Source organism: Shewanella loihica PV-4, from assembly GCF_000016065.1.
GTDB lineage: Bacteria > Pseudomonadota > Gammaproteobacteria > Enterobacterales > Shewanellaceae > Shewanella > Shewanella loihica.
Window position 1 is genome coordinate 2,822,386 of the sequence record NC_009092.1, and the last position, 230,686, is coordinate 3,053,071.

Below are 230,686 nucleotides of genomic sequence, written 5' to 3' on the forward strand. Positions count from 1 at the left end.
TGCTGCCGCTTTCGAGCCCAGTTTTATTAGCTCTCTTGCTGCTATGCCTCACGGCCTGCGGCGGCAGCGATGACTCCTCGATCAATCCAACAGGCACAGACACCAACCAGCCTGGCACACCTGTGACCCCGCCGACGGGCGGCACAGATCCCTCTACGGATATCTGCGATAGCCAGGAGGGGGAGATCAACTGGCAGGCACTGATGGAGCAAGATTGTCAGCTTCTGTCCCAATATCGGCTATTTCAGCAGCCTGATAAACCAACCACAGCTCCTAATGGCCCAGGTTTTAGCTACGAACTCTCGAGCCAACTGTTTACCGACTACGCCCATAAATACCGTTTCATCTTCCTGCCCGATGGCAGCCAGATCGACTATCATCCGAGCGACACCTTCGACCTGCCGGTAGGCGCCGTGCTGGTCAAAACCTTTGCCCTGCCAAGCGACACCCAGCTCACAGGGGAAGCCAACGAGACCCTGGTCGAGACCCGTCTGCTTATCCACCGCGAGAGCGGCTGGACGGCACTACCCTATCTCTGGCAAGGCGGCGAGGCGCGCCTCGCCGTTGCCGGCGCCAATCAGGCCCACAGCCTGACGCGTCAGGGCGAGCAGCTGGAGTTCACCTACCATGTGCCCAGCCGGGCAGAATGTAAGGTGTGCCATCAACGCGCTGGTGACGGAGGCGCCAAGATCTATCCCATAGGCCTCAAACCCTACCTGCTTAACCATGAGGTGTTAGTCGAGAATCAGACGGTGAATCAGCTCGAACATTGGCGCGACAAGGGACGCTTGAACGGCCTGCCACAGCACGGCGCCCCAGATTCGGCGCCGGCGATCACAGATGAGAGTGGCGATCTGACCACCAGGGCTAAGGGATATTTGGATATCAACTGCGCCCACTGTCACAGGGCCGAAGGCTTTGCCAGCATCTCGGGGCTGCGCCTGGGTTTCTATGTGGAGCACACCAGCTATCAATATGGGATCTGTAAGCAGCCACCGGGCTGGGACGGCGGCGAAAAGGGTCTCTCCTACGACATCATTCCCGGCGATGGCGAGCACTCCATCTTGCTCTATCGCCAGATGCTAGATGCCCCCAAAGATCGCATGCCGCCTATTGGCCGAAGCCTTAGCCATGTGGAGGCATTGACAATCCTACAAAGCTGGATAGATAGCCTGTCGCCAAGTTTAGGCAACTGCCAGCATGGGGGCTAGATCTTGCGAATAAACTGGCCTGGCGGCAAGCCAAGCCAGTGTTTGAAGCTCTGACGGAAATGGCTCACATCGCCGAACCCCATGATGTCAGCGATATCCACTATGCTCTTGTCACCCTGAACGATGAGACCAATAGCCGTCTGGCAGCGCACCTGATCCACCAGCTTCTGATAGCTGGTGCCGGCACTCGCCAGGTGTCGCCTCAGGGTGCGATCGCTCATGTTGAGTCTCAGCGCCATCGACTCCAGCTTAGGATTATTGGGAAAATCCTGGTTTAGTATGGCCAGCACCTTCTCGATCAAGGAGGTGTCATGCAGGGCCTGCTTATCAAGTTGTAGCAGAGAGAAGTCATACACAACAGGCAGCGAAAGCATTTCATGGGAGATGGCCCACTCGAAGAACTCGCCGTCGAAACCAACATCGGCCTGGCAAAAGGCCGCCAGGAACTCACTGTCATGGGCCGGGGTGGCCAGCTGCACCCGCTCGAGTGTCACCATCTGACCCGTGAGCTGACGCGCCAGGGCTAACATAGAGCAGACGCTGTTTTGAAACTGCAGGCTGAAATAGGGCGCCGAGATCTTCGCCGTATTGAGCCAGCGAAAATAGAGGCTTCGCTCGCCATGGCTCACTAGGGTATCCGAGACACTGCCCACCAGCTCGGGATGGGCGATAACAAACTCAAGGCATTCACCTAAGGTCTGACACTTGGCCAGATAGGGCCAGATAAGCGCCAGCTCTTCCACCTTGTAGGTCTCGCCGAGCCGCGCGCCTATCTGAGGGTCATCGGCTAAGTTCCCCAGAAACGCCATGGCATAGTCCACCTGCCAGACATAGACAAAGTTTAACTTGGCCAGCTCGTTAAGCCCCAGGCCTATCTCCTGACATAGCTGCTCGGCATGATGCTCGCCGTAACGCTCGGCCATGAAATGAACCAGGCTTCTCAGTTCATAGGCGGGATAAGATTGATCGCCAACTTTTAATGTCGCCTGATAGCGGGTATTACTCGTCATCTCATCATTACAACGTCCAAGGATAATAGTATTTTGTATAAGATTTTAGGGACGAGTAAAAGCCCAGTAGGGATAAAAAGTTACAAATATGTAAAAACCCGCCGAGGGCGGGTTTTTATCCGGTGAAAGTCGCAACCCTTAGTTAAGCGGTTGATTCTTTTCCGCCAAGCGATTGAACACGGCATTGACCGCCAGTGAGGCGCTGTGGGCAAGCTTGTCGGCAATCTTCTTCTTCAGCTGATAGCGAACCTTGATCACTGTCTTCTCTTCGGCAAGCTTCATCACCACGTCATCACTGGTAGAGAGGCCATCGACCAGACCAAGATCCAACGCCTGCTGACCATACCAGTGCTCACCGGTCGCCACCTTGGCGATGTCCAATGTAGGACGGTACTTGCTGATGAAGGCTTTAAACAGTACATGGGTCTCTTCCAGCTCTTCCTGGAACTTCTGTCTTCCTTCGTCGGTGTTTTCACCAAACAGGGTCAGGGTACGCTTGAAGTCACCGGCGGTGTGCTGCTCATAATCGATATCATGCTTCTTCAGCAGACGATTGAAGTTAGGGATCTGCGCGACCACACCGATAGAACCTACGATGGCAAAGGGTGCGGCATAGATGGTATTGGCCACACAGGCCATCATATAGCCACCGCTCGCGGCCACCTTGTCGACACAGATGGTCAATGGGATCTCGGCGCTGCGCAGTCTGTCGAGCTGGCTGGCTGCCAAGCCATAGCCATGGACCATGCCGCCGCCACTCTCGACGTTGACCACCACTTCGTCGCCTGGCTCGGCAATAGCCAGGATGGCGCTGATCTCTTCTCGCAGTGACGCCACCTCATGTGCATCTATGCTGCCCTTGAAGTCGATAACAAATACGCGAGGCGTAGGCGCGGCTTCGCCATCGGCCTTCTCAGCCTTCTCCTTGGCCTTCGCCTCAGCCTTGAGGCCCTTCTCGTAGGCCTTAAACTGTTTCTTGCTCAGCAGTTCTTCCTTCAAGTCATGTTTGAGGTCCTTAAGCTCCTCAGACACATTGGTCAGCTTAAGCTCACCCTTATCGGCCTTCTGCTTCACCGCCGATGCCAGCACCAACACCACAACGGCGACGATAGCCACCACTATGGTGACGGCTTTTGCCAGAAAGAGTCCATACTCGTACAAAAATTCCAAAATTCAGCTCCGTGATCAGGCCTTTAAAATCTGGCCGCTATTCTATCAGCCCTGAGGGCAATAACAAATCCAGCCATAAAAAAACCCAGCCAGGCTGGGTTTTTATTTAGTCCTTTTTGGATTTAGGCTTAGTTAGCTGGCACCGCGCAAGGCTGAATCACTGAATCATCCTGCACCAGTACGCTTGCCTGGCCCTTACCCGCAGTCAGGGCAAACGCGGCAACTTGCTGCTGCATCTCAACCGTAGCCGCGGCGGCGCTACCATCTGTCACGCCTGGGATCTCACTTGGGCTAATCAGCGAGCTGTGATGACCTTTGCTAAAGCGCACCGCGCCAGAGCCAACAGTTGTAGTATCAATACATTCAAGACCCAGGTTGGCAATCAGCGGCTCGGTACCCGCCACAGGGAACTTGTCAACGCGATTCGGTAGCACCTGATCCCCTAGGTTGCTGCCATCCCCCACGACTTCAATCAGATGTACAGGCAGGCCAGTCGATTTAAGCGTCGCTGCATGGTTGATAGGATCCGCACCATCTACCGCAGTTTGCACCGCGAAGGCGAAGGTTGGAATGAACTCGGCGTACACTGCCTGAACCAGGGCCGCATACTCTGGCGTACCAGGCTCATAACCGGCAACGTTAGCCTCATCCACCAATGCCTTGAAGGTATCGCTGGCGGTTACGTTTTCAAACAGCAGCGGGCCGAAGGTGGCAGAGCCGATGAAGGTGCCCGATAAGCCACCAGTTGGCGCAACCAGAGAAACCGCATTGAGCTTATGCACATAGCTAAGGTCCGCACCGTTAGCCGGATGGCTCAGGCCAGAGTTAGCATAGGTAGCAAAGTCGGTACCAACGATGGCACCAAGACTTAGGCCCTGTGCGCTGATCTTGGTGATATCGAACATCTGCGGCATCTGCGCGGCGGCCAGGCCACCGGCAAGCCCTGTGAGGGCGGCGCGAAGCGCTAGATGGTCAACCGTTGCCTGTCTGAAGTTATCACGTACCGCCAGAGTGCTCGCTATGTTAACAAACACCAAGGGGTTACCATTCTTAAACGCATCTGGGTTACCTATCACAGCGCCAAATGCTGGATCTGAAGCCGATACCTCATAGATGCCGTCACCGTTGGCGTCGAATGAGCGAGCGCCGTGCAGCGGCATATCGATGGCGATAGTGGCAACGCCCATGGCGGCATAACTACCGGCATAGGCCAGTGACATCTCTTTACCGCCGCCTAGGCCATGCATGGCGATGGTGGTCGGCCAACCACCAGTTGGCGGCGTAAAAGGTAGTCCCTGAGAGGCGTAAAACTGCGCCAGACGCTCGGCGTTTGGCATAGAGATCAACACTGGAACCTTCTCTGCACCGGTTGGTGCAGGGATAGGGTTGAACTTAGTCAGGTGCTTGGCCTTATCGGCCGGCGTGCCATCATCGAGTAGCCATGCCTTACCCGCCAACAGGGCAGGATCGGCCAGACCCGCTGCGGGGTCGATACCGTGCGCCACGGCCTGAGCGCCGTAATTTTGCTGACTCAGGGTACCCGATTGCAGGGCTAGCAATACGGCTACAGGGCTGTCGCCCAGCGCATGCCAGTTGCCGTTGATGCCATTACACATCACAGAGTTACAGGCGCCATAAGTAGGCAGGGTCAGTTCGGCAACATAAACATCGGCCAGGCTAGAGACCACATAGGCCACGCCATCGGCAGGTGTCAGGCCAGCCGCCTGGGCAACCGTGATCCCCAGCGGATGCGGCTGAGGCACAGAGATAGACGGCGCAAAAGGTGTGCCCTCTTGCAGCATCAGTAACTTAGTCGTTTCATAGACATCGTTGATCGCCTGGGTAGTAAACAGGCCCGCATAGCTGATAGTCGCGCTATCTACGCCGTGGGCGGCAGCCATGCCCTTCTCATAACTGTTCACCAGCGTTTGCAGCATCAGCTGATCGGGTGTCTGCAGCGGCTTGGTCTCGATATCGAGTTTCAGCGTGGCATAGGTGGTCGACGGCGCAATAGGACGGCCAGCCGAGTCTTGAATCAGGTCTGTGGTGGCATACACATAAGATTGGCCCGCCTTGAGTGGCTTGAGCGGTACGATAGCGATAGTGTTGCCCGAGGCGCTGGCGACAAAGTCGACGCCAAACTGAAGCTCGTTGCCTATCTTACAGGCTGACACAGATGGTGCAGACTGACACTCGGGATCCGATGATAGCGGACCACCTACAGTGGCTTCGAACATACGCACCGCGCCAGGCTGTGCCACAGAGGCCGCCGCCAGCGTCAGCATGGTGCCGTCATGGTCGGTAGCAGGTTCAACCGTGATAGAGATAGGAGAGGTGGTAGACCAACCGTCCAGTGCGCCCAGCGCCATCTGAGGGTCGGTGTAATCGCTTGAGCCGTCGGCTTTTTCGCCCGGCATAGTCAGGGTACCGTCAGTGGTACCGCTAAAGAGTAGATCGTTGGGTAATGGTACCTTGCTGTTAGCAGGATCGAATACCATGTGTGAAAGAGGGATTAGCGGCTCAGTCTTCTCTGCGAGTTGATCGACGCTATCTTCGCTACAACCAGCCATTCCCAATGCGGATGCAATTGCGACACCCAAAAAGAGTCTTTTCATCTTTTTTCCCCAAATCTTGTTGTAATAATTTTGTTTTCCCCAAAAATTGGTCACAATAGTCTTCCTTGCGTGACCAATAGGACTTTTAGAGTCCTTATGGCTACTCAAGTTAACGCAAAATTATTGAGTTAGCTACAATTTTGTCACACACAAACAACAGAACGATGGTCATTAATCAGTCATTTGTTTTAAACATTCGTTTCAGGCTCAAATAAATCATAGAAATGGCGGGGAATTCCGCTAACAGGAAAAATTGACTCATGTTGGAATATCAGGCAGCAAAAGATTTACTTAAAGATAAAACGATACTGGTCACAGGCGCCGGAGATGGTATTGGTCGCGCCGCTGCTCTGGCCTACGCTGAACATGGTGCCACGGTGATCTTGCTGGGCAAGACAGTCAAGAAACTGGAAGCCGTCTATGACGAGATAGAACAGGCCGGCTACCCTACTCCCGCTATCGTGCCACTCGATCTCAAAGGCGCCACAGAGCAAAACTATCAGGACATGGCCGAAACCATAGAGCAGCAGTTTGGTCACCTCGACGGCCTGCTGCACAACGCCAGCCTGCTAGGCGTGCTAGGCCCGTTCGAACATATCTCGATGGATTCGGTCAAGGAAGTACTACAGGTTAACCTGGTCGCCGAGATCATGATGACCAAGGCGCTGCTTCCCGTGATGAAGAAAGCTCCTGCAGCCTCAATCCTGTTCACCTCCAGCAGTGTTGGCCGTCAGGGACGCGCCTTCTGGGGCGAGTATGCCATCTCAAAATTTGCCACCGAAGGCATGATGCAGTCTCTGGCCCACGAATATGAAGACAGCAACCTGAGAGTCAACAGCATCAATCCTGGCGCCACCCGCACCAAGATGCGCGCCAATGCCTACCCTGCCGAGAACCCACAGGATCTCAAGGCGCCAGAAGAGATCATGGCGACCTATCTCTACCTCATGGGTGACGATGCTAAGGGCGTCACGGGCCAGCAGTTTAACGCCCAGTAGTTTAAGACTCAGTAGTTTAAGACTTGGTAGTTTAAAGCTTGGTGGTTTAAGCCTCAGTCATCAAAAACACGCCCGTATTTATGGGCGTGTTTCACTTTTTATCAGTAAGATGACCAGCAGAAGCTAGACACAAAAAAGGGAAGCATCTGCTTCCCTTTTCTAATGACTGTCAAAACAGATGAGCGATTACTTGTACTTGCGCATAACCAGGGTAGCGTTTGTGCCACCGAAGCCGAAGCTGTTGCTCATGATAGTGTTAAGCTCGGCATCGCGATATTCGGTCACGATAGGCATACCTTGGGCCTTCTCGTCGAGAGTATCGATGTTGATGCTTGGTGCGATGAAGCTGTTCTCCATCATGATCAGGCTGTAGATCGCCTCATGCACTCCCGCGGCGCCCAGTGCGTGACCAGTCAGAGACTTGGTCGATGCGATAGCTGGCAGGTTGTCACCGAAGGTTTCGGCTAAGGCTTCCAGCTCACGCATGTCGCCAACAGGCGTTGAAGTACCATGAGTGTTGATGTAGTCGATTGGTGTGTCTACACCTTCGAGCGCCATCTTCATGCAACGCACCGCGCCTTCGCCCGATGGCGCAACCATGTCGTAACCATCTGAAGAAGCGCCGTAACCGATCACTTCGGCATAGATCTTAGCGCCGCGAGCGAGCGCATGCTCAAGCTCTTCGACAACCACGATTCCGCCGCCGCCAGAGATAACGAAACCATCACGGTCCGCGTCATAGGTACGAGAAGCCTTCTCAGGGCAGTCGTTATACTTAGTCGACAGTGCGCCCATGGCGTCGAAGCCCATAGTCAGGGTCCAATCCACCTCTTCTGCACCACCGGCGAAGACCATGTCTTGCTTACCCATCTGAATCAACTCGACCGCATGGCCGATACAGTGAGCACTGGTGGCACAAGCCGAACTGATTGAGTAGTTCATGCCCTTGATCTTAAATGGCGTGGCCAAACAGGCGCTGGCCGTGCTCGACATGATGCGTGGCACGATATAAGGACCAACGCGCTTCACACCTTTCTCACGCAGGGTATCGGCAGCCTGAACCTGGTTAGCCGATGACGCGCCGCCAGTACCGGCAATGATACCGACGCGGTGATTTGAATATTGTTCTTCGGTGAGGCCAGCATCGGCTATCGCTTGCTCCATGGCAATATAAGCGTATGCGGCTGCATCACCCATAAAACGTAATGCTTTACGGTCGATATGTTCTTTAGGGTCTAACTTAATGTCGCCCCAAACATGGCTACGAAGCTTCATTTCTTCAAACTGATCTGAGTGGGTAATACCACTGCGACCCGCTTTGAGTGACTCGGTGACTTCTTGCTTGTTGTTACCGATACTTGACACTATGCCAAGGCCGGTGATCACGACTCTTTTCATTATTTACTATCCATTCCGTACGTCTAGTACCAATTTAGCTGCGCCAATAGTATCGCTTTTACTGCATTTAAGTGGTCAGCTTTCCATAAAGGCAGGTAAAATAATGCCTAATATCCCCTTGAGAGTAAATTCATTGGCCACCGAACACCCGAATAACGCACAAAATAGTGACAAAATGCCTACATTCGACGCAATTTTCAGCCATTTATCGGCGATAGCGAGTCACAACTCTCACCAAATTATCGCCCTACTCCCAAGCAGCGATGCCAACTGGCCTGCCGCGCTTATAGCAGAGCGACTAACACAAGCCGGTTCAAAGCAACACCTTCAAAAGCAGCATCTTCATCTACACCTGTTTGCCCAGCATCAGGCAAGCTGGCTTAAGGCCCTAGCCGAGAGTGAAACCCTGGCGTCACCAGCCAAAGAACAGATTAAGGCGATTTGCGACGCTCGGGTGTCGGGCAGTCACAGGCTCAAGCTGGTAAATGCGCGGCTTATCATCGACATCCATCTTGGCGATCCGCTTACCCAACTCAAAGACTTAGTCTCCCCAAGCCTAGCAAGTCAAGCAATCCAAGGCTGGCTGGCGAATACCCAGGCTACCGATGAGGCGCTTATCTGGCAGATGGCGCGCCTCAGCCAAGATAACGCCGAGTTTCTCCTTCTCGAGAATAACGACGTCAATCTAGACAAGACCTCAAATAACGCCAATACCAACTTACTGACTCAGTTGATCATCAAGGCGGGTTTTACCTGCTATCGCCTTAACTTATCTCTAAAAGATGACCAGCTCGTGACTCTGGCCGAAAAACCAAGTCTAGCGTCGCTGGAAATCGCCATGGTGGAGCGGCGCGCCCTCAGACGCCAACAATTAGATAAGTTTGCCTTCAACCCCTTAACACAAGGTCGTGAGGGAGAAACCGCCATCATAGGTGGTGGGGTCGCCAGCGCGAACCTGGCGCTATCGCTGGCCGAGCGCGGCAAAAAGGTTAGCTTCTTCTGTATGGATAAAGCGCCGGGCGAGCAGGCATCGGGCAACAAACAGGGCGCTATCTATCCCCTGCTCACCCCAGAGCATGGCAGCCTGAGTCACTATTTTCTGCTGGGTTACCTCTTTAGTCGTCAAAGGATCAAGCAGCTCCTTGAGTCGGGCCATGAGATCCCCCATGATTTTTGCGGCGTGCTGCAGACCGGTCACGATGAGCGCAGCCATAAGCGCCTCACTAAGATAATCAACGCCCAGCCCTGGGCGGAATCTATCGCTCGCCCTGTCGATGCCCTCCAGGCCACGGCGCTCGCCGGGGTCACCATAGAACACCAGGGGATCTACTATCCGCTCGCTGGCTGGGTGTCGCCACAAGCCTTTACCCGCGCGGCCATCAGCCAGGCCGAACGGTTAGGTAAACAGACCAGCCACTACCAATGCCAAATCACGGCGATTAGATTCGAGAACCAGCAATGGTATCTCAGCGCCATTCAAGATGGTCAAAAAGTCGAATTTGGCCCCTATGCCAATCTGGTGCTGGCCAATGGCCGCCACCTGACCGATTTCGCCCAAACCGACCACTTACCCATCAGCGGTTTTCGCGGCCAGGTCAGCCATATTCCAGAAAGAGCGCCACTTAAGGATCTTAAGACGGTGCTCTGCGCCCACGGCTACCTAACCCCTGCCCACGATAAGCTGCACTGCACAGGGGCCAGCTATGTGAAAGACGCCAGTAACCTCGATTACAGCGCGGTGGAGCAGGTGGAAAATTTAGACAAGATCCGCACCAGCTACGGCGGCGAGTGGACCAAGGCGGTGGATATCACAGGCCATAGCGCTCGCGTAGGCGTGCGTATGGTCACACGGGATCACGCCCCCATGATGGGCTGTGCCCCTGACTTTGAGGCGATATCGGCTACCTATATCAGCCATCAGCAAACCAAAAAGAGCACCAAGGAGAGCGCCAAGTGTTGGCAGACGACAAGCGCCCCCGTGCATCAGGGACTGTTTATTCTCGGCGGACTCGGATCGCGGGGCCTCACCTCTGGCCCGCTGGCGGCAGAGATCTTAGCCGCCCAGCTTTGCGGCGAGCTCCTGCCCGCCACTCAGGATATTTTAGCCCTGCTCAACCCCAACCGTATGTGGATGAGAAAGCTGATTAAGGGTAAGGCGCTGTAAGCGCTAAATTGAGAGATTAGGGGTAAACAATGAGTACCAAGGGCGAGTCGTTAAGCCCTTGGTAAGTGATCCACCAGATGAGTTAGGCTTTGACCTTAACGCGGTTGTTGGTGTCACGGCTGGCGCGAATAAGGTCATCGCCCGAGAGATGTTCTCCCTTGGCCAACCTGTCATAGAGCAGCACATTGACCGAGGAGGCCAGATTCATGCAGCCCACGGTCGGGACATAGACAACCTCATCGGCGCAGTCGATAAGCGCCTGATCTAGAGTGCCATCTTCGGGGCCGAATAGGTAGATGGCCTTCTGCGGATGGCTAAAGGCCGGCAGCGGCGTGGCGCCTTCCACCAGATCGACGCAGATCACCTTGGTATCGGCATCGAGTGAGTCAAGCAGCGACTCTACGCCATTGAGGGGAATATGCTGACTCACCCGCTTGGTGTCGGTATTGTACTGCTCGCCCCTGTGCTGGGCGGCCAGCGCATAACGTTTACCCGTGTAACGCACCTCATCGGCGCGATAACAGCCGGCGGCGCGCATCACGCCGCCCACGTTCGTCGGGCTCTTTGGGTTTTGCAGCCCGATGATCACCTTGCTTGCATTAGCCATGACTAGGCGTTTGCCACCTGAGCCATCTTCTCGCGCAGCTCTGCCCAGGCATTAACCACCAGGGCAAGATCGGCAGGCTCGAGCTCTGACTTGGCCGTTTCCAGACAGGTCTGCATCTTAGCCTCCAGCGCCTCACAGTCTTGCGCCGTTTCCTGCTCGAGCTCTGACAGCACCACGGCCACATGCCCTTGCAGGTAACCACTGGCAAAGAGTTGGTCGTCATCACCGCCTGCCACCTTAGTGGCGATCCACTCGTCTAATGCTTGCTCATACTGCTCTAACATTGTGTCTCCAATTGTCATCTTGCTACTCAGGCTGCCCAACTACATCTGGGCTGACTAAATCTAGGCTGATTAGGTCAGGATTAGCCACCTGATACATCACATAATCGTGGTAGCCGGTCACGACTTTATAATAACCACATAATTCGCTGTCTAACTCTGGGTCGCCACTATCCACAATTAAGGGCCGACCTTCAAGTGCTTTTAACTTAGTTTTTGTCGCCAGGATGATAATATTCTCTTTGCCCACCTGACGAATAAGCGCCGGCGACAACTGTTGGTTGCCCCGCCCCAGGATATGCCCCTGGCCGCCGATGAGGGTAATCACTAACTTACACTCACGGCCTAAGGTTGCCTCGAGCAGTGCTTTAGCGCTGAGATCGCTAGCAAGCAGCTCACCCGCGTCAATCAGATCCACTCCCAGCAGGGTGTTATCCAGCCCAAGTTCCTCCATCACGGCGGCGACTGTGCTGCCCGAGCCCATGATGGCGAGCCCGTCGTCTATCTGCTCAATCGCTTCGGCGGCGATATCCGCCAGCACCAACTCATCGACCTCTTTACCGCCCATCTTAACCGCCTGAATGTAGCGTGGCTCGGCGGGCACCTGCATCTCGCCGAATCGGCGCGCCCTTACCACACCTTGCCTGAAGGCCACCTCGTCGATATCCATCACATCGGCGGACATCAGGCTCACCAAAGCGCCCTCGAGCAGCAACTTGACCACCATGCCCGAGGCGTGCGGCGTGATGCCGTAGACACCCGAGTGAATCTTCACCCCGGCCGGCACGCCCAGCACAGGCTGAGTCTCATCGATCACCTCAAACAGATCCCGCGCCGTTCCGTCGCCACCGGCAAACAGCAAGAGATCCACGCCAGCGGCCTGCAGCGCCTTGGCAGCGGCTTGGGTATCGCTGGCGGCGGTTGTATCACCTGCCTGATAAACCACCTGATGGTTAAATCCCATCTGCGCGGCTAAATCGGCGCCCATGGCACCGGAGGCGGTAACGACAGTGATCTTATCCAGATAAGGTTTAATCACCTCTAGCGCCTGGGCCATTCTCAGATGAGCCTTAGGCTCGGCGCCGCGGGCTATCGCCTCATCCGCCACGCCATCGCTCCCCTTGAGTGCCACACTGCCCCCAAGGCCTGCCAGAGGATTGATGATCACGCCGAGGCGAAATGTCTGTTTCATGGATATTTCCTTATCATCTCTTATTGTTTTGCAACTTCGCGCGTCTTAGGGATTAACAGTACCGCAAGCATGGACAGCAAAGCACAAACGGCGGCCGCCAACCAGCTCAGCCATGCCTGGGAACCGTCCCCCCAGATAAAGCCGCACAGCCAGGTGCCCAGCGCGCCGCCGACACCGAAACTTAGGCTGGCATAGAGCGCCTGCCCCTTACTGCGGTGGCGCACGTCGAATCTTTGATGAACGAACTGAATCGAGGCCGCATGCACCAGACCAAAGGTAAAGGCATGCAGCAGCTGACTAACCCCGAGCCAGACCATGTTGCTGGCACAAAAGGCCATGAGTAGCCACCGCACCGCCGTGAAGCCGATAGAGAGCACCAGCAAGGCACTGACCCCATATCGACCCAACAATCTCGGCGCAAACATAAACATCACTATCTCGGCCAGCACCCCAAGAGCGACATAGATGCCGGCACTGGACTCGCTGTAACCCACCTGTTTCAGATACAGCACAAAAAAGCCGTAGAAAGGTCCGGCGCTCATCTGCAATAACATGGCCGATAGCAAGAACCAGATGATACCCGCATCTAGCTTTAGCGGCGTGGGGACCTGGCTCTTGTCGACCTTCACCCGGGTACTTGGCAGAGACAGGGAGCAGCCCAGCAAGCCAAGGAACAGAGCCAGACCGACGAAGGGCAAGATCTCTGTGCCGAACTGGCTGATGGCAAAGCCTACGCTGACAACGAACACCAGATAACCCAGGCTGCCGAAGCTGCGGATCTTACCATAACCCCCGGTGTTCTCCCCCAGGGTCTCTAGGGTGATCACCTCGAGTTGGGCCAAGATAGCGTTCCAGAAGAAGGTATAGATGCTGAGGCTGATGGCCAGATAGACAAAGCCACCGTGATAGAAGAAGCTCATGAAGGTGACCGCCGAACATGCCGCCCCCATCTTCACCAGCTGGCCGCGCATACCTGTCTTATCGGCAACCATGGCCCAGATATTGGGGGCTATGATGCGCGTCGCCATCAAGATGGCGAGCAAAAAGCCAATCTGCTGGGCATCGAAGCCCCGGTTCTCGAAGAAGACCCCGAGATAAGGTACCAGCACGCCGAGGATCGCGAAGAAGAAAAAGTAACAGGCGCTAATCCAGTGCAGTTGGTGTTGTGGATCAGACTGTTGCATGCCGTTAGGCGACATACTCGTAGATGACTGGGCGTTGGACGACATTTGTGTAGGGCTATTCCTATGTATAGGGCGATTTCTAGCAGGGTTACTATCTGCTCTCGATATGACTCGGAGCGACTTCTTATAATGACTTTATTCTGACTTTTTATTCTGACTGGAACCCATAGCATTAATGGCTCCCATAAAAGAAGGCACATTTCTGTGCCCTCTTATTCGCTCAATTGCGTCTTACTTCATCCCAATCACTGGGGTGATGCTCTCAACATTCATGTTTTGTGCCCTGTGTCTGAGAAGATGATCCATCAAGACGATGGCCAACATGGCCTCGGCAATCGGCACGGCGCGAATGCCTACGCAGGGGTCGTGACGTCCCTTAGTGACCACCTCGGCGCGCTCACCCTGCACCGTCATACTCTCTCCCGGCACGCTGATGCTGGAAGTCGGCTTCATGGCGATATGCGCGACGATTGGCTGACCCGACGAGATCCCGCCGAGAATACCGCCCGCATGGTTAGAGGCGAACCCCTCGGGCGACATCAGATCTCTGTGCTCTGAGCCCTTCTGGTTTACCACGGCAAAGCCATCGCCAATCTCCACCCCTTTAACGGCATTGATCCCCATCAGGGCGTGAGCGATATCGGCATCGAGACGGTCGAACACCGGCTCGCCCAGTCCCACAGGCACATTAGTCGCCACCACAGACACCTTAGCGCCTATGGAGTCACCGCTCTTTTTCAGCTCACGCATATACTCGTCGAGTTGCTCGAGCTTGGCAGCATCGGGAAAGAAGAAGGCATTGTGCTCAACCTGATCAAAATCCAGTATCTCGGCGCAGATAGGCCCAAGCTGCGACAGATAACCCTTGATCTCTATGCCGTGCACCTGTTTTAGATACTTCTTGGCCACAGCGCCGGCCGCTACACGCATGGCGGTTTCCCGCGCCGATGAGCGCCCGCCACCGCGATAATCTCGCAGGCCATACTTTTGCTGATAAGTGTAGTCGGCGTGACCTGGACGGAACTGATCTTTGATATTGGAGTAATCCTGGCTACGTTGATCGGTATTCTCGATCACTAAGCCGATGGAAGTACCAGTGGTCTGCCCCTCGAACACCCCCGAGAGGATCTTCACCTGATCCGGCTCACGTCTGGCTGTGGTATAACGCGAAGTGCCCGGACGGCGCCTGTCGAGATCATGCTGCATATCGGCTTCATCGATCGCCAGACCCGGAGGGCAGCCATCGATAATACAACCTAAGGCTTTACCATGGCTCTCACCAAAAGTCGTCACCACAAAATTTTGACCGATACTGTTACCCGACATTCGCTTACTTCACCTCTACTTGATTATTTGCCTCAGCATAACCTATAGCCGCCACTGGCTATATTCCTAAATCGGCTTAGTCATTCTAAGCCGACAAAACATTGGCCAATCAGACTCTAGCCGACCATACATTATTCACTATCTTTGTAGATGGCGAAAAGTGATTCATTTTCAACTAACTGATCGCGAGTCAGCACAAACACGCCGTCACCGCCATGTTCGAAGTTAACCCAGGTAAATGGCACCTCGGGGAACTGCTCCATAAGGTGAACCATAGAGTTACCCACCTCGACCACCAACAGGCCATCTTGAGTCAGGTAATCCGCGGCATTGGCAAGGATGCGCTTGGTGAGATCCAGACCATCGCGACCCGAGGCTAAGCCTAGCTCTGGCTCGTGGTGATATTCCTCTGGCATGTCACCGATATCTTCGGCGTCAACATAAGGCGGATTAGAGACGATCAGATCGTATTGCGGTCCCTTAGGGATGGCGGCAAACATGTCAGACTCGATAGGGAATACCCTGTCCATCACGCCTAATGATTCAATGTTGATCTGCGCCACTTCCAGCGCATCACTGCTAATGTCGATAGCATCAACCTCGGCATCTTCAAACTCATAGGCACAGGCGATAGCGATACAGGCGCTGCCGGTACAGAGATCCAGAATACGGTTGACCGGCTTGTTATAGAGCCAAGGGCTGAAACGGTTGGCGATCATCTCGGCGATCGGCGAGCGCGGCACCAACACCCTGTCGTCCACATAGAACTCTAGGCCAGCAAAGAAGGCGCGATTGGTCAAATAAGGCACAGGCAGACGCTCGCGTACCCGGCGAATGATGAGCTCGACAATCTTATGCTTTTCGCTGCTGGTGAGATTGCTATGGATCACCTGCTGACCAATCTCTTCTGGCAGATGCAGCGCATGGAATACGAGAGCGATGGCTTCATCCCATGCGTTATCGGTACCATGACCATAGTAGATATTGGCATCGTTAAAGCGGCTCACCGCCCAACGTAACATATCGCCGATTGTACGTAATTCCGTCACGGCTTCATCAACAAAAATCTTGTCCAAAACTGGCTCCCGCTAGATAGTTCCGCCTCATTGTAACTGAACTCTATTCATATGGCATCGGATTCAATAAAATAGCGCCATGAATAAAGAAAATGATGATGAATTGGCGCTTTTTTCGGCGTTAACCAAAGGGATAAAGCCGCTTAAACAGGATAAGCGTCATTTCGCCGCGCCGCAAAAACCGAAGCGAGAGCTGGAGATAGCCACCACCCAGCTGCACGCCGACAGCTATTTTTCCGATACCTACCAGCCCCTGCTGCCGCTAGAAGGCGCCATGCGCTGGTCACGGGATGATGTCGACAGCCACGAGCTCAAAAGGCTCAGACGCGGCGACTATCAGCCGGACCTACTGCTGGACCTACACGGCATGCGCCAAACCGAGGCCAAGCTCGAACTTGCGGCCCTGATCCAGGCCTGTGTTAAACAGCACAGCCACTGCTGCTGCGTCATGCATGGCCATGGCACCGGCATCTTAAAACAGAATCTTCCCATGTGGCTTGCCCAGCACCCTCAGGTAAAGGCCTTTCACAAGGCGCCTAAGGAATGGGGCGGCGATGCGGCCCTCTTGGTGTTGATTGACGTTGGCGAGTTACCGAGCTGGGATTAATCCTTTGTCTTTTGGGAATGTGACCGGCGGAAACGATTAAGCTCACTGGTTGATTGACGAGATGACTGAAGTGCCGCCTTCTTATTTCTGTAGAGATCAAAAAGGACGCCGAGGCGTCCTTTTGTTTATGTGGTCAACTGTTACGCAAATGCGTTAATGCACTTTTCTATGAGTTAGCTCACCGTATGAGGTGTGTGCTGCCAGCTGAGCGAACCACGCTCACCATGACGATCAATAAGGGTCACTCCTGAGGTCGCAAACAGCGGCGGCTCTATGCCTGGCACCAACTCGCTCACCATATAACCTAGCAGCGGCATGTGGGCAATCACTAACACACTGTCTGCCTTATACTGTTCTGCATAGGCCAGGGTCAGATCGGCCGCCAGGCCCGGCTCGGCCGATGGAGTCAGCTCGTCTAATACCAGCCACTTTCTCGGTTCGGGAAAGTGCTTACTCACTTCCTGCCATGTTTGCTGCGCACGCAGATAGGGACTCACCAACACGAGATCGAACTCGGTCACATCACGGGCCAACCAATTACTCATCAATTCAGTCTGATAACGGCCGATTTCTGTCAGTACTCGTTCTCGATCTGAGTGGGCGTGATAACCCGCCTCGCCATGTCGCATCAAATATAGCTTCATACTACTCTCGCTATGATTATTCTTGTTCTACTATGAATTGTAGCGTTAAAGTGCAGCGCAACAAACCTTAACCCTGTTATTAATTAGTCGAATAATGGATAAGATATTTGCCAAAGTCTTTTTTGAGGCTCAATATGTAGGCTTACCGCTTTAGTCGCCTAAACTCCGATGAATATCATACGTTTGTCCAGCATAAGGATGGAGCCAGCCATTGCAAACATCTATGCCGATCACTAAAAGCCCCAACGATCATCGCCAGTATCAGTATCTGCAGCTGGACAATGGGCTACGTGTATTGCTAGTGGAAGATCTCCAGGCGCAACAGGCTGCCGCATCGATGGCGGTCAACGTCGGCCATTTTGACGATCCCGCTTCGCGTCCTGGCATGGCGCATTTTCTCGAACATATGCTGTTTCTGGGCACGGAAAAATACCCCAAGTCTGGCGAGTACCATGCCTTCATCAATCAACACGGCGGCAGCAACAACGCCTGGACAGGCACGGAGCAGACCAACTTCTTCTTCTCCATCGACGCCGAGGTGTTCGAGGAGTCGTTGGATCGCTTTAGCCAGTTTTTTATCGCGCCCTGCTTCGATCTTGAGCTGGTCGATAGAGAGCGCCACGCCATCGAGTCCGAATTTAGCCTTAAGCTCAAAGATGATATCCGCCGCACCTATCAGGTACAGAAGGAAACGGTTAATCCGGCTCATCCCTTTTCAAAGTTTTCGGTTGGCAATCTCAAGACCTTAGACGGCGATGAGAAAACACTGAGGCAAGAGCTGCTGGATTTCTATCAGACCCATTACAGCGCCAACCTTATGACCCTGTGTCTGGTAGCACCCTTACCACTAGATGAACTCTTGGCATTGGCCGAGAGCTATTTTGTGCCGATTGAAAACCGCAAGCTGGCAAAGCAATACCCAAATGTGGCCATCTATGAAGCGGCTCAGCTTGGCCAACAGATCAACATAGTACCGCTGAAAGAGCAGCGCCGCGTGGCGATCACCTTTCCTCTACCCGCCATCGACCGCTTCTACAAGCGCAAGCCGCTGACCTTTATCAGTCATCTATTGGGCTATGAGGGCAAGGGCAGCCTGCTGAGTCACCTAAAGGATCAGGGACTGGCCATCAATCTCTCGGCCGGTGGCGGGGTCAACGGCTATAACTTTAAAGACTATAACATCAGTATTCAGCTGACCGAGAAAGGCCTGCTACAGCTCGATGATGTGATTCAGGCGAGCTTCGAATACCTGAAACTCATTAAGACCCAGGGCATGCAGGCCTGGCGCTATCAAGAGCGAGCCAACCTGCTCAAGCTTGCCTTCAAATATCAGGAACAGATAAAACCACTGGATCTGGCCAGTCATCTCAGCATCAACATGCACCATTACGAGGTATCTGATCTCATCTATGGTGACTATCGCATGGATGGTTTGGATGTAGCTCAGGTCACCGAATTGCTGGACCTGATGAGCCCGGATAATTTGCGTATTCAGCTGATCTCACCTGATTTAGACACAGAGAAACAGGCCTCCTGGTATCACTCACCCTATCAGATGAAGCCCATAGATGCACAGCGACTCAAGCATTGGCGCGAGCCTGAGATTCGAGAGGCACTTAAACTGCCGGAGCCTAACCCCTTTATTATCGAAGACTCGATCGCCAGAGACGTTAAGAGTGACCATCCGGTGCCTGTCGTCGTCTGTCAGGAAACCGGCTATCGTATTTGGCACAAGAAAGATGACGAATTTAACGTGCCTAAGGGGCATATGTACTTGTCCCTGGATTCACACCAGGCCGCCGCAACCCCAAAACACGCGGCGCTGACCCGCCTCTACGTGGAGATGTTGCTCGATTATCTGACCGAGTTTACGTATCCGGCCGAAGTCGCAGGGCTCAGCTACAACATCTACCCTCACCAGGGGGGGATCACTCTGCATCTGACCGGATTAACCGGTAAACAAGAGGCTCTGCTGTCACTGCTGATAAACAAAGCCAGAGAACGTAACTTTACCCAGGACAGGTTTAAGCAGATAAAGAAACAGATCCTACGCAACTGGTTTAACCAGAGCCGCGCAAAGCCCATCTCTCAGCTATTTACCAGCCTGACGGTGACGCTGCAGAAACGCAGTTTCGAGCCGCAACGTATGGCTGAGGAGCTAGAAGACATTACCCTGGACGACCTTCACAACCATGTTCGGGCCTTCTATGAGAAGATCCATCTCGAGGGTCTTGTCTATGGCGACTGGCTGACCGAAGAGGCTCAGGCCTTGGGTAAGCGACTCGACCATATTCTCTCTCTAGTATCTTCACCCAGCGGTGAGTCCGAACGAGAGCTGATAAAACTTGAAAATGTCGGCACCCTGATGCGTGAGGTCAGCGTTAATCATCAGGACAGTAGCATCATAGTCTACTATCAGTCGGCCCAGGCAACACCGCTGAAGATGGCGCTGTTTAGCCTGTTAAATCACACTATGTCTTCGACTTTCTTCCACGAGTTGAGAACCAAGCGTCAGTTAGGCTACATGGTGGGCACAGGTTATCTGCCACTCAATCGTTACCCAGGGATGATCTTCTATGTGCAGTCTCCCACCGCAGGTCCTTTAAAACTGCTGGAGGCCATTGACGAGTTTATTGCCGACTTTAACTACGCTGTCATGCAGATCACCAATGATCAATGGGAACTCACCAAGCAAGGACTCATCAACCAGATCATGGAACACGACCCCAACCTTAAGACCCGGGGACAGAGATATTGGTCGAGCATTGGAAACAAAGACTACGACTTTAATCAGCGAGAACTGGTCGCCGAGCAAATTGGTGAGCTCACCCGTTCGGATCTGATTAAGTTTATGATGCAGAAAATGCGTACCAAACACGGCGACCGCCTGATCCTCTTCACCACAGGGGAGCAACACAGAAATCAGGAACAGCTAACCTCAGACAATATGATCACAGATCTGAGAAGCTTTAAACAGCGAGCTGCTAAGTTTAGCTATTAGGCTAACGCCCTTCCCTAGAGTCTGGCAGCTTAGTGTTTAAGCATTTGCAGTTTGGGCTTTGAACCTAAATAGCCACAGTGTTAAGGCACTTTACTTGAGGTAGAGTTCTTCTAATAGTGTGCTAAAGAGCTTTTTCTTGCTGGATACTAGTTCACTCTGGGTGTTTAAGATTGAGTTGCTGGCCTCAGTACTTGATACATTCATCTTAAATCCTTTGGTTAGTTCTTGTGTTTTAAACCCCCTATCTGATCCACTACGAGACTACGGGAAGAATCGTTAACAGATCGAACCTATTTTTACGTCACAGCGCCGACCCAACATTACCCCAACGCCAGGACACTGATTGTTAGCGTCTTTTTTGCTCCAATTGCCAAAACACTCGATATAGTACGAACGCCTGATTGGCACGCACACAACAGACAAAGCCTAATCACTCAGAAGATTTAGCAGTACAAAGCCCTAAAAGACAATGAAAATGAAAGTAATTTGCAAACAAGAAAATTCAGTGTTCTTTTGACAAATCCCCCTATTTCTGAATAAAGTAGGTTAAATAACTGTTGCCTATGCATTATTGGCTAATAATCAAACTAATAATTATGCCTAAAATCCTCTCAAGATTGCTACTCTCACTGCTAATGGCCCTGACTGTCTCCAGCTATGTCTCCGCTAGTGAAATACCAAGCAACGCGCCGATCTTAAAGGTCGATCACTATAACGTTCCCGAAGGCTTATCGCAGAGTACTGTCACCTCCATCGTCGAAGATGAGCATGGTTATATATGGATTGGTACGTTAAATGGCCTTAATCGCTTTGATGGCACCCAATTTAAACAATATTTTGCCGAAGGGGTAGATGGGTCATTACCAAGTTCATTCATTAGAAGCCTGTATATAGACGATAGTAGTAGATTACTAGTTGGTACAGACAAAGGGTTAGTCATCTACAATGATGATTTAGACAATTTTGAAAGCTTTGAAAACCAACTAATAAAAGAGCAAGCAATCTGGTCTATTAGTGAAGATAAAAAATCAATTTTGATTGGAACAGAAAGTAACTTAATTGAAATAAACAAATCAGAAAACAAAGTTCAACTGCTAACAAATTATGATTTTGGCGGTATAAAAAAGACTATTTCACTCAACGACAAAATATACCTTAGAAATTATGATGGTGAAATCTATGAGTACACCAAAGGAAGGGTTAACTTAGTCACTAAAAATTCAATAGGGTTACTTTTATTTAAAAACAGTATTTTCACCCTACAAAAATACAACCTCGTCAATATATTAACAAAAGAAAAAGTACTATTCCCAAGCGAAATCACGAGCATTTCAGAAAACAACTCAACTCCGGTAATCTTAACAGATAATCTAATTACGACTATTGATAACAACCTAAAAGTAGAGGTAATAGGAACATTAAAAACTGACTCAGCGACAACTTACCCACCGCTAGTTTATTCAAGTAATAAAGGGATCTACATTGCAACAATAAACAACGGGATAACGATCATAAAACATGATAGAAACCTAATAAAGAACTACATATCAAACAAAAATGTATGGTCAATTGACAGCTATAATAAAGAGAAATTGATTGTCGCTTCAGACTCACCTTTAATAGAAGTATTTGATAAGAACTTAACATTAATTAATAGTTATGACTCGAAAATTGCAGGTCCAAAGTCTGCGATAATAAAGAACAATAAGATATACATTGCTTCCACCGAAGGGCTACAATCAATAGACATCTCAAGCAGAGAGCATAAAGTTCTGAGCAACAATAGATTTTTGATTGTTAGAAGTGATAAGGATAAGAATAGAATTATCACTGGCTCATTTGATGGTAAAGTATTTTTTTATAGCCTAGATGACGAAATTACAACGCCAGTCACTATTGATAGTGGCAATCCGATATATGATATAAAAATAAAAAAAGACACTACTTGGGTGGCAACTCAGAGCGGTTTATTTTCATTGAATTCTGGCGTGGTCTCTAAAGTCGTTGCCGCCGACCTAGTTAGTAGCATTTTTATAGATGAGAACACAGTATACTTTACAACTCGAAATTCACTTTCAAAATATGACACTTTAACAAATCTCGTAACAGAAATATTTAAAAGTAGCAAGCCTATTTATGCCATTGAAAAATCAGGTGACAACATAATAGCTTCTTCAAATGCTGAAATCTTTTTGATCACAAACGATCACGATATGTACTCATTCCCTTCATCTTATGGTAGCCAAGATGAATATAACTCTCAGGCCATCTCCAGCTTAGACGAAACAATTTACATAGGTGGTATAAATGGATTAAGCGTTTTAAATACAAGAAAAATTTCTAACTTCTTAACAGAAAGAATACCTCCAAAAGTAATTGTGGACACCTTGTTAGTTTTTAATGTACCAGAAAAAGTAAACGGTGGCATATTAAAGAAACAACTACCTAAGACCCAGAGGATAAGTCTAAAGTATTCTGATTATCCATTTACACTGAAATTTAGTACCCCAGGAAACATAGATAAAACATTAGAATATGCCTATCAGTTGGAGGGACTTTCAGATACATGGATAAACTCTAAAGGCATTAACTCCGCGACTTACACTAATTTATCACCAGGTGAATACTATTTTAAGGTACACACCATAGACCCCTTAACAAAAAAATTAGGTATTACACAAAGTCTTTCAATTGAAATCACCCCTCCTTGGTGGTTATCGATTCAAGCTAAAGTCGTCTACCTGCTTATTACCCTCTTGATCACGGGCGTCATAGTCAAGGCAGCGCTTAGAAGAAGAGAGGTACAGCGTCAGATCGCTAAGTCTGAAGAACGGTTGAAACTCTCCCTGTGGGGGAGTGGTGATGAGATGTGGGACTGGGATATTGAAACAGGTCAAATCTACCGCTCTAACATCTGGGGGTCCCTCGAGTTTCCACGGGATGGTCAGCGCTCCGGTGAGGAAGGTGAAGAGAGTAACATTCACCCTATGGATCAAGAACGTGTTAACACGGCGCTGAATAAACACTTCTACGGTGAAACCGATCACTTCGAGGCAGCCTATCGCGTTAAGGGCAAAGATGACCAGTGGATCTGGATCTTGGACAGGGCAAAGATCGTTGAACGCGATGAAGAAGATAAAGCCCTGCGTATGACAGGTACAATCAAAAACATCAGCAACTTTAAGCAAGCCGAGGAGCAGCTAAGACTGTTCGAACGCGCCATCGAGAACATCTCAGAAGGCATGTTCATCCTGGACAACAAATTTAAGTTTGTTGAAGTCAACGAAGCCTGCTGCGATCTGTGTGAGAAGAGTCGTAATGACTTTATTGGCGAGCTGTTTAAGTTTGACCTTTATCCCGAGAGCTACTCAGAGCAGATTCGCCATATTCTGCAGCAACAAGGTAGCTGGAGTAACGAAGTTGAGTCCGCCAAGGGCGACGGCAGCAGCTTCCTGATGGAGCTAACCGTCGATGCGATTTACGATGAACAAGGTGTCCTCTCCCACTATGTAGGGGTGTTCTCTGATATCTCCCGTCGTAAGCAACAGGAAGAAGAGTTACGCAAACTAACCAACAACGATCTACTCACCAGCCTGCCAAACCGCTCTAGCCTCATGGTCACCCTAGGTAACTTGGTGAAGAAAGATACCCATCACACCCTGATGGTTTTGGACTTAGATAACTTTAAGAAGATCAATGACTCACTTGGGCATCAGGTGGGTGATGAGCTATTAATCAAAGTAGCGAGACGCATCGAATCCACGGTGCCTTACCATACGAGTATCTATCGTCTGGGCGGCGATGAGTTCGCCATACTGGTCGATAACAATCCAGATATTGGCTCCAGTGCCGTCATCGCCAATCATGTAGTCGATGCCTTCTCAAGCCCATTCGAGCTCACCAAAGACAGAGTCGTTGTCGGGGTGAGTATAGGCATAGTGCTCTACCCAGAAGACGATCAGAATGAACAGGCGCTTCTGCGTAAGGCAGACATTGCCATGTATCACGCAAAATCTGCCGGTGGCAATCGTTATCAATTCTATTCGGAATCACTCAATCGCAATGCCATTCGCCAGCTGGAAGTGGAGAACCTTATCCGCGAAGGTTTAAGGGACGATCTCTTCGAAGTCTACTATCAACCTAAAATTGACCTCAGAACCAGTAAGATGGCCGGTATGGAGGCCCTGGTAAGATTAAATCATCCTGAACACGGTCTCATTCCGCCGGGCGACTTTATCCCACTGGCCGAAGAGAATGGACTCATCGTCGAAATTGGCGAGGTCGTTCTACGTAAAGCCTGCTTCGCGGCACAAAATTGGCGTCGTCAAAATTTGTTCAACGGTCGGGTCGCTGTCAATTTATCATCACAACAATTCGCTCTTCCGGACCTACAACAACGGATAGAGTCAATTTTACGTCTAACTCAACTGCCCGCAGCCAACCTTGAGCTTGAAATTACCGAAGGCACCGTCATAAAACAGCCAGAAAAAGCGATAAAGGTGATGATGCAACTCTCTAAGATGGGCGTCAGCCTTGCGTTAGACGACTTTGGCACCGGATATTCGTCACTGTCATATTTAAAGCGCTTCCCAATTGACACCCTAAAAATCGATAAGGCTTTTGTTGACGACATAGATAAATCTGACAGAGATCTAAAGATGGTCGACTCTATTATCACTATTGCCCATAACATGGGCCTATCTGTGGTCGGTGAAGGCGTCGAGGAAGCCTCTCAGCTTAGCATCTTGAAAGCATTGAAATGCGAAGAAATACAAGGATTTATTTACAGCAAGGCAGTAAATGAAACCAGCTTCACCGAGCTACTAAAACAGGAGAGTTTTACCTACACACCTGTCTCACAACACAAGAAAGCCTAGTCATAGAATGGGAAATCACACACTTAAAGAGGAATATGTTTAACTAAAATTAAGCTAAAAATAAAAATTGGCATAACACCTGCAATACATCTCTCAGACGTCAACAAATTGTTGGCACTATAACTTCAATAACCCTGAGAGATAAAGACAATGATTAACGGACTAGTTACTGCCATCGCTTTAGCAACAAGCTTAACAACTGCAAACATTAATACAGACGAAGTGTCGATTGTGTCAGATATTGCGGTGCAAAAGACCGAGCAATTAGCAGTAACTGGCTACCCACATGTTAAGTTTAAACCTGTAGAAGTCGCTGGCTATCCACACGTTAAGTTTAAGCCTTTAGAAGTCGCTGGCTACCCACACGTTAAGTTCAAGCCTGTAGAAGTCGCTGGCTACCCACACGTTAAGTTCAAGCCTGTAGAAGTCGCTGGCTACCCACACGTGAAGTTCAAGCCTCTAGAAGTCGCTGGCTACCCACACGTTAAGTTCAAGCCTCTAGAAGTCGCTGGCTACCCACACGTTAAGTTCAAGCCTCTAGAAGTTGCCGGCTACCCACACGTTAAATTCAAGCCTGTAGAAGTTGCTGGCTACCCACACGTTAAGTTCAAGCCAGTGGAAGTCGCTGGCTACCCACACGTTAAGTTCAAGCCTGTCGAAGTTGCCGGCTACCCACACGTTAAATTCAAGCCTGTAGAAGTCGCTGGCTACCCACACGTTAAATTCAAGCCTGTAGAAGTCGCTGGCTACCCACACGTCAAATTCATCAACTCAGCCGTTGCTTAAGTCTTAAGGAGAATGATTATGTTAGATTCATTGAAAAAAGCTCTAGGACTTACTCACAAACCAGAGCGCAAAAAAGTACAGCTTCCAGAAGGCCTGAATCACTTAGAGGTGATCCCAGCAAAAGGTTGGTGGAACTAATTGACTTCAAACGTCTTTCGAAAACCAGACACATAAAAAAGGAGCTCTAACAGGCTCCTTTTTTTATCTGACTTATCTATCTGATTTTTTTTATCGAATTCTTTATCTGAACTGGCTATTGTCCGAGATGTAGATAACTAGGTCAGCACCTAGACGACTCTATCCGAGCAGAGAAGATGGCATCTGCTAGCACTTCAAACTTGCTGATACGCCGCCCATATTCACCGCTGCTCAAAATCTTGATAGCGCGACGCCAAGATAGCGCTATCAGATAGCCTTATACCTAAATAGCTCTATACCTTAATAGACATGCTTTGCTTGCCCTGCGCCCGCTTCTGCGCGAATCGCTTGTGAGTGCTAAATAGCGGATAGGCGACCGGCCCTATGATGAGTCCTAGCATGGCCCAGCGTTTCACCCCTAGCCCGGCGCGAAATGCCATATTGCCCATCGCCACACTACTCACCATCAACACACCAAGAATGTAAATCACCACAGACACTACCTCACAACAACGGCGCCAATAAGGCTAAAAACAGCCAAAACGAGCCCAGCATGATAACCGAATTCACGCCTTTGATGAACAAAAAACAGGCACAAATAATCCTCAGGCAAAAAAAATGCGGCATTATGTTGCCGCATTGTTAAATGTGAATAGGGCTATTCGTAGAACTTACTGCCCGATTCGGCCATCTCGACTAGGCGATCACATGGCGCGAAACGATCCCCGAATTGATCTTGATAACGTTTCAAGGTCTCAACTAAGTGCTTGGCACCCAAGGAGTCCATGTAACGGAAAGGTCCACCCAAGAATGGCGGGAAGCCGATACCAAATATAGCGCCGATATCACCGTCTCGTGGCGAGGCAATAATCCCCTCCTCCAGACAACGAACCGCTTCATTAAGCATCTGCACCACACATCGCTCGGCCAACGCTATTGGCTCGCCGTCGGCGCCAGGTGTTAACCCAAGCACACCATAGACGCTCTCATCCACCAGCTTCTTCTTCGACTTAGCGCCATATTGATAGAAGCCCTTACCATTCTTACGGCCTTTACGGTCATCGGCCAAAAGCTTGTCAAAGGCGGCGGGTGCCTTAAAGCGCTCACCCAACTCCTTCTCCAGAATCGGCGAGATCTTGGCGCCCACATCTATGCCGACCTCATCGAGCAGCGTCATAGGACCAACGGGGAAACCAAACTTCACTAGCGCCTTATCTAGATGATCTACACTCTGACCTTCCAGCAGCAGATTCGCCGCCTCGTTCATGTAGAGCGCCAGAATACGGTTAACATAGAAACCGGCACCATCTTTCACCACGATAGGCGTCTTACCCTGCTTGCGAGCAAAGGCAACTGTAGTGGCGATAGTCTGTGGTGAGGTCTTGTCATGGGCGATCACCTCGACCAGTGGCATCTTCTCTACCGGTGAGAAGTAGTGCAGGCCAATCACATTCTCTGGACGCTCGGCGGCCTCGGCGATCTGCTTGATGGGTAAGGATGAGGTGTTAGAGGCAAAAATCGTATGCTCGCCACATTCACGCTCGACATCCTTCACCATCTGATGCTTGAGGTTTAAATCTTCAAACACAGCTTCCACCACCATGTCTGCATCCTTGATCCCTTTATACTCTGTGGTGGTGGTCATCAGCGCCATCAGATTGTCGCGCACCGCAGGCGTCATGTGACGACGTTTTACCCCTTTGGCCAGCAACTTATAGGCATAGGCCAGTGCATTGCTTAAACCTATCTCGCTGATATCTTTCACCCGCACAGGGATCTTCGCCTTGGTGGTGGTCACAGAGGCGATACCGCCACCCATCAGGCCACCGCCCAGTACCATCACCTTGTTGACGGCCTTTGGCGATACATCACCGGCACCAGACTCTTTCTTCATCTCAGTGGTTGCAAAGAAGATGCTGCGCAGGGCCTCTGACTCATTGGAGACCACGAGGTCGCCAAAGTGCTGCGCCTCAACCTCTAGGCCTTTCACTATGCCTTTGGTCACGCCCTGACGCACACAGTCGATGATCTTCTCCGGCGCAGGATAGTTACCCTGAGTCTTCTTATTGACCTGCTTAAGCGCCTGTTCGAAGATGATGTTGCGACCAACAGGCGTGCCCTCAAGCAGCTTCTCTACCGTCGACAGCTTTGGTTTCTTCGCCGGACGCGCTCCGGCCAGCGCCATCTCTATCGCCGTCTGCAAAAGAATCGATTCCGGCACCACATCGTCAACTAGCCCCATCTTCAACGCCTGCTTGGCGCGCAGCTGCTTACCGGTGAGCATCATATCCAGCGACTTGGCAATACCCACTAAACGTGGCAGACGCTGAGTCCCGCCGCCACCTGGCAGCAGGCCAAGTTGCACCTCGGGCAGCCCCAACATTGTCTTGTTGCTGTCGGTACAGACGCGCTGATGACAGGCCAGGGCCAGTTCTAATCCCCCACCGAGACAGGCGCCATTGATGGCGGCTACCACGGGAATCGAGAGCGACTCCAACGCAAAAAACACTTCGTGGCCCTGCTTAGACAGCTCCCTGGCATCTTCGGCGGTAGCGCAGGCATCCAGCATAGAGATATCGGCGCCCGCCACGAAGGAGTCCTTCTTACCCGAGATGATCACCACACCGCGAATCCCGGCATCGGCCTTTATCTCGGCCAACATCTCACAGATCTCGGGGCCAAACTCGGCTCTAAGGGTATTCATTGTCTCGCCAGGCACATCCATGGTGAGCACGGCAATGCCGTTGTCGAGACGATTTAATGTAAAACTCTTATCCATGAGATCACTCCACTTCTACTATCATAGCTGCACCTAAACCACCCGCTGCACAGGCCGTTGCCAGGCCGGTACCGCCGCCACGGCGTTTCAGCTCGCGACACACCTGAGTGATCAAACGCGTCCCGGTCGCCGCAAAGGGGTGACCATAGGCCAAGGAGCCGCCTAAGACGTTGAACTTAGTCATGTCGATCTCACCTATGGCGCGGTCGCGACCCAGTTTCTCCTTGGCAAACTTCTTCGAGGCAAACATCTGCATGTTGGCCAGGGTCTGCGCCGCAAAGGCTTCATGCATCTCGATAAGGGTAAGATCCTCAAGCTCCATGCCGGCACGCTTAAGCGCCAACGGCGTCGCATAGGAAGGGCCCATCAACATATCCTGCCACACGTCGATAGCGCTAAAGGCGTAACTCTTAATGTAACCAATCGGCTCATAACCCAGGGCCTTGGCACGGCTCTCGCTCATCAGGAGGACCGCCGAGGCGCCATCGGTCAGTGGCGTACTGTTGGCCGCCGTCACGGAGCCGTGTTTACGGTCGAAGGCTGGACGCAGCTTGGCGTAAGAGTCGAGCGAAGAGTTTTCGCGAATGTTGTTATCTCTGTCGATGAATGATTTGTATGGCGGCACGTGCGCCACCATCACCTCATCACGCAGGTGGCCCGAATCCCAGGTTTCTGTCGCCAGGGTATGTGAGCGATGCGCCAGGGCATCTTGATCGGCGCGGCTAATGTTATAGGTCTTGGCCATCTGCTCGGCGGTCTGTCCCATAGAAAGGCCAGTCGAGTATTCCGCAACCGCAGGGGGCACAGGGAGCAGATCTTTCAGTCCAAGACGGCGAATGATGGCCCATTTCTGACCAAAGCTGCGCGCCTTATTGAGATCCACCAGGGCGTGAGCCAGCTTCTTCGACACGCCGATTGGCAATACAGATGATGAATCGGCGCCGCCGGCAATCCCTATCTCTATATTACCCGTCATGATGGACTCGGCCACATTGACTGTCGACTGGAAACTAGTAGCGCAGGCACGTGTCACGCTATAGGCATCGGTGGACACATTCATGCCAGTACCCAGGACTATCTCGCGGGCGATGTTGGGCGCCGCTGGCATCTGTACTACCTGACCATAAACGAGCTGTTCAATCTCTTTCGGGTCGAGTTCCGAGCGAGACAGGAGTTCGTTCACCACCATCTTGCCCATATCCAATGCCGACACCCCATGAAACGCGGTAGCCTGCTTCGCAAAGGGGGTTCTAAGCCCCATCACTATCGCGATGCGATCGCCCTTTGCGTTCCTTACTTGCTGTAATTCACTCATCTTTTGCCCTCGTGACGCGTCTGATAGAAACGCTTCTACTAACGCCGTTATTATTCTTCCCTACCCCGTTGCCGGGTATCTCGCTACACTCTCGCAACAGGTCAGACCATCAAAGTGTGATCTGATTCTAACTTCTTATTTCAAGGTTTTAAACACCTGTTTGGTTTTTAAACGACAAATATCGAAAAAGATGTTGATTAACAATGTTTAATAAAAGCAAAATTAGCCATTAAAGCCAGTTTAAATCCCGGTTTAAGCATGCTAACTTATTTTGCTGATTGAAATTTGGCGCCGCCAAGCCCACAAGGTCATCCAACTCACCTAAGGCTGAGGTAAGGCGTTTATCACTGAATTTTTTACCAGATACGCTGTCTACAGCTCACACAATAGATAATACCGAGTAGCATCATGCCCTTAAGTCGATTTCATGCATTACGTGAATACCTGGATAAAGTGATCCTGGGTCAACCCACTCTTACCGAAAACTTATTGATCGCACTGATTGCCGATGGTCACTTACTGGTAGAGGGCCCACCTGGCCTAGCCAAGACGCGAGCGGTCAAGGCGCTGAGCGATGGTGTAGAGGGGGACTTTCACCGTATTCAGTTTACCCCGGACTTGCTCCCTGCGGATCTCACTGGCACCGACATCTATCGCGCCCAGACGGCCACCTTCGAGTTTGAGGCAGGCCCTATCTTTCACAACCTTATCCTGGCCGATGAGATCAACCGTGCGCCAGCTAAGGTACAGTCGGCGCTACTGGAAGCCATGGCCGAGGGCCAGGTTACCGTGGGTAAACAGAGCTACAAGCTGCCAAAGCTATTTCTGGTGATGGCAACACAAAACCCGCTGGAAAACGAAGGCACCTATCCCCTGCCCGAGGCGCAGCTTGACCGCTTCCTGATGCACCTGAATCTTGACTACCCCAGCGCCGCCACCGAATTTGAGATCATGCGCCTGTCCCGCAGCGAAGCCCTCACCCAGGAGCTGCCAAAGGTTGAGCCTATCGCCCAGGAAGAGGTATTCGCCGCCCGTAAGGCCGCGCTGGATATCTATCTCGCCGAGCCGCTGGAGCAGTATATTGTCAACATCGTGATGGCCACCCGCCAGCCACAGCAATACAGCGATCAACTGGCTAACTGGCTGGAGTATGGCGTCAGCCCGCGTGCGACCATCTCCATCGAGCGCTGCGCCCGCGCCCGCGCCTGGCTGATGGAACGCGACTTTGTCTCGCCGGAAGATATTCAGGCCGTGGTGCCCAACGTACTGCGTCACCGCCTGCTACTCAGCTATCAAGCCCAGGCCGAAGGCGTGAGCAGCGATCAGGTAATAAACCATATTCTGAGTCAGGTAGCGGTGCCTTAATGGGACAGAATGCTTTACCCCTATTTGCCGATGGCGTCTCCCTCAATCAGAAAGAGCTGTTAGCCTGCCAAAATCTTGCCCGGGCCCTGCCCGAGCGCAAGAGCAAGGCGCGCGCGGCACTAGCCGGCCACAGAGCCAGCAGCATCAAGGGACGGGGAATGGAGTTTGCCGAGGTTCGCCATTACCAAGCCGGCGATGATGTGCGCACCATAGACTGGCGAGTGACTGCCCGCACCGGCAAGGCCCATACCAAGCTTTTTGTCGAGGAGCGTGAGCGCCCGGTATTACTGCTATTGGATCTCAGCCACAGCCTCTATTTCGGCTCGAGTCTAATGCTACAATCGGTGCAGGCGGCGCATCTGGCAGCCACCCTGGGCTGGGCCGCCGTCGGTCACGGCGATCGCCTAGGCGCACTGATCGCCAGCGAGGCCGAGCATCTCGAGCTTAAACCCCGCAGCCGACAAACCGGCATGCTGGCACTCATCTCTGCCATAGAGCAGATCCACCAGCAGCAACTTCATCAGCTAAATCAGCCGGTGAAACAGCCCGAGCACATCTTCAAGGCCTGTCAGCGCCTGAGGCGAATCGCCAAGCCTGGCTCGCTAATCTGGATCATCAGCGATGGCAGCCATTTCGGCCCCCAGTGTCTGGGACCACTGAGCGAGCTTAAACGCCACTGCGATATCGGCGCCTTTCTGATCACTGACCCCCTCAGGCAAGGCACCCTTAAGCTGCCGCCCCAGTTTCAATTTCCGGTGAGGGATGGCGATAAGGAGCTGATGTTAGACAGACGCAGCTACGATGCCTGGCTGGCTCAGCAACAAACACAGCAACAGGGATTTATCACCATGATGAATCAGATCAACGCGCGGCCAAGACGCATCGACGCGGCCCAGCCGTTAGACCAACAAATTGGAGCCCTGAGGTAGATGCAAGCGGCAAGTCAACCTGCGCTCGCCAATCTGCAGGATATCATCACCCCGGCCCCAGTCGGAATCTGGCCCCTCGCCTATGGTTATTACCTGCTGGCGCTACTAGTGCTTATGCTGATAGCTGCCCTGTTCATCTATATTAAACGCAGAGGCAAGCTGCTGGCGGCCAAACGCGAGGCGCTTACTCTTCTCTCTAAGGTGACGTCAGAGGCCCCTCAACTACCGCTGGCGGTCAACAGCCTGCTAAAACGCAGCGCCATGAGTTATCTGCCCCGGGAGCAGGTCGCCTCACTACAGGGCGATGCCTGGTATGCCTGGCTAAGGGCCCAAGTGCCGAGCATGGATCCTATGCTGCCAAGCCTGTTGGAGAAGCGTTTCCAAGCTGGCAAGCTCTCACCAAGTGAGGCCACGCAACTCCTCGATGGCGCCAAAGCCTGGCTACAGCAGGCGCTGCCACTCAAGGCTGGCAAGGAGGCGTCATGTTCACACTAGCCTGGCCCTGGCTACTCATATTACTCCCGCTGCCGCTGATTTTTTCTCTCGGCAAAGCAAGCGGCAGCAAACAAGCCACGCAGACGGGCGGCGGTCATCTACAGATGCCCGGCGTCGCTGAAGCGCCAACGACAAGGTTCGATCACTCCCCTCGCCGCAGCCGCTGGCCCTATTGGCTCATCTGGACGGCGCTGGTATTTGCCGTTGCCCGCCCGCTATGGGTTGGCGATGCAATAGAGCTCCCAAGCAAGGGACGAGACCTCATGCTGGCGGTGGATCTGTCAGGCAGTATGCAGATAGAAGATATGGTGCTGAATGGTAAGGCGGTCGATCGTTTCGCCATGGTACAGCAGGTAATGAGTGAGTTTATTGAGCGCCGCAAGGGCGACAAGCTGGGGCTGATACTCTTTGCCGATCACGCCTATCTGCAGGCGCCGCTCACCCAGGACAGACGCTCGGTGGCCCAGTTTCTCACCGAGGCGCAAATCGGCCTAGTGGGCAAACAGACCGCCATCGGCGAAGCTATCGCGCTGGCGGTTAAACGCTTCGACAAGGCCAAGCAGAGCAACCGCGTGCTTATCCTGCTCACCGATGGCTCAAATAACTCGGGTAGCATCACGCCGGAGCAGGCCGCCGATATCGCCGCCAAGCGAGGCGTAACCATCTACACCATAGGGGTGGGCGCCGAGGTGATGGAGCGCCGCACCCTGTTTGGCAAGGAGCGCGTTAATCCGTCGATGGATCTGGACGAGGCGCAGCTCACCCTGCTGGCCCAAAAGACCAAGGGGCGTTACTTCAGGGCGCGTAATTCCGATGAACTGGAGCAGATCTATCAGGAGATAGACAAGCTAGAGCCCACCGACAGCGACCAACTCAGCTATCGACCACAGGCAGAGCTCTTCTACTATCCCTTGGCCATTGCCCTGCTTGTCAGTGTGCTCTTGATGTTAAGTGGCTTCGCTGCCGTGCAGGCCTTGGTTCAACGTTTACCACGGAGCGCCTCATGATCCATTTTCTCCGTCCCGAATGGCTGCTGGCCCTCATCCCCCTGGCGCTATTACTCTGGCTGCGAAAGCGCCAGCGACATCAGGCCTCGAGCTGGAATCGCTATATCGCGCCGCACCTGGCTAAGGTGTTAGTGAGCGGTCAGGCAAGCAACAAAAAACAACACCTGGGCCTCATCGCCTTTATCTGGCTCGTTAGCGTCCTGGCTCTCTCTGGCCCGGCACTGACCAAGCAGCAACTACCTGTATTTGAAGCCAACCTGGGCCGGGTGATAGTGATGGATATGTCGCTCTCCATGTACGCCACCGATCTGGCGCCCAACAGGCTGACTCAGGCCAAGTTCAAGGCAACGGATCTGATTAAAAGCCTCAAGGAGGGTGAGACGGGTCTTGTGGCCTACGCCGGCGACGCCTTTACCATCAGCCCGCTGACCCGGGACAAATCAACTCTACTAAACCTGCTGCCAACCCTGTCGCCGGAGATCATGCCTGTGCTGGGCTCCAACCTGCCAGCGGCGCTAGATCAGGCTAAGCAGCTGCTTGTCCAGGGCGGTCACCTCAAGGGCGAGATCATCTTGCTGGCCGATGGCGTGAATCCGGACCAAATCGGCGAAGCCAAATCGATACTGGACGATACTCAGTATCGTCTCTCCATCATCGCCATGGGGACAAACCAGGGCGCCGCCATCCGCTTGCCGGATGGACAACTGATGCGTGACCAAAGCGATCAGGTGGTGGTCAGTCAGACGGATCTCAGCCAGCTTAATAGTTTAATTGGCAACAGCGGCGGCAAGTTGTTTGCCTACCGCGCCGATGGCAAAGATCTTGAGTCACTGACCCAAAGCTTAAGCCAGGAGAGCGATGCCAAGACCTCAGATCGCCAAGGGGAAGCCTGGCAAGATCTCGGCCCCTATCTGGCCCTGCTCCTGCTGCTGCCGGCGCTGCTGAGTTTCAGACACGCCTTCGCCGCGCTTGCCTGTTTAGTTATTCTCGCCCCGAGCCCAGAAGCCCAGGCTGCCAGTTGGCAACATCCCTTCAGCACAGACGATCAGCGGGCGATGCAGGCCTATCAAGCGCAAGACTTTCAAGGCGCGGCAGAGCAATTTACCTCGCCCCAGTGGAAGGCCGCATCCCTGTACAAGAATGGTGATTATCAAGAGGCGCTCAAGCTTTTCGAGCAGGATGACTCGGCGAGTGGCCTGTTTAATCAGGGCAACAGCCTGATGCAGCTCAATGATCTCGACAAGGCCATCGAGCGTTATCAGCAGGCGCTTAAGAAAGACCCTCAGCTTACTCAGGCCGAGCAAAATCTTGAGTTGGCCGAGCAGCTAAAGCAGCAACAGCAAGCTAGCCAAGATCAAGGCCAATCTGATCAGAAAAAGTCCGAGCAGAATCAATCTGATCAAGACCAGTCGAATCAGGACTCAAATAAGCAAGATAAGTCCCAACAAGACGGCGCCGGGCAAAATCAAGGCCAGCAACAAGGCCAAGGCGATCAGCAATCGGGCCAGGGCTCGAGAGGCCAGCAGTCTCAAGGCCAGAATGGTCAACAAGAAGATGAGCAAGGCTCTAACCAGCAAGGCTCTGACAAGCAAGGCTCTGACAAGCAAAGCGCTAGCCAAGAAAGCCCTGAGCAAGAAACTCCCGAGCAACAAGCCTCTGCCGAGCAGGAAGCCAGCCAGGATGGTCAGTCGCAAAACCAGCAGACAGGCGCCGCTAATGACGCTCAGATGAGCGCCGATCCGGCCAAAGACGCCAAAAATCAAATGGACGCCAACGCAAATCAATCTGACGCTGGCCAGCAGATGGGACAAGGCCAACAGCCGCAAGACGAACAAGAGAGCACTCAAGCCCAGGCCGCGAATATGACCCAGGGCAAACCCGGCGAGGGCGATGAGCAAGGCGAGCCGGTAGCCGCCGCAACCAACGCCATTGCGCCAGAAGATCTGCCCCCCGAGATGCAGCGCGCCCTTACCGGGGTGATAGACGACCCTCAGGTCTTGCTGCGCAACAAGATGCAACTGGAATATCAAAAACGCCGCCGTCAGGGGGCGACCATAAAGGACAATCAACAGTGGTAATACGACGCTTTTTGACCTTAGCCTGTTTGGCACTCAGCCTGTCGGCGCCGGCCTATGCCTTAACCAAGGTAGAAACCTCGGTAGACAGAAACCCCGCCATCCAGGGGGAATATCTGGTGCTCAGCATCAAAGCCGATGACGATGTGGACAACGCCAGCTTAGATACCAGCGGCCTGTTAAAAGACTTTATCGTCGGTCGCACAAGTGTCAGTCGCAGCACCCAGATCATGAACTTCGACGCCAGCAAGGAGACCCGCTGGCAGATCCTGCTGGCACCCAAGCAAACTGGCACTGTGATCATCCCCGCCATGACCATAGACAACATCAGTTCAGAGCCCATAGAGCTCAAGGTGGCCGCCCCCGGCAGCCAACCCGAGCAGATGAAGAATCTGTTTATCCGCAGCAGCGTCTCGACCGAGACAGCCTATGTGGGCCAGCTGATCACCTATAAGGTCAAGCTTTACCTGGGCGTCGAGCTGCAACGGGGCGTACTCAGCGCGCCCAATGTCGAAGGGGCACAGCTTAAGCAACTGGGGGACGATGTCGATGGCACAGAGATCATCGACGGTCGCCGCTACCGGGTGATCGAGCGCACCTATAGCCTGATCGCCGACGAGCCCGGTACGCTGTCGCTCTCCGGCGCCAGCTTCTCCGGCGATGTGTTAGTCGAATCCTCCCGCCGCGGCGGCATGTTCTCCTTTAACGAGAGCCGTCCCATGCAGGCCAAGGCCGCCCCGAGTGAGATAGAGGTGTTGCCTATCCCCGCAGGTTATCAGGGCGACTGGCTGGTGAGCGATCTCGTGGTCTTAAAAGAGGACTGGAAAAAAGATGCCCAGTATCAAGTAGGCGTGCCCATTACCCGCAACATCAGCCTGCTGGCCTCCAATGCCGACGACACCAGCCTGCCCGGCATCAGCCTGAGTCTACCTGACACCTTTAAGGTCTATCCGGAGAAACCCCAGCGCAAGACCTATGTGCGCGATAAGCAGGTGGTCGCCCAGCTCAACCAGACCACGGCCATAGTACCGACTCAGCCCGGCAGCTATACCCTGCCCGCGATCCGTATTCCCTGGTGGAACAGCCGCACCCAGAAGCAGGAGTTCGCTACCCTGCCCGCGCGTAACATCAGCATCGCGCCGGCTAGCGCCAGCCAGGAAAGCCCGCAGATTGCCGCGGTGAGCCCTCAAGGTAATTCCAACGGTCTCTGGCCGGCCATCAGCGCCCTGTTTGCCCTGCTCTGGTTGGCGACTAGCCTGCTCTGGTACCGTCACTACCAAGCTTATCGTTATCGCGCCGCGCCAAGCGGTGCAGACGAAGGTGCTACGAGTAACGCCCCCAAAGCCACGGATGCGTTACGTCAATTTGAGACCGCCTGCCGAAATGGCAAGACGGGTGACGCCCTGGTCACCCTGCAGCGCCACATGAGCCAGCAGGCTGGCATGCCAATGACTCTGACCGATATCGCCGCCCTAAGCTACGATCTCGACCAGGCGATTCAAGCCATTCAGCGTCAGGGATACAGCCAAGATGGCCAGGGGCTAGAGGTTGAAAAAGTGATCACTGCGGTGAAAAATGCCCCAAAAGCTGCGCCCCACAGCACACAATCTGCTTTAAGGCCCTTAAATCCGCTCTAACAACTTGCCTCAGGCGCGCCAATGGCGTTAACGTAGTCGAAACAATTGACGCGCCTCCCCTCCTTTCTATGCTGCGAGTAAAAAATGTTTAGCGTGATACGAAATAAAAAACCGAAAAAGTCGGTCAATAGAGACATGCTGAATAAACAACGACGATACGATAGCCTTGTCAGGGCACTTCATGGCGACCTGTTCCGCTACGCCTTCTGGCTGTGCGGGGATAAACATATCGCCGAAGATATCACCCAAGAAACCTTCTTACGCGCCTGGCGCTCCTTGGAATCACTCAAAGATGACAAGGCCGCCAAGGCTTGGCTGATCACCATATTACGGCGTGAAAACGCCCGCCGCTTCGAGCGTAAGCAGTTTGACTACTCGGATGTAGAGCAGGCCGATATCGCCGACCATATCTCTTCCTCTAGCGAAGAGAGCATGGAGCAGCATATGCTCAGGCGCCAGATAGCCAAGCTCGAGGCCGAATACCGCGAGCCCTTGATCCTGCAGGTGATCGGCGGCTTCAGCGGCGAAGAAATTGCCGATATCTTAGATCTGAATCGTAATACCGTAATGACTCGCTTATTTCGCGCCAGAAATCAGCTAAAAGAGATACTCGATGACACGCAAACCAGGGGGCGCTCTAATGGATGAGCTCAAATTCCGCCGCGAGGCCTATGAAAATCCAAACCGTCAAGACGACGAGTTTCTTGCGTCGATGCACGAGTCGAGTGAGCGCACTGCCTTTGTCAACGATCTCAAGCTATTAGACAAGAAACTCGAGGCCGCCCTCAAGATAGAGGTGCCTGAGGATCTCGAGGCTAAACTGCTGCTCAACCAACAGCTACATCAGCATCAGGTAGATCGCCGCAAGACAGGCTTTACCCTGGCCCTGGTGGCCTCTATCGCCTTCATCGCCGGCATCAGTTTCACCCTACTGCGTCTCGCCCCGGTGGATCTGGGACAGCACGCCCTGGCTCATGTCTATCATGAAGAGATGGCGATGAAGAGTGAAGAGAACATCAGCGTCGATGAGGTCAATACTCAGCTGGCCTCGCTGACCAGCCTGAAGCATGCCCACTTTACCGAGCAGCCCGGTCGCGTGCTCTACAGCACCTACTGTGACTTCCAGGGGGTGAAGAGCATCCATCTGGTGATGCAGGGCAAGCAAGGCAAGGTCACCCTGTTTATCGTGCCGCTGGAAGATCGCATGGTGCTCGAGGAGGCCTTTGCCGACAACCGCTATCAGGGGATGGGCTTCAAATCTGACAACGCCTACGTCCTGCTGGTCGGCGAGCATGCCACAGATCTGGACTTTGTCAGAGACGAAGTGAAAGAGTCTTTCATCTAGGGCTCCTACCGTTAGACCAGAGTCCAAGGCACATTCCAATTAGTCAGGTAAGCTAATACAGGGAGTCGACCACAGGTTGGCTCCCTTGCACTTGCACTTGCACTTGCACTTGCACTTGCGACTGTGTTTTAAACCCTCGGCCACTAACATATACGAGCCGCAATCCGCCAATATGACCAACAAAGCCACAACATTTCCGCATAACTTGGCAATTAATCGACCGATAAAGCCTAGATCTTGATCACAATTCACGGCAGATTTGGGCTAGCGCTCAAACATCTGCTAGCATACAGGCTCATTTAAAACAGACATGTCATCGCACTTTGACGATGGGCTCACATCCCGGCTAACAAAAGGCATTGGCATGAGAACAATATGGCGAAAGCATGAATATTGAATTACCGATATTAGTTACTTTTTTCGGCTACCTCATCCTCATGATGGGCATTGGCCTTTGGGCATATAAAGCAACCGACTCTGTCGACGATTATATTTTAGGTGGCCGCTCCATGGGACCGGCCGTCACCGCACTCAGCGTGGGCGCCTCGGACATGTCCGGCTGGCTGCTGCTGGGACTCCCCGGCGCCGTCTACCTCGGCGGCTTGGGCGAAGCCTGGATCGGCATAGGCCTGGTATTTGGCGCCTGGCTAAACTGGCTATTCGTGGCCAAACGCCTGCGGATCTACACCCAGTTTACCGATAACGCCCTCACCCTGCCGGACTTCTTCGAGAAACGCTTCGAAGACAAGCAGTCTGTGCTTAAGCTGGTCTCGGCGGTCACCATCCTGGTTTTCTTCACCTTCTATACCTCGTCAGGCATGGTGGGCGGCGCCATACTGTTCGAGAAGGTGTTTGGCCTAGACTACAACCTGGCCCTGCTTATCGGCTCTGGCATCATAGTGGCCTACACCTTCGTCGGCGGCTTCTTCGCCGTGAGCTGGACCGATTTCTTCCAGGGCTGTCTGATGCTGATCGCCCTGCTGATCGTGCCGGTTACCATCTTCAGCCAGCCTGAGACCCAGAACGGCATCCATAGCCTGGATCCTGCCATGCTGTCACTGCTGAGCGACAACACCACTATGATAGGCCTGGCATCGCTGCTTGCCTGGGGTCTTGGTTATTTCGGTCAGCCCCATATCCTGTCGCGCTTCATGGCCATCGGCAGCGCCGACGACCTTAAGGTCTCGCGCCGTATCGCCATGAGCTGGATGATAGTGGCGCTGATGGGCGCACTGGCGACCGGTCTTGCCGGCACCCTCTACTTTGCCGATCAGCCTATCGACAACCCAGAGACCATCTTTATCCACCTGGCTCACGCCGCCTTTAACCCTTGGATCGGCGGCCTCCTGGTGGCGGCGATTCTCTCGGCCATCATGAGCACCATCGACTCACAGCTGCTGGTCTGCTCTAGTGTGATCACCGAGGACTTTTACAAGAAGTGGCTCAGACCCGATGCCAGCAGCAAGGAGCTGATGATGATTGGCCGTATCGGCGTGCTGACCATAGCCGTCATCTCTGGCGTCATCGCCCTGAACCCTGAGAGCAGCGTACTGAGCCTGGTAAGCTATGCCTGGGCAGGTTTCGGCGCGGCGTTTGGCCCTGTGGTGATCCTGTCTCTCTTCTGGCGTGGCTATAGCCGCAATGGCGCGGTAGCAACTATCATCGTTGGCGCCATCACAGTGGTGCTGTGGAAACAGAGCACAGGCGGCATCTTCGACCTGTATGAGATACTACCTGGTTTCCTCTTCGCCACCCTGGCCGGTGTCTTAGTCAGCCTGGTCTCGGCGCCAGCCGACAGCACCCGCGAACAATTTGAGCAATTTAGCCAGAAACTCTGAGGCCAGGCTCCCACTTCGCTGACGTAAAAATGAGCGGAAGATCAAAAAAGCGTACAAGTGTACGCTTTTTTTATACCGCATAAATTTTACTTACAATTTGCCATTTCACAACCCGTTAACCTTTAGCAAAACCTTAATCAAACCCAGAAGCTACGTGGCATAGCGCCATCAAGCACCTCTTCAAACAACAGCTAACTTTCCTGCATAAAACCGGCCATCCATTTAACACAAAATCAACAAAAAGTTGCATCTGGTCGGAGTTGTTGAGGTAACACCTCATCCCTACTATGCACGGGAATTATAAAATGGACCTGGCCGCCACGACTCAGGCACAAGCATGAGCACAATATGCAGCCGGGCCGACAATAACGAGAACAAACTATGAAGCGTTTCAACAAGACAATACTCGCAGTAGCCGTCACACTCGCTAGCTCACAGGCGATGGCCGCCGGTTTCCAACTCAACAGCCAGTCAGCCACTGGTGTCGGCCGTGCATTTGCCGGTGATGCCGTCATCGCTGACAACGCCTCAGTGCTGTCTCGCAACCCAGCGGCTATGGCCCTGTTTGACGAGAAGCAACTTTCTATGGGCCTGACCTACGCCGATGTCGAAGTCAGCGTGAAAGATGTTTACATCGACTCGCTAGTGGGCCCGATCCACTATGGTCATGTGGACGATGCGGCAGAAGCCAAGATCATCCCTAACTTCTACTATGTCAGCCCGGTAAACGACAAGTTTGCCTATGGCGTTGCCATGTTCAGCAACTTCGGCACAGGCACAGACACGACCCCTATGTCACAGCAGCTGGTTAACGGCCTGCCTGCCCCGCTGGATCTTTTGGGTAAGACAGAAGTGACCACGCTCAACTTTAACCTGAGCGCCTCTTACCGCTTTAACGACCACTTCAGCGTCGGCGCCGGCGTCGATGTGATCTATGGCCAAGGCACCCTGACCCGCGGCGGTTTGGTACCGACTCAAGCCGGTGCAGTACAGCAAGATCTTGTGGATGTTGACGCCGACGGCGTAGCATTCGGCGGCATCATAGGCGCAGTGTATGAGATCAACGCCGATCACAGATTCGGTATGAGCTACCGTTTCAGCCCAGATTTCAAGGCGACAGGCGACATCAACATGTATAACCCAGTTGCCGGTGCCAACGTCGCCTTCGATGAGATCAACATCCCTATGCCGGATATCTTCCAGGTGGCGGGTTTCCATCAGCTGACCGAGAAGTTTGCCCTGCACTACACGGCGCAGCTGACCACTTGGGGCGATTTCAAAGAGATCACAGTGACCGACGGCACCATAGGCGGCGTGCCTGTAGCACCTGAGGCTAGCCTCAAGACCTACGCCTGGGACGACTCTTGGCTGTTCAGCGTCGGCGGCACCTACACCCTCAATCAGGACTGGACAGTGCGCGCCGGTTATATGTTTGACCAAGGCGTCGTTGGCGAAGTCAGCTCTATCTCCATCCCTGACTCTGACCGTCAGTGGTTCACCGCCGGTGCGACCTATAACCTGGGTAAGCACGCTAGCCTGGACTTCGGTGTCGCCTTCATCCGTGGTGAAGATGTAGATCTTATCGAGCACAGCGCCATCACAGGCGGTCTGCCAATCGGTCCTGATACCGGCATGGTTCACGCGACCACACGCTCGAATGCCACTTACTACTCTATGCAGTACAACTACAAGTTCTAACTTGTACTACAGCCTCCAAAAAGCCGCAGCCTACTGCGGCTTTTTTGTAGTTATCGGAAAACTTTTCTACAGTTAATACAAAGCTCCCGTGACGACAGATGGACAATGGCAAAAGTAATTGGTTTAGGTGGCATATTTTTCAAGAGTGACGATCCCCAGCGGCTCGCACAGTGGTACAAGACCTACCTGCAGGTGCCGGTAGAAAACTGGGGCGGCGCGGCCTTCTACCTCAACAATCTGATGCCGATGGCCGCCACCGGCTACAGCGTCTGGACCCCAATGGGGAGAGACACAGATTATCTTCACCCCTCAAGCAAAGAGTTTATGTTTAACCTGATCGTCGACGATCTCAACGAGGCCCTGTCTCAGGTGGCCGAAGGCGGCGCCGAGCTGCTGGCCGAAACCGAGGACTCAGAATTTGGCCGATTCGGCTGGTTTATCGACCCCGACGGCAACAAGGTCGAGCTCTGGCAACCCAGCACCCAAACCTGAGCGCTGTTTCCCTGGAAAACCAAACGAAACAAGCATATGCTGGCTTTACTCCATAGCAACTCGGACGCTTATCCATGCAAAAATCACTGGCAAGTATTCTCTTAGGCGGTTTCATCTGCGCCGGTCTCTATCTGTTAGGCACCAGCCTTGGCGACAGCATCATCAAGATGCGCGCCATGGAAAGAACCGTCACGGTCAAGGGCCTCGCCGAAGTCGAGGTAAAGGCCGATACCGCCATCTGGCCCATCCGCTTCACCCAGGTCGACAATGATCTCAATAACCTCTATCAGGAGGTGCAGAGCAAGACGGATAAGGTGATCGCCTTCCTGATTAAACAAGGCTTTACGCAAGATGAGATCTCAAGCTCCCTGCCCTCCATTGAAGACAGACAGGCCCAGGGTTATGTAGACCCTAACGTTAAGTATCGCTACGCGGCGCAGGTCACCGTATCCCTCTACACCAAGCGGGTGGATCTCCTGCTGGGCACACAGCGCAACCTTATCGAGCTGACTAAGGAAGGGATCGCCATCTCCAACCAGGATTACAACGGCCGCACCGAGTTTCTCTTCACCGGCCTGAATGAGCTCAAGCCGCAGATGGTGCAGACGGCCACGGAGAATGCCCGCCAAACCGCCGAGAAGTTTGCCAAAGATTCCGCCTCCCAACTTGGCAAGATTAAGCAGGCGTCTCAGGGGCAATTTACCATCAGCAACCGTGACAGCAACACGCCGAGTATCAAGAAAGTCAGGGTGGTTTCGACCCTGACCTATTACTTAAACGATTAGTTTTAAAGGGGCAAAGGATTTTCGCCCCTTCAATCGTATTTTTCTAATAAAAGATTGCACAAGCTTAAAAAGTCCATTAGAATTTTCTTATGAAGTTTTAAGAGGTGATCTTCCATGCAAGTACAACACACACTTTCCATCGGCATATTGCTGTCACTCGTCAGCCTGGTATCTGGCGCCAGCGAACTGCCCACCATGACGGTGGCCAAACACTCTCAGCCCCAGTGGATCACCTTAGATGCACAACTTGAGGCGGTAAAATCGGCGACGGTGTCGGCGCAAACCTCGGGCCGCATCATCAAGATCAACTATGACGTCAACGATATCGTGCCCCAGGGCGCATCCTTGCTGGAGATCACCAGCAAGGCCCAGGGCGCCGAGCTGGCGGCCGCCGAGGCCGACTTTGCTCGCGCCCAGGCCCAAAACGAAGAGGCGCAGAAACAGCGTAAGCGTTATGAACAGCTGTTCCCCCAAGGCGCCATCTCCCAAGGCGATATGGATCAAGCCATCGCCAACGCCCGCGCCTCGGCCCAGGCCGTCAGCGCTGCGAGAGCCCGTATCATCCAGGCCAACGAGTCTCTGCAGTACACCACGGTCAGTGCCCCCTTTGCCGGCGTGGTCACCAAGCGCCATGTGGAAGTGGGCGAAACCGTGTCTCCCGGCCAGGCACTGCTGAGCGGCTTTGCCACCGAGCATATGCGTGCCGTCACCCATGTGCCCCTGCGTTACATAGATGCGCTGCGCGCCAATCCTAAGATGAAGCTTGTGCTGACCAACGGCAAGGAGCTCGAATCGGACGCCCTGACCATCTTCTCTTTCGCCGATGCCAAGAGCCACAGCTATAAGACACGTATCGACCTGCCACCGCAGGAGCCCAACCTGATGCCGGGCATGTGGGTCAAGGCCAGCTTCAACGCCGGCGATCGCAATACGCTGACCATCCCCGAGTCTGCGGTGATCTACAACAACGAACTGAGTGCGGTCTATCTGATGCAGAACAATCAGTTCATGCTCAATCAGGTGCGCCTGGGCAATAAACAGGGCGATAGCTTCGAGGTGCTTTCGGGCCTGAGTGATGGCGACACCATCGCCGTCGACGCCTATCAAGTGCTGCTGAAGCTGAAACAATAGATCTGGTGATCGAATAGGAGCCGTATAGATATGAATCAGCAAGATCGACACCAAGATAATCAGCAGAGCCCAAAACGTCTGGGATTTTCCGGACGCCTGGCGGCCATGTTCCAGCTGAGCGCCATCACCCCCTTGCTGGCCCTGCTTGGCCTGCTACTGGGTCTGTTCGCCGTCATGGTGACCCCAAAAGAGGAAGAGCCGCAGATAGATGTCACCTTTGCCGACATCTACATCCCCTTCCCCGGCGCCACGCCGAGCGAGGTCGAGCATCTGGTCACCCAGCCTATGGAGGAGGTGATCTCGCAGATCAAGGGGATAGACACCCTCTACTCCTTCTCACAACCAGACGGCGCACTGATCATCGCCATCTTCGAGGTGGGGATCCCGCGTAACGAGGCGATCGTCAAGCTCTACAATCAGGTCTATTCCAACAAGGACAAGGTTGCCAGCCAGGCAGGCGTGGGCGAGCCACAGATCAAGCCCCGCGGCATCGACGATGTGCCCATCGTCAGCCTGACCCTATGGTCGAAAGACAAGGCGCAATCTGCCGAGCAGCTGACCCATATCGCCAAGGGACTGGAGAGCGAGCTGAAACGCATTCCGGGCACCCGCGAGATCTACAGCGTCGGTAGTCATGAGATCAGCCTCAACGTGCGGATCGATCCCGCCAAGATGAGCTTCTATGGCCTCACCTACGACGATATCAACCGTAGCCTGTCGAGCAATAACCATGTCTCCATGCCAGTATCTCTGGTGCAGGATAATCAGGAGATCAAGGTACAAACTGGACAGTTTTTAAAATCGAAACAAGAGGTTGAGCAGCTGGTTGTCGCCGTGTATCAGGACGAGTCGGGCCAGAGCGCCCCCGTGTACCTTGGCGATATCGCCAAGATTAGCCTCAACAGCGACATCCCGACCCAGCACGCCTGGCACGGCGATAAGTCGGCCATCTATCCTGCGGTCACCATCGCCATCGGCAAGCAGCCCGGCGAGAACGCCGTGGATATCGCCAATGTGATCCTCGAGCGCCTGGACAAGATAGACAACATACTGGTTCCCGACGATGTGAACATCACGGTCTCGCGCAACTATGGTAAGACGGCGGGCGACAAGGCCAACACCCTGATCCTCAAGCTGGTGTTTGCCACCTCGGCCGTGGTGATCTTGGTCTTCCTCACCATGGGGCTACGCGAATCTGTAGTAGTGGGCATCGCCATCATCATCACCCTGGCGATCACCCTGTTTGCCTCCTGGGCCTGGGGCTTTACCCTTAACCGTATCTCGTTGTTCGCCTTGATCTTCTCTATCGGCATACTCGTAGATGACGCCATCGTGGTGGTGGAGAACATCCACAGGCATATGGCGCTGGGCAAACGCTCCTTCGTGGAGCTGATCCCCGTCGCCGTAGATGAGGTGGGCGGCCCGACAATATTGGCGACCTTTACCGTGATCGCCGCGCTGATGCCCATGGCCTTCGTATCCGGCCTCATGGGCCCCTACATGAGCCCGATCCCCATCAATGCCAGCATGGGGATGCTGATCTCTCTGGCCATCGCCTTCATCGTCACCCCTTGGCTGGCCACTAAGCTGCTCAAGGGTCATCAACACCAAGGTGGTGATGGCGAGCATGATGTGGACGATCGCATGCTGAGGCTGTTTACTAGGCTGATCTCCCCCTTCGTCAGAGGCAAACAAGCCGGTAAGGCGAGGATTGGCCTGGGCGCCGCCATCGCCCTGCTGATCATGATCGCCGTGTCCCTGCCCGTGGGTCAGTTGGTGGTGCTCAAGATGCTGCCCTTCGACAACAAGTCGGAGTTTCAGGTGATGCTGGATATGCCAGAAGGCACGCCGGTTGAACAGACCCAGCGCGTACTCAAGGCCCTGGCCATGGAGCTGGATAAGGTCGAAGAGGTAGACAACTACCAGCTCTACGCCGGCACCGCCGCGCCGATGAACTTTAACGGCCTGGTGCGTCACTACTTCCTCAGACAGAGTCAGGAGCTGGGCGATATTCAGGTTAACCTGGTTGATAAAGGCGATCGCGACAGAGACAGTCACAGCATAGCTTCCGAGGTGCGCCGCGCGCTGCAGGCCACCGCCAAGCAATACCATGCCAACGTCAAGGTGGTCGAAGTGCCCCCAGGCCCACCCGTGTGGTCGCCCATCCTGGCCGAGGTCTATGGCCCTAACGCCGAGATGCGTGAGACAGCAGCCAATGCACTGCAGCAGCTGTTCCACGATACTCAGGATGTGGTGGATATCGACATCTACCTGCCGGCCGCGCAGCAGAAATGGCAGGTTAATATCGACCGCGCCAAGGCCAGCCTGATGGGCGTGCCCTACAGCAATATCGTCGATCTGGTGGCCACCTCGGTGGGCGGCAAGGCGGTGAGCTACCTGCATAAGCCGAATCAAAAGTCGCCTGTGCCTATCAAGCTTCAGCTGGAGGAAGGCGCCAAGGTGGATCTCGAGCAGGTGCTTAACCTCAGGCTCACCAATGCCTCGGGTAACTCTGTGCCCGTCTCTGAGCTGATCACCATACACAAGCGAGCCATAGACGCGCCTATCATACGCAAGAACATGATCCCTATGATCATGGTGGTCGCCGACATGGCGGGCCCGCTGGACAGCCCACTCTATGGCATGTTCGAGATCGCCGGCAGTATCAATCAAGAGGGTGGTCTGGGCTTCGATCAACACTATGTCAACCAACCCTCAGGGCTGGACAGCATCGCCGTGCTCTGGGACGGCGAGTGGAAGATCACCTATGAGACCTTCAGAGACATGGGTATCGCCTATGGCGTGGGCATGATCGCCATCTACCTCCTGGTAGTGGGTCAGTTCCGCTCCTACAGCGTGCCGCTGATCATCATGGCGCCTATTCCGCTCACCATCATAGGGGTGATGCCGGGCCATGCCCTGCTGGGGGCGCAATTTACCGCCACCTCTATGATAGGCATGATCGCCCTGGCGGGCATTATCGTGCGTAACTCCATCCTCTTGGTGGACTTTATTAATCAGGAAACCGCCGCGGGTGTGCCCTTCGAGCAGGCGGTGATCCATTCTGGCGCCGTCAGGGCCAAGCCCATCATGTTGACGGGACTGGCGGCCATGATAGGTGCCCTGTTCATCTTAGATGATCCGATCTTCAACGGCCTGGCCATCAGCCTGATCTTCGGCATCTTGGTATCAACCCTGTTAACCCTGGTGGTGATCCCCGTGCTCTATTACGCCGTGATGCGTCACCGCCCCGAATATTTTGCCGCGGTTAATCCGCAATCTTAAGGAGATACAGTATGTCTGTCGAACGTAGTATTTTCGCCTTTGCAGGCTTTATGGTCATGTTGTCTTTGCTGCTCACGACCTTTGTCCACCCTAATTTTATCTGGCTAACGGCTTTTGTAGGCGCTAATCTATTTCAAAGCGCCTTTACCGGCTTCTGTCCGGCCGCCATGTTAATGAAGAAGATGGGGATCAAGACGGAAGCGGAATTGGCCCGCATGAAATAACTCACAGATCACAAGGAGCCAACGTGAGACAAGCCAATAAGATGCTATCCAAGTCAATCATCAGCCTGATGGCGCTACTATTTGTCGCCATCATGGGCGTATCGGCGCCAAGCTATGGCGAAGAGAAAAACCCTAAGGTTGCCTGGGAGCATATACAGCAAGGGGCCATGGTCGTTGATGTCAGAACTCCGGAGGAGTTTGCCGAGGGACATCTAGAGAACGCGATTAATATTCCCTTTGAAAACATTGCCGAAGAGTTTACCAAGCGCGGCATCGCCAAAGATCAGTCTGTGGTGCTCTATTGTCGCAGTGGCCGTCGCAGCGGCATAGCTCAGGAGAGTCTGGTAAAGCTAGGCTACAGCAACACCTATAATGGCGGCGGCTACCAGAGCCTGGCTAAGCACTAGGATAAAAAGAGCTTAACGCTCAGACATCCTTAAACCGACTAAGGCACCCCAGGGTGCCTTTTTCATTGGCTGCCTTTTTATTCCCAATATTATTCACTAGTAGCCGTGTTCACTAATAGCCTCGTTCACTAGCAGCCTTGTTCATTTGCATGCCGGTCCGTTAGCGACCTTCTTAAACAGGCGCCTTTTCACAGATAATGCATGCTTCACCCATTAGAAGGCTAAGGATCTCGCGACATTAGGACGCTGCCCAATTGTAACAATTGAAACACCATATAACTATTCGCTATATGTTATTACACCCATGGAATAACGATTATTCTATAATTACAATAAGTTATAAATTAAGGTCAATTTTACGTCGCAGGCAATCAGGCAACACACCAAGCAAATAAACAGGCTAAAAATTCGAATAAATACTCAAAAACACACTATCCCATCGGCGAAACAATCGTATTCACTGAATATTTTCTGCATAAAAATGCTCTACACAAATCGCTTGTTTTACCCAAACACCGACTTAACAGCTTGTTTACAAATGTTTCATCAGCAGATAAATTCACTGTCGAGTAACGCATATGATGGCAGTCATGCTGCTATGCACTCCAATAATAATTATTAATTCTAACTTTTAAAATGGAAGACAATATGACAGTTAAAAAGACAACTGCGGTCGCTATGTCTTTGTCTGCGCTTGCCCTGGCAATTGCAGCAAACGTCAATGCGGCGCCTGCGAAAGGACTCCACCTTCAGGCAGATAATGCGCGTATCAATCAAGCATCTCCCCTGCCTAAGCGCTATATCGTCAAGTTTAAGAATGCCCAAGCCGCTGCACAGGCCGATGCCAACAGCCTGAACGACTATCAGCCTAGAGCCAACGAAGTCTTCTCTCAGCACAGAGCACTGAACAGCGTTAAGGCCAAGCAGATGAAGCGCATCGGTCGCTCAAATGCTTACTCGGCGCAGCTGGATAACAATGGGGTTAAGGCCCTGAAATTGCGCGCCGACGTTGATTATGTCGAAGAAGATATGCCGCGCCACCTGCTGAGCGAAACCACACCTTGGGGTCAAACCTTTGTGGGCGCCACCAGCCTGAGCGACAGCATGGCCGGCAACCGCACCATCTGTATCATCGACTCGGGTTACGACCGTAGCCACAGCGAGCTGAGCGGTAACAATGTCACAGGTACCAACAATTCAGGTACGGGTAACTGGTATGAGCCAGGCGCTCATAACGCTCACGGTACTCACGTAGCGGGCACCATAGCTGCAATCGCCAACAACGACGGCGTGGTCGGAGTGATGCCAAACCAGAACGCCAACATCCACGTGGTGAAAGTATTTAACTCTGATGGTTGGGGCTACTCATCATCATTGGTTTCGGCGGTTGACACTTGTGTGGCTAACGGCGCGAACGTAGTGACCATGTCTCTGGGTGGCTCTCAGTCAACCACCACAGAGAAAAACGCCCTAGCCGCTCACGCCAACAACGGCGTGCTGCTGATCGCAGCGGCCGGTAACGACGGTAACAACACCCACAGCTACCCAGCATCATACGATGCGGTTATGTCTGTTGCTGCGGTTGATAACAACAAAGATCACGCGGCCTTCTCTCAGTACACCAACCAGGTGGAGATCTCGGGTCCAGGTGAAGCGATCCTATCAACCGTTACACGCGGTGAAGGTCGTCTGGCTAACATCACGGCTGGCACTCAGTCATACTTCGACAATGGCGTAGTGCCCCATAACCGCTATGTGAAAGACAGCAGCGGCAACTATGTTGGTACCCCTATCACAGGTTCTGTCACTGCCGAACTGGCCGAGTGTAGCGTATCGGGCGGTGTCTTTAACTGTGGCGACATGACTGGCAAAGTCTGTCTGGTTGAGCGTGTTGGCAACCAAGGCGCCAGCTACCCAGAGATCGACGCGGTTAAGGCATGTAACAACGCCGGCGCCCAAGCAGCTATCGTGTTCAGTAACACCGCGCTGCCAGGTCTGCAAAACCCCTTCCTGGTTGACACCAACAACGAAGCCCCAATGGTTTCTGTGTCTGTCGATCGCGCCACGGGTCAGGCACTACGTGCTCACCTAGGCACTAACGTCACAGTAGCCAACACTAGTGGTGAAGATTACGAATACTACAATGGTACCTCTATGGCAACGCCACACGTATCGGGTGTTGCAACACTGGTGTGGAGCTACCACCCAGAGTGTAGCGCCGCTCAGGTGCGCGCTGCGCTAACAGCAACGGCTGAAGATCTCGATGTTGCCGGTCGCGACGACAAGACTGGTTACGGTCTGGTTAACGCGGTTGCCGCCAAAGAGTACCTAGATGCCTCTTGTAATGGCCCAACCGATCCAGGTACAGGCACCGGTGGCAACGTGCTGGAAAATGGCGTGGCTAAGACCAACCTGACTGGCGTGAAAGGCGACGAGCTACACTTCTCTATCGACGTACCAGCCGGTGCCAGCGATCTGAACTTCGCCATGAGCGGTGGTACAGGCGATGCTGACCTTTACGTTCAGTATGGCGCGGCGCCTACACTGAGCAGCTACGACTGTCGTCCATGGAAAGGTGGCAACAGCGAGTCTTGCCCAGTGAGCACCCCACAGGCGGGTACCTACTATGTGATGGTTCAAGGTTATAGCGACTTTAGCGGTGTTAGCCTGACAGCCAGCTACACAGAGCAAAGCACTGGCGGTAACACAGGCGGCCCAGCCACCTACACCAACAACACCAGCTATGCGATCCCTGACAACAACACTGCAGGTATCAGCAGCCCAATCGATGTGACTCGCAGCGGCGATTCAGGCACGGTAACGGTAACGGTTAACATTACCCACACCTACATCGGCGATCTGCAGGTTGAACTGCACAGCCCAAGCGGTCAGGTAGCCGTGCTACATGACAACAGTGGCGGCAGTGCCGACAACATCATCAAGAGCTACACAGTCGACATGTCTGGCGTTGAATCTGCCGGCACCTGGACACTGAAGGCAGTTGATAGCGCCCGTCGCGACACAGGCACTATCGATGCGTGGCAGCTTAGCTTCCAATAATCGCATCATCTAGACAGGGGACCTCAGGGTCCCCTTTTTTATCGAAAACGCCTTGGATAAGCTGATATAATGGGCCAAATTTTTTACTCAGCGATCACCATGACTCAGGCGAATAACCCACTACACGGCATCAAACTCGAAGCCCTACTCACAGACCTCGTCGACCACTACGGCTGGGAAGAGCTTGGCAGACGCATCGACATACGCTGCTTTAACCACGACCCATCCATAAAATCCAGCCTCAAGTTCTTGCGTAAGACGCAATGGGCCAGGGAAAAGGTGGAGCGCCTCTACCTCAAGATGATTGGCGAGCCTATCCCGGCGCACCTACGCGGCGATGCCGGTCGTCCTATAGATGCCCCCAAGCCTAAACGCACCACTGGCGATGAGGCGGAAAGCTCAGGCACCAGCGGCGTCAACCAACATATTTGGGGTAAAACTGACGACTAAGTCAGGTGATTTCACCAGAAAATCGAGCCTCATCAGATTAATCACATCAAAATCCGCTTAAGCTTCTTTCCTGCCTGCCGATACTAACGTCAGGCATACTTTTAATTGCATCTATTTAATGAAGTAACAAGGAAGGTTAAGCAGATGAATGTTCACGGTATCAACACTTTTGGCGCCCATAGCCTGGGCCCTCAGAGCCTAAGTTCAGTCGATGTGCGCGATCCCAATGCCCCCGAGGCGGCTCAAAATCCAAGTAACCCAAACCAGAATGAACAAACTCAGTCCAGCAGTGACAGAGTCAGCCTGTCTGAGGCCGGCAAGAAGGCCCTTGCCTATTCCACTGGTAAGGCGCTGCATGATAACGGGGCGGCCAAGACGGACAAAGCGCGCAAGACTGAGGAAGCAGAAGACGATGAAAACTTGTCTGAGATCGACAAGAAGATCAAAGAATTGAAACAGAAACTCGAAGAGCTACAACTGGAGCTTCAGGCCCTGCAGGGGGACGATTCTGAGGCGGCAGAGCTGGAGCGCAAGCAGATACAAGATCAGATAGCCATCACCACCAACCAGCTGATGGCCCTGCTTAAGGCCAAAGAGAAGCAGGTTCAGCCAAGAGAATAGTATCTATAGAGGAAGAGTTGCCAGCATGTTGGCCGTGGCGACACATTAAGGTCACCACGGTGCTAACTCACATGTAGGAGTTATCCCAAAGCCTATACCGTGAACTTAGCCACGGCAAAAGCAGGATTAGTCTTGATGCTCTTCGGTGAAGTGATATTCAGACATCATGTGACCCAGCTCGGTCGACTTGGTCTTAAGATAGGCCTCGTTATATCGATTCTTACCCACCTGCAGTGGCACGCGCTCGATAACCGCGATGCCAAGTTCCTTCATCGCCTTCACCTTGCGGGGATTATTGGTCATCAGCTTCACCTGCTGCACACCAATCTTCTCAAGCATGGGCTTGATCATGTCATATTTGCGCATATCGGCGGCAAACCCCAGACGCTCGTTGGCTTCTACCGTATTGGCGCCTTGATCCTGCAGCTCATAGGCACGGATCTTATTGAGCAGACCTATACCACGGCCTTCCTGACGCAGATAGAGAATAAATCCCTGACCCGCCTCGGCGATATTTTGCATCGCGGTTTGTAGCTGAAAACCACAATCGCAGCGCAGACTGAACAGGGCATCGCCGGTCAGACACTCGGAGTGAATTCTGCCCAGAATGGGCTGGCTCGCATCTAACTCGCCAAAGGTGAGCGCCACATGTTCTTTGCCCGTCTCTGTATCTTCGAAACCATGCATGGCAAACACTCCCCAAGGGGTGGGAAGCTTTGAGGTGGCGACATACTTAATCGACATGAAATAACCTTTACAACTCGCTCTGTCTGAGATGCGAACGAAAAATGAAAACCAGGAGGAGAGACTCTCCCCTTTCTCAGACCGAGCATTCTATGTGTTTTTGCCTAACAGTGAAATACCCGAGTGATGAAATCGGTTATTGCTTCACCGCAACCGCTTTGGCTTATAAGGATACGCCCTGAGTGGCGGCAAGGCTATGAAGTCGCTCACGCCGCCATCAAAATCCTCTATGGCCTAGAAGGCCTTAGGCGCGTATCCAGTCACCTGAGTCAGTCCCATCTGACGTCCAAGGGCCGTCATGGGATGCACAACGATCAAGCCCTTCACCGAACGCTTGAGCTTACCCATATCGGCTTGCTCGGCCTTGGTCAGCGCACGGCTAAAGGCAAGTTCGCTCACCTCTGTGCCGCGTTTGTTCAACTGACGGCTCTGCTGCTGTTTAACATGGGTAATTTGCTTAGTTACCGCATTGATCTCTTGCTTAAATTGCAAAATCACCGCCTGATCGCCACGCTTCTCCGCCGCATCTAATTTACGACGATACTTGTCGAGACGATCGTTTAACTGCTGTAACTCTTGCTTTAAATTCATTAACTTGCCTTAAAAATCTCGCGAATATACAAATGCCACTCAGATAAAAATAGGCAGCATTTGCCAGTTTGGCGAACATTATACCACTAATGAGGAAGGTACGAACAAGTCATCCGGCATCGGCAGCATCCTAGCCACAGCAGTATCTGCTGCTAAATTCAGCGCTTGTCGGTGAGATAGTGAATAACCTGATTGCTGCTGCCGCGAAACACCAGACTGGGATCGGCGAGCGACTGCTCAAACTTGCCATCCACCAGCACGTCCACATGGGCGATAACCGCTTGTTGGGCCGGGCTGAGTTCATCGAGTCTATAGCCGGTCCACAGCCAGATATCCTTGCCCCGGCACTCCTGCCTTACCCGTTTCACTAGAGTCAGAATGACATCGAGATTGCCCGGATGTAGCGGGTCGCCGCCAGAGAGCGACAGGCCGCGGCGCACAATGCGGGTATCATTGAGATCCTTAATCACCTGCTCGAGCATAGCCTCGTCGAACAGATGGCCCGAGTCAGGATTCCAGGTCGACTGGTTGTAGCAGCCACGGCACTGATGCTCGCAGCCCGAGACAAACAGGGTCGCCCTGGTGCCGGGTCCATTGACCACGTCGATAGGAAAATATTGATGATAGTTCATGTGCCCCTCATACAAAGATAGCAAGTGCCCCGGGACGCCTTGCTATCTTCATCTTTTATTTCACTTTCTATATTCACTTTGCGCCAGCAGCCGAAACTTTGGTGCTGCTTAGCTCAGCTCATTAGAGATGCTTCACCCGGCGTTTAACTTCTTCCTGCTTACCATAGTTGAAGGGTCTGGCATCCGGGCTACCTAGGTAGCCACACACCCTGCGGGTCACAGACACCCGGCTCGGCTCATGGTTGCCACACTTAGGACAGGTAAAGCCCTTGCTGGTACAGCTAAACTCGCCGGTGAAGCCACAGTCGTAGCACTCATCAATCGGCGTGTTGGTACCATAGTAAGGCACCCGGCTGTAACTATAGTCCCACACATCTTCCAGCGCCTCGATATTGTGCTGCATGTTAGGGTATTCGCCGTAGCAGATGAAGCCGCCACTGGTGAGCGCCGGATAGGGCTGCTCGAAATCCAACTTATCGTACGGATTCACCTTCTTCTCCACATCCAGGTGGAAGCTGTTGGTGTAGTAGCCGCGATCCGTTACGCCGTCGATCACCCCAAAGGCCTCGGTATCCAGCTTGCAGAAGCGGCTACACAGGTTCTCGCTCGGCGTGCTGTAGAGGCTGAAGCCATAGCCCGATTCCTCGCGCCAACGTACGGTCGCCGCCTTGAGGTGCTCGATAATGGCAAGCGCCTTGCCGCGCAGGGCCTCGCTGTCATACACATGGGTCTCGCTGCCGTAGAGGGCATTGATGGTCTCATGCAGGCCGATGTAACCCAGGGAGATAGAGGCGCGGCCATTCTTAAAGATGCCGCTGATCTCATCATCAGCGCGCAGACGCACGCCACAGGCGCCTTCCATATAAAGAATTGGCGCTACCCTTGCCTTCACGCCTTGTAGACGCTCGATGCGAGTGTCCAGGGCACGGCGGGCCACCGCCAGACGTTCATCCAGCAGCTGATAGAAACGCGTCTCGTCGCCCTTAGCCTCGATGGCGATCCGCGGCAGGTTCAGGCTGACCACGCCAAGGTTATTACGCCCTTCGTGCACCAGCTCGCCCTCCTCCTCGTAGGTACCGAGGAAGCTGCGACAACCCATAGGCGTCTTAAAGGAGCCGGTGACCTTTTCGACCTGTTCATAGTTGAGGATATCCGGGTACATGCGCATCGACGCACACTTGAGCGCCATCTGCTTGATATCATAGTTGCAGTCGCCCGCCTTGTGGTTGATGCCGTCGCGAATGGCGAAGACCAGCTTAGGGAAGACCGCCGTCTTACGGTTCTTACCCAGGCCCGTCATGCGTACCTTCATCATGGATGACTGGATGAGGCGCGACTCCCAGGAGGTGCCCAGACCGAAGCCGAAGGTGACGAAAGGCGTCTGGCCGTTGGCTGTGTGCAGGGTGTTGACCTCATACTCCAGCGACTGGAAGGCGTCATGACACTCTTTCTCCGTCTGCGCCGTGGCAAAGGCCTTGGCGTCTGTGATCCCCCAGGTCAGCGCGACCTGATAGTGCTTGTCATAGCTCTTAGCGACGAAAGGCGCGAGCACCTCGTCGATACGGTTGATAGTGGTGCCGCCATAGATATGGCTGGCCACCTGAGCGATGATCTGCGCCGTAACCGCAGTCGCAGTCGAGATAGACTTAGGGGTCTCGATCTCGGCGTTGCCCATCTTGAAGCCATGGGTCAACATGCCGGCCAGATCGATCAGCATACAGTTAAACATGGGGAAGAAAGGCGCATAGTCGAGATCGTGATAATGGATCTCACCCGACTCATGGGCCGCCACCACATCCTTAGGCAGAATATGGCGTGTGGCATAGTGTTTGGCCACAATGCCCGCCAGCAGATCACGCTGGGTGGGGATCACCTTGGAGTCTTTGTTGGCGTTCTCGTTCAGCAGCGCCGCATTGCTCTGCTCGACCAAGCCACGGATCTCGCGGTTGAGACGGCTGCTCAACTCACGATGGATATCCCTGTCGTGGCGATACTCGATATAGACCCTGGCGAGTTGCTTATAGGGGCCTTCCATCAACTGATTTTCTACCGCATCTTGCAGGTCGTGAATATCCACCTGCTCGAGTTCGGCCACCGACTGGCGTACTTGTAGGGCCACCTCGGTGGCATAGGCAACATCATCAATACCTGCCGAACTTGCTGCAGCAACCACTGCATCTCGAATCCTTGTTTCGTCAAAAGGCGTGCGGTAACCATCCCGCTTAATAACCACTGGCATTGTTCAATATCTCCTCAAGTAACGGCCAAATTAACACCATATATAGTGTTAATATAGACGATGAACACAATATGTAGCGCATTAAGCTACAAGTTAGGCTCAAGTACCTTGATCCAGATCATTAATTTGCGGATGGAATTTTGTGACACAAGATTACTGCCAACTGGGCCACTTATCGTTAAAACTTGCCTTGACCCAGTCGGCAAAGGGAGCTAGATGCGGGATAAAAATGGGACAAGCTGTGAATAAATTACGTAATTCGTTTAGATAGTGCCAGATAACGCTGTAATTGCCCGGAAGCCTGTTGCGAACTTCCCGATGTGGCGGCCAATTGCATGGTGGATTTAAGCGCCTGCCACATCTCCTTGTCTCTGCTCGTCAGACCGTTATCGCCCTGTACAAACACCGACAGCTGGGCCGATACCCGCGCCGCCTTCTGGTTCAGTCCCTGAGTGTCGAGGCTGTCCATCTGCTTGAGCACAGACTCGGCGTCATCGAGCATGGCAATCATCACGCTATCGGGCTTACTCTCCTTGAGCTGCTCGCGCTGGCTGGCGATAAAGTCGAGCAGCGACGGCTGCGAGCCATCGCCCCTTGGGATCTCAAAGCCCGCCTGACTCAGGCGATTTAGCTGATTTTCCGACAAGATGCCGTCCTGATGCAGACGCTGAATTAACTTGGGAATATCACCGATACCAAACTGCCCCTTGGAGAAGAAGTCTTTAGCCATCGCCTCTATCTTCTGCGCCCGCTCGGCCCTTGGCGAGAGAAATACCGCCTCCTGGGGGATATCTGGGCCTGTCGTTTGCACCTTGGAGGCTTGATTTGACAGGGTCACCTTATCGCTGGCCGATGAGCCGTCGACATCACGTGTGTCCTGACCATGTGTATCAGGGCCATGTGTTTCTTGGCCGTGTGTTTCTAGGCCATAACTGTTGGCGATCAGATTGGCTTGTGAACCATTAATGGCCTGGCTAATTGAATTCATTGTCAATTTTTCGACTACTGCAGAGAAATATCCCTGCAAGTAGCAAAAACCAGGCCAGAGCTCCTAGCCAGAGCTCCTAAAGAGACAAGCCTTAGGGAATGCTAGCCGTTTATTTAAACAACTCCTGTTTATAAGGACTGACGCCTAAGGGCTAACAACTACGCACTCACGCCTAAAGACTATTACTTAGACTATTACTCAGGCTATTACTCAGGCTATTACTCAGGCTATCAGTGACGCTCAAGCTCATCGATACGGGCGCGGATAATATGAGCCACCTGCTTAACCGCCTCTTGTCCCGCCTCGATCGCCTCGCCCGCGCGATGGAACTCCATGGTGCCAATCTCCATCACGTTAGGGGTGATCAAGATATCCGGTGGATCCCCCATCAGGCGCACCCGCTTGTGGCGCTGCTCCAGGATATCCATCGACTGAGACATCACCGCCAACATGCCTGGCTCACTGCGATTACCGAGGGAAAACTTATCGGTCAAGCCGCTGACATAATCCCGTCCCCGGGCCAAGAGATCCATAAAGCCGCTCTCCAGTTCCTTCTCGGCTTTCACCTGCTCTGCCTGACTGGCCTTCACATCGGAAGAGATGGCCACGGGCAGCTGCTGATGGCGGGTCTTCCTGTGAGCGTTAAGATCCACGGCAATCACCAGGTCGACGCCCATTGCACGGCTCACCGACACGGGCACAGGGTTAACCACGGCGCCATCCACCAGCCAGCGCTCGCCAATACGCGCCGGCGGCAAGATCCCCGGCATGGAGCAGGAGGCTCGCACCGCATGACGCAGGCTACCCTGCTTGAACCAGATCTCCTGGCCGGTATAGAGATCGGTCGCCACCGCCGCAAAGGGCATCTGCATCTGTTCGATATCCAGATTGCCGATATGCTGCTGCATCACGTCGAACACCTTCTCGCCGCCAATTAGCCCGCCCTTGCGCCAGCTCAGATCCATCAGGCCCAGCACATCCCAGCTGGAAAAGCTGGTCACCCAGGCCTGTAGATCGTTAAGGTTATCTTGCGCATAGGCGGCGCCCACCACGGCGCCGATAGAGCAGCCGGCCACCTTATTGGGAAAGACTCCCATGTTCGCCAGCTCGTTTAGCACCCCTATGTGGGCCCATCCTTTCGCCGCACCACTGCCCAGTGCAATGCCGATATTCGCCATCTTCTCTGTTACTCTCCCTGGGACGCGAGCCGCTTGAGCAAGCCGCGTCTTAATGTCTTTAGTTTTCATCATAAGCCAAACCATGACGCCGCACAGCCCATAGCGGTAAAAATTAATCTAAGCGCTGAGCCTTAGCATTGACTGGCGACGGGTCAGCGCGCAAGTCGTGGCTGAATCGCTCACGGCGATGTATAATGCGCCCCTATCTATATTTCGGAGCACAGCATTGCAATTTTCAGATTTTTCACTCGATAAACGTCTACTGACCAGCCTTGAACACATGGGCATCGACACGCCGACCGAGATCCAAACGCAATCGATACCCGTAGGCTTATCGGGAAGAGATCTTATGGCATCGTCTAAAACGGGCTCGGGCAAGACCCTGGCCTTCCTGTTGCCAGCAATGCAGCGCGTCATCGCCACCAAGGCGCTAAGCAAGCGCGATCCCAGGGTGTTGATCCTACTACCGACCCGAGAGCTGGCCACCCAGGTCTACAGTCAACTGCGCCTGCTGGTCGCCAACACCCAATACAAGGCGATCAAGATCCTCGGCGGTGAAAACTTTAACGATCAGGCCAAGGCCCTGGCGAGAGACCCCCACTTCGTGGTGGCAACACCGGGCCGTCTGGCGGATCACTTAGCTCAGCGTCACCTGTACCTCAACGGACTCGAGCTGCTTATCCTGGATGAGGCCGACCGCATGCTGGACCTGGGCTTCGCCGAGCAGCTCAGGGCCATCAACCAGGCCGCCGATCACAAGCGTCGCCAGACCCTGATGTTCTCAGCAACCTTAGATCACGGTCAGATCAACGAGATTGCCGCCGAGCTGCTCAAGGAGCCGGAGCATGTGGCCATAGGCGCCTCCCATGTGGAGAACCAGGATATCGCCCAGAAGATCTACCTGTGCGACAACCTGAGCCACAAGGAGCAGCTGCTCACCCGTCTGCTACAGCTTGAGCCCCACAAGCAGGTGATCATCTTCACCGCGACCCGTGGCGATACCGACCGCCTGGCCGGCGTGCTGGCCGAACAGGGCTTTAGCACCAGCTCCCTCAGCGGCGAGCTGAAACAGGCGGCGCGCAACCAGATCATGGACCAGTTCAGCCGTGGTCAGCAGCAGATATTGGTCACCACAGACGTGGCCTCCCGCGGCTTGGATCTGCTTAACGTATCCTTGGTGATCAACTTCGACATGCCAAAGTTTGCCGAAGAGTATATTCACCGTATCGGTCGTACCGGCCGCGCCGGCGCCAAGGGCGATGCTATCTCCCTGGTCGGGCCGAAAGACTGGGTCAACTTCAAGCAGGTACAAAACTTCCTGCGTAAAAGCTTTGAGTTCAGCGAGCTGGAGGAGTTGGCGCCTAAGTTTAAGGGGTTAAAAGACAAACCGAGCCAGGAGAAGCGCTTAGGTAAGCAGCAGGCGAAACCTAAGGCCAAGACGGCTAAGGCCGCCAGCAGCACCAAGCCGACTAAGCCGCGGGATAAGCGCTTTATCACAGGCGTCGATGTGGGCGATGCGCCAATGCTTAGAAAGCCCAAGGCGAAACTGCAGGATACGCCTGAAGATTAACGCTAGGCCCCGAGCCAAAAAACTATGATTTGCGGTCACTTAGCGGGCACTTAGCGGTCACTTAGTATTCACTGAGGGCCGCTTTTTATTGCCCGCTCTATCTCTTGTCTATCTGTTCTCTATCTGCTCACTATCTGTTCTGTATTTGTTCTACATCTCCCGACGCCAATCCTGTCGGGCGGTTATCTATGGCACATGTCACCCTATTTAAATCAAGCGGCAGACGATAGCGGCGATTTTCACCTAACAACTAGTGCTCAATCGGGCCAATTAAGGTTACAATAGCCGCCATTGATTTTTTTATATTAGGGTTATCATGAGAGTTTGTGGCGTTGAGTTAAAAGGTGGCGAAGCCATCATCTGTTTGTTGAGCTATGAGGGTGAGACCTTTAACATCCCAGATTGCCGTTCTCGCTCACTGACCATCTCTAATTCGGCCAGCACTGAGTCGATCAAAGAGTTCCACTTCGCCTTCAGCAAGCTGATGCAAGACTACAAGGTCGATCAGGTCGCCATCATAGAGCGCGAGCAGAAAGGCAAACTGGCGGGCAGTGCCACCAGCTTCAAGATGGAGGCGGCGATTCAGCTTTGCGGCCTGCCGGTACAGCTGATCTCACCAGTCAACATCAAGGAGCAGCTCAAGCGCAATCCACCTATGGTGGATTTCGAAGGACTGGATCTCAAGCGTTTCCAGAAGAGCGCCTTCGAGGTCGCCTACTGCTACCAAAACAAGTGCATCTTCGCCAAGAAAGATTAAGCCTATTGCCGGGCGCATCCCGCCCGGCGTTATCTAATCGCTTCACCTCAGCCGTCATCCACTAGGCTTTCGCTTATGTCATCACTGCCCTATCTGCAAGGCTATCGGCCCGAGCTTATCAGCCAGGTCAAGGAACTGATCGAGACTAATCGACTGAGAAGTGTCCTCGAACGCCGCTATCCAGACAGTCACACGATCCGCAGCGACAAGGCCCTGTACGACTACACCATGGCGCTGAAGAACCGCTATCTCAAGAAGTCTTCGCCCCTGAGTAAGGTGATCTTTGACGATAAGATCACTCTCAAGAAGCAGGCCCTGGGATTGCACAGCTATGTCGCCAAGAATCACGGCGGCAAGACCAAGTCGAAGAATGAGATCCGCATCGCCGCGCGCCTCAAGGAGGTGCCCGAGCCCCTGCTGCGTATGGTGGTGGTACATGAGCTGGCGCATCTTAAAGAGAAGGATCACAACAAGGCCTTCTATCAGCTCTGCTGCCATATGCAGGGCGACTACCATCAGCTGGAATTTGACCTGCGGCTATGGCTCACCATGCTGGATCTCGAGGCCCAAGAGAAAGGCTAAGCATAAAAAACGCCACATCATGTGGCGTTTTTCTATTCGATAAGCAGTTAAATCAATCGGTATTAATTAGCTTTTTAGCTCTGGCCCATCATCATCTGGCGCACCTTGACCAGCTGAGCAAACTCGCCCATCTGCTTCTTCGACAGCTTACTCGCCATAGGAATATCCGCCTTCATAGGATCCACGGGGCGGCCATTGATATGAAACTCATAGTGCAGATGTGGCCCTGTGATGCGGCCCGTCTTACCCGACAGGGCGATCACCTGGCCTCGAGACACCCTCTGTCCCTTGTGCACCAAGGCCTTCGAGAGATGCAGATAACGGGTACGGTACTTGTTGCCGTGATCGATCACCACATATTTACCCGCATATCTATGGTCGGTCACCAAAGAGACGATGCCATCGCCAGGGGCTATCACCTTAGTGCCAATCGGCGTGGCGAAATCTGTGCCGTTATGGGGCGCGGTGCGACCCGTAACCGGATGGTGACGATGGCGATTAAAGCGCGAGCTGACACGGTAGTTCTTCTGTAGCGGCACACGCTGGAAGGCCCTTGCCAGGCTGCGGCCCTGATCGTCATAGAAGTTGCCGTCGCTATTTTGGTAGGCGTTGATCGTGCTGCGGCCACGTTCTATGGTAATGGCGAGAATATCGCTATTACCCGTCACCTCACCATCGATATATTGATCGCTCTTAAGTACAGAGAATCGGTCGCCCGCGCGCAGATCACGAGCAAAATTCAGCTTCTCTTTCAGCAGGGTCTCGATGCGCTGAATCTCGCCGGCATTCAGGCCGATACGCTGAGCCGACAGATAGAAGGAGCCCTGGATCTCACCGCTTAAGGCCCTGTCCTGCCAGATCCCCTCGATATTGATCTCATCGACGCTGAATCCCCCCTCCTCGTAACGGCTAAACACCACCTGGCGCGCGGCATTGAAGTAGAGTTCGAGTTTCTCCAGCTGACCCGAGTCATCGAGCCAGAAACGTATGATGTTGCCGGGTTTGAGGGTATCGAGGGCCAGGATATTCAGATCCGCCTCTAACACCTTGTACATGGTCTGCTGATCCACATTGGCTTCGACAAACAAGCCACTGAGGGTATCACCGGATACTATGGTCTTAACAAAATCAGCATGAGACACGGTTTCGACCGCTTCGTCGCCCAGGTGGAGGTTAGTCACCAGAGACTCAATATCCAGCGCCACCGGAATGCGTTGTGGCAGGGCCTGTTTCTGGCTTGGCCAAAGCAGCGCCGCGCCCACGACCAGCCCGGCCGCCAATAAGATCTTCTTATGGGGCGAGGGTAATGCCATGATACGGGATTGAGACATGCTCAAAAAAGAAATTTTACCTGCGCGCAACCTGTGCCTCATTTTTCATTATTATGCTTATCATTAGACCCCAAAACCCCATAAAACATGGGGTCGATGCCAAGTTATATCAAAAATAACGGCATTTACAAACCGATCGACAACACAATTTAATGGAATAAACAGAGGTTTTTGGCGACCAAACAGACAAAAAAACTAAAAAGGTGCTGAAAATCCCACTGATATCAGCACCCTTTCAATCCAGGTTAAGGTAAAACTAATTTAATCTCGCTACCCTCGGCACTCTTAAGGATATCGATGCGGCTAGCGATCTGCTCCTTCATCTCGGTCACATGGGAGATCACCCCCACCATGCGACCCGCAGACTGAAGATCCATCAGGGTTCTGATGGCCAGCTCGAGGGAGTCCTGATCCAGGCTGCCGAAGCCCTCATCGATAAACAGGGTATCGAGCTTAATGCCGCCGGCATAGGCCTGCACCACATCCGACAGCCCAAGGGCCATAGACAGGGCCGCCATAAAGCTCTCGCCGCCACTCAGGGTCGCCACAGAGCGCACCTTGGCGGTGTAAGCATCTTCCACCTCCAGCTCAAGGCCAGAGGCCTTGTTACCCTTGGCCCGCTCCTCCTTGCGCAGCAAGCGATAGCGCCCCTTACTCATCAGCTGCAACCTGTGGCTGGCTTCCAGCAAGACATCATCGAGCAATACGCTCAGCACGAAGCGTTGCAGGCTTATCTTGTTACCCGTGTTGCCATTGGCCACATCGGCCAGGGTGCCGACCACGGCGTATTGCTGCTCGAGAGCGCCGGCCTTAAGATCCAGCGCCTTGAGCTGCTCCTGGGTTTGACTTAGCTGAGCCGCCCTGGCGCTCACCTTCTGCCACTGAGCTAAGGCCTGCTGCATCACCTGCTCGGCGTCCATTTTTTGCTGCTCGAGCGCACTCATATCCGGCGCCTCACAACCGGCTAAGGCCTCTTGGAGCTGAGACAGGTTGGCCTGATGAGTGATAAGCGCCTGCTCGAACGCCTTAATCTGATTGGACAACTCGGCCTGCTCGGCCTCGGTCAGGCAGGCCTGCTCGAAGGCGGCAACGCTTTCAAATTCCGAAGTCGCTAGCGCCTGTTGGAAACTCAGGCTCTCCTGCTCCGCAAGGGCATTCACCTCACCAAGACGACGGCTGGCCGCCTCCAGCGAGGCCTTGGCCGCCGCATTATCCTGCTCCGCCTTGGCATGGGCCGCCCTCACCGATTGCTGGCGCGCCTTAAGCTCATCGATAGTCTTGGTAAGATCGGCAATGGCCGTGCTGAGCGTTGCAACGTCGCTAAAGCCCTGTGGAATGGCCGCACTTATCTGCTGATACTGCCCCTTGTCGCTGGCCAGCTGCTCGGCCAGTTTGCCGTAGTGGGCACGCGCTTCATCCAGCGCGGTTTGTAGTTCTCGTCCCTGGTGCTCGCTGCGCTCGAGCTGAGTCTCTAACTGGGCAAGTGATTGCTGCGCCGCCTTGGCCCGCTCGAACCCGTCGCTGAGCTCTGCAAGTCGCGCCTGATGCTCATCAAACGACAAGCCTGCCGCCTCGCCAAGCTCCTCCTGTAGCAGAGATGCACTTAGTTGCAGGTTCGACAGGGATTGCTGGAGCAGCTTATACTCGCTTCTGGCCTGATGCAGCAAATTGAGCGCGTCGCTCTCTCGCTGCTTAGCCTGGGCCAGCGCCTCGTCGCTCGGCAGATCAAATTCGCCCATGGCAGGCTCTGGATGTTCCAGGCTGCCACAGACGGGACAAGGCTCGCCCGGTGATAACTCTGCCGCCAGGCGCGCGGCCTGACCGCGATGCCAGCTAAGCTCCAGACGCTTATGGGCATCGATTGCCTGCTTGTGCTTTTCGGCAAGCTCACTGCCTGCTGTCTTAGCCGCCGTTAACTTTTGCTCGAGGGCCGCGATCTCCAGCCCTTGCTGCTGCCAACGCTCAAACACTTTGAGCTGGGCGCGGCCGTCGCTCAGAGATTGTTGCAACGCGAGCTGCGGCTCGGCGTCACGTTTTAGGATCTCGCGGCGACTCACTATCTCCTGGCGGGCCTGATTAAGCTCGTCTAACTGTTTGGCGCTCTGCTTACCACTCGCCTCGGCCGCCTGCATCTTGGCTTGGCCATCGGCGAGTCGCTCACTCAATTGATTGAGCTGCTCTAGCTGAGGCGCCAAGGCCTCGAGCTGGGTCAGGCGCTGCTGCTGGCTCAGCTGCTCTTGCTCAAGCGCGCCCAGCTGCTCGAAGGCCTGCTGGCTCTGATTCAATGCCTGCTCGGCGCTAGCATGAATCTGCTGACACTCATCTAAATGCTGGCTTGCCGAGCGCTGCTCGCCGAGACGCGACTGCATCGCCCGGTAAAGCGGGCTCAGGCTATTGGCTCGACCGGCCGCCTGCAGTCTCTGTTGCCACAAAGTCGCCTCAAGCTGGCGAGCCTTTAGCCCCTCGCCCTCGCTTTGCAGCGCCTGCAGGCGATTGAAATCACTCTGCAGCTTGAGGCCCTTGTCTAGATTCTGGTTAGCCGTCAGCAGTGCCTGCTCGGCTTGCTGCTTGTGCGCTTGGGCAAGTTCCAGCTCGGGAGCGATGAGCGCCTGCTCCTCGATTAGTGCCTGATCGCTTGCTAACTCGGCGCCTTCCAGAATACCACCACGGCGATTACGCATCGCCTCAACGTCGCGGCGGATCCCGGCTGCCTGCTGCTTGAGGCGCTCCTCGATGCGGCGATAGATATGGGTCTGAAACAGCTGGCTGAATATCTTCTCCCTGGCCTTGGAGTCGGCCATCAAGAGCTCGCGAAACTTGCCCTGGGGCAGCACCATCACCTGGCGGAACTGATCCACATCCAGGCCGGTCAGCTGCTCTATCTGCGCGGTGGCATCAGACACCTTGGCCGCCACCAGCAATGTCTCGCTGCCATCTGTGTCGACGCGAGACAGCTGGGCCTCGCTCTTTTGCAGCGTCACCCCCTCACCACTCTTCTTGGCCCTTGGCTGCTCGGGCACGCGGCGAATAAGATAACGCGTGCTGCCGAGCTCAAACTCGAAGCTGACCTGAGTCAGCCTCTGCTCATCGGCCATGTCGCAGCGCATCTGGGTGCCTTCGCGCTCATCCCCCGTGGTCTTGCCATAGAGGGCGAAACAGATGGCATCGAGAATCGTCGTCTTACCCGCCCCCGTGGGGCCGTTGATCAGAAACAGCGGGTTACTGCCCAGGGCGGCAAAATCTATAATTTGCTCGTCGGCGAAGGGGCCGAAGGCGGTCATGGTCAGTCGCAGTGGTCTCATTGCGCCGCCTCCCCTTTGTGCAGCTCATCCAGGGCCTGGGTGATCAGCTCAAGTTGCGCCTCGTTAAGTGGATCGCCGGAGACCTGAGTGAAGAAATCTTTAAACATCTCGAGCTCACCTTTCTTGATGTGATCCGAGGCGATGGCCAGCTGCTGGTTACTGGCCATCAGGCCAGTGCGCTCCAGATGCAGCACATTGGGATAGACGCTTCTGAGCTTACCCATGGCATCTAAGATGGCGTGTTTATCCAGCAGGCGCACCATCAGATAATCCTCTCGGCCGGGGTCTTTTACCCCTTGCTGCAACAAGTCTGCGAGGGCGCCCTCTATGATGCGTACATCGCGAAGCGGGCTGAGCGGTAGCAGTGTCATATTTGCCGGACTGCCTGCATTGAGCTCCACCAAAGTTACCGACTTGTTCTGATGCTGCTCGCTAAAGGAGTATTTGAGGATGGAGCCAGAGTAGCGCACCTGCTCGGCCCCCTTATATTGCGGGCCATGGAGATGGCCCAGGGCCGTATAGTCGAAGGGCGCAAAATGCTTAGGCGAGATCTTGTCTGCACCGCCGATACTCAGTGGTCGCTCTGAGTCAGATTCGCTGCCGCCGTCGAGGAAACAGTGGCCTATCACCACCTTAGGCAATCCCTGACTGTCATGGTCCTGCACCTGCTTGAGCAGCTCGACCATCGCCTCCTCATGGCTGCTGGCCTCGCATTCCAATTGCTGTCTAACGGTGGCAGGCTCGGCATATGGCAGCGGATAGAAGATGGCATCGCCGCTGCCTGAGCTTAATCTAATAGGGCTCACCTTGGGCGCCAAGGGGCCTATGATGTGCAGGCCGCTGGCCTGCATCTGGCGCGCGGCAAACCCCAGCCTTTCATGGCCGTCATGGTTACCGGCGATCATGATGACGTCGATCCCAAGGGCGATAAATTCGTTGAGCACCTCATCGAGCAGGGCCACAGCGTTGGCCGGCGGCACGGAGCGATCGTAGATATCACCGGCGACAATCAGGGCATCGACCTCATGGGTCTTAGCCAGGGAGACTATCTGATCGAGCACATGACGCTGATCGTCCAGCAGGCTCTGATTGTGCAGCTGACGGCCGATATGCCAGTCTGAGGTATGAATAAATTTCATCTTTTCTCGTTTAAAAATGAGGAGGATAGGAAGAGAAGCTCTGCAAGCTATAGTAAGAAATGTCACCCCATTAGGCAATGCGCTGCCCAAGGCTTTGTGAAAGCGGCTTAGCAGCCGCTCAGTATTAGAGCAAAACCTGTCCTGCCAAAAACTCTTGGTCAGCGTTTGGTTTCTTCTAATTAAAAAAGACCCACCTTAACGGGTGGGCCTTCTCTATTTAACAAGCTTGTACGCGCGAGCTATTTATCCGGCGTCAATGCCAGCACGGCGTCGATATCATCAGCGCTATGACGCTCGGCCAGCTGCTCCCAGGGCTCGCCCCAGGTACGATTAACGATACGACCGCGCTTCACCGCATCCCGCGCGGCGATCTGCTCGGCCCAGCGCTTGAGATGCACATAGCTGTCGACATCGAGGAACTCAGCCGCATCATAGGCATGACCCAGCACCAAATTGCCATACCAGGGCCAGATCGCCATGTCGGCGATGGAGTAATTGTCCCCGGCGATATAAGTGTTCTCTGCAAGCTGCTTGTCCAGCAGATCCAGCTGACGCTTCACCTCCATGGAGAAGCGGTTGATGGGATACTCAAACTTTTCCGGCGCATAGGCGTAGAAATGGCCGAAGCCGCCGCCGAGATAAGGCGCAGCGCCCTGCAACCAGAAGAGCCAGTTGAGTACCTGAGTGCGTTCAGGACCAGTCGCTGGCAGGAAATAGCCAAACTTCTCCGCCAGATGAAGCAAGATTGCGCCCGACTCGAACACGTTAACCTCAGTGTCACCCGTCTTATCCAGCAAGGCGGGGATCTTAGAGTTGGGGTTGACCGCCACGAAGCCGCTGGAGAACTGCTCGCCCTCACCTATCTGAATAAGATGCGCGTCATACTCGGCATCCGCGCCGAGGGCGAGAAGCTCCTCAAGCATAATGGTGACCTTCTGACCATTAGGTGTCGCCAGGGAATAGAGCTGCAAACCATGCTCGCCCTGGGGCAGTTTGGCCTCATGACGGGCGCCCGCCGTGGGGCGATTGATACTGGCCCAGGTACCGCCATTTTCGCTGTCCATGGTCCACACTTTCGGGGGAATATAGGTTTCAGACATACTGCTTCCTTTATCTTATTAGTTGGTGTCGCGATCAATAGTGTCGTCGCGCCATGCCCGCTGGGGACATACTCTGTCCTGGAGTGATCTCGGGGCGTATGCTGACAATTTAAACCCTTGTGGGGTCAATTGGATAGAACCTTTGGCTATAGGGCCAACTGAATTGGCATGAAAGAAAACCGCCATTCGCCGCAAGGCCACAACTGACAAGCGTTCGCTCAATAAAAGGAATTTCAGACTGACTTAATCCGAATCCGCATCAGCATCCGACTCGCCCACCTGTTTGGCCTGATACCTGTCTAAGATCCCGCTGCGGGCAAGTCCGCGATGCACATTGCGGCACAGCTTGGCGAAGCGGCTCACCTCTCCGAGTAGTGGCGTGTCCCCCTGCTGGATGGCACTTTCCCAATAGCGCATCTCGCTGTCGACCAGCTCGAGTAACTTCTTGGGGCAACCGATACAGGAACCCTGAGGGCCACAGACGAAGGTCTCGGGCTCATTGAGCGGCATAGCCTGCTTGACCTGATCGATCAGCTGTAACATGGCGGTGGTGCTATCTGGCTTGCGCGTCACAGGCGTTGAAATCTCCATCGAATCTGACGAAAAATAAGACGGCTATATTACCTTTCCCTGAGATAACAAAACAGGACCTGGATCATGGCCCCCGAATCATAGCGCCCGAATAATAGCGCCCGAATCAAGGCCGCTCGTAATAGGTCTGCTGACCGGAAGCGTTAAAGTAAAACGCCTCGAGTAATTTCCCTTGGCCGTCGAAGCGCTCACGCTTAATCAGGTTGCCCGATTCATCGAAGGTCTTCACCTCTGTATTCACCATGACCCCCTGGCGATACTCCTTGGCAGTCATCAGCTGGCCATTGCAGTGATAGGACTCGAATCGCCCCTGCTCGACGCCCATCTCATAGTGGGCGAGCTCCTCCAGCGCGCCGCTAGACTGACAGAAACGGCGCTGCTCACCGTGGCGCACAATCAGTGGATCGAAACCATATTGCTGCTGCGATTGTAGGCGACCGTTTGGCCAGTAGGTCTGCTGCGCGGCCAGATTGCTCTGCCTATCATAGGCATAGCGCGTCTTGACCTTGCCGCTGGCATAATAGGTTATCTCGCTGAGCCGCTTAAGATCCTGTTTACGAAACAGGGCGTCGCTGGCCAAGCTGCCGTCTGGGAAATAGTGACGCAGGCGCTCACGCTGTTCGCCGTCCTGAAAGAAGAGGTGCGTCCAGGGGCGTCCCTGCTCATAGGTGATGGACTCGACTGTCTTATCGCCCTCTAGGCGGCGATAACTTTCTATAATGCCAGCCTCATCGAACAGGGCGACCGCCTGCTCCTCGCCATTCTTGTAGATGGCCTGACGTTTCGGTCGCTGGCTTTGCATATGGTAGTCTAAGTGCTCACCCTCTCTTATCCCTTGGCGATACCAACCCTGGGACAAGATGCGACTGCCCTCGGCTGAGAAGCTAAATCCATGGCGTTTCCCCTCGAGGTACTGGGTGGCGCCAAAGTAAGTCGCCGGCTCGCCTCGGGTCGCTATGCCGCTAAAGGGCTTGCCGCGATAGCCAGTGAGGCAATCGGTCTCGACCCAGATCCCGTAAACCTGCTGCTTACTGCACTCGATAGGCGCAAGCGACTGCTCATCTATGGGCAACTGAGGCGCCTGATGACAGCCGGGTAACAGCAAGAAGGCCAAGAGCGCCGGAGAGATAAGCTTGACGCCTGGCTTCATCTTATCCCGGCTCCAATTTTTTCGAGCAAAGCTCGAATTCTTGTTCCGGCTTTGATCGAATTGAGCTGTTCCAGCGTCCTTTGGATAAATGGCACGTATCTTCTTCTCATCTAGTGATGTTCCGTCTTGATCAGCTTGCCGAATTGATCATAGAAGGCCCAGTCGCCGGCCTGACGGTCCGCGATATAGCTGCCTTCGCTGCGCAGCTCACCACTTGGCCAGTAGGCGCGCCACAAGCCTTCCTTGCGAGAGCGCAGGAAGGCCCCCTGCTCGGCCTGCTTGCCATTAGCGTGAAAATAGCTGGCCTCGCCTTCACGTTGACCATCCAGCCACTGCTCCTTGGCCTGGGGCTTACCCGTCTGGAAGTAGCTGAGCTGCTCGCCACTCAGCTTGTCATTCTGGTAGTGGGCGCGCACCTTTAGCTGGCCATTGGGGTAATATTTGGCGTACTCGCCGTTAAGTTTACCCGCAAGATACTCGCCGCTTTCCGACAGCACGCCGTCTTCAAACCAGCTTTGCCAGAGTCCAACTTGCTCCCCCTTGAGCATCTCGCCCTCGCGCTTGAGTTGACCGTTATTGGCGTAATACTCGCTGTAGTGGCCGCTGAGCTCACCCGCCTGATATTGCTCGCTGCGATAACGCACCTGCTTGAAGCTGTAATAGGCCCGCTCGCCCTCGAGTTTGTCCTGGCGGTAATGGCTGACGCGATAGATGTTGCCCTCAGGAATAGGGCCAAAGCTGGGATCTTTCTCCTGGTAGCGATACTCGGTCCACTCGCCCTCCTTGCGATCCTCAAGGTAATGACCTGTCACCCGGCGACGTCCGTTATCGAACTCGCTGTAAGGCCCGTTTAGCTTGCCCGCCTCGAAGGTCATCTCGCGACTCACGATGCCCTGACGATACTGACGCCAGGTTCCCTGTTTCTCGCCATCCTTGTACTCGCCAGCTTCGTTGAGATCGCCGTTGGCATACCAGCGGGAAAACGCGCCATGTAGCGGATAGCGACTGCGACCGGCGATTTTCTCATCGCTGTAATGGATAAGTTCTCTGGGTTTACCCGTCTCATAGAAGGATTCATATTTGCCGACCCATTGCCCGTCGATGCGCGTGCCGCGCTCCTTGAGGGTGCCGTCGTCGAAATAGCGCTCGGCCTTGCCTGTCTGGCGATTGTCCTGATACTGATCCAAGCTGCGCAACTGGCCATTATCGTAATAGGCGATGAAATCCCCATGGCGCGCGCCCTGACGCCACTGCTCCTGACGCTGCAACTTGCCCTGACGATAGGTCTCGAACTTGCCATCTTTCAGCCCCATATCGTAATGCTCAGTGGCCAGCAGGTTACCCGCCGGATCGAAGCGCTGCTGCAGGCCATGCAAGGGATATTGCCCGTTGTCGGCCAGTATCTGATCCTGGTAGCGAATCACCTTCTTGGGTTTACCATCGTCAAAATAGGTCTTCTGCTCGCCCGCCTGCAAGCCCGCCTTATAGTTCAGCTCGCTCACCAGGATACCGGCGCGGTTAAAATAGCGCTGAATGCCGTCATGTTCGCCATCGAGGTAGTTTTCCTCCTCGAGCTTGACCCCTGTGTCGCTGTAATGCACCAGAGTGCCCTGGCGCAGATCCTCACGATACTGCCCCTGCAGCGATAACTGGCCATTGGGATAGTAGCTTAGACTCTCGCCATGGAGGCGACCGGCGACGTAATGCTCGTCACGCTCGGGCGTGCCATCATCATAGAACGTCTGCCAGCGGCCCTGACGCTCGCCGTTGGCATCTAGCGTGCCAGTCTCAATCACCTGTCCCTCACTGTTTTGCGCAAGAGAAGGGCCGGACAACTGGTTGTTGGCATACTGCTGGCTCTGAGCCAGCACGCCGTTGGCATGGTAGGTCTCCCACACTCCGTGGCGCAGATTATCGACATAGGTCTCTTTGGCCTTAAGCTTACCGCTGGCGAAATAGCGCAGCACCTGGGTCTTTACCCCAGCCTCATAGACCGTCTTCTGATAGAGGTTACCCAAGTCATCATATTCGGCCCACTCGCCGCTTGGCACGCCGTTGAGATAGAACTGCTCCTCACTCAGCTCACCATTTGGGCTAAACAGCTGCCAGCGCCCCGACTGCAGGCCGCTGACATACTCACCGTCCACCAACTTCTGATTATTAGGTAGATAGACCTGCCAACGACCATTGGGCACGCCCTGGGCAAACTCCCCCAGGGTATAGCCTTGATTATCCCGCACCAGGGTCACCTGACCACTCAGCGCCATGCCGGTGGCCAGGTTGTAGTAGGTGGCGATCCCTTCCTGCTGGCGGATCTCCACCATCAGACTGGAAAGATTCTGACTCGCCGCCACGGGGCTGGCAATAAAGCTAGACACGCCCAGGCCGAACCCAGCCAACAACACAGAATAAGCGCGATTAGAGTGCATATGAGCTTCCTTGTTCCTAACTATTTGTTCCTAACTATCTGTTCCGAACGATATGTTCCTAACAAGATGTTTCTAAGAGACTTTTAAAAAATATTTACTGCATAATGCTGGGGACAGCCAGGCCTTGCGGCTATCGCCGAAAGATCAGCTCATGCTGAGTGCGATAGGGCCAGCTTTGTTCAGCCACGGTCGGCTCGCCGTGGCGATACTCGCTGCGCCTACTCAGGGCGCCATCATCATAAAACGCATACTGAGTGCCATGTAGGCGCCCCTGCTCATCAAACTTCGCGATAGCCAGCCTATAGCCCTGGGCGCTGAAACGCTGCCATTTCCCCACCTGCTTGCCTGCCCGATATCGGCCTTGCCAATACTCGCGTCGAGTCACGGGGCGCGGCGAATAATCCCCCTCGCTCGGCGGCACTATCCAATCGCCGTCACGCTGACCGTTAAGATATTGCCCTAGGGCGTAGATCTCGCCGTCGCTATAGTAGCGCTCAAATTTACCTGTGAGCTCGCCATCGCGATAATGGATTCGCTCCAACACCTGACCCGCCTCTCCCAGGGATAAATACTCGCCATCGAGCCGACCATGGCGGTTATAGTGGCATTGGGTACGCATCTCGCGGCTTTGCATCACCCAATCACCCACCTGCTTGTCGGCGGCATATTCTCCCTGATTGATGAGCCTGCCATCGCCGCTTCGTTTCTCTGCCTTTCCCTGCTTCACGCCGTCGTGATAGTGGCTCTTCTCTATCCAGGCGACTTGATTGTTCCGGCCCTGTTTATTGCTGGCAGCGTCGCTATTGTTAGCTGCGTGACTATTGCTTGCGCCAAGACTGTCGTTACCGCTGAACTTATTGTTACCGCCAAGCTTGGCCTCAACTTTTAATCCGGTGAGCTTACCCGCTATAGTCTCCTCGCGGCCTATCATCTCGCCCTCAAGATATTGGCTGACCAGACGCCACTGCCTCTGCTTGTGCTGCTCTATCTGCTTGACCAAGACCTCTTTTTGATAGAAGCGCCTCACCTCTTGGCGGTCGCCATCGACGAGGTAGCGATATTCCACCTCGAGGTAGCGCTCGCCATCGTCACGATACTCGACCAAGCTCTCGGTGCGCCCACGCTCATCGAGGAGCTCGCGTTTGGCCAGGCGACCATCTTCGAAATAGTTCAGCTGCTCGCCCGTCTTGATGCCATTTTTCCATCTGTGATGCTGCTTGAGCTGACCACTTTGAAAATAGGCAAAGTAGTCGCCCTCCTCCTTGCCATCACGATAGGCCTGGGTCACCTCCACCTTGCCATCCTGCCAGAAGGTTTCGGTGCCATGCTTGCGCCCATCTCGTTTCTGGCTTTCCATGGTCAGCTGCCCCAGTGGGTTGTAGAAGCGGTCACTGCATTGCCCGGTATGACATAGGATACGTACCAGCGCCCCGGTCTGTGTATAGACCATCTCCTGCTGCACAGGCTTGCCCAGGTGATAGACAGACTCGCGCTTAAGCTCGCCTGTTGGGTAATACTCTTTCTGCGTGCCTTCTCTCTCGCCCATATCAAAGAGGCAGTCGCAGCTGAGTTTTCCCTGCTCAGCATAAATCCTCACCAGGCCTTGGCGCTGACCCTGGTCATTAAATTCGCCCTGCTCGACCAGGGTGCCATCGCTGGCGAAGAAGCGATAAGGCCCCACGGGATGAGTGCCCTTATCTCCCAGTCGATCACTGCTTAGGGCACCACTAAATTGCTTAGTCTCGGTGCCGAGATAATAGGGCTCGAAGCGAAACCGCCCCAAGGATAGGCCGGGCAGAGGCTCGAGCGGTTTCTTGAGATAAAACTTGGCCTCGCTCTTTAGTTCGGTCGGTTGCCAGTCCTTATCGAGCCAGATGCTCGCCTCGGCGGCTCTCAAACTTACACACAAGACAAGCAGAAACAGTAAGATACGCTGCATTCTCATCTCCTATGGCAGTGGCTTAAGCTTAAACTGATAGGGGAAGCTCAGCGGCTCATCGCCGATGGAAAGATAGGCGGCGCTGCTCGCCGCGCCATCGACGCTAAGAAATCGTCCCTCAACCAAGGCCTTCTCCAGCTCCTCGACATTCTTAGGCAGACGCGGCGACAGTGGCCGCCCCTCGGCGTCTGTTATCAGCAGCGAGCGATACAAACGACTCACCTGAGCCTTGCGCTTATCCAGATTAGATAGCCAGGGAGTGAGATCCACCAGCCAGGGACGACGCTTATCGCCCTGCCCAATGCTCTGCCACTGGGGGCGCCCCTGACAGACAATGCTGCCTTGGATGCTTTTGTCGTAGAAATAGCGCCGGCTGCCATCTTGGCTAGCCAACACATAGGCGCTCTGCCCCCGACCATTATCGATAAGGCGCCACTGCACCGACTTACCGGCCTCGTTAAACCCTTTATCTATCTGCGGCCGACACACCTCGGCAAGGGCAGTCGGCATAGGGATATAGAGATCGTTCCCTGTACGAGAGACGACCGATGGCTCGGCAAACTGCCATCTATCTTTCGCCTTAGCAGATGCATCGCCGCTAAAGCTGCCCCTTGAGGCTGGCGTTAGCGGTGGATTGGCGAGGTTCGCCTCATACTCTGACTGAGTCACAAAGGTGATAGCTTTTGTCCTCACCCTATCTCTTAGCTGTTCGCCATGGAGGATTGAGAGTGATTTAGGCACCTCTGCTAACTGCAAGATATAGACATGACTAGTCTGCTCACGGGAGGCCTGCTCGCCGGAAGCCTGTTCACGGGAGGCCAGCTCGCGAAAAAAGAGCTCATCGAGCAACAGTTGCTCTGTGCTCGTCAGCCACTTAGGCCCCTGACCTACTGGCGCTTCGAAGCCCAACTTGCCGTTCAGGCCGTTGAAATCAGGCGACAGGCTATTTACCCCGCGATTTGTCACGGTTAGGCGATAGCGATTGGGTTTGTTCAGTGCGCTGAGTGTTAGCGTCGCCTCGCCAAAGCGGTAAGACTGCTTCAACAGCGCTTGCCAGGAGACTTGCTCAGTGTATGTGCGTACCGGAGTGAAGTTCACCTCGGCGCGGATCTGATAGAGTTCCTCCAACTTGGCCCGGCTCTCGCCCCAGCCGAGCGGCAGCAGATTAACCCCTGAGCTGACCACACCCTCCAGGGCGCTGGCGCCGCGGACACTATGGCGCCACAAGGGCAGATCTATCTCTCTGTCCCGCCAGTCGATAAGCTGGATATTTTGGTATTCGACCGAGGTGGCAAAGTCCCCCGCGACTAGGCCATGAATGTAGCGCAGCTCGATATCATCACCGCCCCACCCGGCTGACATGATCCCTTGGTCCGGCTCCATCATAGGGAGGCTAGCATCAGGGTCGTCCGGCGTCATGGACAAGGTTGGGATCTCAAAGAGATCGTCTTCAGGTTCAAGGGGGAAGCCGCTATCATCGATAGTGCTTCCCTCATCCTGCCACAGCATGTCGCTCACATAGAGAGTCGATTTCGGCGCCAGCAGCCAGCGGCGCGTCTGCTTCCTATCGCCTTTCTCCTGCTGCTCCACCAGCAAGAGCCTATCTAACCAGCCAGTATGACTGTCGAACCTCAGCAGGCCATAGCGCCGGTTTTCTATTCCTTGTTGCACACGGCTCTGCTCGAGCGTCGCCGTCACCCATTGCCCCTCGATGGCGGTTATCTGCCAGGGTGTTGACTCACTCGCTGCGATTAGAAACAGGTTGCCGAGCTTAAGGGTGTCACCCACACTAGGCGCCTTTGCTTGCCATTGAGTCTGGGGAATGAGCGGATTGAGCGCAAACAGCGATTTTAGCGGCGCCAGCGCCCTGGCAGCCTCTTTGCCCTGCTTGGCCAGATAGGCATCCCACTCATCCTGAGCCTTGAAACGCGCCTGGCTTTGACTTGTAGCGACCTTGTGATCCCCCCTTAATTGCGCTCCCTGACGCACTATCTTGGCCAGGGCCGCGCCGCGGCCAGCATCATCGAAACTATTAATATTGAGTCGATAGGCAGGGTCTTGATATTGCAGCATAGTCGGGATAACAGCGAGGCTGACGCCATTGCCGCTACTTGCCGTCGAATCGGTTTGATACTTGAGGAGCGCCCGGGCCCGGACGCCGACTTGCTGGCTGTCTCCATGGGCATAGAGGATACTCATGGTGACTTGATATTCATGGGGGCGGGCATCCGTTTCCCGGCTATGCGCCTCACAATAATGACTCTGAAACGCGAACAGGCTCAAACAGAGCGTCAATGCCGTACAAACAATCCTGTTTTGGCTAAAGGCCATCCTAACTTCCCTGGCTTTGCATGTTGCTGAAATGTAATGAGATTAAACTAAACCTTCAGCCATTCTACACAAAACTCAGGTGAAATACACAGCATTCGATTTCCACTGTCAGATCCCCTAAGTCACTGACTTACGGCTACAACAGCCCTCTTATGTCAAAGAAAAGACTATAGATAATGCTCCAGCAGCAACTTGCCGCTCATGGCGATCGACATGGTCACCACCAGCGGGCGGATGATCTTACTGCCCTTAGTCACCACCATGCGCGAACCTAGGGTAGCGCCAATCGCCTGACCCAACAGCATCACGCCGCCCAGCAGCCAGAACACCTTGCCGCCCAAGGCGAAGAAGATCAGCGAGGCAATGTTGGTGGAGAAATTGAGCACCTTGGCGTGAGCGGTTGCCTTCGCCAGCCCATATCCGGCAAGCGACACGAAGGCCAGCGCGAAGAAGCTGCCGGTACCCGGACCGAAGAAACCATCGTAGAAGCCTACCCCTAAGGCGGCCGTCAGGCCAAAGAGGGTTGGCGACATCACCTGATGCTTATCCTCTTCGCTGATGGACTTGGAAAACAGGAAATAGCAGCCGATCGCCAGGATCAAGAAAGGCAACAGCAGCTTAAGCACACTGGCATCGATTAGCTGCACCGCGACCGTCCCAAGCGCGGCGCCAAGAAAGGCGCAGCAGATGGCCAATTTCATCTTACTGAGATCCACCATCCCCTTACGCACGAAGTAGAAACTGGCAAAAAAACTGCCGCCACAGGCCTGTAGCTTGTTGGTCGCCAGCGCCGCCGTGGGTGGCAGGCCCGCCCACATGAGCGCAGGAATGGTTATCAGGCCGCCGCCTCCGGCGATGGCGTCGATAAAACCGGCCAGGGCGGCCACTGCAAACAGCAGTGCCATCAGTTCATAACTCAGTTCGAGGGACATAGCGACTCTATAAAGGTTTATTCACAATTGGCCGCTATTAAACGCGCTTTGCATACATTTAGCAAAGGAGTTATCCTCGCCTTAGCGTGAAATAATCTCACAGAATGAAGATGAACCAACTGATACTCCCGCCCCTAAATGCCCTGCGTGCCTTCGAGTCGGCGGCAAGACACCTAAGCTTTACCCGCGCCGGGAATGAACTCTTTGTCACCCATGGCGCCATCAGTAAGCAGATAAAAACACTAGAGTCTTACTTAGATGTCAGCCTTTTCAACCGCCAGCATAAACAGCTCAGCCTCACGCCTGAGGGCGAGCGTTATCTGCGCCATATCAGCAGCGCACTGCAAAGCATCAGCCAGGCCACAGAGGAGTTAAGGTCACAACCGGGTATCGCGCAGGCGCTGTCGATCAACGTCTTGCCCAGCCTCACCATCAACTGGTTGATCCCGAGACTCGAGGAGTTTAAGGCCCGCCACCCCCACCTCTATGTGGATCTCTCCATCGGCGACTTTCAGGTGGATTTCAAGCGAGATAAGTATGATGTGGCTATTCGCAGCGCCACGGTGCGCCCGACCCATTGCCATGTACTCAAGTTGATGGATGAAGATCTCTGCCTGGTCTGCGCGCCGCAGCTGGCCAAGCAGATAGACAGCCTTCAAGATATCAACCGCCAGACGCTGCTGAAACACACCACCCGCCCCGAGCTCTGGCCACTGTGGGCCGAGAAGGTGGGACTCAAGCTGACCACAGACAAGATGCTTGGGATGGAGCATTTCTATATGCTAAGTCAGGCGGCGGTCAGCGGCATGGGACTGGCGTTGATCCCCCGCTTCTTCATCGAAAAGGAGCTGGCAGAGGACAGCCTGGTGATCCCCTTAGCGACCCAATTTACCAGCCCCTACGCCTACTATGTGTTGACGCCGAATCTACCGCCGTCAAAGCAAAGTGAGCGACCACTCAAGGTCCAGGCCTTTATCGACTGGCTGCTGGAGATCTTTGCCCCATACCGCCACCAAAGCGACGATCTAAGCTAGAACTTACTCAAGCAGATCGCTCGCGTCGAAGGCCTCGAGATAGTTAACGCCCTGGCCCACATCGAACTCGAAGTTGAGCACCTTGAGGCAGGTATCGAAGGTCTTCTCACCAAACCACTCCCGGTCGAAGGCATGCAGCGCCTTGATGATCCCGGCCTGCCCGCCATCCCCCTGGAGTTTGACCGGCGTCAGGGTGGCGATAAAGCTTGCCACCAGGCCGTAGAGGTCCTTCTCCGCCTCCCCTTCGGCGGCCCACAGCTGAGGGTCGGCATAACGGCGAGCATAATGACTGGTGGCGATATCCAGCCCTATGCCGAAGTTCACCAGTACAGCCTTATCGTCGCTACAGATGATGTTTTTCGGGCAGATGGCGCCGTGATAAATATCCATCTGATGCAGATACTGCAGCGCCGACAATAACTGAGTAAACCAGGTCGCCGGTTGCCCAAGTTGAATGTCGCTCAGCTCATCCAGCGACACGCCGCGCTCCCAGGCGCGGCTGATAAACAGCTCATCGCTCTGGGGCAGTTGGCCAAAGTTAAGCACCTGCTCCACATGGGGGTGATAGAGTTTCGACAGGCTGCGATAGAGGCTGCTGAGCATCAGCCAGTCGGTCTCCACCTTGGCATAGATGGAGACGCCGCAGGGATAGTTGCCCTGAAGATGGCGCGCGCGCCAGAACTGGCTATGCTCGGTAGCGGCGATGAACTGCTCCAGCTGATAGTGATGATCGATAATGGCGCCGCTGGCGATCTCGATGCGCTCCGGCAGGGTGTCGCAGACGCCGTTGTCGATTAATGCCGCGATATCACAGCGGATCATATCCAGATCTGTGTTACTGCCACTGGCGGCTTGGCGAAACCATTGGTAGATCCTCGGCTGACGGGTCTGCTCCGCCAGGGAAAGAAAACTGGCGGCGAAGGCGGCGATATCTTGGCTGGCATTGAGGTTGTCCTTGATATCGATAAACTCGACATCGCCGAGATCCGAGACGAACAGACAGTTACTCTGCCAGCCGCCAACCGTGACACCACGGCGATGGATCTGCTGCAGGCCGGAGACGGCGCGGCGCAGGATCTCAAGTAGCTGATAGGTGGTTAACTGCTCATGCTCGAGCACATCAAGCGGCACGCCCCGTGGCATCCGAATGGGCAACACCAACTGCTCGCCATCTTGAATAAGCGGCGCGCATTGCGGCACGCCGCTACAGCCCGCCAGAGTCTGCAAGCGCTTAAACTCATCGCGCAGACGCAGCTCATATTGCAGCGACTCATCGCTGTTCTCAAATTGAGTCGGCACCAATACCTTGAGCAGCCAGGGCGCCGTCCAGCCGCCAGGGCTGTACTCCGCCTGCCACACCTCAAGGCCGCTCTGGATGAAGAGACACTTGAGTTTGACGAAATCCTGGATCTTATTGTTGCGCTGCTCCACCAAGGCCACCTGGCCTATGGTCTCCAGCACCATCTGTTTCTGCTTGTCGGTCACCTGATGCTTACGCGGCGCCGTGAGGCCCCACTCTTTGGTGAGCGCGGCAACGATCTGACTCGGGGTATAGATACTCAAAGAGCCCTGCTGTTTCTCAAGCTCAATCTCTTCGCCTTTGCGGCCGGTGACAAACACCATCCCTTGACACCAGGGGGCATAGACCCCCACGGGGATCTTGTGTTTGACGTTGCCTGCCAGCACGCGAGCCACATAGTTGGCCTTGGCCAGGCTGTTATCCACCTGACGGCCATCGAGCGACCAGGCATGCAGGCCGGCGTCCAGACGACCGATATAGCCCTTCACGTCGACCACATAGACGCCCCACTCGCCGATCACCAGCGCATCGACCTCCATCGCCTGTCCCGACTTGGTGGGGATCTCCACATTGGTCAGCAGGATGTAGTTGTCGGGCAACTCGTCGGCCAGCATCGCAAATGCCCAGCGCTCGGCGTCGTTGACTGGGGTACCAAAACTGATCTGCTTCGCCATCTGCTCTCCCTAATCCTTGGCTCGCTTATCTTATTGCTTACGTTACCGCAAAAAAAAGCCACTATAAATAGTGGCTTATTAAATTAATCGCTTTTAAAATTAGTGGCATTTTAAATTAGCTGCGATTAATGATGGCAGTCGTCATCACATTCATGGTCATGGTCGGCGAACTCATCGTCACCTTCCTGATGCTGCATCACGCCCCAGCCATCGGTTGCCCCACCGAACTCGGCGGCAAACTCGTTGAGCTCAACCTCCTGATCGACGATGGCCTGATATTCCGGCACCATGTTGATGCAGACAATCAATTCCCACTTACCGAGCTCATCGTTGAGGTGTAGCTCCAACTCACCTTCTAGCTCTGACTGGGAAAGCTCTTCCACCGCAGATTCGGCGTCGCGCTGATCGTCGAAGATCAGGAAAAAATCAACATCCAAGGCCTTGGTTAAATCGATACCGGCCTCGGCCATGGCGGCTAACATCTTGCCATTATCATCATCTGGGAACTGCATAGTTTGACTCCTTCTGGATCTGTCGCGACGAATCACTCAGCGACAATTGTCACGCTTTCGCCGTTGTAGCTGACCACCTGTCCGGCAATCACCTTCTTACGTTTACGGGTCTCGACCTCACCATCGACGGTCACCAGGCCTTCGCTGATCACCATCTTGGCTTCGCCGCCACCTGAGGTCATGGATTGCACCTTCAATACTTTATAGAGTTCAATAAACTCTTCACCCGGTAACAGGGTCAAGGTTTGAGATTCTGTGGTCACACTAACTACCTTTATTTAACTGAGTCGGCGGGAGTATATCACTCTGGCCTATTGCGGGCTATCACTGCGCTCCGAGGCGAGCAATCCATAATAGCGATCGTCCACCCAGGCATCATTTAGCCTGAAGTTATGCCTTAAGGTCCCCTCAAGGATAAAGCCGCACTTCTCAAGCACCCGGGCCGAGGCCAGGTTCTGGTCAGTACAGAGCGCGATAAATTTATGGGCATTAAACTGCAGACAGGCCCAATCGATCACCGCCCTGAGACTCTCGGTAGCATAACCGCGCCCCTGGCCACTATTGCTAAGCATATAGCCTACCTCGACCTGCCCCAGGCTGGTATCGACGCCATAGAAGCCAGTGAAACCAATAAACTCACCATCCTCTATGGTTTCAATCACCAGGGTCAGCCAGGCGCCAGACTCGTAATCCCAGGGCGCGAGACGCTGCTCGAACTTCTCCCGGATCACGCCTTCAGTTTGGGGCGCCCTGACATAGCGGTTTTGCTGCTCATCCTGATGGACCGACAGGAAATGCGGCCAGTCCTCAGGCATGAGCGAGCGGATCTTTAATTTGTCTGTATATAACTCGACGATCAAGAGATTAACCGCGGCTGGTCACTTCGAGCAGGTGGTAGCCGAACTGGGTCTTAACCGGGCCTTGCACCTCGTTTAGCGGCGCACTGAACACTACCTCGTCGAACTCACGTACCATCATGCCTGGACCGAAAGACCCCAGGTCACCGCCCTGCGCCCCTGATGGACAAGATGAATGCGCCTTGGCCATCTCGCCGAAATCTGCGCCATCCAGGATCTGTTGCTTGATCTGTGCGCATTCTTCTTCGCTGCTAACCAATAGATGACGTGCTGTTGCTTGTACCATGTGGCACTCCTTTGATTTCCCTAAAAATGAATAAAATAAAACCCAGCAAGTATAAAACATTTGCTGGGTTTAAAAAGGTATAACGCTCAGATTATGCCTTAGCGCCCTGAGCTTTTATCCAGCGGTGGATTTTTTGCTCCATTACCGCCATCGGCAGCGAGCCCGAGGTTAAGATCTGATCGTGGAACCCTTTGAGATCGAACTTGTCACCCAAAGCCTTTTCCGCCTCGGCGCGCAGGGCCAAGATCTTCAGCTGTCCCACCTTGTATGAAAGAGCTTGACCTGGGATCGCCATGTAGCGCTCTACCTCGGCGATGATATCGGTCTCGGCCATCGGCGAGTTGTCCTTCATATACTGAATCGCCTGCTCACGGCTCCAGCCCTTGGCATGTAGCCCTGTGTCGACCACCAGACGCATGGCGCGCAGCATTTCATCGGATAGCTTACCGAAATACTGGTAAGGATCTTCAAACAGGCCCATCTCGATGCCGAGATACTCGGCGTACAGGGCCCAGCCCTCTTCGAAGGCGGTATAACCGCTAAAGCGTTGGAACTCAGGCACACCGGTCAGCTCCTGCTTGATGGCGATCTGGAAGTGATGCCCAGGTGCGGCCTCGTGCAGTGACAGTGTCGTCATGCCCCACTTAGGCTGTGCCTTCAGATTGTAGGTGTTGATATAAAACACACCAGGACGCGAACCATCGACCGCAGGCGCCTCGTAAGATGCACCGGCCGCTGACTGCTCGCGGAAGCTCTCAACCGGCTTAACCACATAGTCGGCCTTAGGCATGACATTGAAGTAGTTAGGCAATACGGCGTTGATCTTTTCCTTCAGTACCATGTAGCCGTCGATCAGCCCCTGACGCTCACTAAAGAAGTATTGTGGCTCAGAAGACAGTGAGGCAAAGAAGGCCTTGAGATCGCCCTTGAAGCCAACCTGCTCTCTCACCTTATCCATCTCACTGAGAATACGGGCCACCTCATCAAGGCCAATCTGATGGATCTCATCGACAGGCATAGTGGTTGTGGTGTGAGCGTTGGCTAGATGCTGATACCAGAGTTTACCGTTAGGCAGTCCCCACCATCCATCGCTGGCTCTGGCCACGGGCAGATAGGTCTCCTGGAAATATTGCTTGAGCGATGCCAGCGCTGGGATCAGCTCTTTGCCGATCAGAGTGTCATATTGCTGGGTCAGCTTCTGCTTCTCCTCTTCACTAAAGCTCTCTGGCAGATTAGTAATAGGCGCATAGAAGAGGCTGTCACTCGGCTGCTCGACCAACTGGGCCTCCAGCTGAGGAATGATGCGCTCGACCAAGACTCTTGGTAACACAACCTTGCTGGCGATACCTTCGTCCATGCGCGCCTGGGCCAACTTAGTCCAGTTGATGAAGCCCGATAGACGCGATAGCCAGTTTTCATAGTCTTTAACCGTGTTAAATGGCTGCGCGCTCTCACCGCTGCCCAGCTGCACCATGGTAATGACTGTACTGTAGAACTGGTTCATCGGCATGAAATAGGACGGGAAGGTCTCGGACACCAGCGCCATGTTTCTATCATAGGTAAACATGTCGTAGCTCAGCTGCAGCGGCTCGGGTAAGGCGCTGCGATCTATCGCCTTTACCGCCTTCAGGTAGCGACTGTTAAGCTCATGACGCGACTTGAGATACTCCTCGGTCAGATCGCCGCCAAATTGGTCGTTGTAGTCATTGACGCCGACAAATGTTGCGTACATTGGCTCTAGTTTGAGCATGTCGTTGAAATAACGATCCACTAAGGCGAGGTATTCCTGCTCGGCGCTTTGTACCTGAGGCGCCACAGTCTGTTCTGGCGCAGAGGTCTTGGCCTGGCTTGCACTGGTTTCCTTGTCTGAGCAGCCCACCATGGCCACCAAAGCTGATATCGTCAATGCGAGAAGCGTTTTGTTCATTCGAGTTATATCCTTCATATTCTGTGCAAGTGAGTGTTGTTTTCTATAATTACCTTAGGTGTATCTGAGGAGCGAGCTAATGATTTACTCATTTAGTAATTCTGGATTCAGAGATCCCGAAACTGGCGTCTACAACCAAACCTATTTTATGGAGGTGTTTAACCGTGAGTGGCACCGCCACATGCGCGAACGCCAGACGCTGGCCTTATTGTATCTTTGCCCACACATTCATGAAACAGTAAAGCAACCTCATTTACTGGAATTATTCATGAAACAGGTTCAAGAAGCGATACTTAGGACAACGGATATGGTCGCCAGACTGAATCAGGATAACTTTGCCTTGGGGCTGTTTAACATAGATAGAGAAGGAACCGAAATCGTTATCGCCCGCATAGAACAGAAAATAATGGACTTCAATCAAGACTATCAACGCAAACACAGCAACCGCATCGACTATGAGCTGGCCGGGTGTCTCTGCCAACCCGAGAGCGATCTCAACATCGAAAACCTGTTTGAAGATGTCCGCTCATTGACCCACACCTTAGAGGGGCAGAAGGAACACCATACGGCGATGCATTGTCTGAACTAACTTGTTTACTTATCTACAGGCATAAAAAAAGCCCCTTGCGGGGCTTTTTATTTTAAGGCTTAAAGTGCGACGTTATAGATACGTGCCTTTTCCTTGATATAGGCGAGATAACTTGTCGCTGAACGCTTAGTCTTCTCATCCTTAGCAGCCTTCAAGCAGGCATTGTATGCTGCTTTAATCTGCTTAGTACCTAGATAAGCCAAGGTTAGTTCAAACTCAACTTCACCTTCACTCACACCGCCGGCAGCCAATGCTTTTTTCAGCACAGGGATCGCCTCTTTGTGCTTCTCTTGCAGAGTGAGCAGACGGGCTTGTTTAAGGTAAAGTTTACCATCGTTGTTGATGGCAGCAGCCTTACCATAATAATCCGCCGCTTCCTTTAGCTCTTTAGCATTGTGATAGAAGCCACCCAGGATAGAGAAAGTCTTCTCATCTTCCTTAATCAGGCCACTCTTCATATGCTTTTCATAGATTTTCGCCGCGCGATATGGTGAACCATTTTGCGCCAGCAGTTGAGACAGACGCGTGATGTTACCCGACGTCTCTAAAAATCCATTCTTATAAGCTAAGTCGTAGGTTGCTAAAGACTTATCATAGCTTTCAGTCATCAAATAAAACTGCGCTAACTGTACCCATAGACGGCCATCTTCTTGGAAAAGAGGCACCATAGTCTCTAGGACTTTAATCGCATTTTTATAATCTTTCTTGTTGAAGTAAGCCGTCAGCTTCATCTGGTACAAGCCTTTATCTGGCTTAGTACTGATAGACAGACCCTTATCGACAACGCCGAGCACCTTATCCCACTCTTTGAGCTCTGAATAAGCGATACCTATACGACGATACACTTGTGGATCTTCTTTACAGGTAAACTTCATCCACTCGTAGTAGTAAGGGATAGACTCTTTAAACTTCTTTTCCTGAATCAACAGGTCGGCATATAGACGCAGGGTTGCACCATGGTCTGTGCCGCCAAGAACATCAGCGTCAACGGCTTGCTTCAGGTACTTGATCGCCGTACCCATCTGATTCTTTTCGGCGTAAAAGTTACCCAACATACGGGCAATATAGGCCTTATCAAAAGCATCACGAGGGCTGGCTTCAAGCAATACGGCAATCGCTTCGTCGATATTACCTTCTTGATAAGCTTCAAAAGACTTTTGTACTTTCTTTGCCGAGCTTTGGCCTACGGCCTTAGACTGGCGCTTCTCAATGGGGCATTTTTCGGCAGCGTTTGCTGCAGGTGCAACGACCAGGCTTCCACCAATGGCAAGCAATAGTGCGGCTGCAAGTGTATTAACCTTTTGCATCTCTATTTGCCTCCATCAAGTTTAAAGTCTAGTTGTACAGTCATACCAGGTTGCTTAAGGGCTTTACCGTCAACAATCTTTGGCTTGTACTTCCACTTCTTCAGTGCACGCTTAGCTTCTTTGTCGAAGATACGCTTAGGATCGGCGTTGATCACTTGCACATCTTCTACACCACCAAGTTCGTTGATGGTAAAGCTAAGTTGAACCCAACCTTCCTTACCGTCACGCGCTGCAGCAATCGGGTACTGTGGCTCGATACGAACGATAGGTGTTGCATCACCGTCACGAGTCATCATGTTACCCAGCTTAAAGCCGGTAGATGCTGCACCTGCTACTACACCAGTCATGTTGAAAGACATGTTAGTGTCGATGTCTGATGAGCTATCAGGCGGTGGCGTATCTGGTAAAGGTGGCTGCTCAGGCGGTGTAGGTGGCTTAGGTTTAACCCTTGGCTTGTCCTGCACTTTCGTATCCTGTTTATCCATACTGATCTCAATAACCGGAGAATCAGTGGCAGTGTCGGCGCGTTTCGCGCCGCCACCGACCAAGAAGGCCATGAAAACAAACAGGGCGAAAGTAACAGCACCACCAACTAATAATGATACTATTCCTCTCAGCATATTAGTCTTTCCCCGCTGATACCGAAATCTTGTTGATCCCAGCTTTCTTCACATTGTCCATAACCTTAACAACAATGCCGTGTTCAGCTTCTTTATCTGCTTCGATCAATACAGCCGCTTCTGGTGATTCAGCCAGCATACGCTCAACGTTTGCTGTTACACGCTCGATGTCAACCTGACGGTTCTCCATCTTGATCACGCCTGTCTTGCTCACACCGATAAAGATGTTTGCCGACTTCTGAGTTGTCGCTTGAGAAGCCTCTGGCTTGTTGTAGTCAAGACCAGATGGCTTAATGAACGACGTTGTTACGATAAAGAAGATCAACATGATAAACACGATGTCGAGCATCGGTGTCATATCAATTTGCGCTTCTTCTTCTATACTTGAATGCTTTTTACGTGCCATGTTCAATCTCTCTCTAGTGGTGTGGCAGGCTATCTTTTAGCTTTTCCATACTGATTTTCATCTTGGCGTCTAGGCGAGTACTAAAGAATACTCCCGATAACGCTGCGACCATTCCCGCCATTGTCGGCATGGTTGCCATTGAAATACCAGCTGCCATCATACGAGCATTACTCGTCCCATGAACTGCCATCACATCGAATACCTGTATCATACCGGTTACGGTACCTAGTAGACCGATCATTGGACAGATGGCTACTAAGGTTTTGATAATCAGCATACGAGCATTCATATCTTGTTTCGCTTGGGATACCCAAGCTTCACGGATACGGTGTGCATGCCAAGAGGTTGAATCCTCTCGCTTGTCCCATGCGGTGATAATGTTTTTGTGCTCTTTTGGCGCAATCAGATTGAGATACCAATAGCGCTCAAGCATTAACACCCACATGAGGAATAGCACTGCCGCAACCAACCAGAGGACGTCGCCTCCGGAGGCCATGAAGCCCCTGACGGAATCCCAGATGTCCATCAGGTATAGCATCATTAGGCGTTCCTCTTCTCAGCGTGCTCGGCAACGATACCTGCACTTTGCTCTTCAAGTACTTGAACAACTGACTTGCTACGTGCAATCACGATAGCGTGCATTAGCATTAGTGGCAGTGCAGCAACCAGACCTTGTACGGTCGTCATCAGTGCCATAGAGATACCACCAGCCATTAGCTTAGGATCACCAGTACCGAATAGCTGGATGCTTTGGAAGGTTGCAATCATACCTGTTACTGTACCCAGTAGACCCATCATAGGTGCGATAGCCGCTAGAACCTTGATGATAGAGATACGAGTCTCAAGTGCTGGAGTTTCTTTCAGAATCGCTTCGTCAAGTTTCAGCTCAAGCGTTTCAACGTCAACATCTTTGTTATCGTGGTATGCCTTAAGTACACGACCCAGTGGGTTGTTACCTGGGTTGTCGATGTTCTTACGTTGTGCGTTAACTTTCGCGCCAACAACATACAGAGTCACCAGACGCTCGATAGAGATCAGGGCACCAAGAACAAGCAGACCGATGATGATGTAACCGATAGTACCACCGGCTTCGATACGCTCTTCGATAGTTGCCTTCTGAGTGAACACGTTTAGCAGTACACCACGTGCAGGGTCAACAAACAGCTTGTGAACGCCTGAAGTTTGACCTTCAAAGTCTTTAACGCTGGCAACTTGCTCGCTACCAGGCTGTTGTGAAAGCTGCTGAACCAGACCTAGATCGGCGTTATAAACAACATACTGGCCATCGGCTAGCAGGTTGTAAGCACCAACACGAGTGATCTTGGTGTTGTGAACGTTACCGTCGATACCCGTTACGGCACCTTCAAAAGTAACCACTTTGCCAGACTCAGCCATTTCGAATAGCTGCTCTTCCCAGAACTTTTCTAGCTCTTCGATTTTTGGCAGCTCTTTACGTGCACCTAGCTCGGCGATGAAAGCATCACGACCAGGGAACTGAGCGCTAACGTTTGATGAAACAAGCTTACCAGCGAAATCACCGGCTTCACCTTTAACAACACCGAACATCTCACCCAAGTCACCTTGAGCAATCTTACGGTCTTCTTCTAACTGAGCGATTTTACGCTCGTTATCGGCAAATGCTTGAGAAAGATCTTTACCGCGTTGTTCTTCAGCCGCTAGAGCCGCTTTTTCACGCTTTAGCAGTGCAGCTTTATCGCCACGCTCGGCTTGGAACTCGGCTTCACGCTTCTTGTTTACTTTAGCAGCGTTAGCACGATCGGTTTGAACTTGCTTAAGTAGCTGGTCGATGTTCTTAGGCGCATCAGCAGCGCTCACCATGCCAGCAGTTAAAGACAGACTTGCAGCAACGATTGCTGTAGAGATTAACTTTTTCATTATTGTGCAGCCTCCGCAGCTGGGATTGGTAACGCGAACATATCTGGAGCACCCTGGCCACGAGCCTGGCGAATTGCTTTAGTAATGTTACGTAGATAGCTATCTTCTAGCTTATCCCATGCTTTTGTCTCAGGATTGAACATCCATGCAGACTTTTGATCTAGGCTTTGTGCGTAGTAGGCAACGCGACCGAAGTTGATGAAATCAACCAGGATCTCTTTACCGTCAAGTTGCAGCTTACCGGTTTCAACATTCAACTTAGAACCATATTCACGCTCGATGTTATAAGCATCAAGGATCAGACGGTATTTTTCAGCTAGCGTTACGTTAGCGGTATCTAGAGTTTCACGAAGACGCTTGATACGGGCTTCACGAGTTTCTTTGTTGAATGGCAGATCCAGAGCAACAAACTGCTCTAGTGCATCAACCATCTTGAACATTAGCGGTACAACGCCTTGACGTAGCTTATCAACACCATTGATGTCTTCTTGGATAAGCTTCATAGTGGCTTCTTGGTCTGCTACCAGGCCAGCTACATAATCGTTGTATGACTTAGTTGACTCACGAGTGTCTGCAACTTGGCCATATTCAAACGCCATGTCTTGCGCTTGATCGTAATACTTATCAACTTTCTTTTGAGATGCTGCTGCATCTGCATGAATTTTCGCATCCGCTTTCTGAACATCAGAAAGTGGATCGGCAACCACTAAGTTACTGCCTGCTAAGGCCAGCGCGCCAATGAGCGCCGTAGCGATTTTAGTTCTATTGCTTACCTTGGACATAGTTCCCAACCAATTTGAAGTGAAAAATAAAAGGTTTAACTTATTGGTAACACGGGTTTTCTGCTTATATTTGCATGAATTCCGCCACCATAAGTGTGCATTTCTCTTGTGATTGTTAGTTATTATCTTCCCTTTTCTACACCGATCAAGGTGTAGACCCGCAGGCATCATTTCACAAAATGTTGACCTGTGTCAACATTTGGAAACGGCTAAAACTAGCAGAAAAAGCTCTTAGGGGCTGAAAATAACACAAGAGGTGTTTTTTCAAACAAGTCAATATTTACAATTCTAATTCCCACGAGTCGATTTAAACAACAATACATATCTAACCACATGATTTTAATAAGATATAACCAATAACAAAAACCAAATATACCGTTAACAAACCATTAACCAAATAACTTTATCGCAAACGTTTGCATCAAATTATGTTGTGCTGGTATTACCACGTGGTCTATCTGAAACATCTTTTATACATATAGCGAATTGAGCCCCGCGAATACTAGATAGTTTTATTTATGACAATCTTCCACCCCAATATCTGACCATCGTTGTCTTCAATCTGATTAATGCTGGTTAAGTTCGCACCCAGTTCAATTAGATTAGCTAACATGGCTGAAAGTGCCAATTCATCTAGAGATGCTTCGACAAGCTCACCGAGGCGATCTCTTAATGTTTCAATCTGCTGCCGCGCAAAAGAGAGATATTGCTGCTTCTTTGCCAAGGGCCAAAATAGGCCTTGTTGAAAAAGGCTCGCCACATAGGTAAGCAACTCACTGTCCTTCAGCCCTTCCTCATCGGACCGAGCCAGGGTTGAGATCTCTTGATTCAATTGGTGGCGCAATCGCTCGCACTCGATATCTTGCTTGATGCGCTGAACATCGTCTGCGTTGGTGAGCGTGCCCATTTTCAAAATGAGCGCTTCCATGGTCTCGAATACTTTGGTTATCGAATGTTGACTGACGACATTCAATATTCGCCGGTTTCGATTGATGATCATCGAACGGCTATGGTGAGTCACCAAGCTAAGTCTGCCTCCGGGCTTAAGCACACGAATCGCCTCCGGAATAGAAAGAGCTAAATCAGAGTACTCAAGACCATATTGGGAGATAACCAGGTCAAAACTATTATCCTCAAACGGCAAGCACGAACAATCTATGTGGGAAAGCAGTGATAGCCTCACCTGTTCATTTAACACTAACTCATCCAACTTGGTATTAATTTGGGCAAGGTCTACACCTATTACTTCACCTTTCTTATTAGCGCCTTTGAAATGTTGATTCAACAGCAGCGGTAGTGCCCCGTTGCCAGTCGCGAGATCCAGCACCTTAAAGTTGTCTGCTAAGGCATTAAAATCCTGATGCCAATTTGTCTCTAGCACACCAGAGTAATTGCCAGAAAAACTGTCACCAAAAGATGTCAGATGTCCCTGTTGCCAGTATTCGTCCCAATGATGGCTCATAATGCTCGCCCTTTTGTCGTTTTTGTTATCGGCTTTTATTAATACCATAAAAAAAGGCCCTAAATAGGGCCTTTTTATCAGATATTTATACTAAAACTATTGGCTTACTCTTAGAACTTCAGAGTGTAGCTTGCGCGGTATTCGCGGCCATAGTTGTTGTACAGGTCAGCGTTTTCGAACTTACCGTCTGAAGATAGAACAGGATCTTCGTCAGTGAGGTTGTTAACACCTAGCATAATTGCACCGAAAGAACCTGCATCATAGGTGTAGCTGATGTTGTGGATCAACCATGAATCTAAGCTACCTTCTGGAACAATAGTGTCACCAACTGACTTGCTTGACTCGTAAGTGCTGTCAGTGTAGTTCATGTTCCAAGATACGCGGTGGTCACCCATTGTATAAGTAGTAGTAAATACAGACTTGTACTCAGGCTGTCCTGACCAACCAGCAGTGTCGATTGCACCTGAACCACCTTCAACTTCTTCAACATACTCAAGAACGAAGCTGTTAGTCCATGCGATACCGAAGTCACCGAAGTCAGTTTCAAAGTTACCGTTTAGACCAACGTCGATACCTTTGATCTGTAGCTTATCGCTGTTGCCATAACCAGTACCAACTTCTAATGCCTTACCTAGTTTACCTGCTTCACCTGGAGCACGAACTACGTAGAAGGTATCAGATGGAGCCAGGTTACCACTTGCAATGCCGCGCATTACGTTAGTGATAGAGCGACGGCTGATAACGTCATCGATCTTCAGGTCGAAGTAGTCAACCTTAATACCGAAGTTATCTACGATATCCCATGCAAGACCTAAGTTGATGTACTCTGAAGTCTCAGGGCCTAGGTCCTTGTTAGCACGGATGTATGTATCGTATTGCTTCTCAGGACAATCAGCAATGCCGTTAGATACACAGTATGGGTAGTCGGTACCGTCATCAGCACTGAAAGTGGTTGCAGCATATAGCTGATCCAGAGCTGGTGCACGGAACGCTTCAGAGTAAGAAGCACGTAGAACCAAGTTATCCAGAGCTTGCCAACGAACAGATGCCTTAGGCGCTACGTTGTTACCGAAATCGCTGTAATCATCGTAACGAGCTGCGATGTTCAGTTCGATGGTGTCAGTTAGAGGCATAGCCGCTTCATAGAATGCAGCCCATACTTGACGGTCACCGCCAGCAGAGTTACCTGCGCTACCACCGATTAGACCCGCTTCAGATTGCGCGTCATAGATAGAAGCGAAATCTTGCTCGAAGTACTCTAAACCGAAGTAGTGAGCAACAGCACCACCTGGCAGTTCAAATGCATCGAAACCGATACCAGCATTGTACTGGTGGAAGGTAGCACGGTCTTGAGTCAGAGTAGTGGCCTTCATGTTGTTTACACCGGCTTCAGAACCTAGATCGATTCCGTTAGCTTCGTTGTAAGCAAGACCAGAGTAGCTCAGGTAGTACTCACCGATAGACTTGTTATCGGCCTTGTTGTAGTGGTAGTAGAATTCCCAAGTCGCATCGTTCCATGCGCTGATAGAACCACGAAGGCCCGTCAGGTAATCTTGGTTGTAGTCATCTACATTACCGTCACGAGTACCGATACCAACCCAACGGAAGTAACCACGAGTTTCTTCGCCGTAAGGGTTATGTGGGTTATCGGCAGACATGTTGTTCCAAGCAGCAGCTGGAGGCGCATAACGACCGAAAGAGTTGTTCTGAGTGAACATGATGCGACCGAACCACTCTACATCTTCCGCGATTTCATAGTTTGCATCTACATAAACAGTGTTACGGTCAACAGAAGCTTTGTTATAAGAAACGTTACCGTATGCATACATACAGTAAGTTGAACCTGGGCCCCAGTCATCGTCAGCTTTAACAGTCTTGAATACGTTGTCGCCGTATTGTGCTGCTAAGTCATCACAAAGTGGTGAAGCTTGAGCTTCTGAGAAGTCTGGAGAAGCAATGGTTGCACCATAGATAGACCAGCCATCAGTTTCGCTGTAAGCCTGGATTTCACCGTCACCGTTCAGGTCACGCATCCAAGGAGCTGAGAAAGCACGGTCGCCGTCAGCGATACCCTTACGGTCTTGATGGTCGAATGCAAAGGTAATGTTACCCTTATCCATTTCATAACCAGCAACCACAGAGAATTCTTTACTTGTCAGGCCGCCGTCACGGTCACGTGAACCACCACCAACGTTGAATTCGATACCTTGGAAGTTCTTCTTCATGATGATGTTAACAACACCAGCAATCGCGTCAGAACCGTAAGTAGAAGAAGCACCGTCGGTTAGAATTTCAATACGCTCAACCGCTGCCATAGGGATGGCGTTAAGGTTAGCAGAAGAACCACCTAGAGTAGGTGAACCTGGGAAACGCTTACCATCGATCAGAACTAGGGTACGGCTTGAACCAGCACCACGTAGGTTGATTGTTGCTTGAGACTGAGCAGAGCTACCAGAGCGCTCAGAGAATGAACCAAAAGAGTTTAAGTTACTGTTACGTAGCGCATCGGCTACTGTAAAGTTACCTTCAACTTTCATATCGTCTGCAGTGATCGTTGTTACAGGTGAAGCACCTTCAAGATCACTACGCTTAATGCGTGAACCAGTAACTTCAATACGTTCAACTTTATCTGCAGCTTGCTCGTCTGCCGCGAATACTGCTGGAGCAGTAAAAGCTGTCATAGCTGCACCGCCAACTAGTGCGAAACGCACTGAATTAGCTAATAAGCTGTTCTTATACATGTTGTTTCTCCCTGGACTTTATTTTTTATTTTTTTGTGAAAGTAAACACAAATAAACATCAATCGTTACACTTGTGCACATTCGCCAACAAATAGAACCACATGTGAAACATTTAATCAACAATCGCATCACTATTTTCACAGATTTAATTGGCGATCGCTCAATTTGTAGACGCCTGTCACAATAAGTCAGATTTTTGCTAGATGTAGCAAGTCGACGATTTAGGGCAAAAATTGCCGCAACAAAGTATTGCGAACAGAGAGGAGCTATGAATAAACCATATAAAACCAATGAGATATAGTGTTTTGGCATACGGACACTGATTACAGATAAAACTAATTTAGGTGGGCTATTAATTAGCGATTCATCAAACCAATGATCGACAAGATGTTAAATATCAGTAGTTGTAACAAAGAAGCTTAATTGTAAAATCACGCTGTCAATTGGGTAAAATCAGCAACCGTACGTAAAGAATTGATTACAAATTAACCTGCTGTTAGAGATTAAATCGCAATACCTCTCACATAAGGCAAATTCGGCAGCATTAGGGGTAGTTAAGATAAAACAAGGTAAGGACTAAGGTTAGACCCAGATCCTACTAAGACTAGACTAGGCGCAGATAGAGACTAGCCTCGAGCCAGGCAATGAGACCTAGCTTCGATTCTTGATAGACACTCAAATATTAGTGTGAAAAACCAGTCGAGCAGAATAAATAGAGTAGCTTATGGCAGGGTCATCACTCGCCATCAATGGATAAGAATTGGGATTTTAGAAAGGTAATAAAAAAGCGCCAATTAGGCGCTTTTCTTTGAATTGGTCAGACTTTCACTCGTAATGACAAGGCGTATTACAGAGTGTAACGAATACCTATGGCTATACCGTCTTCTTCGAATTTAGCCTGGGCTTCAGCATCGGCACCTTCAAACTTACTGAAGTCTTTACGACCTTCAACATAAAGCACTGTGTTGGCATCCCACACATAGTGCAGACCAACAACCACGAACTGACGCTTGAACGAAGAGTTAGGGTCAACGTTGTTAGGCTGGATCACATAGTCCTTACCCGCGTCTAAGATGTTGTAAGAAACAAAGGGACGGAAACCGTTATCAAACTTGTAAGAGAACAGTGTTTCGACACCGTATGAATCCTTGATCAGACGACCCAGGTTATCGGTATCGTGGTTCTCGTTCTTGTTAAAGTTAGCCGCGCCATAGAAACCGTCGGCGTCCCAGTTACCCCAGGTCACACCCATACCGTAGATCACGTCGATTGCGGTGATCTGCTCTGAGGTCTTTCTGAAGGTGACATCAAACTCACCACGGTTGATACCAGCAGAGACAGAAAGCTTGTCGTTAACCTGATAGGTCGCAGACGCGCCATAGGTGTAGTTGTACTTAACTTCTTCTGAATCTAAGACAGGATCTTGGCTGTCCCAACGCTCTTTACAGTCGGTAGACAGGTTAGGATCATATTCACAGGTATAGAACTTATCATTCTTTAGCTGCGCCTGAACCGCAAAGCTCAGATCGCCTACGCTGTTACGGTACTGAACGATCTTGTCACCACGACCCACACCGTTTACCGCACCATCTGCCTTGTTATAGGTGTAAACACCGGCAGCGTTACCGTCCCATACGAAGCCGTAGTTAGTGTTGTAAACCACGTCATACCAAGCACCCCACTGCTTACCTATGGTCAGGCTACCATAGAGATCGTGGGCGATACCGACATAACCGAGACGGTTGTTAAGAAAGTCACCGCTCTTAGATTCGAAGTTACTCTCACTGCTGTAAACGATTTCGCTGTTACCGAATGGGTTCACACCCCACTCCAGCTTAGTGAACGCCTTCCAGCCGTCGCTCATCTCACGGGTGAAACCAAAATTGATCCGTGACGCACCGTTAACCACTTCAGTTGAACCTTGAGTGTTAATAACACGGGCATCAATAAAACCACCAATTTCTACCGCATTTTTATCGTCTTTATAGATTTCGATAGCGGATGCAGCGGGGACAAAAATGACAGCCGCTAACGCTGTTGCTATTACACTCTTCTTCATCTGTTAGTCTAACCTTTTGTTATGTTCAGTTTGCTTTATCTTATTGTGCGACATTCCGTTGTTTTATTTCGTTCCAATTTCAGCTAAAGACTAGCAAAAGATTAGCATTCCCTCAAAGACGAATATCACAATAACGGCGCTATTTTTCACCAAGTTAACTAAAGAATTCCAGAAAACTCAGACTTTACACCAAACGTTAACAACTCATCACTATCTCAACAACCAGAAAACAACTAAATTAACGACATTTGCTTGGCCACAAGATTATTGAAACTAGTGTTTAAAATTGAAAGTATGGGATCAGAAATGGGGGCGATCTGTTTATCCAGATAATACTGATAATCGATCTTTCCGAGTAGATGCTGTACAGGTTCTGCGCCGTTTTGTGTCATCAGATAGCTTATTTTTTCGCCCCGCTTGCCATGACTGTCATTGCCACTTCGCTGACACCAGAGAGTCGCCGCCTTCACGTGGGGTGATGACTTAGCGGTATAGTCTTCGATGTTGCGCCTAAGGCGTTTAGAAAAAATCAGCCTGTCGTCGAGTTCTCCCCGCTGCAGCGCATCCACAATTTGTTTTAAATAGCCGAGCACATCCTGCTTGGCAAACAGTCGATAATAGAGCTCGGCCTGTACCTCCCGCGCCAAGGGGCTCCAGTCACTCCTCACCTGCTCCATCCCCTTGAACACCAGCTTGAGGCTTTGGTCTTCCTGACGATAGGCGCCCACATAACGCTTCTTGGAGCCTTCGGTAGAGCCACGCAGTGTCGGCATGAAGAACTGCTCAAAATGTCGCTCATATTCAAGCTCGAGGTAACACTCTAACTGAAACTCCTGCTTGAGCTTGAGTCGCCATTTCTCGTTGATCGATGCGACCAACTCCCTGGCAAAGGCATTGATATCACCGACACGCTCGGGCGAGGAGATATGCACGAAGGTAGAGTCGGTATCACCATAGATAACGGTCAAGCCCAACGCCTCAATCCATTGCTTGGTCTGCTTCATGATCTCATGACCCCTAAGGGTAATTGAGCTTGCCAGGCGCGCATCGTGGAATACGCAGCCGCGAGACCCCAGCACGCCGTATAGGGAGTTCATGATGATCTTTATCGCCTGCGACAGGGGGGCGTTGGCTTCGCGCTTGGCTTCTTCGCGCTTGGCAGACAGGCTGGCGATAAGCTCGGGCAGAATAGGCGAGTTGCGACTAAACTGGGCGCCCAAAAAGCCAGGCACGGTGTCATTGCCTTCTCTTACTCCCTTTACCCCGGCATTAGCCTCTGCTTTTAATCCTTCCACCAACCCCTTTGGGTCAATCAAAAACGTTCTGATGATCGAGGGATAAAGGCTCTTAAAATCGAGCACCAATATATGTTGATAGAGACCCGGTTTAGAGTCCATCACATAGCCGCCTGGGCTCTCTATGCCATCGCTGACCGGCACGCTGGGGGCGACATAGCCGGCGCGGTGCAGATGGGGCAGATAAAGATTATTAAACGCGGCCACCGAGGCGCCGACCCGGCCAAGCTCTAAGCCGGTTAGACGCGAACGCTCCATCACAAATGCCAACAGATCGGTTTTGGCAAAGATCTCCCACACCAGGCGACAGTCGGTAATATTGTAGTGGGCCAGCGCCGCCTTATCCTCACGAAACAGGGTCGCTATCTCCTCGGCGCGGTGACTGACGTTGTGAATCGCCTTCCCCTCACCGAGTAACTCTCTGGCGACAGATTCCAGACTAAAACTGTCAAACTGATAGAAGGCCGCCTTGAGCCAGTCGATGCCATCGAGCACCACACGCCCAGGCAAGATTAAGGTCTCGGGTCGATATTTGTTATCGACCCGCCAAGAAAGCTGAGTGCCTAGCCTGCCAAGCGTCAGCGGAATATTGAGCGCCCTGGCCCTGCGATACAAGAGCGCCAGGTCGAAGGTCACTACCGCCCAGCCTATGATGATGTCGGGATCATTGAGCTTAAACCAATCCAGCAGCGACTTAATTAATGCCGCCTCATTGGGCACAAGTGAGAGATACTCAGGCGGCGAGTCACACGCTTCCCCCACCATGATCACCTGTTGATAGGGCTCGCCGCTGGCCGATTGGCCGTACAGCCCGACACTAAAAAGCTCTCCATCCATGGCACATTCGAAATCCAGCGAGACCACAGCCAGCTTAACTTCTCGATTAACATCTAGCTCACTGCGTCTGGCCCGCTCGGCGATGAGCGTAGGCGTGTCTAGTGCTTGGCTTTGCCAGCGGCCGATAAACTCTACGTCTAGGGCGATGTAGCGCTCGATGAGATAACGCTGCTCGGCCCTGAGTTCAGACTCATAAAGGGAGATCCCCTTATCGGTGGCGATACGACTGAGATGACGAAAGCTTTGATTATTAGCGAAATAGAGTGCGCTGACCGGTTCATCTTGGAAGGTGGTCAGATTAAGCGCCTCACTGCGTATCCCACTCTCACGATTGTCTCCGAGCAGGCGCAACTCATCCTGAGTGCGACAAAAACAGATGCGCTCGCCATTGGGCACTATGACCCGAGCCGGCCCTTCAGCCGTACTAAGGTAATAATGTAATTCGCTGCCTTGGTGGTGACGGGTTAAGATCCGCCCTTTTACGCTCACCAGCGGGGTGTTTAAATCATGCAAGCCTGGCTATTATCCAATTAATTTCAACACATTAGGTGACACGACAACAAATAAGTCGTGAATTCCTTACTTCAACTCTTCTTAGGCTATGTAATCACTGTTATTATGTACAGCATTATTTGCCAGCACTAAGCCTTCATGTTATCTGCCGACGTTAAAACCCAGATCCGAACGATTTACAAAGAGATTGCCGCCGCCCTGCCTAACTTTAGGTCGCGCCGGGAACAAAATTATATCGTCGCCGAGATCTCCAAGACACTCGCCGGTGAATATGACAAGCATAGACGCATCATAGTGGTCGAGGCAGGCACAGGCATAGGTAAGTCGCTGGCTTATATCTTAGGTTCGATTCCACTGGCGTTGGCGAGCAAGAAGAAGGTTTGTATCGCCACCGCCACGGTCGCCCTGCAGGAGCAGCTTCTCAACAAGGACTTACCCTTCTTCTCCAAACAATCAGGGCTCAACTTCACCTTCGGCCTAGTAAAGGGACGTCAACGCTATGTCTGTCTCTCTAAGCTTGAGATGCTGATCGGCGGCGATGACGGCACTCAGATGGCCATGTGGCAGACCAAGCCGGATCATAACCAGGTCGAGCTCTTACAAGGCCTGCTGAAAGATTTTCACGAAGGACGCTGGAACGGCGAGCGCGACACACTGTCTCAGCAGCTGCCGGATCACCTGTGGCAGCAGATCGCCTGCGATAAACACAGCTGCCACAGACAGCTCGCCAGCCACAGGCACTGCCCCTTCCATAAGGCCCGTGAAGATGTCGACACCTGGGACGTACTGATTGCCAACCATAGCCTACTGTTTGCCGATCTCGAACTGGGCGGCGGGGTGATTCTGCCAGATCCGGAAGAGCTCTATTATGTGATTGACGAGGCCCATCACCTGCCGATAGTGGCCAGAGACTTCTCCAGTGCCCAGGCGACCCTCAGGGGCGCCATCGACTGGCTTGAAAAGGTCGGCAAAACCAGCGCCAAGCTGCAGAACCAGCTCAAGAGCTACAACATTATCGCCCCCGCCCAGGCCATGCTAGATCACATCAACGATCTCACCAGCCTGCTCACCAGCGTCGCCCAATATTGCGACGGCCAGGCGGCGAAGTTTGATAACCCCGAGCGGCGCATCCGCTTCGAACACGGCAAGCTACCGGCGGCCTTGACCATGCTGGCGGAAAACCTGGCCACGGCATCGAGCAGCGCGCTCAAGCAATTTAACAAGATGCTGGTGCTGCTCAACGAGGCGATTAAAGATGGCGAGCTACCTAAGCATCAGTCGGAGCAGCTACTGAGCGAGACAGGCTTCATGTTACAGCGCCTGGAGAATCTGCAGAAGTTGTGGAAGATGATGGCCAAGGAAGACAGCGCCAAGGGCGCCCCCATGGCTCGCTGGGTCGAGCACCTGGTAGGCAAACAGAGCGACTATCTGTTTAACGTCTCGCCGATCGAGGTGGGATATATGCTCGAAACCCTGCTGTGGGAGAAGGCCGCCGGCGTGGTGCTCTGTAGCGCTACCCTGAGGGCACTGAATAACTTCAACCACTTTACCCATCAGGTAGGACTCTCCATCAACGATGGCAGTCGCTATCTGGCCATGGACAGTCCGTTTGATTTCCAGCAGAACGCCACCCTATATCTGCCCAAGATGCGCACCGAACCCACGGACGATCGCTATACCGACGAGCTAGCGGAACAGATCCTCACCCTAATCGACGGTGAGATGGCGACCCTAGTACTGTTTGCCTCCTACTGGCAGATGGAGAAGGTAGCCGATCTGGTCAGAAGCAAGATTAAGTCGCCGCTGCTTATCCAAGGGGAAGCCTCCCGTCAGCAGCTGCTACAAGATCATAAGCAGCGCTGCGATAACGGCGAGGTCAGCATCATCTTCGGTACCGGCAGTTTTTCTGAGGGTCTCGACCTTCCCGGCGACTACCTGACGAACCTGATCATCACAAAACTGCCCTTTGCCGTGCCCACCTCACCGGTGGAACAGGCACACGCGGAATACATTAAGGCAAAGGGAGGAAATCCCTTCTTACAGCTGACGATCCCAGATGCTTCGCGTAAACTGATCCAAAGTTGTGGTAGATTACTGCGTAAAGAAGAGGATTATGGCAGAATCACCATATTGGATCGCCGTTTAGTGACCAAACGCTACGGCAAGTCCCTACTGGATGCCCTGCCTCCCTTTCGTCAAGTCATTGAATAGAAAGCTATCTAATAGAAAGCAACCGAATAGGATAACCATTGGATCTATTACTCGACCCAGGTAGCTGGGCGATTCTGGCTGCGACCGGCTTTATCGCAGGTTTTATCGATGCCATCGCCGGTGGCGGTGGCCTGCTGTCGATCCCGGCCCTGCTCACCATAGGCATTCCACCCCATACGGCGCTGGGCACTAACAAGTTGGCGGCCAGCTTCGGCTCCTCCATGGCGGCCTTCACCTACTATCGCAAGCAGTTTTTCACCCCCAGATTTTGGTATCACGCCTCCATTGCCACCTTTATCGGCGCTGTCATAGGCACCTTTGTGGTCTACCTCATCGACAATCAATGGCTCGAGAAGTGGCTACCGCTGTTTATCATCGCCGTGGCCCTCTATACGCTACTAAAACCCAATGCCATGGGCTGCCCCACCTATGAGCCGCCGGTAAAGGCGCCCTCTAAATTTAAGCAGTGGCGCCAAGGGATACCGCTTGGCTTCTACGACGGATTTGCCGGCCCGGCGACCGGCGCCTTTTGGACCATCAGCAGTGTGTCTCAATATAAGCTGCCTGTACTCAATAGCTGTGGCCTTGCCAGAGCCATGACGCTGATCAGCAACCTCACCTCACTGAGTGTGTTTCTGGCATTAGGCCAGGTAAATCTGATGGTCGGACTGTCGATGGGGCTGTGTATGATGCTTGGCTCATTCATCGGCGCCCGCACCGCCATCAAATTTGGCGTGCCTTTTATTCGCCCCCTGTTTATTAGCATAGTGATACTCATCGCCATTAATCTGGCCTGGGGAGCCTGGGCATGAAGACAAATGAACTTATCCACCGCCTGCGAGTCCAACTAAAACAGTTAGAGCAAGAGGTGCTGCAACACGACAGCCAATTGCCTAAGGGCGAGCGTAAGCTGCTGCAAGATACAGAGCGATTTAACGACAATCTGTTTAATCAAGCGGGTGCTCAGCTTGGCCCCTGCATAGATCAGCTCAGTAAGAAGATTGCTCAGCTCGAGAAGTTGCTCCAGGGCAATATTTCGGCGACCACCATCGCGCTGGCCTGCGAAGGTATTCAGGACAGGTTTACCGCCCTGAGGCGCGCGTTGAATACCACGGCGCTAGGGGTAAAGTCGGCCGAGCAGCAGAAGGCGTCTCGCATCGCCCACGCGCGCAAGCGGCGACAGAAGAGCCATGCCCAGAGCGGATTTAATTGGATCGCGGCTGGCGTGATGAATAACAGCCACCAGCTCTATGAAGAATTGAACAAACATATGAACTGGGTTCACACCTTTGAACAAAAAATTGCACATTTGCAATCTAAGCTTGAAAACTGTCATAGTGCTGACAAAATTGCACTGCAAAATGAAATACTTTTGGTCCATCGCCGCTTAGGCAAGTGCCGACAAGCTATCAGCTATATAGAAGATCGTATTCAGGCGTTCGAACGCCCATACAAGCATCAGAATCGTTAAGGAGCAACAATGAAATCAATCAAGCCAATCACCGCTTTAATCGCTCTGCTTGGTGCCTCATCGGCAATGGCTGCCAACCTCTCCATCCCCATGGCATTCGAATACCTTGCCCTAGACGGCAAGAAGGTAGAAGGCAGCCTGTTTAATCACAAATCTGATCTTGAGCTAAGCCAAGGCACGCACAAAATCGCTATCCGTTACCATGACATGGTGCAAGACGACTTCAGCGACAGCGAAAGCTTTGTAAAATCATCTCCCTTCATCGTGACCCTGGCGGTTGACGGCGACTATGATTACCGCCTGCAGCCGGCCGAAGGCGAGATCATCAAGAAGCCCAAGTCATTCGCCAAATCACCAGCAGTAGTGATCAGCCGTATCGATGGCGGCGCGGTCAACTACAAGGTGACTCACACCGAGCTCACTGAAGACAGCTTCGTCAGCAAGCTGTTTAACGGCAACTCGGGTCAGGATATCGAAACCGCAGCCGCCGCCGCGACAGGTACAGCCGTCGCCGCCCATGCTGCTGCGCCAGTACAACCAGCTGGTACTGTCGAAGCCGTTACCCTACCCGCGACGCTACCGGCCAATCCAACTGCTAGCGATGCCGCTCATGCTCAGCAGATGTTGCAATACTGGTGGCTACATGCCGACGACAAGACACGTAAAGAGTTTATGAGCTGGGCTATCAAACAGCTGTAACTTTTAGATGGTTCCACTCGTCTATCACGCCAGCTATTCACAGCTGGCGTTACCCCACCACCACAGATTTCCCATCACTAAATACCAGGCACTCTACCAATACTTATTGGATAGACAGATAGTCGACCCGACCGCATTTCACTCCCCCGAGGCGGTCAGCCTGGAGTGGCTGAAATCGATCCATTGTCCAGACTATGTCATGCAGTTTATCGAGCAACGTCTGCCCGACAAGGCGGTGCGCCGACTGGGATTTCCCCTTAGCGAGCGATTGACTCAGCGGACACTCTACTCTGTCGGCGGCACCCATCTTGCCTGTGAGCTGGCAGTTAGACATGGCGTTGCCCTGCAACTCAGCGGCGGTTATCACCATGCTCACTATCAGTTTGGCAGCGGCTACTGCGTATTTAACGATCTGATCTCCGCCGCCCTGCATGCCCAGAGCCTGGCGGGCATAGTGACAGTGCTCATCTTCGACTGCGACGTGCATCAGGGCGATGGTACCGCCGCCATGGGCCAGGCCTATGACAATCTCTACACCTGCTCCATTCACTGCCAGGAAAACTTCCCCGCCCGCAAACAGACCTCAGATCTCGATCTGGAGTTGAGCCGCGGTGTCGGTGATGAGGAATATCTCGAGGCTGTCGCTCAAACCTTAGCGCTCGCAATTCGCCTCTATCAGCCGGATTTGATTATTTATGATGCTGGGGTCGATGTGCATCAGGCCGACAGGCTAGGCCACCTCAATATCACCACAGAAGGGATCTACCAAAGGGACAGGCTGGTGCTGGACAACGCCAAGGCGGCCAGCATTCCCATCGCCTGCGTCGTCGGCGGGGGTTATAGCAAGGAGATAGAGGTGCTCGCCGAGCGCCACGCACAAGTTTTTATTGCCGCTCACGCCATATGGTAGCAAACTAGATTATGCTTAGTTAAACCACAACGGAGCCTGAGGGAGAGACCTATGCAACTGGAAATTCGCAATTATTACGAAGTGCTGTTGATGGAGTTACTGTCTGATGAAGGATTATTTGACGAGCTACCCGAAGACTATCTAGCCGATCTCTGCTGCGTGACCCTAAACCAACTGCCGGTACGTTACATACGTCATCTGGTGGATACCTACTTCTTCGAAGACTACGACGAACTCAAACAGATGAAGGAAGAGATCCAGACCGCACTGGAAAAATCGCGCGCCTTCTTAAAGTCAAAACTACCGGAAGAACAGATTCAGGCGGAATAGCCCAGGGGAAAACCAGACAATCTTCGTGGGTAGCCATCATATGTACATGCTCCAGCTTCGAACCTGTCTCTGGTGGCGGGTGATTTGCTGATTTCCCGATTGCCTAAAATGCCTTGCTGAGCTTCGGGCACGACAATTCTTGCATACCAAATGTCTGATGTCTTTGCGTGGACGAGATCGAAACAGATAAGGAGGTGAATCGGAGTGAGTTTTGCTCATGGAGTGTACCACCAAGTGTACCACCTGTGGCAGATCCGAGCTAAGTTATTGTTTAATAAGGGATTGGAGGTTCCCCTAGAGCCAACACCCCGGCACATGAGTCGCCTGCTGCGGTTGCTCCCTTCCGGGCCTGGCCGAGTTCACAAGTTATCATTGCGGGGGGACCCTAGGGTCACCATAGATTCTCAAGCAATTAAATCCTTAAGACGGCGAGCATTATCTACTATGGCAGCCCGGCAATCAAGTCAATAACCGAGAGTAATCGCCAGAATAGGCCCAACTGCCCATTCTATAAACAAAAGCCCGCAAGTGCGGGCCAAATTCCATCGACATCTAGGATGACTACAGGGCCAGTATCGCCTTGTTCTGTTCGATCACCTTAGGGCCGATACCCTTTACCTGGGTTAATTCTTCAATGCTGTTGAATTTACCGTGAGCATCTCGGTACTCGACTATGGCCGACGCCTTAGCTTCACCAATGCCCTTGAGCTGAGTCAGCTCCTGGGCGCTTGCGGTATTGATATTAACCTGGCTTAGGCTCGCCTGGGCCGTGTCGGCAGGTATTGAAACCTGTTCGGCAGCCAGCGCGGGAAAGAGGGAAAATGACGCTACGACGAACGCAGCTAAAAGTAGGTTCTTCATTGGGGCTCTCCTTAAATATCCTTATACTGTTCATGGCCAACAATCCATTTTCCTCGGCCACCTCGAAAACATAGAACAGCTTCAAAAATTTCGCCAATTCGTGATCAACGAACACAGAGCCCTAACCGCGGCGAGAGATGGATCACAAAATAAATTATTTTAATTTATTTCAGTCTGTTATTAATTAGCGCCCCGTTACCCAGCCGCCGTAAAAAAAATTGATCGTCAGACGTCACTGCAGCGTGATCAATACGGCAAACAGCTGCAAAAAAGAGAGTTCAGTCACACCACAAAAAGTATGAAATGTAGTTTTGCCACAGAAAAAATTTAGTTGCGCCACGCAACCGCTAGGCTAGTGTAGAGCGCCAAAATAATAATTAAGGAACCCCTATGTCCCTCGACACCACACAAGAGGCGATCGCCGCACCGCCAAAGCAGGCAGCCCAAACCAACTTGCCGATTCTATTTGGCGATATAGTGCTGTTTGCCTTGCTCTATAACTTTCTGCCTTTCGAGCCAGGGGTGAATACCGGCATCGCTATTCTCGTCTTCGCCGCCGTACTCTGGCTGACCGAAGCAATTCACATCAGCGTCACCGCCATACTGATCCCTATCATGGGCGTCTTGCTGGGAGTTTTTGAAACCAAGGCGGCCATGAGCAACTTCGCCAATCCTATCATCTATCTCTTCTTCGGTGGCTTCGTGCTGGCCGCGGCCCTCAACCATCAGGGCATTGATAGACGTATCGCCCAAAAGGTATTGACCGCCTCCAAGGGCAAACTCAGTATCGCCTGCATGCTGCTGTTTGGGATCACAGCGCTACTCTCCATGTGGATCAGCAACACGGCCACGGCGGCCATGATGCTGCCTCTGGCCCTTGGGATCCTCAGGCAACTGGATTTCAAGGAGCACAGAAGCACCTATCTCTTCATGCTGCTGGGCATCGCCTACTCCGCCAACATTGGCGGCATAGGCACCCTGGTGGGCAGCCCGCCGAACGCGATTGCCGCAGCCCAGGTCGGCCTGAGTTTCGCCGACTGGCTAGAGTTTGGCCTGCTTACCGTGGCCCTCATGCTGCCTAGCATGTTGATTGCGCTCTATATCTACCTAAAACCCAACCTCAATGTGGTGTGTGAGATCCCTAAGAGCAACGAACAACTCGCCCTGCAGGGTAAGCTCACCTTGCTTATCTTCCTTACCACTGTGTGCTGCTGGATCTTCAGCAAGCCTATCTCCAACGCACTGGGGGGAATTAAACAGTTCGACACCATAGTGGCACTGGGTTCAGTCGTCATGCTAGCCGGGCTTGGTCTGGTCGACTGGAAGAAGATTGAGAAAACCACTGACTGGGGCGTGCTGATCCTCTTCGGTGGCGGCCTCACGCTCAGCGCCATCCTCAAAACCACGGGCACCAGCGTCTTCCTGGCCCATTGGGTCACCGATATCTTCGGCAATACCCATATGGCGCTGTTTACCTTTGCGGTGATCTTCTTCGTGGTGATGCTTACCGAATTTGCCAGTAACACCGCCAGCGCCGCCCTCCTGGTGCCTGTGTTTGCCGCCATCGCCGAGGCGTTAGGCCTGTCACCCGTGATGCTCTCTGTGCTCATAGGTATCGCAGCGTCCTGCGCCTTTATGTTACCGGTTGCCACACCGCCAAACGCCATCGTTTACGGCTCTGGCTTTATCAAGCAATCTGAGATGATGCGCGCCGGGGTGATCATCAACTTCATCAGTATGTTGGCGCTCTATGTAATCGCCCATCTGTTCTGGACCATCTAAAAGTAAAAAGCCTGCAATCGCAGGCTTTTTTATTGATCGAAGCTAACGGCTCACATCACTGTTATCGACTCAAAGCTTCAGGCTATTCCCCGAAGGCCTGCGCCAGATCGGCAATGATGTCATCGCTGTCTTCCAGGCCTAGGGAGATCCTCAACAGGCTATCGCCTATGCCGGCGTCCATTCTGGCCTCTGGCGAATAGGGGGAATGCGTCATAGAGGCAGGATGCTGGATCAACGACTCGGCATCCCCCAGACTGACCGCAATTTTAAAGAGCTTGAGTCGATTAGCGAACGCCTTGGCGGCATCGAAGCTGCCTTTGAGTTCGAAGGCGACCACACCGCCGGCCCTGAGCATCTGCTTACCCAGCAGGGCATGGCCCGAATGTCCCTTGAGGCCAGGATAATAGACTCTGGCCACCTGAGGGTGCTGCTGCAGATATTCGGCGACCCGCTCGGCGTTGTCGCAGTGGCGCGCTAATCTGACATCTAGCGTCTTCAGCCCGCGTAAGATCAGCCAGGCATCGTGAGGCGAGATCACCCCGCCGATATCCTTGAGCACCTCAAGTTTGACCTTAGTGATCATCTCCTCGGTGCCACAGACGATTCCGGCGATCACGTCACCATGACCGTTGAGATACTTAGTCGCACTGTGGATCACCATGTCTATACCCATGCTCAGCGGGCGTTGCAACAGTGGCGTCATAAAGGTGTTGTCGACGATACTGACCAGCTGATGGCGCTTGGCCAGTGCAGCAATGGCGGCGAGATCATAGACATCCAGATGTGGATTAACAGGCGTCTCGCAAAACAGCGCCTTAGTGTTGGGGCGAATGGCCTGAGCTATGTTGGCCACCTCGCAGAAATCCACCAGGGTCACCTCTATGCCAAAGCGCTTAAACTGCTCCGTCATCAGGGCAAAGGTACAGCCATAGACAGCCTTGGAAGCGACCAGGTGGTCGCCCTGGCTCAGATTGGTCAGCAGGGCCGCAGATACCGCCGCCATGCCGGAGGCGGTCGCGGCTGCGGCTTCACTGCCTTCCAGCACCGCCATCTTACGTTCTAGCTCTGCCGTGGTGGGATTGCCAAGGCGAGTGTAGATATAGCCTTGTTGTTCGCCGGCAAAGCAATCACCGCCCTGCTCGACTGTCTCAAAGGTAAAGGTGGCGCTTTGCACCAAAGGGGATACCAAGGCGCCATGCTGATTGGCCTCATGCCCAGCATGGATCACCTGAGTGGCAAGTTTCCATTTATCTTGCATACACTTTCTCCGTCATACTCGCTGCCTATTATTGTTGGCTTATATTTATTGGTTTAGCGTGGCAGCGATGCATTAACTTGCCCAGTTTCGGGACGCGGAGTAAACCTGTCTCGAGAAATTATCTCCTATTTGGATGTAAAATCTTTGTTACGAACAGTTGTTTTACCTAAGACGCTAATGGAGAAGTCTTTCAACTCACCAAGCAGGGCCGTGTGTATCTTACTCAGCTTAGGTCGGGAGTCTGGGGTAAACACCACGGGGCGACACAGCCGCATGGTCTGATAGCCCAGGCGCGCCGTGAGCAGCCCGCCACCCAGCCCCTGTGCCAGTCTGGCGGAGATCTTGCCTGACATCTCCAGCGAAAACAGCTGAGTCCCGATATCGGTGACAATCTCGCTCGTGCCGGCGTAGATGATGTTAGTGATCACCGACCGGATAAGCTTGATGCGGCTCCAGTAACCCAGCTCAATGCCGTAGCAGCGCGCCAGCTCAGCTATCATCTTCTGATTGCGCCAGAGGATGATCGCCATATCCAGCACGGCGATAGGACTGGCCGCCAATAGGAGTGCCGATTCGCTGGCATAGCGATGCACCAGCTTCTTCGCCTTGGCATCGACCTGCGGCAGCACGCTGCTCTCGAACAGTATCAGGCGTTCGGCGTCGTTATGCTCCTCGTGCACCAAGCGATAATAGCGATTGGTGTCGATATCTTCTGGCAGATTCGTGATGAGTCTGTCGATAAACTTGTCCGCCTCGCCCCTCTGCATGCTCTGAGATAAGCGCTCACTTACCGCCTGCGCCTCTTCTACCGCCCTTAGCCTGCGCAGTTGGCGCCACTCCTTCACGCCTAGGGTGATTGCCCAAAGGCTCACGATAGTGGTCACGCTACCATAGAGACCAAACAGCCAAGGGCTCTGCGCCCACGCTTCCCTTAGGGTCAACCCGAGCTCCACCAGCAAGATACTGCCAATCCCGAGCAAGGACGCCTTGGCAAGCCATGACCATGAGCGTCGACGCGCGCCAGATGGCGACCGGCTAACGATACCGTCAAGCTCAGGCACCAGTGCCTGAAGCGCCGCTTCGTCGAGCTCGCCTCTCTCGGCATCCTCGAACACCACCTGGTCATCGAAGCGCTCTGCCGCTTTAAGCTCGGTGACGCTTAACGCCTGCTCTGGCTCGAACACTTGCTTCTTTTCAATCTGCATATCGGCTTTACTCATAACGCTTTTCGGTGCCCTCTTTGCAATGCATGCTTTCTAACAGCTAGCTTTCAAACAACTAGCTCTCTACACCCAAGTGCCCGATTTAACTCAGCTTGTCGCCGAGCAAAAACTGCAACAGATGGTCCAAGCGTATGTGCTCAAACTGAGCCTGATGGCCAGACTCGGCCAGTCGCGGCGGGGCGAAATCGACAAACTCAAATCCTTGCCTTCGCCAGAAATCGCCGCCGGGTAAGTGAGTGGGGACTTCGCCGGGGAACATGGTCACCTCTTGGTTTAAGGCGAGCTCTATCCCCTTCACCACCTCGACCGATTTCCCCTGGCTCTGCACCATGCCGTGCTGAGTCGCCTTGATGGCACTGATCGCCATCACCTCGACTTCACAGCCTTCAAACTGGGCGTGTTGCTGGCTGCGTTTCACCAGGTGAGACAAGAGCGACAACACATTGCCCTGCTGATCCCGGGTGATGTGATCGACCTTGCTGGCGGCAAACAAGAGCTTGTCAATCCGCGGGGCAAACAAGCGTCTCAGCAGATTCGATTGCCCGAAATGAAAACTCTCCATGATGGCATCGAGCGCCCCCGTCATATCATCAAACTGCGCCTTACCGCGATTGAGCGGCGTCAGGCAGTCGACCAGCACCAGCTGGCGGTCAAACTTGGCAAAATAGTCACGATAGAAGGGTTTCACCACCTGGCTAACATAGCTGTGGTAGCGCTGCTTCAATACCTGATAGTAGGAGTGCTTTGGACTCTCTTCTGCGGCGTCCAGTTCGGCCTCGCTCAGATGCAGCAGGGGGAAGAAGGCGAGAATAGGGGTATCTGCAAGCTCACCCGGCAGCAACATGCGCCCGGGCTGAGCATGATAGAAGCCTTGCTGTTCCACTAAATCTACCAACAAGGCCTGATATAGGCTGGCTATCTGCTTTAACTTGAGCTCGTCGGCACTTTGCTTGAGGTCCAGCTCCCGACAAGCCGCTACGAACGCCTGATAATGGGCGCTCTGAGACAATACGGCATCGCGGCGCGCCTGCACCTGGCACCAGGCCTTGAAACTCAGCTTGAGCATCGGCAGATCCAGCAGCCACTCGCCGGGGTAATCCACTATGTCCAAATAAAGCGTTGCGCTGTCGGTAAATTTCGCCCTAAAGCCTGCCGAAGGCTGATAGCGAATGGCTAGGCGCAGCTCGCTGATGGTACGGGTCGATTGTGGCCAGGTAGGCGTCTCGCCACACAAGGCGCTCATGGCGCCCTCATAATCGAAACTCGCTATGGTCAGATCCGGCTGTAGCGCACGTTTCACTCCGTGTAGGCGCCCCTCACGGGAGACCTGCAGCAGCGACAACGCATTGTGGCGCTGACCGACACCGGCATGCAGCAGTTGATTGACCAGTCCGGTAATGAAGGCGGTCTTACCTGCGCCCGATAGACCTGTCACCGCCAGGCGTACATGGTTGTCCGTAGTGCGTTTAACTAGTGACTTGGAGTGATGGCCGAGTTGACGAAGTGAGCGGTTAAATGAATTCATCATTTGCTTTTACTATTGGCTAAGGGCTTTACGGTTAAGGGCTTCTTACCTTAATACGGCTAAGGGCGGTATACACCGCCCATTGAAAGGATTTAAAGATTGTTGATCTGCTGTTTAAGATCGAAGCTGTCCGAGGTGACGTGCCGTTCGAGATTTTGCAACCTGAATTCTAAATCACGGAACTGGTTGTTAACGTCTCTTAAGGCGGCCTTAGCCGGCTCTCCTGCCTGCCATACCTTCTTCTTCACCTCGATCTCCTTGTGTTGTTGCTTGTTCTTTGCGCTGCCAGGTTTGATATCCAAGATCATCCAGAGTAGTACGTAGATGATAAGAATAACCCCCGATCCCCCAAGCAAAAATATCGATGCGGCGACCACTCTGACCAACCAGGTTTCGAAGTTGAAGTAGTCCGCTATCCCTGCGCACACTCCAGCTATCTTGCCTGACTCGGGGATTCGATATAAGGGTCGTCCCTTAGATTCGCTCATCTCGATTCCTCCACTGCGGGGCCTCGCTATCTAAAATCGCTTCCAATGTCTCTATGCGTTGGGCCATTTTATCAGCTTTGCCGATTAGCTCATTCAGCTGAGCATACTCTTCTTCAGTGAGTCCCTGGCTCACTTGGCGTTTGCTACGATAGTGCAGTATCAGCCAGATGGGCGCCACCACTACCATAAAGATAATAATTGGGGCTATTAATAAATCCAAATCCATAACTCACCTCAGAATTGTTGTTATTTAGTCTGTTTCTTGGCTTTCGCTGCTTTTACCTTAGCCTTCAGGGCTTCTAGCTCTGCACTAACGGCATCTTCAGCTTCCAGCGCGGCGAATTCATCGTTCAATGTCTTCTGGTTACCCAGATCATAGGCTTCCACCTGAGATTCAAGACCTTCGACACGACGCTCATACTGCTCGAAACGGCTCATGGCATTGTCAATCTTGCTCGAGTCCAACTGACGCTTCACCTCAAGGCGAGAAGACGCAGTCTGCTTACGCATAATGATAGTCTTCTGACGTGCCTTGGCGTCGGCTAATTTCTCTTGCAGCAGGTTCACTTCCTCTTTCAGGCGTGCGATCTGCTCTTCGACAACCACTAGCTCCTGCTCTAGGGTGCTTGCCAGCTCACTGGCCTTTTGCTTTTCAAGCAGAGCGGCCTTGGCCAGATCTTCACGGTCTTTCGACAGTGCCAGTTCCGCCTTGTCCTGCCAATCCTGAACCTGCTCCTGCACCTTAGCGATACGGCGAATGATCTCTTTCTTCTCTGCCAGAACCTTGGCTGAGGTAGAACGAACTTCTACTAACGTATCTTCCATCTCTTGGATGATCAGGCGAACCATTTTTTCTGGATCTTCTGCTTTATCGAGTAATGCGCTGATATTCGAGTTAATAATATCTGCAAAGCGAGAGAAAATTCCCATAATACTGTCCTCAAATTTGTGTTGGTTTCGCCTAGATTAATACATTAAGTGTGCCAACTTAACTATACCGATTAAAAACAATCAGTTAAACATATTTATAACTTTTTCTTTATTTTAATTCACAGGGCACATATTATAATTTTCACCAATAATTAGCGTGAAAGACTAAAAAATAAAGTGGCCAATCAATTTCAACAAGACAACCTCATAGGTCAGTCGAACGCTCTACTGGAAGTCCTTGAGCACGTTTCAAAAATTGCACCCTTATCTAAGCCAGTCTTAATTATTGGCGAGCGCGGAACCGGTAAAGAGTTGATCGCCGAGCGCCTACATTATCTCTCCAAGCGCTGGGATCAAAGCTTTATTAAGCTAAATTGTTCATCTCTCAGTGAAAACCTATTAGAGAGCGAGCTCTTCGGTCATGATGCAGGCGCCTTCACCGGCGCCAACAAGAAGCATGAAGGACGTTTCGAGCGCGCCGATGGCGGCACTCTGTTTTTAGACGAGCTCGCCAACACCTCTGGGTTGATCCAAGAGAAGCTGCTGCGCGTCATCGAATATGGTGAATTTGAACGTGTGGGGGGCAGCAAGACGGTACAGACAGATGTGCGCCTGGTGTGCGCCGCCAACGAAGATCTGCCCTCCTTGGCCGAAGCGGGCGAATTTAGGGCCGACCTGCTCGACCGCCTGGCATTTGATGTGATCACCCTGCCGCCTCTGCGTCATCGCCCGGAAGATATCATGCCCCTGGCCGAATATTTCGCCATCGGCATGGCTCGCCAGCTTAAACAACCACAATTTGATGGCTTTAGTCGCAATGCCATCGACCAATTACTGGATTATCACTGGCCGGGTAATATCCGTGAGTTGAAGAACGTGGTCGAGCGCGCCGTCTATCGCAATACGGATCAGGAAGAGCCGATCGACAGCATTATCATAGATCCCTTTGCTTCCCCTTATAGGCCGACCAACCGCGTCAAGACCAAGTCCCGTCAGGTGCAGAGTGAACAGGCCGTTGAGCAGGAGAGCCCAGCGACGCCCGCTACCGAATCAGCCAGCAAGGCTAACGGCCTAGATATCAGCTTCCCACTGGACTTTAAAGAGCATTGTGAGCAGCAGGAGATCTTGCTGCTTAAGAAGGCGCTGGAATCGGGGCAATACAACCAGAAGAAGACGGCGGAGCTGCTCGGGCTTAGTTACCATCAGCTGAGAGGCATCTTAAAAAAGTACAACTTACTGGATAAATAAGCGCACCAGGGGCAGATGATGTTTGCCCCTAACTCCAGAGCACTGTTAAAATAAACCCCTTCATTCAAATAACTATTACATCTGCTGATGAAAGAGCTGCTCAAACGTCTCACGTTAGGTTCGGCGTTTTGTTGTATCGTGCCACTGCTGTCGGCCTGTGGACCGACGCGAGTGCCCTCGGGATTGGTCTATTGCTCTGAAGGCAACCCTGAGTCCTTCAACCCCCAATTGGTCACCTCTGGGACCACGGTCGATGCGACCTCACAGCAGCTTTACGACGGTCTGGTGGATTACGACGCCAGAACCGGTGAGATGACCCCATCTCTCGCCACCTCCTGGCACCTCAGCGATGATGAGAAGGTCTACACCTTCGAGCTTCGCCAAGACGTGCAATTTCATCGCTCCGACATCTTTACCCCGAGTCGCAACTTTAATGCCGACGATGTGCTCTTCTCTTTCAACCGCATCATAGATACCGACAACCCCTATCACTTTGTCTCTAAAAGCGGTTACCCCTTCTTCCAAAGTATCGGCTTTGCCGAGCTTATCGACGACATAGAGAAGATTGATGACTACCATGTCGCCTTTCATCTCAAGCATAAAGATGCCTCTTTCCTCTCTAACCTGGCGACTGGCTTTGCGGTGATCCTCTCTAAAGAGTATGCCGACCAACTACAGCGCACGGGCCAGGAAGAGTTGCTGGACAAACTGGCGATAGGTACCGGCCCCTTCAGGCTGATCGATTACGTCAAGAACGACTTTATTCGTTACTACCGCAACCCCTACTACTGGCGCCTGACCCCAGAGGTCGATCAGCTGGTGTTTGATATCACGCCAAAGAGCACCACCCGCCTGGCTAAGCTTATCACCGGCGACTGTAACGTCTCGGCCCTGCCTAAGGCCGGTGAGCTGCCGGTGGTGATCGAGAAAGAGGATCTTGAGGTGGAGTCGCTCCCCGGATTTAACGTCGCCTTCTGGGCTTTTAATACCGAGCGAATTCCCTTTAACGATGTCAGGGTGCGCCGCGCACTGGCCCACGCCATAGATAAAGAGAACATTCTCAGGGCTGTGTATCAGAAGACGGCCGAAGAGGCGGTGGGCCTGCTGCCGCCACTCTCCTGGGCCTATTCGGCCAACGAGAAGATGATCGACTACAACCCAGAGAAAGCCCGCGAGCTACTCGACGAGGCTGGGGTAAAAAACCTCACCATAGATATCTGGGCCATGCCAGTCGCCCGTATCTATAACCCCAACGCCCATAAGACCGCCGAGCTTATCCAGGCGGATCTGGCCAACATTGGCGTCAAGGTCAATATCGTCAACTACGACTGGAGCGTCTTCAATCAGAAGCTGAGCCAACATGGTTACGATTCGGTGCTCATCGGCTGGAACGCCGACAACAGCGACCCCGATAACTTCTTTACCCCTATTTTAAGCTGCGCCTCGGTGGGCTCAAACAGCAACCGTTCGCGCTGGTGTGACCCTGCCTTCGACCATATCCTCAACGCGGCCAAGTCCACCACAGACAGAGAGAAGCGAGCGCGTCTCTATCAAGAGGCCGAGCAGTATGTGGCCGAGCAGGTACCTATGCTGCCCTTCGCCCACGCTACCCGCATGGTGGTGAAACAAAAATCGGTGACCGAGGCTAAGCTGACCCCCTTTGGCGGCATCTCCTTCACCAAGACGTCCGCCCAGCCTCGCCTTGCCAGCGACAACAAGGAGAGTAACTGATGGCCAGATATCTGATCCGTAGGTTAAATCTTTTCCTGGCAACCTCACTGGTTCTCTTCCTGGTAATGTTTATCGTTACCAGCAAATTTCCCGTCGAGCATACCTTTGCCTTGACCGGACTTCAGTCGCCTACCGCCCAAGAGCTGACGCAAATAGCGCAAGATTATCAACTCGATAGCTCGCAGGCACATCAGTTTCTCGCCTATCTGCAGCAGCGCCTGTCCGGCAATCTGGGCATATCGGCCACCTCTCAGAACCCGGTGATCGACGAGCTCACCGCCGTGCTGCCCGCCAGTTTCGAGCTGGGGATTGTCGCCGGGCTGATCGCCCTGGTGTTGGGTCTGCCGCTGGGGGTACTTGCCTCCTTGAGCAAACATAAGATCACCCAGCACACCATCATGGCGATCACCCTGACAGGTTACTCCATTCCTGTGTTCTGGCTCGGCCTGTCACTGTCGCTCTGGTTTGGGGTGCAGCTGGGCTGGCTGCCGATTTCGGGGCAGATTAATCTCTTGTATGACATACGCCCGGTTACCGGCTTCCTGCTGATCGATACCCTGCTGTCGGACTCCCAATACGCCACCTCGGCCTTTATCGATGCCCTGCTGCATATCATCTTGCCGGCGGTAACCCTGGCAGTACTTCCCTTTACCGTGGTGGTGCGTATCACCCGCGCGGCGATGATCGCCATCATGGAGCAGACCTATATTAAAGCCGCCGAGGCCCGTGGCCTTCACACCAGCATCATAGTGCTGCGCCACGCATTGCCAAACGCCTTTATTCCCGTGCTGAAAAACCTCGGCCTCATGCTCGGCGCCTTTGCCAGTTATGCTATGGTGGTGGAGGTGATCTTTAGCTGGCCTGGCGTGGGCGCCTGGCTGGTCTCTGGGATTTATCAACGGGATTATACTGTGATACAGGGCGGCATCCTCGCCGTGGCCTTAATCATCATCTTCTTAAGCATTCTTATCGAGGTGATCCATACGGCAATGAACCCCCTCAGCAGGAAAGAGCTCTATGCCGCAAATTAAAATCTATCAGGAAGATCATATCCCCTCGCCCCTGAGCCGGATCTGGTCCGCCTTTACCGACAACCCCTTCGCCTTTGCCGGGCTCTGGGCCGTCTGTTGTCTGCTGCTTCTGGCTCTATTTGGCCCGCTTATCGCCCCATATAGCCCTGAGCATCAAGACCCATTAGCGCTACTACTGGCGCCCTCCTGGGAGCCCACAGGCACTGTGGAGCACTTCCTCGGCACCGACGACTTGGGCCGCGACATCTTCAGCCGCCTGCTCCATGGCGCCCACCTGACCTTCGGTATGGCGCTGGCAATAGTTATCACCGCCCTGCTGCTGGGTTTCATCATAGGCTCCATCTCGGGCATGATGAAGGGCCTCAAGTCGAGTATCTTGAGCCACCTGCTAGACGCTCTGCTGTCTATCCCCTCGCTGCTGATGGCGATTCTAGTGGTGGCGGTCACAGGACCAGGGCTTGGCAACGTCTTCTGGGCCGTGGGCATCGCCCTCACCCCGCAGTTTGTCCGCGCCATTCACCAGGCGGTGCACGAAGAGTTACAGAAAGAGTATGTCACCGCCGCTAGACTCGATGGTGCCAATAGTTTGCAGATCTTCTGGTATGTGATCCTGCCCAACATCATGGACACCATGATCATCCAGACCACCTTAGGGATCTCGGCCGCCATTTTGGATATCGCCGCGCTGGGCTTCCTCAACCTGGGGGCCCAGGCCCCTAGCCCGGAATGGGGCGCCATGGTATCTCAAGGCTTAGATAATCTGCTCACCGCTCCCTGGACGGTTACCATACCCGGCGTCGCCATCCTCTGTAGCGTGCTAGCCATTAACCTGGTGGGAGACGGACTGCGCTCTGCCCTCTCGCCGATTCGCTCCTAACGAGACGCAGCTATGCCATTACTGGACATTAGAAACCTCACCATAGAACTCGATACCCCCCACGGACGCGTCAAGGCCCTGGAACGTGTGAGCCTTACCCTCAACCCGGGCGAGGTTCACGGCCTGGTGGGCGAGTCGGGCTCCGGCCGCACCTTGCTGGCCAAGGCTATTCTTGGCATCCCGGGTCACAACTGGACCATACAGGCGGATCGCATGATGTGGGATGGACAGAACCTGATGGACATGTCCCCCAGCGAGCGCCGTGTACTCATGGGCAGCGAGATGGCGATGATCTTTCAAGACCCCATCAGCAGCTTGGATCCGGCCATAGCCGTCGGCACCCAAATCATCGAGGCGATGCCGGAAAACAAGGAACTGCCTTGGTGGAAGCGCGGCAGCGACAAGCGCAAGAAGGCCCAGCAGTGGCTGCACAAGGTAGGCATTAAAGAGACCCAGAAGATCATGTCCAGCTACGCCTGGGAGCTATCCGACGGTGAGTGCCAGAAGGTGATGATCGCCATCGCCGTGGCCAACCAGCCCAGGCTGCTGATTGCCGACGAGCCTACCAACTCGATGGAGGTACGCACTCAGGCGCAGATCTTCCGTCTACTGAGTAAACTCAATCAGCTACAAAACGTATCTATCCTATTGATTAGTCATGAATTAGAGACGCTTTCACAGTGGTGTGACCGCCTAACAGTGATGTACAGCGGTCAGGTGATGGAATCGGGAGTGACCAGCGATGTCATCGCCAATCCCTATCACCCTTACACCAAGGCGCTGTTGGATAATATTCCCGATTACTCCAATCCCGAGCACCACAAGACCATGATGCAGACGTTGCCAGGCTCGGCGCCGGCGCTACAACATCTACCCATAGGGTGCCGACTCGGCCCGCGTTGCCCCCAGGCCCAGAAGCTCTGCGTCAACCAGCCAAGCCTTTGTCACCAGAAAGATCGCTATTTTGCCTGTCATTTCCCTTATCACAATGAGCCATGCCATGAAGAGCCCCTTACTAAAAGTTAATCGACTCAGTAAAACCTTTTTCGCCGGCTATAAGGGATTTAAGCGCCAGTATAACCATGCCCTCGAGCCCATCTCCTTCGAGCTTAATCGCGGCGAGACCCTGGCAATTGTGGGCGAAACCGGCTCGGGCAAGAGTACCCTGGCGCGTATCTTGGTGGGCGCAGAGCAGCGCACCGATGGCGAGATCTTGTTTGAAGGCGAAGCGCTGGAAAGCCGCAACCTGAAGCAGCGTTGCAGGCTCATTCGGATGATTTTCCAAGACCCCAACACCTCGCTCAACCCGCGCTTGACTGTGGGTGAGCTGCTGGATGAGCCCTTAAGGTTCAATACGGATCTGGACAAGCAGGCACGCTTCGCTCAGGTAGTGGATACCCTGCGCAAGGTTGGCCTGCTGCCAGAGCACGCCGACTTCTATCCTCACATGATCTCAGAGGGGATGAAGCAGCGGGTAGCGGTGGCCAGGGCCTTGATGTTGAACCCAAAAATTATCATTGCCGACGAGGCGTTGACGGCGCTGGATCTCTCGGTACGCTCGCAGATTTTGAACCTGTTGCTCAAGCTGCAGCAGGAGATGGGACTCTCTTACATCTTCGTGTCTCACAACATGAATATCATTCGCCATTTCAGCGATAAGATCATGGTATTGCACCAGGGCAAGATGGTGGAAAAGGCCACCACGGAGAAGCTGTTTAACGCCCCCGAGCATGAATATACCCAGCGGCTTATTCAGGAACAGACCATGTTTTCCTACAAGCGTTAAACTGCTCCAACCACTGGAACATTAACGTCTTATTATTAAAAAAGGTGTGCCATTTCAGCGTGGTTTAATTATCCTTATGGCACTTTTTCAAGAGAAGCAGAAACATGATAATCAAACCCAAAACACGTGGCTTTATTTGTACCACCACTCATCCGGTTGGCTGTGAAGCAAATGTACTAGAGCAAATCAACATCACTAAGGCAAAAGGCCCTGTCGCCAACGGCCCTAAGAAAGTATTAGTGATCGGCTCTTCAAGTGGCTATGGTCTATCTTCACGCATCGCGGCAGCCTTTGGCAGCGGCGCGGCAACCCTCGGCGTCTTTTTTGAAAAACCAGGCACCGAGACTAAGCCAGGTACGGCTGGCTGGTATAACTCAGCGGCCTTCGACAAGTTTGCAAAGCAAGGCGGCCTCTATTCTAAGAGCCTGAACTGTGATGCCTTCAGCCATGAAGCCAAACAGAAAGCTATCGAGCTGATCAAGCAAGATCTGGGTCAGGTAGACATGGTCGTCTACTCACTGGCCTCTCCGGTAAGAAAACTGCCTGACAGCGGCGAGCTGATTCGCTCATCACTGAAGCCGATTGGCGAGACATACAAGTCTACCGCGGTTGATACCAACAAAGATCTGATCATCGAAACCAGCGTAGAGCCGGCCACAGAGCAAGAGATTGAAGATACTGTTACCGTCATGGGCGGTCAGGATTGGGAACTGTGGATCAATGCCCTGGCCGAGGCTGGCGTACTGACTCCAGATTGTAAGACAGTTGCCTACAGCTACATAGGCACAGAGCTGACCTGGCCTATCTATTGGCACGGTGCCCTGGGCAAGGCCAAGATGGACCTTGACCGCGCCGCGCACGCACTCAACGACAAGCTATCGGCCACAGGTGGTAGCGCCAACGTCGCCGTGCTCAAGAGTGTGGTTACTCAGGCCAGCTCGGCCATCCCTGTAATGCCACTCTACATCGCCATGGTATTTAAGAAGATGCGCGAAGAGGGTCTGCACGAAGGCTGTCAGGAGCAGATCAACCGTATGTTCCACGAGCGCCTTTACCGCGCCGACGGTGCAGCACCGGCAGTCGATGATGCTAACCGCCTGCGTCTGGACGACTGGGAGCTTCGTGACGAAATTCAGCAGCACTGCCGCGACCTATGGCCGACCATCACCACAGAGAACCTCAGCGAACTCACGGACTACCGTGAGTACAAGGAAGAGTTCCTCAAGCTGTTCGGCTTCGGTATCGAGTCTGTAGACTATGACGCCGATGTGAACCCAGAGGTGAACTTCGACGTCGAGCAGTTCTAAACCGCTCGCTCATCGATGAAAAGCCACGGCCATTGCCGTGGCTTTTTGTTTTCCGGCTTATTTTCCCTGAAGCGCCTCAGAGGCACTCTCAGGCCGCGATTGATTCAAGCTGCTATATCCGCCCCATAAAAGCTGTCATCTCTCAGCCCTGCGCTTGTAAAAGACGTCATGAGAAGGCTAAAGGCAATCTCCCTACCTATCCCCCACAAAAGATAATCCAGAGTGATAACTGCAAAGGCAGGTGCTAACCGCTACTGGCTAGAAGCCTAGACCAAACACTCGATAGAAAGGCAGTTATCGACACCCACCTCCCCTAATGAAACGGCGGAAATGCCTTCTATGCAGCAACTTAGGCAGATATCCCCCCTTAGTCGGATTATCGCTCTGAACGAACTGTCAAACCGAGTTGAATGTCCTATGGCCAAATCTTAGCAACAAAAAAGCCAGTCACTAGGACTGGCTTTTGGCAACCCATCTTATTCTCAAGATAAGTTATTCGGCTGGCGTGTAAACCACTTCCGCCTGAGCCTTCAGCGCGGCGATAAGCGCGCGGTAGTCGTTCTCACTGTACTGAGAGTTCAAACGTTGCTTAAGGGCTGTTACCAGGCTCTCATCTACGCTCTCGGCTTGATTCACCTTATCGAGAATCACCACGGCATAGCCGTTAGCCAGGGCTGCGGTATCAACCACAAACTGCTCGGCTGGCTGGGCCATCTCGAACGCCTTGCTAACGATAGAGGTATCTATGCCTTGCTCGCCACGGCTTAGCTGAGTGCGAGTGATCATCTCGGCCGGGATCTCACCGCCCTTGATGGCTGCCATCATCTCTTGCGCCTTGTCGCGTGCCAGCTCGTTAGCCTTGTCTTGCTTGAGACGCTCGACAATGGTCGCCTTCACGTCGGCAAACTCCATGGTGCCCGCCGCAGCGTGCTTGTTCACTCGCACCACGACCACATGGTTATCACCCAACTCGATCACATCACTGTTCATGCCATCGAGCAGAACCGTGTTAGAGAAGGCCGCCTTAAGCACATCGGCAGAGTTTAGTGGCTCTGGCGCATTGTCACGAGTAAATACAGGGCTGGTCTTAACCGCAACACCCACTTCTTTAGCCGCTTCGGCTAGGGTATCGGGTACTTCGTAGCTCACGTCAGACAGGCGCTGTTGCAAGGTATAAAACTCGTTAACTGCCTTGTCTTGTTGGATCTGGGCAACGATCTTGTCTTTTACCGCCTCGAATGGCGAGGTCGATGCCGCTTGTAGATCGAGCAGCTTGATGATGTGGTAACCGAAGCTGGTCTTCACTATGTCTGAGTACTGACCTTTTTCCAGTGCGAATAGCGCCTGGTCGAAAGGCGCTTCCATCACGCCCTGTTCGAACCAATCCAGCTTACCGCCCTGCTCACCGCTAAAGCTGTCATCTGAATCACTCTTAGCCAGTGCCTCAAAATCTTCACCCGCCTTAAGCTTAGTCATGATCGCTTCAGCCTTAGCCTTAGCTGCATCTTCATCATCACCCAGGCTCACCAAAATATGGGCGGCCAGACGCTTCTCAGGCTGCAGGTACTGCGCCTTGTTCTCGTCGTAATAGGTCTTAGCTTCTTCATCGCTTACCTGAATCGCCGAGGCCAATTGATTGGCACTTAGCTCGATATAATCCAGCGAAATGGTTTCAGGACGCACAAACAGCGACTGATTTTGCTGATAGTAGGTATTCGCTTCTTCGTCACTTACGCTTACAGTGGCCAGCATAGGCTCAGCATCGACCACATGGTAACGAATGTCACGGGTTTGCCCCTGGATCTTGGCCAGATACTCGGCTTCACCAGGCAACACAAATTCAGAACCGACAACGGTCACTACTAGCTGACGACGAGTCATGTCACCACGCATCATGTCGCGGAAGCTGTTGGCTTGATAGCCTAGCTGGCGGATTAGGGCTAGGTAACGGTCGTTGTCAAACTTACCGTCGGTTTGGAAGGCAGGCTCATTCATGATAGCCGTCTTGATCTGTTGATCAGACACTGTAAGCCCTAAGTCGGCAGCGGCTTGATCCACCAACTTGTCGGCGATCAGGCGCTCTAATACATTCTGCTTAACGCTAGCCAGGTAGCTTTCGTTGCTGGCCAAGGTGTCGTACATATCACCCAGTTGCTGCTCTAATCGAGCACGCTCGCTTTGATAGGCTTGCTCCAGTGCAGATTTACTGATCTCTTCACCATTAACCGTAGCCGCGCTCGGCTCCGAAGATGAACCCAAATAGCTACTCACGCCAGTAAATGCAAAGGACAAAATGACAAGAACGAGAATGCCTTTAGCAATCACGCCCTGTGAGCCTTCGCGAATCTTTTCTAACATCAGACTTCTCGCTCGTTGCAATAAAAATAAAAAGGCGCATCACCTATTGGAGGATGCGCCATTTTTGTAATTTGTAGACCTAGTTTACACAGTGCGTAATGTTAGGCCAACGGCTTGATAATGAGGGTTACATTATCAAAACCCCTACTCGTAAAAAGCACTGTCTAAACAGTGCTTATCAAACTACTCGTAAGGTTTACAAAGGCCACCTTAACTAAGTGTGTCTTAGTTTACAGCGTCTTTAAGTGCTTTACCGGCCTTGAATGCTGGAATGTTTGCTGCAGCAATCTTGATCTCTTTACCAGTCTGTGGGTTGCGACCAGTACGCTCTGCGCGTTGACGCACTTCAAAAGTACCAAAACCAACTAGAGAGATTTTATCGCCATCTTTTAAGCCATCAGTCACAGCAGAAATAAAAGAATCTAGAGCACGACCAGCGGCCGCTTTAGAGATATCAGCACCAGAAGCGATTTTCTCGATTAGTTCAGATTTGTTCATGTCATCCCCTTGAATTTAATTTTTGCGCCGCAACCAAATCCTTCTCTAGAGCGGTCTGCGGAGGCTTTTTATAACAAGCTTGAAACTAAAGTTCAAGCCAAATAGGAAAACCTAAGAAATAAAATTGGAATAAGCCTAAAAACCAGCAGCGCCAAGGGCTGCAGCTAAAATGCTATCCACAGACCTAGGCTACCACAGGTTTAGATTTTAAAAAGCCCCTTTTTGCATTTTTTTTAATGCAAATAGGCATTTTCTTGCGTTAGACCAAATTTTTAACAACTTCAAAGCCTTCGATTGGTCGTTCTAGCGCCAGCTTAAGCACCTCATCCACCCAACGTACGGGTCTGATCTCAAGGTCGGCCACCACATTGGCCGGAATTTCCTCAAGGTCACGCTCGTTCTCCTTAGGGATCAGCACCAGCTTAGTACCGCCGCGATGGGCCGCCAGCAGCTTCTCTTTCAGGCCGCCGATTGGCAAGACCTCACCGCGCAGGGTGATCTCACCCGTCATGGCCACATCGGCACGCACCGGGTTGCCTGTCAGGCTAGAAACCAAAGCGGTACACATGGCCGCACCGGCAGAAGGACCGTCTTTCGGCGTCGCCCCTTCAGGCACGTGCACGTGAATGTCGCGCTTCTCATAGAAGTCTGGGTTGATGCCCAGCTGCTCGGCGCGGGCACGTACCACAGTCATGGCCGCCTGAATCGACTCCTGCATCACGTCACCCAGAGAGCCAGTATAGGTCAGCTTGCCCTTACCCGGCACAGAGGTGGCCTCGATGGTCAGCAGATCGCCACCCACTTCGGTCCAGGCAAGGCCTGTCACCTGTCCAATCTGGTTGTTCGACTCGGCCTTGCCGTAGTCGAAGCGCTGCACGCCGAGGAAAGACTTGAGGTTGTCTTGGTTGACATCCACATGCTTCACCGACTTATCCAGCAGGATCTGTTTAACGACCTTACGGCAGATCTTAGACAGCTCGCGCTCAAGTGCACGCACACCGGCTTCGCGGGTGTAGTAGCGGATGATGCCGATAATGGCGCTCTCATCGACGTTGACTTCGCTGGCCTTGAGGCCGTTACGCTCGATCTGTTTAGGCAACAGATGCTGCTTAGCGATGTTGAGCTTCTCATCTTCGGTGTAACCCGACAGACGAATCACTTCCATACGGTCGAGTAGCGGGCCAGGTATGTTCATCGAGTTAGAGGTCGCCACGAACATCACATCGCTCAGATCGTAATCGACTTCAAGGTAGTGATCGCTAAAAGTCGCATTCTGCTCAGGGTCTAACACCTCAAGCAATGCCGACGCCGGGTCACCACGCATGTCGCTGCTCATCTTATCGATCTCATCAAGCAGGAAGAGCGGGTTCTTCACGCCAACCTTAGACATCTTCTGGATCACCTTACCTGGCATTGAGCCGATATAGGTACGGCGATGACCGCGGATCTCCGCCTCATCTCGCACGCCGCCTAGCGCTACGCGCACATACTTACGACCGGTCGCCTTGGCGATAGATTGCCCCAGAGAGGTCTTACCCACACCCGGTGGGCCCACGAGACACAGGATAGGTCCCTTAAGCTGTTTAACACGGCTCTGCACCGCCAGATACTCGAGGATGCGTTCTTTAACCTTTTCCAGACCATAGTGATCAGTGTCCAGCACATCCTGGGCCTTGGCGAGATCGCGCTTGATCTTAGAGCGCTGCTTCCAGGGCACAGAGATCATCCAGTCCACATAGCTACGCACCACAGTAGCTTCGGCCGACATAGGTGACATCATCTTCAGCTTGTTGAGCTCGGCGGTGGCCTTCTCTTTGGCCTCGCTCGGCATGCCGGCTTCTTCAATCTTACGGGTCAGGGTCTCGAACTCGTCGTGAGACTCGTCGATATCCCCAAGCTCCTTCTGAATTGCCTTCATCTGCTCATTGAGATAATACTCGCGCTGGCTCTTCTCCATCTGTTTCTTGACGCGGGAGCGAATGCGCTTCTCCACCTGCAACAGATCGATCTCCGACTCCATCATGGCCATCAGATATTCGAGGCGCTCGGAGACGTTAACCATCTCCAGCACCGCCTGCTTATCTTCAAGCTTAAGTGGCATATGGGCCGCCATGGTATCGGCAAGGCGCGCGGCTTCATCGATCCCCGACAGTGAGGTTAAGACCTCTGGCGGGATCTTCTTGTTTAGCTTGATATAACCTTCGAACTGACCGATGGCCGATCGCACCAATACCTCCTCTTCCTTATCGGCAAGTTCTTCCGACTCGAGGTATTGGGCGGTCGCCACAAAAAATTCGGTTTCTTGAGTGTACTTGTCGATACGGGCACGCTGGCCACCTTCGACCAGCACCTTCACTGTGCCGTCAGGCAGTTTGAGCAATTGCAAGATAGAGGCGACGGTTCCGACCTCGAAGATATCATCGCTGGTCGGCTCATCTAATTCAGCATCGCGCTGGGCCACTAATATAATCTGCTTATCTTGCTCCATCGCCGCTTCCAGGCAGCGAATAGATTTTTCCCGACCGACAAACAGGGGAATAACCATATGGGGGTAAACCACCACGTCTCTCAATGGCAGTACCGGGAGTTCGATTCGCGCTTCACGCTCTAAGGTCATAGCTCGATTCCGTTTGGTAACAATATTAATGAGTATATTGGGGTGTTTCAGTGGGTTTCAATGGCAAATATAAAAAAAGGAGCCCAGTGGACTCCTTTATGTTTATTTCGCTTCACGTTAGCCGAATTATTGTTCAGCCACCGCGGCTTGCGTCTCATTGGCTTCGTAGATGAGGATAGGAGCGGACTCGCCCTTAACCACTGACTCATCGATAACCACCTTGGCCACGTTCTCGGTTGATGGCAGGTCATACATGATGTCCAGCAGTATGCCTTCGACGATTGAACGCAGACCGCGAGCACCTGTCTTACGATCCATCGCTTTCAGCGCAATCGCCTTGAGCGCATCTTCTCTGAACTCGAGCTCAACCCCTTCCATCTCGAACAGGGCGGCAAACTGCTTAGTCAGCGCATTCTTTGGCTCAGACAGGATCTGAATCAGCGCAGCTTCATCCAGCTCGGCCAGGGTAGCCAGCACAGGCAGACGACCGATGAATTCAGGGATCAAACCATATTTCACCAGATCTTCAGGCTCAACCTGCAGCAACACGTCTGAGATAGTCGCCTTATCGGCCTCGCCCTTCACCTCGGCACCGAAACCTATGCCGGTACCGACATGGGAACGCTGCTCGATCACCTTCTCCAGGCCCGCAAAGGCGCCGCCACAGATGAAGAGGATCTTAGAGGTATCGACCTGCAAGAACTCCTGCTGAGGATGCTTACGTCCGCCTTGGGGCGGTACGGCAGCCACTGTGCCTTCGATTAGCTTCAGCAGGGCCTGCTGCACACCTTCACCGGACACGTCGCGGGTGATCGATGGGTTATCTGACTTGCGGCTAATCTTATCGATCTCATCGATATAGACGATACCACGCTGGGCCTTCTCGACATCGTAGTCACACTTCTGCAGCAGCTTCTGAATGATGTTCTCGACATCCTCACCCACATAACCGGCTTCGGTCAGGGTGGTGGCATCGGCCATGGTAAAAGGCACATTCAAGAACCGAGCTAAGGTCTCGGCAAGCAGCGTCTTACCACTACCGGTTGGGCCGATCAGCAAGATGTTACTCTTGCCCAGCTCGACACCATCTTTAGGGGTGGCATTCTTTAAACGTTTATAGTGGTTATATACAGCAACAGATAAGACTTTCTTAGCCTTCTCTTGACCTATGACATAGTCGTCAAGATGCGCTCTGAGCTCATGTGGCGTAGGTAATCTATCTTGATCTTGCTTTGGCGATATCTCACGAATCTCTTCACGGATAATATCGTTGCAAAGCTCTACACACTCGTCACATACATACACAGAAGGGCCGGCGATGAGCTTACGAACCTCATGCTGACTCTTTCCACAAAAAGAGCAGTACAGCAGTTTCCCGCTATCACCGTTACTTTTGTTGTCGCCCATTAGTTTACCTCTTTTGCAGTTTCACTCACTGCACAATTCTTCTCTTACGCCTTTTACTGATCATAGCTCAGCAAGCGACAAATATCAGCCTCGTTTATCGAGCACAGAGTCAACCAATCCGTACTCTGCGGCCTCGGTTGCACTCATGAAATTGTCACGATCCGTATCGCGCTCGATCACTTCCAGCGGCTGGCCTGTATGGTCGGCAAGCATCTGGTTCAGCTTGTTCTTAATGCCCAAGATCTCTTGTGCATGAATCGCGATATCAGACGCTTGGCCCTGGAAGCCACCCAATGGCTGATGGATCATTACACGTGAGTTTGGCAGACAGTGACGCTTACCCTTGGCACCACCGGCAAGCAGGAAGGCGCCCATACTGGCGGCCTGACCGATGCAGACTGTGCTGACATTTGGCTTAATAAACTGCATGGTATCATAAATCGCCATCCCCGCAGTGACCGAGCCACCAGGAGAGTTAATATAAAGATAGATATCTTTATCTGGGCTCTCAGACTCGAGGAACAGTAGCTGAGCCACAATCAGGTTAGCCATATGCTCTTCAACCTGACCAACGAGAAAGATCACCCTCTCTTTGAGCAGACGAGAATAAATATCATATGAACGTTCCCCTTTGGCAGTTTGTTCAACGACCATAGGCACAAGTGCATTCAGTACTGATTCTGGCGCATTTTGCATTATTAACTTCCCTAAATAAAAACGGCCCGCATGAGGAGCCTCATACGAGCCATTATAAATGGCTAACAGCCATTTAAGTCAAGCATAGGTTACGCGCGACCGGTAGCCTTGTTCATAAATTCTTCGAATTGAACTGCTTTCTCGGTAACCTTAGCAGTTTTCAGCAGTGCTTCAACAGCTTGCTCTTCTAGCGCAACGTTACGCATGTTCTGCATCATCTCTTGGTTGTTATTGTAATATTCAATAACTTCCTGTGGATCTTCGTAGGCAGAAGCCATAGAAGCGATCAGCGCTTGAACACGCTCGTCGTCAGCTTTCAGCTCGTTAGTCTTGATCACTTCGCCAAGTAGCAGACCCACTTTTACGCGGCGCTCGGCTTGCTCGGTGAACAGGTCAGCAGGTAGCTCAGGCATGTTAGCGGCTTGGTTGCCGAAACGCTGCATAGCTTGCTGACGCAGAACATTAACTTCGCCATCGATTAGTGCCTTAGGCAGTTCGATTTCGTTTTGCTCAAGCAGACCGTTTAGCACCTGATCTTTAACGTTAGCTTTAAGCGCTTGCTCAAGCTCACGGCTCATGTTCTTACGGATCTCTACTTTCAGCGCTTCCAGGCCGCCGTCGGCAACGCCGAACAGCTTAGCGAACTCATCGTTAACTTCTGGCAGGTTAGCCGCTTGTACTTCTTTCAGGGTGATAGCGAACTTAGCTACTTTACCCTTCAGGTTTTCTGCGTGGTAGTCTTCTGGGAAAGTCACGTCGATATCGAATGCTTCACCGGCTTTGTGACCTTCAACACCAGACTCGAAACCTGGGATCATACGGCCGCTGCCAAGTTGAAGTTCGAAATCTTCGGCCTTGCCGCCTTCGAACTCTTCACCGTCGATAGAACCAACGAAGTCGATCTTCGCCTTGTCGCCTTCGGCAGCTTCACGCTCAACCGCTTCGAACGTAGCGTGTTGCTTGCGCAGCGTTTCGATCATTGCATCAACGTCAGCATCGGTAACTTCGGCAGTTGGTTGCTCAACTTCAATCGCATCTAGGCCTTTTAGTTCTACTTCTGGGTAGATTTCGAAGGTAGCAACAAACTGGAAGTTTTCAGCATCGGTTTCACCAGGAACGAAAGTTGGTGCACCGGCTGGGTTCAATTTTTCTGCGATGATGGCTTCGATAAAGTTACGTTGCATTACTTCGCCAGTGATCTCTTGACGAATCGCTTTACCATAACGCTTGTTGATCACGCTTACAGGTACCTTGCCTGGACGGAAACCAGGAATACGTGCACGCTTAGCTTCATTTTTCAAACTATCAGAAACGGCTTTTTCAATCTGCTCAGCAGGAACAGAGATAGTTAGGCGGCGCTCTAAACCTTGTGTTGTTTCTACAGAAACTTGCATTGTTTTACCTCGAAATATGTCAAACGTCTTTTGTAATAGCCGAATCATCAACTATTAAGGTATTCGTTTCTTGATCTAAAAAAACGACTAAAATGCCTTGGTAACTGGGTTTGGCAGTCGTCGCACATAGTTGAAATTTATCAAGACGCGACATTATAGCCACGGTTTTCGGCATAGTCGAGCCTCAAAGCTCTAATTACGGACGTAAAAAAAGCGACCAGAGGTCGCTTTTTTTATTTTCTTCGAAAGAAGTGGGGTGACTGATGGGACTTGAACCCACGACAACCGGAATCACAATCCGGGGCTCTACCAACTGAGCTACAATCACCACTGATTTGGTACGCCCGGCAGGATTCGAACCTGCGGCCATCCGCTTAGAAGGCGGATGCTCTATCCAACTGAGCTACGGGCGCGTCGTTATGAACTTGGTTCATATCCTAACAGGGCAAATAACGTCTCCACGTTATTTAAAAATTTGGTCGGTGATAGAGGATTCGAACCTCTGACCCTCTGGTCCCAAACCAGATGCGCTACCGGACTGCGCTAATCACCGATAATCTTGCTTTCTGACGATACTCTGGGTGTCGTCGAGAACGGAGCGCATATTATCCCCTCATATGGTTAGCGTCAACGATTTTTTTGCAATGCCGATGCGCCTGACTATTTAAGCAGCTATCCGCAACTTTATTAAGCAATTCGCGCAAATATCCAAGCAATTAATCAATTTGATCCCCCTAAATAGGCTTATTTAGAGTAGCTAGACATATCGTGGCCCTCGCCGACATTATTCATATATTAGAACTGACTGTTATCGAGCTAAGTCAATGACAGTTTCCGCCCCCCCTGTTAAAATGTCGCCGATTTTTTATTATCGCGCCATATTAAGGAAATCCACCCCCCATGACAGCACAAATAATCGATGGCAAAGCGATTGCTCAATCCATTCGAAAGCAACTGAGTGCCAAAGTAACCGCCCGCAAAGAGGCTGGAAAACGTGTACCGGGATTAGCCGTTATCTTAGTGGGAGCCGATCCCGCCTCTCAGGTCTATGTCGGCAGTAAGCGCCGCGCCTGTGAAGAGGTTGGCTTCCTATCACAATCTTTTGACCTGCCGACCGAAACCTCGGAAGCCGATCTACTGGCCCTGATCGACAAGTGCAACGAAGATCCGAGCATAGACGGTATCTTGGTCCAGCTGCCACTGCCTGATCATATTGAAGAGTCGAAGGTGATCGAACGTATTCGTCCGGACAAAGATGTCGACGGTTTCCATCCTTATAATGTGGGTCGTCTGGCTCAGCGCATTCCTGTACTGCGCTCTTGCACGCCTATGGGGATCATGACACTTATCAAGTCCACCGGCGTAGATACCTATGGTCTGGACGCAGTGGTCGTTGGCGCCTCTAATATCGTCGGCCGCCCGATGACGCTAGAACTGTTATTAGCCGGCTGCACTACCACCACCTGTCACCGCTTCACCCGTGACCTTGAAGACAAGGTGCGCCGCGCCGACCTGCTGATCGTCGCCGTGGGTAAGCCGAACTTTATTCCTGGCGAGTGGATTAAACCGGGCGCCATCGTTATCGACGTGGGGATCAACCGTTTAGAGAGCGGTCAGCTCGTGGGTGATGTGCAATATGATGTGGCCGCCGAGCACGCCAGCCATATCACGCCAGTACCCGGCGGTGTCGGTCCTATGACCATCGCCAGCCTGCTGGAAAACACCCTGTACGCCGCGGAAAACTATCACGACTAGCTATCTCGACTAGTTATCACGACTAACGTCGACTATTAAATGTCGACAAGTATTAGCCGTCTGACTTGATTCGCTAAGCGACAGATACAAAAAAGCCTGCATATTGCAGGCTTTTTTACGCGTGTTACTTTATTAAGTGACGGAAAACGTCATAACGGCTTACTTCTTACGCCAGGTCGTTCCTTCCGGGCCATCTTCCAGGATCACCCCAAGGGCATTAAGACCATCACGCGCCACATCGGCCGCGGCCCAATCCTTCTCGGTGCGTGCACGGTTACGCTCTGCGATCAAGGCTTCGATCTGCGCCACCTCATCGTCGCTGCCCTCACCCTTAAAGAAGCCATCGACATCCTGCTCTAGGATCCCCAACACGTCACCCAACTGCTTCATGCTAACGCCCAGGGCAGAAGCCGCCGCCAGGTCATCAACTTTTAGACGGTTGATCTCACGAGCCATGTCAAACAGCACTGAGTAGGCCTCAGGCGTATTGAAGTCATCGTCCATAGCCTCTTTAAACTTAGCCACATACTCGCTTGCTGGCGCAGCCTCGACGCTCAGATCCAGTCCCTTCAGCGCTGTGTAGAGACGCTCGAGCGCCGCCTTAGCCTGCTTTAGGTTATCTTCCGAGTAGTTCAGCTGGCTGCGGTAGTGACCAGACAGCAGGAAGTAACGCACGGTCGAGGCATCATAATGCGCGAGCACGTCACGAATGGTGAAGAAGTTATTGAGCGACTTAGACATCTTCTCCTTGTCCACCATCACCATACCGGTATGCATCCAGTAGTTCACATAGGGGGTGTCGTGGGCGCAGCAAGACTGAGCGATCTCGTTCTCATGGTGAGGGAACTGCAGATCTGAACCGCCGCCGTGAATATCGAAATGCTCTCCCAGATGCTTGCTGTTCATCGCCGAACATTCGATATGCCAGCCTGGACGACCAGGGCCCCATGGCGAATCCCAAGTTGGCTCGCCCGGCTTAGACATCTTCCACAGCACGAAATCCATAGGATCGCGCTTGTTCTCGTCCACTTCTACGCGGGCACCGGCCTGAAGTTGATCCAGGTTCTGACCAGACAGACGACCATATTCAGGGAAGGACGCGACGCTGAAGAGCACATCGCCATTGTCGGCGATATAGGCATGGTCACGCTCCAGTAGGCGCTCGACCATCTCGATGATCTCAGGCATGTGCTGAGTCGCGCGAGGCTCAAAATCGGGACGTTTCATGTTCAGCGCGTCGAAGTCGTGATACATCTCTTGAGTCAGACGCTCGGTGAGGGCATCGCAGCTCTCGCCATTCTCGGTGGCGCGCTTGATGATCTTATCGTCGACATCTGTGATGTTACGGTGGAAATTCACATCGTAGCCGATATATCTCAGGTATCTGACGATCATGTCAAAAGCAACAAACGTACGTCCGTGACCAATATGACACAAATCATAAATGGTAACCCCGCAGACATACATGCCGACTTTACCTGGCTGTATTGGCTTAAATTCCTCTTTTTGGCGGGTAAGACTGTTGTATAGCTTCAACATTGATATTCTCTACAGATAATTGACAACAAATAGGCCGCTCAGTCTACCACCTGCAAACGGCCGCTTCCAGCGTGATTGCGTGAATCTAAAGCGTTTTTTGTGCCCCCGCACATTCTCTTAGTCGAATAGGGCAAAATGCGAGAGTTTATCACGCGGCTAAGCACGTTCCGGGGGAGAAAAGTCACGCCATCCCTTTATGCGCCTTGGTTAATAGGCTAGAATCTGGCGCTATCTGAATAAGTAACCATGATGAGATACAGTCATATGATCACAATGCAAACCAACCACGGTGTTATTAAACTCGAACTCGATGCCGAAAAAGCCCCTGCAACCGTCGCTAACTTCATCAAGTATGCGAAAGACGGCTTTTATGATGGCACTATCTTTCACCGCGTTATCGATGGTTTCATGATCCAGGGCGGCGGATTCACCAAAGATATGTCGCAAAAGCGTTGCAACGAAGCGATCGAAAACGAAGCCAATAATGGTCTGTCTAACCTGGTCGGCACCATAGCTATGGCCCGCACCTCAGATCCACACTCGGCCACCGCGCAGTTCTTCATCAACATCAACGACAACACCTTCCTCGACTTCAAATCTGAGTCGGTACAAGGCTGGGGTTATTGTGTATTCGGTAAAGTCACCGAAGGCATGGATGTGGTTAACCAGATCAAGGCCGTTGCCACCGGCAACCGCGGCATGCATCAAGACGTACCGCTAGAAGCTGTGGTCATCGAAAGCGTAACCGTCGAAGCATAATCACAGGGCCGACACTCGTTGAACTACACCCTGTTTGTGGGCGATCTGCACCTCAGCGCCGATCGCCCCGATATCCTAAACGCCTTCCATCAATTTCTTGACCAAGATGCCAGCCATTGCGACGCCCTCTATATCCTGGGTGATCTGTTTGAAGTCTGGGTGGGCGATGATATCGCCGAGCCTTTTGCTCTGGAGCTTGCCGAGCGCTTAAAGCGATTCTCGACCCATACGCCCATCTATTTTATCCATGGCAACCGCGACTTCCTGCTGGGTAAAGAGTACGCCAAGCGCTCAGGCATGACGCTGCTACCCGAGATTTATAGCATCGACCTCTATGGTGAGCCCAGCGTGTTGCTCCATGGCGATAGCCTGTGCACCCTGGATAAGGCTTATCAGAGATTCCGCCGCTTTAGAAATATGGCCTGGGCCAAGTTTATCTACAATCACCTGCCTAAGTCGAAACGCATCGCCATCGCCGACAAGCTGCGTAGCAAGAGTAAGCAGAGCAATCAGATTAAAAGCTATAGCATCATGGATGTGGAGCAGAGCGCGGTCGAGCAGCTGATGGCTGAGACTGGAGCTAAGCGCATGATCCATGGTCATACCCACAGACCAGACATTCATCGGCTCGCCAACGACACTCAGCGTATCGTGGTGGGCGACTGGTATGAGCAAGGCAGCGTACTGAAGATCAGCCCCAAGGAAGTGAACCTGCAGAGCCTGCCCTTTGGTGAAACAGAGGCATAGGCCAGCCGAAACAGCCTGATCCCCCGTTAGTGTACAGTGCGCACTAACTAAGGTCTGTCAGACTATCCCTTCATCAACAGGTCTCAGGCCTTCCCGAGTGAAACTTAAACTCACTGTCTGGCGCGCTGATAAGTTCCGCCTCCAGCTTGGCAAAGTAAGCCACACGTTCATCTATATTCTCAGGCGATATCGCCTGGGCCAGCACCAGATAATCTTGATAGTGACGCGCCTCTGAGCGCAGCAGCGACACGTAGAACTTACTCAGGCCCTCATCGAGATAAGGCGCCAGCTTGGCGAAACGCTCACAGGAACGCGCCTCGATAAAGGCACCGACGATCAGCTTATCTACCAGGGTAGCCGGCTCATGGGTGCGCACCGCGCGCATCATCCCCTTGGCATAGCGACCGGCGGTGAGATTCTGATAGGGTATGCCCCGTGCCTGCATGATCTCCAGCACCTGCTCGAAATGGTGAAATTCCTCTTTTATCAGGCGCACCATCTTGGCGATAAGATCCTGGCCGTAATCGACTCCATCCTTCGCGGACAATTCCCCCACCAGCTCATTCTTTTTCACATCCCGCGCCAGAAAGGCATCGATATCCCGCGACTTGTTATAGACGAACTCCTCATAGGGCTTGGCCCACTGGAGTAGCTGATCGCCACTCGCCTTATCCACCGCATACTTACGGATCAAAAACATCGCCGTCTGCGCCGCCTTCAGCTCACAGTTACAGTGATCGATAAGCAGCGCAGCAAGCTGCTCCGGCTGGCTGGCGAGCGCTATCCACTCATCAGGGGTTTCACATTGTAGGAACTGCTTTATCGGGGCTAATAGGGCTTGCATCACACACTCGAGGGTTAAACGGACAGACGCCGACTATTCTACCCTTAAAAGATGGCCTTAGGCAGGTCCATCTGCCTAACAGATGAAAGTTAGCTTGACTAGTCTAAGTTTATGTTCAATAAATAAACTATGTCAGTCCTCACAGGGCTGTTTGGGAGCCTGAGGTCTATTGGGTAGCAGACCAACAGGCAATGCGGGTTCGTCTGAAGTTTGGCGAGCACAATATGAAAGCTGAACAAGGATAATTATAATGATATTGAATCACTTAATGGGGTTATACACTCATCCGAAAGAAGAGTGGCACACAATTGAGAAAAACCACGAAGCGCTGAGAAGCAGTCTTAGCCATGTCATGCTAATCGCCCTCATACCGGCCGTCTGTACCTATCTTGCCTCCACCATGTTCGGCTGGAACCTAGGGGTATCCGATCCCCTCTTCCTTACCAAGCAAAGCGCCATGATGATGTCCATCAGCATGTATTTCGGCCTGATTGCCGGCGTCTTCGCCCTGGCCTATCTGGCCTATTGGATGGCAAAGACCTTCGATGCTCAACCTAGCTACACACAGGCGATCGAGCTGGCAGCCTATACCGCAACGCCACTCTTTATGGTCGGCCTGGCGGCGCTGTATCCTGCGCTCTGGTTCATGATGGTCGTTGGACTGGTGGGACTCACCTACTCTGTGTACCTGCTCTACACTGGGGTACCTATCATCATGAATATCCCGGAAGAGAAAGGCTTCATCTATGCCAGTTCGGTAGTCACCGCAGGCCTGGTGCTATTAGTCGCGCTGATGGCTTCAAGCGTCATCCTTTGGAGCTTCGGCCTAGGCCCCATGTACCAATAGACGATTAGGCTAACGCAAGATACAAAAAAGGCTTTAGGGTTCACCTAAAGCCTTTTTAATATCAAGTTTAATACCAAGCAGTATTAGTTAGAAGAGTCTCGCAGGGCAACCGTCAGGTTAAACACCAGATGCTCAGGCGATGAATCTTTGCTATCGGCGCAGAAGTAACCTTCGCGCTCGAACTGATAGGCCTTCTCGGCCTCCGCATTAACCAGGCCAGGCTCGACCAAGCCATGCTTAACCACCAATGACTTAGGGTTTAACACCTCATCGACCGTCTCGGCGGCCGCCGGGTTTGGCTGATTGAAGAGTCTGTCATATAGACGGAACTCGGCAGGCACGGCGCTTGTGGCCTCAACCCAATGGATCACCCCTTTCACCTTACGACCATCGGCTGGGTTCTTACCCAGGGTCTGATCGTCATAGGTACAATAGATGGTGGTCACATTGCCCGCCTCATCTTTATCGCAGCGCTCGGCCTTGATCACATAGGCGTTACGCAGACGCACCTCTTTGCCCTGAATGAGACGCTTGTACTTCTTGTTGGCCTCTTCACGGAAATCATCGGCATCAATATAGAGTTCGCGACCGAAGACCAGCTCGCGCTCGCCCATAGACTCGATAGTCGGGTGCGCCGGTGCAGATAGCTTCTCTACCTGGCCTTCCGGGTAGTTTTCGATGATCACCTTAACCGGGTTGATCACCGCCATGGCGCGAGGCGCGTGCTCGTTCAGCTCTTCACGGATACAGGCGTCAAGCATGCTGACTTCGACCATGTTCTCTTGCTTGGTCACACCGATACGACGGCAGAACTCGCGAATCGCCGCAGGCGTGTAGCCACGACGACGCAAGCCGGCGATGGTTGGCATACGTGGGTCGTCCCATCCTGATACCAGACCGCGCACCACAAGATCGTTAAGCTTACGCTTAGACATCAGGGTGTATTCCAGATTCAGGCGAGAGAACTCATATTGACGGGTACGGTTTGGCGCCTGGAAATCGTCCAGGTTATCCAGCACCCAGTCATACAGACGGCGGTTATCCTGGAACTCCAGAGTACAGAGCGAATGAGTGATATCTTCCAGCGCATCGGAAATACAGTGGGTGAAATCATACATAGGGTAGATGCACCACTTGTCGCCAGTCTGATGGTGATGGGCGAAACGGATACGATAGATCACAGGGTCGCGCATACACATGAAAGGTGACGCCATATCGATCTTGGCCCTGAGTGCACATTCGCCCTCTTTGAATTCGCCCTTGCGCATCTTCTCGAACAGCTCAAGGTTTTCTTCGACAAAGGTATCGCGATATGGACTGTTCTTACCCGGCTCTTTCAGGGTGCCACGGTATTCACGGGTCTGCTCACCATTGAGGAAACAGACATAAGCCAGTCCCTTGTTGATAAGTTCTACCGCGTATTGGTGCAGCTGATCGAAATAGTTCGACGAATAACGGATCTCACCATCCCATTGGAAACCTAACCAATGTACGTCGGCCTGAATAGAGTTAACGTAATCGATATCCTCTTTCTCAGGGTTGGTATCATCAAAACGTAAGTTACATAGCCCCTTGTAGTCCTGCGCCAAACCGAAGTTCAAACAGATCGATTTTGCGTGACCGATATGAAGATAGCCGTTTGGCTCGGGCGGAAAACGAGTGTGCACACGGGTGTGCTTACCGCTCTCTAAATCTTCATCTATGATGTTACGAATGAAGTTACTTGGACGTACTTCGGTGTCCACATGACTCATGGAAATCCTCTTTGCGAACTCTATTTCATCGGGCGCACAGGTGCCGCTCGAGACTAATGGGAGAAAACCTGCATATTCCTACAGATTTCGCTTCGTTACAACGGCCAAATCGCAAAAACTGCCATGATTTAGCGCAAAAACAGAAAAGCAGCGACTTATCGCTGCTTTTCTCGGTTTAACAAGCTGTTTTACATCAGGCTTAAATCTACTCGGTCACCACATTGATCACCGGAATAATAGTCTGAGCACGCTGTCCCTTGCGCTTTAGCCAGAGGTAGAAGACCACCAGCGCGACCAGGAAGAAAGCTATCCACAGACCAGACTGCAACGGGTGCGCCGCAAAGGTCATCGCCTGATAGAAGACGGTCGCAGTACCATAGGCCAGGCCCAGGGTCCAGGTTGCCGCAAAGGTTGCCCAGCGAGGGCCAAACTCACCCACTAGAGCGCCCATGGCCGCCACACACGGCGTATAGAGCAGGATAAACAGCAGGTAGGCAAAGGCCGCCGTCACACCGCTGAAACCACTCTGTAGCGCGCTGAAGGTCGAGGTATCTACATCCAGCTCACTCGATGCCGTCTCAATGGTCTGAATGTCGCCAACCGAGATAGATAGCGGATCTTCAGGCGCGATGCCAAACAGGTTCTCAGGGATGGTCGCCAAAGCTTCGCTAAAGCTCTCAGACAGTGGCGCCAAGGCTTCATCTTCACCACTCGCGGTCGAGTAGAGGCTGTTCAGGGTGCCGACTACGGCTTCTTTGGCGAAGATACCTGTGATGATACCCACAGTTGCCGGCCAGTTATCCTGCTCTATGCCCATTGGCGAGAAGAGCGGGGTAACCTTCTGGCTCGCCACACTCAGCACAGACTCAGAACTGTCCTCGTGGCCGAAGCTGCCATCGACACCTATGGCGTTGATGAAGTTAAGCAGGGTTACCACGATAACGATTGTCTTACCTGCGCCCAGAATAAAGCTCTTGGTACGCTTGCCGGTTCTGGCCATCACCGCCTTAAGCTTCGGCTTCTCGTAGTTAGGCAGTTCCATCACCACGGCGCTGCTGCTGCCGGGAAGCAAGGTTGAACGTAGCAACAGGCCCGTCCCTACCGCGGCTAACACGCCTATGATATAGAGCAGGAATACCAGATTCTGACCCGACTCGGGGAAGAAGGCCGCCGCAAACAGGGCATAAACCGGCAGACGAGCACCACAAGACATGAAGGGTGCCATCATACCTGTCACGATACGCTCACGCTCGCTGCCTAAGGTACGGGTCGCCATGATGGCAGGTACCGAGCAGCCAAAACCGACGATCATAGGTACAAACGCCTTACCCGGCAGACCGATACGACGCATCAGGCCATCGACCACGAAGGCGGCGCGCGCCATGTAACCCGAGCCTTCCAGCACAGACAGTGCCAGGAATAGCGCGGCGATCACAGGAATAAAGGTGGCTACGGTTTGGATACCCTGGCCCATACCGCCGGCAACTATGGTCACCAACCAGGCTGGGGCACCGATATTGGTCATCAGTGCGCCGAGATGATCGACAAACAGGGCGCCGGCCGTGATGTCGAAGAAGTCGATAAAGGCGCTACCGACATTGATACTGAACATAAACATCAGGTACATCACAAACAGGAATACCGGGACACCTGCGATGGGATGTAACACCAGCTTATCGAGACGGTCGCTCAGGGTAAGCTGATCACTATCTTTCACCGATTTGTTAAACACCTGCTGCACGAAATCGAAACGTGTGGTGGCCACCATGATCTCGATATCCTTGCCCTGGGCCGCTAAACGCTCGGAGCATTGGGACACCTCAGACAGCATCTGACCATTCTTACACTGGCCACAGCCAAGACCGTTACCCATCATCGCCAGGGCGCGGCCACGACTCAGCTGGCTATCACGCTCAAACAGCGCCTTGATACCCGCCTCAATCTCAACATCGTAGTCCAGCACCAGAGGCGCCTCGGACACCTTACCATCCAACAGGTCGACCACTTGGGCTTGTACCTGCTTGATATCATTCATATCGCGAGAGCAGACGGCAATTACGGGGCAGCCTAGCTGCTGACTCATCTTGTCGACATCGACCTCGATCCCATGGGCCTTGGCCGCATCAATCTTGTTGATCACTACCACCATAGGAATGCCAAGCTCGCGTAGCTGCACCGTCAGATACAGGTGACGCTCGATGTTAGTGGCATCGACCAGGTTGATGATGCCATCCATCTGCGCCTCGGCCAGGTATTGCTGAGCAATCTGCTCATCGAGTGAGCAATCGCAGCTGCTACCGGCGGGCAGCAGATCGTAAATACCAGGCAGATCCGTCAGCAGCACCTGGGTATCGTTCAGGGTAAAGGCCCCCGTCTTCTTCTCTACCGTTACCCCAGACCAGTTACCCACCTGCTGGTTGGCACCGGTTAGCGCATTAAAGAGTGTTGACTTGCCCGCGTTAGGGTTACCAACGGTCACACAATGAAATTGTTTAGCCATGAGCCAGCTCCACCTCAATTACTTCAGCCAGGTCCTTACGCATGCATAACTTACTGCCACGAATGGCCAACTCTAATCCCGAGCCCAGTGGGGCGCGTCGTAATAGGGTCAGAGAGGTGTTGGGGGTGATCCCCATGGATAAAAGCTTGCGTTTCACCACCGCGGGCAGGCTAATCTGGCCAACCTCGGAGATCACTGCACTATCGCCAGGCTTTAATTCGCTTAATTTCATATTGCAACTCTACCTTTTCAGGTCTCGATAAATCTGAACTACCCCAGATTCTAACGGAGCAAGGCTTCCAATAACTTTATCTAGATCAATATTTATGATTGGAAACGATAATAATTTTCAATTGTATTTTATATTATGTGACAGATATCTCAATCAGTAAACGAGATTATCAAATGAGAACCATTTTCATTGGCGAGCAATTCTACGTCCCAACTTACGAGCGCAACGTGATCTAGATCACATATAGTGCTAATTCGCTCAAATACTTCATTTTTACCCATTATTTATCGCCACAAAATTTACACATTCGTCACAAATCTTGCCTATTATTTAGCTTTGGTAAATTAGTAATTCATAAAGATAACAACTAAACGCCACACTGTGCTTGGATGGATGATGATGAAAAAGGAATCGACTTGGCTGCGTGCCCTTAGGCTAACGGCCCTACTCGCGCTATACCCTCTCTTTAGTTTGCTCGCTCAGGCAACCCCCTGGGATGAGATGCCCGCCGACGAGGTGGAGAAGATCCTCGATAGCAAATTCGCCGAAGGTCAATACTCCCCCAAAGGCGCCGATAGCTGCCTCATGTGCCATCGCAAGAACCAAACCGTCATGGCGCTATTTGACGGCGTGCATGGCAATCCCCAGGTAAAAGGCTCCCCCATGGCCGACCTGCAGTGCGAAGCCTGCCACGGCCCCATGGGCAAACATAATCGTGGCGGCAAGGAGCCTATGATCACCTTCGGCTCCAACTCACCCGTGCCAGCAGAGAAACAAAACAGCGTCTGCATGAGCTGCCATAACGACGACCAGCGCATGGGCTGGAGCGGCAATCATCACGACAATGCCGATGTCGCCTGTAGCGATTGTCACCAGGTACACACGGGTCACGACCCCATTAGCGATAAGAGCCAGGAGGTCGCCGTCTGCACCACATGTCATACCCAACAAAAGGCCGACCTGCACAAGCGCAGCAGCCACCCCCTCAAGTGGCAACAGATGGTCTGTAGCGACTGTCACAATTCCCACGGCGGTCTGGGCGAGGCCAGCCTAAAACAGATGAGCATCAACGACAACTGCTACGCCTGCCACGCCGAGAAACGTGGGCCTAAGCTGTGGGAACATGCGCCGGTCACCGATAACTGCGCCAACTGTCATAATCCCCACGGCACGGTCAACGAGGCCATGTTGATCGCCAAGCCCCCTCAGCTTTGCCAGCAGTGCCACGCCAGCGACGGTCACGCCGCCAATCCGGTATTTGCCAACAGCCCTAATGCCTTCAACGGCGGCCAAAGCTGCCTCAACTGCCACAACCAGGTGCATGGCTCTAACCATCCATCGGGCAAACTACTGCAACGTTAATGAGGGAGCATAGCGATGAACAGACTTAAAGGGACTCACACACGCGCTTGGTCACTCAGCCTGCTGACCCTCTCAATTCTCAGCAGCCTGGCATCGGCTCAGGGGTACGATCTCGCCTCCGCCAATCGCAGCTCGGTGAAGATGGATGCCTGGAAATGCCAGCGCTGTGAAGTCAAAGATGCGACTACAGGTGAGATAGGCGTCGGCGTCGCCTATAACGACGGCGGCGATAGCCGTTTCGGCAACACCACGGGCACAGACACAGATGGCGCCGTGGCGAGCCTGGAGGCAGACCTGACCCACAAGAAGGCCTCTGGCTACCAGACCCAATTTAAGGCAGACCGCCTAGGCTACGACGCCGGCTCGGCCAGCCTAACCACGGGGCGCAAGGGCCAGTACGAGATAGCCGCCAGTTATCGAGGCTTTGCCCGCTTCGACAACAACGCGGCGCTAACCCCCTATCGACTAACGGCCGCTAGTTGGCAGCTACCCAGCCAATGGCAGAGCGCCGCCACAACCGATCAGATGAGCAGCCTAAACGATAGCCTGATGGCGAGTGAGCTTAAGATCACCCGTGACCGCTACCGTCTCGACGCCGCCTATACCGGCAGCTTCTACGAGGCTAGCCTCGGCTACCAACATGAGCAGCGTCAGGGCAATCGCCGTGCCAGCGCCAATCTGCTCACCAACAGCACCATGCTGGCCGAGCGCGTCGACGACAAGAGCGATCGCATCGAAGGCAAACTCTACTTTCGCGGCGATCAGTGGCTGACCGGCATAGATGCCGAGCTCAGTCATTACAAGAACGATATCAATGCCCTGCACTGGCAATCGGCGTTCAGCCCCACCTTCGGCGCCGCCTATTATGGCCAGAGCGCTGTAGCGCCCGATAACAAGGCCTATCGCGTGGCGGCACACAGCCAATTCTCCGCCTCGGGGCAGCAGGTGCTGATGCATCTGGGTTTTAGCCGCATGACCCAAGATCAGGCCTATCTGCCGGCCACCATCAACGGCCCTTCCCCCATGCTGCCTGCGACCAATCTCGACGGCCAGGTAGATCTGCTGGAGATGAAGCTTAAGTATCTCGGGCGTCTCACCCCAGAGCTCAGCCTTAGGGCCGGCTACGATTATCGCGATCGCGACAACAAGTCTGAGATAATGAGTTACCCGCAGATCATTACCGACAGCTACTACAGCGGCGATAAGCTTAATCAAGCCTATGACCGAACCCGTCAACAGGCGAATCTGGGGGCCAAGTACCGCTTTACCCGCAGCCTCTATCTGGATCTGCAATACCAGTATGAGCACAACAACTACAACGCCCTCGACCGCGACAGCCTGCAGACATCAGATGTTACGGCCAAGCTCCACTATCGACTCTCCTCCCAATGGCAGGCCTGGCTTAAGGCCGAGTTTGAGGATCGCGGCGGCAGCAAATATCTGGGCTCGAGCGTCAGCAATCGCCCCAACAACCCGCTGTTAAGACGCAGCTATCTCGCCGACCGTGAGCGCCAGCGTTATGGCCTCTACACCAGCTATAACGGCGAGGCACTCAGCGCCACGCTCAACCTGCACCTGATGCAGGATGACTACACTGACACCCAGATAGGCCTGACCCAGGTCGATAGCCAGGGTTATGATCTCTCCGCCAACTATGCCCTGAATGAGCAGATTAACCTCAGCGCCTTCGTCAATCAGGACTGGCGCGACAGCGATCAGGCGGGCAGTAACAACTTCGGTAGTGCCAACTGGTTTGCCACCACCAAGGATAAGGCGACCCTTATCGGTGCCGGGTTCGATTACGACGCCCTGATGGAGAACCGTCTGCGACTAGGCCTCAACTACAGCTATAGCGACGGCCAGAGCGACACAGAGGTCAGCCAGGGTCTGCACAGCCCATACGGCAGCTATTACGCCACCCGGCACAATCTCAACGCCTTCGCCGACTTTAATCTCAGCGAGAGCCTGGGGCTGCGGCTGGATTGGATCTTCGAGCAATACCAAGACGCCGACTGGGCCAACGGCAAGCTGATGCCAGACAGCATCCCCAACGTGTTGACCTTCGGTGACCTCAGCCATGATTACAACGCCCACTACTTTGGAGTGACCCTGAGTTACCAGCTGTAACTCAGGCGCCCCCTATGCCAAGGAAGCGATGATGAAGATGAACAAAACTTTCCATTATGCCGCCCTGTTTGGGCTAGTTTCGCTACTCTCCGCCTGTGGCGGCGATGATGGTAAACCCGGAAATCCTGGCGAGCCCGGCGGACCACCAGCCATGGTGATCGACACCTTAGTGGTCAGCTTCGATCCCGTGCAGATGCAATCAGGCGTCGCCACGGTGAACTACCGTGTCACCAATCAGGATGATGAACCTGTAGTAGGGATCCCAAGCGCCACCTTTATTGCCGCTCAGCTGCTGCCCCAGGGCTATACCAATGCGGGCAACGCCTCCCAGTGGCAATACTTCACCTCGGAGAGCTGCAACGACAGCTGCCCTGGAGAGTATGTGGATCATAAGAATGGCCGTTACAGCTACACCTTTAGCGCAGGTTTCGATGGCTTAAACGATGTCGGCTATCAGGCCGGCGCCACCCAGCGCATAGTGGTTAAGCTAGGGGGCGACAGCCTGGCCGATGGCACCAGCCTGCCCATCACCAACCAGCACTTCGACTGGCAGGGTGACAAAGACGGCGCCAGCAGCGATCCGGTATACACACGTAACCTAATCAAGATAGAAACCTGCAACAGCTGTCACAGCGATCTGGCCTTTCATCGCGGTAACTACAACCAGATTGAGACCTGCGTGACCTGTCACAACGCCGATCGCGTCAGCAATCCAGATAACATCTTCCCGCAGATGATCCACGGCAAACACCTGACCGGCTTCCCCGGCTCGCTGGCAAACTGCCAGACCTGTCATGCCGAAGATGAGACCCTAAGCGAGCAGATGAACTGGGCACGGGTACCCACCATGGAGGCCTGTGGCGCCTGTCATACCTTTATCGACTTCAAGAAGGGTGAAGGCCATCCGGCGCAGCTCAACAACGCCAACTGCGTCGCCTGTCACAACCCGGATTGGACCGCCAGCGTCCACAACGACGGCGGCAACGCCCAGGCATTGGCACAATTTAAGCCTGTGATCACCAAAGCGATGCGCAGCGGCGATACCGTCTCCTTTACCCTAACGCTGGAAAACCCCGCGACGGGTCAGCCCTACACAGCCAGCGCCGACCAACTGGATTTCGTCTCCGACCTTCGCGTCTACGCCAACTGGGGCACCAGCTTCGACTATGCCACCCGCTCGGCGCGCTCCATACGTGTGCATGAGACCGCGCCTATCTCCGGCAGCAACGGCAGCTTCGACTATCAGATAGCCGGACTAACGGTCCCCGCTGGTAGCGAGATGGATAAAGGCACGCTAGCGATTCAGGGCAGAGTCTGCGCCGCCAACGGCGTACTGGGCGCCTGTGGTGATGAGGCCAACAGCGAAGTGGTGATCAAATCCAGCCATCGCTTCTTCGCCGCGGAAGCCTTGAGCGATAGCGGCCGCCGCGTGGTGGTCAGCAACGACACCTGCGGTAGCTGCCACGGGGATCAACAGCTGAACTTCCACGGTTCGCGAAACGATCTCGAGGGGCAGTGTCAGCTTTGTCACAACCCCAACATGCAGGCCGAGGCCGCGGACAATCCGTCCCTCACCACGGCAGACTTCAAGCATCTTATCCACGGCATTCATAGCGGCCAGCGCGCCGGTTTCGAAGGGATCAACTACCCAGGCAACATAGGTAACTGCGCCCAGTGTCACGCCGACAGAGATGACGTGCTCTCGGTCGCCCTGCCGCTGGATCCCGGTGTGAAACCGCTGGCCATTGACGATGGCAGCTACACCAGCCCAACGGCCGCCATCTGTAGCGACTGCCACAGCAGCGAGACCAACAAGAACCATATGATCCAGCAAGGCGCAGTGTTCAGCGGCACTCTGTCCGATGCCACCGCAGGCACCGAGAGCTGCAGCACCTGTCACCGACAAGGCGCCGATGCCGATGTGCTGAGGGTGCATCCCATCAAATAAACCGGACAAGGCGCCAGCTCACTGGCGCCGATTCGACAACGCATTGAGAGATTGACTGAAATGGAAGGCACTATGATGGATATGAAGAAGAAGGTGAATCAATGGAGCCTCATCGCCCTGAGTTGCAGCGCGCTGCTACTGGGCTGTGGTAGCGACGGCAAGGATGGTAAAGACGGCCCCGACGGTGTCATAGGCGTCAGCATCACAGATACCCCAAGCGTGATGGCCCAGTTTACCCAGGCATCGGTAGAAGATGGCCAGGTCAGCGTGACCTTTAAGCTTGAAAATGCCAACGGGGTGGCGGTTCTCGGCCTGACCAAAGACTATGATCTCAGATTCGGTATTGCCCAGCTGGCCCAGGTCACAGAGACGATTGACGGCCAAAGTTTTGATCGCGGCTACCAGTGGCAGGCCTACATCAACAGCCTCAGACAGCCGGGTTCATTGCCAGATGACACCTCAGGCCTTAACCCCTCGCCTAAATATCAGGCCAATGTCGAGGCGGCCAGCGCCTGCGAAGACTGTCTGACGGATAATCTCGATGGCAGCTACACCTATAAATTTCAGCAAAACATCGCCAATGTCACCGAGCCTTTGGCTATCACCTACAATGGCGATAACACCCACAGGGTCACCCTGGAGCTAAAACTGCCCCAGGCGACTGCCAATGCGCACCATGACTGGCAGCCCTCATCGGGTTCGGCCGACGGGATTCAAACCCGCAACGTGGTACGTAAAGAAACCTGCCTTAACTGTCACCAGGAGGAGAGCCTAGCACTGCACGGTGGCCGCCGCATCAGCCTTGAGAACTGCGCCAGCTGTCACACCGCGACCTCTGGCGATCCCGAGAGCGGCAACAGCATCGAATTTACCTACCTGATCCATGCCATCCACAAGGGTCAGGACAGGGTTACCAGCACCCCTGAAGGGATTGTACCCGCCCCCTATAAGATAGTGGGCTTTGGCGGCAGCCTGCACGACTATGGCAAGGTGATGTTCCCGCAGAAGCCAGCAGCCAACTGTGCCGCCTGTCACAAAGAGGGGGACGGCGCCCCAAGCGACGCCGCCCTGTTTAAGGCTGATAACTCCAGCATCGCCTGTATCAGCTGTCACACCGAGAAACCATCGCAGAATCACTCAAGCACCAACTGCGTCGCCTGCCACAACGCCACGGATACCTATCCGGGCACAGGCAACGCCGAGAAGCGCCATGGCGACGTGCTAAAGGCCTACTCGCTGGCCCAGGCCATGGGCGTCAGTTTCAGCAACATAGGCCTGGATGGCGACGGCAAGCTGAAATTTGATCTCCAGGTAACCGACTCTGCCGGCAATCCGGTAGCCAGCGAATTTATCGAGCTTGGCACCCGCGTCGTGGTCGCCTGGGATGTGGACAAGGACTACCCGGCCTACACGGATGCCTCATACAGCAATCGTCGCTTCAGACTGTCCCAAGGCACCTATGACGATGTCAGCAAGACCTTCACCATAGTGGCCAGCAGCTTCGACATGCCAATGGATGCAGCGGGCAAGACCTTCGAGCTCTGGTCTGCCATAGAGGTGTGCTTCAACCACGGCGGCTATGGCGTTGCCGATGTGGTGATGACCGCCTGTAGCGATGATACCCGCTCGGTAGCCGTTAAAGAGGCGCCCTATCGCTTCGTCTGGTCCGGCACAGGCGTTGCCGAAGATGGCCAGGTGGCCATGCGCCGCGCCATCGTCGATACCAGCAAGTGTCAGACCTGCCACAACCAGGAGAATCACCATTACAACAATGGTTATAACTGTCAGACCTGTCATACCTCAGACAAGACCACCAGCGGCGATGACAGCTATCCGGGCGGACGTCGCCCCACCAGCTTCGCCTTTAAGGCCCACGAGGCAGAGGGTCACTACCTCAAGTATGCTGGCGTGCAGTCGGGCACAGTGCTCAAGACAGACTGCCTCACCTGTCATACCGATGATGGCATCACACTTGGCCGCGCAAGCGATCGCGTCTGGCGCTATGGCGATACCACCACAGGCGTAGATATCTGGGTCTCATCCGATGCCGGCGCCTGCCTGAGCTGCCACCAGAAATACCTTAAGGATTCTGGTGCAGCCCATATCCAGGCCAACGGCGGCATCTTAGACGGTATGGATGCAGACGATGTGCGCGCCCGGGCGGCAGAGACTTGCGCCACCTGCCATACGCCGACTCAGCTGTTAGGCATTCACCAGGAGTAGCATCGCACTATAAAAGATGGTGAGCGAAACACTGGATAAAAGGAGGCTGCGGCCTCCTTTTTTATCGCCCTACACCGATGCATGCCATCAATGCATAACGCCAAACGCCACGCCACCCAGCCGTACAATTCACAAATTAATAACATCAGGCCCACAAATGCGGGAGTTTCATCGGCGAAATGGATCGGTTTCCCAGCGCCTATGCTTGCGTTAGATCAAAACTGCGGTGAAAAAATCCCCTGCCGCTTAAGCTTTATTTAAGAAAAGGCTTATTTTTAGGCCACTCAAGAGAAAATGCCCTCACTCGATATTTATAAGCCACTGTAAAATATTAGATTTAACAAGTTTATCAATTTCCACCAAGCTTAATGGATCCGCTTCACGTTTGCGTCAAGTGGGCCGTTGCACCTACCCCCTTTTAAGTAATATGGCCCCTAAGGTGCCGCCAAGTTGTTGAGGCAATAGCAATAACTCTGGCCACCTTGTTCATACCAAAAAAGAAAAAATTGAGATCACTCTCATTCTCATGCAGGGGAAAAATGATGAAACGGTATTCAATCAGTACCGCAGTCAAAGCAGCATTCGGTGTCGGAGCCTTATCTCTGGCGCTGGTCGGCTGTGGCGGCAGCGATGGTAAAGATGGTGAAGATGGCAAGCCTGGTGAAATCGCGGTCGATATCAACAGCGCGACTGCGGTCCAAACCAAGATAGAAAGCGCCAGCTATGACGCGGCGGCCAAGACCCTAAGCTTCGAATTTAGCCTGACCAATCCTAATGGCGTCGCCGTCACAGGATTAGAGGCGCTCACCGACCCACTACGCATCGCCTTCGGTCGTATGGGCACCCGCAGCGAGGCCTTCACACCCTACAGCCTGGAAGATGGCACCCAGGTCACCGGCCGCGCCGATGGCGACGAGGAGATCTGGCTCTCTTACCGCAACGCCAGCAAGAACGGCGTACCTATGACGGGCACCAACAACTGGCGTCCAACTCGCGACTGCCCAGAAGGACTGAATTGCCTAAGTTACCTAGGCGAAGGCCGTTATCGGGTCACGGCGCCAGAGATAATAGACACCAACGGCCTGGACTACGACTATGATGCCAACCGTATCAATGGTATCTACCTGATCACCTATGGTGTGGGCCAAAACAAGCTGAAGAATGTCGAAGCCTACTACTGGGATCCTTTGACCGAGCAGTCGGTCTCTTCGCCTAAGAAAGTGCTGGAGATGGATACCTGTACCAGCTGTCACGTAGGTCAGGATCATATCCGCCACGGCAACTATGGTAATACCGCCGACGGCTGTGGTTTCTGCCACACTGACTATACACAGTACAGCGGCTCAGGTATCGATGGCGAAGGCAACACGGTCGAATTTAACTTTGATGGCTCCATCAAGGGACTGGTTCACGCAGTGCACACAGGCATCACAGAGGGGGATCGCCGCGAGCTGGCCAAGTTCAACTCGGTTATCGCCAATGCCAACAACCCAGCCTTTACCTATGAGTTTGATGGTGCGGCGCTCGATAGCGAAGGCAATCCTAAGGCCGAGCTTAACTTCCCGGCCTCGACAGCCAACTGTCAAAGCTGTCACGTAAGCTACACCACCACAGAAGAAACCTTGCCCGAAGGCCTGACCGCTCACGCCCTGGCTTGGTTTGGCGATAAAGATGTGACCAGCTGTCAGAGCTGTCATGGCGAATACCACAAGGGCAGCAGCCTGGTGGCGCCGGGTGAAGAAGGCGCAACCATGGTAGGTTGTGTCACCTGTCACAGCAGCCAAGATGGCAATACCCGCGGCGGCGCCTTCCGTCACTTTGCCGGCCACGAGCAGGCCAGCAGCCAGGCCGCGTCACAGGCCGGTATCTTAGTCGGTGCTAGCTACAGCCAGATCGCCTGGGATGAAACCAGCGCGACCTTAAGCTTTACCCTTAACCTGAATAAGGGTGAAGAGGCGGTTACCAGCCTACATGTACCGCGCGTTACCGTGTACGTTAATGCCGTCGATGCGGTTAAACCTGACGCCTACCTGGCGGCGCGCACCAGTGGTAGTGCAACCGCGAATCCTGATGGCAGCTATACGGTGACCGTCGATGCGTCTAAGCCTAACTATGGCCTACCTTCACTGGCCGAGGTTATTGCCAATGGGGCCGATCTGGCGATCACCTCAAGCTTTAGCACCTGCTTTAAGAACAAGTCTTCAACCTTGGTTGAACTTGACGGCGAAGGCAACTGCGCCGGCGTATTAAGTGCCAACGCGGCGAAGACTGAGTTTGTTAAGCTTGACGGAACGCCTGGTGCGGTGCGTGCCAGCGCCGTGGACTATGACAACTGCGCAAGCTGTCACAACAACGACATGGTGGCCCGTAAGGGTGCGGCGCACTACCGCAACGCCGACGTACACACCTGTGCCCAATGTCACGAAGCCGGTGACTACAACAGCCTGGTGGTTCGCGTTCACGGTACCTTCGGTAAGGCCCATGGCCGCGCCGATGTGCATCAACTGGTCAGCAGCGCCAACTGCTCAGCCTGTCACAGCGATCTCAACTTCGGTCTAGAGAATGCACGCTCAACCCCGATGCGCTGGAACAAGGGCGATGCCAGCTACTCCAGCCCACAGGCCGGTGTGTGCGCCTCTTGCCACGTCTCATCGAGCTATGAGATCGGCGGTGGTAAAGATGCGGCCAAGTCTCACATCGAGAGCATGGGCGGCGTCGTTGCCGGCAGCTATGAAGCGGCCATGCTAAACAGCGAGTCATGCCTCACCTGCCACAGCGCAGAGAAGGTCGCCGAGCTGCACAAGCAAAACTAAAACAGACGCCACTGTTTTAAAGACCCATTTAAAATAAGCTAAGAGTGTCAGGCCATGCCTGGCACTCTTTTTTTATCGCCGCTTTCTGTTCCACTTCTCTCCAATCTGCCGCAAGACCACGGGTGCGCATGGAGCAAACTCAGGGAAACACAGGCTCTACATACCCCCAAAGGCGCCACATTTTCGGCTACAGCAAATTAACAGGATGTGATTTAACTGGCTGACTTTCTTAAGTGAAAATGAAAATTTCACCAAAAATGCATTTTTTTACCTACCTCTAAAGAAATAGTCAGATCTCAATCACATAAGCAGACTGAAACACCTGCTAAAAAGTTGCCATTTCGATAGCCTTAGAGGTGGAAATTAATTCCACACACTAAGCGGGTGTTTTCAGTAGACAAAACAAATACTGTTCTCAATTTCAGTGCTTGTTTTTATTGAAGAACAATCAATTAGTGATGATTAAAACTATTGCAGGGAATAATCATGATGAAAAAGTTCAATGTTAATGCAGCGACAAAAGCTGTATTAGGTGCCGGACTTCTCTCTTTCGCCTTATCCGGTTGCGGCAGCGACGGTAAAGATGGCGAAGATGGTAAGGACGGCGTCATTGGTGTCAACATCGACACTACACCTACCCTTCAGGCAACCTTTACCAATGCGACAATCGACGCAGGTAAAGTCACGGTCGACTTCAAGCTTCAAGATGCAAACGGCGTTGCCGTACTTGGGCTCACCAAAGACCACGACCTGAGATTTGGTGTCGCGCAGCTGACCCATGTGGTTGAAACCAAAGCCGATGGCGAAACTGCCGATCGCGGCTTCCAATGGCAGGCCTACATCAACAGCGAGAAGGCGCCTAACCCAGACTGGGTACCAGAGGGCGATACCGACATCAATCCGTCTAACCAGTTCCAAGCCAACGTAGAGCAGGCCGCCAAGTGCGACGACTGCCTAGTCGACAACGAAGACGGTAGCTACACCTATACCTTCCAGACCAACATCGCCAACGTCACCTCACCAGTCACTGTGACCTATGACGCCGATGCGACTCAGCGTATTACGCTCGAGCTGGAACAACCTAGCGTCACGGCTAACGCCAACTATGATTTCCAACCTTCTAGTGGCGCGACCAAAGGTATTCAAACCCGCAACGTGGTTGCTATCGAGACCTGTTACACCTGTCACCAGCCAGAGAGTCTGGCACTGCATGGTGGCCGTCGTATTAACATCGAAAACTGTGCCTCTTGCCACACCGCCACCTCAGGCGATCCAGAAACCGGCAACAGCGTCGACTTCACTTACATGATCCACGCCATTCACCGTGGTGAAGAACGTCACACCTATGATGCCGACGGCAACCAGGTGCCAGCACCTTACAAGGTGATCGGCTATGGCGGCGGCGTACATGACTACGGCAAGGTGATGTTCCCACAAAAACCAGCGGCCGATTGTAGCGCCTGTCACGTCGAGGGCAGCAATGCACCGGCAAATGCCGACCTTTACAAGGCAGACCTGAGCAACACAGCCTGTATCGCCTGTCACAGCGAGAAACCATCTTCTCACCACAGCAGCACAGACTGTATGGCCTGTCACAACAGCACCGAACCATACGGCGGCACAGGTAGCGCCTTCAAGCGTCATGGCGACGTATTGAAAGCGTACCAAGATGCCGAGGCGATGAGCGTTAAGTTCAGCAACATAGGTGTTGATGCTAATGGTAAGTTCGTCTTTGACGTACAGGTACTGGGTGCCGATGGCGCCGCCCTGGATGGCGAGCTATTAGATCCAAAATCACGTGTGGTTGTGGCCTGGGATATCGACAAAGACTTCCCTGCCTACAGCGATGCCTCTTATAGCAATCGTCGTATCGCCCTAGAAGAAGGGGTTTACAACGCCGAGACTAAGACTTACACCCTAACCGGTACTAAGTTTGATCTACCTGCCGATGCCAACGGCAAGACCTTCGAGCTCTGGTCAGCGCTGAAAGTCTGCTTCAACAACGGTGGCTATGGCGTTGCCGAGATTAAGCCTACCGCCTGTGCGACCGAAGGCGTACGTAAGGTAGAAGCTAAACAAGAAGCGATGCACTTCGTCTGGAAAGATGGCGCCATCGACGACAGCGCAACACCTGCCGAGCGTCGCGACATCATTGACCCTAGCAAGTGTCAGGGCTGCCACAACCAGGAAAACCATCACTACAACAATGGTTACAACTGTCAGACTTGCCACACTTCTGACAAGACCACTAAGGCTAACGCCAGCGAGCAGTATCCAAATGCGAAGAAACCAACCAGCTACGCCTACAAGGCGCACGAAGCTGAGGGTCACTTCCTCAAGTATGCTGGCGTAGGTTCTAGCACTGTTGTGAAAACAGACTGTATGACCTGTCACACTGACGGCGGTATCGAACTGGGCCGCGCTCCTGAGCGTACATGGCGCTATGGTAACCTGTTAACAGGTGAAGACATCTGGGTATCTTCCGATGCAGGTGCTTGTATGAGCTGTCACCAGAAATACCTGAGCGATGCAGCCAAGTCTCACATCGAGACCAACGGCGGTATCTTAGACGGTGTTGATGCCGATGACGTACGTACTCGCGCAGCAGAAACCTGTAAGACCTGTCACACACCTGAAAAGGTGATGGAACTGCACGGTCACTAGTAGGTTTGACCCACTAACTCTCAAGGTTAGTGGGTCGACATCTACCTCGAAGGGAGGCACTCGCCTCCCTTTGTTTTTACTGTAGAACAGTGAACGCTAAAATAAGAACAAAAATCGCAAAACTGTTTCATTTTGCAACATTTTTTCCGTCAAGCCGCCCCATTCTCCGCCCGTCGGGCTACCCCTTTAGAAATAGAAAGATCTCGGTCACACATTAGACTCAGTCAGGCAGATTTTAGCCGCTTGTTACGTTAGCATTTCCTTGGGGATTTCTATTTCCAGCATTGACTTAGGTCGCACAACTTATAACTGAGAATCGGCGCAATCAATGGCCATGCACTTAAGACGATGCCAAACCTATGCAGGGAAAAAATGATGAACGTACAAAATAATAAATTTAAGCTGCTACTCGCAGCAGGTGCCGTCTCCATGGCTCTCACTGGTTGTGGTGGCAGCGACGGTAGTGATGGTAATCCTGGCAACCCAGGCGGCCCAGCAGCCGATGCCATTGAAGTACTTCACCTTGATGTCACCAAGGTTGAATACGACAACGGCACACCCACAATCACAGTCTTTGCGACCAACCAGGAAGATCTTCCTGTTATCGGTCTGAAAGATCTTGAAGTGAAAAAAGTGGTTCAGCTACTGCCACAAGGCACGACCGGTGCAGGTAATGCCGCCGAATGGCAATATATCGGCTCACAAAAAGCCTTTACCGACCACAAGAATGGTAACTACACCTTCACCATCGACGTGGAAGGCTACAACCCAGAGCTGACCCAAAGATACAATATCGTCGCCAAGGCCTCGACACTGCTCGACGGCGTCACCCTGGTGCCGCAAACCGAGATCGCCGAAGACTTCTCTGGCGAAGGTTATGAGCCACTCTACACCAAGAATGTGGTCTCAACCGCCAGCTGTAACAGCTGTCACGCCGAAGGACAGAAGATCTACCACAGCTACACCAGCGTAGAGACCTGTGTCTCTTGTCACACCCAAGAGATGGCTGATGAGAAAGGTAAGCCACAAGTTGCCTTTAACCATCTGATCCACAACGTCCACAACGACGCTAAGATGTATGGCCGCAACATGGACCAGAGCGCCGAAACTGCGCACCACATAGTCCAGGACAACTGCCAAGCCTGTCACGTTCAGTCTGACGAGCTCACCGAGTGGGGCAACTGGTCACGTATTCCAACCATGGAAACCTGTACTAGCTGTCACGTCAACATCGACTTTAAGGCGGGTAAAGGCCACTCTCAGCAAAACGACAACAGCAACTGTGTTGCCTGTCATAACGCGAGCTGGACTGCCGAGCTGCACACTCAAGCTGGTAGCGACAAGAAAGCCCTTATCGACCAATACGGCCTGAATGTTGAGTCAACCATCAACACCGAAGGCACTGCTGCCACCATCAGCGTTCAAGTGGTCGATGCCAGCGGCGCCGCCGTTGATATCAACACCATTCTGCCTATGGTACAGCGCTTCGAGATCGTGACTAACGTAGGTCCTAACAATGTAACCCTAGGTTATGGCGGTAAAGACTCTATCAACGCCGTGAAGAATGGCGTGGTCGATGCCAAGGCGCTAGTCGAAGATGGCAAGCTGGTTTACACCACTAGCAAAGATCTTAAGCTAGGTGCCAACGGTATCGACAGCGAGACCGCCTTTACCTTCGTTGGCTGGGCAATGTGCTCAGACAAGGGTGAGTTCGTGACCTGTGACGATCCTGCCTTCGACGGTAGCGACACCGACAAGTACACCGGCATGAAAGCCGACCTTGCCTTCGCCGCACTAGCAGACAAGGCGCCAAGCATGCGTCACGTCGACTCAGTGAACTTCACCGCCTGTGCCTCTTGTCACACCACAGAGTTTGAAGTGCACAAGGGTAGCCACCATGCAGGTTTCGTCCTGTCTGAGCAGCTCTCTCACGCGAAAGACGCCAACGACATGCCTATCATAGGTGTCGATGCCTGTGTGGCCTGTCACACACCTGACGGCACATACGCTGGCGGCGCGAACAAGGGTGCCCTGGAGATGAAGCTGCACGTGGTACACGGCGAGCAAGGCATCATCAAAGATTGTGCCCAGTGTCACAACGACTTCAACCTGGACGCCTTCAAGGCTAAAGGTGCCCTGGCAACTGCTGCTGGCCAATACAGCACACCTATCGCCGCGACTTGTACTTCTTGTCACACAAGCGATAGCGTCAAGGCCCACGCCGAAAGCCAAGGTGCCATCATCAATGGTGCTAAAGATGTCGCTAACGATGCGGCGCAGCTAGAAACTTGTTTCTTCTGCCACGCACCTGTTATCGAAGATCACACTGCGGTGAAGATGTAATTTGCGCATCTCAAATTGAAAACCGGGGGAGTCACCTCCCCCACTTTTCACGACTCATTTGTGCAAATTAGGATGCCTATTATGAAAATCACAAATCAATTCAAAAGCCTGTTTCCGGCGGTGATGGCGGCAGCGCTACTTACCCTTGGCATAAGCCAGGGCGCGGTGGCGTCCAAGTGGGATGCCAAGATGACCCCGGACGAGGTGGAAGCCACCCTGGACAAGAAGTTCGCCGAAGGCCAGTACTCGCCTAAGGGCGCCGACTCTTGTCTCATGTGTCACGGCAAATCTGAAAAAGTCATGGACCTGTTCAAGGGCGTACACGGCGCTGCCGACTCGAGCAAGAGCCCGATGGCCGGCCTGCAATGTGAAGCCTGCCACGGCCCTATGGGTAAGCATAACCGCGGCGGTAACGAGCCGATGATCGCCTTCGGTCCCGACTCTACCCTGTCTGCCGAGAAGCAAAACAGCGTCTGTATGAGCTGTCACAAAGATGACAAGCGCATGGCCTGGAACGGCGGTCACCATGACAACGCCGATGTGGCCTGTGCCTCTTGTCACTCGGTGCACACAGATAAAGATCCTGTGCTCTCTAAGAACACAGAGATGGAAGTCTGTACCAGCTGTCACACCAAGCAAAAAGCCGACATGAACAAACGCTCTTCTCACCCAATGAAGTGGGCGCAGATGGTCTGTAGCGATTGTCACAATCCACACGGTACCCTGTCGGACTCGGACCTGGTCAAGCCCAGCGTTAACGAAACCTGCTATTCGTGCCACGCAGAAAAACGCGGCCCAAAGCTATGGGAACATGCGCCCGTAACTGAAAACTGCGTTACCTGTCACAACCCGCACGGCAGTGTTAATGAGGGCATGTTGAAGACCCGCGCCCCGCAACTTTGTCAGCAGTGCCACGCTAGCGATGGCCATGCCAGCAATGCTTACATGGGCAACACTGACCAAGGTTCTAACGTGGGTGGCAATGCCTTTACCGGTGGTCGCAGCTGTCTGAACTGTCACAACCAGATCCATGGTTCTAACCATCCATCTGGCAAACTATTCCAGCGCTAAGGAGACGAGAAGATGAAATTCAAACTCAATGTAGTCACCCTCGCCCTTATCGCTAATGCCGGTATCGTCATTCCCGGCATGGCGCTGGCCGACGGCTATGGCATTCAAAACGCCAACACAGAAAAGGTGAAGTTCGATAACTGGGCCTGTAAGCGCTGTAAGATTGAGACAGGCGTCACTGGCACTATCGGTGCCGGCGTCGGTTACAACGACAGCGACGACATCCGCTCGGCCAACGCCTTTGCCGCCGAAAATGAATTTGTCGGCAAGGTCGACGCCGATGTGAGCTACATCAGCGAATCTGGCTACCGTGCCAGTATAGAGGCGCAAAACCTCGGCATGGAAAACGGCCGCCTGGATCTTGAGTCTGGCAAGGTAGGTCAGCACAAGCTGAGCCTCAACTACCGTCAGATAGCCACCTACAAGACTGATAAGGCTATGAGCCCTTATCAAGGCGTGGGCGGCGACCACCTGACCCTGCCAGACAACTGGCAGACGGCGGGTTCGAGCCAGGATATGAGCGAGCTATACAGCAGCCTCAACCCACTGGAGCTGTCGCTCAAGCGCAAGCGCGCCGGCATCGGCTTCGAGTATCAGGGTGAAGAGCTGTGGAGCACCTACGTCAACTACCAGCGTGAAGATAAGACCGGCCTTAAGCAGGCATCGGGCAGCTTCTTCAATCAGTCTATGATGCTGGCAGAGCCTGTGGATTACACCACAGACACAGTTGAGGCGGGTATCAAGCTTAAAGGCGACAACTGGTTTACCGCCCTGGCCTACTCAGGCTCGAGCTTTAAGAACCAGTACAGCCAGCTCACCTTCGACAACGCCTTTAATCCGACATTCGGCGCCCAGACTCAAGGCACTATGGCCTTAGACCCAGACAACGAGGCGCACACTGTCTCGCTGATGGGCCAATACACGGCGGGAAGCACCATCATGAGCGGCCGCGTGCATTATGGTCAGATGAGCCAGGATCAGGCGCTGGTTACCTCAGGTTATGGGTACCAGACACCTGTGGACGCGCTGGATGCCAAGGTCGACATGAAGGGCGCTAACCTCAAGGTGGTGTCTCGCATCAACCGCACGGTTCGCGTTAACGCCAGCTATGACTATAGCGACCGCGATAACAAGACCAATGTGGAAGAGTGGACCCAGATCAGCATCAACTCCACCACAGGCAAGGTGGCCTACAACACCCCTTATGACTTCACGACACAAAGGGCTAAGTTGGGCGCCGATTTCCGTCTGAGCCGTGGCATGAAGCTGGAAGCGGGTTACGACTTCCGCCGCGACGAGCGTAGCTACCAGGACCGCGAAACCACAGATGAGAACACGCTATGGACCAAGTTCCACCTCAGCGCGTTCGACAACTGGGATATGTGGATCAAGGGCAGCTATGGCGAGCGTGATGGCTCTGAATATCAGGCCTCGGAGTGGACTTCGAGCGAGTCTAACAGCCTGCTGCGTAAGTACAATCTGGCGGATCGTCAGCGCACCATGGTTGAAGCCCGTATCAGCCACACGCCAATCGAAGCCCTGACCATAGACTTCGGTGGCCTTTATGCCTTAGACGACTACAACGAAACCCAGATAGGTCTGACCGAGTCGAAAGATGTCAGCTACGACATTAACGCCAGCTACCTGATCAACGACGACATGATGGTCAACGCCTTCTACAATCGTCAAAACATAGACTCAGAGCAGGCAGGCAGCAGCAACTACAGCACGCCTAACTGGTTTGGTCTGGTGGAAGATCAGGTCGATGTGATCGGCGCTGGGTTCAGCTACAACAATCTGTTAGAGAAGAAACTGCGCCTGGGCGTGGACTACACCTACTCAGATTCGAGCAGCAACACCCAGGTAAAACAGGGTCTCAGCGGCAACTATGGTGATTACTATGCCAAGGTCCATAACGTCAATGTCTACGGTCAATACCAGGCCACAGACAATATGGCACTGCGTCTTGACTACAAGATGGAGAAATACAAGGACAATGACCCAGGTAACAGCATAGCGCCAGACGGGATCTGGAACGTTGTCGGCTTTGGTTACAACAGCCATGACTACAACGCTCACCTGATCATGCTGAGCATGAGCTACAAGCTGTAATTACCGTGCATTTATAGCTAGCTAAAAACCCGCGCCCGTCGCGGGTTTTTTATGCTCCATCGTTGATTGCCATCTCGCAAAAACAGCCTCCCAGGCTTTTTCCCGTCGGGCTTTTACCGTAAGCTCAACACACCACCTCCAAGATGACGCAGCGCCTTGTACTTTCTCGATAATCAACTCGCCCAGCAGATAGTCGATCGCACCATGGCGATCATAGGACACAACATCAATGTGATGAACAGCCAAGGGGTGATACTCGGCTCGGGCGAGCCCCACCGCATCGGCTCCACCCACGAGGGTGCCCTGCTGGCCATCAGTCAGAACCGCACCGTCGAGCTAAACAGCGCCAGTGCAGCCAGCCTGCAGGGGGTCAAGCCTGGCATCAACCTGCCGCTGCACTATCAGGGTGAGATCATCGGCGTAATAGGCATCACGGGAGAACCCGAACACCTCAAAGCCTTCGGTGAGCTATTGAAGATGACCGCCGAGATGATCGTCGAGCAGGCCAACTCGCTCGATGTGGCCCAGTGGCGCGCCCGTCAGCAGGAAGAGTTTATCCTGCAGCTGATAAAGCCCGAGGGGCGGGATCTCAATCACCTGAAGATCTGGGCCCAGCGTCTGGATATCGATCTCGAGATGCCAAGGGTCGCAGCCGTGCTGCGTATCAGCGACGACGCCGGCGACGAGCTGGCCAACTCCCAACTCAAGACGGTACTGCATCTGTTAGAGACGCCGTCACGCGGCAACCTGATCGCCATGACCTCCATGACTGAGCTGGTGATCCTCAAACCCGCCTTCTTAGACGGCAAGGCCTGGAGCGCCGAGGCCGAGAGCCTGCGCATCGACCGTCTGCTCAAGCGTCTGCCCAGTGAACTAAACGCCAGGTTAAAGATTTCCCTAGGCCACTACTTTCCCGCCACCATGGATATCAACCGCTCCTATCAGACGGCGCTGGAAACCCTGAATTTTGGCCAGCAGCTACACCCAGAGCAGAGCAAGTACCTGTATGAAGATCATGCCCTGCTGGTGATGCTCTCTGGGCTAAAACATGACTGGCGCGGCGAGCAGCTACTGAGGCCGTTTCAGCGCCTCATCGACAGGGATAAAAACGCCCTGCTGCGCAAGACACTGGCCAGCTATCTGGGCCATTTCGGCGACCAGCAAGCCTGCGCCAAGGCGCTGTTTATCCACCGTAACACCCTGAGGTACCGCCTGGATAAGATCGCCCAGATCACTAAGGTGGATATTCAAAAACTCGACGGCCTGCTACAGCTCTACCTGGGTCAGGTGCTGCTAAGCCGCGGCCAGGACCAAGGCTAAATGATGACCATGGCAAACAGGCCTGGGCTAAGCTAGACAGGCCTAAGTTAGACAGGCCTAAAAATCGGGATCGCAGCTAAAGCTGACTCGCTCACCGCTGATGGGATGGTTAAAGGCCAGATACTGGGCGTGCAGATGCAGGCGGTTGGCCTTAGCCCCGTAGAGATCATCGCCTATGATGGGCATGCCCAGGCCATCCTGATGGGCACAGTGCACCCTGAGCTGATGGGTACGTCCCGTCTTAGGAAACAGTGACAGCAAGGTCGTCCCCTCGCCTCTGGATTTTACCAGCCAATAGGTATGGGCATGTTTTCCGTGCTCGAAACACACCAGCTGACGCGGCCTGTCGTCGAGATCTACCCGCAGCGGCAGCGTGATCTCGCCCTCTTCCCCCTGCACCTCACCCGCTACCCTGGCCAGATAACGCTTCTCCACGGTGCGGCCGATGAACTGCTGCACCAATGCGGTATTGGCCTCACTGCTCAGGGCGATCACCATCAGGCCTGAGGTGGACATATCCAGGCGATGGACAATCAGCGGCCCGGTCGCCTTGGGAAAGGCCTGGCGCATACGGCTATAGACGCTGTCGGTTACGTGCTTGCCCGGCACAGAGAGAAACTCCGCCGGCTTGTTGACCACGGCGATCGCCTCATCCTGATAGATAATGGAGAGATCTTTGCCCTCGGCGGGATTGTTCAGCAGTGGGTTGTCATCCAGCGCTATGCCACTCAGCATATGGGCCAAAATCGGCTCACACTTACCGTGACAGGCGCCATAGAACTGCTTGTGCTGCTTCACCTCCGATTTGGGCGATGCCCCCCACCAGAACTCCGCCATGGCGACGGGCTTGAGGCCGTTGGCGAAGGCAAACTGCAACAGCTTAGGCGCGGCGCATTCTCCCGCACCAGCAGGAGGTAATCCTTTTGGCGACAGGCTTTTAGTTGAGAGGCTAAATAGTGTGTTGAGATCTTTGACCTCCCCCGCCTGATTCAAGAAGCAGTACTGGGCAAACAGCTTACGCTGCAGCGCGTTGGACTGACTGGCCCTCTGCTGCTTAAGCACCTCAATCTCATCTTGCAGCGCGCTTAGGCGATGCTCGCGCTCGGCGATCTGACTATCCCACTGCTCATTTAACAGCCTTAGCCTGTGCTTCTCGGCCACGCTCTCGCGGCCAAGTTGTTGCTGCAAATCCTCGAATGCCTGGGCATCTAGCCGCTCACCGGCCACACGTCTGGCCTTACGCGCCTTACGATTTTCGATGATCTCTGCCCGCAGCTCGGCCACCGCTGCGGCTTTACCAGCGTTTAATGTGTTTAGCTCATCACTAAGCGATGCAAGTTCTGGCGCCTGCTGCAGCGATTCAAGCTCAGCAGTTAACTGATTGATGGCCAGCTGCTCGCCGTGAAAGAAGCTGTCCTGGGTCAGCATGTCGAACACCGGCGGCACGAAGCCCGGCAGTAGATTCTGCTCGGCTAACTTACCGGAAAACGCCTTGAGATAGCCAAGCTCGCCATCAGCCTTTTGCACCACCAGCACGCCAAACATCTTACCTATGGCGCCTTCGCGCGGCCCCGTCAGGCCAAAGTTATGTTGCCAGGTCTGTTGCTGCTCTAAATGCGCTTGCAGCTCGCTGGCCGCCAGCTCACACAGCCTGTGGGGCTCATAATAAAAGGGAAAGGTAAACCGCTCAGGCAGCGCTATGCCCTCGATTGAGGTGCTAAAGGGGGTGAAACATTGCTGGGCACAGTACATGGCGTCTGACATCTTGAGTAAATAGGCGATAAGGGGGCCCATTTGGCATTAGGGTCCTTACTGAAAGTGGGGATTTTACGCGCTCACGCCGATGAAGTCATGGGACTGACGTAATAATTTGCGCCTTGAGGACACGATACTAGCCTATCCGTAACACTTGGCTATTCGTGATACTAGGCCGTCCGTGACACTAGCCGAGGCTGTATCAGGAGGCAGTTGATGTAACGTAGCGCAACATAGACCACCACAATTGTCGCCACCACCAACTCCAGCGCCGCGAGATCTCGCACCTGCTGCACATACTCGGCTTTTATCCCCTCTAATACCATCCAGTTGGCCATCTTAAACAGCGCCGTGCTGCCTATCACCATGGGGAAGGTAAACGCCGCATAGCCGGGGCTAAAGGGCAGCCTGAGGAGCTTATAAAACGCCAAGTAGATGATGGCTGTCATCAACACGGCTATGCCAAATAACAGGGCGATGATCACCGGCGATGGCGTCACTGTCACCGTTAGATAGCCTGCCAGCGAGAGGCTGGCCGGCGCCGCCAGAATCGCCAACGTAGGCTTGGCCGCATCGGGCACCTCATGGGTGAACATGAGGCGATAGATCATCATGGGCAGCATCACGGCATAGGCCAACATGCCGAAGACCAGAGTGCCCTGGGCAATAGTCGCCAGCACAGGATTGCCGGAGAAGGACACATCCGCAACCACTATGCCCACCGGCGGCACAAACCAGCTGGGCACCATGTGGTGCAGCTCAAAATCCTTCGCCCTGTGATAGATAAAGCTCACCAGGAAGACGATATGCAGCGCTACAGCCGCCAACCACAGGGCGTCGCCCGCAACCGGAAAGAATTGCCCCAATGAGTTAGACACCACCATGGTCGCCATCGCGAAGGTAGGCACCACACTGCCGACGACCGGGTGGGCGAGATCTTGCCTTAAAAGATGGTTATGAAAGAAAAACTTAACGCTCAAGACGGCTAGCAAGACGCTGGCCAGGGCGGCGCCAGCCCACTGACCATAGCCATGAAGCTCAGTGAAGTTTTCCCAACACCAACCTAGGCTTGCAATGCCTAGCGCCAAGCCCGCCATAGGTGTGGGGACGCCCATTACTGCCTTTTTCGTTTTATGAATCATCACGGTCTCAATCAAGTTTCTTGCTGTGAAGCGATAATACTCTTGCCTTTCGTTTCGTTATATCTAATTATTTATAACCAACGTTCAGAATAACTAAACGCGCATCATCTATGGCCAGCCACATCTCGCTCAAGCAACTCAAGGTCTTTAGCACCCTCACCCAACACAAGACCCTAACGGCCGCGGCCGACGGCCTGTTTCTCTCCAAGGCGGCGGTGAGTATGGCGCTGTCGGAGCTTGAGAAGCAGCTCGGCCACAACCTGTTTGACCGGGTGAACAACCGTCTCATCCTCAATCAGGAGGGACACAAGTTGCAGCCTCTGGCCGATGAGCTCCTACACAGAGCCGGCGATATCGAGCAGCTGTTTAACGATGAACAGTCACTCTCGGGTCTGCTGCGCATCGGTGCCAGTGATACCTTGGGCAATCAGGTGGCCCCCTATCTGCTGAGTGACTTTCGCCGACATACCCAGCACGAATTGCAGAGCCTGTTTATCTCTAACTCGACGCAGATCTGCGATATGCTGATCGCCTACGAGCTGGATATCGCGCTGATCGAGGGTAAGATCCAGCACCCAGAACTCGATGCAACCCCCTTCAGCTCAGATGAGATGTGCGTGATCTGCCCGCCAGATCATCCCCTGCCAGCAGATAGCGATATCCCCTTGCATCACCTCGAGGCCAGTCACTGGATCCTGCGCGAAGCCGGCTCAGGCTCCAGGGAATTTTTCCTGCGAGTCGTCGCCCCGAGGCTAGAGCAATGGCATGAAGCCTTTCAGCTCAACAACACAGAGGCCCTGATCAACTCGGTCTCGGCCGGCCTTGGCCTCGCCTGCCTGTCACGCTTGTCCGCCGAACCGGCGATCCGCGACGGACGAGTAAAGGTACTTAGCCTGCCGCTAAACATGAAGCGCCGCTTCTGGTTACTGGTCCACAAGGAGAAGTATCTGAGTCCACTACTGAAGACCTTTATCGCCTTCTGTCATGACTGGGAGCGGGAACATCAGCTGTAGGGTAATATTTAACGCCAATCTTAAGGGGTATTTCGCGAGCTTGTTTTGATCTAAATCGAGATCTGAACAAATGAATTTATTACCTATCAGCCGCAAGGGAATCTTGATAGTTGCTTCTACTAAACTGGTTCTTTGAAAGGTCCTTGAAGGCCGCTATCTTCATGGCAACCTAACGCCTCTCCGATTTAACCTGATCATCTACAACTAGACATCACTTTTGTAGAATTAAGGTCTAGCGCTAAACGCTATCACTTAGTCTTTCTAATTGTATGCAACTGGTTGAAATTACGAACTCCCGATAAAAGTGGTAAAAAAATGTATTTAAGTAACAAAGTATCAGGCAGTGTCCAAGAATATGGCATTCAAAAAAAAGTGCCGATTGCTTGAAACGGGAGAAAACCTGTACTCAAAAAGCTTAATAATTAAAGGCTGTTAAGGTATAAATGAACCACCACTAAAGGGATTAAGAAGGTACAATGAAAAGACATGCTTCGTTATCGGCATGGTTGTTTGTAATCATGATTGTTGTTGGAATTGTCGGTGTGTTTTTCACCGGTTTTTTAGCCTTGAAAATATATCGTAAATATAGGCCCTTCCCAGAACCATCAGAGGAATATAGCTTACTTGCATACAAAAACATTCAAGCAGATGGCTTCTTTAAGACTTTTTTCGTCGGCGTACTGATAAGTTCACCGGTTCTTTATTATCTGATCACAGAGCTTTAAAACAGTTGTTATCGAATTAAATAACATCAAATCGAAGAGACGTTAGATGACTGGTGTAAACACGTTTTTGGCCTTCGAAATCATGAATGATTTCGCAGAGCCCACAGGGATGTGCTCGTGGCGTGCCAAAAAAGTGTTTGCACGATCCTCGCCGGACAGGCGTTAGGCTGCAGTTAAGACTCGACTTAAATCCCACTCAAAAGAACAATCCAGGTAAACGCAAACATTTAAAATTCCCCGAAGTAAGCAACGCCAAGTAAATCAAACACAACCTGAGAATGAAATCAGGGATTTCGCCCTCTCCTCCTACCAGCACCAAAATGTAATTAATTACACCCACCACGTTTGACATAATGAACACCGATTGGCAGACTGGTGGTCAACAAATGTGCTTTTTCACATTTTGCTATCCTTAAGAAAGGCGATAGCCAAGGCCTGTAGCGGCCTCACCAGGCTACACAGACGTCACGCATCGGGTGACATACCAATCGACCAAACGGGTGATCTATGCCAATAACACAGACTACAAGTGCTAAGAAATCCAAACCAATTATCTTGATGACCATGGGTCAGCAAGACAGGAACCAGCATCCCTACCAGGTGATGACCCACAAATATATGCAGCCGATTGTGGAGATCGCCGGGGCCATCCCGCTGCTGATGCCCACCTGTTTCGGCATAGAAGATGTAGACCGCTACCTGGATATGGTCGATGGCGTCTATCTCTCGGGCGCGGGCTCCAATATCGACCCTAGCCTCTATGGCCAGGAAAACCTCACCCCGGAAAAAAGCCAAGATGTAAATCGCGACACCGTCGATCTGGCCATCATAGCCGGCGCCCTCAAGCGTAAGTTGCCTATCTTAGGGATCTGCCGCGGCATGCAGGAGCTCAATATCGCACTGGGTGGCACCCTGTATCAGAAGGTCTATAGCGAGCCAGGTTTCGATGATCACCGTGAAGATCCACAGACCCCAAACCATGTGCAATATGGCCCAAGACACCCCATCAAGACGGTGCCCGGCAGTTGGCTGGCCAAGCTGATTGGCGATAAGACCATGGTCAACTCCCTCCACGGCCAGGGGATCTGTACCCTGGGCAAGGGGCTAGAGGCATTAGCCTATGGCGAAGATGGCCTGATCGAGGCGATCCATGGCCCGGACTATGGTCAGTTTATCCTCGGCGTACAGTGGCACCCCGAGTGGCAGGCTAATGACAACCCGGATTCAATCAAGCTGTTCCAGGCCTTCGGCAGCGCCTGTCGCGGCGAGGTCAGCTGGCAATCGGCCAACGACGCTAAATTAACCGCCTAATCGAACACGCCTTGTCTGTCATTTTGTGATCTAGACCGACTTTATTCCTCTCCCCCAACCGATATTTGGGCAAAAGCACAAATATCGGTTGCACATAAGTTAAATATTAGGAAGCTGGCACGAAGCCAGATTGTCCGATTCTCCGGATAATAGTGCCAGCCTGAAAACCCTTTGCTCCCGCGCTTGGAGCGAGTTAACGGGTCATCGCTAGATCAAACCAACAAATATAGCCAACAAATATAACCCAATACAGGGACACCCTATGAGCCTAGTACTGATCTTGATCGCCGTGATAGCCTTCATCGTTATCGCGACATCTAAATTTAAGCTTCACCCCTTCCTAACCCTCATTCTCGCCTCTTTCATCGCCGCCTTTGCCTACGGGCTACCCAGTGCCGATGTGGCAAAAACCATCACCTCCGGCTTCGGCGGTATCCTGGGCTATATCGGCCTGGTTATCGTGCTGGGTACCATCATAGGTACCATATTGGAGAAGAGCGGCGCGGCCATCACCATGGCCGACGTGGTGATTAAGGTGCTCGGAAAGCGCTTCCCGACCCTGACCATGTCGATCATAGGTTACCTGGTCTCCATCCCGGTATTTTGTGACTCGGGCTTCGTGATCCTTAACTCGCTCAAGCAGTCGATGGCCAACCGCATGAAGGTATCAAGCGTCTCCATGAGCGTCGCCCTGGCTACCGGCCTGTATGCTACCCACACCTTCGTGCCGCCAACGCCCGGCCCGATTGCCGCCGCGGGTAACCTGGGGCTGGAGTCAAACCTGGGTCTGGTCATAGGCGTGGGCATCTTCGTCGCCGCCGTCGCCGCCCTGGCAGGCATGTTATGGGCCAACCGCTTCGCTCATGTCGAGCCCGACGGTGAAGGTGCCGAGGAGCTAAAGAACAATGTGGAAGATTTCGAGCAGCTCAAGGCTGCCTACGGCGAGCTACCTAGCCCAGCCAAGGCATTTGCTCCCATCTTCGTGCCAATCTTGCTGATCTGCCTGGGCTCAATTGCCAAGTTCCCATCACAACCACTGGGTGATGGCGCCCTGTTCGATACCCTAGCCTTCCTGGGTCAACCGGTAAACGCCCTGATGATAGGCCTGTTCCTGTCACTGAGCCTGCTCAAGAGTCAGGATAAGATCAAAGAGTTTAGCGATCGCATCAGCCACGGCTTAGTGGTAGCAGCGCCTATCCTGTTGATCACAGGTGCTGGCGGTGCCTTCGGCGCCGTGCTCAAGGCAACCGAGATAGGTAACTTCCTCGGTAGCTCACTCTCGGCGTTAGGCATAGGCATCTTCATGCCGTTTATCGTCGCCGCGGCGCTAAAATCGGCCCAAGGCTCATCGACCGTAGCCCTGGTGGCCACCTCGGCCCTGGTAGCCCCTATGCTTGGCGATATCGGCCTTGCCAGCGACATGGGCCGGGTACTGACAGTGATGGCCATAGGTGCTGGCGCCATGACAGTCTCCCACGCCAACGACAGCTTCTTCTGGGTGGTGACTCAGTTTAGCCGCATGAGCGTGAAGCAGGCCTACAAGGCGCAAACCATGGCGACCCTTATCCAGGGTGTCACCGCCATGATCCTTGTCTACCTGCTGAGTCTCGTCCTACTCTAAGCTAAGCAAGCCGGCGCCATTGGCCTAGGCCTGGGCGCCGGACAACCCAACTCGTTTATTTCTGAAATGTCCTTCTCTCTTCACACAGGAAGCCTGCATGAAAATAGTCATCGCGCCCGATTCATATAAAGAAAGTTTGAGCGCCATGGAAGTCGCCACCGAGATAGCCCGGGGGTTTTGTGAGGTGCTTCCCGACGCCGAATATATCAAATTGCCGGTCGCCGACGGCGGCGAAGGCACGGTGCAATCTATGGTGGATGCCACCGGCGGCAAATTAGTCGAACTTAAGGTCACCGGCCCCCTGGGCAGTCAGGTGGATGCCCACTATGGCTTGCTGGGCCAGGAGGCGCCCGGACAGCGCACCGCGGTGATCGAGATGGCCTCGGCCTCTGGGCTGCACCATGTGCCGACCCTCTTGCGCGACCCTTTAGTCACCACCAGCTATGGCACGGGCGAGCTTATCTGTCATGCCCTCAACAGTGGCGTCACCCATCTGATCCTCGGCCTTGGCGGCAGCGCCACCAACGACGGCGGCGCCGGCATGCTACAAGCCCTGGGCGCGCACCTGCTGGACAATGAGGGCAAGCCCCTAAGGCCCGGCGGCGCGGCGCTTGAGCACCTCGCCAGTGTCGATATTGGCGAGCTGCATCCACGGCTTGCCCAGGTAGAGATTGAGGTCGCCTGCGACGTAGATAATCCACTGTGCGGCGACAAGGGGGCCTCGGCCATCTTCGGGCCGCAAAAAGGCGCCGATGAGATCATGGTCGCCAGATTAGACAATGCCCTTAGCCACTTCGCCGATATCACCAGCTCTGTTGGCCTCAAGGAGTGTCGCAACATGCCGGGCGCCGGCGCCGCGGGCGGTATGGGCTTTGCCATGCTCGCCTATCTGGGCGCCAAGTTAAGACCCGGCATAGATATCGTCATGGAGACGGTTAGGCTGAGCGAACATCTTAAGGGGGCGGATCTGGTCATCACGGGCGAAGGCCGCCTCGACAGCCAGACCCTGCATGGTAAGACCCCCATGGGCGTCACCCGCGAGGCCAATAAACAGGGGATCCCGGTTATCGCCATCGCCGGCTGCGTCAGCGAGGATGCCAATGTGCTGCTGGACCACGGCATAGACGCCCTGTTTTCCGTGACCCCCAGGGCCTTGCCGCTCGAGGAGGTGCTGGCCGGCGCCCGTCATAATCTCTATAGCTGCGCGGTCAATATCGCCCGTCTCTATCGTCTGGGGCGTTAGCTGCCGCTCCGATTTGACCTAAATGCCCTGACGCCGCCTTGGCTCGGGGCTTTTTACTATCAGTACGTATAATAAGCTCAAGAACGGTCTCTAATAAGCCAGTCGCCCGCCAGCCATTTCACTTTTCCCCTTGATGCGGTATAAAGCTTACAGTAAAGTTAGCTCCCTTTTTCGATCGCCTGTTTTTTCTATTTCAAAACAGACACAAGTTAAGCGACGCGCCTCGATGACATCAAAACAGACACGACAAGCGACCGCCTCTGAAGAGGCCTTGATGCGTATTTTCACTCTGCCCGAGGCACCGAATTCGACCCTGGGTAAGATAGAGAAAAACCTGTCGGAAAACCTGATGGGCTTCCTCAAAGAGAGTATCGTCGCAGTCGAGAAGCCGCTGACCGAAATAGAAAAAGATTTCCAGGCCTACCAGATCCCCACAGCCCCCAGCTTCGTCTCCGACTATGCCGAGCAGATGATGCAGACCCTGATCGCCCACAGCGTGCACACCTCGGCTCCCAGCTTCATAGGTCATATGACCTCGGCCCTGCCCTATTTCGTGCTGCCACTGTCGAAGATGATGGTGGGACTCAACCAAAATCTGGTGAAGATAGAGACCTCCAAGGCCTTCACGCCGCTGGAGCGCCAGGTGCTGGGGATGATGCACCACATGGTCTATGGCCAGACAGAAGAGTTCTACCAGAGCTGGATGCACAGCGCCAGTCACTCATTAGGCGCCTTCTGCTCCGGCGGCACGGTCGCCAACATCACGGCGCTGTGGATCGCCCGTAACCGTCTGTTAAAGCCGGACGGCGACTTCAAGGGGGTGGCCCAATCTGGCCTGATGCGAGCACTGCGCCACTACGGCTATGACGATCTGGCCATTCTGGTATCAACTCGAGGTCACTACTCCCTCGGCAAGGCCGCAGATCTGTTAGGCATAGGCCGCGACAACATCATCAGCGTGCCCTGCGCTAGCGATAACAAGGTAGATGTGGCCAAGATGCGCGAAGCGGCCGAGCAGTTAGCCGAGCAGAACATCAAGGTGATGGCGATTGTCGGCGTGGCCGGCACCACGGAGACAGGTAATATCGACCCGCTCGATGAGCTTGCGAATCTCGCCGAGCAGCTGGGTTGCCACTTCCATGTGGATGCCGCCTGGGGTGGTGCCAGCCTGCTGTCGAGCAAGTATCGCCACCTGTTAGCCGGCATAGAGCGCGCCGACTCAGTCACTATCGATGCCCACAAGCAGATGTACGTGCCCATGGGCGCAGGTATGGTGCTATTTAAAGACCCGGAATTTGCCAACGCCATCAAACACCACGCCGAATATATTCTGCGTAAGGGCTCGAAAGATCTGGGTAGCCAGACGCTGGAGGGGTCACGTCCCGGCATGGCCATGCTGGTTCATGCCTGCTTACAGATCATCGGCCGCGACGGCTATGAGATCTTAATCAACAACAGCCTGGAGAAGGCGCGTTACTTCGGCGAGCTGATCGCCGCTCAGGACGATTTTCAGCTGGTTTCCAGGCCTGAGCTCTGCCTGCTGACCTACCGCTATGTGCCAGCCAAGGTGCAGGCGCAGCTCAATGAGGCGGTCGCAGCCGGTGACGCGGCCCGTGTGAGCGAGATTAATGCATTGCTTGACGGCCTGACAAAGTTTATCCAGAAGCGCCAACGTGAGCAGGGAAAATCCTTCGTCTCCCGTACCCGCATCATTCCAGCCAATAACCTGGAGCAGACCTCTGTGGTGTTCCGCGTGGTACTGGCCAACCCTTTGACCAGTAATGAGATCTTACAGCAGGTATTGGATGAGCAGCGCGACATCGCCAAGCTAGACGACCGCTTCCTGCCTAAGCTGCTGGCCCTATAGTTTTTCAATAGCTCAATCTAGAAAGTGCAATCGAGCACGCTCACTCGATAAATCTGCCCCTGTCTACCTCGGATGGCAGGGCGCAGGCTCTGCGACCAAGCAGACGATAACGCCGGTTAGCTATCAACCGATAGCCCCAGTCTCGCAGGCCCCTGGGCAGCACTTTCAATATCCTTAACAGGGGCCAGAGGCCATCGAGCTTGCTTGCCACCGCCAGCGCCGCCTCGCTCTGGGCTAACACGCCCTGCTCATCAAGCAGATAAAAGCTGCTGAGATCCTCAAGGTCCACGTTTATCCCACGATTTGCCAACAGCCGCTGGGCCGTCTCGCTCTGAATCGAGGCGAATTTGAAATGCTCGCGCCTGTCGCGCCTGACGATAAAGCGCACCGCGCCGTGGCACAGGTTACAGCTGCCATCGAAGATCACTAAAGGATAGCGATCCCCCAGCTGGGCTCTGTCCTCAATGTCAGTGTGTTGATTGTTAATTCGCTGACTCCTCGTTTTTGCCACTTTCTCGACTTTCGACTCACAACGTTCTCTGCTCTCGACTCGTTGCCTAAGCTATCAGCTATCAGCTATCAGTTCTCAGGACTTGGAAAGCCTTTGCGCTCGCCTCTTACCTGAGTGTACCACCCAAGTCGCCATAATCTGCTTTAGTTCATTTCAAACAGAGGCCAATTTTGTACAAAAACAGTCAACTCATTTAGGCTATGATGGCTAAGAGCCGATACAAACCAGTGACGAACCAGAACTATTGAGTACTAACCACTGAGCATCGGCCTCTCGACGCGAGTATAAAGAGATTGCCCAAACACCCATGAAGTCACCAGCAACTGAGTCAACAACCAAGCATGCCGCTGATCCCCAACGTCTCGGCCGTAAATCGGCAAAGGCCCAAGCAATAGCCCGAGAAAAGCAGCAGACAAAAGAGCAGGCCAACTTCAGCCTGGCAAAGGAGCTGGGCGGCATAGAGCTACTGGATGCCAGTTACCATCAGCAAAACTTCTCGCGCCACAGCCACGAGGGCTATACGGTGGGCGTTATCGAAACCGGCGCCCAACGTTTCTATCGCACCGGCGGCGATCACACGGCGCCTCAGCATAGCATCATATTGGTAAACGCAGATGAGGTGCATAACGGCCGCTCGGCCACAGACTTTGGCTGGTCCTATCGCGCCATGTATCCGCTGCCGCAGCAATTTGCCAGAGTCCACGATGAGCTAGGCGGTAAGGCTGGCGACGCGCCCTATTTTCCCGAGCCTGTGGTGCACGACAAGCCATTAGCAGAGCTGTTACGCCTCACCTTCGACACATTAAGTAGCTCTGATAATGCCCTGCTACGTGAGAGTCTTATCTACACCAGCCTGGCGCGCCTGATGTCCCATCATGGCGCAAGTCGCCCGGTCGAGAAGTCGCTGCGGCCAACGGCGCACCTGGCACTGGTAAAGCAGTTTCTGGATGATATGCCCACCGCCGATGTCTCCCTCGATGCGCTGGCCAAACTGGCGGGCCTTAGCCCCTTCTATCTGATCAAGCAGTTCCAGCGCCAGTATGGCCTGCCACCCCACGCCTACCAGATCCAGGGGCGTATTCGATTGGCCAAACAGATGATCCGCCAGGGATGCAAGCTGCTGGAGGTGGCGCTAGCCTGTGGTTTTCACGATCAGAGTCACCTCAATCGTCACTTCAAACGCGCCATGGGCGTCACCCCGGGCCAGTATGCCAGAGAGGTCGAAGACTGTAGGGCAAGAGGCTAATAGCTCAATGGGCAAAGCAAGACAGAAAAAAAGCAGCGCAACAATGTACAAGCCAGGTGCGCCCTTTTCTAGTAAGGTCGAATAATCCCTGAATCAAAACCAGCTAAGATGACACGCGAACCTCAACCAGACTCGAATAAGCCTTTGCCTAACTCGGCCGCCGAAAGCCCAGATGCCGGAAGCCCAGATGCAAACAGCGCTAATACCGAAAATGCTATGCTCGACAACGAAAGCCTAGGTAACGAAAGAATAGGCAATGCATCACCAATGCGTGCGGCGCTCAAGGGGGCGTTGGCCATCTCGCCCCTAACACTTGCAGTCGTTCCCTGGGGCATACTCGCAGGTTCTTTTGCCATAGACGCCGGGCTCACGCCATTGCAAAGCCAGGCCATGTCGGCGCTGGTCTTCGCCGGTGCGGCGCAGCTAGTGGCGCTTGGGATGATCAAGGCGGGGATTGGCCTTGCCAGCATATTAATCACCACCTTGCTGATCACCTCGCGCCACCTGCTCTATGGCATGGCGATGCGCCCACAGATCAGCCCACTGCCGCTAAGGTGGCGACTCACCCTGGGCTTTCTGCTCACCGATGAGCTGTTTGCCATCGCCAACCTAGGCAAACAACGCAGCCTTGATCCCTGGTTCGCCTTCGGCGGCGGCTTTAGCTTCTATCTAGGATGGAACCTGGCCACGGCAATGGGGATAACCCTGGGCCATAAGATAGAGAATCTGGACGCCTTGGGGCTGGATTTCGCCATCGCCGCCACCTTCATCGCCATTGTGGTGCCTGCGGTGAAACGCCCCTCAATCCTAGTGTGTGTGCTGGTCGCCATGGTGGCCAGTGTGGTGTGCGCCCTGATGGAGCTGCAGGCGGGGCTGCTTATCGCCTCCTTGACCGGCATGGCTTGCGGCCAGCTCTACGCAAAACTCAGCGGTGAATCTTGGAGGCAGGCATGATGATCTGGCTTACTATGCTCGCCATGACGGCGGTGATCTTCCTCAGTCGTTACCTGTTTCTCGAGCCGAAACTGCCACTGCGCCTGAGTAAAAATACCCTGCAGTTTCTTGGATATTCCGCGCCTGCAGTGCTAACCGCCATCGCCGCTCCCATACTCTTCGTACGCGACCAGCAACTGGCGATCACATTCGATAACAGCTACCTCATCTGCGGCTTAGTGGCCGTATTACTGGCCTACTTTACCCGCAACACACTGCTGACCGTGCTGGTGAGTATGGCGCTGTTTTTCATCATACATTAGGGAGAAATTAAGATGGCGGTAACCTGTCACGTGAAATACATCATCGACCCGGATAAGCTGAATAAGTTTGAGCACTATGCCAGACTCTGGCTACCTTTGGTGGCCAAGTTTGGTGGGCAACATCACGGCTACTTCCTGCCCAGCGAGGGGGCCAACGATGTCGCCTTGGCGCTATTCAGCTTTCCGTCACTGGCCAGCTACGAGCAATACCGCGAGGCCTCAGTGCATGACAAAGAATGTATCGCCGCCTTCGAGTACGCCAAGCAGCACAAGTTTATCCGCCGCTATGAGCGCAGCTTCATGCGCCCGCTGCTGCCGGAATAATTTTATATACCGATGGAAAGACCGCTAACACTCGCCATATTGCGCCTGCATCATGGCGATATAATCTGGCATCTCCTGGCCCGGCGTGTGCTGAAAATGGCTGCCAAGGGGCAAGACGCCCACGATGCGATCGACCCGAAAGTTACGAAAATCACCGCGCAGCTCGCACCAGGCAAGTAGTGTCCAGACCCCTTGCCAGTAATAGAGCGCGAGGGGGCGAACCTGGCGCTCGCTACTGCTTTGCTTCCCATCTTGATAACTCAATAGAATATATTCTCGCTCCCGGGACGTCCTGCGCAGCAGGTCGAGAAAGGAGAACAGCTGCCCCTCACTGTAAAAATCGGGGGCAAACATCAAAGATTGATAGGCCTTGAGCCGCTCGGGCAACACGGCCTCGACCTTGATCATCGCCTGCTTGGCGGCGCTTGCCAGCTCGTGGCCCCCCTGGGCCTGCACCATACGCATCCCCACCTGTATCGCCTCCAGCTCCTGCTCGTTAAACATCAGTGGCGGTACATTCACCTCCTGGCGCAGCAGATAGCCGACGCCGGCCTCCCCTTCAATGGGGATCCCCGACAGGCAGAGATCCTGAATATCCCGATAGATGGTACGGCTAGAGACCTCGAGTCGCTCCGCCAGCTGCTTAGCCGTGGTGAGGCGTCTGTGTCTGAGAATTTGTACGATTTGAAATAGGCGATCGGCGCGGCGCATGACTTACCTGAATTGGCCGCCCCTTGGACGGCCCGTGGTGATTATGACTGGACGTTGTTAAATCCAGGCTTAACTAGACGTTGGCTAGACCTCTATCTATCTAGACCTCGACGTGGACGCCGATATAAATATCGACGCTGTCAGGCTCGGCGTAGCACTCAAAATCGGTCAGGTACTGGCGACGATAGGGGCAATCGGGGCGCTGAAAATAAGCCCAGATCTGCTGCCAGAGTGAAATCACCGCCTGGGGCATCTCTCCCGTGGCGCTGAAACAGAGGTAGTTACCGCCCTCTAAGGTGAGCGGCGTTAACTTGTCGTCATGCTCTATGGTGCCCGCCTCGACCGCCGTCATCAGGCTATAGTCGCCATCCATGTCGCTGGCATAGTCGTAATAGACCCCATACACAGGCAACTTACCGAAGATCTGCTCGCCATACTGCCCCATGAAGGCCTGCCAGAGGGGGGCGATTTTTTGCGTCGCCGCTTCAGACTCGGCTCCATTGTTGGTACGAACACTCATGCCGACCAGTGACTTGGGGGCGAGGTTTATCGTCTTCATCTCAATTCCTTCTGTTATATCCTTTGCTTGAATAGCTTGAATTGCATAGCTTGCAAGCGCCGCGGCGCTTGCGTTAACCCTATCAGCTGTAGCTAATGAGTCAGAACTTTAAATGCGCTGGGACATGAGTCCACTAGCCTTTCAGACTCGGTGCCCAGAGGCCGACGCGATTGCCTTCGCTATCGACGATGACGCAGCTATAGCCGCACTCCCCTTCCTTGATAGCCATGACAGGCAAAGCGATTTCGACACCACTGCGCTCCAGCCTCTCCGCCAACGGCGCCAGGTGATCGCTAAGGTGCAGATAGAGGATGCTGCCGGCTCCACTTGGGCGCATCATATCATGTTTTACCAGGGCGATGCTGGCCGCCTGGGGCGCCTCAGTCTCTAGTATGGCCATCTCCATGCCAAACATCTGCTCATCGCGAAAACGCACCCCGAACTGAGTCTGGTAGAAGGCCTTGGCCCGCGCCATATCCTCGACGGCGATCTCGCCCCAGACTAAAGGTGCCTGTTGTAAAGGTGCCTGGTGTAACACTTGCGGTTCTTGCATCTTGCTCTCCTTAATCGGCCGAATGCGACGCTCAACCCTGAGCGTCTCCCTCACTCGGTCAGTAAGAAGAGCTTAACGCCCCCCTACTGACAGCCTAGTGTCAGTAGGCTGTCAATCGGTTAGCAAACCATGACTCGCCTCCTAGCTTTAGGCTTTAGGCGTTAGGCGTTAGGCGTTAGGCAAGCCCGCCTGATGCCGGGAGACAAATTCCGCCATCGCGGCCTCGGCGCGGCGCTGCACATCCGCAAGCCCCTCCTGCTCGCCAAAAGGCTCGACCACCTCGTAATAGCACTTTACCTTAGGCTCTGTGCCCGAGGGGCGCACTATCACCCTAGCGTTGCCTTGCAGACGATAGATGAGCACGTCGCTGCGAGGCAGGTCGATCGTCTCTTCGCGGCCATCGGCAAAACGGCGCACGCCCAGGCTGATGTCATCCACAGACACCAGGGCCCTACCGGCAATCTCGCTGGGATCTAATGCCCTTAGCTGCTCGCCTATGGTGGGCGCACCTGGCTCACCGCTGAGGGCGATACTCACCTGACGGTTGAGATAATAGCCATATTGACGATAGATGGTCTCTAGCCTGTCCCACAGGGTCTCCCCCTTGGCGGCCAGCTCAGCAGTGAGCTGCACGAAGGCGACCAAGGCTGATAGACCATCCTTGTCCCACACCATGCTGCCAACCGTGTAGCCGAGCGCCTCTTCGTAGGCGAACAGGAAGCGGTTCTCCTGAGTCTGTTTGCTCATGCCGACGTTGGTCAGCCACTTAAAGCCTGTGAGTGTGGTCTCGCAGCGGGCGCCGCAAGCCTCACTGATGCGAGTCAGCAAACTGGAGGAGACTATGGTGCAGCAAAGCAGTCGCTGATCATCACTGGCGTGGGAGAGCAGATAATGGCCCAGCAAGACCCCCACCTGATCTCCGGTCAGCATCTGATAGGCCTCAGAGGCCAGCATCTCTGGCGTGGCAGCGGGTTTACGCACCGCCACCGCGAAACGGTCGGCGTCTGGATCGTTGGCGCAGGCCAGCATGGCACCATGCTTGTGAGCCTCGGCCATCACCAGAACCATGGCGCCTGCCTCTTCAGGGTTGGGGAAGTTCACCGTGGGGAAGTCACCGTCTGGCTCACGCTGGGCCGCCACCGAATAGACCTGTGTAACCCCGATATCCTTAAGCAGGGTCTCGGCCATTTCGGCGCCGACCCCATGCATGGCGGTGTAGGCCAGGCTCACCAGCTCGGGACGGGCGGGGCTTTGCAGCACCTCTGCGTTTAACACGCCCTGACGATAGGCCTGATAGTAATCCTCCTCGAGCATCACCAGCTTACCAGTCTCAACTGCCGTTTCCAGCGGCAACATATCCACCGGCGAGTTGGCCGCCAGCTCGATACGGGCCGCGATGCCGGTATCATGGGGCGGAATGATCTGCGCGCCATTACCCCAGTAAACCTTATAGCCATTGTACTGCGGCGGATTGTGACTGGCGGTCACCACTATGCCGGCCGCCGCCCCTAGATGCAGAACGCCGAAGGCCACCAGAGGAGTCGGCGCCACCTTGCTGGTGAGGAACACCTTGAAACCCGCGGCGGTAAGCACGCTGGCGGCGTCCTCGGCAAACTGCTTGGAGTCGTGACGGCCATCGTAGCCGATGACAACGCCGCGACTCACTGCATTTTCCACCTGAGCCTTGAGGTATTCGGCGACCCCCTTGGAGGTCTGCTGCACCACCAGACGGTTCATCCGCATGGGACCTGCGCCCACCACGCCGCGAATGCCCGCGGTACCAAAGGTGAGACGACCGGCGAACCTTGCGACCAGCTCCTCTTGCGCCCCCTGATCGACCAGGGCCTGGATCTCTGCGCGACTCTTGGCGTCGCTATCGAGACTCAACCAATGTTTTATCCTTGCCTGTATCTGTGTTTGCATAATGCCTCCGCTGCACCAGTTTCCCTTAACAGTATGTCTGCCTGAAGGGGTTAACAAGTGAATTTGCATTAAAGATTCATTATATAAACTATAGAAGAAACACCCGGATGCCCCAATTGAGGTGACCTGTTTCTAGCGCCGATTTAGCTGTCAAAGAGGCGGCCTCCCCCTAGATGGTCGCCAGCACCAGAATGGGCGCGTCGATAGCGAAGATAAAACGTCTTAGCGAAAGCCTAAGGAATATAGCTCAGCTGATTCTTACCCTGATCTTTAGCCTGATACAGGGCCATATCGGCGCGCCTAAGGGTATCCTGGTAGGAGGTATCGCCCGCCTTTATCCCTGTCATCCCCAGGCTGATGGTGGCCAGTAGCTCATCTTCGGCCAGGGTAGATAAGGCGCGATTGAAGCTCTGATGCAGCGCCTCGACCATGGCCATCGCCTGGGTCGGCAGCAGACCCGGCAAGACCACCACAAACTCATCACCACCGAAGCGGTAGGCATAGTCTGTCTTACGAAACTCGCGGCGGCAGATCTCGGCTACGGCCAGGATGTTCTCATCCCCCTTATGGTGGCCCTTGGCATCGTTGATCTGTTTCAGGTTATCGATATCCAGCATCAATATGGTGGTTGGCATCCCCTGCTCGCTGAAGTTGTCGAAATGCAGGGCAAAGTCACGCTCGAGACGGCGACGATTATAAAGGCCGGTCAGCTGGTCCGTATCGCTCAGTTCCCTGAGCCTTAACTCCAGCTCGTGCCGCTTAGAGATATTACTGGCGACCCAGAGCACTACCTCTTCGCCGTCGACGCGAAAATCCAGCGCCTGAATTCGCCCCTCAAACCAGATTGGCGCCACCGGCCCCTCGTCGGGCAGCCCCTTCACATCCTTGTTGCTCAGCTCATATTCTTCGATCAGCAGGTGGCGGGTCGAGAGTGCCCTGTCAATGGTTTGCAGAAACCAGGCTGCCTTGGCGGGCTTGATCACCTCATGGAGGTAGGCACCTATGAGGCCACGACCATCGTGATAGTAGCGCGCATCGCTGCCGCCGAAGACGGCCACATATTTGCCGCTACTGGACAAAATAAACGCCGGATCCGGCAGTGCCTCTAGCACGGCGACCATCTGCTCATTTGCGATCATAACCACCCCATCAATGCAGCCTGACTCACTCTCATTACACCCTATTTGACGCCAAATCGACAAGAATAGCCAGACAAATCAATATACTTAATCGAACCACAATTCAGGTTCGCTTAGCAGGTTCTTACTGGTCTGTGACAAAAATGGATTATCCAGGCGAAACACACGTCGCTCGGTCAGCCTAGCCCGCCCCAACATACCTTCTGTGATGGCATGATGATAAAAAAGTTCATCGAAGCTGCCATCGCTCAACGCCGCGCGCAGGCCATATTCGATCCGCTCCGACAGCGCCAGATTATCAGGGCTAACGAAGAAATAGAGGGGCGCGGGATAGACGATGACGAACTGAGTATCCACCATCAGCTTTGGTCTGTCGGCAATCTCGTCCCAGGGCTCATGAAGCGCCCGCAGAAAATAGTCGAAGCGCCCCTTCTCCAGCATGGTCAACAGGCTGTGGGCCGCGCCCCTTACCAAGGTAAAGCCCTGACGCTGCAAGATGTCGCTATCTGGCCAGTCGCTGCCCTGGCCTACGGGTATCCTCTGGAGCTCTTCTATCTGGGTGATGTTGGCGAAACGGGCCTCATCTTCGGTGCGTATGATGGCGATACGATGACCCATCAGTCCCTTGAGCAGGGGAAAGTAAACCGCGCGCAGCTGCCGCTCCCGGCTGATGCTGGTCATGGTCCACACCACATCCAGCTTGCCCTGCTCCACCAGCTTGATGGTGCGCCCCTGGGGCATATCCATCTCCACCGGCAGCAGGCGATAGTCGCCATATTGATCTTGGCTCTTCTCCATGGCCAGGCGTAGCAGGTCGATATAGTAGCTCTGTTTGGGATCAACAAAATGGGTCGACAGGTTGTAGCGCACCTCAGTCACCTCGGCCCGCGCCACAGCTGTCGTTATGAGACAGGTGGTTATGAGACTGGTAGTTATGAGACAAGCAGTAAACGAGCAAGCTTTTCTCAGACAAACGAATGTCTTGCACGCCATCGCACTTTGCACCATCTCGCTCCTCCCTGATCCCACTGCCTTGAGTATAGCAGCCGATGCTGAGATAGAGAGCAGAGGGAGAGAACAGAGGGAGAGAGCCAAGAGCAGATCTTAACCAATGACAACAAGGCCAAGCGTCGGGCGCCGCAAAAGGGGAAAAATAGTGTAAACTGACGGGGTTTTTCGCCCAAGAGCTCTCTAGTACGTAAAGCTAAGCCGTAAAAGATAAACCGCAAAAGATAAGCACCTAGAAGATAAGCCTGCCATGCAACCAGACTCCAAGCTAAGCCCTATCGAACATCACCTCAATGTCAGCCAGACAGAGACGGACGCCTGCACCCTGCTGGCCGAGGCGAGCCAGCTTTCCAAGCAGGAGATTAAACAGGCGATGGCCAAGGGCGCCGTGTGGCTCACGAGGGGAAAATACACTCAGCGTCTACGCCGAGCCAAGAAACCGCTTAAGCTTGGGGATCAGCTGCACCTCTACTACAACCCTAAGGTACTGGCTCAGCAGGTAGAGGATGCCCAGCTGATTCTGGATAAGGGCGAATACAGTATCTGGTACAAGCCCTACGCCATGTTGTGTCAGGGCTCAAAATGGAGCGATCACACCACCATCAACCGCTTCGTCGAGACTCATCTCACGCCCCAGCGCCCCGCCTTTATCATCCACCGTCTGGACAGGGCGGCGACGGGATTGGTGATCATAGGCCACAGCAAAACGATTACGGCGGCGCTCGCGGCCCAGTTCGAGCATCGCGAGCTGGACAAACAGTACAGGGTGATCGTCAAAGGGGAGTTTCCCAAGGCCACACGCACCATCACCACTGAGGTGGACGGCAAGCCGGCGTGTTCCCATGCCAGTCTGGTGGAATACGACAGTGAGCTGGATATGTCCCTGGTGCAGGTAAAGATAGAGACGGGCCGCAAGCATCAGATCCGCATCCATATGGCCAGCATAGGCTTTCCCGTGGTGGGTGACAGACAACATGGCGGCGCCGAGACCGGCGATGTGAATCTGCAGCTCACCGCCTGCTTTTTGGATTTCACCTGCCCCCTAAACCAACAGCCTCTGCATGTGGCACTCCCCGAGGCGCTGCAGCCCAGCCTAGCAGCACTTAAGGTTTGAGCGCCGCTTAAGGCTTGATCTGCTCGTCACCAGGCGTCGATGGCAAAGGCTCATCGACCCGCTTGACGGTCAGGGGCTCATCGCCGTCCAGTAGCTCGTCATAGCCCTTGGGCGGCGGCGTCCAGCCCCGCTCGCTCATGGCATACTTATCGTTTCTATCCCTGGCCATGGCGGCCTTGATGGTCTCTTCAAGCTCGATAAACAGCTTGCGATAGTTGTTATCGAATCGCTCGCCGCTGCTGTCATCTTTCCAGGCGCCGTAGAGCATGTCGGAGCTGCGCTTCTCGATGCGCTTGAAGGTGTTCTTCTGCTGCTCCACATGGAAGGGGTGAAAGCCGAGACACTTCATGGCGTCGGCCCCCAGCTCAAGGGCTGAGAGCAGGGTCTCCTTCTGGATGAAATCGGCACCTGCATCCCGCAGCAGATAGGCATGACCGCGGTCGAACGCCCGGGCAAGCACCTTGACCTTGGGATAGCTGTGCTTGACATACTTCACCAGCTCCACCGCGCTGTCTCGATTGTCCATGGCCACCACCAACAGGGAGGCTTCCTCTATCCCAGCCGTATGCAGCAGGTCCGGGCGGGTCGCATCACCAAAATAACTCTTCACATTGATGCGCCGCAGCATATCCACCTGGCTAATCTGATGATCCAGCACCACAGTCTTGATGCCATTGGCGCTCAGCAGGCGATTGATCACCTGTCCGAAACGACCGACGCCCGCGATGATCACGCTGCCGTGCTCATCTATGGTGTCCGCCTCGCGATCCGCCTTGGCGCTGCGATACCTGGGCTCAATAAAACGCTCAAACAGAATAAACAGTCCTGGGGTCAACATCATGCTCAGGGCCACCACCAATGAGAGCTTCTGCGCCAGCTCGCTCGGCAGCACATGATTCTGCACGGTGAAACTGAGCAGCACGAAACCAAACTCCCCTGCCTGGGCCAGACTGAGGGCGAACAGCCAGCGATCGCTTTTGCCTATCTTGAACACAGGCGAGATCAGCAAGAGCACCAAGGCCTTAAGCACTATGATCCCCAGGGTCAGCCCCAGGATGAGGCCGAGATCCTGCCACAGGATGCCAAAATCGATACCGGCACCGACTGTGATAAAGAAAAGCCCCAACAGCAAGCCCTTGAAGGGGTCGATATTGGACTCAAGTTCATGGCGAAACTCACTGTTGGCCAACACCACGCCCGCCAAAAAGGTGCCCAGAGCCGGCGAAAGCCCCACCAGGCTCATCAGGGCCGCGATGCCAATCACCAACATCAGGGCGGTGGCGGTAAAGATCTCCCTCACCCCGGATGAGGCCACGAAACGAAACAGGGGACGGCTCAGGTAGTGGCCGCCCACCACTAAGATGGCGATAGCCGCGACGATCACTATGGCGTAGGCCCAGGGCGGCAAGCCGGCCACCAGACTTATCTCTTCGTGCTTGGTCGCCACCTGAGTCGCCGCCTGCTGCGCCTGCTCCACCAGCTCCGGCAGGGCCAACAGTGGGATAAAGGCCAGCATGGGGATCACAGCGATATCTTGAAACAGCAACACAGAGAAGGCGTTTCGGCCACCATCGGTGCGATTGAGTCCCTTCTCGTTAAAGGTTTGCAACACGATCGCCGTCGATGAGAGCGCGAAGATAAGGCCTATGGTAAAGGCGATGCTCCACTGCACCTCGAAATAGAGCGCAATGGCCGCCACGGCGGCCGTGGTCAGCGTAAGCTGCAACCCACCCAGGCCCATCAGGCGGTTCCGCATGGCCCACAGCATCTTAGGTTCGAGCTCGAGTCCCACCACAAACAGCATCATCACCACACCGAACTCGGCAAAGTGCTGAATGACTGAGGTCTCCTCCCCCACTAGGCCGATCACAGGCCCTATCACCACCCCGGCGATCAGGTAGCCAAGTACCGAACCCAGGCCAAAACGCCTGGCCAGGGGCACGGCGATCACGGCGGCGACCAGATAGATAAAGGCTTGCAGGAAATAGTTAGTCATGGCGCTTACCCCGTGATGATCTGATCCAGATGGCCGTTTAACCTCTCAAGCTTGGCGGCCAGACGGCGATTGAGCTTGCCCGCCACCAGGGCTGTGAGCAGCTCGCGCCACTCCTCGAGGTGCTGCGCCATCAGGCCATCTTCGACGGCGGTGCGGGCACCAAACAATGCGAATGGCGGCAGATAACGCATACCGGTGAGGCTGGCGGTCTGCTCCAACGGCGCCAGCAGCTGTTTCAGGGTGAAATGATTGTAACCCTCGGCCTGATAGGCCTCCTCCTTACCCCCGGCCGTGATGGCGCAGAAGAAGCGCTTACCCTTGAGTGCATTGCCATCCGTGCCATAGGCAAAGCCATATTCCAGCACCAGGTCTTGCCACTCCTTTAGGATGGCGGGCGTGGAATACCAGTAGAGGGGAAACTGAAAGATCACCACATCATGGGCCAGCAGGCGCTGCTGCTCGCGCTCTATGTCGATATCAAACTCGGGATACTCGCCATAGAGATCCACAGTGGTGACACCGGGTATCGTCTTGGCCAGTTCAAACAGGGGCAGATTAACTTCAGATCTATGTTGGGAAGGATGCGCCAATAACAGGAGTACGGCTTGTTGTGGCTCTGACATGAGGATCCATTCTCGAGGGTGACGCGTCGGGTGAATACCGGGCGCTAGGTCTAGATAAAATAGCGCCTAACACCTTGTTCTTCAAGCGCAGCCAGCGCCAGTCTGGGCAATTTTTTCCGTTTAGCCTGTTATGTGCCAGGTCTGTTATTTGCCAGGGCGGTTATGTGCCTGTGCGTTATGTACCAGGTCTGTTATTTACCAGGCCGTTACGTCCCGAGAGCCTAGCAAGGTTATTCGGGGGTGCGGAAGAGATAGAGGCGAACCCCGTCATCCTCGTAGCAGTCTATCTGCTCCATACCCGCCTTTTCCAGCACACGGCTGGAGGCGACGTTTTCCACCATCACCTCGGCATAAACGCAGGCTATGCCTAATATCTCTCTGGCGTAATGCAGACAGGCAATCACGGCCTCGGTGGCCAGCCCCTTGCCCCAATACTCGGGCAGCATGCGATAGCCGATATCCACCCCGCCCAGGCCGCGGTTGAGCAGCGGCTCATACTTGACGCCGCAGAAGCCGATAAGCTCATTGCTCTGCTTGTGGATCAGCGCATAACGGGCATAGCCTGGGTCGCGATAACCTGCGAGCCAATACTTCTCAATGACATGCCTGGCATCATCCAGGCTCTTGACCGCATCCTCATCGCCGGTATAACGCACCACCTCTGGATGAGAGGAGAAACGGTACACCGCCTCTGCATCCTCCATCACAAACTGGCGCATGGTGAGCCTGGGTGTCTCGATCAGAGTAGGCGCTGCGCCCGTATCCGCTTTAGTCATTGTCCTCGGCATCCTTGTACTCATGCTCCCAGGGGGTGATAGCGCTCATATCATGGAGATCATAGGGGGTCAGCTGGTAGACATAGTAGTTAAGCCAGTTGCTGACCAAGAGACTGCCGTGACCATGCCAGCGGGCGACTGGCGCCTGACTGGGGTCATCGCCGCGAAAATAGTTTTTCGGCACTCTCGGGTTAAGGCCTTCGGCGAGATCTCGCTGATACTCGTCTTTCAGGGTGGATTTCTGATATTCGGGGTGGCCCATCACAAACAGGTTGCGATTGTTGCGGCTCAGCACCAGGTAGGCGCCCGCCTCGTCGGACTCGGCCAGCACCTGCAGCTCCTTGTGAGCCTTGAGATCGGCCACTTCCATCTCGGCAAAGCGAGAATGGGGCGCGAAGAACTCATCGTCAAAGCCCCGCAGCAGCGGAAAATGTTTATGGGTGCGCTGGTGATTAAACACTCCGGAGCGCTTGGCCGAGAGCAGCTTACGCTGCAGGCCATAGAGGTGATACAGGGCCGCGTGGGCCGCCCAGCAGAGAAACAGCACCGAGGTCACATGGTGCTGGGACCAGTCGATGATCTCGCGAATATGATCCCAGTAGGTTACCTCTTCAAACTCTATCTGCCCCAAAGGCGCGCCCGTGATGATCAGGCCATCGTAATTCTTATGGCGCACCGCCTCGAAATCACGATAGAAGTTGTTCATATGGTCGATAGAGGTGTGCTTGGAGACCTTGTCATGGATGCGCAGCAGATCCACATCCACCTGCAAGGGGGTATTACCCAGGAGGCGAAGCAGCTGAGTCTCAGTCTCTATCTTGTTTGGCATCAGGTTGAGGATCAGCACCTTCATGGGTCTGATATCCTGATTGGCCGCCCGGGTCTCGGACATGACAAAGATATTTTCTGATTCGAGAATTTCCGCCGCTGGCAGATTATCGGGAATTTTTACCGGCATACCGCGCCTCTTTCGACCTGGTTAACAGAGCCCCACAACAGGCTAGGTGTCGCAAGCGGCGCGGTGTATCACCTTAACCGCCGACGCGCTGCACTAGCACAGAGATAGGCGCACTATCGCCTAAATCTATGGGGTAGGATTGAGTATTGATGAACATCAGCTTGCCATCCAGGGTGATCTTGGCGCCCACACTATAGGTGTGTCCCGCCTCGAACTGATCCCTTGGGATGACAAAACCAAAGGGTGCCGGCGTGGTCACATCGTCGCGCTCGAAGGCCGCTAACACCACGGCAGGCGCATCCATCTTAGACACGTCCTGGATCTGCACTGACAGCACAGCCTGGGGTGGTAAGGCGATTCGCTCCTTAAACCAAACCTCCCCCTGGATCTCCACGCTGGCATTAGGGGTTGCACAAGCCGTCAACAGGCCCGCACTCATCGCCACTGCCGCTAGGGGTTTTAACCATCTGTTCATACTCTTGCTCCTAATCATACATCAAGACTTCTGGATGTCCATATGTCTATACTATAAATCTTGTTCTCTATCAGAGATCTTCATATCATAGGCGAACCATTTATTGAGAAATAGCCTCATGTCTCAAGCTACTGCAATAATTGTGGGCGCCAGCTCACTCGTTAGTCGTGAAATTGCCAAACAACTTGCCGAGCAAGGCGTCGAACTGGCCCTGCTGGCACAAGATACCGAATCCCTTAAGGAATTTTCTCAGTCTCTGCCTACCCAGGTCAGCCTACATGAGCTGGCGATAGAGAGACCAAAGGATATCATCGCCACCCTGGAAAGCATCTGGCAGCAACTGGGCGGCGCCCATCTGGTGATCGTCAATACCGGCCTCAATGGCTATGACGCCTCCCTGCCCTGGCAACTGGAACAGGATATTATTACCGTCAATGTGCAGGGCTATAGCGCCATATGCAATACGGCATTCAGACTATTTGTCGATCAAGGCTATGGCCAGCTTGCCGCCATTAACTCCATCGCCGGACTGAGGGGCGGCCCCAGCGTGGCCTATCATGCCTCCAAGGCCTATGCCAGCAGCTACCTCGAAGGGCTGAGCATGCATGCCCAGCGCCTCAAGCTGCCGATCACCATTAGCGATCTTCAGCTTGGTCTGCTGGACAAGGCGGCCATGCAGCAGAGCCGTCTCTGGCTATCACCACCCCATGAGGTGGCGCGCCAGGCACTCAAAGCGATGCAGAAAGGTAAGCGCCGCGCCTATATCACCAAGCGTTGGCGTCTGGTGGCCTGGTTAACCAAGCTGCTGCCTGAATTTATCTACAACACGCGTCACTGGCGTACCAAGGAAGAGCGCAAGGCGGCCAGAGCGGCCAAGAAGGCCCAATAGGCCAAAGAAAGCAGAAAGTTAAAAAGCAGAGATGAAAAAGGAGCCGATTGGCTCCTTTTTCTTTTCGCTATCTAGCGAGATTAGAATGTGTAGCCTACGCTCACCATGTAAACCCAAGGATCGATATCGGTTTCGATGCTAACCGCTTGACCGGCAAGCTTGAAGTTCACGTCGGTATTGATCTTGGCGTACCACACTGAGGCGTTAACCAACCAGTTCTTGTTCACTTGGTAGTCGATACCCGCTTGCGCCGCTAAGCCCCATGAGTTGCTTAGGCTAAGGTCGGTCAATGCACCATCGAGGTCATTGGTAAATTCACTGTCGAAGAAGTTAGTGAAGTTCACACCGGCACCGATATAAGGACGTAGCTTAGAATCGGCCGAACCAAAGTAATATTGAGCCACTAAGGTAGGTGGCAGGTGCTTGGTCTCGGCAATCTTACCAACGCCTTTTAGCGATACGTCATGGCTAAAAGGGGTAGCGGCCAACAACTCGATACCAATGTTGTCGGTCAGCATGTAACCGAAGTTCAGACCCAGCTGCGTGTTGCTGCTGATGTTGAATTCGCCAAAACCAGCAACGTCTTCGCTCGACTCATTAGGGGCAACAACAACACCACCGGCACGAACGATGATGTCACCAGCTTGGTGAGCAGAAGCGGCAAATCCAGTAGACAGTAGGGCGGCAGCGATCAGACCTGAAACGATAGTTTTTTTCATCATACTACTCCATTAATACAACAGTTAACGTTGTTTTTATTATCAAAATCCTTACATTTGCGCGTATCCTGCCAGATAGGCACCAAGAAGTTCTTGATCCAAATCAATAAGCTAGGGTAATACCCCTTTTTGTATAGCTAGGCGCGATCCAGATCACAGCAAATAAACAAACATTGACAATACCCCTTTAATTTCCGTGACCCATATCCGCATCGTTCACTTGTTGATCAACCAAGGCGAACTCCATCAAATTCAATTATTAACAAACTGACAACACAACATGAATTGGCGCTGCATTTAAGCATACGCCTCAAAAAAGATTGCTGATGGAAACTCCACTAACTGAGGGAAGTGAACAAGCGATAACGGCCTAAAGACGCACCACAAACTTGGCAGATATGGGTGCAGGGGTTAGCGCATCAAGCTGACCGGGTAACTTTGATAGCCTGGGGCGGCGCAAGGAATATGGCGCGAGACATACACCGCTAGGAATACGGCGCTATGAATAAGCCGCTAGAAATACGCCACTAATAATAAGAGGCGCCTGCTTTTGCAGCTCCCTGATGGCAAAGCTAAGGAGACACTTTTTAGATGACACACTCTAAATGCCAAGCTCGAGATGACACGCTTGAGATGCCACTATCTAGATGACACGCATAAGATAACGAACCTCAGATAACCATCCCTAGCTGCCCCCCTTAGATAACAAAAATAAGGCGGTTATGCTGAGAGACCCGGCTTGAGACTATAAACTCAAATTGACTAGACTCGGCTAACCTGCCGCAGAGATGGCGAATGTGAGACACAACATCGCCAAGCTGAGCAGTACTAGGCTGGCAAACTGGGGCTCCTGAGCTCTAGGATCCTGCCAACTAGCATGCTGCCGACTATTGTGCTGCTCACACTGATCCTGAGATTTCGTGCCCTGCTCTTCGGCGCCGGGCAAGCTACCTATGAGATGATGACTGCCGATAAACTGCATCTGCTCTTCCTTGATTTGTTATTGTTATCACCTCACCCTATTGGATAAAATATATTTGATCAAGGATCATATTAGGGCACCTGGCTGAAATTTACTCAAGTCAATAGATATAAGAGCAAAGACGACGCCCCACAAGTGGTGATAACTTGGAGCAAAAATCGGAGCATAAATTGGAGCATTAAATAGTGGAAAATAGAGCATAAAAAAGGAGCCCTGAGGCTCCCTTATCTATCCATTAACTGCTTGGCTTATTTTACCAGCTTATTTGACCAGCTTCATCACCACTTCAGTGGTGTATTTGCCGTTGTTGATCACCGGGAACCTATCGTAGGTCTGGAAGATCACCTTACCCTGATACTGGATCATGGCGACCACACCATAGTTGACGTTCTTGTCTATGGTCTCGCGGGCAAAGGCAAACTTGAAGGGCACAGGCGCCCTGGCGATATCGAAGCTCTTCTGGGCGATGATGGCACCCGGGGTGTCGAGATCGATCACCGCTATGGTAATGCTACTGCCCTGAGGCAGATTAATCTTCTCCAGGTAACCGGCGGCGCCGTTGACGAAAATCGGAGGCTCAGGCTCTACCGTCACACAACCTGCCAACATAATAAGCAGCAAAGACGCCAATATGGCTTTCATTTTCATCTTCATCACATTCAACCTTTCACTCACTGTTCGTTTATCCCTGTGTTAATCGAATCAAGCCTTCCTGGGTCGCCGAGGCCACCAGCTCACCACTTTGGGTGTAAAACTCGCCGCGCACAAAGCCGCGGCCGCCACCTGCATTGGGGCTATCTATGCTATAGAGCAGCCACTGGCTGAGATCCAGCGGACGGTGGAACCACATGGCGTGATCTATGGTGGCCATGCGCATGCCCGGGGTTAAGAAGGAGACGCCGTGGGGCTGCGCCGCCGTCACCAGGAAATTAAAGTCTGAGGCGTAGGCCAGCAGATACTCATGCACCGAGAGATCCTTGGGCACCTTGCCATTGGCGCGGATCCACACATGCCTGATGGGCTCGCTCTGGTTGGGTTCCATGGGATTGCATGGATTAACCAGGCGCATCTCAAGCGGCGAGTCCGCCATAAACTTCTCCAGCACCTTACGAGGCACCTTGTCCCTCAGGGTCGAGGCCAGCTCCTGCTGATTGAGCAGGCCCTCAGGGCCCGGTACATCCGGCATCTTGCTCTGGTGATTTAACCCTTGCTCGGGCTTCTGGAAGGAGCAGGTCATGTAGAAGATGGGTCTGCCCTTCTGAATCGCCTTCACCCTGCGGGCGCTAAAGCTGCCGCCGTCGCGCATATTTTCCACGTCATAGACTATGGGTTGTTTCTCATCACCGGCGCGCAGAAAATAGGAGTGGAAGGAGTGTACCTGACGTTCGCTATCGACGGTTTGCGCCGCGGCGCTAAGGGCCTGGCCCATGACCTGTCCGCCAAACACATGGCCGAAGCCCAGATCTTGGCTCTGACCCCGATAGAGGCCTACCTCTATCTGTTCCAGCGATAAAAGGGATAACAGATCATCTAACACCTGACTCATGCAACCTCACCGATAACTCATCAATATTGGTCGTCAAGCTTACCTTAGATTCCCCTTATCTTGCTAGGGCAGTTAAACTTTCCTGGTGGTTCCTGCAGCAATTTGTCACCGATTCGCCATCTCTTCGTTATCTGGTCCTACTCAATATCCACATGGTGTTCGGCGGCGCTGCGCCTCGCCCAGGCGGTTACCTGCTCTTCGCCGGACTCATGAAAATGACAGGGCTGCGCCCGGTATAGCTCATCCCAGCGCTGGGCAATCACCTCGGGCTTGCAGCCATCTTCCACAATACGCAGCGGCTGAAACTCGACAAACATCCCGTGGCTCACACTACCGGCCGCGGCCAGCAGATGCTGACCACTGCAGGCCGTCGATGAGCAGAGGTACAGCAGGGTGGCATTGACCGAAGAGGTGCTAAACAGAGGCTTTACCAGAGGGCTGAGATGATGCGCCGTCATGGCGGTTAATGCCTCGGGCACCAGGGTATTGACCGAGATGTTGTAGTCGCGTCCCTCCTTGGCCAGGCTGTTGACCAGGCCGACAAGCGCCATCTTGCTGGTGCTGTAAGGGGTTTCATGCATGTCGCCATAGAGGCCACTGGCCCCCGCCGTCATGACGATGCGGCCATAGTTTTGCCGTTTCATCTGCGGCCACACCAACTTGGTCAGATGGAAACTGCCGTTGAGATCCACATCCAGCTGTCGCTGCCATTGCTCGAAGCTCAGGCTATCGAAGGAGACTGGCGTGTGGATACCGGCGTTATTGATGGCGATATCTATGCGACCCCAACGCTTGAGGACAGTCTCTATCGCGCTCTTTAGGGCCTGACTGTCGGTGACATCCAACTGAAAGCTCAGGCAGTCGGCGCCCAGTTCGGCCAGGGTACGGGCGGTCTTGTTGAGGCCTGCGCCGGCATAACTCTGGCAGCGACTATCGCCGCTACCCGAATCGATAATGGCCAAGCGCGCCCCGCGCTCGGCTAAGGCGATCGCGTAGGCTCGTCCTAAGCCAGCCCCCGCTCCTGTGACGACAGCAACCTGTTCATCAAAACGCATCATCCTGATCCTTGTCTCTCGCCGCCTAAACGCCCTAGTTAAGCCAAGTGCTAAATTTATAAAATCTATATAAATTAATTAGATAAGCTTAAAACATTCCCAGCAGAATCTCACAGTCAGACAGCTATAACAGCACATGTATGGCAAGAGTTCTTTGAGGCTGGCAACAGATTTGAAGGAAAGGGGTGACAAAGATGTGCGCCGCGTCAAAATTACACAAATTTTTAACAAGGCGTTTAAGCTTTATTAAAGGCTCTGGGGATTAGGCTAGAGCTCCCTGAAAAATAAAACGAGGCTGTTCACATAATGCTAATGCAAGCGCTTCATCGACTTGGGCTTTTTTGCTATGCTTGGGCTATATTTTCGAGCCTAGCTCAGTCCCTACCTAATAATTACGAACGCAGATAATGAATCCCTGGATCCTGGCGACACGCCCACGTACTCTTCCCGCAGCCATTGGCCCTATCTTAGTCGGTAATGCCCTTGCCCTGTCATTGACACAATTTAGTTGGCTTATCGCCGCAACTTCAATGTTGTGCGCCCTGCTGCTGCAGATCGCCGTTAACCTGGCGAACGACTACTTCGATTTTAAGAGCGGTATCGACACCGAGGAGCGACTCGGCCCGGTGCGCGTCACCCAGAGTGGCCTGCTCGACCCCAGCAAGGTACGCAACGCCATGATCGCCTGCCTGCTGCTGGCGCTACTGGTGGGCTCGCTGCTCATCTATCATGGTGGCTGGCCCATCGCCATCCTGGCCGCCGCCTCTATCCTCGGCGCCCTGGGTTACAGTGGCGGCCCCTACCCGCTGGCCTCCCATGGTCTGGGTGAAGTCGCTGCCTTTATCTTCTTCGGCCTGGTGGCCGTGGTCGGCAGCTACTACCTTCAGGCCCATGACACCAGTGTCGCCGCCTGGATCTTAGGCAGCGCCATCGGCCTGTTTAACGCCGCCGTGATGCTGGTAAACAACACCCGCGACATCCCCACGGATGCCAAGGCAGGCAAGCGCACCCTGGCGGTTAAGATAGGTGAAGGTCAGGCCAGAGTCCTGTATCAGGCGCTTGTCTATCTGCCTTTCGCCCTCGTCATCGGCGGTTTTCTGCTTGGGACTTTACCCGGCCTGCCTGTGCTGCTCGGTGGCCTGTCGCTAGTCCTGGCGCGCAAACTCAACAGCGAATTTAGTCAGACCTCGGGGGCGGCGTTAAACCCGCTGCTGGGACGCACGGCGAAACTCACGGTGATCTTCAGCGCCCTGTTCAGCCTAGGACTCGCCTTAGCCTAAAGCGGCAAACCGACATAGCCATAAAAAATGCCAGCAATTGCTGGCATTTTTTATGGCGAGTCATCACACAATTTAGAGGCAGTATTCGGTTCCGTCTTTCGAGGTGAACTCTTTACAGTGTTGATCTGCCTGACCCGTGACCAGACTGGTCCAGGTACGCTGACATGGGCTCTGCGCGCTATTGACGATAGTCATCAGCGCCGCCTCGACCTGCACATCGTTGATGCCGGCCAGATCGTGACGTCCCTGCTCGCCGCGGCGATCCAGCGCGATCTCGATATGGAAGCCGTTATTCTTCAACACCAGAGAGCTTGGCTCGCACTTATGACCAGAGAGGGCCACAAACTGCTTGGGCTGTGCCAGACCGCTCTGGCTGCCATCGGCGAAGAAGGCCAGTAGCTGCTTGTAGTAGATCACATAGCTGCAGACATCCTGGTGAGAACCCTGACTCAGTGGAAAGTACTGATCCAAGATCTGCTTGGCATAGGTCAGGCCATCTTGCTGCATCTGAGGTGCCAGCGCATTGTTTCCGTTAATCTGTGTCATAGGCATTACCTGCTTGATGAAGTTGTAAATACTCTGGTCTAGTTGTTCTGTCTGTATATTCATCGCCTCATCCCTCTCACTTATGCTATCTATCGCTATGTTTGACTCGCTGATGACATCTTTGCCCTACAGCTTTAAGTGGCACTCTAAGGGATTTGTCGCTTCCCCGATTGCTTAATTTGTAGTCTAGCGGCTTTTTCATTACAATTTCACAATAGAAATTTCACAGTGTGAATTTTACAAAATGAAGACCAATAGCAGCTTGATGAGAAAATCGCATTTCCTGGGCACTAAGATACGCAATCTCAGGAAACGTAATAATCTAACCATGGAAGACCTATCGGCCCGCTGTGTCAGGGTGGATGCGGATTCCGCGCCCTCTGTCTCCTACCTCTCCATGATAGAGCGCGGCAAGCGCGTGCCCAGTGCCGGCATGTTGGCAGTGATCGCCGCCGTGTTTCAAAAGGAGGTAGATTGGTTTCTCGACGACGCTCCCGAGGAGCAGGCGATCACGCCGGTCAAGGGGTCTCGCGGCGGGATCAGTGGCATGGCGCTGGAGCCAAGCTTCTTGTTTTCTAACGAGATATTGCAGATCGCCATCCCTGAGATGCTCTCTCAGACGGGGATCAGCGGCCGGCAATTTGCGCACCTGTTGATCCGTGCCCATCAGGAACATCATCAGAATCATTTTCCCGATCTCGAGCGCGCCGCCGAAGAGGTGGGGCTCAAACGCATGCCCCTGAGCCTCGAGGATCTGCTGGCGATAGTCCAACGTCTCGGCCTGGTAGTAAAATGGTTTACCCGCGCGCCCAAGGCGATCCGTGAAGAGGCGGGGGCCGGCAAGCAGCACATCATCACCTCCTATTTCGAGCAGCCCAACAAGATCTGCCTCAACCAGCTGCTCAACCAGCATACCCGCCGCCTCAAGTACGACCTGGCAGTCCATATCGGCCACAGCGTGCTGCACAATAAAGACGGTTTAAAAAGTATCATGGTGGCCGGACGCAGCCATGGCACCAGCCTGGTGGATGAGGCGGACAATCGTGGGCAATCCTCCACAGTGGACGCCCAGGATATCCTGCATGCCTGGCGGGATTTCGAGTCCAGCTTCTTCGCCGGCGCCCTACTCTGTCCTAAGGTGCCCTTCAGGCAGCTGCTCGACCGTCACGGCTATGAGATAGATGTGGCCAAGTTGGTGGATGTCTCTCCCTCGGTGGCCATGCGCCGCATGACGGCGGTCTCCCCCTATAGCCACTGGCACTATTTCGATGCCTACTCGCCCGGTAAGCTCAAGGCCGTGTATCGCGGCAACGGTATTCCCCTGCCCTGGGGCAACATGCGCCAGGTGGAAGATCCCTGCCAGCACTGGGCGGTGTTTAGGATGATCAACGCCTCGACCCAGGGCTCCTCGGCGCAGATCTCCATCCTGGATGTGGCCAACGAGCCCAAGATCTACTGCTGCGAATCGATTCGGGTGAAAGACCTGGCGGGCAATCCCCATGTGCTCTGCGCCGGTATCGACCTTAACCCAGCCATCGAGGCCCAGGGCGGCGATGCCAACCAGGTGGCGCAGCAACTCAAGGAGGTCTGTGTGGACAATGGCGGCTCGGCGCCCCTGCCCAGCAACATCAAGACGGACATCAAGCGTGTGGCGAAGATCCTCAACATTAACTGGGTGGAGCGTGGCATCGACAGCGAGGCTCGGCTCATCTGTTCCCGCGGCGCCAGCTGCCCCCGCAAGCCTAGCTGCTACGAGAGTGGTGGCTGTCAGGGCTAGGCGGCCACAACGCCGAGATAAAAAAACCGCTAGTCAATCGCTAGCGGTTTTTCTTTTCTATTGAAGCTTGATGAAGCACTAGAGCTTCTCTAGCGTGCGCTCGCTATGGCTCCAGTTGAGGTGATACTTCTCGCCGGCGGGCATGTCGATACGCTCAAAGGTATGCGCGCCGAAGAAGTCCCGCTGACCTTGAAGCAGATTGGCAGGCAGGGTCTCGCTGCGGTAGCTGTCGTAGTAGGCCAGCGCCGAGCCGATACAAGGCACGGGCACGCCGCTCATGATGGCCCTTGCCACCGCGCGGCGCCAGTCTTGCTGCTTGGCCGACAAGGCCAGGCTAAAGGTCTCGGCCATCAGCAGGTTATCGAGAGACTCACCCGCCCGCTGTGCCTGTTGATAAGCCTGAGTGATCGATTGCAGGAAGGTGGCGCGAATGATACAACCGGCGCGCCAGATCTTGGCGATTTCGGCAAAATCCAACCGCCAGCCGCGCTCCTGAGCATTCATCGCCATCAGCTGGAAACCCTGGGCATAACAGGCGATCTTGGCGCAGTAGAGGGCGTTTTCCAGCTCATCGATAAAGGCGGCGCGCTCATCATCACTCAATGTCAGCGCCTCGGGGCCAGCCAGCAACAGGCTTAGCTGCTGACGCTGATGCTTCTGGGTGCTCACCGCCCTGGCATAGACTGCCTCGGCGATAGTCGGCGCAGGGCAGCCAATCTGCAGACTGCTGACTGCGGTCCACAGGCCGGTGCCCTTCTGACCCGCCTTATCCAGAATCATCTCCACCAGCGGCTTGCCGGTAAGAGGATCGGCCTGTGACAGCACATCGGCGCTGATCTCCATCAGGTAGCTGTTTAGGCTGCCCTGGTTCCAGCGCGCGAAGATCTTACCCACCTCGGCGGCGCTCAGCCCAAGACCATCGCTCAGCAGCTGATAGGCCTCGCAGATCAGCTGCATGTCGGCGTATTCGATGCCGTTATGCACCATCTTCACATAGTGACCGGCGCCTGCCGGGCCTATGTAGGTGGTGCATGGCTCGCCCTCGGTCACAGGGTTACCCGGCTCCTGGCGCTCGATAGGCAGGCCGGTCTTAGGGTCTACCTTGGCGGCAATCGCCTCCCAGATCGGCTTGATTCTGTCCCAGGCCTTGATGTCGCCGCTCGGCATCAGAGAGGGCCCGAAGCGTGCACCCATCTCGCCGCCTGAGATGGCGCAGCTAAAGAAGATAAACTTGTCCTGATATTGGGCTTCGCGGGCCACGGTATCTGTCCACAGGCTGTTGCCCGTATCCACCACGATATCGTCCTGCTCTATCCCGGCCTCAAGCAGGGCATTACAGACGCCATCCACTGGCGCACCGGCAGGTACCGACAGGACCAACACCCGAGGTTTTGCGAGACTGGATAACATTTCTGAAAGATTGCTACATCCTAGGATGCGCTGCGCTTGCAAGGCGGGACGCTCTTTTTGCTCCTGCTCAAGCAGGGCATCTCGCTTGGTTGAGTCGAGATCGAAGGCGGCGACGCGGTAGCGATTGTCGGCAATATTAAGCGCCAGGTTTTTGCCCATAACGCCTAGGCCTATCACGCCTATGTCGAGGAGGTCTGAGTGATTTTGCATGAGATTTTTCCCCATGGGAAACTGAGATTGTCTACACCTATCCTTTATTATAGTCTGGACTATCTGAGTCAAATCATAAGCTTAAATCGCTCAATTGTTTCAACTGCGAGCCACATAGTCGATAGGCACGAAATTGGTCGCGATTATACAAAAGTTGGTAAGTTAATTACTAGGAAAAGTCCAGGCTTACTGGCCGCTGTGCAGAACAGTGTTTTCTCATTTAAAAGGTAGCACCATCAAGCACCTGAATAGCTTGCTGAATCGACTATTTCTGATTGAGCTCATGGGTCAGGGTCAGACAAACTTGCCTTAGCTGTTCCAGCTCAATGTCCGACACGCTCACCTTCTCCAGCAGCTGCTGCTTCAGCGCCAGCGCCTCTTGCTTGAGGGCCTCGCCGGCCTGAGTCACCTGAATCACCTTCTTGCGCTCATCCCGGCTGTCCACATGACGCACCACCAGCCCCTTAGCCTCCAGGCGCTTAACGATAGGGGTTAAGGTGCCGAGATCCAGCCGTGTCGCCTGGGAGAGATCCGTCAGGCTGGCATTGTCTTTTAGCCAGAGCGCCTGCATCGCCAGGTATTGTGGATAGGTCAGATCGCACTCCTGAAGCAAGGGACGATAGGCGCGTACCAGGGCATTGGCAGCGGTATAGAGGGCGAAGCAGACATTATCCGACAGGCATTGCGCCCCTTCAGTTACTACTGCTGTCTCTGCTTCACTCATCTGCTTACTCATAGTGTTACCCATCTATCTGACTTAACTGTTACTCAACTTTTGCTCAACTTTTGCTCAATGCGCTACTGCTTAATGTGCAACTTAATGACTTAACACCTTATGACTTAATGCGTTAATGCGTTACGACTTAAGATTTCATCACCTTTCCCGCATGCCAGCGGCCTCAAGCTTTAGGGCGGCTATCTTAACAGAATTCACGAGCAAGGAGCGGACATTAAAAACACATTACTTTGCGCACAAAGCATTTGCATTGTGCTCAATTTGTTTGTAGAGTCTACCACAATTAGTTAGCGCGCAAAGCAAAATGAGGTTAATTCGATGCAAGCACAAGAGATAACACTGGCCAGCCGCCCTGAAGGCATGCCAACCCAAGCCAACTTTGGCCTTAAGCAGGTGGAACTTCCGGCGCTCAAGCCGGGCGAATTCCTGGTCAAGAACCTCTGGATGTCGGTCGACCCCTACATGCGCGGCCGCATGATAGACAGAGAGAGCTATATCGCCCCCTTCGCCCTGGGCGAAGTGCTGGAAGGCGGCGCCATTGGTGAGGTAATCGAGTCGAACCATGATGGCTTCCCCGTGGGCAGCAAGGTCAGCAGCATGAAGGGCTGGCGCAGCCACTATGTCACCGACGGTACAGATCATACCCTGCTACCGGACACCCCTTTGTCAGAATCTCATTTCCTCGGCGTCATGGGCATGCCTGGCATGACCGCCTGGACCGGCCTTAACCGTATCGCCCAACTGAAGGAAGGCGAGACCCTGTTTGTCTCGGCCGCCTCGGGCGCGGTCGGCAGCGTCGCCTGTCAGCTAGGTCTCTTGATGGGCGCCAAGGTGGTTGCCTCGGTCGGCTCGGATGAAAAAGCCGAGGCCCTCAAGGCGATGGGAATCGAGCAGGTGATCAACTACAAGACCACACCCAACCTGAGTCAGGCGTTGAAGGACACCGCGCCACAAGGCGTTGATGTCTATTTTGAAAACGTCGGTGGCGAGCATCTGGCCGCGGCACTGGACAACATGAACGACCATGGCCGTATCGCCGTATGTGGCATGATCGCCCAGTACAACGACACTAAGCCGACCCCGGGCCCAAGCAACCTGGCCTATATCATCATGAAGAAGCTCAGAGTCGAAGGCTTTATCGTGTTCGAGCACTGGCAACACTATGGTGAGTTCGCCAAGCAGATGGGTCAGTGGCTGGCCAGCGGTAAGGTTAAGGCCGAGCAGACCATCTACGAGGGACTCGACAACGCTCCGGCGGCCTTTATCGGCCTGTTCGAAGGCAAGAACCGCGGTAAGATGGTGGTTAAGCTGTAGGCATTCACCTCACAAGATAACGCCACAAAGACCGGCTCCATTGGGCCGGTCTTTTTTACCTTTATACAACAAAGTCTTGGGTATTTAAGCCACGCCATACACAAAGGCGACACAGGCTTACAAACTCATGATACTTATCTAAGTGCCCAGCGAGTACATTGCCCTCAACCAATGAAAACCTTCAAAGTGGAGTGAGCAATGAATTACCTTCCCTTAGCCCTAGTTGCCCTTGGCAGCATCAATCTGGCCCAGGCCGCCGAGTCGGACACCTATATCAGCAATGGTCAGGTCTATCACAGCAGAGGCTGGGTGGTAGAGTTTGGCGTTGGCTATAACTCAGACATCATCAAAGAACAGAAGAACGACTACAATTTTGCCTTCGGCGACCACAACCGCTTCGGCCCCCGCGTGAATGTGGGCTACCACGGCGATCGCTTCAACGCGGATCTGGACAAGGGCATCAACTACCGCCTCTTTGGCAAAGACAGAGATGCCATCACCTTCAGCACCTACCTGACAGGTAACGGCCTCTGGCTGGACAAAGATGTGTCTAAGGTGCTGGCCGGCATGGAAGATCGTCGTATCAGCGTGGATCTGGGCCTGAACATGGATATTAAGGTGGGGCCGCGCGGCGTCCTCTCCACCAACTTCCAGCACGATATCAGTGGCGAATATAAGGGCTATGTGGCGGGTGTGCGCTATCAGCAGATCCTCAAGCTTGGCCGTCTGGATCTGGTGCCGTTTGTGGGCGTAAGTTACAACAGCGCCAAGTTTAACGATCACTACTTTGGCGTCAGCAAGAAAATGGCTATGCCTAAGCGTGCGCAGTATGAGGCCAAGGCCGGCGTTAACTATGACGTTGGCTATCAGCTGATACTGCCGCTCTCGAGCAATTGGCGCATTACCCAGCAGACCAGCTACACCCGCCTGAGCAAGGAGATTGCCGACTCGCCCATTACCGATTCACGCAATCAGTGGTCGGCCAACCTGATGGCGAGCTACCGTTTCTAAAAAATTGGAAAAATTAGGCCTAAACCCCGCTCGGCCTAAGGGCAAAGGATCTGCCCAGCTTATTTGGATCAAGAGAAACTCCCTGGAAAGAGACTCCCTGCAAAGAAACTTTTTCTGCAAAAATAAGCGCCCTGCAAAAGAAAAAAGCCTGCATCAAGCAGGCTTTTCATCTAACAAGCGCTTTATCCCTGTTTGGTTTAGCGCCGTCTGGAACCCAAGGGCTATTTCAATTTCAGCAAGCCAATCAGCACGCAGATGGCACCGCCGACCATGCCGGCCCAGGCCTCTATTGGGGTGTCGCCGTTAACCGCGCGGGTGATCTGCGAACTGGTAGAATCGTAGATGTTATAGCCCCACCATGCCAAGGCCACGCCGATAACCAACAGGACAATCCCTAAATACTTACTCTTCATTTCCCCAACCTCTTGAAAATCAATCTCGGTCCCAGCATACGACAGCTTAAAGCCATATTTCAATGACAGGATTTACGCCTCAAGGTTTATCCCGCAACATTTACGGCTGAAACGCTAAGCAGGCTTTGATCCCTCGGCAATCGCCTAAGACAGACCCCAGCTAATACAAGGGGCTAGCAGCCTTCATCTAAAAGAGCCAACTAGAAGACTAAGGTCATGCTCTGCCCCTGTATTAGGGCCTGCCATTGGCGGGTAAGCTCGGTGATCTCATCGATTATCTGCCTGAACTCATGCTCACTCACTGCTGGGACGGTTAGCCCTCGCTGCTCACAGCCCTGGGCCAGCAGATAACAGAAACCCTCGAAGTTAAGATCCTGCGACCAATAGAGCGACTGTAGCGCCTCCACCATAGATTCTGTCTGCCACACCTGCGTCTTATCGGCTATCTGCCGCGACAGCTGATTGTGCTCCAGGGTAAAGCTGATGTTGGCGCCCGCCTTTAGCTGACCATAAAAAGCGCCGCCTATGCCCAGGGTCTTCTCCACCACGTAATGGATCATGTCGTGGGGCGCTATCCCCTGCTCCGGCATCTGAGTCTCGGTGCGACTGGCGTCCTCTGGCACGCAGCAGAGCCTGCCGTAGCGGCCATCTCCCTTGATAAAAATCACTTCCATATTTAATGCCTCACTCATTCCTTACAAAATAGCGCCTTACTCCTCGCTCACAGCTATGTCCGCTTCCAGCCTGACCCTTTGCTCCTCATGCTCGGAGAGTAGCTGACCATCCGGGCTGAAGCGGCGCCATATACCGACCTTCTCGCCATCTCGGTATTGCCCCTCTTCGGCAAGCAGACCACCGCGGAAATATTCGCGATAGCTGCCCTCTAGCTTGTCATTACGATAGTTTTTCACCTGCTCCAGGCTGCTATCATCATAAAAACGTGTCCAGGTGCCAACCTTACTGCCTGCCGCATAATATTCGATGCACTCCTTGGCACCATTTTGATAAAACTCGGTCACCTCACCGTGAAGCTGGCCCGCCTTGAAATGAGCGATCCCCTGCAAGATGTCGGTATCCTGAAAATAGGTGCGCCACTCGCCCTCCTCTTTGTCTTCGACCATGGTGCCTTCTATCACCACCTTGCCGAAGCTGTATTGCTGCCACAGGCCGTCACGCAGGTCGTCCACATAATGGATGCGATTCCTTAATCTGCCTGGATCCCAGTAACTCGTGCTCCAGCCGTTACGCTTGCCCTGGCGATATTCGATGGACTCAGACAGCAGGCCTCCCTCGAAGCCATAGTGTTTTTCTGTGCCCTGTTTCAGCCCATCTTGATAGGGGATCTCCTTATTCAGGGTGCCATCTTCCAGATAGACACGGGTAACACCCGTTATCTGACCATCGACATAATGCGTGATCGCCTGAACGGCACCACTCTCATAAAAGTCCTGCAGCTCGCCGTTAAGCTTGCCTTGACTGAGCATGGCTTGCTGCTTCAGCCAGCCGTCATCGCCGAAAAATTTCACCTTACCGCTATAGGGCTCGACCTCGCCGCGCAGATGCAAGCGGCCATCGATCTTTTCAAGGCTCTCGAAGTCGGCATAGTCTTTGGTGAATGCGCCCATGTTCACGCTAAGCCCCACTGCGCTCAGCGCAATCAGCATTAAACCCACCAGTAATCCTTTCGCTTTCATCCCTTACTCTCCACTTCCCTTACCAAGATCCTTTTCCTCACTCCTTGACCAACTTGCGCTTCGCCAGGTTTTCCCCAGACCTTCCCAAAACCAAGAGGCCGCGACTCATAGGCTGCGCCGAATACCCCGCTATGTTCGATAGATGAGTCTATTTTGGCAAGTATTTTCATAGATAAATCTATGTATATTAGCGGCTTGGCTATTTCGTTTGTGATCTTATTTAAGCCGCTAACTTATGGCTTTGAGGCTAAGTCATTACTTTAAGCCATTTCTTTAAGACAGTATTTAAAGACATAGCCGCAAACCAGACGCCCGCAAGTAGCGAGAAGCATGCAACAAAAAAGGGCCAGAGGGCCCTTTTTTAATAACAAGTAAAAGACCGCCCTAGACGTGAGCGTCGGCATAACCCATACGGGTCAGGGCGTTGCGCACCAGCTCGAGCGTGTAGGGATCTTCTATGGTTGCCGGCATCTTGAACTCTTGATTGTCGGCAATCTTACGCATGGTGCCGCGCAGTATCTTGCCCGAGCGCGTCTTAGGCAGCTTAGGCACGGCGCTCACCAGCTTAAAGGCCGCCACAGGGCCAATCTGCTCACGTACCAGGGCGATCAGCTCCTTGTAGAGCTGCTCGTCGCTGAGATCGCAGCCCTTCTTGAGCACCACCAGACCCAGAGGCACCTGCCCCTTGAGCTTGTCGTCTACCCCGATCACCGCCGCCTCGGCCACCGCCTCATGCTGACACAACACCTCTTCGAAGCGTCCGGTCGACAAACGGTGACCGGCCACATTAATGATGTCATCGATGCGGCTCATGATATAGAGATAGCCATCTTCATCCATGTAACCGGCATCCCCTGTGAGGTAGTAACCCGGATACATGGAGAGGTAGCTCTCCTTGTAGCGTCCCTCGTTTTGCCACAGAGTCGCCAGTGTGCCCGGCGGCAGCGGCAGCTTGATCACCACATTGCCCGACTGATCCGGCGCCACGACATCGCCCATCTCATCGAGCACCTGCACATCATAACCAGGCACCGCCTTGGCAGGAGAGCCCGCCTTGACGGGTACCGGCGCCGTGCCCATCAGGTTGGCGGCGACCGGCCAGCCGGTTTCCGTCTGCCACCAGTGGTCGATCACCGGCTTGTCGAGCTGCTGCTCGGCCCAGTGCAGGGTATCGGGATCGCAGCGCTCACCGGCAAGGAACAGAGTACCGAGACAGCTAAGGTCCACATCCTTGAGGTAATCGCCCTCGGGATCGTCGCGTTTGATGGCGCGGATCGCCGTCGGCGCGGTAAAGAAACTCTTTACATTATACTTGGCTATGGTGCGCCAGAAGATACCGGGATCCGGTGTGCCCACAGGCTTACCCTCGAACAGTACAGTCGTGGCGCCAACCAGTAAGGGACCATAGACAATATAAGAGTGACCAACCACCCAGCCCACATCCGAGGCCGCCCAGAAGACATCTCCCGGGTCGATATCATAGATATGCTTCATCGACCAGGCGAGCGCCACGGCATGGCCGCCATTGTCGCGCACGACCCCCTTGGGCTGACCCGTGGTGCCCGAGGTATAGAGGATATAAAGGGGATCGGTCGCCTCTACCGTCTGACACTCTATGTTTGGCGCATCGGCCATGGCACCCTGCCAGTCGACATCACGGCCGTCGACTAAGTCAGCTTGTAGCTGAGGACGATTGAGGATCACACACTGCTCCACCTTATGGCTCGCCTGCTCCAGCGCATCGTCCAGCAGCGGCTTGTAGGCCACCACGCCCGACGGCTCGACGCCGCAGGAGGCGGAGAGGATCATCTTAGGCGTGGCATCATCGATTCGGGTCGCCAGCTCGTTGGCGGCGAAACCGCCGAACACCACTGAGTGAATCGCCCCAAGGCGCGCACAGGCCAGCATGGCATAGGCGGTCTCTGGCACCATGGGCATATAGATGATCACCCTGTCGCCTTTGACGACGCCCTGGCTGGCCATGTAGCCGGCCAGTCGGCTCACCTGGGCCTGCAGCTCGTTGTAGGTGATCCCATATTCTGTGCCCGTAATCGGGCTCACATATTGAATCGCCACCTGCTCGCCACGCCCGGCCTCCACGTGTCTGTCGACCGCGTTATAACAGGTATTGAGCTGCCCGCCGCTAAACCAGCGATACATAGGTGCCTGACTGTCATCGAGTACCCGCTCGAACGTCTTGTCCCAGGCTAAGGCCCCGGCGGCCTCGCCCCAGAAGGCGTTAGGATTATCGATAGATTCCTGGTGTAACTGATTATGCAAATCCTTCATGTGATCTTCTCCGAATGACATGCGCCCGCCACTCACGGTCGACATATCGGCTTCCCCTTCCATACGATTTGGCTTATGCGCCATAGATCACATTATGGAGCCAAGTTGCACTTTTCCCATTAGACCTTTGCATAAGGAAGGACTTTGCTAGGCCCCGGCATACCTTCAGTTAGACGCCTTGAGCGCCAATTGCTGTGTAAGCCACTCTCAATAAAAGAGAAGGCCACGAGGACTTATTCGCAACTTCCCAACCTCACCCAAAACCCGCGGCTGGCGGTTATTTCACCAGTTTGCCGTGCGATTTTTACAGCCAAATGGACCATTAGCGCCACCTAAAATCTTTACCTTTACGTAAACTTCATATATCGTGCTAGGAAAGTTAATCAATATGGTATTTTTTCGATGAGTGACAAACACAGTCCACAGACCACCTACTCTATCAGCGACCTGTCGAAGGAGTTCGATATTACTACCCGTAGTATCCGTTTCTACGAAGACCAGGGGCTGCTTAAACCTAAGCGCCGCGGGCAAACTCGCATCTATGGCCTGAAAGATCGCGTTCGTCTCAAGCTGATCTTAAGGGGTAAACGTCTGGGCTTTTCGCTCGCCGAAACCCGCCGTTTGTTCGAGCTCTACGACGCCGACAAGAACAGCAGCACCCAGCTTCACACCATGCTCGAATTGGTGGAAGAGAAGAAATCGGCCCTGCAGCAGCAGATGGACGACATCAAGGTGGTCTTGATGGAGCTCAACTCCGCCGAGCAGCAGTGCCGCGCCGCCCTGGAGCAGCAAGAACGCGCCTAGGCCAGGCACAGACCATATCGAGTTAACGCAGCAACAAATTGAACACAAGCAAGGCTGGGTAAACCGGCCTGATAAAAAATTATAAAAGCATCTGACCTGTAGGATAAAACAATGACTCAACTCTACTCCTCTCTCAACTTCGGCCTCGGCGAAGATATCGACATGCTGCGTGACGCAGTACGTAGCTTCGCCGCCAACGAAATCGCTCCTATCGCCGCCAAGGTGGATCAGGAAAACGCCTTCCCTAACGAGCTTTGGCCCGTGCTGGGCGAGATGGGCCTGCTTGGGGTGACTGTGCCCGAAGAGTACGGCGGAGCAGACATGGGTTACCTGGCCCACGTGGTCGCCATGGAGGAGATCTCCCGCGCCTCGGCCTCTATCGGCCTGAGCTATGGCGCCCACTCTAACCTGTGTGTTAACCAGATCAACCGTAACGGTAATGCCGAACAAAAAGCCAAGTACCTGCCTAAGCTGGTAAGCGGCGAGCATATCGGCGCCCTGGCGATGAGTGAGCCTAACGCGGGTTCAGACGTGGTCTCCATGAAGCTGAGCGCCCGCAAAGAGGGTGACCGTTATATCCTCAACGGCAACAAGATGTGGATCACCAACGGCCCAGACGCCGACACCTATGTGATCTACGCCAAGACAGATATGGACAAGGGCCCACACGGCATCACAGCCTTCATCGTCGAGCGTGGCTTCAAGGGCTTCAGTCAGGCGCAGAAGCTGGACAAGCTGGGCATGCGTGGCTCTAACACCTGTGAGCTGGTGTTCGAAGATTGCGAAGTGCCAGAAGAGAACATCCTAGGCGGCCTCAACAACGGCGTTAAGGTGCTGATGAGCGGTCTGGACTATGAGCGCGTGGTACTCTCTGGCGGCCCACTGGGGATCATGACCGCCTGTATGGATATCGTGGTGCCTTACATTCACGAGCGTGAGCAGTTCGGCAAGTCTATCGGTCAGTTCCAGCTGGTACAGGGCAAACTTGCCGACATGTACACTGGCATGAACGCCGCCAAGTCTTACGTCTATAACGTGGCCAAGTCATGCGATCGCGGCGAGACCACGCGTAAAGACGCCGCCGGCGCCATCCTTTATAGCGCGGAGCTGGCTACCAAGATGGCACTGGATGCCATCCAGCTGCTGGGCGGCAACGGTTATGTCAACGAATACGCCACGGGTCGCCTGCTGCGCGATGCCAAGCTCTATGAGATTGGCGCCGGTACCTCAGAGATCCGTCGCATGCTGATCGGCCGCGAGCTGTTCAACGAGTCGAAATAGTCGAATGCGTAGAGTAGGCCGGACCCAGTCCGGCCTCGGGCGGGCAATCGCCACTTCCCGTTCACCACAGTCTTAAAAGGAACCAAGCCGTGACGCAACTGAGCAGTCAAATCAATCCCCGCAGCGACGAGTTTAAGGCCAAGCATCAACAGATGAGCCAGGTGGTCGCCGATCTCAAGTTAAAACTGTCTGAAATCGAACAAGGCGGTGGCGCCGTCGCCATGGAGCGCCATCTCTCCCGTGGCAAGCTGTCGCCACGTCAGCGTGTCGAGAAGCTACTGGATCCCGGCTCGCCGTTTCTGGAGATCTCCCAGTTTGCCGCCTACCAGGTATATGACGACGTGGTACCGGCCGCGGGCATCATCGCCGGTATCGGCCGCGTCAGCGGTGTCGAATGCATGATCATCGCCAACGACGCCACGGTAAAAGGCGGTACCTACTATCCACTAACGGTGAAGAAACACCTTCGCGCCCAGGAGATCGCCGAGCGCTGTCACCTGCCCTGCATCTATCTGGTGGACTCGGGCGGGGCTAACCTGCCGCGCCAGGACGAGGTGTTCCCCGACAGAGACCATTTCGGTCGCATCTTCTATAACCAGGCCAAGATGTCTTCCAAGGGCATTCCACAGATCGCCGTGGTGATGGGCCTGTGTACCGCGGGCGGCGCCTATGTGCCCGCCATGGCCGATGAGTCGATCATCGTCAAGGAACAGGGCACCATCTTCCTCGCGGGCCCACCATTGGTGAAGGCCGCTACAGGCGAAGAAGTCTCGGCCGAAGAGCTGGGCGGCGCCGAGGTACATACTAAGATCTCGGGCGTGGCCGACCATATGGCGCAAAACGATGAGCACGCCCTGGAGCTGGCGCGCAAGTCGGTGACCCGCCTCAATCACAACAAGCAGATCGCCAGCCAGCTGAGCCAAGTCAAGCCGCCTAAGTTCGATATCAACGAGCTCTACGGCATAGTGGGGACAGATCTGAAGAAGCCGTTCGATGTCAAAGAGGTGATCGCCCGTATCGTGGACGACTCAGACTTCGACGAATTCAAGGCCAACTATGGCGCCACCCTGGTGTGCGGTTTCGCCCGCATCCACGGCTACCCAGTTGGCATCGTCGCCAACAACGGCATCCTCTTCTCCGAATCGGCGCAGAAAGGCGCTCACTTCATCGAGCTCTGCTGTCAGCGCAAGATCCCGCTGCTGTTTTTGCAAAACATCACAGGCTTCATGGTGGGTAAGAAGTATGAGCACGAAGGGATCGCCAAGCATGGCGCCAAGATGGTGACCGCGGTTTCCTGCGCCACAGTGCCTAAGTTCACCGTGATCATCGGCGGCTCATACGGCGCCGGTAACTACGGCATGTGTGGCCGCGCCTTCGAACCGACCATGATGTGGATGTGGCCTAACGCCCGCATCTCGGTGATGGGCGGCGAACAGGCAGCCGGCGTACTGGCGACCGTGCGCCGCGATGGTCTGGCCCGTAAAGGGGTGGACTGGTCGGCCGAAGATGAGGCCGCCTTCCGCGCCCCTATCGTGGCTCAGTATGACAAGGAGGGACATCCTTATCATGCCAGCGCACGCCTGTGGGACGATGGCATTATCGACCCGGCCCAGACCCGTGACGTGGTCGGCCTTGCCCTCTCTGCGGCGCTCAATGCGCCGATTGAAGACACCAAGTTTGGCGTGTTCCGCATGTAATGCGCCGCTCAGTCAGCAATCGATAACGCAGAGGCAAGGAAGTAGACCATGACAAGCCAAACGATTACGCAAGAATTTGAATACTTAAGCTGCGCCCTAAGCGATGGGGTCGGCGAGATGGTGCTTGACCGCGCCGACAAACATAACGCCTTCGATGAGGTGATGATCGCTGAGATGATCGCCGCCCTCGATCTGTTCGCGGCCGACGACAGCTGTCAGCTGCTGGTGCTTAAGGCCAACGGCCGTAACTTCAGCGCCGGCGCCGATCTCAACTGGATGCGCAAGCAGGCCAAGATGGATTTCGAGCAGAACCTGAGTGACGCCAACGAGCTGGCGACCCTGATGCATAAGCTAGACAAGTTCCCCAAGCCGACACTGGCCTTGGTACAAGGGGCAGCCTTCGGCGGCGCCCTGGGGCTTATCTGCGCCAGCGATATCGCCATCGCCGACAGCCGCGCCAGCTTCTGCCTGAGCGAGGTCAAACTCGGGCTTATCCCTGCGGTGATCAGCCCCTATGTGGTACGCGCCATGGGCCAGCGTGCCTCGCGCCGCTACATGCTGACCGCCGAGCGTTTCGACGCCGAAACCGCACTCAAGCTCAATGTGATCCATGAGATTAACGATGATCTCGAGGGTGCCAGCGCACCTATCATCACCGCGCTCAAGGGCAACAGCCCTCAGGGCATGGCTTGGGTCAAGACCCTGCTGTCACGCCTCGAAGATGGTGTGATCGATCAGGAGACCCTGGCCTACACCAGCGAGCGTATCGCCCGCATTCGCGTCTCAGACGAGGGCCAGGAGGGGCTTAACGCCTTCTTCGAGAAGAGAAGCCCAAGGTGGAACGCCTAATGAAGCCAGAGATCATCTTAGACCCTATTGCCCTACCAGTTCGGGGAGCACGCTAACATGTTTACCAAATTATTGATCGCCAACCGTGGCGAAATCGCCTGCAGAATCATCAAGACCGCACAGGTCATGGGCATCAAGACGGTCGCCCTCTATTCGGACGCCGACAAGGACGCTCGCCATGTGGCCATGGCCGACGAGTCCTTCTACCTAGGTGGCAGCGCCCCGAGCGAGTCTTACCTCAAGGGCGAATTAATCCTTGAAATCGCCAAGCGCAGCGGCGCCCAGGCGATCCACCCTGGCTACGGCTTCCTGTCTGAAAACGCCGACTTCGCCCGCCAGTGTGAGCAGGCCGGTATCGCCTTCGTCGGCCCGAGCGCCGATGCAATCGATGCCATGGGCAGCAAGAGCGCTGCCAAGATCATCATGGAACAGGCCAATGTGCCTCTGGTGCCAGGTTATCACGGCGACGACCAGAGCGACGAGGTGCTGCTCAAGGCCTCTAAAGAGATAGGCTTCCCTCAGCTGATCAAGGCCGCCTACGGCGGCGGTGGTAAGGGGATGCGCATCGTCGAGTCCGAGTCTGAGGCCCTGGAGGCGATCAACTCGGCCCGCCGTGAAGCCGCCTCCTCCTTTGGCAACGACAAGCTGCTGATCGAACGCTACTTGAGACAGCCTCGCCACGTCGAGGTGCAGGTGTTTGCCGATACCCAGGGCAACTGCATCTATCTGTCGGATCGCGACTGCTCCATCCAGCGTCGTCACCAGAAGGTGGTCGAAGAAGCACCGGCGCCTGGCCTGTCTGACAGCCTGCGCCGCGCCATGGGCGAGGCCGCCGTGGCCGCCGCCAAGGCGATCGACTATGTGGGCGCCGGCACGGTAGAGTTTCTGCTGGACACCCATGCGACCGAGGAGAGCAATAGCTTCTACTTCATGGAGATGAATACCCGCTTGCAGGTAGAACATCCGGTGACCGAGATGGTTACGGGCCAAGACCTGGTCAAGTGGCAGCTGATGGTCGCCAGCGGCAGCGAACTGCCCCTGAGCCAGGAGGATGTACGCATCCACGGCCACTCCTTCGAGGTGCGTATCTACGCCGAAGATCCGCAGAACGAGTTCCTACCCGCCAGCGGCAAGCTCAACTTCCTACGTGAGCCTGAGCAGAACCGCTATGTGCGCATCGATTCCGGCATCCGCGAGAACGATGTGATCAGTAACTTCTACGACCCTATGATCGCCAAGCTGATCGTCTGGGATGAGTCGCGCCCCCGCGCCCTACAGCGCCTGGTGCACGCCCTGGAGTCCTACCAGATCAGCGGCCTCAAGCACAACATAGAGTTTCTGGCCAACATCGCCGAGCACAAAGCCTTCAGCCAGGCGGATTTCAGCACAGACTTTATCGAGCGCTATGGCGACACCCTGATAGGTGCCAACCTGGATGGCGACAACAGCCATGAGCAGAATGGCGCCCTGGCCTTCGCCGCCCTCTATCACCTGTGCGCCCAGAAGGAACAGGCCAAGCTTACCGCCACCAACAGCCAAGATCCTTACTCGCCATGGGGACAGGTGAGCGGCTTCAGGCTCAACCGCAGCGGCATGCATCAGCTGTCTCTGCTGGACGACGAGCATGAGGTGCAGCACCTGACCCTAAGCCAGATTGGCGATTGCTACTACCTGAACCTGAACGATCAACAGCTGACCCTGAGCGGCGAGCTGAAGCAAGATCTGCTACACGCCGAGATCAACGGCCACAAGAGCAAGATCCCCGTCAGCCGCGAAGGCGACGACTTCACCCTCTTCCTGCCAAGCGGCAGCTATCACTTCCGCGCCCTGCAGACAGAGGTAGTGGAGGAGCAAGCCAACAGTGAAGACAAGCTCAAGGCGCCGATGAACGGCACTATCGTCACTCACCTGGTCGAGGTGGGCGATGAGGTCGAGGCGGGTCAAGGCCTGATGGTGATGGAAGCGATGAAGATGGAATACACCATAGAGGCGCCGTTTGACGGCACAGTCGCTGCCTTCTTCTTCCAGCCAGGCGAATTGGTGAGCGACGGCGCCCTGCTGCTCGAAGTCACTGCGAAAGAGGACGCTTAACCATGTCCGCGACGAATAGCTATCCAAGCAAGGTCAGTATCTTCGAGGTCGGCGCCCGCGACGGCCTGCAGAACGAGAAGGCGGTCACCACCGCCGACAAGCTGACCCTTATCGATCAACTGGGCGCGGCGGGCCTGACCCGTATCGAGGCCGGCAGTTTCGTCTCCCCCAAGTGGGTGCCGCAGATGGCCGACTCGGGCGATATCTTCCGCCAGCTCAGCAAACGCCCGGGCGTGGTCTACAGCGCACTTACCCCTAACCTCAAGGGGCTGGAACTTGCGCTTGACGCCGGGGCCGACGAGGTGGCCATCTTCGGCGCCGCCTCGCAGAGCTTTAGCCAGCGTAACATCAACTGCTCTATCGAGGAGTCGATCGAGCGCTTCATCCCTGTGATGGAGGCGGCTCAGGCGAAACAGATCCCCGTGCGCGGCTATGTGTCTTGCGTGCTGGGCTGTCCCTACGAGGGCGAGATCCAGGTCGAGGAAGTGGCTCGCGTGGCAGAGATCCTTTACAAAATGGGCTGCTACGAGATCTCTCTGGGTGACACCATAGGCGTTGGCACCCCCTTAAATGCCCGTAGAATGGTGGAAGCGGTCGCGCGCAGGGTGCCGGTAGAGAAACTGGCGCTACACTTTCATGACACCTATGGTCAGGCATTAGCCAACATTCTTGCCTGCCTAGAAACTGGCGTCAGCGTCATCGACAGCTCGGTAGCAGGGCTCGGTGGCTGCCCTTATGCCAAAGGCGCATCGGGCAACCTGGCCACGGAAGATCTGGTCTACATGCTTCACGGCATGGGAATAGAAACCGGCATTGATCTTAACGCCCTGATCACCGCGGGTAACAACATCAGCCAGGCACTGGGCAGAGTCAGTGGTGCCAAGGTCGCACGCGCGCTAACAGAATAATAGGGTTGGGCTCAGGCCCGACTCACGCTCAAAGGAGATAATGATAATGGCAGGACTCAATAAGCTGGTCACCAGCTATGAAGAAGCATTGGAAGGTCTGACAGACAACATGACCGTCATGGTCGGTGGCTTCGGCCTCTGCGGTATTCCCGAAGGCTTGATCGCCCAGATGGTTAAGAGTGGTGCCAAGGGGCTCACCGCCATCTCGAACAACGCCGGGGTAGACGATTTCGGCCTGGGGCTGCTGCTCAAGAGCCGCCAGATCAGCACCATGATCGCCTCCTATGTGGGTGAGAACGCCACCTTCGAGCAGCAGATGCTCTCGGGTGAACTCAACGTTATCCTCACCCCGCAAGGCACGCTAGCCGAGAAGATCCGCGCCGGCGGCGCCGGTATCCCCGCCTTCTTCACCGCGACCGGTTACGGCACCCCTGTGGCCGAAGGCAAGGAGACCCGTGAGATCGATGGTCGTCACTATGTGCTGGAGCCCGCACTGACCGCAGACTTCGCCCTGGTGCGCGCCTGGAAGGCCGATACCATGGGTAACCTGGTGTTTCGCAAGACGGCGGCTAACTTCAACCCTATGATGGCCACGGCCGGTAAGATCACTGTGGTCGAAGCCGAGCATATCGTCGAGCCGGGCGAGCTGGATCCAGACCATATCCATACACCAGGCATCTATGTGGATCGCCTGATCCAAGGTACGTTCGAGAAGCGTATCGAGCAGCGCACAGTGAAGAGCAAATAGGGAGGCGACACCATGGCTTTATCGAGAGAACAACTGGCACAGCGTGTTTCCCAGGAGCTACAGGATGGTTTTTATGTCAACCTGGGCATTGGCATCCCGACGCTGGTCGCCAACTATATTCCCGAAGGCATGCAGGTGATGCTGCAGTCGGAAAATGGCCTGCTCGGCATGGGGGAATTCCCAACCGAAGAGACCATAGACGCAGACTTGATCAACGCGGGTAAGCAGACGGTCACCGCCGTCCCCGGCGCCTCCTTCTTCTCCTCAGCCGAGAGCTTCGCCATGATCCGCGGTGGTCATGTGGATCTCACCGTGCTGGGCGCCTTCGAGGTGGACGTAGAGGGCTCAATCGCCTCCTGGATGATCCCCGGCAAGCTGATCAAAGGCATGGGCGGTGCCATGGATCTGGTGGCCGGTGCCGACAATATCATCGTCACCATGATGCACGCCGATAAGCACGGCAACTCTAAGCTGCTGCCTAAGTGTGAGCTGCCGCTGACCGGCTATGGCTGCATCAAGCGTGTGCTAACTGACCTGGCCTTCCTGGAGATCAAAGATGGCGCCTTCCACCTGCTGGAACGAGCCCCAGGCGTGAGCGTCGAGGAGATCGTCGAGAAGACCGCCGGCAAGCTTATCGTGCCTGAGCATGTACCTGAGATGCAGCTCTAATCACTAAGCGCGGACCCTCAAAAAAGCCCAGAGTGAACTCTGGGCTTTTTCATTTCCGATACTAACGCTTAAACATTCGCCAGGCTTTCATTAAGCATTGGCGCGATGCACCGCCTGACGCCAGAACTGACGCGCTAGCTGGCGTGACTCCATCGACTTGAGTGAGCTGCGCTCGCCAAGCTGTCTATCGGCCTGGGACTGGGCAAAGCCTTCGCTGGCCAGCTCGCTGATCGCCTGCAGCGAATCGCTGATATCCACCGCCGCCAGTCCCTGCTCCTGCATGGCATCGGCGCTAAGCTCCGTCATCTGATTAATCTTATCGATACGGGTCACCAGCTCGGCAAACACGGCCTCAGCTTGTTTCACCAGCTGCACCGCCTGAGTTGCCTGGCGCTGACCTGCGGTCAGTGTGTTCGCCGCATTGGCCGTACTCTGCTGGAACTTGGCGATGATGGCATCGATCTGACTGGTGGAATCTGCGGTGCGCGCCGACAGCTGGCGCACCTCGTCGGCCACCACGGCGAAGCCCCGGCCCGACTCCCCTGCCCGCGCCGCCTCGATGGCGGCGTTAAGCGCCAGCAGGTTGGTCTGCTCGGCAATCTTAGTGATCACCTCAAGCACCTGATTGATGGCCACGCTGTCATGCTCTATCTCGCTGACCACCTGGGCAAAGTTGCCCACTTCGTTATGAAGCTCATCTATGCTGGCCACCACGGCATCGAGCTGCTCATAGCCCTGCAGCACAGCCGCCTGGCTGGCCTCGACATCCGCCGACACCTGCTTAAGCTGCTGACCCAGCTCGTTAAAGCTGGCGGTCAGCTCCTCCACAGCCGCCGCGGCCTGGGCCGTCTGTTGATTCTGACCATCGGCGCGATCCGCCGTGGCCGTGATAGAGCCAAGCAAGGCGTCGCTGTCTCTGGCGATGACGCTTGAGGCATCTGTCATCCGCCCTACTACCCCGGCGATCTCCGCCGTAGTGAACTCCATGGCAAATTGAATGTTGCCCAGCTCGTCCCGCCGCCCGGCATAGATGTGTCTGGCAACCGGGTCTGATACGATAGTGAGCGCTTGGTCATTCAGCGCCCGTAACGGTGCTAGGAGGAGCCTCATGCCAATCGCCAACAGAGGCGCGCAGATGAGTGCCAACCAGGGCGAGATATTACTCAGGCCGATGGCCAGCAACAAACAGAGAACAGCAAACAGGGTCAGCTTGCCGCCGTAACCGAGCTTGGCATCCTTGATCTCGCTGCGCTGCTCAGACTTATTAAGGCTCTGATAGATATCGCTGGCACGCTCTACCTGGGCCTGGCTCGCCCGGCGGCGCACCGATTGATACTCCTTGACCTGACCATTCTCCATCACGGGCGCCACATAGGCATTGACCCAGTAGTAGGAGCCATCTTTACAGCGATTCTTCACCACCCCCAGCCAGGATTGCTTCTGCGCCAGACGCTGCCACAAGATGGCAAAGGCGGCCTTGGGCATGTCGGGATGGCGCACAATGTTATGGGGCTGGCGAACCAGTTCCTCCTCGGAAAACCCACAGATACGGCAAAAATCCTCATTGGCATAACCTATATTGCCCTTGAGATCCGTCGTGGACAGCAGAATATCATCGTCGGTCAGCACGACCTCGTTGTCTATCACGGGTTGATTGTTTCGCATTGCATTTTAGTTAGTTATCCAAGCGGTGACTGAATTTTGACGCCTGACAATTGATTGGCAATTGATCTAAAGCAATGTTTCTGTATCAAGAAAGGTTACAACTGTTGATTTTTTGAACCAGATCTCATAGGAGGCATCCTTCAACAGCTACTAATTAAGACGTTAATAATAAAGATTATTTTCACCTAATTCGTTGAATTTATGACCACAAAATACCTTGTAACAGCTTTTGTTTGCTATTTACGTCTAATCCACACTATTATCATGGCCTTTAGCGACGACGCGCCTGCCAGGGTGGCCCATAGCGCGTTCGCCATCAAGATGACAAAACCAACTAAACTAAAGCCGTAAGAGTGAAATGATGAAATTTGCAGGCCACCTCAACTGATGCACTATTTTGCCTACAAGACGCAGCTCCTTGCTGCCCTCCTCCTCTTTTTGAGCCTGCCGGCGCTGGCGCAGCATACCCCAGCGGCGCGCTGCGGTGTAGCCACAGGATTCCCCCCCTATCAGTTTTCCGCAGGCGGTGAGACCACAGGGTTTGATGCCGACGTGGCCAGGCTGATATTCAAGCGTCTTGGCATGCCGTTTCAGTTTCGGCAGCAGGCCTGGGATCTGGTGTTCAACGAACTCAGATTCGGTGATATCGAGCTGATCGCCGGCATGGAGATCAACGCCCTCAGGACCAAGTTTTTCGACTTCACCCGGCCTTATTACTATCGATATGACGTTATCTTCATTCTCGAAGATAACCAGCAGATCACTAAGCTGGAAGATCTTCATAACCAGTTTGTCAGCGGCGATCGCCACTCTTACATAGAGACCCACTGGAAGGAGCTGGGCACACTGTACGATTTTCGCATCATCGCCACTCCGAGCAAGGAGAGGTCGATGCAGCTGTTAAAAGAGGGCAAGATCCAGGCGGCCATCATGCCCAAGGCAGTCGGCCTCTACCTGGCGCAACAGATGGGGATAGAAGTTAAGATACTGGACAACCCGGACCCGGGCTCGCCGGTGGCCTTTGCCGTCAAACGCGGCAATCATCAACTGCTAGTGCAGATCGACGAGGCGCTGGAGGCGCTGATCAGCGAAGGCGAGATCCAGCGCCTCTATGAGAAGTGGTTCCCCGAACATCCCCAGCGCCATGACGAGAAAGCCGATGAGGTGCAGGGCGTGCCACTCACCTCATAAATCTATTCACCTCATAAACCTTTTCACCTCTTAAACCTATTCACCTAATGCTCTGACACACCCCATAAACCCATGCAGCGGTTAGCGCCTCTGACGACCAGAGCATACTCAAGACATTAGGCCATTAAAAAAGCCACCCCGAGGGTGGCTTCTTTAATGGTGCGATCACCTAGGCGGGTATTAATCCCACAGGAATTCGCGAAAATGCTTACGGCACACTGACTCGTAACTCTCGTTACCGCCGATGGCCACCTGCTCACCCTCTTTCATCGGGCGGCCTTCGCCATCGAGTCGCACCACCATGTTGGCCTTGCGACCACAATGACATATGGTCTTGAGTTCCACCAGCTTATCGGCCCAGGCTAACAGGTACTGACTGCCACTAAACAGCTCACCCTGGAAATCTGTCTTCAGGCCATAACAGAGCACAGGAATATCCATCACGTCGACCACATAGGTCAGCTGTCTCACCTGCTCCTTGCTGAGAAACTGCGACTCATCGATCAAGATGCAGTGCAGGGTCTGCGCCTGACAAGCGGTTTTAACCATCTCGATCAGGTTATCGTCGTTGGCAAACACCTGAGCATCGGTTTCGATACCGATACGAGACGCCACCTTACCCACACCGTAGCGATCATCGATCGACGCCGTCATGACCAAGGTATTCATGCCACGTTCGCGATAGTTATAGGAAGATTGAAGCAGTGAGGTAGATTTGCCGGCATTCATTGCCGAATAGTAAAAATAGAGCTGTGCCAAAGCGAGTAGTCCCCTGATTATTGTTATCGAGCGATTCTATCACCATCTTGCGTCAATTAGCAGCGCCAAAGGCCTTAGCATTGGGCGATGCCGCACATTATCATGCTTTCCCCTCGCTTTATCCTGGGCCGTTAACAAGCTCAAAGCAAAGCCATAGACAAAAGAGTGAAAGGGTAAAGGAGAGTTGGAAGGTGAAAGCTTAGGAGATAGACACTCGCCAATAGCCAGTCACTAAGCCTAAAAGGCGAAAAGGCAAAAGGCAAAAGGCAAAAGGCAAAAGTGATTAGAGAATAACAGGATAACAAGACTGAGGAATAGGCGAGCTAGAGGCCTATTCCCTCGCTGGCTCGACAATAGACTCGCTTGCAGGCGCCCCTCTTAGCTTTTGGCTTTTGGCTTTTGGCTTTTGGCGCTTCGCCCTTTCCTATGGCTTCTTCGACATTACCCTTGCCCACTCAGTTGTTCCCTCAAATGTTCCTCCTAATGTCCCAACTAATGTCCCTTCAGATGTCCCTTCAGATATCCCCAAAGGGCCTTTAACTATGCCCCAGCCCAAGATGTTACGAAAATGCAAACCCAGGCTTAATTCAACCTTAATTCAAACTTAATAAACATTAAACAAGTTATTGATTTTTAATAAATTTAACAAAAATGAGATCTACCTCCAAAGAGATACACCTTCCTGTGAATTGGGTCAAATAACCAACAGAGATTTAACAATACACTCATTTTCGAATCGATAGCTTTAGCATCCATTTTCTTTATCGATAGATGCATTAGCGTCGGTTTAAATAATAAATATAACCAGTATCCAAAAGGCTCAGGGTATGTGTTGAGACGAATGCCCTCCCCTGCAAGCAGTCGCCCTAAGGCATCACATCTGGCACTTTGGATCGAACGGAGATGAATGATGAAATTATTCACATCGAAAAGACTCGCCTACCTGGTCGCCGCCGTGCTGACCGGTGCGCTAGTAGGATGCAGTGGAGATGACGGTAAAGATGGTAAAGATGGGGTTGATGGTCAACCCGGCGCACCAGGCGAATCTTGGAAACCGCCGGTAGCAACCAGCTCTCTGGAGAGCTTCGTTAAGGTGATCGACTACACCTTGGGCGAAGGCACCATCAGCTTCGAATTCGAACTTACCAATGAAAACGAAGAGCTGGTCAATGGCCTGATGAACGCCGAAGGTAAAGTCGCCGCACTGACCGACAAAGGCTTTATCAACAACCGTAACGAAAGCCCAATCAACGAAGTGGAAGACAATGTCCACATCGGCGGCGCGGTAACCATGAGCACAGAGGGCGCGACACTGACCGCTCTGGGTGACGGCCACTACCGCTTCGATGCCCCTATGCCTGGGGTCAACGCCGGTACCGAAGGGATCGTCTGGCTACGTGTCGGCGGTAACAGCGAATCGGGTATCGCTCGCTCCAATGAGATAGTGGTCAACAAGCCAGAAGGCGCCTTCTCGACCACCACGGAAGCCTGTTTCTCCTGTCACGTCGACTACTCGACCAGCCCGAATCGTCACTCAAGCTATGTGTCTCAAGGCATGGACGGTGAAGTCACCTTCGTCGAAGGCTGTATGGTCTGTCACGGCTCGGTGAGCCGCAATGTGGTGAATGAACAAGGCTTCTCAGTTGGCGGCTACGCCAGAAACACCCTCTCTAAGATAGGTCACATCAATCACCAGGAATTTGAGACCGGCTTTAGCGCCTTGAACTGTAGTTCTTGTCACAGCGAGCCAACCGTCAACGTCAACGTTGCCGGCCCAGGCTGTATCGACTGTCATGACACTGGCGGCATCCCAGGCGATATCGTTCTCGGCAATGGCTCAGATCTGCGTAAGCTACACGAAGCCAAGAGCGCCATCACCTCTAACCAAGCGATCAAGGATAGCTACAAGGTGACGGGTACGGCGCCAGCCTGGTTCCCAGATTCAGGTGCTGCGGGTCAATGGTGTACCACACTGTCTCTGTTTATGGTCGATGCCGAAGGCAAGGAAACCTTAGTCGACCTACATGAACTGTTTGATGATACCCAAACAATTCATAACCCTGACAAGCCAATTAACTATGTGGGCTCATACCTGCACGGTGTGTATAACGACAGCGTGATTGGCCGTGTTACAGGTGCCTATGATTACAGCTATGACGCAGAGGGTCGCAAGACCATGTGTTTTGCGCAAGATGCTGGCCACGGAAATCCACATGTCGTCGGCTCAACGCCGGATCTGACGGCTTGGGCTGATGCAGGCTTGATGGCCTCACTACGTGTCAGCTTCACCGCCAAAGACTACATGGGCGCCGAATCTGACGTGGTGACTATCCACGGCTACACAGATGTGGCATCACAAGCCGATGGCGCTGTGACAGCCTACGAGCGTCGTCACAACGTCGGCAGCGAGTCTTGCACTACCTGTCACAACAGCGAAGCCAACTTCCACAAGAATGGTAACTTCGCCGAAGGTGGTCTGGGCTGTGTGGCCTGTCACAACAATGGTCAAGATCGCCGCGCCGGCAACTCTTCACCAGGTTTCGGCCCTATGGTGCACAGCATGCACTGGGGTGTGGGCAGCAAGAGCCTGGATGAGAACGGCAAGGAAGTGTCTAACTCTGCCAGCGTGATCGCGCCGCAGACCGGCTGTGTGGCCTGTCACGACAGCGGTGTGGTTGATCTGAAAGCCGTACCAAATCAGTTCATCAAAGCACGTGCCTATGGTGTAAGCAACAAGATGGCCAGCCCAATCACGGCCAACTGTTACGCCTGCCATAACGACGACAGCGCGCTGAACCACATGATGCAAAACGGCGGTACCACCACGGAAGATGTACCTGCTACCGAGTGGTACAAGCTCAGCACCACCGAGTCTTGTGCAACCTGTCACGCCGAAGGCAGCAGTTTTGGTATCGAAAACTACCATAACTTTACCCGCTAACGCCTGAGGTGACAGCAAGGTAATTAAACATTATCCCTAGTTCCAACCAAAGGAGCCCTTCGCCAGGCTCCTTTTTTCTTGGCCCCAGAGCCATTTTCAGCCTGAGTTAATTTACAAAAGCTACATTAACGCCAAACTCGCCCACATAAAAATAACAATCGCAAATCTAAGGAAGTTGTACTAGATGAAATTGAATCTTATCGCCTTTGCCGTCGTCGGCGCCTTATCGACCACACTGCTCCTCAGTGGTTGTCAATCAAGCAGCTCAACCACACAGGCCACCGCCAGCATCGAGGCGCAAAACCCACTGATGCAGCCAAGCACCCTGCAATATCAAGCCCCAGATTTTAGCCAGATCAAAGATGAGCATTTTAAGAGCGCCCTAGAGCAAGGCATCAATGAGCATTATGCCCAGGTGCTGACCATTGCCGACAACAGCGAGTCCGCCACCTTTGCCAACACCATAGTGGCACTGGAAACCAGCGGCGAGCTGCTGACCCGCGCCTCCAAGGTGTTCTATAACCTAACAGGGTCAAACAGCAACCCGGCGCTGCGTAAGCTTCAAGGCGAGATGGCACCTAAGATGGCCGCCCACTCGGACAACATCCACCTCAACGGCAAGCTATTTGCCCGCATCGACAGCCTGTATCAGAGCCGCAACACCTTAGGGCTGACCGCCGAAGAGGTGCGCCTCATCGAGATCTACCACCAACGCTTCGTCATGGCCGGTGCCAAGCTGACCGAGGCGCAAAAAGCGCAAATACGTCTGCTTAACGAAGAGCAATCTAAGCTTACCAACGAATTTGGTCAGCGTCTGCTGAGACTCACCAAAGAGATCGCCGTCGTGGTCGACAGCGTCGATGAACTCAAGGGACTGTCAGACAGCGAGATCCGCGCCGCCAAGGCCGATGCCAAAGCCGCGGGCCATGAAGGCAAGTATCTCATCAATATCACCAATACCACCCGCCAGCCAATCCTGGCGAAACTGGAAAACCGTGAGCTGCGCCAGAAGGTGTGGCAGGCCTCATCGACTCGCGGCATGAGCGGTGAGAACGAGACCGCCACTCTGGTTGCCCGCCTGGCACAGCTTCGCGCCGAGCGCGCCCAATTACTGGGTTACAAGAGCTGGGCCGACTACCGCCTGACGCCGCAAATGGCCAAGACTCCAGATGCCGTCTACCAGATGTTCGGCTCTATGGTGCCCGCCGTGGTGGCCAACACCCAGAAGGAAGCCAATGATATCCAGGCGATGATCGACAAGACTGGTGGCGACTTCACTCTGGCGCCATGGGACTGGGCTTTTTATGCCGAGAAGGTACGTAAAGACAAGTTCGACCTTGACGGCGCCGCCATCAAGCCTTATTTCGAGTTCAATCGCGTGCTGCAAGATGGCGTCTTCTTCACCCTGGAGCGTCTCTATGGTGTGACCCTCAAGCCGCGCCCGGACCTGCCTGTCTACCACGAAGATGTGAAGGCCTACGAGATGTTTGACGCCGACGGCAGCTCGATGGCGATCTTCTACGCCGACTACTTTGCCCGCGAAGGCAAGCGCGGCGGCGCCTGGATGAGCTCCTTCGTGACTCAGTCTAAGCTGCTAAACCAGAAGCCTGTGGTGGTCAACGTGATGAACATCAAGAAGGCCCCAGAGGGTGAGCCGACCTTCGTCAGCTACGATGAAGTCACCACCATGTTCCACGAGATGGGCCATGGCACCCACGGCATGTTCTCTAAGGTGACCTACCCTAGCCTGTCTGGCACCGCCGTGTCCCGCGACTTTGTCGAGTTTCCCTCGACCTTCGAAGAAGATTGGGCGGCCCACCCCGAGGTGCTGGCCAACTACGCCAAGCACTATGAGACAGGCGAAGTGATCCCCGATGAGCTGCTGCAAAAACTGCTGAAATCACGCAGCTTTAACCAAGGCTTCGACACCTTGGAATATATGGCGGCGGCCCTGGTGGATCTCGAGTGGCACTCACTGAGCGCCGACACTCCGCTGCAGGATGTGGCCGAGTTCGAAGCCAAGGCACTAGAGAAACACGGCATCAATATCGCCGCCGTGCCGCCACGTTACAAGTCGACCTACTTTGCCCACGCCTTCCCGGGTGGCTATTCGGCCAGCTACTACGCCTACATGTGGAGCGAAATCCTGGCGGCCGACGCCTTCGCCTATGTGCAGACCCAGGGCGGCCTCAACCGCGAAATAGGCATGAAGTATCGCAAGACCATCCGCGAGGTGGGTAACAGCGTGCCGCCGATGGAAGCCTACAAGGCCTTCCGTGGCCAGGCACCGACCACTGATGCCCTGCTTCAGCGCCGCGGCCTCAACTAATTCCTGCCTCAACTGACTCACCATTGATGGGGAGTCACTCATAAAAAAATGCCGCTCGATGAGCGGCATTTTTATATCTAATGAACCTTGATTTGGCGTAGCTGAATTAAGCCGGGCGATTGGCCTTATGGCGCAGCACCAAAACGCTCACCACAAACAGCGCACTACAAGCCGCCAGACCGGCACCCACGGATTCGGTGAAGCCCAGCACGGTATAACCCACCAGGCTGATCCCCGCCACGATAAGGGCATAGGGCAGCTGAGTCAGCACATGGTCTATGTGGTGACAGTTGGCGCCGGTAGAAGACAAGATGGTGGTGTCCGAGATAGGCGAGCAGTGATCGCCAAACACGGCGCCCGCCAGCACAGAGGCCAGCATAGGCAACATCATGTTGGTATGGGTGCCCATGGCCATATCGGCGGCGATAGGCAGCATGATGCCGAAAGTGCCCCAGCTGGTGCCGGTAGAGAAGGCAGTCAGACCCGCCAGCACGAACAGTACGGCCGGCAGCAGCGCGAAGGGAATATTACCGGTCGCCAGGCTGGCCATATATTTACCCGTCTCCATCTGACCTATCACGCCGGCGATGGTCCAGGCGAACAGCAGAATATAGATGGCGGGCAGCATAGAGCGGGCACCGGCAATCACGCCTTTGAAGATAAGCGCCTTATCCAGCCCCTGACTGACCACCAATACCAAGGTCGCGGCCAGGCCAACCACGGCGCCGAAGAAGAGCGATGAGGCAACGTCTGTCTTCTCGAAGGCACCAATGACGCTAAAGGGCAGGTTCTCCGCCGCCAGAGCATCGGCGCCGCTACCTATCATGAAGTAGATGGTGGCAAACACCAGCACAGTGATCGGCAGGAACAGGCCTAAGATCTTGCCGGAATCGGCCTCGGGCAGGTCGCTGTTAGCTCCTGGCGGCAGGCCCTTGGCCTCGTCATACAGGTTACCCTTCTGCGCGTTGAGTTCATGCTGGCGCATGGGCCCCACATCCAGCCCCATGAAGGCGACGCATAGCAGCAGCACCAGGGCGAAGATGGCGTAGAAGTTCATCGGGATCATCTGAATAAACACGCTCAGATGACCGCTGTCGGTGAAGCCGTGGGCGGTGAGTATGCCGCCGATCAGCGCGATGATGTAGGCACCCCAGCTAGAGACGGGCGAGATCACACAGATAGGCGCGGCGGTTGAGTCCAGCAAATAAGCCAGTTTGCTGCGCGAGATATAGTATCTGTCGGTGAGGGGTCTGGCGACACTGCCCACCACCAGGCTATTGAAGTAATCATCGATAAAGACCACGCAGCCTAGGAACATGGTGAGCAGCTTAGCATCACGCTTGTTGCGAATATGCTGGCGCGCCCAATCGGCAAAGGCCTTGGCGGCGCCGCTGACGGTGATCAGGGCGGTGATCATCCCAAGCAGAATCAAGAAGCCCAGCAGATAAACGTTCCAGCTGTTTAGGGCGCCATCATCCCAAAACAGGCCCACCACCTGCTGTCCCAGGTATTGACCCATATCCAGCGGTGAAAAGTCGGCAATTAACAGTGCCCCCAGGAGGATCCCCACACCGAGTGAGAGCAGAACGCGGCGGGTAAAGATCGCCAGCAGAATCGCTACCACGGGCGGCAGCAAAGAAAGTGCCGAATCGGCATAACTCAAAGTTGTCATTGTAAAATTTTGTCTTCGTTAAAATACGAATGGAGGGCAACTGAACTGGTGGGATATAGCATGAGATATTACACCTGTCCTATCAGTAGCGCTCCATAGTGATACCCATTCTCGGTATACCTTCCACTTATCAATCCAGATAAGAAGCACTATGGCAGTGCTGCCTCTATTCGATGACAGCCCCAGCGGCAAGCCTTGATCAACTCCACCACTTCGGCACCAAATCCTTTCATATTCGCTTAACGGCATCACCCTAACGAATACTACTGATATTTAATGCACCTCTACGTCTCAGGACGCCTGCCAATGTCACTATCGGCAAACGTGAGGCACATAAAAACACAAGCGGCTTTAAGGACGCTACCTCAAAGCCGCTCCATGTGATCTATATCACACTAAATTTTAGATGAACACCAAAGTGCTCACCAAGCATTTACATTTTATTAAAGAAGTTCGAGTAGCTTAGGCACCGCCTCGAACAGATCCGCTTCCAGACCATAGTCGGCTACCTGGAAGATAGGCGCCTCTGGATCTTTGTTGATCGCCACGATCACCTTAGAATCTTTCATCCCCGCAAGGTGCTGGATGGCACCCGAGATACCCACGGCGATATAGAGATCCGGCGCGACAATCTTACCCGTCTGACCAACCTGTAGATCGTTTGGCACGTAACCGGCATCGACCGCGGCGCGCGATGCACCCAGTGCCCCGCCCAGCTTATCGGCAAGCTGCTCGAGAATCGCGAAATTCTCGGCGCTGCCCATGGCGCGGCCACCTGAAACCACTACTGAAGCGGCGCCTAGATCTGGACGCTCAGACACTGACAGAGTCTGAGTTACAAACTCAACATCGCCGCTATATTCGTTGTCTAGGGTCTGCACCGAGGCGCTACCGTCCTGGGCTACCGCATCGAAGGCGCTGGCACGAACCGTCATCACCTTGATGTTATCCAGGCTCTGAACCGTCGCCATGGCGCTACCGGCATAGATAGGACGCACGAAGGTGTCTTCGCTCACCACTTCGACCACTTCAGAAAGCTGCGCCACATCCAGAAGCGCCGCCACACGAGGCAGCACATCTTTACCTACGCTTGAAGCCGCAGCCAGAATGTGTTGATACTCGCTGGCCACTGAGACGATCAGCTGTGACAGGTTTTCGGCGATGGCATTGGCATAAACGCCGCTATCGGCAACCAGTACCTGACGTACACCGGCAAGCTGCTTGGCGCTATCGGCCGCGGCGCCACAGTTATGACCGGCTACCAGTACATCGACTTCGCTGCCGATAGCCTGGGCACAAGCCACAACCTTGGCGGTATCGAGTTTTAAAGTCGCATTATCATGTTCTGCTATTACTAGAATCGCCATTTAGATCACCTTCGCTTCATTCTTTAGCTTTTCCACCAGCTCCTCGACAGAAGCCACCATAATACCCGCTTGACGCTCGGCAGGCGGTGTCACCTTGAGCACCTTCTGGTGCTGCTTCAGGGTCACGCCCAGGCTGTCTACCGTCACGGTATCGAGCGGCTTACGTTTCGCCTTCATGATGTTAGGTAATTTGGCATAGCGAGGCTCGTTCAGACGCAGGTCTGTGGTGACAATCGCAGGCAGTGGCATCTTAAGGGTCTGCAGGCCGCCGTCGATTTCACGGGTCACCACAAGTTGTTCGCCCTCAACCTTCACCTCAGAAGCAAAGGTAGCCTGAGGCAGTCCAGCCAACGCCGCCAGCATCTGGCCAGTCTGATTGTTGTCGCCATCGATCGATTGCTTACCCAGCATGATCAGCTGAGCCTGTTCATTGGCTTGAATCGCATTAAGGATCTTTGCAATAGAAAGCGGAGCAAGCTCTTCATCGGTTTCAACATGAATACCGCGGTCGGCGCCCAGCGCCATCGCCGTGCGTAGCTGCTCTTGCGACGCTTTAGGCCCTATGGTTGCTACCACAATCTCGGTCGCAATACCTGCTTCTTTCAAACGTACCGCTTCTTCTACAGCAATCTCACAAAATGGGTTAATGGCCATCTTCAGATTTGCGGTATCGACATTTGTATTGTCAGCGTTAACCCTGACCTTCACATTAGCATCGACGACGCGTTTAACTGGCACCAATACTTTCATAAGGCTTCCTTCTTACGTCTTTATTCTGGATAACAAATAGTGCATAGCGAAACTATCACCAACTTATGCCACTTTACGTGCTGTTGACGTTAACGTCAACAGGAAGTCATCAGCATCTTTGTATCAGATCAAAAACAGCGTGTTTAAAGGGAAGTAAAGGGTCAAAAAGGGGCGAAAATAGAGAAGCTGAAATAAAATTTACATTAAAGCGTCAAATATTCATTTAATTCGTTTGATAAAACCTTTTTTAGTTTCTATTATTAGCCCTGTAATCCTATTTACTATTTTATTTTTAAGCAGGACATAATTAATATGAGCGAATTTCTAGATATATTGACGCATGGTCGTCGCTTTAAAGCTGCTGTTAAAGATTTGTCGGTAGAAGATTTAAAAGATGTAGCGGTTAAGCTTGAAAAAATCATCACCGAGAAAGAGAAGCAAGCAGAAGAAGAAAGCGCGGTTATGGCCGAGCGCAATGCAAAGATAGAAGAGATTCGCCAACAAATGGAAGCTGTTGGTTTATCAATTGACGATTTAGGTACAGTGGCTGCTAAGCCAGCTCCTAAAAAACGTGCTCCACGCCCACCAAAATATAAAATTGAAGTGAATGGCGAAACGATCACTTGGACGGGTCAGGGTCGCACACCAACCGTATTTAAGAATGAATTAGATAAGGGTCGTTCACTCGAAGACTTCCTTATCTAAGCCTAAACGCCCCACTTAGGGCGTCGCAAGCAAAAGCCAACCTCAAGGTTGGCTTTTTTATTTCTACTCTTTATTTGTGATTAAGCGCGTTTTGCCCTTTATGTCGCTCATTTGCCTTGGGCATCTCTAGAGTATTTTATCTATCCTTATTTAGGTCATTCGTTTAGGCCATTCTTCTGGGCATTATTCCTTGCTACTATTCCCGTTAAAGTTAGCCAATCAATAGCCTATCCTTTCGGATAACACCTGCCCTATGGTTTGACATAAACCGATACAGTTCCGCCCTTGGAAATTGTTCATGATATGGGATAATCTTGAGCTACTTTTGATCCCAGCCAATAATAATTAAACTCTATGCGAATCCATTTTCTCTCTGTGAGCGCGAGTCTGGCGGCCTGTCTCTTGGCGAGTCCGTCCGCGATAGCGAATTCTCAATTAACTGATAACACGCCAAAATTAACGGCGCTATCCCACGCCACCCTGATGATCGCCCCCGGCGAAACCAAGCAGGATGCCACACTGTTAATTGAAGATAATAAAATTAAAGCCATTATCCCCAACGACAAAATACCCGAGGATGCCTATGTCATCGACATGACGGGTAAGTTGATATATCCCGGCTTTATCGATCCCTACACCAATTACGGTATCGACTTTAAATATGACCAGCAGAAAGTGGCTCGCCCGGTATATGAAATTAAGCGTATCGGTGGCAACGCCGATAATGGTGCCGTGCACGCAGAGAAAGAGTGGTTTAACTATATTTATCCCGACCAGGAAGCGGCGAAGCAATGGATAGATAATGGATTTACCAGCGTACAAACCGGCATGTTGGATGGGATATTCAGAGGCCGGGCAGCGACTGTCTCGCTGGCGGCGTTAAAAGCCAATGACATTATTTATCGCGCAAAATCCAGCCACCTGCTCGCCTTCGATAAAGGCAGTTCGATTCAGGATTATCCCAACTCCTTGATGGGTAGCATCGCCCTTATTCGGCAAACTCTGGCCGATGCCAACTGGTATCAGGCCAATATCGATAAAGCGGACTCGGCCACCCAAGAGAAGAACATAGAGTTTAATATCGCGCTCGAACGCCTGAGCGATATAAGCAAGAGCCCTACGGTATTTGAAACCAAGAATTTAAATAACTTACTGCGGGCTGCTCACTTATTAAACGAGTTTAAATTGCCGGCGACTCTGGTCGGCAGTGGCCGAGAATATGCGCGAATCGATGAGGTGAAAGCCAGTGGCTTTAGCATAATTGCGCCGCTCAATTTTCCCGCGGCGCCCAATATTAAAGATGGCGATAAAGAGAGAGAGATAAGCCTGGCTCATCTGCGCCACTGGGAACGCGCGCCGAGTAATCCTCATGCACTGGAAAGAGCCGGTATTCCCTTTGCCTTTACCCAACATGGCATCAAGGCCGACGCCTTCTGGCCTAGACTCAGACAGGCGGTCAAGCAGGGACTGAGCCAAGAGACGGCATTGGCGGCGCTCACCACAGAGGCGGCAGAAATTGCCGGCATCTCGGCATTCAGCGGCAAGCTGAAACCCGGCTTCATGGCGGATCTTGTGGTCACCAACGGCGACATCTTTACCCAAGGCAAGATAGTCAGCGTCTGGCTCCAAGGCAGCGAGACCCAAAAAGTGCCCCGCGACAGACACTGGCTAAGCCAGGGCTATCAGCTGACCCTGGGCGAACTCACCCTAGATCTGGACTTAGTCGATGACGACAAGCTGAGCGGCACCCTGGCCAGCGGCGAGCAGGAGATCAAACTTAGCGATCTTAAGTATGCCAAGGAGCGTCTCACCTTCAACGCCGAGCTCGGCGAGGCGGGTTACCCTGGCATCAGCCGTTTCACCCTCTGGTTCGACGCCCAGGGTATTCACGGTCGTATGCTCGACAAGAGCAATCGCCAACACCCCATAGCTGGTGTGGTGATGGCCAAAAACGCCATTGATGGCAGTGGTGAGAGTGATAAGAGTGATGAACAGAAAGCGGCCGAGTCACCTGCGCCCGAACTCGTCTCTAAGCTGACCAAGCCCAACACCGCCTACGGCCTAACGGCGCAGCCCAAGGCTAAGCGCCTGCATATCAAAAATGCCACCCTGTGGACCTCGAGCGAGCAAGGGGTGCTGGAAGGCTATGATCTGCTTATCCGCGATGGTCGTATCGAGAAGATTGGCCAATCCCTCAAGACGCCATCTGGCTACCAAACCCTGGATGCCACGGGTAAACACCTGAGCGCAGGTATTATCGACGAGCACTCCCACATCGCCCTTAACGGCGGCACCAACGAAGATACCGACGCCGTCACCGCCGAGGTGCGTATCGGCGATGTGATCAACCCAGACGATATCGCCATCTACCGCGCTCTGGCGGGCGGGGTGACCACGGCGCAGATCCTCCACGGCAGCGCCAACCCCATAGGCGGACAGGCCCAGGTGATCCAGATGCGCTGGGGCGAGAGCGCCGAGGCGATGAAGCTCAAGCAGGCCCCCGCCAGCATCAAGTTTGCCCTGGGTGAAAACGTCAAGCAGGCCAACTGGGGCGACAACTACAACCGTCGCTTCCCCCAGAGCCGCATCGGGGTGAAGTCACTGTTTGAGGAGGCCTTCAACGAGGCGCTCGCCTACGAGAAAGCCCTGGCAGACTTCGATCGCCTACGCAGCAGTCAGCAACGCAAGCAGGTAGCGCCTAAGCCAAACTATCGCCTCGAAGCGGTAGCCGAGGTGCTACGTGGCGATCGTCAGGTACACATTCACTCCTATGTGCAGTCTGAGATCTTGATGTTCCTGCGCCTCGCCGAGGCCTACAAGTTTAAGGTCGGTACCTTCACCCATATCCTGGAGGGCTACAAGGTGGCCGAAGAGATGGCCAAGCATGGCACCTACGCCTCCACCTTCTCCGACTGGTGGGCCTACAAGTTCGAGGTCTATGATGCTATTCCGCAGAACACCTGCCTGATGCACAACAAGGGGGTACTCACCAGCATCAACTCGGACGACTATGAGATGCAGAGACGCCTCAATCAGGAGGCCGCGAAATCCATGATGTATTGCGACATGTCGCCAACTGATGCCTGGAACATGGTCA

The 230,686-nt window shown here is 53.7% G+C and carries 183 protein-coding genes, 3 tRNA genes, 1 other RNA gene and 1 riboswitch (2 of these 188 running past the window's edge); of the genes, 88 read left to right on the forward strand and 99 right to left on the reverse strand.

Annotation, left to right across the window (positions count from 1 at the left end; all coding sequences use genetic code 11):
* A protein-coding gene (locus SHEW_RS12455; protein WP_011866202.1) for an SO2930 family diheme c-type cytochrome crosses the window boundary here: on the forward strand, positions 1-1,211 show its 3' portion. 25 nt of this gene lie to the left of the window's left edge; 1,211 of the gene's 1,236 nt are visible here — the last part of the coding sequence; the start codon falls outside the window, past its left edge; it ends in the stop codon at positions 1,209-1,211.
* On the opposite strand, the gene SHEW_RS12460 is transcribed toward SHEW_RS12455, so the two are convergent.
* From SHEW_RS12460 to SHEW_RS12470, 3 genes are all read right to left on the reverse strand, one after another.
* Positions 1,208-2,221: a helix-turn-helix transcriptional regulator gene (locus SHEW_RS12460; RefSeq protein ID WP_011866203.1), complete on the reverse strand. Its 1,014-nt coding sequence runs from the start codon at positions 2,219-2,221 to the stop codon at positions 1,208-1,210. The two genes, SHEW_RS12455 and SHEW_RS12460, sit on opposite strands and share 4 nt — an antisense overlap.
* A gap of 138 nt (positions 2,222-2,359) precedes the next feature.
* A complete protein-coding gene (gene sohB, locus SHEW_RS12465; protein WP_011866204.1) occupies positions 2,360-3,391 on the reverse strand; it encodes a protease SohB in 1,032 nt (343 codons plus the stop codon).
* A gap of 128 nt (positions 3,392-3,519) precedes the next feature.
* Positions 3,520-6,006: a VolA/Pla-1 family phospholipase gene (locus SHEW_RS12470; RefSeq protein WP_011866205.1), complete on the reverse strand. Its 2,487-nt coding sequence runs from the start codon at positions 6,004-6,006 to the stop codon at positions 3,520-3,522.
* A gap of 260 nt (positions 6,007-6,266) precedes the next feature.
* On the opposite strand from SHEW_RS12470, the gene SHEW_RS12475 reads away from it, so the two are divergent.
* Positions 6,267-7,004, forward strand: a complete 738-nt coding sequence (locus SHEW_RS12475) for a YciK family oxidoreductase (RefSeq protein ID WP_011866206.1) — start codon at positions 6,267-6,269, stop codon at positions 7,002-7,004.
* Between the two features lie 186 nt (positions 7,005-7,190).
* On the opposite strand, the gene fabB is transcribed toward SHEW_RS12475, so the two are convergent.
* Positions 7,191-8,402 (reverse strand): beta-ketoacyl-ACP synthase I, encoded by a 1,212-nt coding sequence (fabB, locus tag SHEW_RS12480; protein WP_011866207.1) that lies wholly within the window; start codon positions 8,400-8,402, stop codon positions 7,191-7,193.
* 175 nt (positions 8,403-8,577) lie between these two features.
* Here fabB and mnmC1 point away from each other — a divergent pair, with 175 nt between their 5' ends.
* On the forward strand, positions 8,578-10,566 hold the full coding sequence (mnmC1, locus tag SHEW_RS12485) for an FAD-dependent 5-carboxymethylaminomethyl-2-thiouridine(34) oxidoreductase MnmC1 (protein ID WP_049766528.1): 1,989 nt from the start codon (positions 8,578-8,580) through the stop codon (positions 10,564-10,566).
* A gap of 82 nt (positions 10,567-10,648) precedes the next feature.
* Here mnmC1 and SHEW_RS12490 read toward each other — a convergent pair whose 3' ends face one another.
* From SHEW_RS12490 to prmB, 6 genes are all read right to left on the reverse strand, one after another.
* On the reverse strand, positions 10,649-11,173 hold the full coding sequence (locus SHEW_RS12490; protein WP_011866209.1) for an RNA methyltransferase: 525 nt from the start codon (positions 11,171-11,173) through the stop codon (positions 10,649-10,651).
* A gap of 2 nt (positions 11,174-11,175) precedes the next feature.
* Positions 11,176-11,457 carry a YfcL family protein gene (locus SHEW_RS12495; RefSeq protein ID WP_011866210.1) on the reverse strand — a complete coding sequence of 94 codons (282 nt, stop codon included), beginning with the start codon at positions 11,455-11,457 and terminating at the stop codon, positions 11,176-11,178.
* A 22-nt stretch (positions 11,458-11,479) separates the two neighbouring features.
* Positions 11,480-12,646: an ATP-NAD kinase family protein gene (locus tag SHEW_RS12500; RefSeq protein ID WP_011866211.1), complete on the reverse strand. Its 1,167-nt coding sequence runs from the start codon at positions 12,644-12,646 to the stop codon at positions 11,480-11,482.
* A 20-nt stretch (positions 12,647-12,666) separates the two neighbouring features.
* Entirely contained in the window at positions 12,667-13,830 is a 1,164-nt protein-coding gene (locus tag SHEW_RS12505) for an MFS transporter (RefSeq protein WP_041407263.1), read from the reverse strand.
* A 231-nt stretch (positions 13,831-14,061) separates the two neighbouring features.
* Positions 14,062-15,156, reverse strand: coding sequence for a chorismate synthase (gene aroC / locus SHEW_RS12510; RefSeq protein ID WP_011866213.1), 1,095 nt, complete (start codon positions 15,154-15,156; stop codon positions 14,062-14,064).
* Between the two features lie 131 nt (positions 15,157-15,287).
* The gene (gene prmB, locus SHEW_RS12515) at positions 15,288-16,232 is read right to left on the reverse strand and encodes a 50S ribosomal protein L3 N(5)-glutamine methyltransferase (protein WP_011866214.1); all 945 of its coding nucleotides are present in this window, start codon (positions 16,230-16,232) and stop codon (positions 15,288-15,290) included.
* Positions 16,233-16,311: 79 nt separating this feature from the next.
* Between prmB and smrB the strand changes: the two genes are divergently transcribed.
* Positions 16,312-16,839, forward strand: a complete 528-nt coding sequence (gene smrB, locus SHEW_RS12520; RefSeq protein WP_011866215.1) for an endonuclease SmrB — start codon at positions 16,312-16,314, stop codon at positions 16,837-16,839.
* A 173-nt stretch (positions 16,840-17,012) separates the two neighbouring features.
* Here the strand turns inward: smrB and sixA are convergent, their stop codons facing one another.
* Entirely contained in the window at positions 17,013-17,483 is a 471-nt protein-coding gene (sixA, locus tag SHEW_RS12525; protein WP_011866216.1) for a phosphohistidine phosphatase SixA, read from the reverse strand.
* Between the two features lie 211 nt (positions 17,484-17,694).
* On the opposite strand from sixA, the gene SHEW_RS12530 reads away from it, so the two are divergent.
* From SHEW_RS12530 to SHEW_RS12540, 3 genes are all read left to right on the forward strand, one after another.
* On the forward strand, positions 17,695-20,484 hold the full coding sequence (locus SHEW_RS12530; protein ID WP_041406656.1) for an insulinase family protein: 2,790 nt from the start codon (positions 17,695-17,697) through the stop codon (positions 20,482-20,484).
* A gap of 596 nt (positions 20,485-21,080) precedes the next feature.
* Positions 21,081-25,361, forward strand: coding sequence for an EAL domain-containing protein (locus tag SHEW_RS12535; protein WP_150099964.1), 4,281 nt, complete (start codon positions 21,081-21,083; stop codon positions 25,359-25,361).
* A 150-nt stretch (positions 25,362-25,511) separates the two neighbouring features.
* Entirely contained in the window at positions 25,512-26,147 is a 636-nt protein-coding gene (locus tag SHEW_RS12540) for a hypothetical protein (protein WP_011866219.1), read from the forward strand.
* Between the two features lie 431 nt (positions 26,148-26,578).
* Here SHEW_RS12540 and SHEW_RS12545 read toward each other — a convergent pair whose 3' ends face one another.
* From SHEW_RS12545 to fadI, 3 genes are all read right to left on the reverse strand, one after another.
* Positions 26,579-26,779, reverse strand: coding sequence for a hypothetical protein (locus SHEW_RS12545; protein WP_041406657.1), 201 nt, complete (start codon positions 26,777-26,779; stop codon positions 26,579-26,581).
* A 164-nt stretch (positions 26,780-26,943) separates the two neighbouring features.
* Entirely contained in the window at positions 26,944-29,064 is a 2,121-nt protein-coding gene (gene fadJ / locus SHEW_RS12550; RefSeq protein ID WP_011866222.1) for a fatty acid oxidation complex subunit alpha FadJ, read from the reverse strand.
* A 4-nt stretch (positions 29,065-29,068) separates the two neighbouring features.
* Positions 29,069-30,379 (reverse strand): acetyl-CoA C-acyltransferase FadI, encoded by a 1,311-nt coding sequence (fadI, locus tag SHEW_RS12555; protein WP_011866223.1) that lies wholly within the window; start codon positions 30,377-30,379, stop codon positions 29,069-29,071.
* A 408-nt stretch (positions 30,380-30,787) separates the two neighbouring features.
* On the opposite strand from fadI, the gene SHEW_RS12560 reads away from it, so the two are divergent.
* From SHEW_RS12560 to SHEW_RS12650, 19 genes are all read left to right on the forward strand, one after another.
* Positions 30,788-31,744 carry an AAA family ATPase gene (locus tag SHEW_RS12560; protein ID WP_011866224.1) on the forward strand — a complete coding sequence of 319 codons (957 nt, stop codon included), beginning with the start codon at positions 30,788-30,790 and terminating at the stop codon, positions 31,742-31,744.
* Entirely contained in the window at positions 31,744-32,673 is a 930-nt protein-coding gene (locus tag SHEW_RS12565; protein ID WP_011866225.1) for a DUF58 domain-containing protein, read from the forward strand. Before SHEW_RS12560 ends, SHEW_RS12565 begins: the two co-directional genes overlap by 1 nt.
* Positions 32,674-33,168, forward strand: a complete 495-nt coding sequence (locus SHEW_RS12570) for a DUF4381 domain-containing protein (protein ID WP_011866226.1) — start codon at positions 32,674-32,676, stop codon at positions 33,166-33,168.
* Positions 33,156-34,175 (forward strand): vWA domain-containing protein, encoded by a 1,020-nt coding sequence (locus SHEW_RS12575; RefSeq protein ID WP_011866227.1) that lies wholly within the window; start codon positions 33,156-33,158, stop codon positions 34,173-34,175. The genes SHEW_RS12570 and SHEW_RS12575 overlap by 13 nt, the downstream gene beginning before the upstream one ends.
* Complete coding sequence (locus SHEW_RS12580; RefSeq protein ID WP_011866228.1) at positions 34,172-36,253, forward strand: VWA domain-containing protein; 2,082 nt, start codon at positions 34,172-34,174, stop codon at positions 36,251-36,253. Before SHEW_RS12575 ends, SHEW_RS12580 begins: the two co-directional genes overlap by 4 nt.
* The gene (locus tag SHEW_RS12585; RefSeq protein WP_011866229.1) at positions 36,247-37,887 is read left to right on the forward strand and encodes a BatD family protein; all 1,641 of its coding nucleotides are present in this window, start codon (positions 36,247-36,249) and stop codon (positions 37,885-37,887) included. The genes SHEW_RS12580 and SHEW_RS12585 overlap by 7 nt, the downstream gene beginning before the upstream one ends.
* A gap of 84 nt (positions 37,888-37,971) precedes the next feature.
* Positions 37,972-38,535 carry a sigma-70 family RNA polymerase sigma factor gene (locus tag SHEW_RS12590; protein WP_011866230.1) on the forward strand — a complete coding sequence of 188 codons (564 nt, stop codon included), beginning with the start codon at positions 37,972-37,974 and terminating at the stop codon, positions 38,533-38,535.
* Positions 38,528-39,232, forward strand: a complete 705-nt coding sequence (locus SHEW_RS12595) for a DUF3379 domain-containing protein (RefSeq protein ID WP_011866231.1) — start codon at positions 38,528-38,530, stop codon at positions 39,230-39,232. The genes SHEW_RS12590 and SHEW_RS12595 overlap by 8 nt, the downstream gene beginning before the upstream one ends.
* Positions 39,233-39,618: 386 nt before the next feature.
* Entirely contained in the window at positions 39,619-41,070 is a 1,452-nt protein-coding gene (gene putP / locus SHEW_RS12600; RefSeq protein WP_011866232.1) for a sodium/proline symporter PutP, read from the forward strand.
* 381 nt (positions 41,071-41,451) lie between these two features.
* The gene (locus SHEW_RS12605) at positions 41,452-42,768 is read left to right on the forward strand and encodes an OmpP1/FadL family transporter (protein WP_011866233.1); all 1,317 of its coding nucleotides are present in this window, start codon (positions 41,452-41,454) and stop codon (positions 42,766-42,768) included.
* A 105-nt stretch (positions 42,769-42,873) separates the two neighbouring features.
* On the forward strand, positions 42,874-43,260 hold the full coding sequence (locus SHEW_RS12610; RefSeq protein ID WP_011866234.1) for a VOC family protein: 387 nt from the start codon (positions 42,874-42,876) through the stop codon (positions 43,258-43,260).
* A 74-nt stretch (positions 43,261-43,334) separates the two neighbouring features.
* Positions 43,335-44,045 (forward strand): SIMPL domain-containing protein, encoded by a 711-nt coding sequence (locus tag SHEW_RS12615; RefSeq protein WP_011866235.1) that lies wholly within the window; start codon positions 43,335-43,337, stop codon positions 44,043-44,045.
* A 114-nt stretch (positions 44,046-44,159) separates the two neighbouring features.
* Positions 44,160-45,176, forward strand: a complete 1,017-nt coding sequence (locus tag SHEW_RS12620; protein WP_011866236.1) for an efflux RND transporter periplasmic adaptor subunit — start codon at positions 44,160-44,162, stop codon at positions 45,174-45,176.
* 30 nt (positions 45,177-45,206) lie between these two features.
* Positions 45,207-48,461 (forward strand): efflux RND transporter permease subunit, encoded by a 3,255-nt coding sequence (locus SHEW_RS12625; RefSeq protein WP_011866237.1) that lies wholly within the window; start codon positions 45,207-45,209, stop codon positions 48,459-48,461.
* An 11-nt stretch (positions 48,462-48,472) separates the two neighbouring features.
* Positions 48,473-48,685, forward strand: a complete 213-nt coding sequence (locus SHEW_RS12630) for a YgaP family membrane protein (protein ID WP_011866238.1) — start codon at positions 48,473-48,475, stop codon at positions 48,683-48,685.
* A 92-nt stretch (positions 48,686-48,777) separates the two neighbouring features.
* Entirely contained in the window at positions 48,778-49,092 is a 315-nt protein-coding gene (locus SHEW_RS12635) for a rhodanese-like domain-containing protein (RefSeq protein ID WP_398351624.1), read from the forward strand.
* 648 nt (positions 49,093-49,740) lie between these two features.
* Positions 49,741-52,152 (forward strand): S8 family serine peptidase, encoded by a 2,412-nt coding sequence (locus SHEW_RS12640; protein WP_041406658.1) that lies wholly within the window; start codon positions 49,741-49,743, stop codon positions 52,150-52,152.
* A gap of 99 nt (positions 52,153-52,251) precedes the next feature.
* Complete coding sequence (locus tag SHEW_RS12645) at positions 52,252-52,602, forward strand: VF530 family protein (protein WP_041407269.1); 351 nt, start codon at positions 52,252-52,254, stop codon at positions 52,600-52,602.
* 144 nt (positions 52,603-52,746) lie between these two features.
* On the forward strand, positions 52,747-53,223 hold the full coding sequence (locus tag SHEW_RS12650) for a hypothetical protein (RefSeq protein WP_011866242.1): 477 nt from the start codon (positions 52,747-52,749) through the stop codon (positions 53,221-53,223).
* 126 nt (positions 53,224-53,349) lie between these two features.
* Here the strand turns inward: SHEW_RS12650 and ribA are convergent, their stop codons facing one another.
* The 6 genes from ribA to rssA all read right to left on the reverse strand — a co-directional run bounded on the left by ribA (position 53,350) and on the right by rssA (position 59,595).
* Positions 53,350-53,967 carry a GTP cyclohydrolase II gene (gene ribA, locus SHEW_RS12655; protein ID WP_011866243.1) on the reverse strand — a complete coding sequence of 206 codons (618 nt, stop codon included), beginning with the start codon at positions 53,965-53,967 and terminating at the stop codon, positions 53,350-53,352.
* A gap of 234 nt (positions 53,968-54,201) precedes the next feature.
* Entirely contained in the window at positions 54,202-54,558 is a 357-nt protein-coding gene (locus tag SHEW_RS12660) for a YibL family ribosome-associated protein (RefSeq protein WP_011866244.1), read from the reverse strand.
* A 158-nt stretch (positions 54,559-54,716) separates the two neighbouring features.
* Positions 54,717-55,190, reverse strand: a complete 474-nt coding sequence (gene nrdG, locus SHEW_RS12665; protein ID WP_011866245.1) for an anaerobic ribonucleoside-triphosphate reductase-activating protein — start codon at positions 55,188-55,190, stop codon at positions 54,717-54,719.
* Positions 55,191-55,311: 121 nt separating this feature from the next.
* Positions 55,312-57,429 (reverse strand): anaerobic ribonucleoside-triphosphate reductase, encoded by a 2,118-nt coding sequence (gene nrdD / locus SHEW_RS12670; protein ID WP_011866246.1) that lies wholly within the window; start codon positions 57,427-57,429, stop codon positions 55,312-55,314.
* Positions 57,430-57,679: 250 nt separating this feature from the next.
* A complete protein-coding gene (locus SHEW_RS12675) occupies positions 57,680-58,417 on the reverse strand; it encodes a hypothetical protein (protein WP_011866247.1) in 738 nt (245 codons plus the stop codon).
* A gap of 230 nt (positions 58,418-58,647) precedes the next feature.
* A complete protein-coding gene (gene rssA / locus SHEW_RS12680) occupies positions 58,648-59,595 on the reverse strand; it encodes a patatin-like phospholipase RssA (protein ID WP_041406659.1) in 948 nt (315 codons plus the stop codon).
* 226 nt (positions 59,596-59,821) lie between these two features.
* Here rssA and SHEW_RS12685 point away from each other — a divergent pair, with 226 nt between their 5' ends.
* The 3 genes from SHEW_RS12685 (at position 59,822) to SHEW_RS12695 (ending at position 62,504) form a co-directional block, all read left to right on the forward strand.
* Positions 59,822-61,165, forward strand: coding sequence for a DEAD/DEAH box helicase (locus SHEW_RS12685; protein WP_041406660.1), 1,344 nt, complete (start codon positions 59,822-59,824; stop codon positions 61,163-61,165).
* A 316-nt stretch (positions 61,166-61,481) separates the two neighbouring features.
* The gene (locus SHEW_RS12690) at positions 61,482-61,922 is read left to right on the forward strand and encodes a DUF3010 family protein (RefSeq protein ID WP_011866250.1); all 441 of its coding nucleotides are present in this window, start codon (positions 61,482-61,484) and stop codon (positions 61,920-61,922) included.
* A gap of 75 nt (positions 61,923-61,997) precedes the next feature.
* Positions 61,998-62,504, forward strand: a complete 507-nt coding sequence (locus SHEW_RS12695; protein ID WP_011866251.1) for a M48 metallopeptidase family protein — start codon at positions 61,998-62,000, stop codon at positions 62,502-62,504.
* A 74-nt stretch (positions 62,505-62,578) separates the two neighbouring features.
* On the opposite strand, the gene SHEW_RS12700 is transcribed toward SHEW_RS12695, so the two are convergent.
* The 10 genes from SHEW_RS12700 to SHEW_RS12750 all read right to left on the reverse strand — a co-directional run bounded on the left by SHEW_RS12700 (position 62,579) and on the right by SHEW_RS12750 (position 78,748).
* Complete coding sequence (locus tag SHEW_RS12700; protein WP_011866252.1) at positions 62,579-63,835, reverse strand: peptidoglycan DD-metalloendopeptidase family protein; 1,257 nt, start codon at positions 63,833-63,835, stop codon at positions 62,579-62,581.
* 245 nt (positions 63,836-64,080) lie between these two features.
* A complete protein-coding gene (locus SHEW_RS12705) occupies positions 64,081-67,137 on the reverse strand; it encodes an AAA family ATPase (protein WP_011866253.1) in 3,057 nt (1,018 codons plus the stop codon).
* Positions 67,134-68,276 carry an exonuclease SbcCD subunit D gene (locus tag SHEW_RS12710; RefSeq protein ID WP_011866254.1) on the reverse strand — a complete coding sequence of 381 codons (1,143 nt, stop codon included), beginning with the start codon at positions 68,274-68,276 and terminating at the stop codon, positions 67,134-67,136. Before SHEW_RS12710 ends, SHEW_RS12705 begins: the two co-directional genes overlap by 4 nt.
* 239 nt (positions 68,277-68,515) lie before the next feature.
* Positions 68,516-69,376 carry a glutathione-dependent disulfide-bond oxidoreductase gene (yghU, locus tag SHEW_RS12715; RefSeq protein WP_011866255.1) on the reverse strand — a complete coding sequence of 287 codons (861 nt, stop codon included), beginning with the start codon at positions 69,374-69,376 and terminating at the stop codon, positions 68,516-68,518.
* A gap of 243 nt (positions 69,377-69,619) precedes the next feature.
* Positions 69,620-69,967, reverse strand: a complete 348-nt coding sequence (locus SHEW_RS12720; RefSeq protein WP_011866256.1) for a hypothetical protein — start codon at positions 69,965-69,967, stop codon at positions 69,620-69,622.
* Between the two features lie 106 nt (positions 69,968-70,073).
* The gene (locus SHEW_RS12725) at positions 70,074-71,117 is read right to left on the reverse strand and encodes a toxin-antitoxin system YwqK family antitoxin (protein ID WP_011866257.1); all 1,044 of its coding nucleotides are present in this window, start codon (positions 71,115-71,117) and stop codon (positions 70,074-70,076) included.
* 110 nt (positions 71,118-71,227) lie between these two features.
* Positions 71,228-73,546, reverse strand: a complete 2,319-nt coding sequence (locus SHEW_RS12730) for a toxin-antitoxin system YwqK family antitoxin (protein WP_011866258.1) — start codon at positions 73,544-73,546, stop codon at positions 71,228-71,230.
* Positions 73,547-73,676: 130 nt separating this feature from the next.
* Complete coding sequence (locus SHEW_RS12735) at positions 73,677-75,485, reverse strand: toxin-antitoxin system YwqK family antitoxin (RefSeq protein WP_011866259.1); 1,809 nt, start codon at positions 75,483-75,485, stop codon at positions 73,677-73,679.
* A gap of 9 nt (positions 75,486-75,494) precedes the next feature.
* A complete protein-coding gene (locus tag SHEW_RS12740; RefSeq protein ID WP_011866260.1) occupies positions 75,495-77,816 on the reverse strand; it encodes a hypothetical protein in 2,322 nt (773 codons plus the stop codon).
* 167 nt (positions 77,817-77,983) lie between these two features.
* Positions 77,984-78,748 (reverse strand): TSUP family transporter, encoded by a 765-nt coding sequence (locus tag SHEW_RS12750; RefSeq protein WP_011866261.1) that lies wholly within the window; start codon positions 78,746-78,748, stop codon positions 77,984-77,986.
* Between the two features lie 104 nt (positions 78,749-78,852).
* On the opposite strand from SHEW_RS12750, the gene gcvA reads away from it, so the two are divergent.
* Complete coding sequence (gene gcvA / locus SHEW_RS12755; protein ID WP_011866262.1) at positions 78,853-79,782, forward strand: transcriptional regulator GcvA; 930 nt, start codon at positions 78,853-78,855, stop codon at positions 79,780-79,782.
* Between the two features lie 3 nt (positions 79,783-79,785).
* On the opposite strand, the gene SHEW_RS12760 is transcribed toward gcvA, so the two are convergent.
* The 6 genes from SHEW_RS12760 to SHEW_RS12785 all read right to left on the reverse strand — a co-directional run bounded on the left by SHEW_RS12760 (position 79,786) and on the right by SHEW_RS12785 (position 85,338).
* A complete protein-coding gene (locus SHEW_RS12760) occupies positions 79,786-81,756 on the reverse strand; it encodes an NERD domain-containing protein kinase family protein (RefSeq protein ID WP_011866263.1) in 1,971 nt (656 codons plus the stop codon).
* Positions 81,757-81,881: 125 nt separating this feature from the next.
* Complete coding sequence (locus tag SHEW_RS12765) at positions 81,882-82,268, reverse strand: ribonuclease E inhibitor RraB (RefSeq protein WP_011866264.1); 387 nt, start codon at positions 82,266-82,268, stop codon at positions 81,882-81,884.
* A gap of 32 nt (positions 82,269-82,300) precedes the next feature.
* Complete coding sequence (locus SHEW_RS12770) at positions 82,301-82,531, reverse strand: RNA-binding S4 domain-containing protein (RefSeq protein ID WP_011866265.1); 231 nt, start codon at positions 82,529-82,531, stop codon at positions 82,301-82,303.
* Positions 82,532-82,579: 48 nt separating this feature from the next.
* Positions 82,580-83,125, reverse strand: a complete 546-nt coding sequence (locus SHEW_RS12775) for a GNAT family N-acetyltransferase (RefSeq protein WP_041407278.1) — start codon at positions 83,123-83,125, stop codon at positions 82,580-82,582.
* Between the two features lie 7 nt (positions 83,126-83,132).
* Positions 83,133-83,411, reverse strand: a complete 279-nt coding sequence (locus tag SHEW_RS12780; protein ID WP_011866267.1) for a peptidylprolyl isomerase — start codon at positions 83,409-83,411, stop codon at positions 83,133-83,135.
* Between the two features lie 91 nt (positions 83,412-83,502).
* Positions 83,503-85,338: a DUF885 domain-containing protein gene (locus SHEW_RS12785; protein WP_011866268.1), complete on the reverse strand. Its 1,836-nt coding sequence runs from the start codon at positions 85,336-85,338 to the stop codon at positions 83,503-83,505.
* 79 nt (positions 85,339-85,417) lie between these two features.
* Here SHEW_RS12785 and SHEW_RS12790 point away from each other — a divergent pair, with 79 nt between their 5' ends.
* Complete coding sequence (locus SHEW_RS12790; RefSeq protein ID WP_011866269.1) at positions 85,418-85,927, forward strand: GGDEF domain-containing protein; 510 nt, start codon at positions 85,418-85,420, stop codon at positions 85,925-85,927.
* Between the two features lie 59 nt (positions 85,928-85,986).
* On the opposite strand, the gene SHEW_RS12795 is transcribed toward SHEW_RS12790, so the two are convergent.
* The 10 genes from SHEW_RS12795 to SHEW_RS12840 all read right to left on the reverse strand — a co-directional run bounded on the left by SHEW_RS12795 (position 85,987) and on the right by SHEW_RS12840 (position 99,845).
* A complete protein-coding gene (locus SHEW_RS12795; RefSeq protein ID WP_011866270.1) occupies positions 85,987-87,234 on the reverse strand; it encodes a tetratricopeptide repeat protein in 1,248 nt (415 codons plus the stop codon).
* Between the two features lie 2 nt (positions 87,235-87,236).
* Positions 87,237-87,854 carry an energy transducer TonB gene (locus SHEW_RS12800; RefSeq protein WP_011866271.1) on the reverse strand — a complete coding sequence of 206 codons (618 nt, stop codon included), beginning with the start codon at positions 87,852-87,854 and terminating at the stop codon, positions 87,237-87,239.
* A 1-nt stretch (position 87,855) separates the two neighbouring features.
* Positions 87,856-88,260 (reverse strand): ExbD/TolR family protein, encoded by a 405-nt coding sequence (locus SHEW_RS12805; protein ID WP_011866272.1) that lies wholly within the window; start codon positions 88,258-88,260, stop codon positions 87,856-87,858.
* 13 nt (positions 88,261-88,273) lie between these two features.
* On the reverse strand, positions 88,274-88,801 hold the full coding sequence (locus SHEW_RS12810) for a MotA/TolQ/ExbB proton channel family protein (RefSeq protein WP_011866273.1): 528 nt from the start codon (positions 88,799-88,801) through the stop codon (positions 88,274-88,276).
* Positions 88,801-90,156: a MotA/TolQ/ExbB proton channel family protein gene (locus SHEW_RS12815; RefSeq protein WP_011866274.1), complete on the reverse strand. Its 1,356-nt coding sequence runs from the start codon at positions 90,154-90,156 to the stop codon at positions 88,801-88,803. Before SHEW_RS12815 ends, SHEW_RS12810 begins: the two co-directional genes overlap by 1 nt.
* Positions 90,156-90,938: a DUF3450 domain-containing protein gene (locus SHEW_RS12820; RefSeq protein WP_011866275.1), complete on the reverse strand. Its 783-nt coding sequence runs from the start codon at positions 90,936-90,938 to the stop codon at positions 90,156-90,158. Before SHEW_RS12820 ends, SHEW_RS12815 begins: the two co-directional genes overlap by 1 nt.
* Before the next feature lie 502 nt (positions 90,939-91,440).
* The gene (locus SHEW_RS12825; protein ID WP_041407283.1) at positions 91,441-92,400 is read right to left on the reverse strand and encodes a class I SAM-dependent methyltransferase; all 960 of its coding nucleotides are present in this window, start codon (positions 92,398-92,400) and stop codon (positions 91,441-91,443) included.
* A 110-nt stretch (positions 92,401-92,510) separates the two neighbouring features.
* A complete protein-coding gene (locus SHEW_RS12830; protein ID WP_011866277.1) occupies positions 92,511-95,141 on the reverse strand; it encodes a TonB-dependent receptor in 2,631 nt (876 codons plus the stop codon).
* An 847-nt stretch (positions 95,142-95,988) separates the two neighbouring features.
* The gene (locus SHEW_RS12835; protein ID WP_011866278.1) at positions 95,989-97,200 is read right to left on the reverse strand and encodes a porin; all 1,212 of its coding nucleotides are present in this window, start codon (positions 97,198-97,200) and stop codon (positions 95,989-95,991) included.
* A gap of 233 nt (positions 97,201-97,433) precedes the next feature.
* Positions 97,434-99,845, reverse strand: a complete 2,412-nt coding sequence (locus SHEW_RS12840; protein WP_041406663.1) for a DNA polymerase II — start codon at positions 99,843-99,845, stop codon at positions 97,434-97,436.
* Positions 99,846-99,983: 138 nt separating this feature from the next.
* On the opposite strand from SHEW_RS12840, the gene dinG reads away from it, so the two are divergent.
* From dinG to SHEW_RS12870, 6 genes are read left to right on the forward strand one after another with little or no spacing between them, the layout of a single operon-like run.
* Positions 99,984-102,056 (forward strand): ATP-dependent DNA helicase DinG, encoded by a 2,073-nt coding sequence (dinG, locus tag SHEW_RS12845; protein WP_011866280.1) that lies wholly within the window; start codon positions 99,984-99,986, stop codon positions 102,054-102,056.
* A 38-nt stretch (positions 102,057-102,094) separates the two neighbouring features.
* Positions 102,095-102,868 (forward strand): sulfite exporter TauE/SafE family protein, encoded by a 774-nt coding sequence (locus SHEW_RS12850; RefSeq protein ID WP_011866281.1) that lies wholly within the window; start codon positions 102,095-102,097, stop codon positions 102,866-102,868.
* Positions 102,865-103,527 (forward strand): primosomal replication protein, encoded by a 663-nt coding sequence (locus tag SHEW_RS12855; RefSeq protein WP_011866282.1) that lies wholly within the window; start codon positions 102,865-102,867, stop codon positions 103,525-103,527. Before SHEW_RS12850 ends, SHEW_RS12855 begins: the two co-directional genes overlap by 4 nt.
* Positions 103,528-103,536: 9 nt before the next feature.
* Positions 103,537-104,226: a DUF2057 domain-containing protein gene (locus SHEW_RS12860; RefSeq protein ID WP_011866283.1), complete on the forward strand. Its 690-nt coding sequence runs from the start codon at positions 103,537-103,539 to the stop codon at positions 104,224-104,226.
* A 7-nt stretch (positions 104,227-104,233) separates the two neighbouring features.
* A complete protein-coding gene (locus tag SHEW_RS12865) occupies positions 104,234-105,136 on the forward strand; it encodes a histone deacetylase family protein (RefSeq protein WP_011866284.1) in 903 nt (300 codons plus the stop codon).
* A 51-nt stretch (positions 105,137-105,187) separates the two neighbouring features.
* Positions 105,188-105,466, forward strand: a complete 279-nt coding sequence (locus SHEW_RS12870) for a late competence development ComFB family protein (RefSeq protein WP_011866285.1) — start codon at positions 105,188-105,190, stop codon at positions 105,464-105,466.
* Between the two features lie 291 nt (positions 105,467-105,757).
* On the opposite strand, the gene ffs is transcribed toward SHEW_RS12870, so the two are convergent.
* Both ffs and SHEW_RS12875 read right to left on the reverse strand, forming a co-directional pair.
* Positions 105,758-105,855, reverse strand: an RNA gene (gene ffs, locus SHEW_RS20430) — signal recognition particle sRNA small type.
* A 172-nt stretch (positions 105,856-106,027) separates the two neighbouring features.
* Positions 106,028-106,327: a ComEA family DNA-binding protein gene (locus SHEW_RS12875; protein ID WP_011866286.1), complete on the reverse strand. Its 300-nt coding sequence runs from the start codon at positions 106,325-106,327 to the stop codon at positions 106,028-106,030.
* Positions 106,328-106,717: 390 nt separating this feature from the next.
* On the opposite strand from SHEW_RS12875, the gene SHEW_RS12880 reads away from it, so the two are divergent.
* Positions 106,718-108,109 (forward strand): SLC13 family permease, encoded by a 1,392-nt coding sequence (locus SHEW_RS12880; RefSeq protein WP_011866287.1) that lies wholly within the window; start codon positions 106,718-106,720, stop codon positions 108,107-108,109.
* Positions 108,110-108,191: 82 nt separating this feature from the next.
* On the opposite strand, the gene megL is transcribed toward SHEW_RS12880, so the two are convergent.
* The 6 genes from megL to pspA all read right to left on the reverse strand — a co-directional run bounded on the left by megL (position 108,192) and on the right by pspA (position 113,533).
* A complete protein-coding gene (gene megL / locus SHEW_RS12885) occupies positions 108,192-109,367 on the reverse strand; it encodes a methionine gamma-lyase (protein WP_011866288.1) in 1,176 nt (391 codons plus the stop codon).
* A gap of 125 nt (positions 109,368-109,492) precedes the next feature.
* Positions 109,493-110,587 (reverse strand): TIGR01620 family protein, encoded by a 1,095-nt coding sequence (locus SHEW_RS12890; protein WP_011866289.1) that lies wholly within the window; start codon positions 110,585-110,587, stop codon positions 109,493-109,495.
* 85 nt (positions 110,588-110,672) lie between these two features.
* The gene (locus SHEW_RS12895) at positions 110,673-112,115 is read right to left on the reverse strand and encodes a YcjX family GTP-binding protein (RefSeq protein WP_041406664.1); all 1,443 of its coding nucleotides are present in this window, start codon (positions 112,113-112,115) and stop codon (positions 110,673-110,675) included.
* 92 nt (positions 112,116-112,207) lie between these two features.
* On the reverse strand, positions 112,208-112,603 hold the full coding sequence (gene pspC, locus SHEW_RS12900) for an envelope stress response membrane protein PspC (protein ID WP_011866291.1): 396 nt from the start codon (positions 112,601-112,603) through the stop codon (positions 112,208-112,210).
* Positions 112,590-112,829, reverse strand: a complete 240-nt coding sequence (gene pspB / locus SHEW_RS12905; RefSeq protein WP_011866292.1) for an envelope stress response membrane protein PspB — start codon at positions 112,827-112,829, stop codon at positions 112,590-112,592. Before pspB ends, pspC begins: the two co-directional genes overlap by 14 nt.
* Positions 112,830-112,849: 20 nt before the next feature.
* Complete coding sequence (gene pspA, locus SHEW_RS12910) at positions 112,850-113,533, reverse strand: phage shock protein PspA (protein ID WP_011866293.1); 684 nt, start codon at positions 113,531-113,533, stop codon at positions 112,850-112,852.
* A gap of 177 nt (positions 113,534-113,710) precedes the next feature.
* Here pspA and pspF point away from each other — a divergent pair, with 177 nt between their 5' ends.
* From pspF to fabV, 7 genes are all read left to right on the forward strand, one after another.
* Positions 113,711-114,781 carry a phage shock protein operon transcriptional activator gene (gene pspF / locus SHEW_RS12915; protein ID WP_011866294.1) on the forward strand — a complete coding sequence of 357 codons (1,071 nt, stop codon included), beginning with the start codon at positions 113,711-113,713 and terminating at the stop codon, positions 114,779-114,781.
* A gap of 87 nt (positions 114,782-114,868) precedes the next feature.
* A complete protein-coding gene (locus tag SHEW_RS12920; RefSeq protein WP_011866295.1) occupies positions 114,869-116,512 on the forward strand; it encodes an ABC transporter substrate-binding protein in 1,644 nt (547 codons plus the stop codon).
* Positions 116,512-117,543, forward strand: coding sequence for an ABC transporter permease subunit (locus SHEW_RS12925; protein WP_011866296.1), 1,032 nt, complete (start codon positions 116,512-116,514; stop codon positions 117,541-117,543). The genes SHEW_RS12920 and SHEW_RS12925 overlap by 1 nt, the downstream gene beginning before the upstream one ends.
* Positions 117,530-118,420 (forward strand): ABC transporter permease subunit, encoded by an 891-nt coding sequence (locus tag SHEW_RS12930; RefSeq protein ID WP_011866297.1) that lies wholly within the window; start codon positions 117,530-117,532, stop codon positions 118,418-118,420. Before SHEW_RS12925 ends, SHEW_RS12930 begins: the two co-directional genes overlap by 14 nt.
* A gap of 12 nt (positions 118,421-118,432) precedes the next feature.
* The gene (locus SHEW_RS12935; protein ID WP_011866298.1) at positions 118,433-119,446 is read left to right on the forward strand and encodes a peptide ABC transporter ATP-binding protein; all 1,014 of its coding nucleotides are present in this window, start codon (positions 118,433-118,435) and stop codon (positions 119,444-119,446) included.
* A complete protein-coding gene (locus SHEW_RS12940) occupies positions 119,421-120,206 on the forward strand; it encodes a peptide ABC transporter ATP-binding protein (protein WP_011866299.1) in 786 nt (261 codons plus the stop codon). Before SHEW_RS12935 ends, SHEW_RS12940 begins: the two co-directional genes overlap by 26 nt.
* Positions 120,207-120,310: 104 nt before the next feature.
* On the forward strand, positions 120,311-121,513 hold the full coding sequence (gene fabV / locus SHEW_RS12945) for an enoyl-ACP reductase FabV (protein ID WP_011866300.1): 1,203 nt from the start codon (positions 120,311-120,313) through the stop codon (positions 121,511-121,513).
* Positions 121,514-122,005: 492 nt separating this feature from the next.
* Here fabV and SHEW_RS12950 read toward each other — a convergent pair whose 3' ends face one another.
* The 9 genes from SHEW_RS12950 to SHEW_RS12990 all read right to left on the reverse strand — a co-directional run bounded on the left by SHEW_RS12950 (position 122,006) and on the right by SHEW_RS12990 (position 131,036).
* Complete coding sequence (locus SHEW_RS12950) at positions 122,006-123,871, reverse strand: SurA N-terminal domain-containing protein (RefSeq protein WP_011866301.1); 1,866 nt, start codon at positions 123,869-123,871, stop codon at positions 122,006-122,008.
* Positions 123,872-124,096: 225 nt separating this feature from the next.
* Complete coding sequence (gene hbs / locus SHEW_RS12955; RefSeq protein ID WP_011866302.1) at positions 124,097-124,369, reverse strand: non-specific DNA-binding protein Hbs; 273 nt, start codon at positions 124,367-124,369, stop codon at positions 124,097-124,099.
* Positions 124,370-124,628: 259 nt separating this feature from the next.
* Complete coding sequence (gene lon / locus SHEW_RS12960) at positions 124,629-126,986, reverse strand: endopeptidase La (RefSeq protein WP_011866303.1); 2,358 nt, start codon at positions 126,984-126,986, stop codon at positions 124,629-124,631.
* A 126-nt stretch (positions 126,987-127,112) separates the two neighbouring features.
* Complete coding sequence (clpX, locus tag SHEW_RS12965) at positions 127,113-128,393, reverse strand: ATP-dependent protease ATP-binding subunit ClpX (RefSeq protein WP_011866304.1); 1,281 nt, start codon at positions 128,391-128,393, stop codon at positions 127,113-127,115.
* An 84-nt stretch (positions 128,394-128,477) separates the two neighbouring features.
* On the reverse strand, positions 128,478-129,089 hold the full coding sequence (clpP, locus tag SHEW_RS12970; protein WP_011866305.1) for an ATP-dependent Clp endopeptidase proteolytic subunit ClpP: 612 nt from the start codon (positions 129,087-129,089) through the stop codon (positions 128,478-128,480).
* A gap of 89 nt (positions 129,090-129,178) precedes the next feature.
* Positions 129,179-130,483, reverse strand: a complete 1,305-nt coding sequence (gene tig, locus SHEW_RS12975) for a trigger factor (RefSeq protein ID WP_011866306.1) — start codon at positions 130,481-130,483, stop codon at positions 129,179-129,181.
* A 252-nt stretch (positions 130,484-130,735) separates the two neighbouring features.
* Positions 130,736-130,811, reverse strand: a tRNA-His gene (locus SHEW_RS12980).
* Between the two features lie 8 nt (positions 130,812-130,819).
* Positions 130,820-130,896: transfer RNA gene (locus SHEW_RS12985), tRNA-Arg, on the reverse strand.
* Between the two features lie 63 nt (positions 130,897-130,959).
* Positions 130,960-131,036: transfer RNA gene (locus tag SHEW_RS12990), tRNA-Pro, on the reverse strand.
* 347 nt (positions 131,037-131,383) lie between these two features.
* Here SHEW_RS12990 and folD point away from each other — a divergent pair.
* A complete protein-coding gene (gene folD / locus SHEW_RS12995; RefSeq protein ID WP_011866307.1) occupies positions 131,384-132,238 on the forward strand; it encodes a bifunctional methylenetetrahydrofolate dehydrogenase/methenyltetrahydrofolate cyclohydrolase FolD in 855 nt (284 codons plus the stop codon).
* A gap of 159 nt (positions 132,239-132,397) precedes the next feature.
* On the opposite strand, the gene cysS is transcribed toward folD, so the two are convergent.
* Positions 132,398-133,777: a cysteine--tRNA ligase gene (gene cysS / locus SHEW_RS13000; RefSeq protein ID WP_011866308.1), complete on the reverse strand. Its 1,380-nt coding sequence runs from the start codon at positions 133,775-133,777 to the stop codon at positions 132,398-132,400.
* Between the two features lie 264 nt (positions 133,778-134,041).
* Between cysS and SHEW_RS13005 the strand changes: the two genes are divergently transcribed.
* Positions 134,042-134,536 carry a peptidylprolyl isomerase gene (locus SHEW_RS13005; protein WP_041407286.1) on the forward strand — a complete coding sequence of 165 codons (495 nt, stop codon included), beginning with the start codon at positions 134,042-134,044 and terminating at the stop codon, positions 134,534-134,536.
* Positions 134,537-134,554: 18 nt separating this feature from the next.
* Entirely contained in the window at positions 134,555-135,283 is a 729-nt protein-coding gene (locus tag SHEW_RS13010; protein WP_011866310.1) for a UDP-2,3-diacylglucosamine diphosphatase, read from the forward strand.
* A 73-nt stretch (positions 135,284-135,356) separates the two neighbouring features.
* On the opposite strand, the gene miaE is transcribed toward SHEW_RS13010, so the two are convergent.
* The gene (miaE, locus tag SHEW_RS13015; RefSeq protein WP_011866311.1) at positions 135,357-136,127 is read right to left on the reverse strand and encodes a tRNA isopentenyl-2-thiomethyl-A-37 hydroxylase MiaE; all 771 of its coding nucleotides are present in this window, start codon (positions 136,125-136,127) and stop codon (positions 135,357-135,359) included.
* 250 nt (positions 136,128-136,377) lie between these two features.
* Between miaE and SHEW_RS13020 the strand changes: the two genes are divergently transcribed.
* Entirely contained in the window at positions 136,378-136,974 is a 597-nt protein-coding gene (locus tag SHEW_RS13020; RefSeq protein ID WP_011866312.1) for a Yip1 family protein, read from the forward strand.
* Between the two features lie 83 nt (positions 136,975-137,057).
* Here the strand turns inward: SHEW_RS13020 and glnS are convergent, their stop codons facing one another.
* From glnS to SHEW_RS13035, 3 genes are all read right to left on the reverse strand, one after another.
* Positions 137,058-138,728 (reverse strand): glutamine--tRNA ligase, encoded by a 1,671-nt coding sequence (gene glnS / locus SHEW_RS13025; RefSeq protein WP_011866313.1) that lies wholly within the window; start codon positions 138,726-138,728, stop codon positions 137,058-137,060.
* A gap of 205 nt (positions 138,729-138,933) precedes the next feature.
* Positions 138,934-141,228 (reverse strand): Fe(2+) transporter permease subunit FeoB, encoded by a 2,295-nt coding sequence (gene feoB / locus SHEW_RS13030; RefSeq protein WP_011866314.1) that lies wholly within the window; start codon positions 141,226-141,228, stop codon positions 138,934-138,936.
* Positions 141,221-141,460, reverse strand: a complete 240-nt coding sequence (locus tag SHEW_RS13035; RefSeq protein ID WP_011866315.1) for a FeoA family protein — start codon at positions 141,458-141,460, stop codon at positions 141,221-141,223. The genes feoB and SHEW_RS13035 overlap by 8 nt, the downstream gene beginning before the upstream one ends.
* A 393-nt stretch (positions 141,461-141,853) precedes the next feature.
* On the opposite strand from SHEW_RS13035, the gene SHEW_RS13040 reads away from it, so the two are divergent.
* From SHEW_RS13040 to SHEW_RS13085, 10 genes are all read left to right on the forward strand, one after another.
* A complete protein-coding gene (locus SHEW_RS13040) occupies positions 141,854-142,822 on the forward strand; it encodes a DmsE family decaheme c-type cytochrome (protein WP_011866316.1) in 969 nt (322 codons plus the stop codon).
* A 15-nt stretch (positions 142,823-142,837) separates the two neighbouring features.
* The gene (locus tag SHEW_RS13045) at positions 142,838-144,949 is read left to right on the forward strand and encodes an MtrB/PioB family decaheme-associated outer membrane protein (RefSeq protein WP_011866317.1); all 2,112 of its coding nucleotides are present in this window, start codon (positions 142,838-142,840) and stop codon (positions 144,947-144,949) included.
* A 37-nt stretch (positions 144,950-144,986) separates the two neighbouring features.
* On the forward strand, positions 144,987-146,897 hold the full coding sequence (locus SHEW_RS13050) for an OmcA/MtrC family decaheme c-type cytochrome (RefSeq protein WP_041407290.1): 1,911 nt from the start codon (positions 144,987-144,989) through the stop codon (positions 146,895-146,897).
* A gap of 75 nt (positions 146,898-146,972) precedes the next feature.
* A complete protein-coding gene (locus SHEW_RS13055; protein WP_223294816.1) occupies positions 146,973-149,120 on the forward strand; it encodes an OmcA/MtrC family decaheme c-type cytochrome in 2,148 nt (715 codons plus the stop codon).
* A 539-nt stretch (positions 149,121-149,659) separates the two neighbouring features.
* On the forward strand, positions 149,660-151,933 hold the full coding sequence (locus tag SHEW_RS13060; protein WP_011866320.1) for a multiheme c-type cytochrome: 2,274 nt from the start codon (positions 149,660-149,662) through the stop codon (positions 151,931-151,933).
* A 486-nt stretch (positions 151,934-152,419) separates the two neighbouring features.
* Positions 152,420-154,597 (forward strand): OmcA/MtrC family decaheme c-type cytochrome, encoded by a 2,178-nt coding sequence (locus tag SHEW_RS13065; RefSeq protein WP_011866321.1) that lies wholly within the window; start codon positions 152,420-152,422, stop codon positions 154,595-154,597.
* Positions 154,598-154,969: 372 nt separating this feature from the next.
* Positions 154,970-156,940, forward strand: coding sequence for an OmcA/MtrC family decaheme c-type cytochrome (locus tag SHEW_RS13070; RefSeq protein ID WP_011866322.1), 1,971 nt, complete (start codon positions 154,970-154,972; stop codon positions 156,938-156,940).
* An 81-nt stretch (positions 156,941-157,021) separates the two neighbouring features.
* A complete protein-coding gene (locus tag SHEW_RS13075; RefSeq protein ID WP_011866323.1) occupies positions 157,022-158,011 on the forward strand; it encodes a DmsE family decaheme c-type cytochrome in 990 nt (329 codons plus the stop codon).
* A gap of 12 nt (positions 158,012-158,023) precedes the next feature.
* The gene (locus SHEW_RS13080; RefSeq protein ID WP_011866324.1) at positions 158,024-160,123 is read left to right on the forward strand and encodes an MtrB/PioB family decaheme-associated outer membrane protein; all 2,100 of its coding nucleotides are present in this window, start codon (positions 158,024-158,026) and stop codon (positions 160,121-160,123) included.
* 156 nt (positions 160,124-160,279) lie between these two features.
* The gene (locus SHEW_RS13085; RefSeq protein ID WP_011866325.1) at positions 160,280-161,443 is read left to right on the forward strand and encodes a sugar diacid recognition domain-containing protein; all 1,164 of its coding nucleotides are present in this window, start codon (positions 160,280-160,282) and stop codon (positions 161,441-161,443) included.
* Between the two features lie 57 nt (positions 161,444-161,500).
* Here SHEW_RS13085 and SHEW_RS13090 read toward each other — a convergent pair whose 3' ends face one another.
* A complete protein-coding gene (locus SHEW_RS13090; RefSeq protein ID WP_041407295.1) occupies positions 161,501-163,195 on the reverse strand; it encodes an RluA family pseudouridine synthase in 1,695 nt (564 codons plus the stop codon).
* Between the two features lie 173 nt (positions 163,196-163,368).
* Positions 163,369-164,340 (reverse strand): TDT family transporter, encoded by a 972-nt coding sequence (locus SHEW_RS13095; RefSeq protein ID WP_011866327.1) that lies wholly within the window; start codon positions 164,338-164,340, stop codon positions 163,369-163,371.
* Positions 164,341-164,450: 110 nt separating this feature from the next.
* Between SHEW_RS13095 and SHEW_RS13100 the strand changes: the two genes are divergently transcribed.
* The 6 genes from SHEW_RS13100 to panP all read left to right on the forward strand — a co-directional run bounded on the left by SHEW_RS13100 (position 164,451) and on the right by panP (position 172,120).
* Positions 164,451-165,353 (forward strand): LysR substrate-binding domain-containing protein, encoded by a 903-nt coding sequence (locus SHEW_RS13100; protein ID WP_011866328.1) that lies wholly within the window; start codon positions 164,451-164,453, stop codon positions 165,351-165,353.
* 476 nt (positions 165,354-165,829) lie between these two features.
* The gene (locus SHEW_RS13105) at positions 165,830-166,078 is read left to right on the forward strand and encodes a hypothetical protein (RefSeq protein ID WP_041406665.1); all 249 of its coding nucleotides are present in this window, start codon (positions 165,830-165,832) and stop codon (positions 166,076-166,078) included.
* A gap of 507 nt (positions 166,079-166,585) precedes the next feature.
* Positions 166,586-167,389, forward strand: a complete 804-nt coding sequence (locus SHEW_RS13110) for a gamma-glutamyl-gamma-aminobutyrate hydrolase family protein (protein WP_011866329.1) — start codon at positions 166,586-166,588, stop codon at positions 167,387-167,389.
* A gap of 262 nt (positions 167,390-167,651) precedes the next feature.
* Positions 167,652-169,010 carry a GntP family permease gene (locus tag SHEW_RS13115; protein ID WP_011866330.1) on the forward strand — a complete coding sequence of 453 codons (1,359 nt, stop codon included), beginning with the start codon at positions 167,652-167,654 and terminating at the stop codon, positions 169,008-169,010.
* A gap of 97 nt (positions 169,011-169,107) precedes the next feature.
* Complete coding sequence (locus tag SHEW_RS13120) at positions 169,108-170,253, forward strand: glycerate kinase (protein ID WP_011866331.1); 1,146 nt, start codon at positions 169,108-169,110, stop codon at positions 170,251-170,253.
* A gap of 226 nt (positions 170,254-170,479) precedes the next feature.
* Complete coding sequence (gene panP, locus SHEW_RS13125) at positions 170,480-172,120, forward strand: pyridoxal-dependent aspartate 1-decarboxylase PanP (RefSeq protein ID WP_011866332.1); 1,641 nt, start codon at positions 170,480-170,482, stop codon at positions 172,118-172,120.
* Between the two features lie 40 nt (positions 172,121-172,160).
* Here the strand turns inward: panP and SHEW_RS13130 are convergent, their stop codons facing one another.
* Positions 172,161-172,631: a thiol-disulfide oxidoreductase DCC family protein gene (locus SHEW_RS13130; RefSeq protein ID WP_011866333.1), complete on the reverse strand. Its 471-nt coding sequence runs from the start codon at positions 172,629-172,631 to the stop codon at positions 172,161-172,163.
* A gap of 307 nt (positions 172,632-172,938) precedes the next feature.
* Between SHEW_RS13130 and SHEW_RS13135 the strand changes: the two genes are divergently transcribed.
* The 4 genes from SHEW_RS13135 (at position 172,939) to SHEW_RS13150 (ending at position 175,457) form a co-directional block, all read left to right on the forward strand.
* The gene (locus tag SHEW_RS13135) at positions 172,939-173,877 is read left to right on the forward strand and encodes a helix-turn-helix transcriptional regulator (protein WP_011866334.1); all 939 of its coding nucleotides are present in this window, start codon (positions 172,939-172,941) and stop codon (positions 173,875-173,877) included.
* 216 nt (positions 173,878-174,093) lie between these two features.
* The gene (locus SHEW_RS13140) at positions 174,094-174,831 is read left to right on the forward strand and encodes an AzlC family ABC transporter permease (protein WP_011866335.1); all 738 of its coding nucleotides are present in this window, start codon (positions 174,094-174,096) and stop codon (positions 174,829-174,831) included.
* The gene (locus tag SHEW_RS13145; protein WP_041407304.1) at positions 174,831-175,133 is read left to right on the forward strand and encodes an AzlD domain-containing protein; all 303 of its coding nucleotides are present in this window, start codon (positions 174,831-174,833) and stop codon (positions 175,131-175,133) included. The genes SHEW_RS13140 and SHEW_RS13145 overlap by 1 nt, the downstream gene beginning before the upstream one ends.
* A gap of 12 nt (positions 175,134-175,145) precedes the next feature.
* On the forward strand, positions 175,146-175,457 hold the full coding sequence (locus SHEW_RS13150) for an NIPSNAP family protein (protein WP_011866337.1): 312 nt from the start codon (positions 175,146-175,148) through the stop codon (positions 175,455-175,457).
* A gap of 24 nt (positions 175,458-175,481) precedes the next feature.
* Here the strand turns inward: SHEW_RS13150 and SHEW_RS13155 are convergent, their stop codons facing one another.
* The 6 genes from SHEW_RS13155 to SHEW_RS13180 form a co-directional block, all read right to left on the reverse strand.
* Positions 175,482-176,168: a helix-turn-helix transcriptional regulator gene (locus SHEW_RS13155; protein WP_011866338.1), complete on the reverse strand. Its 687-nt coding sequence runs from the start codon at positions 176,166-176,168 to the stop codon at positions 175,482-175,484.
* Positions 176,169-176,268: 100 nt separating this feature from the next.
* Positions 176,269-176,727, reverse strand: a complete 459-nt coding sequence (locus SHEW_RS13160; protein WP_011866339.1) for a GyrI-like domain-containing protein — start codon at positions 176,725-176,727, stop codon at positions 176,269-176,271.
* 133 nt (positions 176,728-176,860) lie between these two features.
* The gene (locus tag SHEW_RS13165) at positions 176,861-177,280 is read right to left on the reverse strand and encodes a VOC family protein (RefSeq protein WP_011866340.1); all 420 of its coding nucleotides are present in this window, start codon (positions 177,278-177,280) and stop codon (positions 176,861-176,863) included.
* A 168-nt stretch (positions 177,281-177,448) separates the two neighbouring features.
* Positions 177,449-179,203: a phospho-sugar mutase gene (locus SHEW_RS13170; protein ID WP_011866341.1), complete on the reverse strand. Its 1,755-nt coding sequence runs from the start codon at positions 179,201-179,203 to the stop codon at positions 177,449-177,451.
* 233 nt (positions 179,204-179,436) lie between these two features.
* Entirely contained in the window at positions 179,437-180,342 is a 906-nt protein-coding gene (locus SHEW_RS13175) for a GGDEF domain-containing protein (protein WP_011866342.1), read from the reverse strand.
* Between the two features lie 87 nt (positions 180,343-180,429).
* Positions 180,430-181,236 (reverse strand): substrate-binding periplasmic protein, encoded by an 807-nt coding sequence (locus tag SHEW_RS13180; RefSeq protein ID WP_223294715.1) that lies wholly within the window; start codon positions 181,234-181,236, stop codon positions 180,430-180,432.
* 364 nt (positions 181,237-181,600) lie between these two features.
* On the opposite strand from SHEW_RS13180, the gene SHEW_RS13185 reads away from it, so the two are divergent.
* Positions 181,601-182,464: an RluA family pseudouridine synthase gene (locus SHEW_RS13185; protein ID WP_011866344.1), complete on the forward strand. Its 864-nt coding sequence runs from the start codon at positions 181,601-181,603 to the stop codon at positions 182,462-182,464.
* Positions 182,465-182,471: 7 nt separating this feature from the next.
* Here the strand turns inward: SHEW_RS13185 and SHEW_RS13190 are convergent, their stop codons facing one another.
* The 5 genes from SHEW_RS13190 to SHEW_RS13210 form a co-directional block, all read right to left on the reverse strand.
* A complete protein-coding gene (locus SHEW_RS13190; protein WP_011866345.1) occupies positions 182,472-184,460 on the reverse strand; it encodes a monovalent cation:proton antiporter-2 (CPA2) family protein in 1,989 nt (662 codons plus the stop codon).
* 5 nt (positions 184,461-184,465) lie between these two features.
* The gene (locus SHEW_RS13195) at positions 184,466-185,083 is read right to left on the reverse strand and encodes an NAD(P)H-dependent oxidoreductase (protein WP_011866346.1); all 618 of its coding nucleotides are present in this window, start codon (positions 185,081-185,083) and stop codon (positions 184,466-184,468) included.
* A 230-nt stretch (positions 185,084-185,313) separates the two neighbouring features.
* Positions 185,314-185,859, reverse strand: a complete 546-nt coding sequence (locus tag SHEW_RS13200; RefSeq protein WP_011866347.1) for a GNAT family N-acetyltransferase — start codon at positions 185,857-185,859, stop codon at positions 185,314-185,316.
* Positions 185,852-186,817, reverse strand: a complete 966-nt coding sequence (gene metA / locus SHEW_RS13205) for a homoserine O-acetyltransferase MetA (RefSeq protein ID WP_011866348.1) — start codon at positions 186,815-186,817, stop codon at positions 185,852-185,854. The genes SHEW_RS13200 and metA overlap by 8 nt, the downstream gene beginning before the upstream one ends.
* Positions 186,818-186,890: 73 nt before the next feature.
* Positions 186,891-187,292 carry a YbaY family lipoprotein gene (locus SHEW_RS13210; protein ID WP_011866349.1) on the reverse strand — a complete coding sequence of 134 codons (402 nt, stop codon included), beginning with the start codon at positions 187,290-187,292 and terminating at the stop codon, positions 186,891-186,893.
* Positions 187,293-187,410: 118 nt separating this feature from the next.
* On the opposite strand from SHEW_RS13210, the gene SHEW_RS13215 reads away from it, so the two are divergent.
* Entirely contained in the window at positions 187,411-188,181 is a 771-nt protein-coding gene (locus tag SHEW_RS13215; RefSeq protein ID WP_011866350.1) for an SDR family NAD(P)-dependent oxidoreductase, read from the forward strand.
* 80 nt (positions 188,182-188,261) lie between these two features.
* Here SHEW_RS13215 and ompW read toward each other — a convergent pair whose 3' ends face one another.
* The 5 genes from ompW to SHEW_RS13240 form a co-directional block, all read right to left on the reverse strand.
* Complete coding sequence (gene ompW / locus SHEW_RS13220) at positions 188,262-188,903, reverse strand: outer membrane protein OmpW (protein WP_011866351.1); 642 nt, start codon at positions 188,901-188,903, stop codon at positions 188,262-188,264.
* A gap of 769 nt (positions 188,904-189,672) precedes the next feature.
* Positions 189,673-189,882: a hypothetical protein gene (locus tag SHEW_RS13225; RefSeq protein WP_041406666.1), complete on the reverse strand. Its 210-nt coding sequence runs from the start codon at positions 189,880-189,882 to the stop codon at positions 189,673-189,675.
* Positions 189,883-190,143: 261 nt separating this feature from the next.
* Entirely contained in the window at positions 190,144-190,536 is a 393-nt protein-coding gene (locus tag SHEW_RS13230; RefSeq protein WP_011866352.1) for a YbaY family lipoprotein, read from the reverse strand.
* A gap of 28 nt (positions 190,537-190,564) precedes the next feature.
* Entirely contained in the window at positions 190,565-191,428 is an 864-nt protein-coding gene (tesB, locus tag SHEW_RS13235; protein WP_011866353.1) for an acyl-CoA thioesterase II, read from the reverse strand.
* 137 nt (positions 191,429-191,565) lie between these two features.
* Entirely contained in the window at positions 191,566-192,483 is a 918-nt protein-coding gene (locus tag SHEW_RS13240) for an SDR family NAD(P)-dependent oxidoreductase (RefSeq protein WP_041406667.1), read from the reverse strand.
* A 407-nt stretch (positions 192,484-192,890) separates the two neighbouring features.
* Between SHEW_RS13240 and SHEW_RS13245 the strand changes: the two genes are divergently transcribed.
* Positions 192,891-193,763 (forward strand): 1,4-dihydroxy-2-naphthoate polyprenyltransferase, encoded by an 873-nt coding sequence (locus tag SHEW_RS13245; RefSeq protein WP_011866355.1) that lies wholly within the window; start codon positions 192,891-192,893, stop codon positions 193,761-193,763.
* A 72-nt stretch (positions 193,764-193,835) separates the two neighbouring features.
* Here SHEW_RS13245 and SHEW_RS13250 read toward each other — a convergent pair whose 3' ends face one another.
* On the reverse strand, positions 193,836-194,372 hold the full coding sequence (locus tag SHEW_RS13250; RefSeq protein WP_011866356.1) for an aldolase/citrate lyase/malate synthase family protein: 537 nt from the start codon (positions 194,370-194,372) through the stop codon (positions 193,836-193,838).
* A gap of 181 nt (positions 194,373-194,553) precedes the next feature.
* On the opposite strand from SHEW_RS13250, the gene SHEW_RS13255 reads away from it, so the two are divergent.
* Positions 194,554-196,086 carry a DUF3612 domain-containing protein gene (locus SHEW_RS13255; RefSeq protein ID WP_011866357.1) on the forward strand — a complete coding sequence of 511 codons (1,533 nt, stop codon included), beginning with the start codon at positions 194,554-194,556 and terminating at the stop codon, positions 196,084-196,086.
* Positions 196,087-196,164: 78 nt separating this feature from the next.
* Here SHEW_RS13255 and gnd read toward each other — a convergent pair whose 3' ends face one another.
* Both gnd and SHEW_RS13265 read right to left on the reverse strand, forming a co-directional pair.
* Positions 196,165-197,706, reverse strand: a complete 1,542-nt coding sequence (gene gnd, locus SHEW_RS13260) for an NADP-dependent phosphogluconate dehydrogenase (RefSeq protein ID WP_011866358.1) — start codon at positions 197,704-197,706, stop codon at positions 196,165-196,167.
* 265 nt (positions 197,707-197,971) lie between these two features.
* Positions 197,972-198,442, reverse strand: a complete 471-nt coding sequence (locus SHEW_RS13265) for a MarR family winged helix-turn-helix transcriptional regulator (RefSeq protein ID WP_011866359.1) — start codon at positions 198,440-198,442, stop codon at positions 197,972-197,974.
* Positions 198,443-198,760: 318 nt separating this feature from the next.
* Here SHEW_RS13265 and SHEW_RS13270 point away from each other — a divergent pair, with 318 nt between their 5' ends.
* Complete coding sequence (locus tag SHEW_RS13270) at positions 198,761-199,756, forward strand: NADP-dependent oxidoreductase (RefSeq protein WP_011866360.1); 996 nt, start codon at positions 198,761-198,763, stop codon at positions 199,754-199,756.
* A gap of 198 nt (positions 199,757-199,954) precedes the next feature.
* On the forward strand, positions 199,955-200,767 hold the full coding sequence (locus SHEW_RS13275; RefSeq protein WP_011866361.1) for a MipA/OmpV family protein: 813 nt from the start codon (positions 199,955-199,957) through the stop codon (positions 200,765-200,767).
* A gap of 221 nt (positions 200,768-200,988) precedes the next feature.
* Here SHEW_RS13275 and SHEW_RS13280 read toward each other — a convergent pair whose 3' ends face one another.
* The 4 genes from SHEW_RS13280 to SHEW_RS13295 all read right to left on the reverse strand — a co-directional run bounded on the left by SHEW_RS13280 (position 200,989) and on the right by SHEW_RS13295 (position 205,163).
* The gene (locus SHEW_RS13280) at positions 200,989-201,180 is read right to left on the reverse strand and encodes a DUF3185 family protein (RefSeq protein ID WP_033537618.1); all 192 of its coding nucleotides are present in this window, start codon (positions 201,178-201,180) and stop codon (positions 200,989-200,991) included.
* 200 nt (positions 201,181-201,380) lie between these two features.
* On the reverse strand, positions 201,381-201,854 hold the full coding sequence (locus SHEW_RS13285) for a hypothetical protein (RefSeq protein ID WP_011866363.1): 474 nt from the start codon (positions 201,852-201,854) through the stop codon (positions 201,381-201,383).
* 36 nt (positions 201,855-201,890) lie between these two features.
* The gene (locus SHEW_RS13290) at positions 201,891-202,874 is read right to left on the reverse strand and encodes a toxin-antitoxin system YwqK family antitoxin (RefSeq protein WP_011866364.1); all 984 of its coding nucleotides are present in this window, start codon (positions 202,872-202,874) and stop codon (positions 201,891-201,893) included.
* 384 nt (positions 202,875-203,258) lie between these two features.
* A complete protein-coding gene (locus SHEW_RS13295) occupies positions 203,259-205,163 on the reverse strand; it encodes a propionyl-CoA synthetase (RefSeq protein ID WP_150099965.1) in 1,905 nt (634 codons plus the stop codon).
* A 402-nt stretch (positions 205,164-205,565) separates the two neighbouring features.
* Between SHEW_RS13295 and SHEW_RS13300 the strand changes: the two genes are divergently transcribed.
* The 8 genes from SHEW_RS13300 (at position 205,566) to SHEW_RS13335 (ending at position 214,210) form a co-directional block, all read left to right on the forward strand.
* Entirely contained in the window at positions 205,566-205,967 is a 402-nt protein-coding gene (locus tag SHEW_RS13300) for a MerR family transcriptional regulator (RefSeq protein ID WP_011866366.1), read from the forward strand.
* 111 nt (positions 205,968-206,078) lie between these two features.
* Complete coding sequence (locus SHEW_RS13305; protein WP_011866367.1) at positions 206,079-207,248, forward strand: isovaleryl-CoA dehydrogenase; 1,170 nt, start codon at positions 206,079-206,081, stop codon at positions 207,246-207,248.
* An 89-nt stretch (positions 207,249-207,337) separates the two neighbouring features.
* The gene (locus SHEW_RS13310) at positions 207,338-208,945 is read left to right on the forward strand and encodes a carboxyl transferase domain-containing protein (RefSeq protein WP_011866368.1); all 1,608 of its coding nucleotides are present in this window, start codon (positions 207,338-207,340) and stop codon (positions 208,943-208,945) included.
* A gap of 48 nt (positions 208,946-208,993) precedes the next feature.
* Positions 208,994-209,794 (forward strand): enoyl-CoA hydratase-related protein, encoded by an 801-nt coding sequence (locus SHEW_RS13315; protein ID WP_011866369.1) that lies wholly within the window; start codon positions 208,994-208,996, stop codon positions 209,792-209,794.
* Between the two features lie 57 nt (positions 209,795-209,851).
* Positions 209,852-211,885 carry an acetyl/propionyl/methylcrotonyl-CoA carboxylase subunit alpha gene (locus tag SHEW_RS13320; RefSeq protein ID WP_011866370.1) on the forward strand — a complete coding sequence of 678 codons (2,034 nt, stop codon included), beginning with the start codon at positions 209,852-209,854 and terminating at the stop codon, positions 211,883-211,885.
* 2 nt (positions 211,886-211,887) lie between these two features.
* The gene (locus SHEW_RS13325) at positions 211,888-212,793 is read left to right on the forward strand and encodes a hydroxymethylglutaryl-CoA lyase (protein ID WP_011866371.1); all 906 of its coding nucleotides are present in this window, start codon (positions 211,888-211,890) and stop codon (positions 212,791-212,793) included.
* Positions 212,794-212,839: 46 nt separating this feature from the next.
* On the forward strand, positions 212,840-213,541 hold the full coding sequence (locus SHEW_RS13330) for a CoA transferase subunit A (RefSeq protein ID WP_011866372.1): 702 nt from the start codon (positions 212,840-212,842) through the stop codon (positions 213,539-213,541).
* Positions 213,542-213,553: 12 nt separating this feature from the next.
* Complete coding sequence (locus tag SHEW_RS13335) at positions 213,554-214,210, forward strand: 3-oxoacid CoA-transferase subunit B (protein ID WP_011866373.1); 657 nt, start codon at positions 213,554-213,556, stop codon at positions 214,208-214,210.
* 90 nt (positions 214,211-214,300) lie between these two features.
* Here SHEW_RS13335 and SHEW_RS13340 read toward each other — a convergent pair whose 3' ends face one another.
* The gene (locus SHEW_RS13340; RefSeq protein WP_011866374.1) at positions 214,301-215,875 is read right to left on the reverse strand and encodes a methyl-accepting chemotaxis protein; all 1,575 of its coding nucleotides are present in this window, start codon (positions 215,873-215,875) and stop codon (positions 214,301-214,303) included.
* 387 nt (positions 215,876-216,262) lie between these two features.
* Here SHEW_RS13340 and SHEW_RS13345 point away from each other — a divergent pair, with 387 nt between their 5' ends.
* The gene (locus SHEW_RS13345) at positions 216,263-217,066 is read left to right on the forward strand and encodes a transporter substrate-binding domain-containing protein (protein ID WP_011866375.1); all 804 of its coding nucleotides are present in this window, start codon (positions 216,263-216,265) and stop codon (positions 217,064-217,066) included.
* 180 nt (positions 217,067-217,246) lie between these two features.
* On the opposite strand, the gene SHEW_RS13350 is transcribed toward SHEW_RS13345, so the two are convergent.
* Complete coding sequence (locus SHEW_RS13350; protein WP_011866376.1) at positions 217,247-217,825, reverse strand: thymidine kinase; 579 nt, start codon at positions 217,823-217,825, stop codon at positions 217,247-217,249.
* A gap of 910 nt (positions 217,826-218,735) precedes the next feature.
* Here SHEW_RS13350 and SHEW_RS13355 point away from each other — a divergent pair.
* Both SHEW_RS13355 and SHEW_RS13360 read left to right on the forward strand, forming a co-directional pair.
* Entirely contained in the window at positions 218,736-220,766 is a 2,031-nt protein-coding gene (locus SHEW_RS13355) for a multiheme c-type cytochrome (protein WP_041406669.1), read from the forward strand.
* A 184-nt stretch (positions 220,767-220,950) separates the two neighbouring features.
* Entirely contained in the window at positions 220,951-223,095 is a 2,145-nt protein-coding gene (locus SHEW_RS13360) for a M3 family metallopeptidase (RefSeq protein ID WP_011866378.1), read from the forward strand.
* Between the two features lie 106 nt (positions 223,096-223,201).
* On the opposite strand, the gene SHEW_RS13365 is transcribed toward SHEW_RS13360, so the two are convergent.
* The 3 genes from SHEW_RS13365 to SHEW_RS13375 form a co-directional block, all read right to left on the reverse strand.
* Positions 223,202-224,767 carry a Na+/H+ antiporter NhaC family protein gene (locus tag SHEW_RS13365; RefSeq protein ID WP_011866379.1) on the reverse strand — a complete coding sequence of 522 codons (1,566 nt, stop codon included), beginning with the start codon at positions 224,765-224,767 and terminating at the stop codon, positions 223,202-223,204.
* A 78-nt stretch (positions 224,768-224,845) separates the two neighbouring features.
* Positions 224,846-225,062, reverse strand: a riboswitch (Lysine riboswitch).
* Between the two features lie 148 nt (positions 225,063-225,210).
* On the reverse strand, positions 225,211-226,134 hold the full coding sequence (locus tag SHEW_RS13370) for an electron transfer flavoprotein subunit alpha/FixB family protein (RefSeq protein ID WP_011866380.1): 924 nt from the start codon (positions 226,132-226,134) through the stop codon (positions 225,211-225,213).
* A complete protein-coding gene (locus SHEW_RS13375) occupies positions 226,135-226,884 on the reverse strand; it encodes an electron transfer flavoprotein subunit beta/FixA family protein (RefSeq protein WP_011866381.1) in 750 nt (249 codons plus the stop codon). It lies immediately after the preceding gene.
* A 312-nt stretch (positions 226,885-227,196) separates the two neighbouring features.
* On the opposite strand from SHEW_RS13375, the gene SHEW_RS13380 reads away from it, so the two are divergent.
* Both SHEW_RS13380 and SHEW_RS13385 read left to right on the forward strand, forming a co-directional pair.
* Positions 227,197-227,589 (forward strand): H-NS histone family protein, encoded by a 393-nt coding sequence (locus tag SHEW_RS13380; RefSeq protein ID WP_011866382.1) that lies wholly within the window; start codon positions 227,197-227,199, stop codon positions 227,587-227,589.
* 354 nt (positions 227,590-227,943) lie between these two features.
* On the forward strand, positions 227,944-230,686 hold the 5' portion of the coding sequence (locus SHEW_RS13385; protein ID WP_011866383.1) for an amidohydrolase family protein. The gene runs 398 nt beyond the window's last position; the window shows 2,743 of its 3,141 coding nt (coding positions 1-2,743); it begins with the start codon at positions 227,944-227,946; the stop codon falls past the right edge of the window.

Excerpts from the sequence above, each read along its gene's own strand:
- SHEW_RS13240 (WP_041406667.1), bottom strand. The coding sequence starts at position 192,483 with ATGCGTTTTGATGAACAGGTTGCTGTCGTCACAGGAGCGGGGGCTGGC.
- SHEW_RS12580 (WP_011866228.1), top strand. The coding sequence starts at position 34,172 with ATGATCCATTTTCTCCGTCCCGAATGGCTGCTGGCCCTCATCCCCCTG.
- SHEW_RS12870 (WP_011866285.1), top strand. The coding sequence starts at position 105,188 with ATGCAACTGGAAATTCGCAATTATTACGAAGTGCTGTTGATGGAGTTA.
- SHEW_RS12570 (WP_011866226.1), top strand. The coding sequence starts at position 32,674 with ATGCAAGCGGCAAGTCAACCTGCGCTCGCCAATCTGCAGGATATCATC.
- fabV (WP_011866300.1), top strand. The coding sequence starts at position 120,311 with ATGATAATCAAACCCAAAACACGTGGCTTTATTTGTACCACCACTCAT.
- SHEW_RS13070 (WP_011866322.1), top strand. The coding sequence starts at position 154,970 with ATGATGAACGTACAAAATAATAAATTTAAGCTGCTACTCGCAGCAGGT.
- SHEW_RS13305 (WP_011866367.1), top strand. The coding sequence starts at position 206,079 with ATGACTCAACTCTACTCCTCTCTCAACTTCGGCCTCGGCGAAGATATC.
- SHEW_RS13175 (WP_011866342.1), bottom strand. The coding sequence starts at position 180,342 with ATGATCGCAAATGAGCAGATGGTCGCCGTGCTAGAGGCACTGCCGGAT.
- SHEW_RS12460 (WP_011866203.1), bottom strand. The coding sequence starts at position 2,221 with ATGACGAGTAATACCCGCTATCAGGCGACATTAAAAGTTGGCGATCAA.
- SHEW_RS12925 (WP_011866296.1), top strand. The coding sequence starts at position 116,512 with ATGGCCAGATATCTGATCCGTAGGTTAAATCTTTTCCTGGCAACCTCA.
- fadI (WP_011866223.1), bottom strand. The coding sequence starts at position 30,379 with ATGAGTGAATTACAGCAAGTAAGGAACGCAAAGGGCGATCGCATCGCG.
- pspB (WP_011866292.1), bottom strand. The coding sequence starts at position 112,829 with ATGGATTTGGATTTATTAATAGCCCCAATTATTATCTTTATGGTAGTG.
- SHEW_RS13115 (WP_011866330.1), top strand. The coding sequence starts at position 167,652 with ATGAGCCTAGTACTGATCTTGATCGCCGTGATAGCCTTCATCGTTATC.
- SHEW_RS13375 (WP_011866381.1), bottom strand. The coding sequence starts at position 226,884 with ATGAAAGTATTGGTGCCAGTTAAACGCGTCGTCGATGCTAATGTGAAG.
- SHEW_RS12705 (WP_011866253.1), bottom strand. The coding sequence starts at position 67,137 with ATGAGACCACTGCGACTGACCATGACCGCCTTCGGCCCCTTCGCCGAC.
- SHEW_RS12690 (WP_011866250.1), top strand. The coding sequence starts at position 61,482 with ATGAGAGTTTGTGGCGTTGAGTTAAAAGGTGGCGAAGCCATCATCTGT.
- miaE (WP_011866311.1), bottom strand. The coding sequence starts at position 136,127 with ATGCAAGCCCTATTAGCCCCGATAAAGCAGTTCCTACAATGTGAAACC.
- gnd (WP_011866358.1), bottom strand. The coding sequence starts at position 197,706 with ATGCAAAATCACTCAGACCTCCTCGACATAGGCGTGATAGGCCTAGGC.
- SHEW_RS13065 (WP_011866321.1), top strand. The coding sequence starts at position 152,420 with ATGATGAAAAAGTTCAATGTTAATGCAGCGACAAAAGCTGTATTAGGT.
- SHEW_RS12725 (WP_011866257.1), bottom strand. The coding sequence starts at position 71,117 with ATGAAGCCAGGCGTCAAGCTTATCTCTCCGGCGCTCTTGGCCTTCTTG.
- SHEW_RS12865 (WP_011866284.1), top strand. The coding sequence starts at position 104,234 with ATGGTTCCACTCGTCTATCACGCCAGCTATTCACAGCTGGCGTTACCC.
- SHEW_RS13295 (WP_150099965.1), bottom strand. The coding sequence starts at position 205,163 with ATGAAGGATTTGCATAATCAGTTACACCAGGAATCTATCGATAATCCT.
- SHEW_RS12710 (WP_011866254.1), bottom strand. The coding sequence starts at position 68,276 with ATGAAATTTATTCATACCTCAGACTGGCATATCGGCCGTCAGCTGCAC.
- SHEW_RS12940 (WP_011866299.1), top strand. The coding sequence starts at position 119,421 with ATGAAGAGCCCCTTACTAAAAGTTAATCGACTCAGTAAAACCTTTTTC.
- SHEW_RS12820 (WP_011866275.1), bottom strand. The coding sequence starts at position 90,938 with ATGTCCAAGGTAAGCAATAGAACTAAAATCGCTACGGCGCTCATTGGC.
- SHEW_RS13225 (WP_041406666.1), bottom strand. The coding sequence starts at position 189,882 with ATGCAGTTTATCGGCAGTCATCATCTCATAGGTAGCTTGCCCGGCGCC.
- SHEW_RS12935 (WP_011866298.1), top strand. The coding sequence starts at position 118,433 with ATGCCATTACTGGACATTAGAAACCTCACCATAGAACTCGATACCCCC.
- SHEW_RS12605 (WP_011866233.1), top strand. The coding sequence starts at position 41,452 with ATGAAGCGTTTCAACAAGACAATACTCGCAGTAGCCGTCACACTCGCT.
- SHEW_RS13300 (WP_011866366.1), top strand. The coding sequence starts at position 205,566 with ATGAGTGACAAACACAGTCCACAGACCACCTACTCTATCAGCGACCTG.
- megL (WP_011866288.1), bottom strand. The coding sequence starts at position 109,367 with ATGCAAGATAAATGGAAACTTGCCACTCAGGTGATCCATGCTGGGCAT.
- SHEW_RS12625 (WP_011866237.1), top strand. The coding sequence starts at position 45,207 with ATGAATCAGCAAGATCGACACCAAGATAATCAGCAGAGCCCAAAACGT.
- SHEW_RS12700 (WP_011866252.1), bottom strand. The coding sequence starts at position 63,835 with ATGTCTCAATCCCGTATCATGGCATTACCCTCGCCCCATAAGAAGATC.
- metA (WP_011866348.1), bottom strand. The coding sequence starts at position 186,817 with ATGCCGGTAAAAATTCCCGATAATCTGCCAGCGGCGGAAATTCTCGAA.
- SHEW_RS12675 (WP_011866247.1), bottom strand. The coding sequence starts at position 58,417 with ATGAATTCAATTAGCCAGGCCATTAATGGTTCACAAGCCAATCTGATC.
- SHEW_RS12660 (WP_011866244.1), bottom strand. The coding sequence starts at position 54,558 with ATGAATTTAAAGCAAGAGTTACAGCAGTTAAACGATCGTCTCGACAAG.
- panP (WP_011866332.1), top strand. The coding sequence starts at position 170,480 with ATGACATCAAAACAGACACGACAAGCGACCGCCTCTGAAGAGGCCTTG.
- SHEW_RS12835 (WP_011866278.1), bottom strand. The coding sequence starts at position 97,200 with ATGAAGAAGAGTGTAATAGCAACAGCGTTAGCGGCTGTCATTTTTGTC.
- SHEW_RS13345 (WP_011866375.1), top strand. The coding sequence starts at position 216,263 with ATGCACTATTTTGCCTACAAGACGCAGCTCCTTGCTGCCCTCCTCCTC.
- SHEW_RS12720 (WP_011866256.1), bottom strand. The coding sequence starts at position 69,967 with ATGGAGATTTCAACGCCTGTGACGCGCAAGCCAGATAGCACCACCGCC.
- SHEW_RS13380 (WP_011866382.1), top strand. The coding sequence starts at position 227,197 with ATGAGCGAATTTCTAGATATATTGACGCATGGTCGTCGCTTTAAAGCT.
- SHEW_RS12575 (WP_011866227.1), top strand. The coding sequence starts at position 33,156 with ATGTTCACACTAGCCTGGCCCTGGCTACTCATATTACTCCCGCTGCCG.
- SHEW_RS13355 (WP_041406669.1), top strand. The coding sequence starts at position 218,736 with ATGAAATTATTCACATCGAAAAGACTCGCCTACCTGGTCGCCGCCGTG.
- SHEW_RS12805 (WP_011866272.1), bottom strand. The coding sequence starts at position 88,260 with ATGGCACGTAAAAAGCATTCAAGTATAGAAGAAGAAGCGCAAATTGAT.
- SHEW_RS12765 (WP_011866264.1), bottom strand. The coding sequence starts at position 82,268 with ATGCAGTTCCCAGATGATGATAATGGCAAGATGTTAGCCGCCATGGCC.
- feoB (WP_011866314.1), bottom strand. The coding sequence starts at position 141,228 with ATGGCTAAACAATTTCATTGTGTGACCGTTGGTAACCCTAACGCGGGC.
- SHEW_RS13160 (WP_011866339.1), bottom strand. The coding sequence starts at position 176,727 with ATGAAGACGATAAACCTCGCCCCCAAGTCACTGGTCGGCATGAGTGTT.
- SHEW_RS13155 (WP_011866338.1), bottom strand. The coding sequence starts at position 176,168 with ATGCGCCGCGCCGATCGCCTATTTCAAATCGTACAAATTCTCAGACAC.
- SHEW_RS12920 (WP_011866295.1), top strand. The coding sequence starts at position 114,869 with ATGAAAGAGCTGCTCAAACGTCTCACGTTAGGTTCGGCGTTTTGTTGT.
- SHEW_RS13100 (WP_011866328.1), top strand. The coding sequence starts at position 164,451 with ATGGCCAGCCACATCTCGCTCAAGCAACTCAAGGTCTTTAGCACCCTC.
- SHEW_RS12635 (WP_398351624.1), top strand. The coding sequence starts at position 48,778 with ATGGGCGTATCGGCGCCAAGCTATGGCGAAGAGAAAAACCCTAAGGTT.
- SHEW_RS12540 (WP_011866219.1), top strand. The coding sequence starts at position 25,512 with ATGATTAACGGACTAGTTACTGCCATCGCTTTAGCAACAAGCTTAACA.
- SHEW_RS12560 (WP_011866224.1), top strand. The coding sequence starts at position 30,788 with ATGCCCTTAAGTCGATTTCATGCATTACGTGAATACCTGGATAAAGTG.
- SHEW_RS13200 (WP_011866347.1), bottom strand. The coding sequence starts at position 185,859 with ATGACTAAAGCGGATACGGGCGCAGCGCCTACTCTGATCGAGACACCC.
- SHEW_RS12495 (WP_011866210.1), bottom strand. The coding sequence starts at position 11,457 with ATGTTAGAGCAGTATGAGCAAGCATTAGACGAGTGGATCGCCACTAAG.
- SHEW_RS13040 (WP_011866316.1), top strand. The coding sequence starts at position 141,854 with ATGATGATGAAAAAGGAATCGACTTGGCTGCGTGCCCTTAGGCTAACG.
- SHEW_RS13050 (WP_041407290.1), top strand. The coding sequence starts at position 144,987 with ATGAACAAAACTTTCCATTATGCCGCCCTGTTTGGGCTAGTTTCGCTA.
- pspC (WP_011866291.1), bottom strand. The coding sequence starts at position 112,603 with ATGAGCGAATCTAAGGGACGACCCTTATATCGAATCCCCGAGTCAGGC.
- SHEW_RS12505 (WP_041407263.1), bottom strand. The coding sequence starts at position 13,830 with ATGCAACAGTCTGATCCACAACACCAACTGCACTGGATTAGCGCCTGT.
- SHEW_RS12815 (WP_011866274.1), bottom strand. The coding sequence starts at position 90,156 with ATGAAAAAGTTAATCTCTACAGCAATCGTTGCTGCAAGTCTGTCTTTA.
- SHEW_RS12855 (WP_011866282.1), top strand. The coding sequence starts at position 102,865 with ATGAAGACAAATGAACTTATCCACCGCCTGCGAGTCCAACTAAAACAG.
- SHEW_RS12620 (WP_011866236.1), top strand. The coding sequence starts at position 44,160 with ATGCAAGTACAACACACACTTTCCATCGGCATATTGCTGTCACTCGTC.
- SHEW_RS12860 (WP_011866283.1), top strand. The coding sequence starts at position 103,537 with ATGAAATCAATCAAGCCAATCACCGCTTTAATCGCTCTGCTTGGTGCC.
- fadJ (WP_011866222.1), bottom strand. The coding sequence starts at position 29,064 with ATGGATAAGAGTTTTACATTAAATCGTCTCGACAACGGCATTGCCGTG.
- SHEW_RS13250 (WP_011866356.1), bottom strand. The coding sequence starts at position 194,372 with ATGAATATACAGACAGAACAACTAGACCAGAGTATTTACAACTTCATC.
- SHEW_RS12750 (WP_011866261.1), bottom strand. The coding sequence starts at position 78,748 with ATGTCCCTCGAACTGAGTTATGAACTGATGGCACTGCTGTTTGCAGTG.
- SHEW_RS13335 (WP_011866373.1), top strand. The coding sequence starts at position 213,554 with ATGGCTTTATCGAGAGAACAACTGGCACAGCGTGTTTCCCAGGAGCTA.
- SHEW_RS13195 (WP_011866346.1), bottom strand. The coding sequence starts at position 185,083 with ATGTCAGAGCCACAACAAGCCGTACTCCTGTTATTGGCGCATCCTTCC.
- nrdD (WP_011866246.1), bottom strand. The coding sequence starts at position 57,429 with ATGCCAGTGGTTATTAAGCGGGATGGTTACCGCACGCCTTTTGACGAA.
- clpX (WP_011866304.1), bottom strand. The coding sequence starts at position 128,393 with ATGGGCGACAACAAAAGTAACGGTGATAGCGGGAAACTGCTGTACTGC.
- SHEW_RS13255 (WP_011866357.1), top strand. The coding sequence starts at position 194,554 with ATGAAGACCAATAGCAGCTTGATGAGAAAATCGCATTTCCTGGGCACT.
- ompW (WP_011866351.1), bottom strand. The coding sequence starts at position 188,903 with ATGATGAAAAAAACTATCGTTTCAGGTCTGATCGCTGCCGCCCTACTG.
- cysS (WP_011866308.1), bottom strand. The coding sequence starts at position 133,777 with ATGTTGAAGCTATACAACAGTCTTACCCGCCAAAAAGAGGAATTTAAG.
- SHEW_RS12875 (WP_011866286.1), bottom strand. The coding sequence starts at position 106,327 with ATGAAGAACCTACTTTTAGCTGCGTTCGTCGTAGCGTCATTTTCCCTC.
- SHEW_RS12650 (WP_011866242.1), top strand. The coding sequence starts at position 52,747 with ATGAATGTTCACGGTATCAACACTTTTGGCGCCCATAGCCTGGGCCCT.
- SHEW_RS12645 (WP_041407269.1), top strand. The coding sequence starts at position 52,252 with ATGACTCAGGCGAATAACCCACTACACGGCATCAAACTCGAAGCCCTA.
- sixA (WP_011866216.1), bottom strand. The coding sequence starts at position 17,483 with ATGAAGCTATATTTGATGCGACATGGCGAGGCGGGTTATCACGCCCAC.
- lon (WP_011866303.1), bottom strand. The coding sequence starts at position 126,986 with ATGACCTTAGAGCGTGAAGCGCGAATCGAACTCCCGGTACTGCCATTG.
- SHEW_RS12825 (WP_041407283.1), bottom strand. The coding sequence starts at position 92,400 with ATGAGCCATCATTGGGACGAATACTGGCAACAGGGACATCTGACATCT.
- tig (WP_011866306.1), bottom strand. The coding sequence starts at position 130,483 with ATGCAAGTTTCTGTAGAAACAACACAAGGTTTAGAGCGCCGCCTAACT.
- SHEW_RS13190 (WP_011866345.1), bottom strand. The coding sequence starts at position 184,460 with ATGACTAACTATTTCCTGCAAGCCTTTATCTATCTGGTCGCCGCCGTG.
- SHEW_RS12795 (WP_011866270.1), bottom strand. The coding sequence starts at position 87,234 with ATGCAAAAGGTTAATACACTTGCAGCCGCACTATTGCTTGCCATTGGT.
- SHEW_RS12500 (WP_011866211.1), bottom strand. The coding sequence starts at position 12,646 with ATGAAACAGACATTTCGCCTCGGCGTGATCATCAATCCTCTGGCAGGC.
- SHEW_RS13280 (WP_033537618.1), bottom strand. The coding sequence starts at position 201,180 with ATGAAGAGTAAGTATTTAGGGATTGTCCTGTTGGTTATCGGCGTGGCC.
- SHEW_RS12615 (WP_011866235.1), top strand. The coding sequence starts at position 43,335 with ATGCAAAAATCACTGGCAAGTATTCTCTTAGGCGGTTTCATCTGCGCC.
- SHEW_RS13320 (WP_011866370.1), top strand. The coding sequence starts at position 209,852 with ATGTTTACCAAATTATTGATCGCCAACCGTGGCGAAATCGCCTGCAGA.
- SHEW_RS12735 (WP_011866259.1), bottom strand. The coding sequence starts at position 75,485 with ATGCAGCGTATCTTACTGTTTCTGCTTGTCTTGTGTGTAAGTTTGAGA.
- SHEW_RS13095 (WP_011866327.1), bottom strand. The coding sequence starts at position 164,340 with ATGATTCATAAAACGAAAAAGGCAGTAATGGGCGTCCCCACACCTATG.
- clpP (WP_011866305.1), bottom strand. The coding sequence starts at position 129,089 with ATGCAAAATGCGCCAGAATCAGTACTGAATGCACTTGTGCCTATGGTC.
- ribA (WP_011866243.1), bottom strand. The coding sequence starts at position 53,967 with ATGTCGATTAAGTATGTCGCCACCTCAAAGCTTCCCACCCCTTGGGGA.
- SHEW_RS12535 (WP_150099964.1), top strand. The coding sequence starts at position 21,081 with ATGCCTAAAATCCTCTCAAGATTGCTACTCTCACTGCTAATGGCCCTG.
- SHEW_RS13365 (WP_011866379.1), bottom strand. The coding sequence starts at position 224,767 with ATGACAACTTTGAGTTATGCCGATTCGGCACTTTCTTTGCTGCCGCCC.
- SHEW_RS13060 (WP_011866320.1), top strand. The coding sequence starts at position 149,660 with ATGATGAAACGGTATTCAATCAGTACCGCAGTCAAAGCAGCATTCGGT.
- SHEW_RS13140 (WP_011866335.1), top strand. The coding sequence starts at position 174,094 with ATGCTCGACAACGAAAGCCTAGGTAACGAAAGAATAGGCAATGCATCA.
- SHEW_RS12470 (WP_011866205.1), bottom strand. The coding sequence starts at position 6,006 with ATGAAAAGACTCTTTTTGGGTGTCGCAATTGCATCCGCATTGGGAATG.
- SHEW_RS12740 (WP_011866260.1), bottom strand. The coding sequence starts at position 77,816 with ATGGCCTTTAGCCAAAACAGGATTGTTTGTACGGCATTGACGCTCTGT.
- SHEW_RS13265 (WP_011866359.1), bottom strand. The coding sequence starts at position 198,442 with ATGAGTAAGCAGATGAGTGAAGCAGAGACAGCAGTAGTAACTGAAGGG.
- SHEW_RS13215 (WP_011866350.1), top strand. The coding sequence starts at position 187,411 with ATGTCTCAAGCTACTGCAATAATTGTGGGCGCCAGCTCACTCGTTAGT.
- SHEW_RS13135 (WP_011866334.1), top strand. The coding sequence starts at position 172,939 with ATGAAGTCACCAGCAACTGAGTCAACAACCAAGCATGCCGCTGATCCC.
- pspA (WP_011866293.1), bottom strand. The coding sequence starts at position 113,533 with ATGGGAATTTTCTCTCGCTTTGCAGATATTATTAACTCGAATATCAGC.
- SHEW_RS12610 (WP_011866234.1), top strand. The coding sequence starts at position 42,874 with ATGGCAAAAGTAATTGGTTTAGGTGGCATATTTTTCAAGAGTGACGAT.
- SHEW_RS13005 (WP_041407286.1), top strand. The coding sequence starts at position 134,042 with ATGATCACAATGCAAACCAACCACGGTGTTATTAAACTCGAACTCGAT.
- SHEW_RS13360 (WP_011866378.1), top strand. The coding sequence starts at position 220,951 with ATGAAATTGAATCTTATCGCCTTTGCCGTCGTCGGCGCCTTATCGACC.
- SHEW_RS13330 (WP_011866372.1), top strand. The coding sequence starts at position 212,840 with ATGGCAGGACTCAATAAGCTGGTCACCAGCTATGAAGAAGCATTGGAA.
- smrB (WP_011866215.1), top strand. The coding sequence starts at position 16,312 with ATGAATAAAGAAAATGATGATGAATTGGCGCTTTTTTCGGCGTTAACC.
- fabB (WP_011866207.1), bottom strand. The coding sequence starts at position 8,402 with ATGAAAAGAGTCGTGATCACCGGCCTTGGCATAGTGTCAAGTATCGGT.
- SHEW_RS13055 (WP_223294816.1), top strand. The coding sequence starts at position 146,973 with ATGGATATGAAGAAGAAGGTGAATCAATGGAGCCTCATCGCCCTGAGT.
- SHEW_RS12930 (WP_011866297.1), top strand. The coding sequence starts at position 117,530 with ATGCCGCAAATTAAAATCTATCAGGAAGATCATATCCCCTCGCCCCTG.
- gcvA (WP_011866262.1), top strand. The coding sequence starts at position 78,853 with ATGAAGATGAACCAACTGATACTCCCGCCCCTAAATGCCCTGCGTGCC.
- SHEW_RS12950 (WP_011866301.1), bottom strand. The coding sequence starts at position 123,871 with ATGTTAGAAAAGATTCGCGAAGGCTCACAGGGCGTGATTGCTAAAGGC.
- yghU (WP_011866255.1), bottom strand. The coding sequence starts at position 69,376 with ATGTCTGAAACCTATATTCCCCCGAAAGTGTGGACCATGGACAGCGAA.
- SHEW_RS12785 (WP_011866268.1), bottom strand. The coding sequence starts at position 85,338 with ATGAACAAAACGCTTCTCGCATTGACGATATCAGCTTTGGTGGCCATG.
- SHEW_RS13230 (WP_011866352.1), bottom strand. The coding sequence starts at position 190,536 with ATGAAGATGAAAATGAAAGCCATATTGGCGTCTTTGCTGCTTATTATG.
- SHEW_RS12830 (WP_011866277.1), bottom strand. The coding sequence starts at position 95,141 with ATGTATAAGAACAGCTTATTAGCTAATTCAGTGCGTTTCGCACTAGTT.
- SHEW_RS13275 (WP_011866361.1), top strand. The coding sequence starts at position 199,955 with ATGAATTACCTTCCCTTAGCCCTAGTTGCCCTTGGCAGCATCAATCTG.
- SHEW_RS13075 (WP_011866323.1), top strand. The coding sequence starts at position 157,022 with ATGAAAATCACAAATCAATTCAAAAGCCTGTTTCCGGCGGTGATGGCG.
- SHEW_RS13315 (WP_011866369.1), top strand. The coding sequence starts at position 208,994 with ATGACAAGCCAAACGATTACGCAAGAATTTGAATACTTAAGCTGCGCC.
- putP (WP_011866232.1), top strand. The coding sequence starts at position 39,619 with ATGAATATTGAATTACCGATATTAGTTACTTTTTTCGGCTACCTCATC.
- SHEW_RS12810 (WP_011866273.1), bottom strand. The coding sequence starts at position 88,801 with ATGATGCTATACCTGATGGACATCTGGGATTCCGTCAGGGGCTTCATG.
- dinG (WP_011866280.1), top strand. The coding sequence starts at position 99,984 with ATGTTATCTGCCGACGTTAAAACCCAGATCCGAACGATTTACAAAGAG.
- SHEW_RS13080 (WP_011866324.1), top strand. The coding sequence starts at position 158,024 with ATGAAATTCAAACTCAATGTAGTCACCCTCGCCCTTATCGCTAATGCC.
- SHEW_RS12565 (WP_011866225.1), top strand. The coding sequence starts at position 31,744 with ATGGGACAGAATGCTTTACCCCTATTTGCCGATGGCGTCTCCCTCAAT.
- SHEW_RS13020 (WP_011866312.1), top strand. The coding sequence starts at position 136,378 with ATGATATTGAATCACTTAATGGGGTTATACACTCATCCGAAAGAAGAG.
- SHEW_RS13210 (WP_011866349.1), bottom strand. The coding sequence starts at position 187,292 with ATGAACAGATGGTTAAAACCCCTAGCGGCAGTGGCGATGAGTGCGGGC.
- SHEW_RS12640 (WP_041406658.1), top strand. The coding sequence starts at position 49,741 with ATGACAGTTAAAAAGACAACTGCGGTCGCTATGTCTTTGTCTGCGCTT.
- mnmC1 (WP_049766528.1), top strand. The coding sequence starts at position 8,578 with ATGCCTACATTCGACGCAATTTTCAGCCATTTATCGGCGATAGCGAGT.
- nrdG (WP_011866245.1), bottom strand. The coding sequence starts at position 55,190 with ATGAACTATCATCAATATTTTCCTATCGACGTGGTCAATGGACCCGGC.
- SHEW_RS13165 (WP_011866340.1), bottom strand. The coding sequence starts at position 177,280 with ATGCAAGAACCGCAAGTGTTACACCAGGCACCTTTACAACAGGCACCT.
- tesB (WP_011866353.1), bottom strand. The coding sequence starts at position 191,428 with ATGAGTCAGGTGTTAGATGATCTGTTATCCCTTTTATCGCTGGAACAG.
- SHEW_RS13105 (WP_041406665.1), top strand. The coding sequence starts at position 165,830 with ATGAAAAGACATGCTTCGTTATCGGCATGGTTGTTTGTAATCATGATT.
- SHEW_RS12790 (WP_011866269.1), top strand. The coding sequence starts at position 85,418 with ATGATTTACTCATTTAGTAATTCTGGATTCAGAGATCCCGAAACTGGC.
- SHEW_RS13245 (WP_011866355.1), top strand. The coding sequence starts at position 192,891 with ATGAATCCCTGGATCCTGGCGACACGCCCACGTACTCTTCCCGCAGCC.
- SHEW_RS12880 (WP_011866287.1), top strand. The coding sequence starts at position 106,718 with ATGTCCCTCGACACCACACAAGAGGCGATCGCCGCACCGCCAAAGCAG.
- SHEW_RS13285 (WP_011866363.1), bottom strand. The coding sequence starts at position 201,854 with ATGGAAGTGATTTTTATCAAGGGAGATGGCCGCTACGGCAGGCTCTGC.
- SHEW_RS13090 (WP_041407295.1), bottom strand. The coding sequence starts at position 163,195 with ATGTACTGTGCCCAGCAATGTTTCACCCCCTTTAGCACCTCAATCGAG.
- folD (WP_011866307.1), top strand. The coding sequence starts at position 131,384 with ATGACAGCACAAATAATCGATGGCAAAGCGATTGCTCAATCCATTCGA.
- SHEW_RS12890 (WP_011866289.1), bottom strand. The coding sequence starts at position 110,587 with ATGAGTAAAGCCGATATGCAGATTGAAAAGAAGCAAGTGTTCGAGCCA.
- SHEW_RS12630 (WP_011866238.1), top strand. The coding sequence starts at position 48,473 with ATGTCTGTCGAACGTAGTATTTTCGCCTTTGCAGGCTTTATGGTCATG.
- SHEW_RS13290 (WP_011866364.1), bottom strand. The coding sequence starts at position 202,874 with ATGAAAGCGAAAGGATTACTGGTGGGTTTAATGCTGATTGCGCTGAGC.
- SHEW_RS13150 (WP_011866337.1), top strand. The coding sequence starts at position 175,146 with ATGGCGGTAACCTGTCACGTGAAATACATCATCGACCCGGATAAGCTG.
- SHEW_RS12590 (WP_011866230.1), top strand. The coding sequence starts at position 37,972 with ATGTTTAGCGTGATACGAAATAAAAAACCGAAAAAGTCGGTCAATAGA.
- SHEW_RS12695 (WP_011866251.1), top strand. The coding sequence starts at position 61,998 with ATGTCATCACTGCCCTATCTGCAAGGCTATCGGCCCGAGCTTATCAGC.
- SHEW_RS13270 (WP_011866360.1), top strand. The coding sequence starts at position 198,761 with ATGCAAGCACAAGAGATAACACTGGCCAGCCGCCCTGAAGGCATGCCA.
- SHEW_RS13340 (WP_011866374.1), bottom strand. The coding sequence starts at position 215,875 with ATGCGAAACAATCAACCCGTGATAGACAACGAGGTCGTGCTGACCGAC.
- SHEW_RS13110 (WP_011866329.1), top strand. The coding sequence starts at position 166,586 with ATGCCAATAACACAGACTACAAGTGCTAAGAAATCCAAACCAATTATC.
- rssA (WP_041406659.1), bottom strand. The coding sequence starts at position 59,595 with ATGGCGAATATCGGCATTGCACTGGGCAGTGGTGCGGCGAAAGGATGG.
- SHEW_RS12595 (WP_011866231.1), top strand. The coding sequence starts at position 38,528 with ATGGATGAGCTCAAATTCCGCCGCGAGGCCTATGAAAATCCAAACCGT.
- SHEW_RS12490 (WP_011866209.1), bottom strand. The coding sequence starts at position 11,173 with ATGGCTAATGCAAGCAAGGTGATCATCGGGCTGCAAAACCCAAAGAGC.
- hbs (WP_011866302.1), bottom strand. The coding sequence starts at position 124,369 with ATGAACAAATCTGAACTAATCGAGAAAATCGCTTCTGGTGCTGATATC.
- SHEW_RS12780 (WP_011866267.1), bottom strand. The coding sequence starts at position 83,411 with ATGGTACAAGCAACAGCACGTCATCTATTGGTTAGCAGCGAAGAAGAA.
- SHEW_RS13045 (WP_011866317.1), top strand. The coding sequence starts at position 142,838 with ATGAACAGACTTAAAGGGACTCACACACGCGCTTGGTCACTCAGCCTG.
- SHEW_RS12730 (WP_011866258.1), bottom strand. The coding sequence starts at position 73,546 with ATGCACTCTAATCGCGCTTATTCTGTGTTGTTGGCTGGGTTCGGCCTG.
- SHEW_RS12760 (WP_011866263.1), bottom strand. The coding sequence starts at position 81,756 with ATGGCGAAGCAGATCAGTTTTGGTACCCCAGTCAACGACGCCGAGCGC.
- SHEW_RS12475 (WP_011866206.1), top strand. The coding sequence starts at position 6,267 with ATGTTGGAATATCAGGCAGCAAAAGATTTACTTAAAGATAAAACGATA.
- SHEW_RS13185 (WP_011866344.1), top strand. The coding sequence starts at position 181,601 with ATGCAACCAGACTCCAAGCTAAGCCCTATCGAACATCACCTCAATGTC.
- glnS (WP_011866313.1), bottom strand. The coding sequence starts at position 138,728 with ATGAGTCATGTGGACACCGAAGTACGTCCAAGTAACTTCATTCGTAAC.
- SHEW_RS13035 (WP_011866315.1), bottom strand. The coding sequence starts at position 141,460 with ATGAAATTAAGCGAATTAAAGCCTGGCGATAGTGCAGTGATCTCCGAG.
- SHEW_RS13145 (WP_041407304.1), top strand. The coding sequence starts at position 174,831 with ATGATCTGGCTTACTATGCTCGCCATGACGGCGGTGATCTTCCTCAGT.
- aroC (WP_011866213.1), bottom strand. The coding sequence starts at position 15,156 with ATGTCGGGTAACAGTATCGGTCAAAATTTTGTGGTGACGACTTTTGGT.
- SHEW_RS13370 (WP_011866380.1), bottom strand. The coding sequence starts at position 226,134 with ATGGCGATTCTAGTAATAGCAGAACATGATAATGCGACTTTAAAACTC.
- SHEW_RS13325 (WP_011866371.1), top strand. The coding sequence starts at position 211,888 with ATGTCCGCGACGAATAGCTATCCAAGCAAGGTCAGTATCTTCGAGGTC.
- SHEW_RS13170 (WP_011866341.1), bottom strand. The coding sequence starts at position 179,203 with ATGCAAACACAGATACAGGCAAGGATAAAACATTGGTTGAGTCTCGAT.
- SHEW_RS12800 (WP_011866271.1), bottom strand. The coding sequence starts at position 87,854 with ATGCTGAGAGGAATAGTATCATTATTAGTTGGTGGTGCTGTTACTTTC.
- SHEW_RS12895 (WP_041406664.1), bottom strand. The coding sequence starts at position 112,115 with ATGAATTCATTTAACCGCTCACTTCGTCAACTCGGCCATCACTCCAAG.
- SHEW_RS13120 (WP_011866331.1), top strand. The coding sequence starts at position 169,108 with ATGAAAATAGTCATCGCGCCCGATTCATATAAAGAAAGTTTGAGCGCC.